A 230686-nucleotide genomic window follows, 5' to 3' on the forward strand; every position below is an offset into this window, starting at 1 on the left:
GCCAAAGATTTAATGTAAGCGTTCAGGCTATTATAAACGCTAATCCAGGGATTAACCCGAATAATTTACAAATAGGTCAGGTGATATGCATACCAACTATGGTAGGACCTACACCTTCATGTCCGAACGGATTTCTATACACAATAAGATCAGGAGATACCTTGTTTGCTCTTGGCCAAAGATTTAATGTAGGCGTTCAGGCTATCATAAATGCCAATCCGGGGATTAACCCGAATAATTTGCAAATAGGTCAAGTGATATGCATACCAACTTAATATTATAATTTGAACAATTATTTATAACCCACAGTAAAGTCATAATTTACCTTGACAGAACTTGACATCAAATGGGTTTCAAAATTTACTTTATTAATATAAAGAAAGCTCAAAAATTTAATAATTTAGATTTTTGAGCTTTTAGATATATTATATTTTGCCTTCACCGTCTTTTACTATCTGTTCAAATTCATTTTCCTTAATATGTCTTGTATATCATTTGCAAAATCATTCATAGGTCTTCCGTTACTTATGTTTCTTGCTATAGTACTAATTCTTGAATATAAGTCAGGATTAGTTGTTACATTTACCGTTGTTATATTTTTATCGGCTTCTTTAACTGCGGTTTCAACTTTATTTCGTATATTCGTTGTAAGATTATCATTAGTTGTTCCCTTCAAATCTACTCCGACTAAGGCAGTATTTCCTGTTATTACTGCTGTTGCACTATTTACGTCATTTAATGCTGCAACTCTACGAGCAATATTTTGTGCTCTTTGGTAAGAACCTTGAGTCATATTTCCATTATTATTTGTGTTTAAATTCGTATTCCCATTATTATCAATTCCAGAGTTGTTATTTAAGTTTGATTCAAGTCTTGGAACATTACTTCTCGGCATAACATTTGGAGTTCTTCTTTGAGCCTGATTACCAATCCTTGTTTCTACTCTGCTGTTTGGCCTTTGGGAAGTTTTGGTTCCACAGCCGGCCATTGAGACTGATAATATCGAAGCAGTTAAAATAAGAATTAATTTATTATTTTTTTTCAACTAATCACCTCCTTTTATTATTTTCTCATTTTATATTTTTTTTATTAAGACAGTTTATAATCAATATACTTAATAATGGATTGAGAAAAACAGAAAATGAAAATAAACATATCTTTGGAAAGAAAAATAATATCATAAAAAATTTTATCATAATTGATAAATATTAATATCCAATAAAATAAAAAACAATTAGGCAACAAATTTTTTCATAAAATCAAAATATAAAAAAGGCTTTAATTAAAAATTAATAATAATGAAGCCTTTTTTGAAACCCATTTAACGGAAAATATAAATTAATGGGAATATGATCCTTCTGTATACTATAAAAAAGGATTTTTAAATCCTATTTAATGAAAGATATCTAATGATGTAAATGCAGCTTTCCTATGGTTTATAAATGAAAATTTGACTTTAAGTTACAAAAAAACGCTGTTTAATTTAAAATTATTAAATAAAAAGTAGATTAGCTATATAATACCAAAATATTTATGAAATATTGAAAAAACATAAAATCTTTTGTATAATCATAGATAATAAATGAAAAAATTGAAGGGAGAATTATGAAGGGAAATAATGCAAAACTTGGTGATTTGCTTTTGTATGTAGGGAAGATAACAAAAGAGCAATTAAATGAAGCAATTTCAGAACAGAAAAACAGCGATAAAAAAATTGGAGAAATTTTAGTGGAAAAAGGTTGGGTAAGTGAGAAAGACATTATAGAGGTGTTAGAATTTCAACTGGGTATACCTCATGTAGACTTGGACAGATATTTAATAAATTCGGAAGTATCAAGGCTGATACCGGAAAATTTAGCCAGAAGGTATGATCTAATTGCAGTAGATAAGAAAAATGATTATCTGATTGTAGCGATGGCGGATCCTCTTAATATATTTGCAATTGATGATGTTAGATTGACCACTGGATTTAATGTACAACCTGTAATCTCTACAAAAAAGGATATTGAAAGGGCAATAGATAAATATTATGAAAAAGAAAGAACAAAGAGAGTACTTGAAGAGTTTAAAGAAAATTATATTCCAAATGATGAAACAATCGAGGAAAACCAAGAGGAGATAAATAGTGCTCCCGTTGTAAAGCTTTTAAACTCTATGATAGCACAGGCTGTTAACATGAGAGCCAGTGATGTACATATCGAACCCTTTAACGATAATGTCAGAGTGAGGTTTCGTATAGACGGAGATTTACAGGAAATAATGAATTTATCTAGAAACACCATTTCTGCTATAATTACCAGAATAAAAATAATGGGGAAGATGAATATTGCGGAAAGAAGAATTCCTCAAGACGGAAGAGTTGAAATTAATGTGGACGGAAGAGATATTGATTTGCGTATTTCTACTCTTCCCACAATTTACGGAGAAAAAATAGTTTTAAGGATTTTGGATAGAGGAAGTTTTTTATTTACTAAGAAGGATTTAGGCTTTACTGAAGAAGATTTTATATCATTTGAAAATATTCTTAATCAGCCTTATGGAATGATTTTAGTTACCGGTCCTACAGGCAGCGGAAAAACGACTACTCTTTATACTATACTTAGTGAGCTTAATTCCATAGAAAAGAACATTATAACGGTGGAGGATCCCGTGGAATATAAGTTTAGCGGAATAAATCAAGTTCAGGTCAATAATAAAGCAGGGCTTACATTTGCCAACGGACTCAGATCCATATTAAGGCAGGATCCGGATATTATTATGTTGGGAGAGATACGAGACGGCGAGACGGCGAAAATGGCTGTAAGAGCAGCTATAACGGGGCATTTGGTTTTTTCAACCCTTCATACCAATGATACTGCATCTTCTATAACAAGGCTTGTTGATATGGGAATTGAACCATATTTGGTTTCTTCGGCAGTTATCGGGATAATTTCTCAAAGACTGATAAAAAAATTATGTCCTTTTTGTAAGACACCTTACGAGACAAGTTATAGAGAAAAAAAGATTCTGGGATTGGATACGGAAAAGGACATGGTCTTTTACAAGCCTAATATGTGCAATTTATGTAATAAAGGATATAAAGGGAGAACAGCTGTCCATGAGGTAATGCCCATAGACGAGGATATAAGGAGAGGTATTGACAGAAGAGAGAGTGCCGATTATATTAAGAATTTAGCGATTGAAAAGGGTATGAAAACTCTGTTTCAAAACGCAGTACGGTTAGTGGAAAGTGGCACTATAACTATGGAGGAAGCTTTGAAGGTAGGATACACTTTATAATTAGGAGGCAGATATGGAGATTTCGGATTTAATAAAAATGGGAATAAAATTAAAAGCATCGGATATTCATATAACCGTTGGAGTTCCTCCTGTATTTAGGATTAACGGTATTCTTCAAAATTATGGGGAAAATATTTTTACTCCGAAGGATACGGAATATTTGGTCAAAGAAATTTTATCCGAAGATAAATTTAAAATTCTTGAGGAAAAAGGAGAACTTGATATATCCTTTTCAAGTTCAGGCGTAGGAAGGTTTAGGATTAACGTTTTTAAACAGAGAGGAAGCTTTGGAATGGCTCTAAGAATAATTCCTTTGACAATACCCACTATGGATGAATTGGGGATTCCTCCAATTGCAAAGGATTTATCCATGCTGCCCAGAGGCCTTATATTAGTTACGGGACCTACAGGAAGTGGTAAATCTACAACTCTTGCTTCCATGGTGGATTTGATAAACCATAAGAAAAAATACCATATATTAACTTTAGAGGATCCCATAGAGTATCTTCATAAGCATGATAAAAGCATAGTCAATCAAAGAGAAATAGGAAGTGACTCCTTATCCTTTGCCAATGCATTGAGAGCTGCTTTAAGGCAGGACCCCGATGTAATACTTGTAGGTGAGATGAGAGATCTTGAAACCATGAGTATTGCGCTGACGGCTGCAGAAACAGGGCATTTGGTTCTTTCTACTCTTCATACTATAGGAGCAGCCAGTACCATAGACAGAATAATAGACGTATTTCCTTCTTATCAGCAGCAGCAAGTGAGAATTCAGCTTTCTTCCGTAATACAGGGAATAATATCTCAGCAGCTTCTTCCGATGATTGACGGGAAAGGGAGAATTGCAGCCTTTGAGATAATGGTTGCCACTCCCGCTATCAGGAATTTAATAAGAGAAGAAAAGACTCACCAAATAGATACGGCGATACAGACAGGGAGCAAATATGGGATGCAAACCATGGATAATTCCATGTTGAAACTTTTCAATAAGGGAAAGATATCCGAGGAAACCGTATTGAGCCAATCTGTATTTCCTGATGTTATTAAAAGGTATTTAAAATAGGATGGTGTGAATATGTGGTTTAAATATAGAGCGGTATCAAAGACGGGGCAGCCTATAGAAGGAGTATATGAAGCAGAAAGTTCTAATGATGTGGTAGCAATGCTTAAAGACAAAAAATATTATCCCGTGTCCGTTGAAGAAAAAAAGGTTAACGAAAATAGAAATATTTCTTTTCCCAAGAAGATTTCCAAAAAGGACATGGGAGTATTTTGCAGGCAGTTTTATACAATGTTCAATTCGGGAATAAGTATTGTGAAATGTTTGGATATATTAAGCATTCAAACCGAAAATAAAAAATTAAGGTTAGGGCTAAATTCTGTTTGTGAAAATGTGCAGGAAGGTTTAAGCATATCTGAAGCTATGAAAAAAGAAGAGAAGATATTTCCGTCTCTTTTGATAAATATGGTAGAGGCCGGGGAAGTAAGCGGTAATTTAGATACGATAATGGAAAGAATGGCTTCTCATTATGAAAAAGAAAATAAAATTGAGAATAAGATTAAAAATGCTTTTATATATCCCGCTGTTTTAAGTATAGTAACTATAGGAGTTGTAATATTTCTTATTGTGGTAGTCATGCCTACATTTATAGGAATGTTTGAAAGTAATGGTGCTCTTCTTCCTTTGCCTACAAGAATTTTACTGAGCATAAGTAACAGCATAAAGAATTTTTGGTATTTGTATATATTGATAATCGGTTTGGCTGTAGGATCGTTGAATGCCTATAAGAAGACTGTTTCTGGGAAATTATTTTTTGACGGATTGAAAATCAGGCTTCCGATAATTAAGGACTTCAATATTAAGGTGATTACTTCGAGATTCGCAAGGACTTTGTCGACTCTTATGTCCAGCGGCATACCTCTTATTCAGTCGTTGGATGTGGTGGAAAAGGTATTGGAAAACAGTGTTATATCCGATAAATTTGAAATTGTAAAGGAAAACATAAAAAAAGGTATACCTTTGTCTCAAACCATAGATGACACAAATATTTTTTCTCCTATGGTAGTTTCAATGATTAAAGTAGGAGAGGAATCCGGGTCTATTGATGAGATACTCGATAAAACAGCGGATTTTTATGATGAAGAGGTGGAAACATCCCTCCAGAGGATGACTACAATGCTTGAGCCTTTGCTTATAGTTTTTATGGCATTGATAGTGGGATTCATAGTTATAGCTATGGCAATGCCGATGTTTGACATGGTTAATACAATAAAGATGTAATTTGTAGGGGGTGATATAAAAAAGTAGTACAGCTTTTTATATAAATAAAATTTTAATAATTTTAATAAGGGGGAAGAAAGAATGTTTAATTATTTTGTCAAAAAGATGAGACAAAAAAGAGGATTTACATTAATCGAGCTGGTGGTAGTTATAGCGATACTTGGAATTTTGGCGGCAATAGCAGTGCCCAGATACACAAAATCAAGGAGGAATGCAGCGGTAGCTGCTCACAATGCCAATGTAAAGACTTTGGAAGGTGCGGCAAATTTGGCGATAACCGATGATGAAGCTCTGCCCGAAGGCGGTTGGACAAAGGATACTGAAGAAACGGATGAAGAAGGTGCTGTAGGGTGGAAAGATTATCTTCAGGAGTGGCCGGAAGTTCCGGAATCGGTAAAAAAAGAAATCGATCCGGATACTTACACAGTTACTGTAGAGGAAGATAAAATCAAAGTCGAGCCCGGCTATGCTAAATTAAATGATGACGGAGAAATTGTACTTGATGAAGAAGCTCCTGCTGAATAATATCTGTTAATCAAAGTTTTTAAAGGAGAAAAAAACATGCCTTTAATTATATTTATTTTCGGCACAATAATAGGTTCATTTTTAAATGTATGCGTTTATCGTATACCAAAGGGAGAATCCGTGGTTTTTCCGGGTTCTCATTGTCCCACATGCGGGCATCCTCTTAAATGGTATAATAATATACCCATACTTAGTTTTATATTTCAAAAGGGCAGATGCGGATACTGTAGGGGAAAAATTTCTTTGCAGTATCCCCTTATAGAATTTCTAAACGGAGTTATGTATCTGATATTTTATCATAAATACGGATTGTCTGCGGAATTCATATATTATGGAGCTCTTTGCGGTGTCTTAATTGTATTAAGCTCTATTGACTGTTATAGCGGCATTATACCCGACAGATTTATTTTTTTAATCCTTATTTTTTCTATAATATATAAAATATCTCTTTATATATTTTACAGCGTATCTCCTCAATGGTTCAATAGTATTTTAGGCCTATTGGTAGGAGGGTTATTTTTCCTGACTATATCCGTTCTGTCCAAAGGAGGAATGGGCGGAGGGGATATTAAATTAATCGGAGCATTGGGATTTGTTTTAGGTCTTAAAATGGTATTTTTGAATATATTTTTATCTTTTATTATAGGTGCAATTATATCATTGATGCTTATAGCTTTAAAAAAGAAGGGAAGAAAGGATTCAATCCCCTTCGGACCTTTTATATGTATGGGGTTTCTCATAACATCTCTTTGGGGAGATAAACTGCTTTTGTGGTATATAAATATTTTTTGGGGAAATAATTAGGAGGAATTTTTTTGAAATTTTTATCTTTGATCAATAAAAATATTATTTCTATGGATATAGGTGCTTATGAAATGAAAATTGTAGAAGGAAGAGAAACACCGAAGGGAATATATATATCAAAATGTTTTTCAGTTTCTACTCCCGAGGGAGCTTATGAAAACGGATATATAAAGGATAAGGAGCTTATATGCTATCTCTTGAAAGAAGGAATGGAACATAATAAGATTAAGGATAGACAAACATATATTACGATTAAGAGTTCTGATATCATATCAAGAGAAGTAATTCTTCCTAACGTATCGGGAGAGGAAATAGACGGTATTTTGAAATATCAGGCTGACGAGTACCTTCCCAGGGATTGTGAAGATTATATTATACAGCATAAGGATATTAAAGTTGTTGAAGATGAAGAAGGTAAAAAGAAGAATATACTTATGATTGCAATTCCCAAGGAAATTGTCGAACAGCATTTAAATCTCATAAAGGAGTTGAATTTAAGGCCGGCTGTATTGGATTATCAGTCGAATTCTGCTGTCAAGGCAATTAATTTTTCAGACAGAGCAAATAACGTTTATAACACGAGGGCAGGTACTATTGCCCTTATTGATACAGGATTTGACTCCACAAATGTAACTATAGTTAAGAATGGAATTATTCAGGTAAGCAGAATAGTAGAAAAAGGCGGCAGATATGTAGATAATAATATGATGAATTTCCTTGGAATAGGAAGAGAAGAATTGAATGAAAAAAAAGAGACTATGGGAGAAATAAGGGATATTGATAATGAATATTCCGATGATAACAGGCTGAAAAATATAATGAAAACTTCAATTGAAAGCATACTTGAGAAGATTGAAGAAGTATTTAAATATTATACTTCGAGGGAGACGGGAAACAAAATCGATATGATATTTATATATGGAGGATACTCTCAAATATCTGGGATAGAAAATATCTTTTCTAATTATTACAGTATTCCTTCGGCAAGAATAAATAGTTTGAATAAGGTGTTTATAAATGAAGAATTGAATAAGTACATTAATTGTATCGGGTTAATAATACGGTTGTCGGGAGAGAAGTGATATGAGAGATTTAAATTTTTTTGAGCCTTATATTGAAAAGAAAAATGAAAGAACTAATACAATCAATAAGGAAATAATTTTTTATTTTTCCATAACATTAGTTATAATTGTTACTGCAATATATTCCGTTTCAAATGCCATTAGGGTTAGAAAACTAAATAGGGAAACACTTCTTCTGAAAGAAAAAGTGGAAGATGAAGGAGCTAAAGAAGAGGTTAAGTACACGGAAAATAAGGAAAAAGAGCTTAAAAGTCAAGAAGAAATTGTTACGGGATTAAATAAAGCCGATGAAAAGATTACTTCAATGGATAAAATAGATAATGCTATATTAGAAAAAATTACGGACAAGATGCCGGACAATCTTTTTCTCACTTCAATAAATATTAATCCTTCTTCCATTGAGATATCGGGAAATTCAAAGAACAGATATCTGATTGCGGATTTTGAACGTGGCTTAAATGAAATAAAGGATTTTAAAAGTATATTTATATCAGATATATCTTCACGGGAAAGTTATTATAATTTTACATTAAATATTCAATTTGAAGGTGTGAAAAATAGTGATGGGGAAAAAAGTACGGAAGGAACAAAGAGGGAATCTCATAAGGACAGTTCCGGCGAGGAAAATTCCCAAGATGAACTTCAAAATAAGCCTGACGGAGAATGAAAGAATACTTTTATCTATATTGGTTTTTTTAATAGTATTTTGGGGAATGTTAAAATTTTTTGTTTTTCCCCAAAGAGATAAAATTTTTATGTTGAATTCAACAAAGGACGAATATACTGATATATTGGATAGGAGAAATGGAATATTCAGAAGAGAAGATAAAACGGAAAAGGAATTGATAACGCTGAAAGAAAATAAAGATGATATATACAGAAAATATTTTCCGTCTTTAGATCAAGCACAGATTTTATATATGCTTAACAATATGATCGAAAATTCTGAGGTTAGAATAAATGATATTTCCTTTAGCCCTTATTCTAAAGAAAAAATTGAAGGTATTACCTTTGATTATGTTGACATATCCCTTCCCTATGAAGGATATTATGACGGACTTATGGAGATTTTGAAAAATATAGGGACAAGTTCTAAAAAGCTGGTTATTACAGGGCTTACAATTGACAGAGCAGATGATGATGCGGTAAAGGGGGATATTTTTTTGAGGGCTTACAGTATAGAGGGAAATGATGATGAAAATAAAGATTTTGTTTATATGGAAGAACCTAAAAACAGTTATAAAGAAGATCCCTTTAAATCAGATTTTAATTATGAGAAAATCAAAAATTCTGAGGATCTTTCCGACTCTTTAGAAAACACAGAAAATTCTTCCGGAATTTCCGGGAATAGCAGCTATACATACGGAAGCCAAGAAGAAAGCGGAGAACAGAAAGCTAATAAAAAACTTTTAGAAAGCTTTGATGACGGAGAAATATATTTTATGCCTTCCCACGTTGATATCGGGGGAAGAATATCCAAATCCAGCAATTCCAAAGAAGGAAAATACTCTTTAAGACTGGAGTACAATATTTTGGGATTGGAAAAGGAAAACAGAGCTTTTGTGGATTTAACCGATGAAAATATCAAGATTGATTATCCTCCCGATTCTGTCGGGATGTGGGTTTATTCTTACGGATATTCTCCCGTCACGGTGGGAATCAGATTTTCAACTCAGGACGGAGAAAAAATATATACGAATATTTCCAACGGCATAGGGTGGACAGGATGGAAATATGTTGAAGCTAAGCCTCCTTCCGATTTAAAAGTTTATCCTTTAAAGATTGACAGGATATACGTGGAATTAAATGAAAACAAGAATGATTACGGAGTAATACTTATAGATGAATTGGAAGCGAATTACCCTTTAAACCAAGGGCAAAGTGCATCCGAAGATAAAAACACCTTTATATTTTATGTGGTGGAAAAGGGAGATACTTTAGATAAGATATGTGATAAAACACATAGCAACAGAAACAGGAAGAATGATATACTTAAATATAATGAAATATCCGGGGATCAGGATTTGATTCCGGGAAAAATATTGGTACTTCCGGTACAGGATGGAAGGTGAAAAGTGATGAAGAATAAGAAAAGCATTTTGGTGGCAGTATTTTTTATTTTATTTATATTCTTATTTAACGGGATTTCTTATGGAGATTCTGCTGACGAAGAAAATTATACCGAGGCAAGGACAAAAGGATATGAAAGGGGAATTGCCGACGGACGGGAAAAAGCTCTGGAAAATAAATTGAAGAAAATAGATGATGAATATTATAAATATTTGCCTTCTGCTGCAAGCTTAAAGACAAAGTTTAAAAATATTCTGGAAGATGAGAATGATGAGTATTTTCTGTACTTTTCCCAGGGATACTATGAAGGATTTCAGGTTGGATATGAAGAAATACTTAAACCAGACAAAAAAACCGACAAAAGCTCGGATAGTCAAAATGCAGATAATACAGATGGAAAAGACATGGGAGAACTTTTGGGGAAAATATATGGTATAAGGGATTATTATTTAGGCAAGAAGAATAATTATTATCAATCTCTTCCATCAAATTCAGTTATCATATCAATGTTTAATTTATCTTTGGACAGTAGTTCTTACAGGAGTGCTTTTATAAATGATTTCAGAACATTTTTTAAAGAGAAATATGAGGAAAGCTACAGAGAGGCTAATCTGAATAATGTAAAAATATTTTATGAGAATTCATATGATTACGGAAAAGAAATAGGAATGAGAAACGGAGAACAGGCAGGGACTTTTGATTATTATATGGGATATGCCGATGATCCGAATGATCATTATGTTTCTGATTTAAGCATTATACAGAATTTTAACTTGAAGATGGAAAATGAGAAATATATTGATGGGTTTATAGACGGGTACAGAGACGGCTTTAATGAAGGATATGCAAAATCTTATCAGACAGAGGAAAATCAGAATTTATCTCAGAGTTCCTTGACTAAGCTTATTTCTGCAAAGGGAGAAGAAGTAAAAAGCGATAACGGAAAGATAAATGTTAAAATAGAAAAAGGAACTTTTTATGAAGACAGTATATTAAACATCAATACAAACCCGAGAGGAAATTTTTCACTTCCCGATAATATGATTAAGGGGTCTGAAATAGTAAATATAGGATTAAACAATGAATCTGGAGTTTTTAATGATAATAGTAAAGTGAAAATATCCTTTGAATATTACGGGGATGAAAAGGGAGGAATATACAAACTTATCGATAATAATTGGATTTATATTCCAAGCAATATTGAGGAAGACAGTATTTCCGCTCTGGTTTCTCCATCTTCTATAAAGGGAGAAGGAGGAATATTCAGGGTACTGGTAGATAAAAATTTTTCCGGTTTATATGATATAAGGGGACACTGGGCAAGAGATGAAATTACAACATATATTAAAAGAAGATATGTTTTCGGATATTCCGACAATACATTTAAACCGGACAACCCCATAAGAAGGGGAGAGTTTTTAATTATATTGAGCAGAGTATATGATTGGCATCTTCCTGATGATGTTGAAAATATAGAAAAGTTTAAAGATGCAAATTCCATGAAGGGATATGAGAAAGTTATCGGCTATGCCTTGGATAAAGGGTATATAGGAGGCTACAATGACGATACTTTCAGGCCAAATAATTTTATTACTTATGAGGAAATTGATAATATAATGAAGAAACTTATGAATACCGACGGTTTTAAATGGAGAAATATCGCCGATAAAATTCTTTATATTAAAGATACCCGTTCTAAGAGTTACAATAGTATGAAAAGCTATATATCACGGGGAGAAGTTGTATATATGCTTAATATTATCAATGAAGAAAAATATTGAAAAGAAGAAGGAAATTTATGTTTTTTGTAGAAATAGATACTATAAAAAGAAAATTTCTCAAGAAGGGATTTACTTTTATTGAGCTGATAATAGTTATTGCCATATTTTCTCTGATCTTGTTCATTGCTCTGCCTAAATGGGAGACCGCCTTAAGAATAAGAGAAAGAGCCGAAATAAACACTTTTAAAAGGGATTTAATTTATTGCAGGAACAAATCAATAACGGAAGGAAAGATGTATATTGTAAGGCTTGACACAAAGGAGAATTGCTATTCTTTATATAAAGAAGAAATGAAAAAGGAATTGATAAAAAGAGTTTATTTTGAGAGTGGTTTATTGTTATACAGACAAAATTTTCATGACAACCAGATAATATTTAACCCTACGGGTTCACCCTCTCAGGGAGGAACAATCGGATTAAAAAACCGGAGAGAAGAAATTTTTGAGATTACAATTCAACCTGTAACAGGAAAGATCAATATAGAAAGAAAAGAAAGGTAAATATGAAAAGAAAAGGTTTTTTCCTTATAGAAATTCTTTTGGGATTATTCATATTGGGAATTGTAGCCGTCTTTGTTCTTCCCATATTAAATAATGCATTATACAATTTTTCTTTATTGGAACATAAAATGAAAATGAAATATTATGGGGAAACAGTCATAGAGAATATTAAAAGTTATGATTATAAATTAGGTTCCGATTTTTTTATTTTAGATGAAAGCCTTGATAATATAATGGATAAATTTAAACCCGAGGGAAATGCCGAAATATTTCTTCCCTCTGGTTCTGAGAAGAATAAATATCCCTTTACAATCCGTATTTATAAAGAAGAAGGAGTCCTGTGGAAGATTAGAGTGCTGATTTCTCATAATGGGAGAAAAGTTAAGGATGTGGAATATAAATCATATATTATCAAGAAAAGGGAATAAAGGATTTACTCTTATCGAGGTTGTGTTTTCTTTATGTATATGTTCTGTCATTATTTTAACTTTAAGTTATGTTTTAAATCATTATGCAAAGATGAATAGGAAAGTTGAAGAATTGGATGATATGTATTTAAACGGAAGGTATCTCATGGATTATATTGAAGGAGAAATTAAAGATGGGGATAAAATTATATCATCAGAGAAAATTCCCGACCTGAACAGAATAATAAAGAATAATATGGGGTTTGTGATTCAAAGGATCATTGATGCTGATGACAAGGAAGAATATAAATATATTACATATTATCATAAGGAAGAAACCAAAGAAATTATACGTCTGTCGGTTAGCGGAGGAAATGAATATCCTCATGGAAAGAGATTTAAAGAAGGAGGCCATAATTCAATTTGCCAGCATATAAAATCAACTGATACCTATGTAGACTTTGAAAGAAGTATAATTCGGCTTTCCTTTATATTCGACGGAGAGATTAACGATGATTTATTGTTAGAAACTGATATCTTTATAAGATGCCTGAGGGATTATTGATTTGAGGTGTGAAATTGTCTGAGAATAAAGGTTATATAACGATAATTTCGTTATTTGTAATGGCAATACTAATGTTTATGGGAATTTTTCTTTTATATCTTTCTTATTTGGAAAGAATGATTGTTAATTCTGCAATTCAAGCGGATCAATGTTTTTATTCAGGAGAAGGCAAGATTTATTTATGTTTGAATGATGAAAGGTATTATAAAGAAGAAATTCTTCCGAGGATTAAACATTATTTGATTTTTGGAAGAGAGGGTAATTTTCCTAAAGGAAACAGGATAAAGATCGCTGAAGAGGATTTGCTGATTCAAAATGACAATCCTTACGTAACCATGAAAATATCTGAGAAAGACGATAAATTAAGAGGTTGTCTCAACACAAACAGCATATATATAAACTCAAAAAAAAATATAGAAGGATATTTTAATATTTTAAATTCTTTTTATGAAATGGGATTTCCGATTCTTAGGGAAGATCTTTTTGAGGAAGAAGAAAAAGAAGAATTTAATGCTTTTTTATCAGAGACAATAAGAGAATTTGATCATCTGATTGTAGATAATAAAGTAGTGATTAATTCAATTGGAAATGAAAGAATAGATGTTGTTTTTAGTGAGGATGGGCAAAAGGTGTCCGTTGAGTTGTACAGACCAAAAGAAAGATTTCCCCATGAAAGGTTTGTTTTGAATTCGGAAGAATTATTTTTGGTTGTTAAAAGAGAGAAAGGAATACAGCCTTTTGTGAGTATTTTAAATGATTTTTCTGATAAGGACAAAAAGGTCAAAGGGATATTATATGTTCAGGGAAATTTAATTATTAATGATCAAATAAATATAGAGGGCATTTTAATGATTGACGGAGGGGAAATAGTATGTAATTCATTGGGGAAACCATCTGTTAGTGGAATAACTTTTTTAAATGAATATAAGGGACAAATAGATGATTTGTCAGAAAGAATAGAGTTTAGCTTTGATAAGAGGTTAATCAGAAAATTTGGAATTTATATTGATAATTATATAAATCCTAAATTAATAGCTATTAAGGAGAAAAGATAAAATGATAAAATTACATAATTTAATGGAAGACGAAGTGGAATATATAATAGATAAATTGCTAAAGAAAAGAAAAGATGTGTGTAGTTGCGAAAAGTGCAGACTCGATATTGAAGCAATATCGTTAAATAATTTACCGCCTAAGTATGTAGTTACAAAGATGGGAGAGATATATGAGAGGCTGGATATTATGAATTTTCAGTTTGAAGCGGATTTGGTTAAGGAGGTAGAAAAGGCAATACAAATAGTTAAAGATTCTCCTCATCATACGGATATGGAGAGGTAAAAAATATTTTTATTAAATATAGGAAATAATTAATATAGCATAAATTTTAATCTTGTAGGAATTGTTAGGAGTTGTTATAATTAAAATGATATAATTATTTTTTTAACTATTAATTAAAACTATTTATTGCTCCATATAGTGAGATAATTATATATTGCTCGATAAAATTAGAAGTACTAAATTATTCAGGAGATGAAATTTTTAATAGGAGGTTTTTTTATGATTTCTGCAAGTGAATTCAGAAAGGGCGTAACATTTGAAATGGACGGAGATGTATATCAAGTTATTGACTTTCAGCATGTTAAGCCAGGTAAAGGTGCGGCTTTTGTAAGGACAAAAATTAAAAGCGTTATGACAGGTGCAATAAAAGAAATTGCATTTAATCCAAATGATAAATTTCCTAAGGCCCATATTGAAACTAAGGAAATGCAGTATTTATATAATGATGGAGAATTATATTATTTTATGGATAACGAAAGTTATGAACAGATTCCATTAAATAAAGATCAAGTAGAAGAAGCCATAACTTATATTAAGGAAAATGATAGTGCTACAATAAGATTTTATCAGGGAAAGCCTTTTGAAGTTCTTCCGCCGAATTTTGTGGAACTTGTTGTAACTCATACAGAGCCGGGATTAAAGGGAGATACCGCAACAGGTGCCAATAAGCCTGCTACTCTGGAAACAGGAGCCACTGTATTAGTGCCTTTATTTGTAAATGAAGGGGATAAAATTAAAATTGATACAAGAACAGGAGAGTATTTATCAAGAGCTTAGGAAACAATAATATTAAGAAAAAAATATAAGGAGGGGTCAAAATGAAAATGGAACATTTATATGCAAAGGTATCTTATCTAAAGGGATTAGCCGAAGGGATGGAGATTGAAGCAGGGTCAAAAGAGGGCAAAATGATTCTACATATAATTGATGCGTTAGAAGAGTTTGCCGATGCAATCAGTGAATTGAATGATGACCAGTCGGATTTGGAAGAATATGTAGATTATATGGATGAGGATTTGGCAGATGTAGAAGAAAGAATATTCGGATCTGACGACGAAGATTATGATGAAGATTATGATGATGAAGATTATGACGATTTTGAATATGATAATGAAGATGACGATGAAGATGACGAAGAGGAAGAAGATGGAAATGGCTTATATAGTCATGATAAAAACTTTGACGATGAAGAATAAGATTTAATCAAAAAAAATAAAACTCTGAAATAGGGCCCTATTTCAGAGTTTTATTTTTTTTGATTAAATTCATAGCATATTCTTTTTTAAAAGTCATATTTATATATAAAAAGGAGGGACATGTTATGGATAAGAACGGAACGGAAACTTTTAACAGTATTTTAGAATATATTTCACCAGAGTTGAGTAAGAAATTATGGAAAGTTCCAGATTATATAAAAAAAAATGCAGAAGAAATTCGGCTTAGAAAAGAAAAACCTCTTATGATATTTGGAGGAGGAACAGAATATTTTTTAATGAATGAAGGGTCTGTATCTAAAAAAGAAAAAGGCGCACTGATTACAACCCATGAGGATTTGGTCAGAACTTTTCAGCTCATAAGCAGATATTCCGTATATGCCTTTGAAGAAGAAATGAGAAGTGGATTTATAACTTTGAAGGGAGGACATAGGGTAGGAATAGCAGGAAAAACTGTTTATGGGATAAAGGGAATAGAAAGTATCAGGGATATATCTTCTCTTAATATGAGAATCGGCAGAGAAAAGAAAGGTATATCCGATAATATAATGAAATTTATAATAATTCCTCCGGATTCAATTTTTAATACTCTTATCGTTTCTCCTCCTCAATGTGGAAAGACCACTTTATTGAGAGACATGATAAGAAATATCAGTAACGGAATGAAAGAGTACGATTTTAGAGGGTTAAAAGTAGGATTGGTAGACGAAAGATCTGAAATAGGAGGAGTGTACAATGGAGTTGCCCAGAATGATTTGGGAATCAGAACCGATATACTGGACGGTTGTTTGAAAAGTGACGGTATTACGATCCTTATCAGGGCTATGTCACCTCAAGTTGTGGCTACAGACGAATTGGGAGATTATAAGGACATCAATGCCGTTCATGAAGCATTAAAGGCAGGAGTCAAATTGATATCGACCGTTCATGGTAAAGATATAGAAGACCTGCTGTCTAAGAAAAGTTTAAGCTGGATAATCGAAGAAAAGATATTTGAAAGGATAATATTTTTGGATAATTCTAAGGGCGTAGGCACTGTAAGGGACATAGTTGAAGGATATTCTTTTAATTCAGTTCTTAATCGGGAGAAATATTAATATGATTATTTTAAGGATTATAGGAAGTCTTTTAATAGTTACTTCTTCTTCATTAATAGGATATATTTATGGGAAAAAATATTCAGACAGACTCAATAATATCCTACATATGAAGAATTGCATAAGATTGTTGGAGACTGAAATTATATATGGAGCAAATCCTATTCCTGAAGCATTCTTAAATATATATAACAAAGGAAATAAGAAATTTTCATTCATATTTAAATATATAAGAGATTATTTATTTCAAAATAAAAATGCCAATCTGTTGGATGGCTTTTTAAGTGTTGAAGATGTATTGAAGGAAGAACTGTTGTTCAAAAAAGAAGATGTAGAAGTATTTTTATCTTTAGGAAGAATGTTGGGTAATTCCGACAGAAGTGATCAGGAAAAGAATTTTAAACTTATATTTATGGAAATAGGAAATTTGGAAGAAGAAGCAAGAGAAGAAAAGGAAAAAAACGAGAAGGTTTATAAAAATTTAGGATTACTGTTTGGAGTAGCTCTAGTAATTATATTGTTGTAAGGGAGAGAAAAGCATGAATGTGGATTTGATATTTAAAATAGCAAGTATTGGAATTTTATCTGCAGTACTCCATACATTATTGGAGAGAGCGGGGAAAGAAGAATATGCTTATTTAGCGACTTTAGCTGGAGTAATAATAGTATTGGGAGTAGTTATAAATTTAATAAGCAAATTATTTGAAAATGTAAAATCTTTATTTCAACTTTATTAGCTGGGAAGTGGGGTTATGGATATATTCAGAATTGTAGGAATAGGCCTTATAGCTACAGTAATAATAGTAGTACTTAAAGGTATAAGACCTGAATATGCATTACTTGTAAGTGTAGCTACAGGTATTATTATATTTTCCATGGTTATTGACAAACTTTTTAATGTTGTACAAGTATTAAGTAATTTAGCCCAAAGAGCGAATGTGGATTTTGCATATTTTACAACAATTTTAAAAATCATAGGAATATCTTACGTAGTTGAATTTGGAGCTCAGATTTCTAAAGATGCCGGAGAAGAAAATATTGCAAATAAAATTGAACTGGGAGGAAAAGTAATAATAATGGTTATATCAATGCCCATATTTATAGCTCTTATGGATATGATTATAAAAATTTTTCCTTAAAGGTGGATTTTATGAAAAAAAACAAAAGTTTATTTTTAATATTTTTATTGTTGCTAATCCCTCAAATAAGTTTCTGTAGTGAGGTTGAAGATGAAATACACGAGGAAAATAAAAGTTTAATTGAAGAACAGTTTGACAAATTGAATTTAAGCGGAATAGAAAATTTTCTTGATAATTTGGATAAAACCACTTATGATTATTTTCCCAAAATCAGCCTTAAAGAATTTATATTATCTATGATAAAGGGAGAAAACCGAATAGATGGCAAGTCGATTCTTATAGGTATATTGAAGATTTTTTTAAAGGAGGTCTTAGCAAATATTACAATTCTAATAAATATATTATCTATAGTGATAATATCGGGCATCCTTACTAATCTTCAAAGTTCTTTTGAAACAAATAATGTCAGTAAACTTGCTTATTTTGTTTCTTATATGGTTATTTCAATAATACTGATACGAAGCTTCAGCATATCATTATCTATAGGCAAGGAAGCGGTAGATAACATGGTAAATTTCATGGAAATTATGCTTCCTCCCATGTTGGGCTTGCTAATAGCAGTTGGGGGAACCACCACAAGTGTAATGTTTAATCCCTTGATAATTGGGACTGTAAATATAGTAGGAACTGTGATAAGAGGAATAATATTTCCGCTGATATTCTTTTCATTTATTATAGGTTTGTTAAGCAAAATATCGGACAAAATTCAGTTCGGAAGATTGGCTGAGCTTATAAGAGGTGCTGCAGTAACGATAATTGGCATTGCATTAACGGTTTTTATAGGAGTTATATCAATGTATGGGGTAGCTTCCAAGGTTGATGGTGTAACTATAAGGACTGCTAAATTTGCGGTAGATAAATTCATACCAATAATAGGGAAATTTCTTTCGGATGCTGTGGAAACTGTGGTAGGATGTTCTGCAATACTTAAGAATGCGGTAGGCGTAATAGGGTTATTTGCATTATTTTTAATATGTATAATACCGGTCATGAAGATAATTTCCATAATATTTTTATATAAATTGACAATAGCTATTATCGAACCAATATCAGGTCAGAAAGAAATTGAATGTTTAAATGAGGTAAGTAAGTCTTTGACTTTAATATTAGCATCGATACTTTCTGTAGCAACCATGTTTTTTATAACCATAACTATTATTATAGAGGCAGGAAATGCTACTTTGATGTTAAGGTAGGTGGAAAAGTGGAATATATAAGTTTTTTAAAAGACTGGGCTGTAAATATAGTGATTTTATTTATATTAATATCATTCCTTGAGATTATTCTTCCCAGCGGAAACATGAAAAGATTTTTGGATATGGTAATAGGAATCTTAGTAATTATAGCAATTATGAGCCCTATCATAAAGCTTTTAAATAAGAACAAGGATATAGATATCGACAAATCTTTACTTACAAGTTCTGTTGAAACCATGAATATAAGCTATAAAGAAAATGATGATTTGTTGGCAGCTCAAAAAGAACAGGTGATAACTGCATATAAAAATAAGTTAAAAAGAGAAATTGAAGAAATTATAAGTTCCAATACAAACTATAGCGTTTCGGACATTAAAATAGAGCTTCAAGAAGATGAAGAAAGGGAGGATTACGGGAATATCAAAAAAATAGAAATGGACATAAAAGAAGCTAAAGAAGAAAAAAAGGAAGAAGAGGGTGAAAAAAAGAATATAAAAATTGATGACATTGAAGAGATAACAGTTAGTAAAAATCAAAAGCCCTCTTCTACAAATAGAGAAATAATAGATAATAAAGATATTAAGGATGTAATATCCGAAAATTTTAATGTACCTTATGAGAATATCGTTTTATATAAAAATACTAAATTGGCAGGTGATGAAAATGAAATTACTAAATAAAATAAAAGATGAGTTAGAAAAAATGGGAAATAAAGAATATATAACTAAACTCATCATTATACTAATTATTGGAGTAATGATATTGATAACAGTAAGTATGTTTACTGACAGTAAAAATAAAGGAAATTATAATTTAGGGGAAACGGATACGACAGATAAATCGAAAGGAGATTCCACGGAGGATTACGTGACAATATTGGAAAGAAAATTAGAAAACATCTTAAGCCAAATAAAAGGAGCAGGAGAGGTAAATGTCATGATTACATTACAAAATACTACGGAAAAAGTACCTGCAGTAAATACGACCAAGAATCAAGAAAATACAAGTGAAAAGGATTCCCAAGGGGGAGTTAGGGAAACACTTAAAGAGGATACGGTTTACGAAATAGTTACAAAAGAAAATGAAGATTCATTTATAACGTTGAAGGAGATAAATCCGGAAGTTAACGGAGTAATAGTTGTGGCCCAAGGAGCGGATGATGCTGTGGTAAAGGAAAAATTATATGAAGCGGTAAAAACCGTTTTGGGAATTTCAGGCAGTAAGGTAGATGTATATTCAAGTAATTAGGAGGGTGATATTAATGTTTTCAGTGAAAAAACCTGCATTTATTACTATTTTAGTTGTGCTGTTGGTATTGGCGGGATATTTAAATCATTATTTAACTCAGAAATCAGCAATTAAATCTTCTAATGAATATCAGAAATATGAAGAGGAAAAACTCGCAGAAGAAAATGAAAAAAACTCTCTTCAAACAATAAGTGAAGAAAAGGTTCAGGTTGTGGAAAGCGAAAATCCGGCAGATTTAATTGAAGACACCAATAAGAATATCGAGGAGTCCCTTACGGAAGAAGTAAGTGCCCAAAAAAGTAATTATTTTGTGGAGTACAGATTATCCAGAGATAAAATGAGAGCAGGATTAATTGATAAATTGAATGATATTGTAAATAATGAAAAAACAAAGGCCGAAACAAGAGATGAAGCTCAAAAAGAAATTATGAGAATAGGAGCTTTATCGGAAAATGAATTATATATAGAAGGACTGATTAAAGCAAAGGGGTTTGATGATGCTTTGGTATTTTTAAAGGAGGACAGTGCAAAGGTTGTAGTATCTGCAAAGGAACTGACTGAGCAGGATGTGGTAAAAATATTGGAAATAATTAAAAGTGAGACAAATCTGGATTCAGATAAGATAAAAATAATGAAAAAGGCATAGAATAGTTTGTAAAACTAATGCACATTTGGTATAATATACTGGAGGAGATTAAAATTTATGGAGGTGGATATTATGGCAGAAATTAATGATAAAGAAAAAAGCGAATATGGAAATGTTAGGATTGCTAATGAGGTAGTAGCTATAATAGCAGGTTTAGCAGCAACGGAAGTTAAGGGAGTTGCCGGAATGAGCGGAGGAATAACAGGCGGAATAACTGAAATACTCGGGATGAAAAATTTGTCTAAGGGTGTTAAAGTTGAAGTTGGAGATAAAGAAACGGCAATAGATCTTTTTTTAATAGTGGAATATGGTTCAAAGATTGGAGAAGTAGCAAAACAAGTACAGGAAAATGTAAAAGAAACTGTTGAGACTATGACCGGATTGAACGTAGTGGAAGTAAATGTAAATGTACAGGGGGTAAATATTCCTAAAGAACCTAAATTAGAGGAAGAACCAAGAGTAAAGTAAAAATTTACCCTCTGATCGTACAGAGGGTAAATTTAAATACTTTTAAGGAGGTAATATTATGAATATGCTGGATAAATTGATGTTGGCAATTTATACATTTTGCATTGGGATACTGTCTATTGTCCTTATATTATTTCCCTTTGATAATATATGGTTCCTGTCGGATGAAAACCTGAATGTATATTTGCAAAACATGAAGGGAGAATTTGTTTTTTCCGTTATTGGCGTTGCTTTTTTGTTGGCAAGTATAAGGTTTTTTCTTTTGGTAGTTAAGGGAAGAGAAAATGGCGGCGAAAAAGAAGCTTATATTATAAAATATAATAATGTGGGAGAAGTGAAGATTTCATCTCAAACAATAGAAGGATTAGTACAAAGCGTTGCAGATAAATTTAGCGGAATCAGAAATGTTAAAAATACTGTTGATATATCAGAAGGAAATTTGTCAGTCAGACTTAAGGGGGAAGTTTCTTCCGAAATAAATATTCCCCAAATGTCCGAAGAACTTCAAAAAAAAGTTAAGGAACATATTGAGGAATGTACAGGTGTTCCTGTAAATGAAGTAAAAATAGAAATATCCAATGTTACAACTGCATCAAGAGTAGTAAAATAAAGAGCAGGGGTGTTTAAAAAGTGTTTAAAGAGATATTAGATAATATCGTAAATATTTTGAATACTAACCGAGGAAAAACTATAGGCGGGATAATAGGTTTTTTGATTGGAATTTTTATACTTACAGTGGGATTTTTTAAAACTTTGTTTATAGTATTGTGTATTTGCATAGGCTGCTATTTAGGAGGTAAAACCGACAAAATGGAGGCTTTAAAGCACTTTTTGGATAAATTTCTTCCGCAAGGTAAAAATAAGCAATAGTATATAATGTTTCTGCTAAAGGAGGATCATAATGGGAAGGAAATTGGCAAGGGAAGAAACGATGAAGTTATTATATCAAATGGATATGAACAATGATTATTCTGAGAGCAGTGTAAAAGATTTTATAGAAAACGGAGAACTTAATAAAGAAGAGAAAGAGTACATTTCTTCTTCGGCAGTTACTATTTTAAAGAATTTGGATACTATTGACAAGAATATTTCTCAAAATATCAGAGGGTGGAAAATAAGCAGACTTGCGAAGGTGGATTTGTCCATCTTAAGAATCGCCATATACGAACTTTTATACAGGGAGGATATACCTATAGAAGTATGTATAAATGAAGCGATAGAAATTGCCAAAAAGTATAGTACAGAAGAATCTTCAAAATTTATTAACGGAATGCTGGGAAATTTCGTTCGAACAATGGAGAATAGATAAATGGATAAATATTATGTTGGAATTGATACCAGTAATTATACTACATCTTTGGCTGCTATTGACGCTGGAGGAAACACGTTGATTGATTTAAGAAAAATACTTGAAGTGAAGAAAAATCAAGTTGGGTTGAGACAACAAGATGCAATTTTTCAGCATATGAAAAATTTACCTCTAATGATCGATAAGCTTTCAAATATAATTGATCCGGGAAATATTAATACTATATCCGTAAGTGTAGCTCCAAGAACAGTTAAGGATTCATACATGCCTGTATTTCAAGTAGGAAAAGGACAGGCATTTATTCTTTCTTCCATATTGAAGAAACCTTTAAAACAGTTTAGCCATCAGGAAGGGCATATAAGTTCGGGAATGTTAAATAGTCCTTTAGAAGATGAAAAAAGATTTCTTGCCTTTCACCTGTCAGGCGGAACTACCGAATTGTTATTAATTGACAATGAGAAAGATAATTTTGATATTAATATAATTGGTGGGACAAAAGACTTAAATATAGGACAACTTATCGATAGAATAGGAGTGGCAATGGGAATTAGGTTTCCTTGTGGGAGGGAATTGGATTATATTTCTCAAAAAGGAAAGAGGATAAATCTTAAGTTACCGATGAGTACTCATGGCACATGGGCCAATTTTTCCGGAATGGAAAATTATTTTAAAAAAATTTACGGCGAGAATATATATTATAGGGAAGATATTGCTAATACCCTGTTCTATTGTATTTCACAATTTATTATTAGAATTGTTTTAGAAGCCTCCTATTTATACGATGTAAAATATATTTTGTTTATTGGAGGCGTTTCATCTAATTCAATAATCAGGGATGAACTTCTAAAAGGCTTAAATTATAATGATATTGAATGTTATTTTCCCAATACCGATATATGTACTGATAACGGAGTAGGAATGGCAAACCTTGGGAGAATAAAAAAGGGTCATGTTTGGGAGATATAAATATGGATATAAAACCTTTAAAGGTAAGTGAAATAAATTTTTATATAAAAAGACTTTTTCAAGGGGACCCGATACTTTGCAATGTGTGTGTAGAAGGGGAAATTTCTAATTTTAAACATCACTACAGCGGTCATATGTACTTTTCATTGAAGGATGAAAGTGGAAAGCTAAAATGTGTAATGTTTAAGAATGATAATCAATCCTTGAATTTTTCTTTGGAAGACGGCATGAAAGTTATAGCGTTAGGATATATATCCGTCTATGAAAGAGATGGGGATTATCAGTTATATGTTAGAAATATCAAAAAAAACGGAATCGGAGAATTATATGAAGCCTTTGAAAATTTAAAATTAAAATTAGAAAAAGAAGGTTTATTTAATATTGAAAATAAGAAAGCTATTCCTGCTTTTCCTAAAAAAATCGGAATAGTTACTTCATCTACGGGAGCTGCAATAAAGGATATTTTAAATGTAATTAAAAGAAGATTTCCCATTGCGGACATTATAATATATCCGTCTTTGGTTCAGGGAGAAAATGCAGCTTCAAATGTAATAGAAGGATTAAAGTACTTAGATTCAAGGAATGATATTGATTTAATTATTATGGGAAGAGGAGGAGGTTCTTATGAGGAACTGTTTTCCTTTAATGATGAAAACCTTGCAAGAATAATTTATAATTTAAATACTCCCGTCATCTCAGCGGTAGGCCATGAAAGAGATTTTACTATTGCGGATTTTGTTTCGGATTTAAGAGCTCCTACTCCTTCAGCAGGTGCAGAATTGGCTGTTCCCAAATTGAGTTTATTGAAAGAAGATCTGGAGAATTCCTATAAGAGTTTAAAATCCAATTTTCTATCTGTGATGAAGGGGAATTTTGTTCAGATGGAGTATATGGGAAAAAGGCTTAAAAATTCTAATCCAGCAAATGTCATCAATGATGATAAACAGTATTTGGATGGCATATTTAAACATTTAAATATTTTATTTACGGCAAAGTATAAGGAAGAAAAAAACAAGTTGGATTTATATAAGCATAAGCTGAATGTTTTGAGCCCTTTGTCATCTATAAAGAGGGGATATGGAGTAATATATGATGATAAAGGAATGGTAGTAAAATCTGTGGAAGAAATAAAAGTCGGAGATAACTTTAATGTTTTATTAAAAGATGGTATGATAAAAGGAAAAGTGGCAAAAATACAAAAAGGGGTACTTAAAAATGAATTTAAATAACGAATTGTCTTTTGAAAAGGCCCTCCAGGAATTAAAGGATATTGTAGATAGAATGGAAAGTAAAGATCTGACCTTAGAAGAATCTTTTGAAAATTTCAAGAGAGGGGTAGAACTTTATAAATATTGTTTTGATATTTTAAATAAAGTTGAAGGGGATGTAAAAGTATTACTAAAAGATGATAAAGGAAATATTTTGGAGAATGATTTTTATTTGGAGGACTAATTAATGGATTTATTACAAGAGATGAATAACTTGAAAGAAGTTATAGACAAAGAATTAAAAAACGTCATTAAAGAATGCAGTTATCAGAAAAAGATTGTAGAAGCTATGGAATATAGTTTGTTTACGGGAGGAAAGAGATTAAGGCCTATTTTGCTTTTAGAAAGTTGCGAGCTTTTTAAGGGAGAGTATGAAGATGCAATGCCATTTGCATTGGCAATAGAGATGATACATACTTATTCATTAATCCATGATGATCTGCCGTCAATGGATAACGATGATTACAGAAGAGGGAAACTTACTAATCATAAAGTTTTCGGAGATGCATTGGCAATACTCGCAGGAGACGGTCTTTTAAATCTTGCCTATGAAACCATGGCTGAAAATATTATTAACAAAAGCCATACATTAGAAGATTACAGAAGGTATGTAAGAGCAATGAATGTTATAGCAAATGCTTCAGGAATATACGGTATGGTAGGAGGACAGGTAGTTGATATATTATCGGAAGGAAAGAATATTGAAAGAGACGAGCTTTTTTTTATGTATAAAAATAAAACTGCCGCTTTAATTCAAGCCTCATTGATTTCCGGAGGAATAATCGGAGGAGCAGGTGAAGAAGAATTAAAAAAATTAGAAGAGTACGGGTTAGCTATTGGCGTAAGTTATCAAATTAAAGATGATGTATTAGACTATAACAGCGGAGAAGATGATTCCAAAACCACTTACTTATCTTTTCATACCGTTGACGAGGCAAAAAAAGAAATTGAAGAACTTGACAATAATGCCATAAATATAGTTAAATATTTTGTGAATAAGGACAGAAATAGAGCTAAATTTTTTGAAAAATTTGCATATTATTTAACTGGGCGGAATAAATAATCATTTTATTATTGAAAATATAATTTTATTATGATATAATTTAAATGGCAAAGAAGTGGTACAGTATTCTAGTCAGTACAGCTATTTTTGAAAACGGGGCTAAAAATCCGTTAAAGGGCATATCGATGAAGTTCCTGGTTGAGGCTTTCGACGCCCAGTTGAGGGTCTTTTCTGGGAGTAAAAAGGATGGGGCGACTTGCAACGGCATGCAGGCGTTGACCCTGCCTTTGTGGAGACTTGTTATAAATACTATACAGTAATTATGACATGATAAACTTGTGGTTTTAATTGAATTACCGCATAGTAGCCTGCCTTGAGTGAAATAGGCGGATGATAAGTTCGATTCTACCTGATTTAGGCCTAAAATGTGTAGAATTATGTTATCGAAACCTAATTTGCAAAAGAGGCTGAGAAATAGGCTGACTGTCAGAGGAAAACTCCTAGACTGTTCAGATGAGAGGTATTTTAGGGATTACAGTGCGGACTAAATGGTAATCTAGCCTTGCTTTTGGCAACAGAGCAGAGATGGAATTAAAGGGAAACCACTGTTATGGCGACATGCAGTTTCTATCTGGGAAATCCAACTAGACCTTAAGCCGTAAAATTTACCTATTATACTGCCACTTTTATGGCTGATAGCAAGAGCTATCAGCTTTTTATTTAATATGGTCTTGGAGGTAAAATAATGGGGAAAAGAGGGAAAAAATTTTTTTCCAATGAATTTAATACTAAATGGATTACCTTTATATTGTTATGGACTTTTGGAATGTCTGTATTTTTTACTTTGATTTCAGAAAGTCTGTTAAAAGAGTTGAATATAATATTGGGTTTTTTACTCCTCGTAATTATAATACTTATTGGAATCATATTTGACATAATAGGGGTAGCCATTACTTCCGCGATAGAAAAGCCCTTTCATTCCATGGCTGCAGATAAAGTCGACGAGGCGGTATATGCAATAAAATTGATAAGAAATGCGGGACAGGTTTCAAATTTTTGTAATGATGTAATAGGAGATATATGTGGAATAATAAGTGGTGCCGTGGGAACTACAATTATTTATGAATTAATCGATATATATAGTATAAAACGGGGGACAATGCTTAGCGTTATTTTTACTTCTTTGATAGCAGCTCTTACCGTAGGAGGCAAGGCTTTTGGGAAAGAAATAGCAATTAAATATAAAAACAACATAATAATTCAGACTTCAAAGTTTTTTAAATTTATGGAAGAGAAATTTCATATTAATTTTCTTCCAGATTTAAAAAAGAAGAATAACAAAAAAGCTGATAAATATTAGGAGCGGTTTTATGATACAAAAAAGAATTGACGTTTTGCTGACAGAAAAGGGATTTGCTGACTCACGAGAAAGGGCTAAGAAGATTATTAAAGAAGGATCGGTATATGTTGGTACAAAAAAAATAGATAAACCAGGAGAAAAAATAGATGAAGACAGTGTTATAGAAGTTAAGAAAGACCCTCTTGTCTATGTTGGAAGAGGTGGTTTTAAACTTGAAAAGGCAATTAATGAATTTAATATAACTTTAAAGGGAAAGTCGGCTTTAGACATAGGAGCTTCTACGGGAGGATTTACGGATTGTATGCTTCAAAAGGGAGCAGGTATTGTAGTTGCCATAGATGTAGGTTATGGACAACTTGATTTAAAGATAAGAAATAATCCCAAAGTTATTGTGAAAGAGAGGACTAATATTAGATATCTAAAAAAGGAAGATTTAGATGTAGAAGGAGATTTCGCATCCGTAGATGTGTCTTTTATATCCCTTAGGTTGGTTCTTCCCGTAGTTAAAGAATTATTGAAAGGAGAGGGAGAAATGGTAGCCCTTATAAAACCTCAGTTTGAAGCCGGAAAAAATAATGTAGGCAAAAAAGGTATAGTCAGAGATTATAAAATTCATGAAAATGTTATAATAGGCTTAAGAGATTATTGTGACAGTATAGGAATGGGTATGTGCGGATTGACTTATTCTCCCATAAAAGGGAAAGAAGGAAATACAGAGTATTTATCGTTTATAAAAAAGGAATGGAAGACAGAAGAGGTTGTAGACAATAGCAGGATTAAGGAAGTTATTAAATCTGCTCATAAATTATTATAAAATATTATGATTAATTTCTGTACGAAGGAGGCAAACATGAAAAAGTATCAGCGACAAAGCAAAATTCTTGAACTAATTGAAAATTTTGAAATAGAAACCCAGGAAGATTTATCTAATTATTTGAAAAGGGCTGGAATTGATATAACGCAGGCCACTATATCCAGAGATATTAAAGAACTAAGACTTGTAAAAGTATTATCAAAGAATGGAAAATACAAATATGCATTAATGGAAGATAACAAGGAAGGGACTACGGAAAGGCTTATAAAGATTTTTAAAAGTTCAGTAATCGATTTTAATGTTGCCGAAAATATAATAATAATAAAAACATTGCCGGGAGCAGCTCAAGTTTGCGCTTCAGCAATAGATACTGCTAAAATTGATGGAATAGCAGGTTCTATTGCCGGAAATGATACTATATTTGTTGCGATTGAAAAAGAGGAAAAAACCGATTATGTATTAAAAATACTTACCAGTTTTCTTAATTAAATTGGAGGAGTAATATATGATTGTTGAATTAAATATTAAAAATTTTGCTATTATTGATAGCCTGAAGATTAATTTTTCTGAAGGGCTAAATGTTATAACCGGGGAAACCGGAGCAGGAAAATCAATAGTTGTAGATGCTATAAATTTAATTCTGGGGAGTAGAGCTAATAAGGATTTGATCAGAACAGGATGCGACAGAGCAATATTGGAGGGACTGTTTTATATTGAGAATTCCAAAGAAATCGATGATATTCTTGAAAAGTACGGCATTGAAAAGGAAGATAACAACTCCCTTCTTTTATCAAGGGAAATCTTTTCAACTGGAAGAAGTGTGTCAAGAATAAATGGACAAACGGTTACATTAAATATCCTAAATGATGTGACACAGAAATTAATTGATATTCATGGTCAACATGAACATCAGTCCCTGCTGAATGTAGGAAGTTACATAAAGTTGATAGATGATTTCGGCGACGATAAATTTAATATTTTAAAGAAAAAAATCAGTGAAGAATATAATCAAATTGTTTCTTTAAAGGGAGAGCTTAAAAAGCTTTCAATTGATTCAAAAGAAAAGGATAGAGAAATAGATTTATTAAAATATGAAATAGAGGAGATAGATAGTGCTAAACTTTCTGATGGAGAAGAAAAGAAAGTATATGATGAGTACAATAAAATGTCCAATATTAAAAATATTTCCTTAAATGTAGGAGAGATTATAAATATACTGGATTCGGAAGACTATAACAGCATTTCCGTATCGGATGGAATCAATAAGAGTATAAGTCTGATGAATTCGGTAAAGAGATATGATGAAGATTTAAATCAATATTCATCAGCTTTGGAAAATGTAAACTTTGAAATCCAGGACATTTCAAGAGGACTTAAAAATTATATTGAAAATACCGAATTCGATGAAGAAAGGCTTGCATTTTTAGAAGAAAGGCTGAATCTCATATATAAAATAAAGAAAAAATATGGGAACAGTTTAGAGGAAATACTTAATTATAAAAACAGTATCTCGGAAAGACTTTATCAACTGATTAATAATGAAAAGGAAATAGAGAGAATAAATAAAAAAATAGAGGAAACGGAAAATGAACTAAATAAAAATTCAACCATTTTATCGGAAATGAGAAAAAAAATAGCTAAAAAATTAGAATCGGATATTTCAAAGGAACTTCATACATTGAATATAAAAAATTCTATATTTAAAATAAATTTTAAAAAAATGAAGTATTATGGAGAAGAGGGATTTGATATAATTGAATTTTTAATTTCAACTAATTTGGGAGAAGAATTGAAACCATTATCAAAAATAGTTTCCGGAGGAGAAATGTCAAGAATAATGCTTGCATTTAAAACGGTCATTGCAAAATACGACAGAATACCTTGTTTAATTTTTGATGAAATAGATGCTGGGATCAGCGGAAGAACGGCACAAATAGTAGGAGAAAAGATTTATAAAATATCAAAAGGACGTCAAGTAATATGTATTTCTCATTTACCTCAGATTGCCGCATTAGCTGATACGCATTTTTCTATAAAAAAAGAAATCGTAAATGGGAGGACAAGCACAAAAGTTAAAATACTTAATTATGAGGAAAGAATAGCTGAAATGTCGAGACTTTTAGGTGGAGTGAATTTAACTGATACAACTAAGCTTCACGCAAAGGAAATGTTGGAAATGTCAAAAAAATTTAAAAAAATTACTTAGAACACTTTATAATTTAAAGTGTTTTTTTTTCCAAAAATTATTGTGCTTTACATATCAATAAATAATTACAGAGAATAATTAACTCTCAAAAAGGCTAAATTATATTTGCACAAAAAATTTTTTTTTGGAGGTGAAGATAGAAAAGGCAAGATTGGGAGAGTGATTTTTATTGACTAAACATTATAGACATAAAAGAATTTTCTGTAATTTTTTTCTGATTTTGTTTTTTATTTCCATTATACAATTAATCAGTGTTTACAGCTTACCGGTAGAAATAAATGTAATTAAAGGAGAGAATAAAGTTCTTGATATTCTTTTACCCTTTACCTTTGACGAAACAGAGTCAAATAATCAAATAGTTAAGCCGGTGAGTTATGAAAAAGATAATTCGTCTTTTAAAAGATCTTATAGTATAGATGGAATAGAAATAGGTAATACTGAGTTTCAATTTAAATTACTTGGATTAATACCTGTAAAAGATGTAAAAGTGAAAGTAATAGAAAGACCCTATTTAATTCCTGGAGGAAATTCCATTGGTGTAAAGTTAAATACAAAGGGTGTATTGGTAGTTGCAGTTGCAGATATTATAGGTATAGACGGTAAAAAATATAATCCTGCTAAGGATGCCGGAATAAAAGCAGGAGATAGTATAGTAAAGATAAATGGTCAAAAAATCAGAGATGCTCAACATGTGGTTGAACTTTTAAATGATTTAAAAGATACTCGTATAAAAGTAGAGATAGAAAGGAATAAAGCTAATTTTACAACCGAAGTAAAACCGGTAAAGAGCATGCAGGATAATTGCTACAGGCTGGGAATTTGGGTTAGAGATAAAACAGCGGGAATAGGAACATTAACATTTTATGACGAAAATACGAAAGTATTTGGCGCATTAGGTCATGGAATTACCGATATAGATACGGGCAAACTTTTAAGTGTGGAAAACGGCAAAATTATGAATGCTAAGATTTCTAATGTAGAACAAGGCAAAAAAGGAAGCCCGGGAGAAATAAGAGGAATATTCTATGAAACGGAAGGTACAATAGGAGATATAAATAAGAACACTTCCTTTGGTATATACGGAGATCTATACAATAATAGTCTGAGTAAATCAAAAGCTTATCCCATTGCATTTAAAGAAGAAGTTAAAGAAGGGAAAGCTTATATTTTAAGTACAATAGACGGAGAAAAAGTGGAGAAATTTGATATCGAAATAGTCAAAGCTTATAATCAAACAGTTCCGGAACAAAAAAGTATGATTATAAGGGTTACAGATAAGAAGCTATTGCAGAAAACCGGAGGAATTGTTCAGGGGATGAGCGGAAGTCCTATAATTCAAAATGGAAAGATAGTAGGTGCGGTAACTCACGTATTTGTCAATGATCCGTCGAAAGGATACGGATTATATATAGAATGGATGTTGAGACAGATAAAAAATAGTTATGATAATAGTGAATATTTAGAAATTAAAAGATAGGATTATTTTATCCTATCTTTTTTATAATATACTTTAATGTATACTTGACTTCAGGTGAGTTTCAAAAAAGACTTCCTTTTTAATAAATTTATATATGATAAAGAAATTGTATATATAAATATTACAAAAAGCTATTTTAAATGATAAATAACTAAGAAAAATTCTAAAAATGAAATTTTAGAATTTTTCTTATTCATATTAGAATTTGAATTATTATAAAAAAAGTAATTTTTATTTACATATCAGTAATTTAAAAATGGAAAACGTTTATTAAAAAAAGAGGATTAAAAAAGGTATAATTGGATTTAATTTATTTATCATTATGATGTCGATTATTGTAAATATCGGATAAAAAAATGATTTAATGCAATAAAATATATTTTTTATAAAAAAATATAAAAAATTTTGTAAAAAATACAAAGAATTAAATCTTAAATTGTGTTAATATTATGAAAAATAAATGGGTTGCATTGAGGAGATGAAAATATAATGAAAAAAGGATTTTCAGCAATAATATGTTTAGTGCTTATTGCAGTTATGTTAGTCGGATGTGGAAATGGGGGAAATGATTCTGAAAAGGGAGAGGCATCTGATAAAAAAATTGCCTATTATGCTTATAGTACGGAGCCATATATAAATTTGGATCCCAGTGTTGAATATTCAAACGGAATAATAGTTTTGCAAAATGTGTATGAAACTTTAACGAGATATGATTATAAGACTCAGAAATTAAAACCGGTTATTGCAGAAAACTGGAAGGCCAGTGAAGATGGAAAGACATGGGTGTTTAATATAAGGAAAGGAATAACATTTCATGATGGTGAAGCATTGAATGGAGAAGCAGTAAAAAAATCTATAGAAAGAACAAAAAATATGAACCTTGGAGCGGCCTTTATTTGGGACAGCGTAGAATCAATAGAAGTTACAGGAGAGTATGAAGTTACGTTTAATCTTAAATATCCGGCTCCCATAGATCTTATAGCATCGGCCGGATATGCAGCATATATAATATCACCTAATGCAATAGATAAAGACAGTGAATGGTTTAATGAAGGAAATGATGCCGGTTCAGGGCCATATAAAATTATGAAAATAACGAAAGGTGAAGAAGTCGTTTTCCAAAAATTCGATAAATATTGGGGAGGATGGAAAGAAGGGCAATACTCTAACGCTGTAATCAAAAAGGTTGCAGAAGGAAGTGCCAGAAGACAGCTTCTTGAAAAAGGTGAAGCACTTTTTGCCGACAGGTTTTCAAATACGGATTTAAAGGCATTAAGACAAAATGAAAATTTATTGGTAGAAAATAAGGATACATGGAGAAATGTAATAGGATTTTTTAACACGGAAAAACCGCCTCTTGATAATGTGGATTTCAGAAAGGCTTTGAGCTATGCATTTCCTTATGAGGAAGCAGTTGTAGATGTGAGGGAAGGACAGGCAAAACAATCTTTTGGTCTTGTTCCTCCGGGACTTTGGGGACACGATGAAAGCATTCCTCAGTATAAGTTTGATTTGGATAAGGCCAAGGAATATCTTAAAAAATCGGGAGTAGACCCAAATGGATTAAAACTTGAGATGACTTTTACGTCAGGAACTGAAGCCTATAGAAATTTTGCCCAGCTATATCAAATCAATCTAAAAAAACTTGGTATTGATCTTGAGATAAGAGAAATGAACTGGGATAACGTGTGGGAAAAATCAAAGAATACGAATCCCCAGGACAGACAGGATATACTTGTTATGAACTGGTGGCCTGATTATGCGAGTCCTATAAGCTGGTTTACAAGTTTAGTAAAATCGGAAGAAAATATAACATTTAACCTTTCATATATAAAGGATCCTAAGCTTGATTCTATGATAGAGGAAGCAGAAAATTTAATTGCTACGGACAGAGAAAAAGCTGAAAAAATACTTGTGGATGTTCAAAAAGAAGTGGTTGATAAATCATATTTTATTAATATATATGATGATCAGTCAACATGGGTTGTAAATAAGAAAGTAAAAGGATTTGAGTCTAATCCTGCTTATGAAGGAGTAATATATTTCTATGATTTGTATACAGAATAAAATTTGAATCACAAAATTTTAAAATTTACCTGCTAATAAGATATTTCCCCTCAAAATAAAAACAGATGCAAATTTAAGATATTAAATAATTATTTGCATCTGTTTTTATAAAAAAATAAAGGGGATTGTGATGTGAAAGATACTTCATGTAAATCTAATATAATTTAATTAAAAGGGGAAAGGCATATGAAAAAGTACATTTTTAAAAGACTTTTGATGGGGCTGGTTGTGCTGTTAGGAGTAATAACCATAACTTTTATTATAGCAAGAATCGTCCCGTCAGATCCCGCTGCAAAATGGGTTGGCGCAAGAGCTACACCGGAACAGATAGAAAAAGCAAAGATAGAGCTGGGATTGAATAAACCAATTCCTGTACAGTTTATAAATTATTTAAAAGATTTGTTAAAGGGAGACCTCGGAAATTCTTTAAGAACTCATCAGCCAATAACGAAAGAACTGGCAACTTACATCCCGGCAACATTGGAACTGGTTTTGTTTGGTTTTATACTTGCAATAATAATAGGTATTCCTATGGGGATATATTCCGCGAAGAAAAAAGATAAGGCTATGGATCATATAAGCAGATTTTTTTCAATAGGTTCGGTTTCTCTTCCAACTTTTTGGGTTGCATTATTTTTGCAATTGATTTTCTATAGAAATCTTGGGATACTTCCTCTCGGAGGCAGAGTAAGTACGGAGACAACCATTTTTTATAATTTACCTCATATTACCGGAATGCTTTTGTTTGACAGTTTGATAACAGGACAGTGGGCAATATTTTGGGATGCCCTCACTCACATAATTCTTCCGGGCATAACTATAGCTCTTTATCCTATTGGGCTTGTGGCAAGAATGACAAGATCAGCTCTCCTTGAAGTTTTAAATGAAGATTATATAACGGCATCAAGATCTTATGGTATTTCGGAAAGAAAGGTATTGTGGAATTATGCACTTAAAAATACATTGGGGCCGACAGCTACGGTGCTTACATTATCTCTTGGTTATACGCTGGTAAATACCTTTCTGGTAGAAACGATATTCAGCTGGCCCGGATTAGGGAATTATGTTTCAACGTCGGTTGTGACTTTAGACTATCCGGCAATAATAGGGGTAACTATATTTTCTGCTACATGTTATGTAATACTGAATTTGATCGCAGATATAATTATAGCTATGGACCCCAGAGTAAGAGTATAGGAGAAGGTGTTGAAGATGGAAAAAAGCACAAATAAAAATGTATTTATAGAAATTATGAAACCTAAGGTAAAGGAATTAAAACAATCATTTTATTTATTACAAAAGAACAGACTTACTCAAATATCCTTTTATGTAATGATAGTCTTGTTCCTAATAGCTGTATTTGCTCCTCTGATAATACCGTATCCTTCTCATATATCTAATGAGGCTAATATAGCAGATAAATTTCTTGCTCCTTCACGTACCCATTTTTTTGGTACAGATGAACTTGGAAGGGATATATTCAGCAGAGTAATTTATGGGACAAGAGTGTCCCTTACTACGGCAGTTCTTTCTGTTGGACTGGCATTAATAATAGGAGTGCCTTTAGGTGCCATTGCAGGGACTGTCGGAGGAATGTTAGATGAAGTCATAATGAGAATTACGGACATATTTCTAAGTTTCCCACCTCTTCTTTTGGCAATAGCCATGGTCTCCGTTCTTGGACCAAGTTTAAATAACGCCATGATGGCTATAGCAATATCTTGGTGGCCTTGGTACACGAGACTTGTCAGAGGGCAGGCCATATCCATGAAAGAAAGAAAATTTGTTCAAGCTGCTGAAACTATAGGGACATCAAAATTTAAAACAATCTTTAAACATATAATACCGAATACGATTTCACCGGTTATTGTACAGGCATCAATGGATATGGGTGGAGTTATTATGACTATAGCATCCCTCAGTTTTTTAGGCCTCGGTGCCCAAGCACCGACTCCTGAATGGGGCTTGATGATAAGTACAGGAAGAAATTATTTCCCTGATATATGGTGGTACAGTATATTTCCCGGGTTGTCAATATTCATAACCGTGTTGACATTTAATTTATTGGGAGATGGGATAAGAGAAATACTTGATCCTAAAACGAGGAACAAATAAAGGAGGAACGGAAAATGGCTTTTTTAGAAATAAAAAATTTAAAGGTAAACCACCATACCTTTGAAGGAACAAAAAATGTATTGGATATAGAAAGTATAAAGATTGAAAAGGGTACTACTTACGGAATTGTAGGAGAAAGCGGATACGGAAAGACAGTATTGGCTCTTACCATATTAAAACTGCTTCAATGTCCGCCGGGAGAAATAGAAAAGGGAGAGATATTACTTGAAGGAGAAAATATACTAAATAAAAATCAAAAATATCTTGAAAGGGAAATCAGAGGTAAAAAAATCGCAATGATATTTCAAGACCCTATGTCTACCTTAAATCCCGTATTTACAGTAGGATATCAGATTGTACAAGTTATAAAGAAAAATAAAAATATAAATGAAAAAGAAGCGGAAAAAGAAGCCGTAAAAGTACTTGAAATAGTAAAGCTGGCAGACCCTGAGAATATAATGAAAAAATATCCTCACCAGTTGAGCGGAGGACAGAGGCAGAGAATAATAATAGCCTTGGCTCTTTCCTGCGGAGCCGAACTTTTAATTGCAGATGAACCCACAAGAAATTTGGATGTTACTATTCAGGCAAGTATATTAAAACTATTGAAAGAACTTCAGGAAAAATTTAATATGACGGTACTTTTTATAGCAAATAATTTGAGCTTGGTTTCTGCATTTTGTGATAATATTGGAATTTTATATAAAGGGAAAATAATAGAACAGGGAAGGACATCTGAAATAATAGACAGTCCGAAAGAGCATTACACGAAACAATTGATTGAGGCAGTAAAATCTAAGAAGAAAAGAACAGAACAAATAAATGATAATGAAGTAATACTTGAAGTTAAAAATCTAAAGAAGTACTTTGAAGTTAAAAATGAGTTAAGCAAGAAAAAGGTGCTGAAGCTAAAAGCAGTTGATGATGTGAGCTTTGAATTAAGAAAAGGTGAAGTTTTAGGCATAGTTGGAGAATCGGGCTGTGGTAAATCCACCCTTGTAAATACCATATTGAAGCTCTTTGAGCCTACAGGAGGAAAAGTTATATTTGAAGGAGAGGATATATACAGCTTAGACAAAAAAAGCATAAGAAATATAAGGAAGGATATACAAATAGTATTTCAGGATCCCTATTGGTCTTTAAATCCAAGATGGCTTGTTAAAGATATAATTTCAGAACCTATAGATGTTCATGAACATCTTAACAGCATAGAAAAATTGGAAAGAGTAGATGCTCTGTTAAAGATGGTTGGATTAAAAGAAGATGCGGCATTTAAATATCCTCATGAATTCAGTGGCGGAGAAAGACAGAGAATAGCAATTGCGCGATCCTTAGCTTCCGAACCAAAGCTTGTCATCCTTGATGAGCCTACATCGTCGATAGATGTGTTTTCTCAGGCACAGATATTGGAGCTATTAAGGAATCTGAAAGATAAATTTGAGCTTACAAATATTCTTATATCTCACGATCTCGGCGTAGTCAATCAGATGTCAAATAAAATAGCAGTTATGTACCTTGGAAAAATCGTGGAATTTGGGACAGCAGATAAAATATTTGAATTTCCTCAACATCCTTATACAAAAGCTTTATTCAATTCCATACCGAAACTTGGTAAAGAAGGAATAGAATCATTGGTTACTTTGGAAGGCAATATACCGAGTCCCATAAATCCACCGTCAGGTTGTTCATTTCATACAAGATGCAAAAATGCAACAGAAGAATGTAAGAAAAGGAAACCGGCAATAACATATTTGGATAAAGAACATTATGTATCATGTTTATTATTTGAGGAGGGGCATAATGCTTAGACAAGTTATAGATTTATATGAAATTATGGATGATAAAAATGTTACAGGACAGGATGTAGTAGATGTTTTTAAAAATGAATCCGGTGATTTTGAATATAAAATAAACAGAGTGACTACGGACAAGGGAAGCACAGATTTTATATATATAAAAATAAAAGGTAGAAATGGAAAATCAATTGGTAAAAGTGCTCCTACCCTTGGGATAACGGGGACTCTCGGAGGTATAGGTGCAAGACCGAAATTAACCGGATTTGTTTCGGACGGGGATGGTGCTTTGACCGTATTGGCAGCGGGCCTTAAGATTCTGAGAATGAATAAAAAAGGTGACAGACTTGACTCCGATGTCATCATTACAACCCATATATGTCCTAATGCCCCTGTTGTAGATCATTTTCCCGTTCCGTTTATGGGATCATCGGTAGATGATGAAGATATAAATGAAAATTGCATATATGAAGACATGGATGCAATTATAAGTGTAGATACAACAAAGGGAAACGAGATTATAAATAATAACGGATATGCTATATCAAACACGGTAAAAGAAGGATATATATTAAGCGTAAGTAAATACCTTTTAGATATAATGAAAAGAACGACAGGCAAGATGCCGGTAGTATTTCCCTTGGCACAACAGGATATAACTCCTTATGGAAATAGGCTTTCTCATCTTAACAGTATATTGCAGCCTTCTACAGTTACAAAAGCTCCTGTATTGGGGATAGCTATAACAACTGAACTTCCTATAGCAGGATGTGCAACAGGGTCGACTCACTTGTTTGATATAGAACAGGCGGCAAGATATATAGTAGAAATAGCAAAAGAATTTCCTAAGAATCCAAATTTATTTTATGACCCTAAAGAATATAACATTATTAAAAGACTTTATGGCAGTCAGAGAAGATTTCAAACTAAGGGAGTTCAGATCAAGAAAAAAGTCGGATTGATTACTATGGGACAGGCAGCAAGAAGTGACATTACCGAAAATATAAATGATATACTTGAGCCTGAATTAGAGGTAATTTCCATAGGAGCATTGGATGGCTACAATTATGATGAAGTGAAAGAAAAATTTTGGCCTGCAAAGGGAGAACCTTTTATTGTGACAATAATAGGAGAAGACAAAATTGTTAAGATATCTGAAAATAGTGCATGGAAATTAGTCCAGAAAAAGATAGAAGAACTTGAAGAAAGAAATATAAAAGCATCAATGCTTATGTGTACAGGTAAATTTAAAGATTTCAATAAGAAATCCATGGTTTTACAGCCCGAGAAGATAATAAGGGCTACATTAGACGCAATTGGAGTGGAAAGAATAGGAATACTTGTGCCTGAGGAAGAACAGATCAGAGATTCATGTAAGCAGTATGAGAGATATAAGCCGATTATAAAGTCAGCAGAACCTTATGAAGATAAAAAATTTATTTCTGAAAAGGCAAAGGAATTTAAAAGTGAAGATGTAGATATTATTTTGATGGATTGTATGGGATATACGGAAGATATGGGAAATATAGTAGAAAAAGAATCCGGTAAAAATGTACTTGTGCCAAGGGTATTGGTAACAAGGCTTTTAAAAACTTTGGCTTGATATAGAAACTAAAAGATAAAACGGTGTTTTTGCTTAACTTAATTTTCAAATAAAAGGAGAAGATTGAAATGATAAAACTTACAAGACAGGATTTAATAGATATACTTTATGGTGCAACTATATTAGGAACCGGAGGAGGGGGAAGCTTATCTGACGGTATAAAAAAAATTGATGAGGCTTTGAACCTTAACAAGGAATTCATCCTTGTTGATTTTGATGAATTAGAGGATGATGATCTTATTGCTACTCCATACTCATGCGGAGCAATATCTCCCTTAACAGAAGAAGAAATAAAAAAATATGAAGGACTTCCGGTAACAGAAGAAGCTTCCCATGTTATTGCTCTCAGGGAAATGGAGAAATATCTCGGAAAGGAAGTAAAAGCAGTGATATCTACGGAACTTGGAGGTGGAAATACTGCAATAGCTTTTTATAGCGGAGCAATGGCGGGAAAGTATATAGTGGATGCTGACCCGGCAGGAAGGTCGGTGCCGGAACTTCAACATTCGACTTATTATTTAAACAATGTAAGTATTCATCCTATGTCCTTAGTAAATAAATTCGGAGAATCTGTCATAATTACTAATGTGGTGAATGACTTTAGAGCTGAATCTTTAGTCAGAGCTTTGGCAGTTGTAAGCCAAAACAGTATAGCGGTAGTAGATCATGTTGAACCGACAAAGACTTTGAAAAAAGCAGTTATAAGAGGTGCAATAACGAATGCTTTGAAAATCGGGAGAGCATATAGAACAGCAAAGGAAAATAATGAAGATATATCAGAAAAAATAGCGGACTCCGGCAAGGGAAAAGTAATATTTAAAGGATGTATCTTTTCCAATGATTGGGATACATTGGAAGGTTTTACTGTGGGAACACTTACAATAAAGGGAAGTGGTGAGTACAATAATGATGAATTTAAAGTATGGTATAAAAATGAAAATATAATAACTTGGAGAAACGGTAAATATGATGCGGTAGTACCGGATCTTATTTGTATATTTAACGAAGACGAAAAAGAACCATTATTAAATCCCTACGGAAAAGAAGGGATGAAAGTTTCCGTTATAGTACTTCCCGCGCCGAAAGAATGGACTACCGAAAAGGGTTTAAAGACTTTTGGGCCAAGGCACTTCGGGCATGATATAGATTGGAAACCGTATATATAAAGGAGAAAAGATGGAGATATTGCAAGTAACATTAACGCCGGAAGAATCAAAATATATTATAGCCCTTTCAATAAGAGAAGATAAAAGGATAAAGAAAGCTTTAGAGAAAGGGAGAATAGTGTTCAAAGGCGGAAGTACCGTTTCGAAAGTTTGCTATTTATTATGCGGAGAGAAGGTAAGTGTATGTGGAGTTGTAAGTAAAAGAGGAACAAAAATGAATATGGATTTCAGCGTTCCCCATGTAGCTATTTTGGAAGACGGAAAATTCTATGGCATTGATGATACTTTTTTTAGGGATATTAAAAATATAAAAAAAGATGATGTAATAATATGCGGGGCAAATGCAATAGATAATTATGGAAATGCAGCTATGATGGTCGGATCATCTCTTGGCGGAGAAGTACCCTATGCTCTTTCCAACTGGTATGGAGAAGGAATAAACATAATGATACCTGCAGGTTATGAAAAACTTGTTCCAGGAAATATTAATGATATAATAAAAAAAACAGGCAGATTAAAGAAAAAATATTCGTTTGGCATGGCAGTCGGTTTGGTTCCTCTGATAGGTGAAATAATAACGGAAGTAAGTGGAATAGAAAGGTTAGCTAAAGTAAAGGGAACGGTTATTTCTGCGGGAGGAATAGGTGAAGCTCAGGGAAGTATAACTATGGACATATCAGGGGAATCCGATGAGCTTGATAAAATCTATGAAATTATTTTAAAGACAAAACGTATGAAGAAAGATGATTATAATATATCAGAATGTAAATCGCCTAATGAGTATTGTAAGGATCATATTGCCTGTATATATAAAAGGATGAGTGGTGTTTAACTTTGTTTATAACAATATCTGATGCTTTAAAACTTCCTTCTTTAAGAGAAGGAGAAGTAGTTGCAGGGCTTGGAGGCTTAAACAGAAGAATCCATAGAGTAAGTGTATGTGAGTGTCCGGATTTGCCAATAGATTTGGAGATAATAGGGAAAGAAAATTTGCTGTTTGTAGAAGGAGAATTTTTAATAACAAGTTTTTATGCATTAAAGGATTCAAGGGATCTTCTTCTTGATACTATAAAATTATATAATAAATACAATTCGAGTGGAATTTGCATTGTAAAAAGATATTTTAAAGAAATTGATAAGTCGGTAATAGATTATGCAAATAAGGTAAATTATCCGATTATAATGATCAGAAGGGACATTCCCTATGCGGATATAATAATGGATGTGAGTAAAGCTTTATTGTCAAATCAGGACAGTCAAATAAATATATCCATTTTAAACGATATTTTAAACGAAAATAATACAAAAGAGGAAATTGTGTCCTTGGCCTATAGATTAAATCCGAGATTTTTGGAAAATATAAGCGTATTATGCATATCATTTGATAAATATGATGAGAGTAAGGCTAAATATTTAATGTCCCTATTTGAAAACAGACCTGATACTTTTTTAACCTTGTACTATAATTATATTCTAATGTTTGTTTATTCTGATAACAAAATAAGCAAAGAAGAAATGGATAGGAATGTAAAGAGGATGACTGCTATATTGGATTCACAGGTATCAAAATATAATATCGGAATAAGTAATTCCTTTGAAAAGTTGTATCAAATAAAAGCTGCAATCGAACAGTCAATATCGTCATGTAAAGTTTCGAAGTTTGAGGACAGTAAAACGGAGCTTTACAATCAGATAGGAACATATAAATTATTGATGACAATAAAGGAAAATGAAATCTTAAAAACATTTTATGAAGAATTTATGCAGCCTTTAATAGAATATGATTCAAATAAAAAAGGAGATCTTGTAAAAACTCTTCTACTTTATATAAAGCATAAGGGAAATATAAAGTCTATGGCTAAAGAAAGTTTTCAACATGAAAATACTATAAGATACAGAGTTTTTAAAATAAAAGAATTATTAGGATTTGAAGATAGAGAATTTGAGTTTTTTGAGAATATATGTATGATATACAAAATATCAAAAATTTTAAAAATGTAGAAGGCAATATATCTTAATACAAATTTGATTTTAAGCAGGTTTCAAAGAAGGCTTCCTTAATTTATTAATATTTTAATTGGAGCCTTTTTTATAACCCATAGGAAAATCCAATTTTCATTAATTTATATTTTCCGTTAAATGGGTTTCAAAAAAGGCTTCCTTAGTTTATTAATATTTTAATTGGGGCCTTTTTTATATTATTAAAAACAAAAATGATTAAAATACTACATTATCATAGAAGGAAATTAATTTTGTTTGTCGAATACAAAATAAAGATTAAAATTAGATACAGAGGGGGTAATTGTATTGGGGAAAGTAAACATACTTATTGCAGATGACAATAGGGAATTTTGTGACATTCTTTCAGAGTATGTCAGTATGCATGAAGATTTTGAGGTGGTAGGTATAGCAAAGGATGGTCTTGAAGCAGTTGATTTAGTGGCAAAGAAATTGCCGGATGTGCTTATATTGGATATTATTATGCCTCATCTTGATGGATTGGGAGTTATAGAAAAAATCAACAGCATGGTTTTAGAAAAGTATCCCAAAATTATTGTCTTATCGGCGGTCGGTCAGGATAAGATAACTCAAAGAGCTATTGAGCTGGGGGTGGATTATTATATTGTTAAACCTTTTGACTTTGAAGTGTTTATTAAACGATTAAAACAAATAACAGGTGTTAATGTTGAAAAACCAAGTCAAAGGCAATATATAAATATACCTAAGCAAACCTTTGTAAATCAAGAAAATAAAAATATGGAGGCAAAAATAACAAATATTATACATGAAATCGGAGTGCCGGCACATATAAAGGGATATTTGTATTTAAGAGAGGCTATATTTATGGTTATAGATAATATAGAACTATTGGGAGCGGTTACAAAGGAATTATATCCAAGTATAGCAAGAAAATACAATACTACTCCGAGCAGGGTAGAAAGAGCTATACGCCATGCCATCGAAGTGGCATGGGGAAGAGGGAAAATAGATACCATAGACAGTATTTTCGGATATACCGTTCATACCGACAAGGGGAAACCTACGAACTCAGAATTTATTGCAATGGTTGCCGACAAATTAAGACTGGAACAGGAAATGGCGGAGAGCAAAAGTTAGTAAAATCAAGTTATAATCAGTAAACTTAAAAATTCAGAGACAGATATATTTATTTAAGAATCATAATATCTGTCTCTGAATTTTTAAGTTTAACTTTTTTATAACCTTATGCTATAATAAGATAATAAATATTAATTATAAGGCAATAATTTATGTAATAATAAGTTTGGAGGATAGCAATGATTATTAGAGGGAAGGTTAAGAAGGATAGGAAGACCAAAAATTTAGTTAAAAGATTAAAGCTGGGGGATATAGCCTTAATATCCCATAGGGACTTGGATGAAATAGCGGCCACTTCATTAGTGGAAAAAAAAGTAAAATGTGTAATCAACTTAGATGAAACTATCAGCGGGAAATACCCTAATCAAGGGCCTTCAATTTTATTAAAAGCAGGAATACCCATATTTGAAACAGATAATGAAAAGCTTTTCGATCTTGTTAATGAAGGAGATACTATTGAAGTCAATGAAGATCATATAACAAGAAATGATGAAGTTATTTCTTCATGCCATCTTTTAGATGCGGAAGATATAAAGAGAGAGTTGGGTATAGGATATAAAAATCTTGAAGAAGAATTGGATAAGTTCATAGAGAATACATTGGAATATGCAAAAAAAGAAAAGGGCTTAGTAACCGGAAATCTTAAAATACCTAAAATTAAAACCAAAATTGATAAAAGGCATGTATTGGTAGTAGTAAGAGGAAAGGATTATAAAAGAGATTTAGAAGCTATACAGGCATATATAAACGAGGTTAAACCTATATTGATAGGAGTGGATGGGGGCGGAGATGCGATACTTGAATTTGGACAGATACCGGATATAGTTATCGGCGATATGGATAGCATAAGTGACAGATGTTTAAAAGCAGCAAAAGAAATAGTTGTACATGCGTACCCTAACGGAGAGGCTCCTGGGCTTAAAAGGGTTAAAGAATTGGGATTGGAGGCTGTAGTTTTTCCTGCTCCGGGAACAAGCGAAGACATAGCTTTATTGCTTGCTTATTCAAATAATGCGGATTTGATAGTAGCTGTAGGTACTCATAATAATATGATTGATTTTTTGGAAAAAGGAAGAAAAGGCATGGCAAGTACATTTTTAGTCAGACTGAAAGTTGGAGCAAAATTAATAGATGCAAAGGGAGTAAATAAGCTGTATCATGGACATCTAAAGATGAAATATATTATAGGGCTTGCAGTAGCTGCTTTGTTACCTATTATTGTTATTACTCTTATGTTTCCACCTATGAGAGAACTAATTGCATTACTGAAAATAAGATTAAGAATAATGTTTGGACTGTAAGGGGTTGATGAATTGTTACCTAATATGAAGTTTTATATTGTTTCCATAGCTTCAATTTTTCTTGCATTGGCTATCGGAATATATATAGGTTTTAGTTTGAATTCTAAGGATTTTCTGATAGAACAGAAAGAAGGCATTGTAGAGGGACTTGAAAAGCAATTTGCTGATTTAAGAAGTGAGAATGATAATTTGAAAAATGAAATGGAGGGGGTAGAAAAAGAAAATCAATTATACAAGGATTTCTCAAAGGCTGTATACCCTGAAGTCATTAAAAATAAATTAAACGGAATTAAAATAGCAATAATTGAAACTACAGACGATTATGTTTATTCAGGTCTGGGTCAAGATTTAAAAATGGCAGGAGGAAATGTAGTCAGTATAACTACGATAAAAGATGATTTTGATGATGAAGAATTTTTAAAGAAAATATATGAAAATCATAATATAGCAAAGAAGGAAGGCAAAAGCTATGTTCAGCAGGCCATGGAGGATCTGACTAATTATATAATTACTTCTGAAAAAAGCCCTATAATTGATTATTTAAATGAAGATAATATTATAGGTACTGTAGGGGAATATAATGAGCCTGTAGATTATATAATTGTTGCAGGAGGAACAAAGACTGAAGATCCTAATAGAGTTAATCTGATAGATAAAGAAATAATTGAATATGCCAAAAAAAATAGTATTCCTGTAATAGGAATAGAAAAGGAAAATGTTAATTATTCTTATATAAGTTACTATAAGGATCTAAGAATAACAACTGTCGATAATGCAGATACAATTATGGGAAAAACGGCATTAATATTGGCAATGGAAGGAAGGCCGGGAAATTACGGAGTTAAAAGTACAAGTGAAGAGTTAATACCTAATGTTAATTATCCTATAACTAATGAGTGAGGGGATGCGTTTATGTATAAGAAAGGGAAAAGCAGAATTGTTGCGGTGATCCCTGCTTATAATGAAGAGAATACAATAGAAAATACTATAAATGCTTTAAAAAAAATCAGTTTGGTTGATGATATTGTAGTTGTTGATGACGGATCTTCGGATAACACATGGAATATAATTAATGAAATGAATATACAGGCTATCAGGCTTAACGAAAATCATGGGAAGGGCTATGCTATAAAGGAAGCATTGAAGAAAATTGATTTTAATTATTTAGTGTTAGTTGATGGAGATTTGGGAGAAACGAGCAGTGAGATTGAAAAATTAATTTATCCGGTTATAGAAAATGTAGTAGATGTAAGTATTGCAAAGTTTCCCCAACCAAAGAAAAAGGGAGGATTTGGCTTTGTAAAGAAGTTAGCAAGATATGGAGTTTATAAATATACCGGAACTAAAATTAATACTTCTTTATCCGGACAAAGAGTGTATAATAAAAAAGTAATAGATAATATGTGCTATATACCGGATAGATTTGGGGTAGAAGTTGCTATGACGGTAGAAACTTTAAGAATGGGATATACCGTTGGGGAAATCGATGTGAATATGAGTCATAGAGAGACAGGAAGAAGTATAAGGGATTTTACTCATAGAGGTAAGCAATTTCTCGATATTTTTGTAACTTTAATAAAACTAAAATTCAAAGGGTGATTATATGGTCAAAGAGGCTATTATAGTTTTTGGCTTGAGCTTGTCTCTTTCTTGCATTTCAACTCCTTTTTTATTGAAGATGCTTGCTAAAAGCAATTGTTTATGCCAAAATTATAAAAATGAAGAAATTCCGGTAGGAATGGGATTGATGTTTATAATAGTTCAGGTAATTGTGCTAAGCTTTCTGTTTATTATAGAGAGAGATAACTATTTCTTACTGGTATACTCAGTTTCATTTGTATTAATGGGAATGATCGGAATGATTGATGATCTGATAGGAGATAAAAGCATTAAGGGATTTAAGGGGCATATCCGGGCTTTGACTAAAGGAACTCTTACAACAGGAATGCTGAAGGCGTTAATCGGTTTTTTTATTTCTTTGTTTGTTTCCATAGTTATCTCGGAAAACACAGCAGATGGGATTTTAAATATTTTTTTGATTGCTTTATTTATTAATTTTATCAATTTATTTGATTTAAGGCCTGGAAGAGCGTTAAAGATGTTTTTGTTTATATCGATTTTTTTCTTGCTAACTACAAAATTAAATGTGAGCTCTTTGGTTATTTTTTCTTTTTATGGAATAATTATTAGGTATTTACCTTTGGATTTAAAAGCTAAAGCTATGATGGGAGATGTGGGTTCAAATATCTTGGGTTTGACTCTGGGAATTTATTGTGCGTTAAATTATACTTTCCATATTAAATTAATTTATTTAGCGGTACTTATATTGATCCAAATTGTTTCCGAATTTTTTTCTTTTTCGAGTATAATAGAGAAAAGCAGATTTTTGAAATTTATCGATAATTTGGGAAGGTAGGAGGTTTTTAATCTGATTAGTTATAAAAAAGGAACAGTTTCAAAGATATTATCCGAAGATGAGAGTACGGTATGGTTTGAAGTTATCATAGAGGACAAAATAGAAAGGGCAATTAATTATAAATGCCTTACAGGTGAAGTCAGAGTAGGAGATGTGGTGATATTAAATACTACTGCGGTAAATCTTTCTCTGGGAACAGGCGGTTACCATTTTGTCATTTTCAATTACAGTAATTCCTCAAAAGAATTAGAGGGAAAAGGCCATATTATGAAAATGAGATATACCCCTTTTCAGATAAAATGTTTAAGTGCAGAGGAAGAAGACAGTCCATATCATGAAAAATTTAATTCTTTTAAATCCTTAGAGAAGAAAATTTTTATTTTGGCAGAAATTCACAGTATGCTTGCTCCTATTGCTGCTATGATTAAATGGCTGGATCCGACTGTAAAGGTTAATTATATAATGACGGATGGGGGTGCTCTTCCTATTGGTTTTAGCAATACGGTAAAATTGTTAAAGGAGAAGAAAATAATCGATAAAACTGTTACTATAGGACATTCCTTCGGAGGCGATTTGGAGTGTGTAAACATCTATACAGGATTAATTGCTGCAAAGGAAATACTGGAAAGTGATATTACGGTTATATCAATGGGACCCGGTATTGTAGGAACGGGAAGTAAATATGGGTTTAGTGGTATTGAGCAAGGTTATATATCCGATGCCGTTAATAATTTAGGAGGTACTTCTCTGATTGTTCCAAGAATCAGCTTTAAGGATAAGAGAACAAGGCATCAGGGAGTAAGTCATCATACGTTAACAGTATTGGGAGAGGTATCGAATACCAAAAGTACGGTTATTATTCCATTATTAGGGGAAAAGAAAAATAGTGTTATTAATGAGCAATTTAAAGAGCATAATATATTTAAGCGCCACAATGTTGTATACGAGGACGGAAAAGATATTGAGGATGCCATGAAATATTTTGATTTGAATATTACTACTATGAATCGGGGATATAAGGATGATGAAGAATATTTTATTACATTGGGAGCTGTAGGGAAATGGGCTTTAAGTTATTTAAAGAAAGGGAGGTAGAAAGATGGGCTTTGAAGAAAAGACTATGAAAACCGAAAAGATATATGAAGGCAAAATATTAAATTTGAGAATAGATATGGTGGAACTTCCTGATAAAAAATATTCAAAGAGGGAAATTGTAGAGCATCCCGGTGCAGTTGCTATTGCTGCTTTAACTGATGATAATGAAATTATATTGGTTAAGCAGTATAGAAAAGCGGTAGAAAAAGAATTGGTAGAAATACCTGCAGGAATGTTGGAGATTTCAGAGGAACCAAGAGAAGCCGCTGTTAGGGAATTGAAAGAAGAGACCGGGTTTTCGGCCGATAAAATGGAGTATATATGTGAATTTTATACATCTCCGGGCTTTACAAATGAGAAACTTTATCTATTTTTGGCAACTGGATTAAAAGCGGGAGAATCTCATCCTGAGAATGATGAATATATCGATGTTTTAAAATTTAAATTAGATAATTTGGTCGACATGGTTTGGAAAGGTCAGATATTGGACAGCAAAACAATAATAGGGGCCTTTGCTGTCAGCAGTTATTTACAAAATAAGAGATAAATAAGATAGTGATAATATCCTCCTTTTAAGCATAATATTTTATATAAAGCTTGTTCTATTGAAAGGAGGATATATTTTGCAAAATAAATTGAAAAGCGGAATTTATAAATATTTCAGGGAAAATTTTGTTTTATATCTTGTAATGTTTATTTGTCTGATAGTGGGAATTGTTGCAGGTGCGATTACAATTAAGATTTTAAATGATACTCAGAAGACAAGTATCTTAACCTTTTTTAATTCCTTTTTTAAGGTGTTGGAAAATAATGATTTTAACAGTACGGAAGTGTTTAAACAATCTCTTTGGGATAATTTGAAAACAATATTTATTATCTGGGCAACAGGGCTTATAGTTATAGGAGTAGCCGTTATACCAGTTATTTTATCAATAAGGGGTTTTGCCCTGGGTTTTACCGTAGGATTTCTTGTTAACGAATTTGGATTAAAGGGTTTTTTATTTTCTTTATTAGTTGTATTGCCTCAAAATTTATTTATTATTCCAGGTATCATTTCTATATCTTCCGCAGGAGTGTCATTTTCTATAAATAGGATAAGAAGAAGAAAAGAAAGATTATACAGGAATAATCTTATTTCGGATATTATCAATTATTCGTTTATAGTATTACTTTTTGCGATGTTAGTTATCGTTGGAAGTATAATAGAAGGATATGTAAGTCCGATTTTTATGAAATTTGTTACAGAAATAAAGTAATATTTTTAGCATAAAGGGGTATCTATATGATTGAGATTTTAAAAAAATTTAAGAACTATCTTTATGAAGAAAGAGGATTATCACAAAATACTCTTGATTCATATTTAAGAGATATTCAATATTTTCAAGGATATCTAAAAACACATACAAACGTTGAAAAGATGGAAGAAGTAAATAAGACCTTTGTAATTACATATTTAATTCAGCTTCAAAAAGAAGGAAAGGCTTTTGGAACTATTTCAAGGCATTTGTCATCGCTGAAATGTTTTTATCAATATTTGTTTTATAATGGGCTAATAAAAGAAAATCCCACTTTAAATTTAAAATCACCTAAATACGAAAGGAAAGTGCCAAAGGCTTTAACTTTAGAAGAGGTTGATTTACTTCTTTCTCAGCCAGACATCAATAGTTTTAAGGGTCTGAGAGATAAGACAATGCTTGAACTGATGTATGATACCGGAATGAGAGTTTCCCAAATTATTGAATTAAATGTTTCCAATGTAAACTCTGACATAGGCTACATTGAATCAAACTTTGAAGGGGGACGAGTTATATCCTTAGGAAATTGTGCTTTAAAATATTTAAATCTTTACATCGGCAAACTTAGATGTCAAGATTTTAGAGAAGAAGAGGAAGCTCTTTTTGTTAACCTTAGTGGTAAAAGACTTACAAGGCAAGGGTTTTGGAAAATTGTTAAGTATTATAAGGAAAAAGCGGGAATTGATAAAAATATTACCCCATATACCTTAAAGAAATACATCCAAAATAATGGGAGGGAACATTATGAATCTATTAGAAAAAATTAAGGAGAGCGGAGATTATATTAAAGGGAGAAGAGATGATAATCCTTCAATTGGACTGATATTAGGGTCGGGACTGGGCATTTTGGCAGATGAGATAGAAAACAGTACCGTTATTCCTTATAAAGATATCCCTAATTTTCCCTTATCTACAGTTGAAGGACATAAGGGACAATTGGTATTGGGAAATTTACAGGGAAAAAAAGTGGTGGCAATGCAGGGTAGATTTCATTATTACGAAGGATATTCTTTGCAGGAGGTTACTTTTCCAGTCAGAGTAATGAGATTTTTAGGAGTTGAAAATCTTATAGTTACTAACGCAGCGGGAGGAGTGAACAAAGATTTTAGGCCCAAAGATCTTATGATTATAAAAGATCATATAAATTTAACTGGACAGAATCCCTTAATCGGTAAAAATTATAATGAATTGGGGCATCGGTTTACAGATATGACCCAAGCATATGACAGAGGGTTAATAGATGCGGCAAAAGCCGCCGGGGAAAAATTAAATATAAATTTGAAAGAAGGAGTATATTTGTGGCTTACAGGTCCCAATTATGAAACTCCCGCAGAAATAAGAATGGCTCGTGTGTTAGGAGCAGATGCGGTAGGAATGTCAACTGTTCCGGAAGTAATAGTTGCGGTCCACGGTGGTATGAAAGTACTCGGCATTTCTTGCATAACTAATATGGCCGCAGGTATATTGGATAAACCTTTAAATCATGAGGAGGTTATTGAAACTTCGGAAGTGATTAAGGATTCTTTCATTAAACTTGTTAAGGAAATCGTTAAGAATATTTAAAGAGGTGCTATTAATGAGAATGTATGACATTATTAAGAAAAAAAGAGACGGGGAGGAACTTTCTACTGAGGAAATCAACTTTTTTATAGAAAACTATGTTAGAGATATAATCCCTGATTATCAGGCATCTGCTTTACTTATGGCTATATATTTAAAAAAGATGAATGAAAGGGAAACCCTTGATCTTACGAAAGCAATTATTAATTCCGGAGAAACTGTGGATTTATCCGATATTAAAGGAATTAAAGTTGATAAACACAGCACAGGAGGAGTAGGTGACAAAACCACTTTAGCTCTCGGACCAATGGTTGCCGCTTGTGGAGTGCCTTTTGTCAAGATGTCCGGAAGAGGATTGGGTCATACAGGAGGAACGTTGGATAAACTTGAGTCCATTAAGGGATTTCGAGTAGAATTAACAAGAGACGAATTGATAGATAATGCAAATAAAATAAATATTGCTATATGCAGCCAGTCTTCCAATATTACTCCTGGAGATAAAAAATTATATGGATTAAGGGATGTAACTGCTACTGTGGATGATATTTCTCTAATAGCAAGTAGTGTTATGAGTAAGAAACTTGCTATTAAATCTGATGCCATCCTTCTTGATGTGAAGATAGGCAAAGGAGCATTTATGCATGATTTGAAAGACGGAATTGAGCTTGCAAAGGAAATGGTTAAAATAGGTACAGGATACGGAAGAAAAACCATTGCTGTACTTACCAATATGGATGAACCGTTAGGATACGGAGTAGGAAATGCCTTAGAAGTAAAAGAGGCGATAGAAACTCTCAAGGGGAGAGGGCCAAGGGATTTTACCGAACTATGTCTTATTCTCGGAAGTAAGCTTTTAATTTTATCCCAAAAAGTAAAAAATGAAGACGAAGGCAGAACTCGAATAAAAGAAGTAATAAACAACGGAAAGGCTTATGAAAAGTTTTTGGAATTAGTAAAATATCAAGGCGGAGATGTAAATTTTGTAGAGAATACGGATTTACTTCCAAAGTCTACTTATATCTTTGAATTGAAATCAAACAAAGAAGGACATGTGAGATCAATAAATGCAGAGGAAGTAGGAAAATGTGACATAATATTGGGAGCAGGCAGACAGGTTAAGAATAGCCCCTTAGATCTTTCAGCCGGAATAGTATTTAGTGTGAAGGTTGATGACTTTGTTAAAAGGGGAGATACTCTCTGCTATATCCACAGTAACAGTATTGAAAAGGAAAATGAAGTGGCGGAAAAACTCATAAAAATAATAGAAATCGGAGAGAAAAATCCTGTTGAGAAAAAGCTCCTATACGGAGAAGTAACTAAAGATGAAGTAAAACTTTATTAGAAGCAGACAAAAATATTTTGAATTTTAAATTTTGTAAAGAATTAACAATTAAATTTATACCTCCTTATTTTTAAATTTGAATAAGTAATTTTTTTATGGTTAAGATAAAAGTGAATATTTATGTGAGGAGGTAATAAATTGGATGAAATTCTATAAAAAAGTAGCTGTATTGTTATTGATAATTCCATTATTTTTTTCTGCTTTTAATATATCTTATGGAGACGAAAATTTTGATATAAAAGCAAAATCTTCCATACTCATCGATTATCATACCGGTGAAATTATTTATGAGAAGAATGCTCATGAGAAGTTGCCTCCGGCCAGCGTTACTAAAATAATGACTTTGCTTCTTACTATGGAAGCCATAGATAAGGGTAAAATAGGTTTAAAAGATGAAGTGATTATAAGTACAAATGCCTCTAAGATGGGAGGAAGTCAAATATATCTGGAAGAGGGAGAATCTCAGACGGTTGAGGATCTAATCAAGGCCATCTGTTTAAGATCTGCCAATGATGCCAGTGTTGCTTTAGCAGAGTACATCGCGGGAAGTGAAGAATTATTTGTTAAAGCTATGAATGAAAGAAGCAAGGAATTGAAGATGAATGATACCAACTTTGAAAATTCTACGGGGCTTCCACACGAATCCCATTATACATCTGCTTATGACATAGCCTTGATGTCCAAGGAGCTGATGAAGCATGCTAAAATACAGGAATGGCTTACCATTTATATGAGTGACATGAAGGTTGGAAAGAAAAAGGATATAGTTCAAAGTTTGGTTAATACCAATAGGCTTATAAAGGATTATCAGGGAGCTAACGGTATAAAAACAGGTTCTACTTCGGATGCAAAGTATTGTCTTTCTGCGTCAGCGAAGAGGGGAAATCTTCAACTTATTGCAGTAATAATGGGTTCCGAAACTTCAAAGGTAAGGTTTGAAGAAAGCAAAAAATTATTGGATTACGGATTTGCAAATTACGATTCCGTGGTTATAGGTAAAAAAGGAGATATTATAGGTAAAGTACCTATAAACAAAGGAGACAAAACACATCTGGAAGTAGTTCTTAAAGATGACAGCTATATTCTTATACCTAAAGGATCTTCCGGAAAGGCTGAAAAAGAAATAATACTGCCGGAGGTGTTAAACGCTCCCATAGAGAAGGGCAAAGAAGTGGGAGAATTAATTCTTAAAATCGACGGTAAGAGTGTAGATAGAGTGAAATTGATAGCTAAAGAAACCGTTGATAAGGCAGGATTTGTGAATATGTTCAAAAAAGTTGTGAAAGGCCTTCTTACGAATAAATAATTTATTTTTAGCTGGATATGTTTGTGTTTTTGCGAAAAAAATTATAAAATATATCTAGCTAAAATTTTTTGAAAGAAGGTTGAAAGATGATTGCAGATAAATTGATTATTCTTCCGGGACTTTTAACGGCAATAGTATTTCATGAATTTGCCCATGGGTTTGTTGCTTATAAGCTGGGAGATCCTACTGCAAAGAATGCAGGAAGGCTGACTTTAAATCCCTTTAAACACATAGATTTGATAGGATTTATTTTTTTAATGGTTTTTAGATTCGGATGGGCAAAGCCTGTGCCTATTAATCCTAACTATTTTAAAAACAGAAAAAAGGATACCATTTTAGTTTCCGCCGCAGGCCCCATAATTAATTTTATTATTGCTCTATTTTTTTCTTTAATTGTATCTATGGATATCATCCATAATAATTTAATTTTGAATATTGTTATTATTACGATATGGTATAATATTATGCTGGGGTTGTTTAATCTTTTGCCTCTTCCTCCTTTGGACGGTTCCAAAGTTTTAGCAAGCATGCTTCCAGATAAATACGAATATTATTTTTATAAATATGAGAAGTATTTATATATAATACTCCTTTTGCTGATAGTAACCGGATTAATAGATAAAATATTAAGTCCTTTAATTAATATTGTACTTAATATTATGGTAAAAATAATAAACTGAAGAGGTTATTTATATGCAGGAATATAAAGTTGTTTTGGAAAGATTTGAAGGCCCTCTTGATTTGTTAATTCATCTTATTGATAATGCTAAAGTGAGTATATATGATATACCTATTAAGGAGATAACCGACCAGTATATCGAATATTTGAATAAAATTAAAATATTTGATTTGGAGGCTGCTAGCGAATTTTTAATTATGGCTTCCACTTTATTAGAAATTAAATCAAAGATGCTCCTTCCGGCTAATGATAAGAATAAAGGTACCCAGATGGAAATGGAAGAAGTTGACCCGAGGTTGGAACTTGTACAGAAACTGGTAGAATATAAAAAATATAAAGAAGTTTCATCTCAGCTTAAATATTATGAGGAAATTCAAAATAAGGTATATTATAAGTTAAAAGATGATTTGAATGACTTTGAAGAGGGAAAAGACAAGATTGATGAATTGAATATTGATGATTTGGTTCAGGCTTTAAATAATATAATCAAAAGAAAAAACAGGAAGAAGAATAAGATTTTAAACATTAATGAAATACAGAGAGAAGAGCTTCCTTTAGAGGAATGTATAAAAAAAATAAGAGGGGAATTGCAGAAAAAAAGTAAAATCAAATTTAGCTTTCTCATAAAAGATGATGCAAGCAATTCTTATATAGTTACAAAATTCTTAGCTATCCTTGAAATGACAAAGTCAAAGGAAATAAAAATCAAGCAAAATGAAGATTTTTCAGATATACTTATTATGAAAATATAGGATTATGGGGGATAAAGTTTATGGAAATATCTGATATAAAGTCAATAATCGAGGGCCTTTTATTTACATGGGGGGATCCTCTGAATATAAAAGATATATCTAATATTTTGGAAATGAAAGAAGAAGAGGTAAAAAAGATACTTAAAGAGATGACGGATGAGTTTAATTATAATAAAAGAGGAATAAAAATTGTTAAAACAGAAGATTATTATCAGTTGAGCAGCAGATCGGAGCATTATCCTTGGATTAAAAAGTTGTACATGCCTAAAGAAAATAAAAGCTTATCCGGAGCATCAATGGAAACCTTATCCATAATTGCCTATAGACAACCTATCACCAAAAATGAAATAGAAGCTATAAGAGGGGTTAGATGTGATAAAGCAATAGAAAATTTGTTGGAAAAGGATTTAATTGAGGAGAAAGGGAGGCTTGAGAAGACCGGAAGGCCTATATTATACGGAACGACTATAGAATTTTTAAAACATATTGGAATAAGTGATTTAAGTGAACTTCCAAAAATAGAAGAATTTAAAGAAGATGATACAGAGGAAAAATAATACGGTTAATGTATTATTTTTCTTTTTTTATGGGAAAGATAGGTAGTAATCGGTAATTCCGTAAGGGGTGAAGAAATGTTTTGGAGGTTATTAATACTATTTGGATTTATTCTGGGGATATTGATTACACCTGTCAAGGTTAAAATTTTATATAAAAAAAATGATGAGAATGTTTTGGATATCAGAGTAATATTTTTATGGGGATTGATTAATATTCCTCTAAATAAATATTTTAAAAACAGAAAAAAGGATACCGCACATTATAAAAATAAGGGAGAAGAAATATTAAACACATTAAAAAAATCTAAAAAAAATTTTAATATATACAAAAAAAAATTTTTAAAATACAGAGAAAAGATTCTTATTGAAAAATTCAATTTTTTTATATCTTTGGGATTGGAAGATCCGGCAATGACGGGAATTTCTGTAGGATTTTTGTGGTGGATTGAAAGTATAATCTCAGGGTTTATTTTGGGCCACAATGATGTTAAAAACTTTAAAGTAAAGATAAATCCGGTATTTTATAAAAATCATTTTGAAGTATATCTTGACTGCATAATTAAATGCAAATTGGTTTATATTATTATTGGAAGTATTCATAGTTTTAAAATTAAAAAAGGTGGTGAATAATTTGCCTGAACATCCAATAGAAGGTTTAATGAAAACTACGATGTCAAGCTTAAAGGAAATGGTGGATGTAAATACAATAATAGGAGATCCTGTAAGTTCTGCAGATGGGCTTGTTATTATACCCATATCAAGGGTTTCTTTCGGATTTGCATCGGGAGGTTCGGAGTACAGTACTGGCAAAGATGTTAAAAATTCTTATGAAGATGAAGAAGGAAAATTTCCTTTTGGCGGAGGAAGCGGTGCAGGAGTATCGGTACAGCCTGTAGGCTTTATAGTAGTGGGAAATGAACAAATAAAATTGTTGCCGGTAGATGAAGGCAACAGTGCTTTAAACAATCTGTTCGATTTTATGGGTAAAGTAATCGATAATTTTCAAGGAATGAAAGACAAGGATAATAACAAAGATAATGATAAAGATAAAGAAAGTACAAACATTACTCAATGAGCAGAAATTTTCTGCTCTGTTGTTTTTATACAGGAGGGTAAAATTTGAAATTTAAAAAAATACTTACATTTATGATAATATTAATTTTTTTTGCTTTCAATTTTCCTGTCCATGGAGACGACCTTGAAAAAAGCCTCGAAATCAATGCTAAAAGTGCTATTCTGATGGATGAATATTCGGGCAGAATATTGTATTCACTTAATCCTTACGAGAAAACATCCATAGCCAGCACAACCAAAATAATGACCTGCCTTATAGCTTTGGAGAGAGGAAATATAAAAGATATGGTGAAGATTAGCGAAAATGCTGTAAGAACAGAAGGCTCAAGTATATATTTAAAAAAGGGAGAGAAGGTATCCTTAGAAGATTTGTTGTATGGTCTGATGTTAAGGTCTGGTAACGATGCGGCTGTCGCTATTGCCGAACATATAGGAGGCACAGAGAAAAATTTTGTTGATTTGATGAATAGAAAATCAGAGGAGTTAAATCTTACAAATACACATTTTTCAAATCCTCACGGTCTTGAAGATGAAAATCATTTCTCCAATGCCTATGATCTTGCTTTAATCACAAGGGAAGCATTTAAAAATGAAGAATTCAAGAAAATAGTAAGTGTCAAAACTTGGAAGGCAAACAGAGAAGATAACAATTACTTCTGTAATAAAAATAAAACCCTATGGGATTACGAAGATGGCAATGGAGTTAAAATAGGATATACAAAGAAGGCCGGAAGGTGTCTTGTTGCCAGTTCCAATAGAAACGGAATGCAACTGATTGCAGTAGTTTTAGACGATGGAAATTGGTTTGATGATGCTTATAAGCTGATGAGCTATGGATTTGAGAATTACTATTATTGCAATATATACGATAAAAATAAAATTATCGATAGTATAGATGTTGTTGACGGGGATAGAAAAAAAATAAATGTATCAACAAAAGAAAGTTTATATTATCCTATTAAAAAAGGAGAAGAAAAAGATATTAAGATATACGTGGAAACCGATAATAAAATTTATCCGCCTATATCCAAGGGAGCTCGGATAGGAAAGATAACCGTATATTTAGATGGAGAAGTAATATCGGTAAACGAACTGGTTTCTAAAAATACGGTGAGAAAACTTAGTTTTTTTGAAAAGATAAAAATGATCTTCACAGGATAAAAACACATCGCAAAAAGTGAAAAGTCTGTTTTTAACAGACTTTTCACTTTTTTTGTAACAAAAAATATTTATATCAATATTCTAATATTAAGTGGTTTTTAGGGGGGATAAATTTGAACAAATCTTTTGAATGTATAGATGCAGGAAGTATATATTGCCCTTGCAAATTGGCAGATACTAATAACTGCATATCTTGTTCCCATCTTAATGGGGGAGATTGCTGTGACTGCAGATGGAATGGAGTATGTATTTTATATGAATACTATATGAATGGGAAAAAAACAAAGCCTATGAGAAAAGAGTTCTCATGTAAAATAGATGAAAGGAATTTAATAAATGAGAACCTGATGTTATTAAAGATTGAAGGAAATGAAGATATGGCGGAAGAATTGAAAAACCCCGGAACATATGTATTTTTAAGAAATTATGAAGATGTTAATTACTATGATTCTCCCATGTCTGTAATGGATATATGTGAAAATAAGATAATTATTGTTTACCAGATAAGAGGGAATAAGACTAAAAGATTATCCCAGGGGGATAAGGTTATAATAAGGGGCCCTTATTGGAATGGGATATTGGGGGTAAAGAGTTTAAATAAGATATACAATTCAAATTGTCTCATTGCTGCAAGAGGTATTGGACAGTCATCTGTGGTTTTGGTTACAAAGTTTTTATCTGAGAGGAATAATAAAATCTATCTTTTGATAGACAAGGGAAATATCAATTCCATATATATAAAAGAATATATTGATAAATTAAATAATGTAGAAATAATAGAAAAGAATTTAATGGAAAATGAAGGGGAGAAATCAATTGATGAAATTTTTTCAAGGGATCATATAGCTTTGGTATTTAGCGCAGGGTCGGATATTTTACATCAAAGAGTATCAGATATTATAAAAAAATGTCCTAAAGATCTTAATTTTATGGTAACAAATAACAATATTTTATGCTGTGGAGAGGGAATATGCGGCTCCTGTGTTAAAAGGCTTAATTCGGGATATAAAGTGAGAGCTTGTAAAACTTCAATAAATCCTAAAGAAATATTTAAATAGGGGGTAACAATATTGAAAAAGGTAATAGTAATCGGGGGAGGTTGGGCAGGATGTGCAGCGAGCATTTCTGCCAGAAAAACAGGTGCTGAAGTATTATTGATAGAGAGAACCGACATGCTTGTAGGACTTGGTAACGTAGGGGGAATAATGAGGAATAACGGAAGATTTACAGCTCAGGAGGAAAATACGTTTTTGGGGGCAAAAGAACTTTTTAACATAACGGATAAACTTTCAATTCATAAAAATATTAATTTTCCCGGCCATCATCATGCTAATTTATATGATGTAACGAATATCGAATATGAGGTAAGAAAATTAGTAAAGAGTATGGGAATAAACGTATTGTTTAAAAGCAGAGCCATAGACGTAATAAAGGAAGGCAGTAAGATTAAAAACATAATATTGAATAATGATGAGATCGTTGAAGGAGATGTTTTCATAGATACGACAGGATCCACCGGACCTATGGGGAATTGCTTAAAATATGGAAATGGATGCGCTATGTGTATTTTAAGATGTCCTACCTTCGGACCGAGAATAAGTATCAGCGAGAAGGCAGGGGTGAAAGATATACGGGGATTGAGAAAAGACGGTTCCTTTGGTGCTTTCAGCGGGTCTTGCAAATTAAATAAGGATTCTCTCGGAAAAGACGTAAGAGAAGAACTTGAAAGAGAAGGTGTTGTGGTACTTCCCGTTCCCAAGGATGATATAAAATTAGATAAATTAGACAAAAAAGTGTGCCAGCAATATGCATTAAAAGAGTATGCTGAAAATATAGTACTATTGGATACTGGCCATGCGAAAATGATGACTTCTTATTATCCTTTGGAAGACTTAAGAAAAATTAAGGGACTGGAGAAAGTTAAATATATCGATCCTTATTCTGGAGGAATAGGAAATTCAATAAGATATCTGTCTATGGCTCCGAGATATAATACAATGCAGGTAAAGGGAATAGATAATCTTTTTTGTGGAGGAGAAAAATCCGGACTGTTTGTAGGACATACGGAAGCTATAACTACGGGGAGCCTTGCCGGTTATAACGGCGGAAGATATGCAAAAGGTCTTCCTCTTATAGAGCTTCCGAGAAATTTGGCAACGGGAGATATTATAGCTTACGAGAATGAAGCCATTGAGACAAAGGAAGGGTTAATGAGGAGATATACCTTCGCAGGAAGTATATATCTTGAAAGGATGAAGAATAAGGGCTTATATACCATTGATAGAGACGAAATCGGGAAAAGGGTTCGGGAATCAGGATTTTCAAATGTATATGAATAAAAGGAGTTTATATTTAAGCTTTAATAAATTAGGGGAAAAGGGATTTTCCTATGGGTTATAAAAAAGTATTTGAATTTATCGGTAAAGGGATTAAAATGTATATATAAACTAAGGAGGAAATATTATGAGATTGCAAAAATATTTGGCTTCCTGCGGAGTAGCTTCAAGAAGAAAATCCGAAGAATTAATAGGAGAGGGCAGAATCAAAGTCAACGATCGGATAATTAAAGAACAGGGTTTTATAGTTAATAAAGGGGATATAGTAAAATTCGACAATAAGATAGTACAAATAGAAGATAAAAAAGTGTATATTCTACTTAATAAACCTGTAGGGTATGTAACTACTGTAAAGGATCAATTCAGAAGGAAAAAGGTGATTGATTTGATACAGGGAATAGATGAAAGAATATATCCTGTGGGAAGACTTGATTATGATACTTCAGGATTGCTGCTTCTTACAAATGATGGAGATCTGGCATTTAAGATTACTCATCCCAGTTTTCATATAGATAAGACCTATATGGCAAAAGTGAAAGGTATTCCAAATGAAATGGAACTTAATGATTTCAGAAATGGTTTAAAAATTGACGGATATGTGACTTCCAAATCCGAGATACGAATATTGGAAAAGAATAAAAATACATCTCTCCTTGAAATAAAAATACATGAAGGCAAAAACAGGCAAATAAGAAAGATGTGCGATATGATAAATCATCCCGTTATGGAACTAAAGAGAATAGCTTTGGGAAATATAAAGTTAGGGAAATTAAAGACCGGAAAATGGAGAAATTTAAACAAAAACGAGATAGAGTATATTAAAAACATTTAACAATTGAGCATGTTTTCTTTATGCTCTTTTTGTTTTATTATAGAATTAGGAGGAAAAATCAAAATGATAAAATTAACTTCGGTTAAGTCTAAAGAAGAGGAGAAGGCTGTTATTGAATTCTTAGAAAATTATTTTTTACGGAATAATTTTGATACAAATGGTTTAACTTATATGATGATAGAGGATAATAAACTCGTGGGAGTGTGCGGAGTTGACATAGAAGGATATTTTAACGAACTTAAATACGTTATTGTATCGGAAAAAAGAAGAGGATTAAATTATGGTGAAGCTCTTTTGAGAAGTGTAATGTTTAATATGGAGGATATGGGATATTTTCAAATCTTTTATCAGGATAAAAATGATTATCTTTTAAAAAAAGGATTTTCAGAGACCAATGAATCAAATGGAGAAAAGACTTTTTCTTTGAAATGTGATATACCATATATAATGAATAAAAAATGTTGTAACGGAGCTGGTAGTAATGGGATATAAATATTTAATAAATGCTGTGGTTACATACAGATATATGGTTGAACAAATACTTAAGGAAGGAGATACGGCTGTTGATTGCACCGTAGGAAATGGAAATGATACCGTATTGTTGGCAGAAAAGGTAGGTCCTAAAGGCAAAGTTTACGGATTTGATATTCAGAAAAAGGCTTTGGATATTACTTATAATAAATTGAAAGAAAGAAAATTGGAAGACAGAGTTATTCTTATCAATGATGATCATAAAAATTTAGGCAAATATATTAATAATATGGTAAAATTGGGTATATTTAATTTAGGATATCTTCCGAAAGGAGATAGAAGTATTGTTACAAGAAAGGAAACAACTCTACAGGGTATTTTACAACTATTGAATTTATTACAGAATAACGGAATGGCTTTTATAGCATCCTATACCGGTCATAGAGAAGGGTACATTGAAAATAAAGGTATAGAGGATTTTTTAAAAAAATTAAATCAGAAAAAATTTGGGGTAGTAAAATTTGATTTTATAAATCAAATAAATAATCCCCCGATTTTATATGAAATAGAGAAATTATAATATTTTTTTGGAGGGGTCTATTTGAAAAAAATAAAAATTACCGAAACAGCCTTTAGAGATGCACACCAATCTTTATTGGCAACAAGAATGAGAACTGATGAAATGCTTCCTATAGCTGATAAAATGGACAGAGTTGGATATTATGCCATGGAAGTATGGGGAGGAGCTACTTTTGATTCCTGCCTAAGGTTTTTGAATGAAGATCCTTGGGATAGGCTCAGAAAATTAAGAAAAGCTTTTAAGAATACTAAGCTTCAGATGCTACTAAGAGGACAAAATTTATTAGGATATAAAAATTATCCTGACGATATTGTTGAGGAGTTTGTAAAAAAATCTATAGAAAACGGAATAGACATAATAAGGATGTTTGACGCATTAAATGATATGAGAAATATTCAGAAAACTCTTGAAGCAACAAAAAAATACGGCGGTCATGCTCAAATTGCTATTTCCTATACTGTAAGCCCCGTACACAATATCGAATATTATGTACAACTGGCAAAAGAGATGGAGAATATGGGTGCCGATTCTATCTGCATTAAGGATATGTCGGGAATACTTCTTCCCTATGTGGCTGAAGAATTAATAAAAAAACTTAAAAAAGTAATAAAGATTCCTATAGAAATTCATTCCCATTTTACAAGCGGAATTGCAAACCAAACATATATGAAGGCCATAGAAGCAGGAGCAGATATAATAGATACAGCTATTTCTCCTTTGGGAATGGGAGCAAGTCAGCCGGCGACAGAATCCATGGTATCTTCTTTAAAATATTCTCCTTACGATCCGGATTTAGATATGGATTTACTTATGGAAATTGCGGAATATTTCAAAGGATTAAAGGATAAATATATTAAGGAAGGTTTATTAAAGCCTAAAATTTTTGATATCGATGCAAGGACATTGAAATATCAGGTTCCGGGAGGAATGCTGTCAAATTTATTATCTCAGCTTGAATATCAGGGAGCTTCGGATAAATTTGAAGATGTATTGGAAGAGATACCTAAAGTAAGAGAAGATTTAGGATATCCTCCGTTGGTTACCCCAATGAGTCAGATGGTAGGAACTCAAGCTCTTTCTAATGTATTGATGGGTGAAAGATATAAACTTGTTTCAAAGGAGATAAAAAACTATGTAAAGGGTTTATATGGAAAACCTACTGTCCCTATTAGGGAAGATATAAAGAAAAAAATAATAGGAGATGAAGAAGTATATACAGGCAGGCCTGCAGACCTTTTAAAGCCTCAGCTTGAACAATGTAAAAATGAAATTAAGGAATATATGGAACAGGATGAAGATGTCCTTTCCTATGCATTATTTCCTCAGGTAGCATTAAATTATTTTAAATACAGGCAAGCAAAAAAATATAAAATAGATTGTTCTTTGACAAATGAAGAATATAAAGTTTATCCCATATAAAAATAAAAAACCATAGGGTTCTTAAAAACCTTATGGTTTTTTATTTTTTGATAATGATGAAATAAAACTTGCAAAAATAAAAAAGGCTAATTAAAAATGAAATAAAACTTGCATTTGTGATGGGCTTTTGATATTATTTACTTAGACAAATTTATGCTAAGGGGGAAGAAATCTTGCAGCCAAAAGAAAAGATTTTGTATATTGACAAAAATTGGTGCAAAGGTTGTGGTATTTGTGTCAGTTTTTGTCCCAAAGATGTCTTGGAATTAAAAGATGAAAAAGTAAACATAAAAAATATAGATGCATGTATAAAATGTGGGCAGTGTGAGTTAAGATGCCCAGATTATGCAATTTATCTGGGAGGTAAATAAGATGAGAAATAACATTAAATTATTTCAGGGTAATGAGGCTTGCGTAGAAGGTGCTATTGCTGCAGGAATGCGTTTTTATGCAGGGTATCCTATAACTCCGTCGACGGAAATAGCGGAGGAGTCCTCTGTGAAATTGCCAAGGGTAGGGGGAAAGTTTCTTCAGACAGAAGATGAAATTTCGGCTATGGCCGCTATAATAGGAGCTTCTCTTACAGGAATGAAGTCCATGACTGCCACAAGCGGTCCGGGATTTTCACTGAAGCAGGAGAATATTGGCTATGCGGCTATGGCTGAAGTACCCTGTGTAATTGTGGATGTTCAAAGAGAAGGTCCGAGTACGGGACTTCCTACATCACCATCTCAAGGGGATGTAATGCAATCGAGATGGGGTACTCATGGAGATCATCCTATAATAGTTATATCTCCTTCTTCGGTGAGAGAAGTTTTTGATTTAACTGTCAGAGCCTTTAATCTTTCAGAAAAATATAGAACGCCTGTTATATTGTTAATGGATGAAATTGTAGCTCATATGAGGGAAGGTATTGAAATTCCAAAAATGGAAGATTTAATGATTATCAATCGTAAAAAACCTAAAGCCGGAGATAAAAATTATTTGCCTTATCATGTAGAAGAAGGAGAGCTGGTTCCTCCTATGGCATCTTTCGGTGAAGGCTTTAGATTTAATGTTACGGGCCTTGTGCACACCGAATCCGGATTTACGACAAATAGTACTGAAGTGGCCGAGTCTCTTTGTACAAGACTTATGAAAAAAATCGAAGATAATGTAGATGATATTATAACTTATGATGAATTATATACAGAAGATGCGCAAACCATAGTAATAGCTTATGGCGGAACGGCAAGAAGTGCTAAAAGTGCAATAAAACAGGCAAGAAAAGATGGCCTTAAAGTCGGAATGTTCAGACCTATAACTATCTGGCCTTTCCCGGAGAAAGAAGTTAAAAGAATTGCAAAGCAAGTTAAAAATATAATTGTAGTTGAGCTTAATCATGGGCAATTGGTTTTGGAAGTTGAAAGAGTTGTAAAGAACGAATCAAATGTTTTTTCTTTAGGAAAATTTAATGGTGATATCATTACCCCTGAAGAGATACTTTCTAAGATTAAGGAGGTAATATAATATGGCAAGTCCATTAGTTGAAAAATATTTAAGAATGGAGAATTTACCCCATATATGGTGTCCGGGATGTGGCCATGGAATATTAATGAGGGCTGTTATACAAGCAATAGATGATTTGGATTTGGATAAAAATAAAGTATGTGTCGTGTCAGGAATAGGTTGCTCTTCGAGGGCTGTAGGATATATGGATTTTAATACTCTCCATACTACTCACGGCAGGGCGTTGGCTTTTGCAACAGGAGTAAAGTTAGCCAATCCTGAACTGAAAGTTATCGTGATCTCAGGAGACGGAGATGCTGTAGCAATCGGAGGAAATCATTTAATTCATGCGGCAAGAAGAAATATTGATATCACAACAATTGTGTTTAATAATAATATTTACGGAATGACCGGAGGGCAGTATTCTCCGACTACACCAAAGGGTGAACGCGGCACTACGGCTGTTTATGGTACTGTTGACAAAGCTTTTGATATTCCGCAGCTTGCCATAGGGGCAGGAGCTACATATGTAGCCAGAAGTACTGTTTATCATGCTAAACAATTAATCACATTTATAGAAAAGGGTATTCAGAATAAAGGGTTTTCTTTAATAGAAGGTGTCAGTGTATGTCCTACTTATTATGGAAGGAAAAATAAAAAAGGATCCGCCGTGAAGATGATTGAATGGTTAAGGGATAATGCTGTTAGTATAAAAGCTGCTGAGACTTCTTCTCCGGAAAATCTTCAGGGAAAATTTTTAATCGGAGAATTTAAAAATACTACAGAGCCGGAATACACTGAAGAATATCAAAAAATAATAGATATGTTTGTAAAATAAATTTGAAGGAGAGAATTAATTATGAGTAATCGATTGGAACTAAGGCTGACGGGTTCGGGAGGGCAGGGGCTTATCTTAGGTGGAATTATTTTAGCCGAAGGGGCAATAATGGAAGGTAAGAATGCTATTCAATCTCAGTCTTATGGACCTGAAGCCAGAGGCGGATCCAGCAAAGCTGAGGTAATTATAAGTGATGAAGAAATAGACTTTCCAAAGGTTAGAAGAACAAATTTATTATTGGCATTAAATCAAAAATCTTGTGATAAATATATTAATTCATTGGATGAAGAGGGAATATTACTTATAGATTCAACTGTAAATGTTCCGGATACCAATAGAGCCAAAAAAATTGTTAAAGTTCCTATATTGGAAACTGCGAGGGAAGTAATAGGCAAACCAATGGTAGCTAATATTGTTGCGATTGGTGCAATTAACGGCATTTTGGATATTGTGCCAAAAAAAATTCTTGAATCTGCCGTTTTAGATAGAGTTCCAAAGGGAACGGAAGAATTAAATAAACTTGCTTTAAAAAAGGGATATGAATTAGTCGAGAATTGTAATAGAAATAAATTAAATTAATAAGAAATATGAGGATACTATAATGAAAAAAAATTTGGATTTAATTAAAACACTTCAGCAGAATTATCGTACCTTTAGTAAAGGACAAAAAATAATAGCTGAATATATAATGGAAAATTACGACAAGGCTGCTTTTATGACCGCTTCTAAGCTCGGGAAAAGCGTTAATGTAAGTGAATCTACTGTAGTAAGATTTGCAAACACCTTAGGATATGAAGGATATAGAGATTTGCAAAAAGAATTACAGGATTTAATTAAAAATAAACTCACTACAGTTCAAAGGATTTCTTTAAATGATGATTTTTCTGACAGACAAAATTCTTTGAAAAAGATCCTTAAAAAGGATATAGAAAGTATAAATAAAATAATAGATGAAATTGACTATGATGCTTTTGAGAAAGCTGCTGATGAAATACGAAAAGCAAGAATAGTTTATGTCCTGGGATTAAGGAGTTCATCATTTTTGGCCGAATATTTAGGATTCTATTTGAATTTTATAATAGACAATGTAAAGGTAGTGAACTTAGGTCCTAATGATATCTTTGAACAGTTAATGAAAGTTACTGACAAGGATTTGGTTATTGTTATAAGTTATCCGAGATATTCAAAGAGAACATTGGAGGCATTGAGATATGTTAAAGAAAGGAATTGTGATATTATATCTATAACCGACAGCTTAATTTCTCCTGCAGCCCAAATTTCTGACATAACATTAGCAGCCAGAAACAGTATGGTATCCTTTGTGGATTCTTTAGTAGCTCCCATGAGTTTAATAAATGCGTTAATTATAGCGACGGGTTTCGAAAACGAAAAGGATATAATTCGGAAGTTTGGAGATTTGGAGGACATATGGAATAAATACAACATTTACGATAAAAATAATCCTAATCATTAGGATTATTTTTATACCTATAAATATCATAACAAATCTTATCATAAATGATAAATTGAAAAAAAAACAACATCTGATATAATAAAATATATAAAAAAACAAACAAATAAACTGGAGGACAAAAATGAAAAAAATATTCTTAGTTCGTCACGGAGAATCTGAATGGAACAAATTAAAAATGATACAAGGGCAAAGTGATTTACCATTGACTGATTTGGGAAGAAGTCAAGCAGGTAAGATTGCTAAAAGGCTTAAAAGCGAAAAAATTGATATAATCTATTCCAGTGATTTAAAAAGAGCTGTTGAAACAGCTCAGATTATTGGCAAGGAATTAAATTTAAATGTGTCTCCCGATAAAAGGTTAAGAGAAATTGATTTTGGACCATGGGAAGGTAAAAAAAACAAGGATATTCTCTTAAAATATCCTAAGGAATATACAACATGGTTACAGAAGTCATACAAATTTAAAATTGACGGAGCAGAAACACTAATGGAAGTACAGAATAGAACTATGAGCTTTGTAAATGAGACATTGGATAAGAATCCTGATAAAAATATATTAATAGTTTCTCATAATGTTGCTATTAAAAGTATGATATTAGGAATTTTAAATATAGATATTGTTAGTTATAACAATATATCCTTAGATAATGTAAGTTTAACAATAATTGAATTTGGGGATTATAATAAAATATTAAAATTATTAAATGATACATGCCATTTAAGGGAGGATTAATAGATGGCCGAAACCGTAGGAGTTATTGGCGGAGGTCCTGCCGGAATAATAGCAGCAGGAACGGCTGCCTCTAACGGAAGAAAAGTTACTCTAATAGAAAAGAATAATAAGATAGGAAAAAAATTATATATTACCGGAAAGGGAAGATGTAATATAACAAATAGTTCTCCTATAGAAGATTTTTTTGATAATATTGTGACTAATTATCAATTTTTATATAGTGCCCTATATAGTTTTACAAATACTGATATATTAAATTTATTAAGTAAATATGGACTTAAAGTTAAAGTTGAAAGAGGAAACAGAGTATTTCCCCTTTCGGATAAATCAAGTGATGTAATTAAAACATTTGAAAAGTTTTTAAAGGACAATGGAGTAGAAATATTATTTAATTTTGAGGTTAGAAATATATCAAAAAAAGGTAATAAGTTTATGATAATGGGGAAAAATGGAGAAAAATTATTTTTTGACAAAATAATAATATGTACTGGGGGCAAATCTTATCCTTCTACCGGTTCCACAGGAGACGGATATAATTTCGCTCAAAATTTGGGGCATAGGATTATACCTTTGAAACCGTCCCTTGTACCTTTTGAAACTGTTGAGAGCTGGGTAAAGGATCTCCAAGGGTTAACTCTTAAAAATGTCAGATTATCTGCTTATTCGGACGGAAAAAAAATATATGAAGATTTTGGAGAGATGCTTTTTACTCATTTCGGCATTTCGGGACCAATAGTATTAACAATGAGTAATTACATAAATAAATATGATGGTAAAAGAATTGATTTAAAGATTGATTTAAAGCCGGCTTTATCAATAGATAAACTTGATGAAAGAATACTGAGGGATTTTGATTTATATAAAAATAAACATATATCAAATGGGTTAAAAGATCTACTTCCTAAGAAGATGATACCCATAATATTGAGATTGTCTAAAATTGATGAAGAAAAATTTATAAATCAAATAACCAAGGAAGAAAGAAATAATATCGTAGATTTAATAAAAAGCGTTCCCTTAACATTTAAAAAATTTAGGCCCCTTGAGGAAGCTATTGTAACATCAGGCGGAGTATCAACGCTGGAAATAAATTCTTCCACAATGGAATCAAAGATTTTAAAGGGATTATTTTTTGCTGGAGAAATTATAGATATAGATGGATTGACAGGAGGATATAATCTCCAAATAGCATATTCCACAGGGTATCTGGCAGGAAAAAACTGTTAACATAAAAGTTTTAGTACATTATTGCTTATTTATATGCATACAATATATAAGTATGAGCAATATTATATTAAAGGGGTAAAATTAGGTTGCCGGGGGGCTTTTATATGGACTTATTCAACAAGATGGAAAAATTCGTATTGTTTCTGTCAATTGTTTTTTTCGCTTTTACTATATTGATTCAGGTTTTAAATTTAAAAGGTGAGGATTCAATTTTTACATCTCAATTTACTAACAAAGCTAAATTCATTTCCATTAATGATATTAATGAGGAACAAAAAGGAACGTTAATAATTAAATTGTTGGATGAAGAATATTATGATGTTAAAATATTGGTAAACGGAGATACTGTTTCTGATTTTTCAAAAAATAATGAAATAGAACTCAGTGTATTTAACAATGACCTGATTGAAGTTGATGGAAGTAAGTATATAGATAACATTAGAGTTAAAGTAGTAGGAATTAGCAAAAATATTGAATCTCCGAGTTTAAATACATCCGCTACTACAAATCAAAGCATTGAAATTATAGGCAAAGTCGTATTAAAATAGCTTGTTAGATTTACATATTTAATATATAATAAAAAAGAAAGTTATATTGCATATAAACGTTTATATGCAAATTATACATGTAAAAGGATGTGCGATATTCGTGGGTATTGTTACTATAAGAGGAGCTACAACGACAAATAATAATCAAAAAGACATTCTGCTTGCTGCAAAAGAATTATTGGAGGAAATACGGGGAAAAAATAAATTGGATAAGAAAGGAGTAATAAGCATATTGTTTTCCGCAACTCAAGATTTGGATTCAGTATATCCTGCCAGAGCTGCAAGAGAATTAGGTTATACTAAGTGTGGACTTATGTGTTTCAACGAAATGAAGGTTATAGGAAGTTTAAATAAATGTATAAGACTCATGATTCTATATAATGGGAATTTAAGTCAGGATGAAGTAAAACATGTGTATTTAAGAGATGCTGTAGTATTGAGACCGGATTTAGTTAAATAAAGGCATTACTCAACCACCACAGGTGGTTATAATTTTGTATAATATGAGGAGGAATTTTTAAGCATAATGAATAAAAGAATTACTATTGCTATAGATGGACCTGCCGGTGCCGGGAAAAGTACTATAGGTAAAATAATAGCTCAGAAAATAAATGCTGATTATATAGATACAGGAGCTATGTATAGAGCTCTTACTCTTAAATTGATAGAAAATAATATAGATTTGAATGATACATATTCATTATTAAAAGAACTGAACAACACTTCTATTGATTTTAGAAATGGTCATATATATTTGGATAAAAAGATAGTAGACAAGCAGATAAGAGAAAATATTGTAAGCCAGAATGTATCTGATGTTGCTAAAATAAAAGAAGTAAGAGAAGAATTAGTTAAAATACAACAAAATATAGCTTCACAAAAAAGTGTGGTAATGGATGGAAGGGATATTGGAACAGTGGTATTACCTAATGCTGATTTTAAATTTTTTGTCATTGCTTCTATCCATGAAAGAGCAAAAAGAAGATTTGAAGACTTGGTTAAAGCGGGGGAAAAGAACTTAACTATAGAAGAAGTGGAAGATCAAATTTCAAGAAGGGATAAAATAGATAGTACCAGGGAAAAATCTCCTCTCACTAAGAGTGATGATGCATATGAAATCGATACTACCAATAAATCCATAAATGAAAGTGTAGATGAAATTTTAAAAATAATTGAAGGGAGGTAGAAAATGGTTTTCTATAGATGTACTCAATTTATAGGTAATATTTTAGTGAGAATACTATTCAGAGTAAAAGTAATAGGAAAAGATAATATACCCAAAAATGGCAGAATAATAGTATGCGCTAATCATGAAAGTCTTCTGGACCCAGTAATTATTGGGATATTATTTCCAAGACCTATACATTTTATGGCCAAAAAGGAATTATTCAAAAACAAATTTTTAAATATAATAATTACAGCTTTAGGAGCCTTTCCTGTTAATAGAAAATCCGCTGATCTATCAGCTATAAGAACTTCTATAGATATACTAAGAAAAGAGAAAGTTTTAGGTATTTTCCCGGAAGGGAAAAGAATCATTGAAGAAAATATTGAAAATGCGAAACCTGGAATTGCATTAATTACTATTAAAGCAAAGTCCCCTATTGTACCAGTTCTTATACAATCAAAATATAAGATTTTCAGTAAATTAACCATTAAAATTGGTTCCCCGATATATTTTAATGAATATTATGGGAAAAAACTTTCTACAGATGAATATAGAGTGTTAAGTAAGGAAGTAATGAAAAATATATATTCTTTGAAGAATAATTGGGAGGAATAGATTTGTGAATATCCTAATCGCTGAACATTTAGGTTTTTGCTTTGGAGTTAAAAGAGCTGTAGACTGTGCGGAAAAAGAAATTAAAAATAAAGGAGAAAATCTTTATTCTTTAGGACCATTAGTACATAATCCACAGTTAACAGATCGTTTAAAGGAACAAGGTCTTGGGATAATAGACGATATAAAGGATATAAAGGCTGGAAGAGTTATAATAAGATCTCACGGTGTTCCTTTGAATATTTATAAGATAATAGAAGATAATGATTTGAAATTAATAGATGCTACTTGTCCTTTTGTTAAAAATATACAAAAAAAAGTTAAAGAATTTTTTGATAAAGGCTATAAAATAATAATAATAGGTGATAAATATCACTCAGAGATAATCGGCATTAATGGATGGTGTAATAACGAAGGCATAATCGTAAATAATAAAGAAGAAGCAGATGCATTACCGGAGTTTGATAAAATATGTGTTGTTTCTCAAACTACAAATAGAAAGGAAAAGTTTGACGAGATATCTAACATAATTTTAAAAAAGGGAAAGGAAGTAAAGCTCTTTAATACTATATGTAATGCAACGGATTTAAGGCAGACGGCTTGTAAAGAAATTGCTGAAAAGTCAGATGCCGTGATAGTTATTGGAGGATTTCAAAGTTCTAATACAAACAAATTAGTGGAAATAAGCAAGAAATATTGTAAAAATGTTTTTCATATAGAGACAAAAAATGATTTACCTATAGAGAAAATCTCAAAATTTAATACAATTGGAATAACTGCAGGTGCCTCTACACCTGAGTGGATAATTAAGGAGGTTATCAGTACAATGGAAAATTATAATAATGAGGAAGATATAAGAAAAGCTCTGGAGGATTCTGTTATAAGACTTCATAGAGGAGAAATAGTTAAAGGAAAGATATTATCAGTGACAGATAATGAAATAATGGTAAATGTAGGATATAAGTCCGATGGAGCGATTCCAAAAGAAGAATTGTCGAATGATCCCTTTGTAAATCCAAAGGATTTATATAAAGAAGGCGACGAAATAGAAGTATGTGTATTGGATTTAGACGATGGAGAAGGAAACGTATTATTATCGATTAAAAAAGCTCAGGAGAAAAAAGGCTGGGACGAAATAGAAAATATATTTAAAGAAGGAAATGATATTGAATGTAAAGTAACGGAAGTAGTCAAGGGAGGAGTCATAGCAATTGTCAATGGAATAAGGGCTTTCATTCCGGCTTCTTTGGCTTCAATGAAATACGTTGATGATCTTGACGTTTTTAAAGGTAAAACAATTAAAGTTAAAATAATAGATATAGACAGAAATAAAAATAAAGTGATTCTTTCAAGAAAGGCTGTAGAAAAAGAAGAATTGGAAGAAAAGAAAGAGTCCCTATGGAATACATTAAGAAAAGGTGACATTATAAAGGGAACAGTAAAGAGGTTAACTAATTTCGGAGCTTTTGTAGATTTAGGAGGATTAGACGGTCTTATACACATATCGGATTTATCCTGGAGTCATATTAAACATCCATCGGAGGTAGTAAAAGAAGGGGATAATGTTGAAGCTGTAATTTTAGATTTCAATAAGGAAAACAACAGAATATCTCTTGGATTAAAGCAAATAGTTCCTGAACCGTGGAAAGTGTTTATAGATGAGAATAAAATAGGAGACATTGTTGAGGGAGAAGTTGTGAATTTGCTTGATTTTGGAGCTTTTGTAAGATTAAAGGAAGGAGTAGACGGTCTTATTCATGTATCTCAAATATCAAATGAACATATAAATAAGCCTTCTGATGTATTAAAACTTGGAGAAATAGTCAAAGCTAAAATTATGGACATAAAAGAAGATGAAAGAAGAATAAGCTTAAGTATTAAAGAAATAGAAAAAAAAGAAGAACCACTTAAGGAAGAAGAAAAGGTCGATATTCCTAAGGAAGATATGAATGTTACTATAGAAGATGTTATTAAAGAAGATAAATAATATTAATAGGGGCTTGAATAAAATTAAAATTTTTGCAGATAATAACTATTGACCTCACAAACTACATCAAGACCCCCTTTACATTATTTCTGTGGCTTAAAAGCCGCAGATTTTTTTATGGGTATAATTTTAAATAATTGAAAGACGACAATTAAAATGATAATATAATTATAAATTACCTGTTTAAATAATTGTAAAGGAGTTAATATATGGACAAGTACGAAGATTTTAAAAAGCAAATAAACAGTCTCTTAAATATTGATTTAAACTATTATAAGGAAAAACAGATGAAAAGAAGAATTACTTCTTTACTTACAAGAAATAACTATAAAGATTTTGATGATTATTATTTGGGAATTAAAAACAATAAAAAGATATTGAATGAATTTATTAACTATCTTACCATTAATGTATCGGAATTTTATAGAAACCCAAGTCAGTGGCATGTTCTTGAAAATTATATTTTACCTGATATTATAAAAAAATGTAAAGGCTCCCCTAAAGTATGGAGTTCGGCTTGTTCAACCGGCGAAGAGCCCTATTCAACAGTCATGCTTTTAAGTAAGTTCTTTGATTTGAAAAATATAAAAATTTTGGCAACGGATATTGATGAAGAAGCAATGAGGAAGGCTAAAATTGGTCTTTACAGTGAAAAATCTCTTCAAAACCTTCCTCTGGAATTTAAAAATAAATTTTTTGATAGGATAGAAAGTTCTTATAAAATAAAAGATACTATTAAAAATTGCGTTGATTTTAAAAAAATCGATTTACTAAAAAATCCTTTTCCAAGGGATATTGACTTATTAATATGCAGAAACGTAATGATTTATTTTACGGATAAGGGAAAGGAATTATTATATAAGAAATTTTTTGAAAGTCTAAGTAATGAAGGGGTATTATTTTTGGGAAGTACAGAACAAATTATACTTCCTGAAAGGTACAATTATAGGTCCATAAAAACATTCTTTTATAAAAAAATCTTCTATTAAAGCATTAATATATAAGGTCAAGTATAAATTATGGTTTATAAAAAATATTTAATTAATTCAAATAATTTTTTATGATATAATATTTTTGTAAATATGTAAAGGGGGGGTTCTTTTGGAAAGTACAGAATTTTTAGAGAGATTGTCCAATGGTTTTGGCCCATCAGGATATGAATATTCATTGAAAGACAGTATAGCTGATGTGATGGGAAAATATGCTGATGAATTAAAGGTTGATAACCTTGGCAATATAATTGCAATTAAAAGAGGAAATAAAAAGGAAAGCAAGATCAAAATAATGGTTGCAGCACATATGGACGAAATAGGACTTATGGTTACGGCCATTGAAGACAACGGATTTTTAAGATTTACTCAAATTGGAGGAATAGATCAAAGAACTCTTTTAGGACAAGAAGTAATAGTTCATGGGGAAAAGGACCTATTTGGAGTTATTGGCGTTAAACCTCCTCATTTGCAAACTCGCGATGAATTGGACAAAGCAGTTAAAATGGAGGATATGGCTATAGATATAGGGTATTCCAAGGAAGAAGTTGAAAAGATAGTAAAAATTGGAGACGTTATTACTATAAGAAGGAAGTTAACTCATCTCTTAAACGAGAAATATACAGGCAAAGCTCTTGATGACAGGACAGGAATAATTGCTCTTTATGAATGTATTAAAGAATTAAAAAAATTAAATCATGAAGCTGATGCTTACTTAGTTTCTACTGTTCAAGAAGAAGTGGGGACAAGAGGTGCCTATACGAGTACTTATGGAATAAATCCCGATATCGGTATTGCTGTAGATGTAGGATTTGCTTCATCTCCCGAGATACCGAAGGAATATACCTTAGACATTGGAAAGGGGCCTGGTATCACTATCGGCGGTAATATTCATCCGGGACTCAGAAAGAAGCTTGTTGAAATAGCAAAGGAATACAATATTCCTTATCAATTTGAAGTAGAGCCGGGGCCTACAGGAACGGATGCAAGAGCTATACAGATAAGCAGAGAAGGAATTCCCGCATTATGTATATCTCTTCCTTTAAAATATATGCATACTTCTGTAGAAGTTATAGACATGAATGACATTAAAAATACCGGAAAATTACTTGCTTTATTTATTGCTTCCATTTCAAAAGAAAATTTGGAGGGATTACTATGTTACTAAAAAAATTAACTGAAGCTTCCGGAGTATCTGGTAATGAAAGAGAAGTCAGAAATATTATCTTAGATGAAATAAAAGATTATGTCGATGAAGTTAAGGTAGATAGATTAGGTAATATTATTGCTTATAAAAAAGGTGAAACAAACAGTCCAAGGCTCATGGTAACCGCCCATATGGATGAAGTGGGTTTAATGGTTACCGGTTTTGGAGAATCCGGATTAATTAAGTTTACTACAGTAGGAGGAGTGGATAAAAGAATACTGGTTTCCAAGCCTGTACTTGTAGGAGAGAAAAAAATCCCCGGAGTCATAGGTGCAAAGCCAATTCATCTTCAAAAAAAGGAAGAAAGAGACAAGGCTTTAAATTTGGATCAGCTTTATATTGATATAGGAGCTGACAGTAAAGAAGAGGCTCAAAAAAATGTTGAAATAGGGGATTATGTTTCATTTCAAAGTAACTATGTTGAATTTGGTAAAAGTCTTGTTAAAGCAAAAGCATTGGATAACAGAACAGGATGTAGTATACTTGTTAACCTGTTAAAAGAAAAAACAAAGATGGAATTTTATGGAATATTTACAGTAATGGAAGAAGTAGGGCTAATAGGTGCAGGTCCTGCCGCTTATGCTATAGAGCCTGAAAGAGCTATTATATTGGAAGGAACTTTATGTTATGATATGCCCGATACTGACGGCCATCTGACTTCTACTACCTTAGGAAAAGGGCCGGCAATTTCTCTCATGGATAGAACTACTGTATTTGACAGAGATATGAGAAAAAAAATTGAAGAAACTGCTAAAAAATATAATATCCCTTATCAGTACAGGAAAATAAGTTCAGGAGGAAACGATTCGGGAAAGATTCACCAAGCCAAAGGAGGATGTGTTACAACAACTATATCTGTTCCATGCAGATATATTCATTCGCCTATATCCGTAATGTCTAAGAATGACTATGACAATACTTTTAAATTAGTAAAATCTGTTATTACCGAAATGGAAAAGGGGGATTTTTAAATGAATTTTAATGGAGAACTGTTAAAAAATCTGGTTAGCATATATTCACCTTCCAGTAATGAAGAAAATATAAGAAATTTCATATCAAAAGAGATAAAAAACTATGTAGATGAAGTTGAAGTAGATCCGCTGGGGAATTTAATTGCTCATAAAAAAGGAAGCGGAAAAAAGATAATGATAGCAGGTCATATGGATCAAATAGGACTTATGGTAACAGACATCGATAAAAACGGATTCTTAAGATTTACCAGTGTAGGAGGCATATCTCCTTTTGTATCACTGAGTCAAAAAGTGGTTTTTGAAAATGGCACTGCAGGAGTTATTTTTGCAGAACATATGGATGATATTTCTAAGCTTAAACTTGAAAATATGTTTATAGATATCGGGGCATTAAATAAGGAAGATGCGGAAAAGAAAGTATCCATCGGAGATATATGTGTGTATAAATCGGATTATGATGAAAACGATAATGCGGTATTTACAAAATGTTTAGATGACAGAGTTGGATGCTTTATAATGATTGAAACTCTTAAAAATATTAAAAAAACCGTTAATGATTTATATTTTGTGTTTACCGTTCAGGAAGAAGTAGGAACAAGAGGTGCCAAAACATCCGCTTATAAGGTTAATCCTTATATGGGGATTGCTTTAGATGTAACAGGGAGCGGAGATACTCCAAAAGCTAAAAGATTTGCCATATCCTTAAATAAAGGAACTGCAATTAAAGTAAAGGATAACTTGGTAATAGCTCATCCTTTAGTTAAACAGCTTATGATTGATACGGCTAAAGAAAATGGTATTCCATATCAATTAGAGGTATTAGAATATGGAGGAACAGATTCAGGGGCAATTCATCTTACAAGAGAAGGAGTTCCGTCAGGAGTTATATCCGTACCCACAAGATATGTTCATTCTACAGTGGAGATGGCGGCAAAAGATGATATTTTAAATTCCATCAAGCTGCTAACTAAATTATTGGAAAAAGAAATCTAAAATAAATTTAAAACAAAATGAATGGTTAGGCCATTCATTTTGTTTTTTGTTATCTGATTTTATATAAATTTAAATAATAACAAAAATTCATGTCAGTATTTGATATAAAAAAATAGGAGGAAATATCGGATATATAAAGAACTACTAAATATTAGGATTTTAATGAGGGGGAATAGAGATGTTGGAAACTGACAAAGAATATACTATTTCTGAAGTATCTGAAACTACCGGATATCCTCCACATGTTTTAAGGTATTATGAAAAAGAATTTGTGCTGGATATTCCAAGAAATGAATCAAATCATAGATATTACACGTATAAAGAAATAGAATTGTTTCAGTATATTAAATCACTTCAAGAAAAGGGATTTAGTAATAAGCAAATAAAGCTTATAATAAAAACTCCGCAAATGATGATGTCAGACCAAGATGAAACAGCCATAACCAGCATAGTGCCAAATAAAAGTTTTGATGTGGCAAATATTGATACAACGGAAATATCTAAAGAAATCAGCGGAAATGTTCAGCAATTACTTTTGGAGGAATTGGTCCCTATATTAAAAAACGGAAACGAACATAGCATTAATACCATAAACGAATTAAAGGAAGAAATAATAATGTTGAGAAATGAAATAAACAGTAAAGAAAGGGATGTTCTTATATGTGAAAATGCTAAGCTTAAAATGAAAGTAAAAGAAAAATCATATGAAGTAGCAGAATTGAAGGAAAAAATAAATAGGAGAGAAAATAGTGAAAGCAATTTTTTTAAGAGAATATTCAAGTTTGGCAAAAATGAATGAACGATAATTTTAAATTTCATTTTGAAATTGTCATTCAAAAATATTTATTTGTATTTGCAATATTCAAAAACAAATTATGCATTTTTTTAAAAAATCATTGAAATTTTTTCGATTATATGTTATTATTTTTATAATGAACCAAGGGGAGCGAATAGCTATGAAGAAAAAATGCATAGAGAAAAAAAGCAAAATTAAAAAAATATGTGATTATAAAAAGTGCGGAGCCATAACTTGCATAAATAATAATAAAGGTTTTTGTGATTGTGATGTATGCGAATTATATGAAAATATTCTTATTCAAGAGGATTAATTTATGAAATTCGTTATATTGCACATATTATAAAAATACCTCTGATTAAGTATTAATTAGAGGTATTTTTATTTTTTAAAACATTTATTTAGACCATATCTTAAATATATCTTTCATAAGTATCCATATAAGAGCAACAGAAAAGAAAAATATTGATATTGTATACAAAATAATTACTCTTAATAAATAAAATTTAGTAGACTCCCTCTTCTTTTTTGTTAATATTACAATTTGAATTAGTGGCAATATCCCCCCAATCCAATGGTACAAATACCAAGTATATATATTTTTTCTTGTATAAAATAACAGATAAATATTAAGTATTTGCATAGCAATTAATAAAATTTCTGGCATATGTCACTTTACTCCTAATATGGATTTCAAAAAAGATTTTCTTAATTTATAATATTTTTTTATCCGGATAAACCTTTAACGCTTCATTGAGTATATACATAGCTCTCTCCAAATCCTTTACGTTCAAGCAATAAGAAATTCTTACTTCATCAATTCCAAGGCCTTTTGTGGCATAAAATCCTTCTGCTGGAGCCATCATTACAGTTTCATTATCTATACTAAAATCAGTTAAAAGCCAGATAATAAAATCTTCTGCATTTTTAACAGGTAGTTTGGCCATAACATAAAAAGCTCCATGGGGTTTTTCACAGATAACTCCTTTCATCTCTTTCAATGCATTATAAACCGTATCTCTTCTTCTTACATATTCATTTTTAGTTTCTTCAAAGTATCTCTCGGAAACATTAATTAAATTACAAGCACCTACTTGTTCTAAAGTTGCAACACAAAGCCTTCCTTGACAAAGTTTCAATATTTCCTTAATCAGCTTCTTATTCTTTGAAGCAACACATCCAATTCTAGCCCCGCATGCACTATACCTTTTCGATATACTGTCTACTAAGATAACGTTATCTTTTATATCATCCAAATAACAGAAACTAATGTGTTTTAACCCATCATATATAAACTCTCTATAGACTTCATCAGCAACTATGTATAAGTTGTATTCTTTTGCTATATCTCTAAGCATATATATTTCTTTCTCAGTATATACTGTTCCAGTGGGATTTCCCGGATTAGACAAGAGTATTCCTCTTGTTTTAGAAGATATTAATTTTATTATTTCCGATTTGTCAGGTAAATGAAATCCGTCTTCTGCTTTTGTAGTTATTGGAATTACCTTTACTCCTGTCATAGTACTAAAACCGTTATAATTTGTGTAGAAAGGTTCTGGAATAAGTATTTCTTCGCCATCATCACATATGGCCATTAAAGAAAATATAAGAGCCTCACTTCCGCCATTTGTAATAAGTATTTCATCCTCATCAAAATAGATGTTATGCTTTTTATAATATTCAATAAAACTTTTTATTAATTCCGGCATACCTGTAGACAACTCATAACTAAGAACTTCTTCTCTATAATTTTTTATTGCGTCAAAAAATTCATCAGGAGTTTTAATATCAGGCTGACCTATATTGAGATGATATACTTTCTTACCTTTTTTCCTTGCCTCTTGTGCTATAGGAGCTAATTTCCTAATAGGTGACTGCTGCATAGAAATTATTCTTTTAGAAAAATGCATTGGAAAAACCTCCTTAATAAAAATTTCGAAAATACATTTACTATATTAATTATCCATATTTATGATAACACAAAGCTCAAATAAATGATATACTTCTATATAATTAAATATTTAACATAAAATTCATAAATTATTGTTAAATATTTAAAAATATTTTTAAAATTGATGGAGTTATGGATTAATTTAATTCAAATTATTGCAAAACAGCTATTCTAAGGATATAATAATTATATAAATAAATTTAATAAAAATGGTTGGGAAAATAATAATAAAAGCGAGAAAACAACAGCCTTTTAAAGATTTTCTGCAAAGAATAATTATGTATTTCAGAGTAGTTGAACCTTAACATAAGATGTATTGAAATCACATATTGGAAAAGAAACGGTTCAAAATCTCTGCAGTTGAACCTTAACATAAGATGTATTTGAAATTTGATTGATGTAAATAAAAATTAATTTTGAGGAAGATATAAATGTTTATTAACTTTAAATCAGTATTTAATGCTTTAAAAATTATTTCTTTTCTTTTATTTGTATTTGCTTTAGCTCAAGTACTTACTCCTTTAAAAATACAACTGTATGGTTCCGAGTGGTTGTTTATGTATTCATGCTGTATTCTTGGAACTATTCTGGGTATCATTGGTAATAAAAACAAGAATACAATACCATCTATTAAAAAGATAGGGAAAATCGGAGTGTTCGGAAATCTAATAATGGTCATTATGTTCTTTCCTCCTTTGTATTTTATTTGGGGAACTTGGCTGGAATCTATATTTTGAATAACTGCCTAAATAAAAAGTAGTTGCTTTACATTTAAAAATAATCTTGTATAAACATGAATATTTTGGTAAAATAGAAGAGGAGTAATCGGAAAAGCAAAGTAAACAGGTCCGATTACTTTATTTTTGAATTATTAATTTATAATTTAAATATATGCCATTGAGCAGTAGAAGTCGGTCTTACAATTCTTTTTAGTTTATGTTTTGCTTATTTTGTAAAAAATATGCTATAATTAAAACATATAAAAAGATAGGAGATAAATAATAAATGAAACAAAGTTACTATAAAAAAGGCAAATATTGTATTTTTACATACGGTTGTCAAATGAATGAACACGATAGTGAAGAAATAGCTTGGATGTTGGAGAATATCGGATATGAACATACAGATAATATTGAAGATAGCAATTTAATTATATATAATACATGTCTTATAAGAGAAAATGCCGAATTAAAAGTGTACGGTAAACTGGGAGAATTAAAAAAATTAAAAAGAAAAAGACCTGATATAATATTATGCCTGTGCGGATGTATGATGCAAAGAGAGGAAATAAGAAATATTATATTAAAAAAATATAAACAAGTTGATATAATATTCGGAGTAAACAATATTCAGAAGCTCCCTCAATTAATTGATACTCATCTCCAGACGGGTAAAACCATCGTAGATATTGAAGAGGAGTCCAGACAAATAGAAGAATCTATAGATGCAAAGCGAAAATATTCTTATAAGGCTTTTATAAACATAATGTATGGATGTAATAATTTTTGTACTTACTGTGTAGTGCCCTATACGAGGGGAAGAGAAAAAAGCAGGGAACCGGAAGATATAATTCGTGAAGCGGAAAAGCTTTCAAAAGAAGGATGCAAAGAGATCACCTTATTAGGACAAAATGTTAATTCTTACGGAAAAACTCTAAACAGAGATTACAATTTTTCAATGTTATTGAGAAATCTTAATGACATTGACGGTATCGAAAGAATTAGATTTATGACTTCCCATCCTAAAGATCTTTCTGACGATTTAATACTTACTATGGCTCAATGTGACAAAGTATGCGAGCACCTTCATCTTCCTGTTCAGTCCGGAAGCAACAAAATTCTTAAAGCTATGAACAGAAACTATACAAAAGAAAAGTATTTATCATTAGTATCCAAGATTAAGGAGAGAATACCTAATATTGCTTTAACGACGGATATAATAGTAGGATTCCCGGGAGAAACAGAAGAAGATTTCGAGGGAACAATCGATTTGGCTAAAAAATGTAAATATGATTCTGCCTTCACCTTTATATATTCCGTAAGGGAGGGGACAAAAGCTGCAGAAATGAAGAATCAAGTTCCGGATGAAATAAAACATAAAAGATTTCAAACTTTGCTGGACGAACTTTATCCTATTTTTAATGAGAATAATTTAAAATACAATAACAAGGCTGTAGAAGTTCTGGTCGAAGAAATCAGTAAAAATAACCCAAAGATGCTTACGGGAAGAACGAGAACAAATAAATTGGTACATTTTAAAGGAAACAAAGATCTTATAGGAAAACTGATCAATGTTAAAATAGATACCACCAAAACTTTTACTATGGAAGGACATATATTGGATAACAGCATTGCTGGAGGGGATATCTTTGAGTAGTTTAACACCGATGATGAATCAATATAAAAAAATTAAATCTAATTATAAAGACTGCATTCTTTTTTTCAGGCTTGGAGATTTCTATGAAATGTTTTTCGAAGATGCTCTTACTGCGTCTAAGGAGTTGGAAATTACTCTTACTCAAAGGGATTGTGGCCAGAAGGAAAAGGCTCCTATGTGCGGAGTACCTCATCACGCGGTAGAACCTTATATTGCGAAATTAATTGATAAGGGATATAAAGTTGCTATCTGTGAACAATTGGAAGATCCTAAATTTGCAAAGGGTATAGTGAAAAGAGATATAGTGAAAATCATATCTCCAGGAACTATAACTGATACAAATGCCTTAGATGAGAAATCAAATAATTTTATAGCATCTTTATATATGAATGAAGAAGGGGTAGGCCTTACTTATGCCGATATCTCAACAGGAGAAGTATATACAACGGAATGTATGGGAAATGAAAAGGATATTTATAATTTTATATTAGATGAAATAGGGAAAATAAATCCTTCTGAGATATTGGTCAACGAACTTCTTTATAACAATAAAAAGATTATGAATTTTATCAGAAATAGGATAAATGCTTATATAGATAAGTATGATGACGGTATAATAGATGAAGAGGATTATATAGACAAAGTTCAGAAACATTTTAATATAACCGTTAATGAAAAAAACAGCTTATTTAATAAAAACTATTCCATAAGGTCTATGGGAGTGCTGTTAGATTATTTATACAGTACCCAAAAAAATTCTCTTGACCATTTAAAAAATATATCCTATTATGAATTCAATGAATACATGATTTTAGATATTAATGCAAGAACAAATCTGGAGATAGTGGAAACCATAAGGGGAAGAGAAAAAAAAGGTTCTTTATTGTGGATACTTGATAAAACTTCTACTGCAATGGGAGGAAGACTTTTAAAAAAGTGGTTGGAGCAACCTCTTTTAAGCATAAGGGATATAAATAAAAGGCTTGATATAATAGACATTTTTGTAAATGATATTATATTTATGGATAAGGTCAAAGATTCCTTAAGTAAAATATATGATTTAGAGAGATTGTCAGGTAAGATTTCCAATGGAAACTGCAATGGAAGGGATCTAATTTCATTGAAAATTTCTCTCGAAAATTTACCTTTAATTAAAGACCTTCTTATTAATTCCACTTATGAACCGTTAATTACATTAGGAAAAGAAATCGATTGTTTGGAAGATGTTTATAATCTGATAGACAAATCCATAATTGATGACCCTCCCGTATCGTTAAAGGACGGAGGGATAATAAAAAGTTCATATAATGAAGAGTTATGTGAACTGAGGAATCTATCCCATAATGGGAAAGGCTGGCTAAGTAATTTAGAAGAATCCGAAAAGAAAAAAACCGGAATAAGGTCATTAAAAGTCGGATTTAATAAAGTATTCGGATACTATATTGAGGTATCCAATGCAAATTTAGATTTAGTACCTGATAATTATATAAGAAAACAAACTCTATCCAACGCGGAAAGGTTTATAACTCCCGAATTAAAAGAAATGGAAGCTAAAATTCTCGGAGCAGAAGATCGAATGATTAATTTGGAATATAAATTGTTTGTACAAATTAGAGATGATATAAAAAAGGAAATGGATAGGATACAAAGAGTAAGTAGGATTATTTCTAAATTAGATGTATTGAATTCTTTATCTCAGGTATCCTATAAGAATAATTATGTAAGACCTCATATAAACAATGAAGAGAAAATAGAGATTAAAAACGGAAAGCATCCAATTGTAGAAAAGATGTTAGAGAATAATGATAAATTTTTTGTTCCCAATGATACCTGTTTAGATGAAGAAAATAAAATGCTCATTATCACAGGACCTAATATGGCCGGAAAATCTACTTATATGAGACAGGTTGCTTTAATCACATTAATGGCACAAATAGGATGTTTTGTGCCGGCAGATTCGGCGGATATCGGAATTGTAGATAAAATATTTACCAGAATAGGTGCTTCAGATAACTTATCTCAGGGAGAAAGTACTTTTATGGTAGAAATGAATGAAGTAGCTAATATAATTAAAAATGCCACGGAAAAAAGTTTGATAATATTAGATGAAGTGGGGAGAGGAACGAGTACTTTTGACGGATTAAGTATTGCAGGAGCAGTTGTAGAGTATATAGCTCAACATATTAAAGCTAAAACTCTTTTTGCCACCCATTATCATGAATTAACTCAATTGGAAGATAAGATTGACGGGGTTAAGAATTTTACGATAATGATACAAGAAGAAGGAGACAGTATTAAATTTTTAAGAAAGATTGTCAGAGGAAGCAGTGACAGAAGCTATGGAATAGAAGTTGCCAAACTATCAGGAATAGATGAGAGTATCATTAACAGAGCAAAGGAAATATTAGCAGAGATTGAGATGAAGAATTCCGGTATCACAGATGATAAAAAGTCATCTTCCGAGACAAAAATAAAAAAGAAGAATAAAAATAATCAAATTGATCTCTTCCAAATTAAAAAGGATAAATTAATTGAAGAGATTAAAAATATAAATATATTAAAACTTACTCCGATGGATGCCATGAATATATTATATAAACTGGTTGAAAACGTAAAAAATCTATAGGGAGAAAATGGTATGTCAAAAATTAAACTGTTAGATGAAAAAACAAAAGCTCAAATTGCGGCAGGAGAGGTAATAGAAAGGCCGGCTTCGGTCGTAAAAGAGCTTATAGAAAATTCAATAGATGCGGAATCAAAATTTATAGTGATTGAGATAAAAAATGGTGGGAAGTCCTATATAAGAGTTACCGACGACGGAACAGGAATAGACAAAGATGATATAGACTATGCTTTTTTTAGATATTCTACAAGTAAAATAAGATCTGTTGAAGATTTAAATCATATATATTCTTTGGGATTTAGGGGAGAAGCCTTAGCAAGTATATCCACCATAGGGAAAGTTGAAGCTTTGACAAAAACTCGTGATAACAACATGGGTATTCAGGTATTGGTAGAAAACGGGAAGATTAAAGAGAAGAACATTATAGGTTGTCAGGATGGAACCACCATGATCGTAAAAGATATTTTTTATAATCTTCCTGTAAGGCAAAAATTTTTAAAGGATGAAAATGTAGAATCAAACTATATAGGCAATATAGTTAATAAGTTATCCTTGGGAAATCCAAATATATCTTTTAAATATATTAGGGATAACAAAATGACTTTAAAAACTCCTGGTAATGGAGATTTATCTTCCTGCATATATTCTGTTTTAGGTAAGGAAATTTTAAAGGGATTGATTGAAGTTAAAAGCACTTATGACAGCATAAAAGTATATGGTCTCATATCAAACAACAACGTCTACAGAGGGAACAGAAGTCATCAATATATATATATAAACGGCAGATATATAAAAAGCTATTTTTTATCGGGGATAATACAGGAATGTTATAGATCCCTAATCCCTATAAACAAATATCCTGTCTTTATATTATTTATAGAGATGGATCCACAGTTAATAGATATAAATGTTCATCCTACAAAGCAGGAAATAAAATTTAAAAATGAAAAAGCTGTTAAAGATGTAGTTCAAGGAATTATAAGAGATAGTTTAAAAAGCGGTTTGAAAATACACGATATAAATTTTACAGAAAGTAAGAAAGATGAAAAATCCAAAGAAAATATTGATTATATAGATATAGTTACAGAAAATAGAGATGATAAACATTATAATGATAATGTTTATGATTATTATAATGAAAAAATTGAAGAACAGCAAAAAAATGGCTATAATAATTATAATGAAAGAGAAATAGTAGTTATCGATGAAAGAGAAAACAATACCCAAAAACCTCATGAAGAATATAATTTTATAGATAATAATACCGTCCAAATCAAAAACATTTTTAAAAATTGCCGTAAAGTTGGAATATTGTTTTCAACTTATATATTATTGGAAGACAGAATTAATGATTATGTATATTTGATAGATCAACATGCTGCTCATGAAAGAATTATGTATGAAAAGTATAAGAAGGAATATGAAAATGAAAATGTGGCAGTTCAAATGCTTATCAGTCCAGAGGTCTTAGATTTAACTAATGATGAGCTAAATTTAGTAAAGGATAATAAAGAACTTTTTAACAAGCTGGGCTTTGAAATAGAAGATTTCGGATATAGCAGTATTTTAATAAGAGGAGTGCCTTTAATATTTGGAAAACCCAATAATAAGGAATTGATATATTTAATAATAGATTCGCTGAATAATAATATTAAAAGTAATTATGAAGTAAAAATCGAAAAAATCATGAAAATTGCATGTACAAGTGCAATTAAAGGTGGAGATAAAATTCATGATATGGAAATAGATAGTTTAATCAATGAACTTGGAAAAGCAGAAAATCCTTTTACTTGTCCTCATGGAAGGCCTGTATTTATAAAGATGAGCAGAAAGGATTTAGAAAAAGAATTTAAAAGAATTATATAATTAAATAAAATAGTAAGGATGAGCTTGATGCCTAAAAAAATTCCTCTTTGTATTATAGCAGGACCGACTGCAGTAGGAAAAACCGACATATCCATATCCGTAGCTGAAAATTTAAATGGAGAAATTATCTCGGCAGATTCCATGCAGATATACAAATATATGGATATAGGAACCGCAAAAGTAAAATTTGAAGAAATGAAAAATATTCCTCATTATATGATAGATATAGTTTACCCAGATGAAGAGTTTTCCGTAGCGGATTACAAGAAAAGAGCAAAATACTATATCAATAAAATAGACCAGAATAATAAATTACCTATAGTTACAGGAGGAACAGGATTTTATATTAATTCTCTTATATATAATTTATCTTTTACTGAAGTTCCTTCTAATCAGGAATTGAGAAATAAATATGATTTATTGTGTAAAAATTATGGAATGGAGTATATTTATGAAGAATTGAAAAAAGTAGATGTTTCCTCTGCCAAAAGGATAAATCCGAATGACAAAAAGAGAATAATCAGAGCATTGGAAATATATTATACTACCGGAAAACCTATGTCTTATTATTATAAAGATTTCAGAAAAAGGAATAATTCTTATAATGCTGTAATAATCGGAATAACTATGGATAGGGAAAAATTATATAAAAGGATTAACAAAAGAGTTGAAAAAATGATAGAGGAGGGATTAATAGAAGAAGTAAATACGCTGCTTAAAATGGGTTATGGCCCAGAATTGGTTTCTATGCAGGGTATAGGATATAAAGAAATCATTCCTTATTTAAAAGGAAAGACTACATTGGAAAATGCCATATCATCTATTAAAACTAATTCCAGAAGATATGCAAAAAGACAACTGACTTGGTTTAGAAGGGAAAAAAATATCGAATGGGTTAATTTAGACAATTACAAAAGCATAGAAGAGGTTTCCGATCATATTATTAAATATGTTATAAATAAATTAAATCTAAACAAAAACAAGGAGGGTTAAATTTTGAAAACAGCTATTAATTTACAAGATGTATTTTTAAACAGGGTAAGAAAAGAAAATGTAAGTATAACCGTATTTTTGATTAATGGTTATCAATTGAGGGGATATGTAAAGGGTTTCGACAATTATATAATAATACTGGATACTGATGGAAAACAACAGCTAATATATAAACATGCTATATCAACTATAGTTCCAACTAAGGTTCTTAACGTTTCAGGAAAAATTTTGGAAGAAGAGGACTAATACAAAACCGGAAGGACGAAAATAACAAATGAACAAGTACACAATGAATGTATTATGCAAGGAATTCGGAATAAAAGAAGAAGTTATTAATTATACACTTAAGAGGGAAAGTTTAATCAAGGATAAATTTAATGATATTAATGAAATAAAGGAATACAATCAATATAAAGTCATTAACGCAATGCATAAGGCAAAATTAAGTTCATCAGATTTTCATTGGACAACAGGATATGGTTATGGAGACATAGGAAGAGATAAGGTAGAAAAAATTTATTCCTATGTTTTTAATGGGGAAGATGCTTTAGTAAGACCTACTATTGCATCGGGGACTCATGCCATTACATTAGTGCTTTCCGGAATATTAAGGCCTGAGGATGAATTTATTTGTATTACAGGGAGTCCTTATGATACTCTTCAAAAAATTATAGGAATTAAGGGACATGCGAAAGGAACTCTATTAGAGTATAATATAAAATATAAAGAAGTCCCTTTGGATAAAAACAACAGAATAGATTTAAAAACTGTACTTGAAACAATATCGAAAAAAACCAAATTGATACTTATTCAAAGATCAACAGGGTATAGTTCTCGAAATGCACTAACTATTGATGATATAAAAGAAGCAATAAAAGAAATAAAAGAGAAATTCCCCAATATAATTATAATGGTAGATAATTGCTATGGTGAATTTACTCAAAGATTGGAACCTATTGATGTAGGCGCGGATATAATGGCAGGATCATTGATAAAAAATCCAGGAGGAGGGATAGCTCTCTCCGGAGGATATGCAGTAGGGAAGAAGGAGTTAATAGAACTGGTAGCCTGTAGAAGTACTGCTCCTGGATTAGGAAAGGAATGCGGACTTACCTTTGGAACTACCCGCTCTACATTACAAGGGCTGTTTTTGTCGCCTCATGTAGTGTCGGAAGCCATGAAAGGAGCACTGCTAATGGCTTCTGTTTATAAAGGTCTTGGATTTAGAATTGTTCCGGATTTAAATGATGAAAGAAGTGATATAATCCAGGGAGTACAGTTAGGGACTCCTGAAGGGGTAGAAGAGTTTTGCAAAGGAATTCAGCAGGCTTCTCCTGTCGATTTCTATGTCACTCCGGAGCCATGGGATATGCCTGGATATGAAGATAAGGTTATAATGGCAGCAGGAGGATTTATAGATGGATCTTCTATTGAGCTTAGTGCCGACGGACCTATGAGGGAACCTTATTTTGCTTATTATCAGGGAGGGTTAACCTATGAGCATTGTAAGCTTGGAGTGATGATAAGCTTGAACAATTTATATAAAAAGAATTTAATAGAAAAATGTAAGTTGATTTGATCGGCTTACATTTTTCTATTATTTAAATAAGTTCTACATTTACTTTATCCAATATATTAGCTATATCTTTACCGGGATAATCTTCCGTTACTATAGCATCTATGTCATTCAGAGTAGCAAATTTAAAACTGCCGTCAAAATAAAACTTTTTATTTTCCATGACAAGATAGATAGTCTTACTGTTTTTTATTACGGCTTTTTTTGTATTTCCATCGTCAAAATCAAAAGTTGTAATACTTTTATCGAATATATTTATACCGCAACTACCTATAAAAGCTTTGGAAAATCTATAATTTAAAATACTTTCAATTGTCATGGAACCTGTAAAACCGTTCAAAGCCTTATTTACTATACCTCCCGGACAAATAATCTTAATATTATTTTCATTACTATTTATAACCGATATAATATCCAGCATATTTGTTACTACCGTTAATTTTTTATCGGATTTTGAAATAAGTTTTGCAAGAAGTATATTGGTTGTAGATATATCTAAAAATACAGTTTCATTATTTTCTATTAAATTAAAAGCTTTTTCAGCAATCACAGCTTTAGATTCTAAATTTAAATTTCTTCTCTCGTCTATATTTTCATACAGAGCAGATTTTCGTATAGGGACAGCTCCACCATAAGTTCTTTTCAACAAATTTCTTTTTTCAAGTATTTTTAAATCCTTTCTGATGCAATCCTTAGTAACGTTAAATTTTTCACTCAAATCGTTGACGACAACTTTCCCTTCGTTGTTTAATACATTCAGTATTTCATTATGTCTTTCTTCTGTGAACATTTTAGACATCTTTTTAAATCACCCTTTTGTTCTAATAAATTAATTATATTATATATTATTTCAATGATAAAAAACAACAATACTCCATTGAAATATATATCAATTAGTAGTATAATAATAAAGAGCAAACAATAATAAAAAATATTAAACAATAAGTTTGTATATTATTATGTATAAATAAAAGGGGAGAGTAGAAAAATGAAATTTATGTTTGATACGGCTAATATTGAGGATATTAAAGAGTACAAAGATATTTTTCCTATAACAGGTATTACAAGTAATCCAAGTATTATAAAAAAAGAAGGTAAAATTGATTTTTTTAATCATTTTAAAGAAATACGAAAAATATTGGGCTTTGAAAAAAGCATCCATATTCAGGTTGTGGCTGAAAATTGTGAGGGTATAATAAAAGACGCAGAAACAATACTTGAAAATATAGATAATAAAATATATATAAAAATACCTGTTACCGAAGAGGGATTGAAAGCTATGAGATTATTAAAATCCAAGGGAGTAAATATTACTGCAACGGCAGTTTATACAAAAATTCAAAGCCTTTTGGCTCTTGAAACAGGAGCTGATTTTATTGCACCGTATTTTAACAGAATGGAGAATATAGGTATAAATCCAAGAGAGGTAATAGAAACAACAGCAAATATGATAAATAAATATAATTATTCAACAGAAATACTTACAGCAAGTTTTAGAAATATAGGGCAGGTCGTAGATGCATTTTCTTCAGGTTCACAAGCCGTAACAGTACCACCTCAAATTTTACATGATTCACTTATGATGCCTTCAATACAAAAAGCTATAGGAGATTTTACTTTAGATTGGGAAAACATCTTTGGAAAAGAAAAGTCTATCTATAATTTATAAATAAAGGGAAGAGCTTCGATGAAAAAAATAATAGAAAATGATATTAACATATCTGCTTCTGTATCATGTATGGACCTTTGTCATCTAAAAAAGGATATGGAAGAAGTAGAAAAGAGCGGGGTATCTTTTTATCATTTTGATGTAGTGGACGGAAAATTTAACAGGTGTTTTATCTTAGGTGAACCTACTTTAAAATGTATGAGCAAAGAAACCGATTTACCTATTGAAGTACATTTAGCAGTATATGAGCCCGAAAAATTTATAGAGAATTACGCTAAAAATGGGGCGGATTATATAGCAGTTCATTATGAGGCTGTGAAAAATTTCAATAAAATATTTGGTATGATCCGCCATTACGGAGCAGAACCAATACTTGCCTATAAATCAACAACTCCGCCGGGAGAGGATTTTATATCATTGGCAAAGGAAGTCCCGTGGATATTAAAGCTTACAGTTAATCCGGGATTTTCGGGACAAAAAATGCAAACTACAGCAGTTAAACATATTCGTCAGATGAGAAAAATGTTAAATGATGCAGATTTAAAGACAAGAATTCAAGCAGATGGAAATGTTAATGTAAGTACAATTCCAATAATTGTAAAGGCAGGGGCTGATATTTTAACAGGTGGAACGTCAGGATTGTTTTTAGAAAATTATACAGTAAAAAAATGCTGCTCCAAGATGATTGAAGCTGCCAAAAATGCTATGTAAAGAATTACATTTTTCTAAACAATCCTATGACTTTTCCCAATACTATTACATTTTTAACGATTATAGGATCCATTGTAGGATTTTCAGGTTGAAGCCGTATATGGTCTTTTTCCTTAAAAAATCTTTTAACGGTAGCACTTTCTTCGTCAATAAGTGCTACGATTATATCACCGTTTTCGGCAGTAGTCTGTTGCCTTACTATTACATAATCTCCGTCGTATATTCCCGCATCGATCATACTTTCTCCATAGACTTTCAACATAAAGACATCATTATCTGCCACAAAATTTTTAGGCAGGGGAAACATGCCATCAAAATTTTGTACCGCAAGAATAGGCTGACCGGCAGTAACCTTTCCTATAATGGGGACTTGAACAGTTTTTCTACTGGAATTGGTATAATCACCGTAAAGTATTTCTATGGCCCTCGGTTTAGAAGGGTCTTTTTTTATGTAACCCTTTTTTTGAAGTTTTTCTAAATGAGCATGAACGGAAGAAGTAGAACTTAGTTTTACAGCACGGCATATCTCTCTGACAGAAGGGGGGTATCCTTTCTGATTTACTTCATCTTTAATAAAATTTAAAATTTCAGATTGTTTCGCATTTAGATCTTCATACATATAGAACACTCCTATAAAAAATTTATTACAAGAATTATAACATACAAAATTACAAAATTCAAACATAAGTTCTATAAGATTAATCCTTTGTCTTGATTTTAGAGAGAGGATTACTTTTTACAGCTTGTCTCAATCTTTCGTCATCTATATGGGTATATATTTGAGTAGTAGCTACGCTTTCATGGCCTAAAATTTCCTGTAAAGCTCTGATATCAACATCGCCGTATTTATACATCAATGTAGCTGCCGTATGTCTCAATTTATGGGTAGAATAAACAGATGTATCTAAACCCGCATCTTTTAAATATTTATCAACCATATGCTGAACAGCTCTATTGCTGATTCGCTGCCTTCTTTTGCTCAAGAATAAAGCTTCCTTTTCCTTATCAGAATAAGGGCGGACATCAATGTATCTGCTAATAGCTTCTATACATGATTCATTTAAGTAAATAGTCCTTTCTTTATTTCCTTTTCCTATTACTGATAAGGTATCATTTCTAATCTTATCCATGTCTATACTTACAAGTTCGGATAGTCTGAGACCGCAGTTAAGAAATAGGGTAATAATTGCATAATCTCTTTTCCTATATATTTCATTTGGATTTTTTTGTACAACATCCAAAAGATTTTCTGCTTCTTCTAAAGTTAAATAAACGGGTTGGCGGTTATCCTTCTTGGGAAATTCTAAATTTTCAGCGGGATTTTCTTCTATAACTTCAATTATGCTAAAAAGATAATGGAAAAAAGAACGGATGCTTGCTACTTTTCTTGATTTTGCATAATTGCCGTTGTTTCTCTGTTTATCTATATAAGAAATATATCCGTGGAGGTCCTGAAGACGAATTCTTTTTATCAATTGGATATCAACATCATCAATATTTATATTGTCGTAAGAAATATTTTTATCCACTAATTTAAATCTTTTTTTCATAAATCTAAGCATAGTTCTCAGATCAAAGTAATATTCCTTTACCGTGTTTGGAGATTTTCCCTTAATTGTCTCCATATAATCCAAGTAATCTCTTAGTATAGCCGGCATGTTTTCCATATCATATCATTCCCTTTCGAAAAAAGTTTAAATCTTAGTCACAAAATAAACATTTTGTGACTAATGTTATATATTCGATAAAGAATTGAAAAATCCTTCTTTAGAATATAAAAATATTTTTATTAGCATAAATTATTTTAGTTTTATTCTATAAGTTTTATAATTTTGTCTAATAACCATAATAATTATCCTGCTGTTTACTTTATTTAGTAATTTATTATACTGTAATTTTTAATATCCACGGAATTTACTTTGCCAATGATATAAAATCTTTTTTATCTTTATTCTTCAGTTAAAGAATCCTCAATAAGTTTTCATAATTTTATTATGTAAACCTATCGAGGATTCTTTATAACCCAGAGGAAAATCCAATTTACCTTAAAAGGGTTTTTTTAATATATTTAAATATATAATTAACGCTCCTACAAAATCACATTCTTTATTTCGTTTTAGACTTTAAATTAATGGTAAAGCTCTCTCCCACTTTTTTAAATTCTCCGCTTACCTTACCGCTTTTTTTAGGAAATTCCCGGGCATAAGGAGTTAAAGTAACAGATGCAGCTTTATCGGATAAATCTCCGTAAATATTTTCATAAGCAAGTATAAAATTTTTATCACTCATCCTTCTCAATGAAAAAACCACCTTGTTTCCTAAATTGTCCTGACCTCTCAGATCCAATTCATAATCTTTGTCGGACTCTCCTCTAATTTTTCCGATTATCTTTTGATTTACCGGATTATATCTGAATTCCTCCAAATTATAATTTAAATTGTCTATATTAAATGAATAGTTCATTGGCAATGTATAAGTATCAGCTGCAAGTTCGTCGCCATTTGCAGTAAATTCAAATTCCCATTTTCCGCTTATCTTTTTTTCATCTTTCCCGTCAAAATAATTCATATTTCTTAATATAATATTTATATCTACATCTTTATTTAATTCGATACCTTTTACATCAACAGAATCAACCATAAAAATTGTTTCTTGAGAATCGTCTATTGCTCCTCCGGTTCCTGACATACTATAATTTGTAAGTTTTTCTCCGTTTATAAAAATTTCAGTATCAAAACGAGCAAATTCTACGGGCTTATTTGCATTTACTATGGTAGAAAAGATTAATTCATCTTTATCTATAATCACTTCCCCTAATTTTACTTCAACTCCATTATCTTCTCTCACTTGTCCGACTACATTTGAATAAGGCTCAATATTTCTTTCAATGCCAAGAGATTTTCCGATAGAATATGATATTTTTGAAACCTTTGACTCAAAAGCGGCATATACATATTTACCGGTTTCCGTTTGACTAAAAATTCCTACAGTTAAAACTAAAGCTGCCGCAACAGTAACAATCTTTTTAAAATTAAGCTTTTTCTTCTTAAAATTATTTTTTAAGTTTTGCTTCTCTATATCACTTAATTCTTGTATTTCATAGCCTTCTAAGTTGAACTCCATGTTATTTATCAGTTCATACATGTTTTTAGACTTTTTCACTATCCTTACCTCCTTTTAAATTAAACAAATTCTTGATTTTGTTTCTTCCGCGGGAAATCCTATTATATATTACTGATTTAGTAAGCCCTGTTTTATCGCTTACCTCGTCCATATTAAATTCTTCAATATATAGTTTTTTAAAAATATTTTTATCTTCAGGAGACAATAGATTCAGCATTTCCTCTGTCTCTTCACTTATTTCTTTAGAAATGATTTTTTCTAAAGATTTATCTTCTACGGGAATTATTTCATCTTCAATATTTTTGTTCTTCATTTCTTTCAGATACTTTCTTTTATAATCTATAGCTTTATATTTAGCAATTCCCCCAACCCAATTTTTAAAAGCAGATATCTCGGGACTATATGAATCAATATTCTCCCAAATTGCAAGTAAGCAATCATTCATACAATCCTCATAATAATTTGGAATATAATGAAGATGATTCTTAAGAACAGTTTTTATTATCCAAGCATAATTATCTATTACATAATCTAAGGATTTTTCATTCCCTGATTTCATCTCCTGTATAAAATTTTCTTCGGTTATTTTCAAAAATTTCACCTTCTCTAACTAAAATTAAATCCTACATGTAGTCATCTTTTAGTTCCTTCACCTATTATTTCGTAATAAAATTATAAAATCTATCTCCAAACAAAAATAAATTCCCAGAAAAATTTTCTAAGAATTTATTTTTGCTTAGGAAGACGATTATTAGTTTACATAATAATATTATGTAAACTAATAATCGTTTTTCAATATTGTTATATTACTTTATATTACCCTACTATAAAACATTTCAATATGAGGTATGTTATCTTCCAAGTATGGTTCAGAAACTTCTTTAAATCCAAAACTTTTATAGAAATTTACAAGATATGCTTGAGCTGAAATTCTAATTTCTCTTTCTTTTAAACTTCTTTCAATAAAATCTATTGCCTTTACCATCATATTTCTGGCTATATCTTTTCTACGATATTTTTTATCCACAACAACTCTCCCGATAGAAACTTCTTCATATGAAACTCCCCTTTTTAATATTCTCAAATATGCGATTATTTCTTCATTATTCTCTAAAAATAAATGATAGGCATCTTTATCTCTATTATCGCAATCCTCATAAGGACAATTCTGTTCCACAATAAACACTTGATTTCTTAATCTCAAAATATCATATAATTCCTTATTATTTAAATCTTCAAATTTTCTAATATTCCAGTCCATTTTATCAGTTACCTCCTTGACTCTAACCCTTATTATACTACAATACAAAAAGATTCAATAAAAAGCAATAGATGATTTATTATTTAAATAAGGTTGTTTTTTTGTTATTTTATATGTTATAATGATAGTGTTTTGTGTTATATTATAATATATAGTTCTATAATATAACACTAATATTGTTAGGGGGTATTCAATTGGATAATGAAAAAATTATACAATCGGTAGACAGAGCAATAAAAATATTAAATTGCTTTGAAAATAATGAAGAATTAGGAGTTACGGAGATTAGCAAATTGGTAGGGCTTCATAAAAGTACTACCTTTGGTTTAATTTCTACACTATATGCAAATGGTATTCTTGAAAAAAATGATAATTCAGGAAAATATAAATTGGGTCTTAAGCTATTTCGATTAGGTACCAAAGTGAATTCGTCTCTAAGACATATAGTTGTCCCTTATTTAGAACGATTAGTTAATATGTATCATGAAACAGCTAATTTAGTTATATTACATGATTTATCGGTAATATATCTGGAAAAAGTAGAAAGTCCTCTTTCCATTGCTATCAGTACTTTAGTGGGAGGAAGGCAACCTCTTCATTGTACAGCAGTAGGAAAAGCTATACTTGCTAATCTTTCTTCTGAAATATTAAAAGATAAAATTAGCAGGATGGAATTAACCAAATTCACAAGCAACACAATATGTGATAAAAAAACATTGATTGAATCTTTGGAAAACATAAAAAAGAAAGGATATGCGGAGGATTTTGAAGAACTTGAAATTGGATTACACTGTATCGCAGCACCAATACTAAACCATAATAATATGCCTTTTGCAGCAATCAGTATTTCAGGTCCTACATCCAGGATGAATGAAGATCTATGTAGGGAAATAGGCTTAAGTTTGGTTCAATACACAAGAGAAATTTCACAAAAACTTGGTTTTATCTAAGAAATCTTCAAAGAGGATAAAAGTTATTTCTTTCCTCTTTGAAAATTTGAAAACATGTTTATCTTACTATTTGTCAACATCAATTTGAAAGAATTTCAGATATTCTCCATATCCTTCTTTTTCTAAGTCCTCTTTTTTTATAAATTTCAGGGAAGCACTGTTTATACAGTATCTTAATCCCCCCATTTCCTTGGGTCCGTCGTTAAAAACATGGCCCAGATGAGAATTGCCATATTTACTTTTCACTTCTGTTCTTATCATGCCATGGCTTTTATCTGATTTTTCTATAATATTTTCATCTTTTATAGGCTTTGAAAAGCTCGGCCAACCGCATCCCGAATCAAATTTATCCTTGGAAGTAAATAAAGGTTCTCCGGAAACTATGTCAACATATATTCCCTCTTCATTATGGTCCCAATATTCATTTTGAAACGGTCTTTCCGTCATGTTTTGTTGAGTTACTTCATACTGAATAGGAGTAAGTTTTTTCTTTAGAGTCTCTCTATCCGGTTTGGAATATTCTTTGTCATTCATATTTTCACCTTCTTTAATTAATATTAAAATTTTAAAGTTTTACAAACTACATTTTATATTCGTTACCATTTCTCTTTCTTTTATACTATCACATAAGCTAAAATATTTTAATATCCCATACTCTTCCCTACTTTGTATAAAATATAAGGAATTTCGTCAAAAAAATAAACTGAATAGCTTGACATATATCCTTTATTGTTGTAAACTATAAAATAATACAATTTAATAAAACCTCACTTTTTCAAGTGAGGTAGAGGCGCGATATTCTAACAGTCTTTAGCGGAGTTCGAGAAAGCATTGATGCTAAGGAGAAGGAGATATCGCCGAAGTTTATAATATTTCTCAGTATTATTTGCTGGGCCTGCAGTTAAGAATTGCAGGACTGTCTCAATAAACACATATCCCAAGTTTATTGAGTTGTGCTATCTCATTAGGGGAAAAGAGAGGGATTTAAGGTTAAATAATATATAAAAGACTTAAGTTCACCTTATGTCTTTTTTTATTTGGCAAAATTCCCTAAAAATCAGATAGTACTATATATTACAACTGTATTCAATATAAAGAGGAGATGGATAGACATGAAGAAAAAGATATTATTATTAACATTAGTTTGCATGATGACACTTGTACTTTTAACAGGATGCGGGACAAGCAATGCTTCTGAGAAAACTGAACCTTTTAGAGTAGGCCTTGAAGCTTTATATCCTCCATTCAATTGGACTCAAATGGACAGCTCCAATGGTGCTGTAAAAATTGATGGAAGTAAAGAATATGCAGGCGGATATGATGTTGAAATAGCTAAAAGAATTGCTGAAGGTTTAGGAAAAAAATTAGTTATTGTTAAAATTGAATGGGACGGCCTTGTGCCGGCACTAACTTCAGGAAAAATTGATGCAATAATAGCAGGTATGTCCCCTACCGCTAAGCGAAAAGAAACCATAGATTTTTCAGATAACTACTATAAATCGGATTTGGTCATGGTTGTAAAAAAAGACGGAGCTTATGAAAAAGCAGATTCCTTAAATGATTTTAAAGGAGCAAAAATAACGGCCCAGTTAAACACATTTCACTATACAGTAATCGATCAGATTAAGGGTGTAAAAAAGCAGCCTGCTATGGATAACTTTTCAGCAATGAGAGTTGCTCTTAAATCGGGAATAATAGATGGATATGTATCGGAACGTCCCGAAGGAATCAGTGCGGAAACTGCCGACAAGGATTTCAAAATGGTAGAATTAAAAGACGGCTTTACTACATCTGATGATGATACTGCCATAGCTGTAGGAATTGCAAAAAATAGTGACCTGACTGAAAAAATCAATAAAATATTATCAAAAATTTCGGAAAAAGAACAAAAAACTCTAATGGATAATGCTATCAAAAATCAACCTATAGCCAATTAAGAGGTGAAAAAAAATGAGTTTAGAATGGATAATAAGGATTGTCTCGGAAAACTGGCCTATGTTCCTTCGCGGAGCAGGAATGACTCTTTTTATTTCCACAATAGGTACTGTTATAGGTTTCATAATAGGCTTATTGGTAGGAATTATTCGTACCATTCCGCTTCCTGAAAGAGGAATAAAGAAAGTTTTTCTTAAAATTATTGATGCTGTTCTTTTTATGTACGTAGAGTTATTCAGGGGAACACCCATGATCGTACAGGCAATGGTTATATATTACGGTTCTGCTTTGGCCTTTGATATAGATATTAATAAGTTGTATGCAGCAATTATTATTGTTTCCGTTAACACCGGAGCATACATGGCGGAAATTATCCGCGGAGGCATCGTTTCTGTTGATGAAGGTCAGTCTGATGCAGCCCGTTCTATAGGAATGAATCATATTCAAACCATGTGGAATATAGTATTGCCCCAGGGAATACGAAATATTTTGCCGTCAATCGGTAACGAATTTGTAATAAATATAAAGGATACGTCCGTACTCAATGTGATTTCCGTATCGGAATTATATTTTCAGACGAAATCAATTTCAGGCAATAACTTCAGATACTTCGAATCATTTTTCGTTGCATGTATCCTTTATTTTATAATGACCTTTACAGTAACACGAATCTTATATTTTGTTGAAAAGAAATTGGATGGTCCCGAAAACTATTCTATATATACCGCAAATGTAAACAGGAATTTCTAAAAATTTTTAAGTAATTTAGAAGGGATGAGGACTATATGAAGAAAATTATTGATATTCAGCATTTAAACAAATCATTCGGAACCCACGAAATACTAAAAGATATTAATTTTTCCGTAAATGAAGGAGAAGTAATTTGTATCATAGGTTCTTCCGGATCAGGTAAATCAACGCTCCTTCGCTGTGTCAATCTTTTGGAAAAACCGAACGGAGGAAAAATCATATATAAGGGCAGAAATATTTTAGATGACATTCATGACATATACGGATACAGAACAAATTTAGGCATGGTTTTTCAGCAGTTCAATTTATTTAATAATTACAACATATTAGATAATTGTACCTTAGGACAAATAAAAGTGTTGAAGCGTTCAAAGGAAGAAGCTAAAAAAACAGCTATGAAATATCTGAAAACAGTTGAAATGGATAAATATATTAATGCAAGGCCAAAGCAATTATCCGGAGGTCAAAAACAGAGAGTAACTATTGCAAGAGCTCTCTCTATGGAACCGGATATTATGCTGTTTGATGAACCCACATCAGCTCTTGACCCAGAAATGGTGGAAGAAGTTCTGAAAATTATAAAAAAACTTGCTCAGACCGGACTTACGATGATTATAGTAACTCATGAAATGAAATTTGCAAAGGATGTTTCGGATCGGGTAGTCTTTATGGATAAAGGTATCATTGAAGAAGAAGGAAGTTCAGAACAGATCTTTAGCAATCCGGTAAAAAAACGAACCAGAGAATTCTTAAAGCTTGCAGTACAATAATCAAATCAGGATACTATATACACGATAGTATCCTGATTATTATTTCTACTTATATTAAGGGAAAATCAAATATGAATTTTTTAATGCTTTATAGAGTGCATGGTATTGACTAATTCTACTCGAATATTAACATCATTTTCGGAATCCGAATTTCTGTAGCGATCTTCATACTTATAATATACTTTACTTATTATGCAGCCCACATAATAACAATCTTCGGTCTCCGTATACCAATCTACTAAAACGGTTCTGTCTGTAACTCTACATGCATCGTCTACATATCTTGAATTTAAGTTTATCAGTTCATCATCAGACAATTTAGACAGTTCACTGTCAAACAGCCTGAGTTTACATACATAGTAGTATTCTCCCTTTGAAAAAGTGGTATTTATAACCTTTATATTCTCATTTCCGTTTTGTTCCTCCCCTATATAGATATTTCTTTCTCCGTCCTTTTTTTTCACCAAATTGGTCATGTTCTCAAAATCCTTTTCATAATAATCTCCTATGGCCTTTTTAGTCTCGGAATCATACTTATTGATATAAAAACTATACTGAATGTCAGAAGGATCATTATTTTTATAGCATAGAATACCAAAGCCTCCTATGGGAAATTTATCGTACAGTTCTTTAAAGGTTGGTTTTCTTCTGAAATAGTTTATTGCTTTATCCAACGTTTCTCCTCTGTAAGGCTTTCCGGGAAGATCGAAGTCCATATTTAAGTTATAAGTTCCATCCTCAATTTCCATACTTCCGCAAAAACTTTCATCCAAATCGGACAAGCTGCTTACAGTCGTCCTGTATTGATTCTGAACATAAAAATTAATTTGTTCCGGGTGTTCGTTACTGAGCTCATAAAAAACATATTCTCCGAAATCCAAAGAATTCATATATGTAGTCATCTTATTCACCGATGTTTGTACGTTTCCATTCAACAATTTATCTGTTTTGGTCCGAGCAATTTGCTTGATAAAATCAAAGGACATATTCGAGATATCCTCCAATTTGTCCATATCTACGGCATCTGCATTATCCTTTGATGTATTGGGATATAATGTTTTCTCATAGTCCATATTATATATATAAATATAATTTGTAAAATTAACATGGTCTGAAAGATACTGATTGTCTTCTTTAAGGGAATACTTATCCCCAAAGATATTATTCATATTCTTCTTTATTAAATCCTCTGATATGCTGTTCGACATTCCGTAGTATACGGTATCAGTCCCCTTTTCTCCAATACAATCGAAATTTATATCTATTACATTATTGTATTTTAAATTCATCAAGGTACTGAATTCTTTGCTTCCCGAAAGTCCTTCTTCTTCAGCATTAAGGAACGCAAAGACTATATCCTTATCCGTATTTATCTTTTCATCGATTGTCCTATGGAGGCTGTCCAATACAACGGCTACTCCGCTTCCGTTGTCGAGTATACCTTTTGAATACTTTCCTTCACTCTTTCCTATTGAATCAAAATGAGCACTCAATACCAAGGCATCCTTATTTTCATTTTTCCCATATATCATATAAACATTTTCCAATTTGACATCCTTTATATCCGCTTCTAATGATATCTCGACACTCTTATTGCTGAATTTTTCTGCTTTTTTAAAACTTTGTTCATCTACACGCAGTCTCATAGCATCTTCCTTTACTAAAGGAGGTATACCGTCATTTTCAGCCCCACCTAAAACGATAGTTGCAACGATATTGGCATAATACTGGCTTTTGCCTAAATTTTTAATATCCCTTATTAAATATATATAGTCTTCTTCCTTGTTATTTTTAATCTCATTTAAATCATCAGTAACCACAGCATTATGTATTTTCATCTTTTCTGTATTTAAAGAGGTAAATTTGGCATTATCCATATCAAAAGAAATACCGCTGTCCTCGTCGGATATGATGAGTTTCGGATTTTCCCCCATCTTCACCGTAAATTCCTGGGTATACATCTTCAGATTATCGCTTTCCAGGCTTCTCAAATATTTTTTCAGATTATCCGTAAATTCATAGTTTCCCTTTGCATTAATTCCCCTGTATTCGATGTCTTCCAATGCATATAAAGTATTTTTTACCGTTGAAAAATCAGGCTTTAATGTTTCTTTAGCACAGCCTGTCAGTAAAAGAAGTATGATTAACAATAATATGACTTTTTTTATATTTTTTCTTATCACACTTTTTCCTCCTTTTTATTTTCTTTTCCTTGTTATCTCTATATCATAAGTAAATATCGTATCTGCCATATTCAATATCGTAATTTTATATTTCTTTCCATGCTTTGCGTTTATGGTAGTTATATTGATGTCGTTCCGATATATTTTGCTGTATATTTCCTCTCCTCCTTCTGTAATAACAAGCTTGTACTCCTTCTTATCTCCTGGCGATGAGGTGCTGTGTATCTCGGTTCTGAATTGATTATAGTCTCCGGTCGTGAGGGAATTCATTTTAAAGGAATAGCTTTCATTGTCATAGGAATCCAAAATATCGTGTTCAGACATACTATGCTGTATTAAATCACCATCATCCTCTTCGGTATAGTTTTCTATGGTTTTCGGAATTTTTCCGTATCCTTCTGATTTAACAAAAGAAAGCATGAAGAATAATACCGTTATTACACTTATGATCCGTGATAAAACTCTTGACTTTTTATATTCCACGATAGCCTTTATTCTTTCCCTCGTCGGATGAATACCAAAACCCGATGCAAAATCTTTAAAATCATTCTCTTTTTGGGATAGAAATAATATCGTTTCAATATATTCTTTTTTTATTTTATATCCCAACTTGTCCAAAACTTCCTTATCACATGTAATTTCCAAGTCTCTGTTGATATACTTATACATAACCCAAATCAGAGGGTTAAACCAGTATATGCATATTATTATATTTATAACTATTTTCCAAATTTGATCAAATCTCTTTATATGTATAAACTCATGTTCCAAAATGTATTTTAAGTTTATATTGTCATTATTTAAAACGTTTTCCGGAAATATTATTTTTGGTTTGAAAACCCCATAAGTAATTGGAGTCCTAATATCATCATTTTTTAGTATCACTATCTTCCTTTTTGAAAGATCGCTTCCCATCCAATATTTAATTTCTTCACTGTAGTCAACTTTCGTTGATCGCCTTAATCTTTTTATTTGCCAATGTATATGAAGAATTACATAAATGCCTATAATCAATATGGTTATATATTGATATAATCTCGGAAACCTAAAGTTGAAATTATCTTCGAAATTATATATGTATAAATTCAATCTGGGCAAAATGGACCCAGTACTGTTTTTTAAAAAATCCTTCTCTGGAATTTTAAAGTCCGGTTGAATATAAAACGGCGTTATCAATCGGAGAATAATGATTACCCATAGAACCATAACAGTATATTTAGGCGCTCTATAAATTAAGAATTTTCTTAATAATACAATAACAGCAATGAATATCCCCGCTATAAGACCTCTTTCGATAATATACATAATTTCACTTCCAAACCGTTTTAAGCTTTATCCAATTTGTCCAACATCTTTTTAATCTCTTCTATATCCTTCGAAGATAATTTTTTTGTGCTCAAAAATGTTGATAGATAATTTATTGCAGAACCTTTAAATATGCCGTCAATTAATCTCTCTGTTTCAGTTATTGCAATTTCTTCTTTAGATACCAATGGTTTAATGGTATAGTTTGGATAATACCTTTCTATAGCCCCTTTATCGATCAGCTTCTTTAAAACAGTATAAGTAGTATTTCTTTTCCACCCTAATTCTTTTTCCAATACCTTTGCTACTTCCAGGGCCTGTATTTCATTTCTTTCGTTTATATACTTTTCATTCCAGATTACTTCCATAACATTTAGCTCGGAATTGCTGAGTCTCATATAATGAACCTCCTACATATTCATTCTATTATTTAATACTATTCTATAATCATCTACTGAAATTGTCAACTCTTTTTTTATCCCACAGCTTTACTGCTATAAAAAACAAAAGTATTGACAATAGTGTAAAGAAAATTCGGTTTATAAATATACTGTTTTCAAAGGTTTTAAACTCAGAATAAGGGACTATCCTGTTAAATCTGATTATATATTTATTGAATTTGTTGTCCATGTTTATACTATATATCCAAAGTATAAACTGTATTATTATAGGTATAATACCATTGTCAAAGATAAGCTGAGATACATAGCTTAAGGATGACACAAACATAATAGTAGGTAAAATCCACAAAGCCGTATATTTGAAAAATGCCCCGTAGGATATGGGATCTCCGTTTAATTTTGAAAATTCGTAAAACATAAAGGTAGCATGGCCTGCCGCCAATAACACTATAAAGAAAGATATCAGTACATCTGCCAAATATTTTCCTCCCACATATTCAAAAGAAGAAACTTGACTTGTATATATAAATTCATTTACACTATATCTTCTATCCTTAATAAAAGTAAATGCCGTAATAAAAACCACGAAAAAACCTACACCCACACCCATATAATCCGCAAAAAGTCTTGCATAAGCATTGGTAACTCTATCTTCTTTAAGAATTTTATTATATCTTTTCATTTCCGATTCATAGGGACCTTGGACAGCAAAAATAGATAAGTAATATTTTTCACTATAGGATGTATTTCCTCCCAAGGCATTGTCTACAGACTTCATAATTTTTTCAAATTCGTTATGAGAAATACTGAGAGACTTGTTCTCAATTTCATCTATAGCTTCTTTCAAAACTTGTTTCTGACTATTATTTATTTTCTCATATATCCTGCTTATTCCTCTTATCCTTAAAGTATATCCTGATTCATAATCGGCTTTCATACTTTCGTATACGGCTTTCTCAACATCTTTGTTATCTATTGCAAACCCTTTTTCTCTTTTCTCCAAAATTACTTCAGTATCGGTCCTGAGTGGAATAGGTTTTATCCACCACTGCTTCAAATCACCGATAAATTGAGTATAATAAAATAGAAATGCAGATACTATTAATATGACAATAGTAAAACTTCTAAATTGTTGTTTTAATTCCTTTGAAAAAATTTTCCCAAACATATTTTTATACCTCTTTCTCTCTAAACTTCATACAAGCATCCTCCAAGACCATACCGTTATAGATTACATTTCCTCTGTTTAAAACTATTATGGTATTACATCCTTCCATATCTTCAGCAACAGAAGCAGATAAAATAACGGTTTTATCCTTTCCAATTTCAAAAAATATGTTTTTGATTCTTACCTTTTCCTCCTTATCAAGACCTGCTGTCGGTTCATCTGCTATGATTACCTGAGGGTCTTTTACCGTAATTACTGCTATCCCTAATCTTTTTTTCATGCTTTTGGAAAGAGTTTTTATTTTTTCTTTATATAAATCCTGAAGGTTCACTCTTTCCAATATGTCATATATTTCTCCTCTGAGAAACTTTTTACCGGAAAGAACGGCAAAATAATCTAATGTTTCATATACCGTGAAATCAGGATAAAAAGAAAACTCCCGAGGAAGATATCCTATCATTTTTCTTATAGCCTTTTTATTTTCTATACTTATTCCGTCAATATAAATTTCTCCTGAGGTTTTGGCTGTTACAGTAGATAATATTCTCATAAATGTGGTTTTCCCTGCACCCTCAAAACCCAACAATCCGTAGATACCGCTGCCTATAATGCTAAGGCTTATATCATCCAAAGCCTTTATCCAACCATAATTTTTTACCAGTTTAATAACCTCTATTTTCACGGTATATCCTCCTTTTTATCTCCTTAAATGAAAAATATTCGTATAGTTGAGATGAAACTAAAAAAATAAGAGTTGACATCAATATCAATTTCATTCCCATTCCGAATTTAAAATATAGAGTTAATGACACGGCAGATGAAATTCCAAATGTAGACGTCATCCAACGAATTCGTATTCTTTTTAATGTTTTTTTGTTTTCCTTAATTTTCTGAAGTTGAATTTTATCATATTCCTTAATATTAATTCGTCTCCATATTTCATTTATATATTTATGATCATTTTCCCGGCTATCCATTTAATCCACCTCTCCATAAAAATCTTTTAGTTTTTTTCTTGCACGAAAAATGGTTATTTTAACTTGTGCCAAGCTCATACCCAATATTTCAGCTATTTCCTTATATGATAATTCCTGAAAAGCATATAGATAAAGCACCTTTTTTTGATTGAAATTTAAACTGTTAAAACTCCTTGTAAACCTTTCTTCCTTTTCTTTATTTATTACCTGTTCTTCAGGAGAAAAAGTGGATACAGCACCAAATTTCAGATTTAAATTTTTATTGTTCTTTCTGATATAATCTACGGTTTTGTTGTGTATAATGGAAAATAAGTAGGATTTGGCAGTACTATAATTATTAAGCCTTTCTCGGTATACATAAAATACGGCGAAACTGTCCTGTACTATATCCTCAGCAGCATAATAGTCCTTTAATATGCTCATTGCAAAGGTTACAGCTTGCTTTCTATATTTGATTACAAATTCTTCGAAGGCTTGTTCATCTCCGTTTTTCAATAGTTTCAACTGTTCATCCACTTTTTCACCTCCCAAAACATTATTTTTTTTCTGTTTTTATGAATGTATATACCAAGAATATTATTCCTAAAATAATTAATTCCAGTCTTGTAAAGATAAATGAACTTGGAAATTTAAAGGCCACGGCTTCAGTTTTCCTTCCCAAAAGCATCATATATGAATATGTGCTCAGGAAATTGTTTCCGAATATATCGGCCCATATAGGTATTATATTATCAAAATTCAACATTCCCATCAAAAATGTAATAGGAATTAACACATAAATCAGTTTTCCGTTAATCTTTCCCAATATCATACTTAAGCCCAGAAGGAATATGAAAGTCGGAAGCAAAAAAACGATTATAAATTTTATAAAGCTTCCAAATTCACTGTATCCGAATATGGCCTTATAATATATAAAGCTCATAAAAATCGGAACCAAAGATGTCAAAATAAATATAACAAATACCGAAGAGGACTTCAACATATAGTATTGGATTTGGGATATAGGCGATGAATATATTATACTTCTTACTCTTATTTCCTTTTCATTGAAAATATCCGACACAATAAATATCATTGAAGCCATTAATACCGGGGAAATCATGCTTATAAAAAAAGCATAAGTCCACTGGGAGAAAGGCGCGGTACCCAGATATCCGTTTATTACCAATCTTGTCAATGAATCATAGGTAGTGGCTGCAATCAGCAAAAGAACATACAGATATTTTTTAGACCCGACTATTCTTTTAATTTCATATTTCATTAATCCGACGTTATTCAACCTCAATCGCCTCCTTGGTGAGATTCATTTCTTTAAGAAACTCATTATATGTCAAATTCTTCAATAAATATTTTTTATAAACTCTTTTTATTCCTTCAGAAAAGACCTTTTCTCCCTGAATTTCTTCTCCCTTTAGAAGCTCAAGAGGCATCAAATAATACAATTCGGTCTGCTTATTTTCCATTTCTAAGGACTTTATAAATTTGGGATTCAATTTGTCTCTCATATCCTTATTTTTTATATAATAATAATTCTTAAGCTCAGCCACTCTGTTTTTCCAAGGACTTAAAAAAACATTTGATGAAATCATATCTCCGAACTCTTTTTGTATATATTTATAAGAAGAATAATTTGCAAGTCCTTCCGAAGACCAAGGGCTATTTTCTATAATATTTACACCTGTGCCCCACCATTGATGAGCCATTTCGTGAGCAATAAGCTGAATGTCATCGGCATAAACGGAAACTCTTCCGAAATCATTTATTTGTTCCTTTTCATTCTCTACGGAATACATGCTTTCCTCACGATTCACACTATTTTCTGAAAAAGTTATGACATTTTCGGAAGAATGGCCTCCTCTTTTATATATGGAAACTTCGGCAATTTTCAGCGGATACTTTTTTGAATAATATTCTCCTATGTTTTCAATATAATATTTCATCATATTTTTTATATGTTCTTCTATCTTCATGTTTTTCACGTATTCTTCGTGTTTTGGAGCATAATAAAATTCGACGGTCATATTTTCTACATTAATTTCAGTCTTTTTATATTTTCCCGCAAATGCTCCTATATCCGCAGTATGGGAACTATATTCAAATATCCATTTATTTTTATCCCCTTTTGATTCTACACTTACAAGCTTTCCTGGCGTAACTACGGTTAAATCCTTCGGAACCGATAGATATCCGGAAATATCTATTAAATCGCCCTTTTGGACTATAGGCCTGAATATCCAATTTGAAACTTCAAGAAGATATATGCTGTCTTTTGAAATATAACCCGGCATTGATCTTCCTACCCCATCTCTGTCACATTTTACTTTCCCCTTATATGAAAATTCTATTTTTATTTTTTCCTCAGAAGGTATGGGTATTTCGATGATGTTCTCATTCTTAACTCTTTTGTACTTCGTTTTTTCTCCGTTAACTCTTAAAAAATTTATTTTAAGCCCATCATTTATATAAAACTTCATTGTCTCCGAACCTTTATTTATGAAATCATATAAAACGTGAGCATTCATCTCTCCTCTTTTGGTATTGAAGTCTACTTCAGGATAAACACCTTTTAAATATACATTTTCATTGGAATGTACTTCAACGTTATTTGCCGGCTCTGAAGTATAGGGCTCTTTAGCATAGGCAAAGCTGCTTCCCAATAAACTAAATATGGTTAAAATCAATAGTCCCTTGTTTTTTATATTTATCAGAAAGGATTTCCATATTTTGCTTTCATATCTTCTTCTGAACAGTAACCCTATAAAAAATACGGACATGGAAATAAAAAACCATAATAGTCTATTATAAATAATTGTCTTGCTTACAGGGCCAATGCCCGTAAAATCCGAAACCACATCCATATTGGTTCCTATCCAGTTCAATAAATAATTGTTTGATGTCAAACTTTTGATAAAAAGCAATCCGAAAGTTATAATGCTCATGTCCAAACTTTCTGTTAACAAATATAATCCCGATATTATTAAAACGGAAAACAAAATAGTTAAGAAAAATATGAGCCCGTAGCTAAATAAATAGTAATAGATATCAATGGGTATGCCATATTTAACCTTCTGTACAATCATAACCATTGCCATTCCCATTATAGTCGTCAAAACAGCATAAAATACTATGGAGATAATCCTGATTTTTACTATACTTAAATAGTTTAAATTCGACTCTATGATACTTTTACTTTTATTTTTTTTATCCTTATCTAAAGTCAATGCGGTAAATAAAGCAAATAACATGGAGCAAATTTCAGCACCAAATTTTGCGGAATTAAAGGATATGGTTGATGATGTTCTTTTTAAATAAAACAGCTTAAAATCGTTTGTCATATTTAATGAATTGACTCCTATTGCCAATATTATACATGTAATTAAAATCAATATAATTATTATCTTAGATTTGAACATATATTTAATTTCATTCATTTTCAGTTTCTCCTTTCAACATGCAATATATATAAGCATCTTCTAAAGAAGGAGTTATTTTATCAAAAGATGAGGGCAGTTTTTCCGATACGATCCTGTATTTAGTCCCTTTGGGGGTAATAACCGTTGAAGTAATCTTGAATTCACCCTTTACTTCACTTTTTAATATTTTTTCTCTCTCATTTCCTTCAATTTCTATAGTTCCTACATGTTCCAAAGCCTCTTTAATCAGTTCATTGGGTTCTCCGACAAAAAATATTTTCCCTTTATTTAAAACAATAATTGAATTACATATTGATTCTACATCTTCAATAATATGAGTTGATAATATAACTATTCTGTCTTTTGAACCTTCGGAAAAGAGATTTCTAAACCTTATTCTCTCTTCCGGATCAAGACCTACAGTGGGCTCGTCCACTATAAGCAGTTCCGGATTGTTAAGTATGGCTTGGGCAATTCCTACCCTCTGTTTTTGCCCTCCCGAAAGGGTTCTTATCTTGTACTTTCTTTTTTCTTTTAAACTTGTCATGCTTATAGCTCTGTCGACAGCTTCTGATTTGTTCTTTTTTATTCCCTTCAGGGAAGCAATATAATCCAGAAACTCATCCACTTTCAATTCCTCATATAGCCCAAAATCCTGAGGCAGATATCCGAGTCTTTCTTTAAGATATCTTTCATTCTTGTTTAAAGGAATCCCGTCTATTGTGATACTGCCATTTGTAGGAAGGAGCTGGCCTACCAATATTTTCATAAGGGTACTTTTTCCCGCCCCGTTAGGTCCCACAAATCCTATCATAGCCGGAGAATCTATACTTAAATTAATGTTCTCCAGTGCTTTTATGCTTTTATATCTTTTACTGATGTTTTCCAATTTTATATTCATTATCATCCCTCCACTATATATTCGAAGGAATGGTAGAAAAGTTACAGAGATAGATATAGGAAAATTTAAATTTTTTTATTTATATGTTTATTTATATGAGTTGTTTAGATTTGTTTTTTATATCATCATTTATGATAATATTTATTATGAGTATTAATTATAAAATAAAGAACAAGTTTTTTGTTAGAACTCGTTCTTTATTTTATATAATGTTAATTTAAAATTTATTTATACATTCTTCCTAAATTGTCCGCCGCAATTATAGCGGAGTATACATCTTCGGCTTCTACTTTGAACGGCATATTATGCATGGTATCTCCTTCGGCGCAGGAAACTTCCGCTACCTTCATAATATCCTCTTCTCTTAAATCATGAATTCCCATATCTCCTAATGTTATAGGGAGGCCTACTTGTATACAGAAATTTATAACTTCCTCAATTTCTTCTGATGGGCTATTTTCTAATATTAGCTGAACTATAGTTCCAAATGCGACTTTTTCTCCATGATAAAGATGGTGACATTCGCTAATAACGGTAAATCCATTGTGTACTGCATGGGCCGCAGCTAACCCACAGCTTTCAAATCCTATGCCGCTTAAGTAAGTATTTGCTTCTACGATATTTTCCACTGCCCTGGTAACAACTTTCTTTTCTACCGCAAGTTTTGCTTTTAGTCCATCTCTCATTAAAGTTTTATAACATAATTCAGCAATAGCAAAAGCGGCCTGAGTTGCTTTTCCTCCTGCCATCGTATTTGCATCAGCTCTTACGCAAGCTCTTGCCTCAAAATATGTTGCCAATGCATCTCCCATTCCCGCAACAAGTAATCTTACGGGAGCCTTTGAAATTATAGACGTATCCACCAACACAACTTCCGGATTCTTCGGAAGGAACAAATATTCACTAAATTCACCTTCCTCCGTATAAATTACGGATAATGCGCTACAGGGAGCATCTGTGGAAGCAATTGTCGGAATTATGACTACGGGAATATGACTATAATATCCGACTGCCTTTGCCGTATCAAATACCTTTCCTCCGCCTATTCCTATTATCACATTGCAGCTTTCCTCAATTAACACTTTTTTTATTCTTTCTATTTCATTTTTAGAACATTCGCCGTTGAAAGGTTCAAAAACTAATTTGGAATCCTTATTTTTAAAACTATTCTCTATTATATTTTTTGTTCGTTTTATTCCGTTTTCGCTGGCCAAAATCAGGAATTTGTTGCCCAACGAATGAACATGTTCATATAAATTGTACAATTCATTTCTGCCTTGAACATATTTGCTTGGAGAAATAATTATATTTGTCATATTTAACACTCTCCTTTATATCTACCTATATATACAATACCCGAATTTTTTTATTTTATATATTAAAAATTTAATATACAAAATAAAAAAGTCTACAGTTAAACAATGGCACATTAGTAGGCCTTTTTTGAAACCTATTTAATGGAAAATTTATAATTTACAAAAAGCAGGTTTGCATAATTATATTATGCAAACCTGCTTTTATCTTTTTATATTAAATCTAATTCTCAATTACATCTTTAATTCTATTTGTTCCCTTTTCTATATTTTCTAAAGAAGTCGCATAAGAAAGCCTTATGTAATCATCTTCTCCAAAAGCTGCTCCCGGTATTACCGCTACCTTTCCTTCCTCAAGAAGAAGTTGTGCAAAATCAAGGGAACTTCTAATTTCCTTTCCTTTTATTGTCTTTCCCTTTAACTTTTTATAATTAACCATTACATAAAAAGCACCCTTTGGCATTTTACAGCTCAAGCCTTCAATGGAATTTACCTTTTTCACCATATGGTTTCTTCTTTCTTCAAACTGTTTTCTCATATTTTCAACACTATCCTGATTTCCGTTTAATCCCTCTACACTGGCATATTGAGCTATGGAACACGGATGGGATGTAATATGGCTTTGGATACTTCCCATAACCTTTGCTACCTTTTCATCTGCTGCGACATATCCTATTCTCCATCCTGTCATGGCATAAGCCTTTGACATACCGTTTACAACCATGGTCAATCTTTTAATATCATCACCTAATGAAGCTATGCTTGTATGTTTCTCTCCTCCATATATGAGCTTCTCATAGATTTCATCCGAAATAACGAAAATATTATTTTTTACTGCCCATTCTGCTATAGCCTTTAAATCGGAAGAATTATATATAATACCTGTAGGATTATTCGGACTGTTAAGTATTATAGCTTTTGTCTTTTTGGTTAAAACCGCGTCCAAATCCTCCACTTTGCATTTAAAACCATTTTCTTCTTTTGTTTGAACATATACCGGAACCCCTCCTGCAATTTGTACAAGCTGGGGATAACTTACCCAATAAGGAATAGAAACAATAACTTCATCTCCCGGATCCAATATAGCCATAAGGGAATTGTATAAGGATTGCTTTGCCCCGTTTGAAATTACGATGTTATTTGGATTATATTTCAATCCGTTATCCCTGCTAAATTTTTTACAGATAGCTTCTTTTAATTCGATTATACCAGAGGCAGGAGTATATTTTGTTTTTCCCTCCTTAATTGCCCTTATACCTTCTTCGGAAATATTAGAAGGTGTATTGAAATCGGGTTCACCAACACCAAACTCAACAACATCTATTCCTTTTGCTTTCATCGCTTTGGCTTTAGCGGTTATCTCAAGAGTAACAGACGGAGCAATGCTTAATCCTTTTTTTGATAAATTCAGGTTCATATTATTTATACCTCCCTTTAGATTTTAATGTTATATATATCTTTTAATGTATTTTTAATTATTATCAAAGAATCTTCAAATATTGTCTTGTATTGGAGAAGAATTATTTTATAATGTTTATACCCCTCATCGGTAATGCGATATCTTCTTATAGATCTTTTATCAGGCTGATCCCAAGAACCTATTATATATCCCTTCTCTTCCATTTCCCTTAATAGAGGATATACCATTCCGGGACTTGGAATCCATTTATTTTCCATTCTTAACTTGATTTCATCAATTATCTCATTTCCATAATAACTTTTCTCTTTAAGCAGATGAAGTATATATAATTTTACAAAAGACGTCGTGCTTATCTTAGATGGAAACTGCCTATTTCTTTCACCTTTATAATTGGTCAATACTTATCCTCCTTTCACCCTTCATCAGATTATCAACAGGAACATAATACCTTCCAATTAAATATTCCCCATCTATCAAATCTCCATGAGAATCGGAACCTCCTGTTATCAAAAGATTTTTCTTCTTGGCCAAACTTAAAAAATATACAACATCTTCATGAGTATGCTTTGAATGAATCACTTCTAATCCGTCTATTCCTTCCTTTATAACATAATCTATAATTTCTTTTCTTTTTATTAATCCCGGATGAGCCAATACAGCTATTCCTTCTTCTTCATGAATTAAATCTATAGTTTCTTTAATAGACAAGCTGCATCTTTCCACATAAGCCGGGCAACCCCTGTTCAGATACAGATCAAAAGCTTCCCTCATAGAATGTACATATCCCTTTTCAATCAGCGCTCTCGCTATATGAGGCCTCCCGATTAAACCATTTTGGGTATAAATACAAACATCTTCCATATCTATCTTCAATCCTTGATTATTCAGTTTTTTTATAATCTCGGAACATCTCTCGATTCTTTTTTCTTTCAAAAAACTAACCTTTTCACTAATTTTAGGCAAAAAATATTTTGAAAAATATCCTAATATATGAACGTCTTCTCCTTCAAATACACAGCCAAATTCAATGCCGGGAATAACTTTAACTTGACTATTTTCAAATTTTCTTATCCCCGCAACAGTATCATGATCGGTAATACTTATGGCATATAAACCTTTTCGAAAAGCTATTTTAATAACTTCATCAGGAGTTAGCAATCCATCGGAATAAGTTGTATGAATATGTAAATCTGCAGTTAAAATCAAGATATCACTCCCAAATTTATAGCACTATATTTATAACCCATAGAAAAATTATTTTCTTCCTTAATTTATATTTGACCTTTTATACTATTATTATATCATTAATATAAAAAAGCTTCCAAGGTAAAATGAAATTTTTCTATAAATTATAAAAAGTCTGCCATATATGGCAGACTTTTTAAAAAATACTATCTCGGCTCAATAATTAACTTAATAGCTGTTCTTTCCTCACCGTCAATTTCAATGTCTGTAAAAGCTGGTATACATATTAAATCAATACCGCTGGGTGCAACAAAACCTCTGGCAATGGCAACTGCCTTGACAGCCTGGTTCAAAGCCCCCGCACCAATAGCTTGAATCTCGGCAGAACCTTTTTCTCTTAATACTCCCGCAAGAGCTCCTGCAACAGAATTTGGACTTGATTTTGCTGATACTTTTAATACATCCATTAAAATATCCCCCTCTACCAAAATTATTTATTATGAATTATATATTTATATATGACTATAATTCTTTATTCTACAAATATTAGTAAAATCCTCTTTTATTTAAAAATATTTTTGCTTTTGAAAATTTTCGCTCTTTTTTATAACTCATAAAAAAATCATCTTTTTTTAGTTCGAAATTGACCTTAAACGGTTTCAAAAAGGCTGCCCTTTATTTTGCATATTCTATTGCCCTTGTCTCTCTTATTACATTTACCTTTATTTGACCCGGATAGTCAAGTTCCTCTTCTACTCTTTTGACTATCTCTCTGGCAGTATGAACAATCTCATCATCATTAATTAATTCCGGTTTAACCATTATTCTTATCTCACGACCTGCTTGTATGGCATAAGATTTCTCGATTCCCTCAAAAGAATTAGCTATTTCTTCAAGTTTTTCAAGTCTTCTGATGTATGCTTCCAGCGTTTCTCTTCTTGCTCCCGGTCTTGCAGCAGATATGGCATCCGCCGCCTGAACCAACACCGCTTCAACTGTTTGTGGTTCAATATCTCCATGATGAGCAGCAATTGCATGAAGCACTTCCTTCGACTCCTTATATTTCTTAGCCAAATCCACTCCAATTGTAACATGAGGTCCTTCAACTTCATGATCTACAGCCTTACCTATATCGTGCAAAAGTCCTGCCCTTTTAGCAATTTTAACATCAGCACCCAATTCCGATGCCATCACTCCTGCTAAACGAGAAACTTCAATAGAATGCCTTAATACATTTTGCCCGTAACTTGTTCTATATTTAAGTCTACCCAATAGCTTTATAAGTTCAGGGTGTAAACCGTTTATTCCGCATTCAAAAGCAGCTTGCTCTCCCGCTTCCCTTATGATATTCTCTACTTCTTTTTTGGCTTTTTCTACCATTTCCTCTATTCTAGCCGGATGTATTCTTCCATCGATTATCAACTTTTCCAATGCAATTCTCGCAACTTCTCTTCTTATAGGATCAAATCCTGAAAGAACTACGGCTTCCGGTGTATCATCTATAATCAAATCAATTCCCGTAAGTGTTTCTAAAGTTCTAATATTTCTACCTTCTCTTCCAATGATTCTGCCCTTCATTTCATCATTTGGCAAAGGAACTACCGTCACTGTGGTCTCAGCAACATGATCGGAAGCACATTTTTGGATGGCACAGGAAATGATTTCCCTGGCTTTTTTATCAGCTTCCTCCTTTGCCTTGCTCTCAATTTCTTTAATCATTATAGCAGATTCATGAGTTATTTCTTTCTTAACATCATTGAGAAGCAATTCCTTGGCTTCTTCTGACGTCAAGCCTGATAATCTTTCCAATTCTTCAACTTGCTTTTCATAAAGCTGATTTATAAGCTCTTCTTTCTCATCTAATTCCTTTATCTTTTTAGAAACTAAATCATCCTTTTTTTCTAAACCTTCACTTTTTCTATCAAGAGATTCTTCTCTATGCATTAACCGTCTTTCTAATTTTTGAAGTTCATTTCTTCTTTCTCTGCTTTCTTTTTCAAATTCACTTCTCATCTTATGAATCTCTTCTTTTGCTTCCAATAACACTTCTTTTTTCTTTGTTTCTGCATCTTTATTTGCATCATCTAAAATTTTCTTGGCTAATTCCTCAGAATTTTTTATCTTTCCTTCACTGATTGTTCTTCTTATATAAAAACCAGCGATGATTCCAATTACGACACTTATAACTAATTTTAGAAGTTCAATAACGCTGCACCTCCCTTTCTATTTAATTTTCAAGTTCCAAAAGTACTTAATTTACAATAATTAATAAAAATATAAACCGGATAATCGCGGCTTATAGAGTCTACACTATTTACAAGTATAGCTTTACATACGATTTAATTTTATTACTTTTAAGAAAATATGTCAAGTTATTAATCAGGCGTTATCTTCCTTACAATGCTTTCTGAGCCCTTTAATTCTACTCGGTAGGCATTTGTTCCGATAGATGACAAATAATTATTATGAGTAACCATTATAATCTGCTTATTGAACATCTCCGAAGTTTTCTGCAAAAAATCCGCTACGTTGAATATATATTCTTCGCTCACATGTTTAGCAGGTTCGTCTAATATGAGGGGGCCGCATATTTGTGGTCTGTATATCTGCATAAAAGCAATTCTCAATGCTAAAGAAATAACGTCTACAACTCCTCCTCCTCTTGATAACTCCGGTTTTGTCTTTATGGTATGAGTACCATAACGGGAAATTACATAAAACTCAGCATTAGGTTTATTTCTTAATTCTACTATATCAATATTGAATTCCATGTCATTTTCAAAAACATACTGCAAACAATTAGTTACTAACGTTTCTATCTGCTTTTTAGATTGTTCCCTCGCAAATTCGGAAGTTTTCTGAAGCAATAAATTTACTTCTTCCAATAAATCGATCTTTGAATCGATTTCATTTATTTCCTTTTTCACTTTCTCCATCTGTTCCAGTATTTTTTCTTTCTTTCCGCTTTCCTTAGAATACAGTCTTTTTAAATTATCTATGTTTTTATTAAGGTCTTCTAAATTGGATATCATAATAAGTCACTCATTTCTTTTCCAATAAATCTTTTGGAAGAAGTTTATTGGCCTCATCGAATAAAGAATCTATCTCTAAGGTGAGTTTTTTAATTTCTTCATCTAAATTATTAGGATTAACTTTTAAGCTTTCAAGTTCCTTAATCAAATCTTCTTTTTGTTTATTTAACTGTTCCAGCCTTGCTTCCGCCTTATATCTCAAAGATTTTGCTTTCTCCAGATCATCCTTCAAAGTATTTAATTTTTTTTCATAATCCTGCATGCTTATACACTCCTCATAAATTATAAGTTAAAATACTATCCTAATGTATTTATATTTTAAACTTTCAATAATAAGACTTCAATTAACTATAATTTGATATTATCTTTTCAATTGTTTTTGAATCTATCTTACTTAAACAAAGGGGACAAATACCCAGTTTCAATAATAAGGATTTATATTCTTCGAGAAATAATGATATATTATCCTTTTCATCTTTGATAATCTTATTTGTATTATTTATATTGCTTAGAATATCAGTGTAACGCTTTTCTACATTAATAAAAGTATTAAATCCCTTTAATTTACCGCTTATATTCTGAACTAAAAGATCACCTTCAGAAATATTTTTAAATTTTTTTATATAATTATTTCCCTGTTCTATTCTCTTGTCCAAATCCATGAGATTTTTATATATGGTTGAAAGGTTGTTTAATCCGTGAATATTCTTTTCGATATCATCCGTCATATTACTAACAATATATATGGTCTTCAAATTTTCTATTATTAAATTACTATCAGATAAATTTTTATTAATATATCTGTATTTTTCATCTATTGATTTTAATAGCAATAACTTCTTTGTTTTATCATCGAGATTAATTAAAATATTACCCATTTCATCTATATTAGATGAATATTTCAATATATTTAAGTTTTCATTTATCTTCTCATCTATATTAATTAAATTGACCTTTTTACTGTTTACTATATTATATATTCTGATACAATTATTTAATCTGTCTGATTTTTCTTTTACTATATCAATATTTTCTAATCTGTTTATAATGCTCTTAACGTTTCCTATATTATTCGAACAATCTATGTAGTCCTTTCTGATACCAATCAATTTTTCTAATTTGGCTTGTTTCTCATTTATACTCCCTTGTATTATTTCAAATTTATCTAATATTCTTTTTAAATCGTCTAAATAATCATATTTTTTAAGATCATCGGACAGATTTTGATATTGTTCTTCGTTGTTTTTCTTTAAGCTATTTAAATTTGTCTTATCTTTCAATGTATCCTTTATCGCATCATCTACTATATGTACTCCTATTAACCGTCCTATGGCATTTGCCCTTGTATTCGTATTTTCCGATAAAAGAAATGGACCTTCCAATTGTTCGCTTATATTGATGGCATTAGATTGTTTTCCGGATAAGAAAATCTTTCTTATTTTAATCTTATCGACTATTTCTTTTGGAACTTCAAGACCAAATCCCTCGTATATAGTTTCTTTTCCAAATTCGTCATAATAATAATACAAATTTTTGCTTCTGCTCTTATATCTTTTAATAGCTGTATTGTCACTAAAATATATGATTATGCTACATTCCTTTTCTCCTTCTCTTATAAAAAAATCTCCTGAGGGTTCATTAAACAATGCCCATTGAATTCCTCTGATTATAGCACTCTTTCCTTGGTCAGAAGGACCTACTATCACATTTAAATGCTCATCAAACAGTATTTCAGTATGTTTATGAGATTGAAAATTTTCTAAAATCACCTTCTTGATATAGGTCATATCATATATCATCTCCTGAAAACTTAATCTGGGAAGAAGCAATTCGTCTTAGAGCCTCTTCTTTTACTTGGGGTTTAATTCCTTCTGTATGTGATATTTCCGAAAGTATTTTATTGATATCCAGTTTGTCAAAATTAACCGTTTCATCTATAGATTGTTTAAATTCATTCAACCTTTCGTTCTTGTACATATAGTTTTCTATTTCCTTTCTGTCAAGGATTAATTCTCCCTTTTGAGCTGTTTTTAATGGAACAAGTTTTATATCTATTTTCTTTGAAAGATCCATAATAACCACCTGAGGAATTCTTTCAATTTCTTTAACACTGTTTGTGATACGTATTAAGCTTCCCGGATTGATAAAATATTTTCCATCTATAATCTTAATTCCAAATCCCGAATGATAATGTCCGCATAAAGTAATATCCGCTTTAGTTTCCTTTATATCATCTATCAGAGTATAAGGGATCCCTTTTATAAATGGTCTGTCCAAAAGCATTCCATGAACTACATGAATGAGATATTTTATATTATCAGGCTTAGACTTTATAATGTATTTATCTCTGTTAATAGGATCGTCTAAATTATAAATATACGGCTGGCCTGTTAGTTGAACTTTTACACCATTCTTTTCAAGTATAATCTTTTCTCCGCTGTCGATAACATGAAGAATGTTAATCGCATTTAAAAGTCCAAGCATGGTTTTACCCAATGTTTCAGGATTATGGCCGTATATATCATGGTTGCCAGAGACTATATATATGGGAACTTTAATTTTATTCAATATTTCCGCAAACTTACTTACTATCGAAACCGAAACATCAGGCCTGTCGAAAAGATCTCCTCCGTGAATTACATAATCAATATTTTCTTCATTTATTATCCCGATTACCTCATTAAATTTTTTCTCCAAAGTCTCCACCAAATTATCCTTTCTATTTTGTGGAGTAGTTCCTCTTATGTGAGTATCTGTAAAATAAAGTATTTTCAACTTTTATATTTCCTCCTGCTTCAAGACCCCCTTATGAAAACAAGGAGGTCTCTAAAATACACTTTACTCTGCTTTTTCTTTATCCTTTTTCTCTTTACTTACTTTTTTCAATTCCAAAGGTTTCAATCCATTTTTTTCTCTGATTTTGTTCTCAATTTCGTCTGCAATATCTTTGTGTTCTTTAAAATAATCTTTAACATTTTCTCTTCCTTGTCCCAATCTATCTTCTCCATAGCTGTACCACGAACCGGACTTATTGATAATTTCAGATGTAACCCCCAAATCCACAATGTTTCCTTCCTTTGAAATTCCCTTGCCGTACATAATATCAAATTCAGCCTGTTTAAAAGGAGGAGCTACCTTATTTTTGACAACTTTGACCTTAACTCTGTTGCCAATAATGTCATCTCCCTGCTTAATAGAATCTATTTTCCTAACATCAAGCCTTACGGAAGCATAAAATTTAAGTGCCCTTCCTCCTGTTGTGGTTTCAGGATTTCCGTAGCTTATCCCAATCTTCTCACGAAGCTGATTTATGAATATGATTATGGCATTCGATCTGCTTATAGCACCGGCTAATTTTCTCAATGCCTGAGACATTAATCTTGCCTGCAATCCTACATGACTATCTCCCATCTCTCCTTCGATTTCAGCCTTTGGAACCAAAGCAGCTACCGAGTCCAATACGATTACATCTATAGCATTGCTCCTGACCAAAGCCTCAGCAATTTCCAAGGCCTGCTCGCCTGTATCCGGCTGTGAAACTATCAAATTATCTATATCCACTCCTAAATTTTTAGCATATACAGGATCCAATGCATGCTCTGCATCTATAAATGCTGCTATACCTCCCAGTTTTTGAGATTCCGCTATGGAATGTAGTGCAACGGTAGTCTTACCCGATGATTCAGGCCCAAATACTTCAATTATTCTTCCCTTAGGAAGTCCTCCAATCCCCAATGCGATGTCCAAACTTAAGGCTCCTGTAGGAATGGACTCGACATTCATTTTGCTGTTTTCTCCGAGCCTCATTATGGAACCCTTTCCAAATTGTTTTTCTATCTGAGTGATGGCTACTTCCAAAGCTTTTTCCTTACTGTTTTCGTTATTCTTATTCTTTGAATCTGCCATGATATGCCCAGTATTACTGGAGTCACCACCTTCCATATATTTTCGAACATTAGTTCGCTATAATAATATATTATAACATTTGATTGTATTAGTCAATTTTAATTATTTAATTTCAATAAACACTTTCTTCCCTCATCGAAAACCATTGTTGCCGTTCTGTTCTGAATACTTATTCTGTTCCCGGGAAAAGTAAATTTAACGGCATGGGAACCTTCCTTAGTTGCAACTCCTATATATACAAGACCTACGGGTTTTTCTTCACTTCCTCCGTCGGGACCTGCAATCCCCGTAGTAGATAAAGCTATATCCACATTTGATTTTTTCAACAGTCCCTCTGCCATTTCAATGGCAGTCTCTTCACTGACGGCTCCATACTTTCTTAAGGTGTCTTCCTTTACATTCAATTCTTCAACCTTAGCCCTGTTGCTGTAAGTAACTATTCCTCTGTCAAATACTTGGGAAACACCGGGGATCTTCGTAAATCTGCCGGATACCAATCCTCCTGTACATGATTCACAGAAGGCAATTTTAAATCCCCTATCCTTCAAAATTTTATATAAAGCTTCCTCTATTGTTTCATCATCATAAGAATATATATATTTGCCGATTCTTTTCTCTACCTTTTCTACCATATCATTTATTAAATCATCGGAATTCTCCTTATTCTCTTCCTTAGCCGTAATTTTAACATCTACCTGCCCTTCTTTTACATATGTTGCAATAGTAGGATTAGTTTGAGAATCAATAAAATCTTTTATCATCAACTCAAGAGTTGATTCACTAATGCCGATAGTCTTTAATGTTTTGGATTTTATAATATAGTTCTCCTTAATCAATGGGGATAAATACTTATTAAACATTGTCTTCATCTCATTGGGAGGCCCGGGAAGAATGGCTATCTTTTTGTCGTTCCAATTTACTAAAACTCCTGGAGCCGTTCCTATATCATTTTTCAGCACTATGGAATTTTCAGGTATGTAAGCCTGTTTAATGTTGTTCTCACTCATTTCTCTATGGAGTTTATTAAAATATCTCTTAATTTCATTTAATACTTCTTCATTTAAATTTAATTTTAGATTTAACGTTTCGCATACTACTTCCTTTGTCAAATCATCCTGGGTTGGTCCCAGACCTCCCGTCAATATAATAAGTTGAGAACGCTTCAATGCTAAATTGAGTGCATCTTTCAATCTACCTCGATTATCTCCCACAACGGTATGGAAATATACCTCTTCTCCCAATTCGGCCAATCTTTGCGATAAGAATTTAGCGTTTGTATTTAAAGTACTTCCCAGAAGCAATTCAGTTCCTACATTAATAATTTCAGCTTTCATATAAACATCTCCTGTATCATTTTTTTTCGGATTTCAATACTTTTCTATTAACATAAATATAGTTTACCCCAGAAATTATCGTAAATACAACGGATATATAAAGCATTATCTTATCAAAGGGAAAATTAATCAAACTAAAAGGGTAATTATTTAAAAGCAAAGCTATTATAGCAATTAGCTGAGTTACGGTTTTCATCTTTCCCCACTTATCTGCAGCTATTGTTACTCCTTCAGATACTGCAACTGTTCTAAAGCCTGTTATAGCCAATTCTCTTGAAATGATAATAATCACAATCCACGAAGGAACCTTCCCCAGTTCTACTAACGATATAAATGCTGCTGAAACCAATATTTTATCAGCTAATGGATCCATGAATTTTCCAAATGTAGTTATCAAATTTCTGCTTCTTGCTATATGACCGTCTAAAGTATCTGTAAGTGATGCTAAAATAAAAATAGATACAGCAATATATTGACCATATTTTAAATTTGAAAATAAGAAAAAAACAAAAAACGGCACCAAACATATTCTAAAAATAGTCAATTTGTTAGGTAAATTCATGATAAACCTCTCCTATCAAATCATATTCTAAGGAATCTGTAATTCTAACATTATAAAAATCCCCGATTTGTAATTCCTCATTACTCTCGATATACAATACACCATCAATTTCAGGGCTATCCATATAAGTCCTTCCTGCATACAAATCCTCTTCCAATTGTTCTTCCACCATGGCTGGATATATATGATTCAACTTTTCTTTATTTTTTTGTGCTGATATATTTTGCTGAACTTTCATTATCATATCTCTTCTTAAATTTTTAATTCTTTCCGGTATTTGATCATCAAAATTATAAGCAGCAGTCCCTTCTTCTCTTGAATAGGTAAAAACCCCTAGTCTGTCAAATTTAACGGATTTTACATACTCAACAAGTTCATTGAAATATTCTTCTTTTTCTCCCGGAAATCCCACTATGAGAGTAGTCCTTATAATTATATCCGGTATATTTTTTCTTAAACTGTAAATCAAATTTGTTATATTCTCTTTTGAAATATTTCTGTTCATTTTTTTTAGTATATAATCATTTATGTGTTGTATAGGTATATCCACATATTTGACTACTTTTTCACATTGAGAAATAGCGGATATCAATTCTTTCGTAAAATTGTCGGGATACATATATAATATTCTTATCCATCGGATACCTTTAATCTTATTTAATTCATTCAATAATTGTGGAAGTTTATACTCTCCATAGATATCTATCCCATAATCTGTTGTATTTTGAGCAATCAAAATTAATTCCTTCGTACCGTTTTTAGATAGATTTCTGGCTTCTTCAATAATATTCTCCATCCTTCTGCTTCTATATCTACCTCTGAGCTTCGGTATTATACAGTAAGAGCAAAAATTATCGCATCCTTCTGAAATTTTCAAATAAGACGTATAACCGTCAGTAATCCTTTGGATATACTCCGCATAATCACTATCTATATTTTTAACATTACAAATCCTATTTCCCTTCATTTTTAATTCTTTTATTATCTTTGAAATGTCTTTTATATTACCAGTTCCTATTATTCCATCCACTTCAGATATCTCTTCCATAAGTTCCTTGGAATACCTCTCAGCAAGGCACCCAGCCAATATTAAATATTTACATTTCCCCATGGTCTTATATTCGGTCATTTCCCATATTGCTTTAATTGACTCTTCCTTTGCCGTCTTTATAAAACCACAGGTATTAACAATAATTATATCAGCCTTATCATATTCCTTAGTTAAAATATACCCTTCTTTTTGCAAAATACTTTTCATCAATTCCGAATCAATTTCATTCTTTGAACAACCCATAGTTACTATTGATATATAGTCCAATTTTTTCTTCCTTTCCGCTAAGAATTAATACTGTCCCTATCCATTAGAACCTTTCTTGGCTTACTTCCTTCAGATTTTCCTACAATTCCTCTTCTCTCCATTTCATCTATTAATCTTCCTGCTCTTGAATATCCTATTTTCAATTTTCTTTGAAGAAAAGATATAGATGCCTGTCCTTCATTTATTACTAAATCTATAGCATCAGGAAGTAAATCATCATCAATACCGGGGGTTTCTTCATGAGGATTGTCTATTTCTTCCGCTATGCTCTCGTCATATTCTATTTCATTCTCTTCTTTCAAGAATTGTACCACTTTTTCAACTTCTTCCTCGTTTATAAAAGCTCCTTGAATTCTCACAGGTTTTGAATATCCTGAAGGGAAAAACAGCATATCTCCTTTCCCCAGTAATTTTTCTCCGCCTCCCATATCCAATATAGTTCTTGAATCAATACTACTGGTAACGGCAAAGGATATTCTTGAAGGAATATTTGCTTTTATGGTTCCAGTTATTACATCTACAGAAGGTCTTTGAGTTGCTATAATCAAATACATACCTGCTGCCCTTGCCATTTGGGCCAATCTGCATATGTAATCTTCAATCTCTTGAGCCGCCACCATCATCAAGTCTGCCAATTCATCAATTATAATCACTATCTGACATAATTTATTTTCTGGTTCTTCCTTTTCTACTTTTGCATTATAACTGTAAATATCCCTGACATTGTTTTTAGCAAAGATCTTATACCTTCGGGTCATTTCTTCGACAGCCCAATTTAAAGCAAATTTAGCTTTTTTAGCATCCGTTACAACAGGAGTAAGTAAATGAGGAATTTTATTGTATATACTTAATTCCACCACTTTGGGATCAATTAACAATAATTTTACCTCATCGGGAGTTGCTTTGTACAATATGCTCATAATAATAGTATTTATACATACGCTTTTCCCGGAACCTGTAGCCCCTGCTATAAGAAGATGAGGCATCTTTTCAATATTGGCAACTATAGGCTTTCCTGATATATCCTTTCCCAAAGCAAAAGGAATCTTTGAAGAAATGTTATTATACTCTTCCGACTGTAATATTTCCTTTAAGTACACATTGCTTTTTTTCCTGTTGGGGACTTCTATTCCCACTGCCGCCTTTCCCGGTATGGGAGCTTCTATTCTAATATCGGAACTCGCCAAATTCAAGGCAATATCATCGGATAAATTAACTATTTTGCTTACCTTTACTCCAGGAGAAGGTTGAAGCTCATATAGGGTAATTGTAGGTCCCTTGCTTATTTGAGTTACATGAGCATCAATTCCGAAGCTTCTCATGGTTTCTTCAATCTTTCTTGCATTTCCGAATATTTCTTTTTTGTCACTATAATCCGTATTAAGATCCGAACTTTTTAAAAATTCCATGGGAGGAAATTTATAAGAAGTTTTATTTTTTTGATGGCTGTTAAAAATTTTCAGATTATCTGCAGCCTTATCTTTGTTTTCATATTTTATATTTTCCATATTATTTTTTTTATCTTCTTTTTCTTCCTCATTTTGGGTATAATCCAATATCTTTATTCCTTCTTTTTTTTCATCTTCCTCCATTGTTTTTGGTCCAACGGAATTATATGTAGGTCTCTTATTTCTATGACTAAAAAATTTTGCTGTTTTAATCTTAGATATTTTAATTTCGGATATAAGCATAATATTTATGACTATAACAAAAGACAATATTATATAAGAACCTATAGAACCAAAGAGCTTAAAAAATATATAACCCAAAAAAGCTCCCAATACGCCTCCGCCTAAACCTGATTCTCCATACCGAAAAGCTAATTGAATTCTTTTCACAAATGCCATATTGCCCATTTTGCTTATATCAATAATTGTCAATACACATAAAAATATTACTATACTATAAAAAGCCTTTCTATCCTCATCTATATCCAATTTATTTGCCATAAAAAATATCCCTATAGCTATAAGTATTAACGGAAATATAAAACCTCCAAAACCCATTAACTGAAGATAAATATTCTTTAAAAACTCTCCCACAATTCCTGTTTTATCACTAAATAAACTGAAAATCGATAATATTCCCAGAAGTATTAGTACAATACCTATAATTTCTTTATCTAATTCTATTTTTCCTTTTTTTTTCTTCTTCAACGGGACCACCTCAAAAATAAATTCTATAAATAATATGAAAATCCTTCTTTTAGTAAAATAAGTTGAAAATTAATGTTTGTCTATGTAATTATAACACAAATTATAAAGTTGTACTATTAATTAAGTCCTTCTTTTATTAAAGTTCTTAATTTGGAAAGAGCTTTGTCAAATCCCCCTACTTCATTTATAATCCCGTAATCTACTGCCTCTTGACCAACTAAAATAGTTCCTATGTCATTGGCGATTTCGTCAGTAGCATACATAAGTTTCTTCAGCTCCCCCTTTTTAATACTTGATGTTCTCACTATAAAATCTATTATTCTTTGCTGCATCTTCTCAAAATATCTAAATGTTTGAGGCACACCTATTACCAATCCTGAAGTTCTTATAGGATGTATAGTCATTGTAGCAGTAGGAACTATAAACGAATAATCTGTGGCTGTAGCCAAAGGGACTCCGATACTGTGTCCTCCTCCGAGTACCAATGAAACTTTTGGTTTATTTATGCTGTTAATCATTTCCGCCAGCGCAAGTCCTGCCTCCACATCTCCCCCTACAGTATTAAGTATTACAAACAGACCTTTTATATCCGGATTCTCCATAACTGAAATCAGTAAAGGAATTATATGTTCATATTTCGTTGTTTTCTTTTGAGGGGGACATATTGTGTGACCTTCTATTTCACCTATAATTATAAGAAATTGAATATCATTAGGAATTTTGCTTGAATTGGGGATGCCTAACTCTTCGATATTTTCATTGTTTTTATCATCGTTCATTATAATGATACCTCCATATTGTGCATAATAACAATATATAGTTTCTACTATTGAGATAATAATATTCTAACATTATATTCTAATATTTTTTAAACAATCAGGTATTAAATTCCCATGTGATTGAAATAAAGGAGATGCTGCAAATTAAATTTGCAGCATCTCCTTTATTCATTTTTATTTATACATTTCAAATTCTTCATGGAGTATTTTTAAGGCAGCTTCAGCATCCTTTTCATATATCAAGCACCATATTGTATTGTGAGAATCTGAAGATTGTAATATCTTAATATTGTTTTTCCAGAGAGCATTAACTATTTTTGCCATGACTCCCGGAACTCCATGCATTTTATATCCCACCGCACTGAGCTTACAGCAATTTTTTATTATATCATATTTATAATTTCCTTCCTTTAGTATGTTTGTCATAACAGGAAGATCCTTATCTTCTACTGTAAATATTTTTTCATCTATAAAAAAATTAATTAAATCTATATTTATTTTGTTTATAGTAATATCATTCATTAACCTTTCCGTTTCATTTTTTTCATCATCTGTTTTTACTTTTATTTGATTACGCCCTTTTTTGAATGTTATACCCGTAAGTATTTTGTCATTAAACTGTTTTTTTCTATTATTATAAAAATTCGTATCTGCTTTTTCAATAATCGTCCCTTCGCTATCGGTGAAGGTATTTTTTATTACCAATGAAATATTCGATTGCTGAGCAATTTCTACTGCTTTAGGATGGATGACCTTTGCCCCGTTTTCTGCCAATTGATATACCTCTGAATAGCACATGGTCTTAATTACTTTTGCATTTTCTACTATATTAGGATCTGCGGTCATAACACCGTCTACATCAGTAAATATTTCAACCTGATTGCAGTGCAAAGCTTTCCCTAACACTACTGCGGTTATATCGCTTCCTCCTCTTCCGAGAGTCGTTATTTCTCCATTGGAATTGACCCCTTGAAATCCTGCTACTATTACTATATTTCCATCCTTCAAACTATTAATAATATTTGATGGGTCCACATCCAACACTTCAGCATTGCCAAAATTATCATTTGTTTTGATTCCTGCAAGTCTTCCCGTAAGTACTTTCGCTTTATATCCCTTTTCTCTTATCATACTGGAAAGAGTAACTCCTGAGATAATCTCTCCGCAAGATAAAAGTAAATCTATCTCTCTTGGATTAAGAGCTTCTTTATTTATTAGATCTAATAAGGAGTCAGTAGAATAAGGACTTCCTTTTCTTCCCATGGCCGAAACTACGACTACAACATGATATCCTTCTTTAACCTTATCAATTATTTTTTTCAATACAATTCGTCTGCTCTCAGAAGAAGAAACAGAAGTTCCTCCAAATTTTTGAACAATTATTTTCATAAGTATACATCACCTCAAGTTAATTTTCGTTAGTTTATAGTATGGTTTTATAATAATTATGGTGATAATTTTTATAAGTCCATTTCAATTATTATCATATCATTTCCTATCTTTCTTATAGAGTTCCATGGGATCTCCATTTCAGATCTTTCCGAAAAAAATTTAAGCTGAAATTTTCTTTCCGGCACTAAAAGGGATATAATCTGACCGCTTTTTTCATTTATAAAGAAGTCTACGTCGGCCAATATTCCTAATCTCGCTCCATCGTTTAAATTAACTATTTCTTTGGAGCCAATTTCACTTAATCTCATAAAATCCCTCCTTAATTGAATTGGTTATCTATTTAAATATATGTTTTCTTTTTTGATTTATGTTATCATTTATGATGACATTTTTTATGATATTATTTTCCCGTATGACCAAAGCCTCCTGTCCCCCTATAAGTTTCATCTATCTCGTCCACTTCTTCAAATAAAATTTTCTCATATTTAATAAGAACTAATTGGGCTATTCTGTCTCCTCTTTTAATAGTATAATTTTCTTTTCCCAAATTAATTAAAAGCACTTTTATTTCTCCCCTGTAGTCGCTGTCAACAGTACCTATGCCGTTTGTTAAGGTAATCCCATGATTTAATGCCAAACCGCTTCTTGCCCTTATTTGTCCTTCATAGCCTTCAGGAATTTCTACGTATATACCTGTAGGTATCAATTTTCTCTCTAAAGGTTTTATTACTATTTCACCTTCTATATTAGCATATAGATCAACTCCCGATGAATTTTGAGTTTTATATTCGGGAATCGGAAGAGTACTTTTATTTACTATTTTTACTTTCATCAAATTCACCTCATATAAATAAAATATTTTTTAACTCGGACTCTATTTTTTCTTTTTTTGAAATTTCTCCTACATATGCTATGTCATATTTTCTAAAGTCAAAAATATTCTCCGACACTCTTTTAATATCCTCCAATGTTACTTTATCTATTTTTTTAATAACATCTTCGGAAGTTATCACTTTTTCAAAAAGTAATTGAGATTTTCCTAATTCCATCATTCTGCTTAAAGTACTTTCTAAACCTAATATGTAACTTCCCTTCAACTGTTCTTTTAACTTTAAAAGATCATCTGAGGATATTAAATTGTCTTTGATATTTTTTATTTCTTTTTTTATTATCTTCGCAAATTCCAATATATTATTTGAATTTAAACCTGCATATATTGAAAATATTCCTGTATTTCTATGGAAAAAAGGAGTCGAATAAACGGTATAAGCAAGTCCTTCCTCTTCTCTGATTTTTTGAAACAGTATAGAACTGCTGCTTCCTCCCAAGGCAGTGTTTAATATTAACAAAGGGTATGTATCATCACTCTCCCTTGACACTCCTTCCATTCCGATACAAAAATTTAATTGCTCTGTTTTCTTTACCATTCCTTTTATATCATTGAAGTTTAAAGGCTCTTGAATTAAATGAGCTTGTCCTTTTTTCTCATTAGTCATTCCGCCAAATTTTTCTTCAAGTATTTTTATTATTTCTTTTGATTTTATATTTCCTGCCACAGATATTACCATATTTTCGGGATTATAATACTTGTGATAATAATCAACTATATCCTCTCTGCTTAAAGAATTTAAGCTGTCTTCCGTTCCCAATACAGATAAAGACAAAGGTGTGTCTTTATATATGGTTTCATACAACAAATCATAGACTGCATCTTCCGGAGAATCAAGATACATATTTATTTCTTCCGATATGACCTTTTTTTCTCTTTCCATATCTTCTTCCAAAAATTTAGAATTAATCATCATATCCGATAATACGTCAATTGCTATGGATATATGACAGCTCAATACCTTGGAATAAAAACATGTATACTCTTTATCAGTAAAAGCATTTAATTGTCCTCCTATGTTATCAATAGTTTCCGATATTTCTTTTGCGGACCTTTTATCTGTTCCTTTAAAAAGCATATGCTCAATAAAATGGGATACTCCGTTTATTTCTTTTTTCTCATTTACTGATCCATTATTAATCAATATTCCTATAGATGCAGATTGCATGTAAGGCATTTCTTCCATGACAACTGTTATTCCGTCATTCAATTTGTATTTTAAATACATCAATTCATTCCTCCATTGACAATTACAATAAAAAAAGGATTTAAAAATATTATATTTTAGTTTTTTACTAATTTCAATACAAATTTATTCCAAAACATCACTGATATTTCCTATACTAAATCCCTTATCTTTAAGAGAATCAATTATTTTGGGCAACGCCTTTACCGTTCTTTCCGTAGGATGCATAAGTACGATAGAAGAATTTTCAGGCTTTTTAAGTACCCTTTCAATTATTTTTTCTTCCGAACTGTCTTCCCTCCAATCTATAGTATCAATACTCCACATAATTATATCATAATTTAATTCATTGCAGGCTTTAATAGTATTATCATTATATGACCCGGAAGGAGGGGCAAAATACATGGAAGACTCTCCTAAAATTTCATTGATAATCTCCTGACATTTTTGTATTTCTTGCTTATTTAATTCATAACTAAGTTCTCCGTAATCTCTGTGCATATATCCGTGATTTCCTATTTCATGGCCTTCATAATACATTTTTTTCAGTAAATCCGGATTTTTTTCCGCCCATTTTCCCGTGACAAAAAATGTTATCTTTATATTATTTTCCTTAAAGATGTTTAACATATCCGGTATATATTCACCTCCCCAATCCACATTACAGGTAAATGCAATAATATTCTCCTGAGTTTTTCCTTTATAATAAATATCCCTGTTGAATGTTTCTTTTACCTTATAAAAATTATAAAGTAAAAGAAAAGAAATTAAAACAATTACAGCAATGAGAAAAATATAAATAATTCTCTTCTTAATAATAAATACTTTCACGTTCAACACCTCCATATATTAATATATTTATATTCCGAAGGTTGAACAAATATATATTAAAAAAATAAAAAAACATGAACCACTTCTCGGTTCATGCCATTTTATTTTTTATCGTTCGATTTTTCGCTTTCTTTATCTTCCGGAGGAAGAGCCGCTTTTCTCGATAAATTAATTCTCCCTTGACTGTCTATTTCCATGACTTTTACAAGTATTTCATCACCAACGGACAGTACATCTTCTACCTTGTTTATCCTTTCTCTTGCTATATTCGATATATGAACCAATCCTTCCTTCCCGTTAAGTATCTCTACAAAAGCTCCGAAATTTACTATTCTTGTAACCTTCCCCAGATATATTTCTCCAACTTCTACATCCTTTATTATTTTTTCAATTAAATTAACTGCTTTCTTCCCATTTTCTATATTTTCAGCAGCAATTACAACTTTCCCGCTTTCGTCTATATCTATTTTTACTCCTGTTTCATCAATTATCTTATTTATCACCTTTCCCCCCGGACCAATAATATCCCTTATCTTATCCGGATTTACATTCATAGAAAATATTCTGGGAGCATAAGGAGATAATTCTTTCCTCGGAGAACTTATTGCTTCTCTCATCTTATTGAGTATAAATAATCTTCCTATTCTTGCTCTCTCCAGTGCCTCTTTAAGAATATTCCTGCCTATTCCTGCTATCTTTATATCCATTTGAATAGCCGTAATTCCTTTCTCGGTTCCTGCTACTTTAAAATCCATATCCCCAAGAAAATCTTCCATTCCTTGGATATCCGTCAATATAACTACTTTATCTTCTGACTTCATCAACCCCATTGCTACTCCTGCTACAGGAGCTTTAATGGGAACCCCGGCATCCAATAGTGATAATGTGCTTCCACACACACTTGCCTGAGATGTAGAACCATTGGAACTTAATACTTCGGAAACAAGTCTGATGGTATAAGGAAAATTCTCTTCTGAAGGTATTACCGGCTCTAATGCCCTTTCCGCCAATGCGCCGTGGCCTATTTCTCTCCTTCCGGGCCCTCTCATCACTCTTGTCTCTCCTGTACTATAAGGAGGAAAATTATAGTGATGCATATATCGTTTTGATTCTTCTTTTCCGAGACCGTCGATTATCTGAACATCCTCAGAAGCTCCAAGGGTTGTTATAGTAAGAACCTGAGTTTGGCCTCTCGTAAATAATCCTGAACCATGAGTTCTCGGAAGCATTCCTACTTCACATGTAATAGGCCTTATTTCATCAACTTTTCTGTTGTCCGGTCTGATACCATCGTTTAAAATCATGCTCCTTACTTCTTCTTTTATAATATCATACAAGGAACCGTCTATATCCTCTTCATTTTCAGGATATTTTTCTAAAAAATATTCCATCACTTCTTCTTTACATTTATCGATATTTTCATCTCTTCCTTGCTTATCTACTGTGTGAATTGCTTCTCTAAGTTTGTCTGTTGCATATTCCTTTACTTCCCTTTCAATTAACTCATCAGGCTTGAATACTTCATATTCTTGCTTTTCCTTTCCAACTTCTTTTTGAATTGATTCAATGAAATTACAGATTTCTTTGATATATTCATGAGCAAAAAGAATTCCTTCCAGCATCAAATTTTCGGGCACCTCATTGGCTCCCGCTTCTACCATCATAACTGCATCTTTGGTACCTGATACAATTAAACTGAGATCTGACTTTTCTCTTTCAGCACTTGTAGGATTCAATATAAATTTTCCGTCAATTAATCCTACAGCTACTGAACCAGTAGGTCCTTGAAAAGGTATATCTGAAATGCTTAACGCTACGGAAGACCCTATCATAGCAACAATATCAGGACTGCAATCCTGATCAACACTTAACACCGTAGCAATCACCTGAACATCATTTCTATATCCCTTAGGAAAAAGTGGTCTTATAGGTCTATCGATAAGCCTCGAAGTAAGTATTGCCTTTTCACTCGGTTTACCTTCTCTTTTGATAAATCCTCCGGGTATTTTCCCTACTGAATACAACTTTTCTTCATAGTCTACACTTAATGGGAAAAAATCTACACCTTCCCTTGGTTCTTTTGAAGAACATGCCGTCACCAGCAAAACCGTATCACCGTAGCGAATCAAGCATGATCCGTTAGCTTGCTCTGCAACTTTACCAATGTTCACTGTTAGTTTCCTTTTATCAAGCTCATATTCAAAAGTTCTTTCCATATTCTACCTCCTTTATTATATATTTAATAATATTATAACCCTTATATAATTATATAAGTCAAATTTTAATAATAAACTAATAGAGCGGGAGAACTCCCGCTCCAATTTAGCCTCTTATGCCCAACTTTGCAATAAGACTACGATATCTTTCAATATCTGTCTTTTGAAGATAATTAAGTAATCCCCTTCTCTGTCCAACCATTTTCAACAATCCTCTTCTTGAGTGATGGTCTTTCTTGTGCAATTTCAAATGCTCATTTAAAGAATTAATTCTATTTGTAAGAATTGCAATTTGAACTTCCGGTGATCCGGTATCCAAATCATGTAATTTATACTCATCAATAATTTGTTTTTTCTCTTCCTTACTCATCGACATCTAAATCCACCTCCTCTTATACATAAATTTCGCCTTTAACTAAGTAAAACGTCGAGGATACGATTTACATAGTCAAAGGTATTTTAAGATCAAGATAATTTTAACATATACTTATATAAAAGTAAATACGGTTAATCGCTTTTGATCATATTTACATCCTTATGCATTTGAATAATCAGTTCTTCTTTAGTAGAGAATTTTTTTTCTTCCCTTAAATATCTCAAAAAATTCACGGTAATTTCCTTTCCGTATATATTCTCATTAAAATTTAATATATATGTTTCAATTGTAATATTGTTATTATTAAAAGTGGGATTGTTGCCGATATTAGTTAGGCTTTTATATTCCTTGTCTCCTACAATCGTCGATGTCTCATAAACTCCGCTCTTAGGAACAACAAAGTTAATTTTTCTCTCTATGTTGGCTGTAGGAAATCCTAAAGCACTGCCTCTTCTCTTACCATAAATAACTTTTCCTACCATAGAAAATGACCTTCCTAAAAAGGAATTTGCTTTTGAAATATTTCCTTCTCTTATTAAATCCTTTATAAGGGTACTGCTTACAATCAGCCCATCTTTATAAACGGGAGGAAGTATTTTTACATCAAAATTATATTTATTTCCCAATTTAGCTAAGAGATCTCCTTTCCCTTGAGCCTTATATCCAAAACTATAATTAAATCCTACAGCTACAAGTTTTATTCTTAGCTTATCCACTAATATATTTTTAACAAAATCCTCCGGAGAAAGATGCATCATATCTTTATCAAAATTCATCATATATATAGTATCAATTCCCATATCTTCTAATAATATAAATTTTTGTTCATTGGAAGTAAGCATTTCTGAATTCTTATTATATACAACTGACTTGGTATAATTTTTAAAAATAAGAACGGAATTTTTCAATTCCCTTTTTTTCCCTTCGCCTATCATATCCTTTATCAAAATACTATGTCCTATATGTAATCCGTCAAAGTTTCCCAAGGCAATTGCATAATCAAATTCCTTATTAGCATTGTTCTTTAGATCAATAATATTCATATAATCACCTTTTACATAAAACTTTTTTCATTTTTAGCATATTAACATTGTTATGGCTCTTTATATTTCCAATTCCCAAGAACTTATCTTGACAATATACTCTATTCAATCCTTCCTTTAAATCCCCCCATAAGTCTATAGTTAAACCGTTCATCAGCTTAAAACAATCTTCATCATTTACATTAACAAAATTCCAATCCTGTAGGGCCTCATCCATTGGAATAAGAAAATCCTCAAATTTATTATTCTTAACCTTTTTTTCTAATTCTTCTATGCTCATTCCGTCTTCAATAACAAAATTTCCTACTTTTGTTCTAAGCAAGTATGACATATATCCATAAGTTCCTAATTTAGTTCCTATATCATTGCATAAAGTTCTGATGTAAGTCCCCCTTGAACACAAAACTTTAAATAATACTTTGTTTTCATGGATTTCAATAATATTCATATCATATACAGTTACATTTCTTGGGCTTCTTTCAACATTTATGCCTTCTCTCGCCAGTTCATATAATTTTTTCCCATTATGCTTAATTGCAGAATACATGGGAGGAACCTGTTCAATTTCACCTTTAAAGCCTTCAAAAGCCATTTTGATTTCTTCTTCTTCTACAATTTTATCTGAATATTTAATTACGTTTCCGTCTCCATCCTGAGTATCCGTTTCATACCCTAAAGTCAATTCCCCGATATATTCCTTTTTTGAATTAAGAATATATTCACTTAAACGCGTGGCATTTCCTACACATACGGGCAATACTCCGCCGGCATTAGGATCTAAAGTACCTGTATGCCCTACTTTTTTGATATTTAAAATTTTCTTTATCATCCTTATCACGTCGTAAGAAGTAATGCCCTTAGGTTTAAATACGTTTATAATCCCATCCATCTATTTTTCCTCTATGCTTTTATATATTTCATTTAAAATCATACTTTTTGATCTTTCTAAAGAATCATATATTGTACATCCCGCTGCTCTCTTATGGCCGCCTCCGTTAAACAAAAGACATATTTTCGATACGTCTGCATATTCTTTAGATCTCATACTCACTTTAATTTCATCTTCCTTTATTTCTTTCATAATTACCGCTACTTCTACTCCTTCGGTATCTCTTAAAAAAGAAACTATTCCCTCCGAATCTTCCATTTTGGCATTGGATTTTTTCAGCATTTCCTGAGTAATAGATACAATACCGATCTTTCCTTCTTGGAAAAATTCCAATTTATTCAATGCTGCAATAAATAATTTGGTTTTTTCAAGACTTCTACTCTGGTATAAATTAACGACCACCTTATTCATGTTCATTCCTGTATTCAAAAGTTCCGCAGCTATTAAATGAGTTTTTGATGAAGTACTATCGTACATAAAACTGCCTGTATCTGAGCTGATAGCAGTATAAATGCAAGTAGCTATATCCTCATCAATATCAATTTTCATTCTTTTCAAAAGCAAATACACTAATTCTCCTGTAGAACTAACCTTTGAATCAATAATATTTATATTTCCGAATTTTGTATTGGTCTTATGATGATCTATATTTATAATATTATTTGCACAAAGAGCAAAATCTTTGGCTACTCCAAGCCTTTCCATATCTCCTGAATCCAACGCGATAAACAAATCAACATTTTTATCAAAAGGTTGATCAGTTATGGAATCTACGGAGGGTAGAAATTTAAAATCCCCAGGTATATTATCCACTTTTATTATATTTACATTTTTGCCTATTTTTTTCAGCGATAATTTCATAGATAATAAAGAACCTATGTTATCTCCATCCGGGTCTACGTGAGAAGCCATATATATGTTATTAGAATTCTTTATAATCTCTATTGCCTCATCCATAAGGGAATTCAATTCATCATTCATTTTTATTTCCTTTCTTAAAATTATCTTCCTTAGTAACCGTATCTATTAAATGAGACATATATAATCCTCTTTCAATAGATTCGTCTAAATAAAATATGGGTTCCGGAACATATCTAAGATCTATCTGTTCTCCTATTTCCTTTCTGATAAATCCCTTAGCATTTCTTAATCCCTCAATAGTATTTTCTTTTTCTTCCTTGTTTCCATAAACACTGATGTATATTTTAGCATATCTTAAATCCCTCGTCACTTCCACATGAGTTATACTTGTCATCTTATTTATTCTGGGATCCTTCAAATGATTTATCAACAAATCTGAAACCACTCTTTTTACCTCTTCGGAAATTCTATTAACTCTTTTATCCTTCATAATAGGATGCACCCCTTATTCTTTACGTATTTCTTTTAAGATATATGATTCAACTATATCTCCCTCTTTAATATCATTAAAATTCTCCAATCCAAGACCACCTTCATAGCCGAATGAAATTTCCTTTACATCATCTTTAAATCTCTTAAGAGATGATACATCTCCTTCAAATATTACTACGTCATTTCTTATAAGTCGTACTTTGCAATTTCTCGTGATCTTTCCTTGAAGAACATAAATACCTGCAATATTTCCTACCCCTGATACTTTAAATACAGCTCTTATTTCTGATCTTCCAATTACTTCCTCTTTTATAGTGGGTTCCAACATACCATTTATAGCGGATTTAATATCTTCAATAGCATCATATATAACCCTGTAAGTTCTCAAATCCACTTTTTCTCTCTTGGCCAAATCAATTGCCGAAAGAGTGGGCCTTACATTAAATCCTATTAAAATGGCATTGGAAGCCGATGCAAGCATAACATCACTATCTGTAATTCCTCCAACTCCGTCATGAATTACATTAAGCCTTACCTCATCAACACTTAATTTTGTTAAAGACTGTTTAACCGCTTCTATAGATCCCTTCACATCAGCCTTTATTACTACATTTAATTCTTTTACTTCGCCCATTTGGATCTTCTCAAAAAGATCATCCAACGAAACCTTCTGGTTAGCATTAAGCTGTATTTCTCTAAATTTATCCTTTTTCTTTTCTGAATACAATCTTGCTTTCTTTTCATCATCTACTACATATAAATGTTCTCCTGCCTCAGGTACCTCAGATAACCCCAATATAACTACGGGAATAGATGGAGTAGCTTTTTTCACCCTTTTACCTACATCGTCAAACATAGCGCGAACTCTCCCATAAGCAGAACCAGCCACTACTACATCTCCTACTTTCAAAGTACCCTTCTGAACTAATACGGTAGCTAAAGGTCCCTTTCCCTTATCCAGTTCTCCCTCAATTATGGCTCCAACGGCTTTTCTGTCGGGATTTGCTTTAAGTTCCTGCATTTCAGCTACAAGAAGTATCATCTCCAAAAGATCGTTTATTCCTTTCTTCTTCAAAGCCGAAACAGGGACACATATTGTATCTCCTCCCCAATCTTCGGGAACCAATCCTTGTTCTACTAATTCCTGCTTAATTCTTTCTATGTTTGCGGAAGGCTTATCAATCTTATTTATTGCTACAATAATAGGAATACCCGCCGCCTTGGCATGATTTATTGCTTCAATCGTCTGAGGCATAATCCCATCATCCGCCGCTACTACTAAAACAGCAATATCAGTAATCTGAGCACCTCTTGCTCTCATGGCCGTAAAAGCTTCATGTCCGGGAGTATCCAAAAATACAATCTTCTTTTTATTAATAGTAACTGTGGAAGCTCCTATATGTTGGGTAATTCCTCCTGCCTCCTGTTTTGTCACATGAGTTTTTCTTATAACATCCAGTAAAGAAGTCTTGCCATGATCTACATGACCCATTACCGTAACGACCGGTGGTCTCCACTGAAGATCTTCGGGAGAATCTTCAAAATCCAATCTTTCTTCGTCCATTTTTTCTTCTGATTCTTTCATACTCTCTACATTAAATCCAAATTCCTTTCCTACGATTACAGCCGAGTTAATATCAATAGGTTGGTTTAAGTTAGCCATTACTCCCAATCCTATTAGTTTAGTAATTACTTGGCTAGGAGAAACTTCCATTTTCTCTGCAAAATCCTTTATTATTATATTATCATAAATTTGTATGGTTTTTTCTTCTTTAGCTTCTTTAACTTCTTTAACTTCCTTCTCTTCAGCTTCCTCTTTTTTTACTTTTTTTGATTCTTTTATTTCTTTTTCCTTATTTTTAATTTTATCATTTTTATGAACTTCAGGAGAATCTTCAAAAATTTTATCTTTAACTTTGTTGTCACTTTCCTCTTCTATAATTTCCTTGATTAACTCTGCCTCTTCCTCGTCTATTGTACTCATGTGACTATTTGCGGGAATTTTTAACTCTAAGATCTTATCCATAAGATCTTTAGTTGGTATATTGAGTTCTTTTGCCAATTCATAAATTCTAATCTTTGTCATATATACACCCCCAATGTAAATTTACAAGTGATTTTCACTCTTCTTCCTTATTGGTCTGGGCTAAGTTAAAAAGTTCTTGAAATATTTCTTCCGGCACTTCTTTTTCCAAAGATTTTGAAAGCTTTTTACTTTTACCTGCCAATTCAATACATTCCGTTTTTCTGCAGACATATGCTCCTCTTCCATTAACTTTTCCTGTCATATCGATTTCAATTTCATCATTTGTATTCCTAACTACTCTTATAAGCTCTTTTTTCGGCTTACTTTCACCACAACTTACGCACCTTCTCAGGGGAATTTTTCTTTTTTTCAAGTTAACTACCCTCCTATTCTTTTTTCCTTTCCTCATACTGTTTCTCACTCTTTATGTCTATCTTCCAATTAGTCAATTTAGCCGCAAGTCTCGCATTTTGTCCTTCCTTCCCTATAGCTAAAGAAAGCTGATAGTCGGGCACTATTACTAATGCAGATTTTTCTTTTTCATTTACTTCCACTTTCAAAACTTTTGAAGGGCTTAAACTGTTTGAAATAAATTCTCCAACATTTTTACTCCATATAATTATATCTATTTTTTCTCCGTTTAACTCATTTACTATAGCTTTTACCCTGCTTCCCTTAAAACCTACGCAAGCTCCCACAGGATCCACATCGGGATCCTTAGAAAAAACAGCTATCTTAGTCCTTGATCCTGCTTCACGGGAAATTCCATAAATATCAACTATTCCATCATGTATTTCCGGAACTTCCAGTTCAAACAATCTCCTTACAAGACCCGGATGAGATCTGGAAAGTATTATTTGAGGGCCTTTAGTGGTTTTTTTAACCTCAAGGATATATAACTTTAATCGATCTCCCTGATTATAAGTCTCTCCCTCTATCTGCTCCGAAGGTGGAAGAACCCCTTCCGTCTTTCCAAGATCAACGTATATAATATTTTTACTTATCCTTTGAATCAGCCCCGTTACTATTTCATTCTCCCTGCCGGCAAATTCATTAAATACTACTTCTCTTTCCGCTTCTTTAATTTTTTGCATTACTACCTGTTTTGCTGTTTGTGCGGCTATTCTGCCAAAATTTTTCGGCGTAACTTCTATCATAATAATATCGCCGATTTGATACTTATCATCAATTCTTTTGGCTTCATCCAAACTTATATCTAAAAAAGAATCCTCAACTACTTCTTTAACTGTCTTTTTAGCAAAAACTTTGACAGTTCCCATCTCTCTGTCTATATTAACTTCAACATTCTGAGATGAACCAAAATTCTTTTTGTATCCTGAAACGAGAGCTGCTTCAAGCGCATCAAATATTACATCCTTTGAAATGCCTTTTTCCTTTTCAATTTCTTCAAGTGCCTCTATGAATTCGGCATTCATTTAACTTAACCTCCTTAAAATTTTATTGCCAGCTTTATTTTTGATATATTATTTCTTGGTATTTCCATTTCACCTATATCATTATCTGTAATTTTTATGATATCTTCATTAAAACTTACTAATTCCCCAGACAACTTTTTCTTTCCCTGCAAGGCCTTATATAAACTCACATCAACATCTTTACCGAGACTTCTCTCTAAATCCCTTTCTCTCTTTAAAGGTCTGTCCAGTCCTGGAGATGAAACCTCAAGATAATAACTTACATCAATGGGATCAACTTCATCAAGTTTTTTGCCTATATACTCACTCACCTTCTGACAATCATCAACAGTAATACCGCTGGACTTATCTATATAAATTCTCAAAAAATAATTTGAATTCTCCTTTACAAATTCTATATCTACAAGTTCTATGTTATTTTCGCGTAAAACCGGATTTGAAATTTCCTCCACCATCTTTATTATGGATTTTTTATTCAAAGTATCACCTCCATTTCTCTATCCGCCTTTTAAAATAAATCAAAGAGTGGGTTTTCCCACTCTTTAAATATACTTCCTCTTGTTGTCAATAATATTATAACATATTTATAACAAAAATCAAACACTAAATAGGCTGATTTGATTACTTTCAGGAAGTCCATTTAAACACCCGTGGTTTTCTAATGCTTCAACTACAGTAACACTTGCTTTGGTCCTGTTTATCAAATCCTCCTTTGATATAAATTCTCTCTTTTCTCTTTCGGATACGATATTTCTTGCAACGGTCTCTCCCACTCCTTGAAGAGATTTTAAAGGAGGAATTATTCCTTCTTTTCCAATTATAAACTTATCACTGTCGGATTTATAAAGGTCCACCTTCTCAAAAGAAAGACCTCTCAAATACATTTCCAGCACTACTTCCAAAACAGTTAAAAGATTTTTTTCCTTCGCGGTTCTTTCGGTTCCGTTATCTTCCAGCTCTTTTATCTTTGACTTCACAAAACTTTTTCCTTTAAGTACCAATTCCGCATCAAAATCGGCCGATTTAGTTGTAAAATAGGTAGCATAAAAGGCTTGAGGGTAATGGACTTTAAAATACGCAATCCTGAAGGACATCATAACATATGCTACGGCATGAGCCCTGGGGAACATATACTTAATCTTGTTGCAGGAATTTATATACCACTCCGGAACATTATTTTCCCTCATATAATCTTCGTCCTCTTCCGTCAGTCCCCTGCCATGTCTTACTCTTTCCATTATCTTAAAAGCTCTTTTATTATCAAGTCCCATATTGATTAAATAAAGCATTATATCGTCTCTCGTACATATAACATTCTTCAATGTAGCCGTTTTATTCTTGATAAGTTCCTGAGCGTTATTAAGCCACACATCGGTTCCATGAGCAAGGCCGGATATTCTTACCAGTTCATCAAAAGTTGTAGGCTTTGTATCGACAAGCATCTGCCTTACAAACTTTGTTCCGAATTCAGGTATTCCCAAAGTACCCACTTCCGTATTAATATCCTTTCCGGATATCCCAAGAGGATCTGCAGAAACAAAGATCTCCATTGTTTTCTCATCATCAAGAGGAATTTTTCTTGAATCAACGCCTGTGATATCTTCCAGCATTCGTATTATACTCGGAACATCATGCCCAAGAATATCAAGTTTTAATATCCTTCCGCTTATGGAATGATAATCAAAATGAGTGGTTATAACTCCTGATTTTTTATCGTTGGCTGGGTATTGCACAGGAGTAAAATCAAGGATATCTTTGTATTTAGGTACAATCATTACTCCTCCCGGGTGCTGCCCCGAAGTACGCTTAATTCCGGTACATCCCTTTACCAGCCTTTCTATCTCTGCGGGATGAACGGAAATATCTTTTTCCGTAAAATATTTTTTTACAAATCCATAGGCTGTCTTTTCGGCAATAGTTCCTATTGTACCGGCTCTGTACACATACCCCTTTCCAAAGAGCTCTTCCGTATATTTATGAGCCACAGGCTGATACTCTCCGGCAAAATTCAAGTCAATATCCGGCTCTTTATCTCCTTCAAAACCGAGAAAAACTTCAAAAGGTATGTTATATCCTTCCTTTATTAGTTTTTTACCGCATTTGGGGCAGTCTTTATCCTCCATATCAATTCCTGAACTTACGGAATTATCTAATACAAATTCACTGTATTTACAATTTTCGCAAATATAATGGGGCGGCAAAGGATTCACCTCTGTTATACCACTCATAGTAGCAACAAAGGAAGAACCCACAGATCCTCTTGAACCTACCAGATATCCGTCACTTAGGGATTTGGAGACTAATTTCTGAGCAATTATATACATGACAGCATAGCCATTTTTAATAATTGAATTCAGTTCCCTTTCAAGTCTCTTCTTAACAATATCCGGCAGAGGATCTCCATATATCTTCTTTGCCCTTTTGTGAGTAATTTCCGTCAACTCCTTATCCGAATTCTCGATTACGGGAGGAAAAGTTCCGTCGGGAATAGGAAGAAATTCTTCAATTTTATCTGCTATGAAATTTGTATTTTTTATTACTACTTCTTCAGCCTTCTTTTCTCCCAGATAACTAAATTCTTCAAGCATTTCATCCGTAGTCTTAAAATAAAGAGGAGGCTGATCTTCCGCATCATGAAACCCTTGACCGTACATGAGTATTCTTCTGTATATTTCATCTTTCGGATCCAAGAAATGCACATCTCCTGTAGCAACCACAGTTTTATCGAATTTTTCTCCCAATTCAACAATTTTTCTGTTTATGTTTTTAAGTTCTTCCTCGTCTTTTACTATTCCTTCTCTTACCAGATGCATATTATTGCCTATAGGCTGTATCTCCAAATAATCATAAAATTTAACTATTTCATCAATATCTTTATCATCTTTATTCCTAATTATTCCTCTGTATAATTCTCCTGCTTCGCAAGCACTTCCAATTAAAAGTCCTTCTCTGTAGTTTTCTATCAATGACTTGGGAATTCGGGGCTTTCTGTAAAAATAATTCAAATGTGATTCAGTAACTAACCTGTATAAATTTTTAACCCCCACAAGATTTTTGGCAAATATAATAATATGATAAGTATCTTCCTTAGTAAGGTTTTTATTATTTGAAAGTTTTTTGTTTATTTCGCTGATATTTTGAATTCCTTTTTTTTTCAGAATATCAAGGCAGATTAAAAATATGTCTGCAGTAGCTTTTGCATCATCGACTGCTCTGTGGTGGTTTTCCAAGGAAACATTTAAATGCTTGGCAACAGTGTTCAATTTATGATTTCTTAAAGTCGGAAACAGGGATCTGCACAGCTCCAACGTATCTATAACAGGATTTTTAAGATCAATTCCCAATAACTTAAGATTTTCTCTGATAAATCCCACATCAAAAGACGCATTATGAGCAACAAGGTTGGCTCCTTCTATAAAAGAATAAAAATCAGGAAGTATCTCACTTATTTTAGGCTTATCTTTAACCAGCTCATCTGTAATTCCGGTAAGATCGACTATCTTTTCCGGTATAGGTATTTCCGGGTTTATCAATTGATTATACCTTTCGAGAATTTCTCCATTCTTTATTTTTACCGCTCCTATTTCCGTTATTTTATCATTATTGGGAGACAATCCGGTAGTTTCTATATCAAATACCACATAGGTATCACTAATTTCAGTATTTTGAGGATTTGACAGTATACTGCTCTTGTCATTTACCATATATCCTTCTAATCCATAAAGAATTTTTATATTGTATTTTTTCCCGGCTTCCATTCCTTCAGGAAATCCCTGGACAACTCCATGATCCGTTATGGCTATTGCCTTATGTCCCCATTGGGAAGCCCTCTCCACCAAAGAAGAAAAACTATTGATGCCATCCATTGAGCTCATCTGAGTATGAAGATGAAGTTCCACCCTTTTTTCATCGGCACTGTCCATTCTTTTAGGTTTTTCCATAATACTAAAGTTTTTCATCATTAAAACCAATTGTTTGGAATATGTATCAAATATTATATCCCCTTCTATCTTTCCATATGTTCCTTCTTTAATATAAAGATCCATCTCCTCTTCTTTTTTGGAAGTAACAAATGATTTCACGGTAATGGAATTAGTATAATCCGTAATATTAAAAATATATAACTTTTTTCCTCCCTTGATTTCTCTTTTCCCTACATTAAATATTTCTCCCTTTACGACGGCATGAGATATATTGGAATTTATTTCAGAAATATCGATAGGTTCTTCCTCAATCTTTTTGCCAAGCGTATAGGAAGAAGATTTTCTTTTCTCCTTGGTTTTAATGTTTGAAACTTTACTTTGATTTTCTATCATAGCTTTAGATAAAATTTTTTCTTCATTTAATGTTCCCTTTAAAAATTCTTCTTTACTATCAATACCATCATTTTTATTTATCAATTTAAATTGGGCCTTTTTATTAACCTCATCATGAATTTTTAAATCTATATCACGGATTATTCCGTTCTTTTCCAAAGTATCATATACAATACGATTGTTTATTTCAATATAAAATGTATCCTCCGAAAAATGCCAATTCAAATATTCCTTCCAAGGGTTATTGACCGGCGTTTCCTTATTTATTAAATACATAATATTATTAAAATATTTATTTATATTATCCTTTTCATCGAAATTTTCAATTTCATATTTAATATTGATCTTCACACTAAACTCATTAAATCTCTCTTTTAATTTTTCTTTCAAATCATCTATATCTTTGTCATCAATTATATTAAAAGATTTAAGATCAACCGATAACAATTTTTCATCTAAGTTGATCTTAACTTTGTTTATAATAATATCTTCCGTAAAATTTAAATCCATATGATTATCATTTATAAGTTTATTTAAAGATACGCCTTTACTCATCAGTTACTCCTATCCCTCCCTCTAATCTGGGAATGATTACATCTTTTCTATTTCTTTCATAAATTCATTTACCAATTCTTCTTCTTTTACCTTTTTGATTATCTCCCCCTTTTTAAATATAAGGCCGCTTCCTTTTCCACCGGCAATTCCGATATCCGCTTCCCTTGCTTCCCCCGGTCCGTTTACGGCACATCCCATTACAGCAATTTTAATATGCTTTTTTATATTCTTCGTTCTTCTTTCAACCTCATTTGCAATTTGTATCAAATCAATTTGGGTTCTCCCACAAGTGGGGCAAGATATAATCTCCAAAGAATCATTAGACAACCCTAAGGAGTTCAATATTTCTTTTCCGACTTTCACCTCTTCAACAGGATCCCCAGTTAAAGAAACTCTTATAGTATCCCCCAAGCCCATGAGCAGTAAAGCACCTATCCCTACAGCAGACTTGATGGTTCCTCTCCATGGAGTACCCGCCTCGGTTATTCCTATATGGAAAGGATAATCAACATACTCGGCCATTTTCATGTAAGATTTTACCGTAAGAGCTATATCACTGGCCTTTAAAGATATTTTCATATTATTAAAGTTCATATCTTCCAGTATCCTTACATGTTCCAATGCACTATAAACTATGGAATATTCATTCACTCCGTTATATTTTTCCAGATATTCTTTTTTAACAGAACCGGAATTCACTCCTATTCTTATAGGAATATTTCTTTCCTTACATGCCTTAACAACTTCTCTGACCCGTTCACTGGAACCAATATTCCCCGGATTAATTCTTAAGCCGTCAGCCCCGTTTTCCACAGAACCGATTGCCAATTTGTAATCAAAATGGACATCTGCAACGAGGGGTATATTAATCCTCTTCTTTATCTCCTTAATAGCATTGCATGAATCTAAGTCCGGAACCGCCACCCTTACAATATCACAGCCGGCCTCTTCCAATTGGTGAATCTGATTAACTGTCTTTTCAACATCATTGGTTTTCGTATTGGTCATTGACTGAACCGTTATTGGGGATCCTCCTCCTATAGGAACTTTCCCCAGAAATATTTTTCTTGTTTTTCTTCTTTTCATTTAAAATCACCTCCCAATTAAATTAAATCTGGAGATATCCGAATAGGTAACAAATATCATCAAAAGTATCAATGCCACAAAACCAATGAAATGGATAAATCCTTCCTTTTCAGGATTTATAGGTTTACCTCTGAAAAATTCAATTATTAGAAACAATATTCTGCTCCCGTCAAGGGCAGGTATGGGCAAGAGATTAAAAAATCCTAAATTCACGCTGATAAAGCCCATGATATATAACACATTGGCAAATCCATATTTCGCGGCTTCTCCAATAGTATATATTATTCCTACAGGCCCTGAAACATCTTTTGAAGTTAATTGCTTATTATATATCATTGAAGGAATTTTAAACATTAATTTTAATATAGAGCCGGTAGTTTCAAATCCGCTTTTAGCAGAATAAGAAATGCTTTTTTCATAGGCCGGATAAATTCCTATAATCATTCTTCCGTCTTCCACCTTTGGCTTTAAATAATAATCGGATTTTTGAGAATTCCTTAATATGGATATCTTTACTTCCTGGCCTTCTTCGGTACTGTTTATCCCTTCTGATATGGAGTCCCAACTATTGATCGCCTTATCATTTATGGCAACAATTTTATCTCCGCTCTTTAACCCTGCCTCATAGGCCGGAGAATTTTCAATTGTTTTATCTATAACGTTAGTAGGTCTTCCCACTATATAAGCAACTACTGCAAAGACGATTATTGCCAAAACAAAGTTCATAATGGCTCCTGCAGCCACTACAGCTATTCTCGAACCAACAGGCTTATTATTAAAACTTCTGGGATCTGAAGAATTTTCATCCTCTCCCTCCATTTTTACATATCCTCCTATAGGAAGAGCACGAATAGAATAATCCGTTTCACCTTTTTTCTTATGAAATATTCTGGGACCCATGCCCACGGAAAATTCATTAACTTTAATTCCCACTAATTTTGCAACGATAAAATGTCCAAATTCGTGAAGAACGATAACCATCAGAAAAACAAAAATAACAGCTAAAGCTGTATTCAATTATAACACCACCTATCTTTTACTTTAATATATATGATACATAATAGTATACTATCGGTGCAACAAAAATTATACTATCAAATCTATCTAAAACTCCACCATGTCCCGGTATAATATATCCGTAATCTTTAATATTTACTGTCCTTTTAATTCTGGATGCGGCTAAATCTCCAAATTGAGCTCCTATGGAACCCAACACAGACAATATTATCATCTTCCACAAGGGAGCAATATTAAAATAAATCGAAAAAGCCAATACCAAAAAAATACTTGCCAATATTCCCCCTATAGAACCCTCCAGAGTTTTATGAGGACTTAATTCAGGGCATAGTTTTCTTTTCCCCATAAGGTTACCGAAAATATAAGCAAAAGTATCTGTTCCCCAGGCAATTATAAATACAAGCCAAATATATATGCTCTTATCCAAATATACAATATGAAACATAAAAAAAGGAACATACATAACACTAAACAAAGTTATTGAAACATTATAAACAGAAATCTTCTTGTTTAATACAATAATTATAAGAAGCATCAGCATCATAAGATTGATCATAAGATTAAAAGGCAAAACATTATTATTTATACTATTGATAAATAATCCACAAGTGAACAAAATCGCCAGCCATATATTAGGAACCATTTTGTTATCTTTAATATTCCCAAATGCTTTGTTTAATTCATATATTCCGATAAGGGAAACAAAAAATATAGACAAATCTAACATTATTCCACCTTTTGAAACAATAAACATGACTATTATAACTCCTATTATTCCGCTTATGGTTCTGATGGCAAAATCTTTCACTTAAATTCCCCCATATCTTCTGTCTCTTTTTTGATAATCCAGGATTGCTTCATAAAAATTTTTTTCCGTAAAATCGGGCCAGTATATATTGGAAAACCAAAATTCAGTATAAGCTATTTGATAAAGCATAAAATTACTTATTCTAAGTTCTCCGCTTGACCTTATCAATAGATCAGGATCAGGCTGACCCTTAGTATATAAATAATCGGAAAACATCTCACTGTTTATTTCATCAATACTAATTTTACCCAAATTTATGTCATTTAAAAGACCTTTGATTCCATATATTATTTCATCTCTTCCACCATAATTTAAGGCAATGTTCAATACCATTTTACTATTATCCTTAGTTTTTTCAACTGTTTTTTTTATCTCAGAAACAACGACTTTGGGAAGCCCCTCTATATCACCTATGGGATTAAATTTTATATGGTTTTTACACATTTTATCCAGCTCACTTCTGAGATATTTTATTAGAATCTTCATCAAATTATCCACTTCGTCTTTAGGTCTTTTCCAATTTTCTGTAGAAAATGCATACAAAGTAAGATATTCAATTCCTATATTAGTAGCTGCCTCAACGATCTCCTTTACTCTCTCCATTGCTTCTTGATGGCCAAAAGTCCTTGGCATATTTCTTTTTTTAGCCCATCTTCCATTTCCATCCATTATTATGCATATATGCTGCGGCAGCCTATTTTTATCAATTAAGTTTTTAATTCTGTTCGCTTCATTCGTTTTATTTTCCAACATTACAACCTCCAGTTAATAAAAGCCCCTTCTTTAGAAGAAGGGGAAAATTATACTTCCATGAGATCATTTTCCTTTTTCAAGGTTAATTTATCAATCTCCTCCACATATTTATCCGTTATCTTCTGAGTTTCTTCCTCAGCTTCCTTTCTTTCGTCTTCACTTATCTCTTTATTCTTTTCCATCTTTTTTAATTTTTCATTGCTGTCTCGTCGAGTATTTCTTACAGCAACTTTAGCATTTTCGGCAGCTTTTTTTACCATTTTTACCAAGCTCTTTCTTCGTTCTTCCGTCAATTGAGGTATAACAAGTCTAATAATCTTGCCGTCATTGGAAGGATTTAATCCGAGATCCGACTTTAATATTGACTTTTCAATTAACGAAATTGTCTTAGGATCCCAAGGCTGTATAACTAAAAGTCTCGGTTCCGGCGCAGATATTCCCGCAACCTGAACTAAAGGTGTAACGGCTCCATAATATTCAATAGTAATTTTATCCAAAATAGATGGATTTGCTCTTCCTGCTCTTATCCCTGCAAGTTCTTCTTTGTACACACTTATTGTCTTTTTCATCCTCTCTTCTGTTTCCTTATGAATGTCCAGATACATAGCTATTCCTCCTTTACTTGAGTTCCAATTTTTTTACCAAGAACAACATTTATAATATTGTCCGGTTCATCAATACCAAATACAATTAAAGGTATTTGATTATCCATACATAGAGATGTAGCTGTTGAATCCATGACCTTTAATCCCATATTTAAAACATCTATGTACTTTAACTGTTCGAATTTTTTGGCTTCTGAATTCATCTTAGGATCAGAATCGTAAACTCCATCGACTCCTTTTTTGGCCAACAATATCACATCAGCTTCAATTTCAGCAGCTCTTAATGCAGCAGTAGTATCCGTAGAAAAATAAGGATTTCCCGTTCCCGCGGCAAATATAACTACTCTTCCCTTTTCCAAATGTCTTATTGCCCTTCTTCTGATATACGGTTCCGCAACCTCTCTCATTTCAATCGCACTTTGAACCCTTGTTATAACTCCGGCTTTTTCTAAGGAATCCTGTAATGCCAAAGCATTAATAACAGTTCCAAGCATCCCCATATAATCAGAAGTAGCTCTATCCATTCCCTTAGCACTACGTCCTCTCCAAAAATTTCCTCCTCCTACTACTATAGCTATCTCAGTCTCCATAAGTTGCAGCTTTTTTATCTGTTCCGATATTTTTTCGATAGTATCTTCATCTATTCCTACTCCTTTATCTCCAGCTAAAGCTTCCCCACTTAACTTCAATACAATCCTCTTATATTTTGGCTGACTCATGCTAATCCTCCTCAAATGTTTAATTCTATATAAACTCAATAATTCCTTCTTGTTTTTTCGAGATTTTACTTAAATGGAGAACAAATATTTGTTCTCCATTTAAGTAAAATTTACATTTTAACTTGTTTTGCAACTTCTTCAGCAAAATTTTCTTCTCGTTTTTCCAATCCTTCTCCGACTTCGTATCTTACAAATCTTCTTATCTTTATATTTTCTCCTATCTTAGAAATCTTTTCATTAAGTAAATCTTTTACTCTAATATCGGTATCTCTGATAAAAGGCTGCTCTAACAAACATACCTCTTCATAAAATTTTTCCAATCTTCCTTCAACAATTTTATTGGCAACATGTTCTGGTTTTCCCTCGTTCTTTACCTGTTCAGTAAGAATTTCTCTTTCTTTGTCCACTTCGTTTTCCGGAACATCTTCTTTAGAAACATATTTAGGACTGGAAGCAGCGATTTGCATTGCCATATCTCTGACAAATTGCTTAAAATCACTACTTTTAGCAGCAAAATCCGTTTCTGTATTTATTTCAATTAAAACACCTATTCTTCCATTGTGTATGTATGCATCTACTAAACCTTCAGCAGTTACCCTTCCCGCTTTTTTTGCCGCTTTGGATAATCCTCTTTCTCTCAGAAGATCAACAGCTTTTTCAACATCCCCATCGGTTTCCTCCAATGCTCTTTTACAATCCATCATTCCAACGCCTGTTTTTTCTCTCAATTCTTTAACAAGTGATGCAGATATACTCATCGTATCCCTCCTTCTATTGTCAAAAAACGGTAAGAGTGAAATAAGAAAATATCTTCTCTCCCCCTTACCCTCTTATTTATTCCTCAGAAATTTCCATCTGTTCTCCCTGTTTTCCTTCCAATACTGCATTTGCAACAGTTTCAGTTAATAACTTAACTGCCCTTATAGCATCGTCATTCCCCGGAATTACATAATCTATTTCATCCGGATCACAGTTTGTATCAACAATGCCAACAACAGGTATTCCTAATATTTTAGCTTCTTTAACCGCTATTCTTTCCTTTCTTGGATCGACTACAAAGATAGCATCAGGAATTTTATTCATATTCTTAATTCCGCCTAAGAACTTTTCCAGTCTGTCTCTTTCATGTTTTAATTTAATTACTTCTTTCTTGGGCAGAAGATCAAAAGTTCCGTCTTCCTCCATAGTATTTAACTCTTGTAATCTGTCAATTCTTTTTCTGATGGTATTATAGTTAGTTAACATTCCGCCTAACCATCTCTGATTAACATAGTGCATACCACATCTCTTGGCTTCCGACTCTATTGCTTCCTGAGCTTGCTTTTTAGTTCCTACAAACAATATCTCTCCACCATTTTCGGATACTTCTTTTACAAAATCATAAGCTTCCTCTACTTTTTTCACCGTTTTCTGAAGATCAATGATATATATACCATTTCTTTCAGTAAATATATACTCTGCCATCTTAGGGTTCCATCTTCTGGTTTGATGTCCAAAGTGTACCCCTGCTTCCAATAAACTTTTCATCGTAATAACTGACATTTAAATTCACCTCCATGTTTTATTCCTCCATTCATCTCATCTTCTTAAAGTACCATCAAAGGCACGTCTTTAAAAATCCACGAATGTGTGTAATCACTATAGTAGTATAGCATATATCATTGCTATAATCAACATATTTTTATTTTTTTATACATTCCTTTTCTTCACACTACATTAAGATATTAATTTTCTTTTATCCTTATTTTTTAAACCATATCTTTCTATCCCGCTTTCTAAAATAGTGCTTATGAACTCTGATGAAGTCATTCCCGCAGCCTTTGCGGAATATCCCATATATCCATGATGAACTTTCATATCGCCGTACTCATCTTTTTTCGAATCCATAGTAAGTCCAGCAAAGGTATTAAGCTCCAAAAAGTATGGTATACCGTTTTTCCCTATAATCATATCAATTCTGGAATAATCCTTTGCATTTAATACCTTGTATATTTTTAAAGCCGTATTCTTAATACGCCTCTCCTCTTCTTTTGAAAAATCAGCAGGACAATATATTATTTCTTTATCATACATTTTATGTTCAAATGTATTGGTCTTAACAGAATTGTACCCTATTTCTACAATAGGTAGCACTATGGATTTTTTATACCCTATGATGCCAACGGTTATCTCTCTTCCTTCTATAAATTCCTCTATTAATGCTCTCTGCCCAATATTTTCGGTAATCTTTTTCACTACTCTTGGTAATTCTTCTTTCCTGTATATTATATTATCCTCACCAATACCGGCACTTCCCCTTCCTGCAATAGGTTTAGCAAAAAGAGGATAATTTAAATTTATTTCCGGTATCCTATTTGCATCATCGGCTATGACAAACTTAGGGGTTGGAAGTTTATTATAAATCACAATTTCCTTTCTTTGAGCCTTGTTTAATGGTACAAGGTCAATTCCCGACCCAACATAAGGAATACCGAAGGTTTCTAAAAACGCAATTTCCTTTGTACTGGATGCGTTAAATATAATATCAATATTTTCTTTTTTAATATCATCAAAAGTTTCTCTGGGGTCTTTTTTCCATTGTAAGAGGCAAGCATCATAACCGGCAGTTTTCAAAGCTGAATAATGATGGTAGGCCTCTTCATAAGCATCATCATAAACCTTGTCAGAGGTAAGTCTCATTTGCTGCTCTACATTTCTGAGCTTTCTCCAAAATATACCCGCCTTCATCTATATTATCTCCTTTTCTTTGACATTATAAAACTTATCGCCGATTATGTTATATCACATTCTGCATCCATTCTCAAGCAATTCCTCCAAATTTTATTATGTTAAAAAGCAATGATACCGTAAAAGATATTTTTAAGATTATATAAATAATACCTCCCTGAATTCAAAAAGGTATTATTAGTAGTAGTAAAAAGGTTTCATTAATATATTAATGAAACCTTTTTTGAAACCCATTTTAGGTCAAGTATAAATTAAGGTAAATATGGCTTTCCCACAGGTTATAAAAAAATTATTTCATGGACTTAATAATGCTATCAGCAAGAACTTCCATATCCGAAAGATTATCTTCGTTCATAGTTGAATTTAGAGTCAATTTTTCATCTAAAACAGTCATATCCCTAACTTCATTTTCCAGGAATTCTCTAATCAATGTTCCTGACTTACAAGCCCAAGAACCGTTCTCTATAATGGCAAAAGTACGTTTCTGCAAATTTAATGCCTTCATATCCATCAGATAACTGTGCATCATTGGATAAATTCCCAAATTATAAGTAACGGAAGCCAATACTACATGGCTGAGACGGAATGTTTCAGAAATCAAATAGGATACATTGGTATTAGAGACATCGTACATTACCAAATTAGTTAAACCCTTTTCTACCAACTTTGAGGCCAAGATGGTCGCCGCACTTTCGGTATTGCCATACATAGAAGCATATACGATCATAACTCCTTTTTCCTCCGGTTCATATCTGCTCCATTTGTCATATTTATCCAAAAAATATCCTAAATTACTGTGCCATACGGGACCGTGAAGAGGGCATATAATTTTAATATCAATTCCTGAAGCCTTTTTGAGCAGTGCCTGAACGTGAGGACCATATTTTCCTACGATATTTGTAAAATATCTTCTGGCATCATCTATCCAATCACGTTCGAAATTCACCTCATCATTAAAAAGTTTTCCGTCTAAAGCACCAAAGGAACCAAAAGCATCTGCAGAAAAAAGAACTCCGTTAGTCGTATCAAAAGTAACCATGGCTTCAGGCCAATGAACCATCGGCGCAGATACAAAAGTCACCACATGTTTCCCGAAAGATTTCGTATCCCCTTCTTTAACCTCTTCAATGCGTTCATCAATATGGAAACCAAACTGTCGCATCATCATAAAAGCTTTTTCATTACTTATAATTTTGATTTTAGGATAACGCAATAAAATCTCTTCAATACATGCAGCATGGTCAGGCTCCAAATGATTAATCACTAAATAATCCAATTGTCTGCCTTTCAAAACCGCTTCAATATTTTCTAAAAATTGACGGCAAACCGACCAGTCTACCGTATCAAAAAGAACTGTCCGTTTATCCAAAAGCACATATGAATTATAAGAAACACCTCGTGGAATAGGATGAATATTTTCAAATAATGCAAGACGATGATCATTAGCTCCTACCCAATAAAGATCATCAATTACTTTTCTAACACAATGCATACCAAATCCTCCTTTACATTAAATAAATATTTATTATTTTTAGCAATTTTATTATACTTCTATAAAATTTTTCTTTTCTTCGCCGCACTCAGGACAAATCCATTCTTCGGGAAGGGAGTCAAAAATAGTCTCCGGCTGAATATCATTATCCGGATCTCCGACAGCAGGATCGTATTCGTATCCACATCCGTTGCAGACATATCTCTTCCAAGACGGAGCGACCTTTTTCGGAACAGCCTTCTTCATTTTTTTCATGGGAGGTGCTAACCTTTTAGGTTCGCCATTATCAAGGGCGGCAGTAAGTAGCGGAACAACTTCCATCATATCTCCTACAATCCCATAATCGCAGTTTTTAAAAATAGGAGCATTTGGATCATTGTTAATAGCAACAATGGTAGTGGCATCTTTAATTCCTTTCAAATGCTGACCTGCTCCGGAAATACCACAGGCTATATATAAATTGCCGTTAAATTTTTGTCCCGACATTCCAACATAACGGTTTAGGGGAACATATTTCAGGGTTTCGGCTACAGGACGGGAAGAACCCAGAGCTGCGCCTGCTTGAACAGCAAGATCTTTCACTATGAACATATTTTTTTTATTGCCAATTCCCCTGCCTACACTTACAACTCTCTCAGCTTTGGAAATAGGAGTATCAATGTCTATCCCTACGGTAAAATCATATCCATCCGCTTTCAACGCATCTACCAAAGCAGCTACTTGTTCTTTGGCAGTACCATCTTTAAAAATCATCTTTTTGCGTGTTCCGGTTAAGGACCCTCGTTTTCCCCGTGTGGTGGCTTCATTTTTTGGCATTTTCCCGATAATGTGAGACGCAATAACTATCCGTTGAATTTCGTTGGTGCCTTCATAAATTGTACAAATTTTTGCATCACGATAAGCCCGCTCTACCTCCATGCCTTTCAAATACCCATTACCTCCAAAAATTTGAAGGGCATCATTTACAATTTCCAAACAATTGTCAGAAACATATTGCTTTGCCATGGCAGATTCCATACTATAAGACTCATGATTTTCCTTAAGGTCGGCAGCACTATATACCATAAGTCGGGATGCTCGAAGCTTTGTAGCCATATCAGCCAGTTTAAATGAAATAATCTGCTGATGACAAATAGGCATTCCAAACTGAATTCTTTCTTTGGAATACTCTAAAGCACTTTCATAAGCTCCTTGAGCAATACCTAAAGCCTGGGAGGCAATACCGATACGACCGCCATCTAAAGTAGACATTGCGATCTTAAATCCGTCTCCTTCCTTTCCTAATAAATTTTCCTTTGGAACTTTCACATTATTAAAAATCAATTCAGCAGTAGAAGACGAACGGATACCCATCTTGTCATAGTGATCTCCAAAAGTAAAACCTTCCCATCCTTTTTCCACAATAAATGCACTAATACCGTGAGTTCCTATATCCGGTATAGTAACAGCAAAAATAATATAGATATCAGCTTTATCTGCATTTGTTATAAAAATCTTTCCGCCGTTCAGTATATAATAATCACCGTCAAGAACAGCCGTGGTTTCCATTCCCCCCGGATCACTGCCGGCATTTGGTTCTGTAAGACCAAATGCCCCCAATTTTTCGCCTTTTGCCAAAGGAATCAGATATTTTTGTTTTTGTTCCTCTGTACCATAAGCAAATATGGGCCACGATCCTAAAGAAACATGAGCAGAAAGAATAACTCCGGTGCCCCCATCTATTCGAGAAATCTCCTCAACGGCAATAGCATAACTGATCATATCCAAGTCTAAACCGCCATACTCCTTAGGATATGGAACTCCCATCAAACCCATCTCTCCCATTTTTCTGACAATCTCTGTAGGAAACTCATTCTCCTTATCAAGAAGAAACGTTTGAGGTTTCAATTCAGTTTCCGCAAATTCTCGAATTTTTGTACGTAAAGATTCATGATCTTCCCTTGTCTTAAAAAACATACCATTCCCTCCTTTTATTTAAATTATATTTTATTTGTATAAAACTTATTATAAAGCATACCAAATACCTAATTTTATGGTAGCAAACCAGCATTTTAAACGGGTTTCATATACTTGATAAAAATTGTCCACTTTATATGTAAAATATATTTAATGTTCAAATCCATTTAAATAAAAAGTTAAACTTGTTCAAATAATATTTGATAAATACTATGGATACGCAATTCTCTATCAAATACCTCCTGGATTTTCAATAAATGACAATGTACATTACACTTAGAGTTGTATTTCTTTCTCCATGCACACTGAAAATTAGGTTGCATACAAGCGCTTATAAACTTATTTCCCTCAACGATTTCAGTCAAATCATATAAACTGAGCTTTTTAAGGTCTCCGGTTAATCTACAGCCCCCATCAACACCTCGGGTAATCTGTATAATTCCTGCCTTCTCCAACTTCTTTAAAATCTTATATACAAACTGCTGAGGAAGCAATTCACGTTTACATATCTCACCTGAAGTAACCCGTTTCCCGTTTGCCAATACGCGCAAAATTCTCAACGCGTAATCTGTTTCCCGTGTAATCAGCAACTAGTTCCCTCCATTCAATAAAATTTTATCTATCATAATTAATATATCATTCTGGATATATTTTGTCAAGTTTACTTTTATATCCCCACTCCAAAGATAATGCATATACGAAAAAGGGAGCCTCACATTTTTCTTCAAGACTCCCACAATAGGCATAAATACTAACTTTATCAGTCATAATTTATTATATTAAACAATTTAATAGTAAAAATTACTTTTTCAATTGGCTATTCATTTTTATAATGATTTCCACTTCTCTTATTCCTCTGTTAAGTTTTTGTGCAATCTCTTTATTATCCATTCCGATATTTTTAAGTTCAAACACCTTTTTTGATAAATCATCTTCATCTTTATGATTTATTATGAAAAAATCATCTTCCTGTGTAAGTGAGGCATTTCTTTCTTCCTTTTTGGCAACAGGATAATCGGAAATATATTTGTCTGCCTTATCAACTGAAAAATCAATTATTTTTTCTAAATCATCTATGGCTACCTCCATATGATCTTTATATTTTTCGATGTCTTTATACATATCGGTAATTTCATCAAAGAACCCTTTTTCTTTATTGGAAAAAGAATTTAAAAATATAAAAGAAATAACAATACAAAAAATTCCCAAAATCATCAATACATTATACAACACTATTTTACACCTCTTAAATCCTAATATCTATCTTACTTCCTTCTTTAACTTCTTCATTCTTTCTGTCTTTTACGATTTTATTTTCTTCTTCTTCTTTTCTCTTTTTATTTTCGTTAGTATTTTGTCTTTTACTATTTGGATCGATCCTTACCCTCTCATTTTTTTCCGGATCATTGACTCTTGTCTCATTCCTTTTAATTGTCTTTTCCTTTTGAACAAAGTTATTTTCCATCTGAACTTTAGTTCTTTCAATTTCCGATTGTTTTACTTTTGATAATTCCTGAGTTTGATGTACCAGAGGAATATAATCTACAGGCCTGACTGGCATATTATCCCCTCCTAATAAGGACCTACCCTTATTTCTCCTTCACTATTATATAATGTACAGTGCCTCAATTCATCTCTAATAAGTAAAACGGCATTTCCTATTATAACCTTTACCCCTGGATGTATTATATCTTCGACTTTAATTTTTCCTACCGACATCTCATCAATATAAGTCTTACTTTCATTATATTGCCTGTTAAGCTCTATCATCTTTTCATATAAATTTTTTTGTGTATAAACAAGTTTATCATACATTTCTTTCTTTTCATTACTTAATTTACCTCTTTTTTCCAAGGCATCAATAGTTTTATCAATCTTATCTAAGTTATTTCTAATGTCATCAAGAGTTTTCTTTACATTTTCATTTTTTAATCTAATCTGAGGATCTGTTCCTACCTCCAGTATGGTTGAAATAGCCATGGATGATCCAATAATTTTTGCATTTATTTCCCTGTTGGCTCTATACGTCCCGCCTACAATCAACCCTTTTTTCCCGATTACATTTATATTCCCCTTACTTATTACGTCGCTATGCATTATCGTCTCTGCAGTTATATCTCCTGCACAATTGATAATGCTATTTTGAATAAATCTTGTGGTTAAATTACCCTGAGCTTTAATTTCTCCTTTGCCGTATCCTTGAACTCCCGTATTCACAAATATATTTCCTTGGCTCTCTATATAAGCTCCCTCTGCAATACCCATTATTTTTATATCTCCTTCTGCCTTAAGGGTAAAACCGTTCATTACATTTTCTTTTACTGTAACGTTACCATTAAAATTAATATTTCCGGTAGAATTATCTACAGAAGAAAGATTTAAGTTCTCGAATACGGATATTTTATTGCCCATATATTTGACCTGTCCTGCTTTTAAAGCAACTGCATATAAACCGTCATCACTGATACCTACATTTTTGCCTCTTTTGAAAAACGCTTTTTTACCTTGTCTACACGGAATTATCTCTCCCGTTACTCTCATCCCGTTCTTACCATCTTCCGGCGGAATAAGTTCTGAAAGAATATCCCCCTTTTTAACATTTGTAACCATATCTAAGTTCTTGTAATCAACCGTTCCGTCTTCCAATACCTTTGGTACCATGCTTTTTTTTGAGTCAAAATAATTTTTTATATATCCATCCCTGCCATTAATAGGTTCCATCCATGAAGCTATCAAAAATTTTTCGTCATATAGTCTGTTTTTTAATATATTCCTGATCATTTTTTCGTCTATTGGAACTTTAATAACCTCTTTTATTTTCTCCAATATAAAATCATAATCTTTTTCTCTAAAACCTTCAAAATTTTTATCGGATTTTAAAGTTAGATATCCCTCTTTTTTGTCCCGGGATAGCTCTATGGAAATATTTTTTTCAGTACCCATATTAATCACCTCAAATCATTTGAATTTATTCCACTCTTAATTAAACAGTTTTTTATTTTTATTAACACCCTGCTATGTATTTGAGATATTCTTGATTCAGATAACTTCAAAATATGACCTATTTCTTTATAAGTCAATTCTTCATAATAATACAAAGAAATTATAAGTTTTTCTTTCTCAGGAAGAGCATCTATGGTATCAACCAGTATTTTTTTTATTTCATCCTTTTCATAAACCCTCTCAGGAGTATCCTTATCATCTTCTTTTACCTCAAAAAAGTATTCTCCGTTTTCATTTAAAAAGTCCTCCAAAGATACAACATTAAATGTAGTTATATCTGACAGCATATTTTCCACTTCTTTTAGTGAAATATGCAAATACTCGGATATCTGTTCGTTAGAAGGATTATATCCCAGTTTGTTCTCCAATTCAAAAATGGCTTTTTGTACATCTTTTGACTTTTTCCTCAAAGATCTCGGAATCCAGTCAAGTTTTCTTATATTATCAATAATTGCACCTTTTATTCGTATCTGAGCATAGGTTTCGAATTTTATATTTTTATGCAAATCAAACCTCTCAATACTGTCTATAAGTCCCAGCACTCCAAACCCTACCAGATCATCATATTCAATTTTACTTCCATAAAAGTTGAACATTCTTCCCGCTACAACTTTAACTAAAGGAACATATTTTTCTATCAATTCCTTTTTTGATTCCATATCATTTGTTTCTTTATATTTATACCATAATTCTTTTGTTGTCATAAGGCTACCTCCACAGGAATAAACTAAATAGTTTTAACTCCATGACCAATTGTTTTTATGAAAAGAGTTCCATCTTCCGAATTAAATTCTATCGTTCTTCCAAAATTACCTCCTGTATCCTCAGCAACAATGGGTATCATCAATTGACTCAATTTTTCTTTCGCAGATTTAATATTTCTTTCCCCGATCTTCAAGATATCATTGTTAGAATTAAATGTGAACATCTGAGACCCTCCGGCAATTTTTGCAATGCAATCTCTTTTATTAGCACCCAATTTAATCATTTCTTCAATTAAAACTTCTATTCCGGTATCCGCAAATTTTGCTTTATTTCCGTTATTTTTTATTTCGTTACTGGAAGGAAGCATAATATGTACCAATCCTGCAATCTTTCTTCTTTTATCAAATATTGCTATTCCCACACAAGATCCGAGGCCTAAGGTCGTCAATATCCCCGGTGCTTTTAAAACATTTAAATCAGACATTCCAACTTTTATTACTACACCCATTTTACAAAACTCCTAAGCCGTTTAATATTTTAGTAAAAGATTGAATTTCCGGAATTAAAAAAAGATTCCCTATAACTTCCCTCTTTCCTTCCTCAAATTTAGTTTCTACAAACAACACATGATCTCCTATATGGCCAAACTGAATTGCAGGTACGCTAAGTATCGCTCCTGCCATATCTATAGATAAAGACGGAACCGAAATTTTAATCTTTAATCCTGTTAATTCACTTAAAGAATTTACATAGGAAGAGGATATTATATTACCTATTTCCGATAATGCCGATATGTCCATTTCAGTCAAATCATCTGAATCCGTATCATGACTATAGAGCATTTCAGTTAAATTCTTAGCAGAATTTAAGTCCAGGACAAACATTATATTGCCTACTACATCTCCCTTCATTTCAAAATATATACCTACTACCGGATTTTCCTCTCCGCCCAGCAAGTTAGAAACATCTTTGAATTCCAATAGCCGGGTTTGAGGTACATCCATGTTAACCCTTTTAGATATCATATTGGCAAGAGCAGTAGCCGCATTTCCGGAACCAATATTTCCGATTTCCTTTAAAACGTCAAGAATATTGCTATTAATGTCATCTATATTTATAGACATATCTTAACACCCCATTTAAGCTTCAATTAATTTTTCCAAATCAATAATTATAATCAATCTTCCATCAACTTTTCCTATACCTTTTAAATAATTATTGGATTCCTCCTCCGATGCTAAAGGTTTATCTATAAGACTTCTTTGTATTTCTAAAACTTCCGAAGATGAATCTACAATAATTCCCAAATTTATTTCACTTTCAGAAACGATTATTATTCTTGTATTTTCATCAGTAGATTTTAATTCCAATCCTAATTTTTCTCTTAAATCAATAACAGGTATAACTTCTCCTCTTAAATTTATTACTCCTCTTACATAAGAAGGCGCATTCGGAATTCTTGTAAATTCTTGCATCTTTTCAACCGATATTACATTTTCGATATCTAATCCGTAATACTCATCTATCAATTTAAATATCACATATTTATTCAGATCAGAAGCCATTTCCTCTTCCCTCCCTAAAATAATGAATTTACGTCTAATATTAAAGAAATTTTCCCATTACCTAATATAGTTGCACCTGCGAGATATTTAACATTTGATAAATACTTTCCTAAAGGCTTTATTACAATTTCTTGCTGTCCGAAAAGGCTGTCCACTACTAATCCAGCCTGCTTGTCCCCTTTCTTTACAATAATGGAAACGAACTCATTTCTTTCTTCATCTATTTCAGTATGGATTATTTTATTCAGCCTTATTACGGGAATGGTTCTTCCTCTATATAGTATTATTTCCTGTCCTTGTATATTTCTTATCTGTTCTTTATTTATATTAATGATTTCCGATATTGAACTTAAAGGTATTGCAAACATTTCTTCTTTTACTTTTACTAGCAACGCTTGAATTATTGCCAGAGTTAAAGGTATTCTGATTATAAATTTAGTTCCTTTTCCTTCTTTTGTCTCCACTTCTATAGAGCCACCTATGGATTCTATTTTGCTCTTGACTACATCTAATCCTACCCCTCTTCCCGATACATCCGAGATTACATCTGAAGTACTGAATCCAGGTTTAAACAAAAGCTCAATTGCTTCTTCCTTACTCATCGTATCGGCATTTTTCCCATTTATCAAATCTTTTTCCACAGCTTTTTTCTTTATTTTTTCAAAATTAATTCCACTGCCATCATCTTCTACTTCTACCACTACATTATTACCGTCAGGATAAGCTTTTAATATAACCGTACCTGTTTCATTCTTTCCAAGCTTTTTCCTTTCTTCCGGATGTTCTATTCCGTGATCTATTGAATTTCTGATTAAATGAATAAGAGGATCCCCAATTTCATCAATAACAGTTCTATCAACTTCCGTTTCATCTCCGGACATCTGAAGGGAAACATTTTTTTTCAATTCCTTCGATAGGTCCCTAACCATTCTCGGAAATCTGTTAAACACTCTTTCAATAGGAACCATCCTCACTTTCATTACCGCATCGTGAAGGCTTGTAGTAATTCTTTCTAAGTATTCAATGGCTTCATTCATGCCTTCTTTATTAGAAGTTTCTCCTATTCCCTCCATTCTCGTCTTTATAATAATAAGCTCACTGACAAGATTCATAAGATTGTCCAATCTATCAATATCAACTCTTACAGTCTTTCCTACTTTGGCAGATTTGGAAACAGTGCCACCATTTTTCTCTTTCTTTTCTTTTTGAGTCACAGACTCTCTTTCCGCGGTAATATCCTTAGACTTAACTTGTTCCGTTTTTACTTCCAATTCAGTCAAATCGGCAATCTGAATATTCTCAATTTCCGATATGCCGTTCAACTCTCCTTCTATTTTTTCTTTCTCCTCTTTAGTGACTATAACTATAGAAAATTCCAAATCAAATTTTTCGTCTTCAATATCTTCTGCCGATGGATTCGAATAAATAATTTCTCCCAAGTTTTCCAATGTATTAAATACAACAAACGCTCTTGCCGATTTAAGCATACATGTACTTTTCAAACGAACATCTATCTGAAAACTGTTTAAATTTTGGGAACTGGCTTTACATAAAACATTATTTACATATTCATTAAACTCAACTTTTTCCTTCTTTGGTTTTTCATAATCTTTATTATCCTTATTGTCTTCATTGCTTTCATTTTTTTCATTATTCATTGCCTTTTTCAATTTATTGATAAGAGCACTATAATCGTCTTCCGGTTCCTTGCTTGTTTCGGATATTTGAGATATACATGAATCCAAAACGTCTGCACATTCGAAGAGTACATCCATGGTATTCTCTGATACTTGAATTTCTCCACTTCTTATTCCCTGAAGAACATCTTCCATCTGATGGGTCAAATTTGCCATACTGTTAAATCCCATTGTTCCAGCCATTCCCTTTAAGGTATGAGCTATTCTAAACAACTCATTTAATATGTCCTGGTTGTGAACATCCTTTTCAAGATCTAAAAGTATTTCATTCATATTTTGTATATGTTCTTTTGATTCTTCCACAAATGCATTTAAGTATTGACTAATGTCCAAATCCATTTATAACACCCCCACTTGATTTATAATCTCATCGGCGATTGACTCTAAAGGCAATATTTTATCAACAATTCCTATATTAATAGCTGCCCTTGGCATTCCGAAAACCACCGATGACTTTTCATCTTGTGCAATGATAAAACCTTTTTTTTCTTTTACCTTTTTTAACCCTAATGTTCCGTCAGACCCCATTCCGGTTAATATAATGCCTACTTTTTTCTTATGCTCTATATTAGCAACTGATTCCATCATAGGATCTACTGCCGGTCTTAATCCCAAAATAGGAGGACTCTGATTTAATTTAATAAATAAATCGTCTCCTCTTTTACCTACTAACAGATGATAATCTCCCGGTGCTATATAGCAATATCCTCTTTTAAGTTTTTCCCCTTCTTCTCCTTCTTTTACCAATACCTGAGACAAAGAATTAAGCCTGTCCGCAAGAGATTTCGTAAAATTAGGAGGCATATGCTGGACTATCACTATAGCAGCATTAATATTATAAGGAATCTTTGGTATTATTTCTTGCAGAGCTCTCGGTCCTCCGGTTGAGGTACCAATAGCAACTATATTATTGTAGCTACTTCCGCTAAGAATATCAAAATCAAACTTCTTTTTAACAGGTTCTGAAATATCAATTTTTTTATATAATCTTCTTCTATTGGATCTGCCGGCAATCTTTACCTTGTCTATTATTTTCTTTCTTTCTGCACTTCCTCCCAATCCAAATATATTCTTAGGTTTGGGAATAAAATCTACCGCTCCTTCCTCCAAAGCTCTTATAGTATATTCCGCACCTTCAGTAGTCAAAGAACTTATCATCAGTACAGGAATATTATATTTGGCAACAATATTTTTTAAAGTTTCAATGCCATCCATTACCGGCATTTCCATATCCAAAGTAACAACATCCGGTTTAAAAAGTACTATCTTCTCCAGCGCATCTTTTCCATTGTTTGCTACCGCTATAACTTGGGTCTCTTCATCCTCGTTTAATATATCAGAAAGAATTTTCCTCATTAGTGCAGAATCATCAACTATTAATACTTTAATCATTATATCAACCCTTTTTCTCTCATTCTTATTTCCCTTTCAAATATATATTTTATTATTGTCTCCCTATCTTTCGAAGCGATATCGCAAAAGTTTACTCCAATTTCATATTTATAATAAAATACATCTACAGGCTTTATTCTCACTACTTTTCCCATAACATTAATTGTTCTGTCATTTATATCAAAACTCATTCCTACGATATCTCCTATGCTGTGTTTAAAAGATGTTTTTAAGGCTATGCCGTTTCCGCTTATATCCTTTGACTCACAATTTTCTTCAATGATTTCTTCTTTTTCGCTTTTTCCTACAACAAACTTTTTTATTACCTTTATATTTATAGGAAATCTGTAATAATTCCTTTCTTGAGTCCTGTAAACTTTGCTTACTTGTTGAATTTTAACTATATATATCTTATTGAACTTTCTTTCTAATACTCTTCCTTCGAAACAAAATCTTCCTTTATTTTTTACTGCACAAGAAATTTTAATTATTTCATTTTTATGAACCATTATGAAAGAAGTTTTATATATAGGCCCACTGATGACATAAACATTTTTATCGATAATATCCAAAATTTGACTCGGATAGAATTTTCTTCCTCTCTTCTCTTCTCTGCTAATTTCAATTCTTTGACCTATACGAAAAAGCTTTTTTTTATCGTCCATAATCTTCAATCACCCTTTTTTAAAAGAAAGTATTTCAATTTTTCCACAAAACTTTTAGGTCGATAATCTGGTAAAACATTTATCCCTTTCGCAGTATTTAATGCTATAATATTTATTTTCTTTGATATCTGATTATAAGGATCTGATATTACAAAGGGAACTTGTTTTCTCACAGCGTTGGAAACAATATTATTCCGATCCAAGAAACCCAAGAAATTTAATTGGATATTCAGAAATCTATCGGTTGCCCTGTTAAGCTTATTAAACACTTCATAGGCATTAGTTCTGCTATCAACCATATTAATCACTACATTTAGTTGCCTTCCATACCCTTTGAGTACCAAGGTTTTTATTAAAGTATAACTATCAGTAATAGATGTAGGATCAGGTGTTGTGATAACTATAACTTCGTCGGAAGACATTATAAAGTCCGTTACCGAATTATGTATTCCCGCTCCCGTATCAATTAATATAAAATCCGAAAATCTCTCTAATTTCCCTAATTCATCAATTATCTTATTTATTGATTTATCGTCGATTAAGGTTAATTCATTTATTCCTGTACCTCCGGACAGTATCTTTATTCCCTCCGGTCCTTCATGAATTACTTCAAATATATCAAGCCCGTCTTTCAATAAATTCGAAATGGTATATTTGGTTATAGTTCCTGATACAATATCTATATTGGCTAATCCGATATCCGCATCAAAGACTACTACCTCATATCCCAATCTTTTTAAAGAAATTGCCAAGTTTATAGTAAAATTAGTTTTTCCTACTCCCCCTTTCCCACTTGTTATAGAAATAACTTTACTTTTTTTCTCTCTCTCCTTTGTAACAAAATCATCAATATTTATATTTCTATCTTTCTTTATTAAATTTCTTAATTTTTCAGCTTGATCCGGCATATTAATTCTCCTTAAACAATTGACCCGCTATTTTTTTTAAATCCGCTACTTCTATATTATCGGGAACATCTTGTCCATTTGTAATATATGAAAGAGGATTATCAAAATAATATTTTACATTTAATATATTCCCATAATTCTCCGTTTCATCTAACTTAGTAAAAATAATTTTACATTCACGAAACAAGCTATACTGTTTTAATATGGACAATAAAGTTTTTAAATCCGTTGAAACACTCAAAACAAGATATATTTCCTTATTGTCCACAGAATCAGTTAATTCTTTTGTTTCAAGTATTTGCTCCCTATCCTTATGGGTTCTCCCTGCAGTATCAACTAATACAATATTCTTGTCCTTAAACTCTTCCAATGCTTTATTCAAATCTTGGGATTTATAAACGGTTTTCAAAGGAATATTAAGTATTTCACTATATACCTTTAATTGATCCACTGCAGCAATTCTGTATGTATCGGCAGTTATTAATCCAACACTATGTTTTCCTTCAAGTATAATTTTTGAAGCTATCTTAGCCAAAGTAGTAGTTTTTCCAACACCAGTAGGTCCAACAAAAAAAATTACTTTTTGCTTTTCTTCAATCTCTATCGGTTCTACATCTCCGAGGCGCTCATATAAATAATAATTCACTATTCCATCAAGAGTTTCTTCGTCCTTATCTTCTATATTAACATTTTCATTTATACTATTCAATATTGAGGTAGCAACCAACTTGTCAACTCCATTGGATACTAAAACATCTCTGTACTTTTCAAGTCTTTCGTTTATCTCATCGCTCTTGTTCATATTATTATACATTTTTTCTACAAGGTTTTGGAGTTTTACTATTTCGGATTTTAGATTATCATTCTCATTATTATTTCTAATTGCTCTGTTATTTTGTCTTTTAAAACTATATTCTTCTTCATCTACTGCCGCCACTACTTCAACCATGCTTTTTTTAAATAATCCCAAAAAGCCACCTTTTTTAATAGTTTTGGTATTAAGTATTACTGCTTCAGGCCCCAATTCTTTTTTTAGCTTACCCATTACCTCTTGAGTATTTTCTCCTATATATCTTTTAATTTTCATTATATACTCACCATCCCTACAGATTGGACCTCAACAGAAGACTCTATCTCATTATAGGACAAGACAACCAAATCATTTGTCAACTGTTCTGTAAGCCTTTTGAAATACAACCTGACAATTGGTGCCGTTAATATTATAGGTTGTTCTCCGATGGAAGTAAGTTTTTTAACTACCTTCAATGTATTGTTTAAGATTGTTTGAGCTTTCCTGGGTTCTAACGAAAGATAAGAACCCGTATCGCTTTTATTTATGGAATTCATTATCAACTCTTCTACTTGACTGTCCAAGGTAACGACCTTCAAATGATTATTTTCCACATATCTGTTTGTTATATACCCTGAAAGTTTTTGCCTGACATACTCCGTTAATAAATCCGTATCCTTTGTAACCGTACCATAATCAGCTAAAGTTTCCAATATTGTAACCATATCCCTGATACTTATCTGTTCTCTTAAAAGATTTGAAAGGACCTTTTCTATCTCTCCAAGGGATAACACCTTCGGAACAACCTCTTCCACCACAGCAGGATATTCTTCCTTTACATTATCAATAAGGGATTTAACTTCCTGTCTTCCTATTAATTCATAAGCTCTCTGCTTAATAATTTCAGTTAAATGAGTAGCTATTACTGAAGGAGGATCTACTACTGTATATCCCAAAACTTCTGCCTTTTCTCTTTCTTTGTCGGTAATCCATTTAGCAGGAAGTCCGAAAGCAGGTTCTACCGTATCAATTCCTTCAATTTCACCTGTAGCTGCACCGGAATCCATAGCCATATAATGATCGAAATAAACTTCACCTTTGGAGACTTCCACTCCCTTGATCTTTATCACATATTCGTTTGGATTTAGTTGAATATTATCCCTCAATCTTACAATAGGAACCACCAGCCCCATTTCCATAGCAATCTGCCTTCTTATCATTACTATTCTGTCCAATAAATCTCCGCCTTGGCTTACGTCCGCCAGTGGTATTAAGCCATAACCAAATTCCAGCTCTATGCTGTCCACTTTTAATAAGGACATGACATTTTCAGGTCTTCTCAATTCCTCCGCTTCAGTCGGCCCCACGGAGACGCTCTCTTCTTTCTCTTTTCCTTTTGTTGCTTTCTTCATTAAATAGGACAATAATAAGAAAATTAAAGCGATGACTATATAAAAATGGAGTGGAGTAAATATTCCCAAAAATGCTAACACACCACCTACTATAGAAAGAAGCTGAGGATTCTTCCCAAACATCTGCTCGACTAAATCTTTTCCTAAACTGCTTTCAGAAGCAGCTCTGGTAACTATGATACCTGTTGCCGTTGAAATCAAAAGGGCAGGTATCTGGCCAACCAATCCGTTTCCTACAGTAAGAAGAACATATTTTTGCAGAGCTTCGGAAAAGCTTAAACCCATACTCATCATTCCTATTAAAAAGCCTCCCAAAACATTTACAAAGGTTATTAGAATACTTGCTATAGCATCTCCTTTTACAAATTTGCTTGCTCCATCCATAGCTCCATAAAAATCAGCATATTGCTGTACTTCTTTTCTTTTCTTCTTCGCTTCACTTTCAGTAATAAGCCCTGCATTTAAATCGGCATCTATTGCCATTTGCTTTCCGGGCATTGCATCAAGAGTGAATCTTGCAGCCACTTCGGCAACTCTTTCTGAACCTTTTGTAATTACTAAAAACTGCACAATAACAATTATAATGTATATTATGAATCCGACGACTATATTACCCTGTATAACAAAATTTCCAAAAACCTCTATTACGCTTCCGGCATTCCCTTCAGTTAAAATTCCTCTTGTTGTAGATATATTTAAAGACATTCTGTACAAAGTAGTTATTAAAAGAAGGGAAGGAAATACGGATATATCCAATATATCTTTCGTATACATAGAAAGCAGTAATATAAGCAAGCTTAACGCAAGATTCACAGTAAGCAAAATATCCAATAAAACCTTAGGAATAGGTATTATAATTATTACTACCATAGCAATGACTGCCACCGCTACAACTATATCTCCAAACTTCATATTAATCCTCCTAATACTTATCTTTTAAACTATATACATATGCCAATACTTCAGCTACCGCTTCATACAAATCGTCGGGAATTGTCTCTCCGATTTCCACATTTTCATATATAGTTCTTGCCAAAATTTTGTTCTCTACAATCGGTATATCATTTTCTTTTCCAATCTTTCTTATATTAAAAGCAATATTATCCGCTCCTTTTGCTATCAAATACGGAGCTGAATACTTTTCAGCATCATATTTCAGGGCAACAGAAAGATGGGTAGGATTTGTAATTATAACATCTGCCTTAGGAACTTCCTGCATCATTCTACTCCTGGCAAGCCTCCTCTGAGTCTCCCTTATTTTAGATTTTGTTTGGGGATTTCCTTCCGTCTGCTTATATTCCTCTTTTATTTCTTCCTTAGTCATCATCAAATTCTTTTCGTATTCTCTCCATTGATAAAAATAATCAACAAACGCAAGAGCAATTAAAACTCCCGCAATCTTCATTGCAAAATCAAGTATAATACTTGACATACTTTTGATGGCCGGAATCATCTCAAGTCCCGGAAGATTAATTATGGTGTTTAAATTATTCGATATAAAATTATAAGCCACATATCCTATGATGACTACCTTAATAATAGATTTTAACAACTCCATAATTGCTCTTTTTGAAAATAATCTCTTGAATCCTTCAATAGGATTTATCCTGCTGAGTTTAATCTTCAAAGGCTTTGTCGTAAACAAGAATCCTATCTGAGCATAATTTATTAATAATCCTGATAGAAGAGATATTAAACCTATGGGAAGAATTGCCCCCAAAAATTCAACAATAACTTTTAGAAATCCTACCTTAAAATTTGACTCCAAAAAGATATCAGTAGGATTAGATATTAAAGAAAAAACCTCTTCTAAAAATTCAAGATAATTACTGAATATTCTACCTCCAAAAATTTTAAAACCTATAAAGCATAATAATAAAATAAAGGCGGAAGTGACTTCTCTACTTTGGAGAACTTGCCCTTCTTCTCTTGTATCTCTTCTTTTCTTTGGGGTTGCCTTTTCTGTCTTTTCTCCTTCTGCAAAAAGTTGTAAATCTATAGAAAAAATTCTGCTTCTCATGTTAATAACCTTAAGAATTCATATATACTATTAAACATTTCTTCAAATACATTGTTTGATATAACCCCAAATAATGGTAATGTCACCATAACTACCACAAGACCTATAACAATCTTTAGCGGCATTCCTACAACAAATACATTCATCTGAGGCATAGTTCTTGAAAGAACCCCCATAAGAATATCAATTAATAAAATAGTAGTAATCACAGGAATGCTCAATCTAAACCCTATCGAAAAACTTTTGGACACAATATCAGCCATGAAAAAAGCAATATTTTTATCTATTGTAAATTTACCAATTGGTGCAAGCTTATAACTATCCACCAATGCCTTTATCAAAAGATGATGTCCGTTTATAGTCAAAAATATTAAAAATGACATTATATAATAAAAATTACCCATAACAGGTATTTGCGTATTAAACTGAGGATCAAGAACATTTACCATGGCAAATCCCGTTTCCATATCGATAATCTGCCCCAATACATAAAAGGTTGAAAAAAAAACATAACTTATAAACCCTATGATAAGTCCTATAGACAGTTCCTTAATTATCAAAACAACATAATTAGCCCCCTTTAAATTTAAAGAATTGATATTCAGTACATTCATAACAATAATAGAAAGCATAAAGTTAAAACCTATTTTAACAATATTTGGTACATTCTTAGAGCTAAAAAAAGGAGAGAAAATAAATATTCCTGAAAGCCTTATAAAGATTAACAAAAAAATCTCCCATTTACTAAGTACCATATTTAAAATTTCTTCCATAATTAACACCTGTCTATTGTATATAAGAATTAATATTTGTAAGCAGCCCCGAAGTAAATTCCGTCAGAACTTTCAAGATCCAAGGTCCAAATATTACAAGAGCTAAAAGTACGGCTATTATCTTAGGAACAAAAGCTAAAGTGGATTCCTGAATTTGAGTTACCGCCTGAAATATACTTATAACAAGACCTACTGCCAAACTAAAGATCAGCATTGGAGCTGATGCCGTTAAAATAGTTCTAATAGCACTTTGTGCAATTTTAATTATATCTCCTTCACTCATACCGCCACCTCCATTATTTGAATCCTAAAACCATAGCTTTAGATATTAAATTCCACCCGTCAACTAAAATAAACAATAATATTTTAAACGGAAATGAAATTATAACAGGGGGAAGCATCATCATCCCCATTGACATTAAAGTACTTGATACTATCATATCTATTACAAGAAACGGCACATATATAATAAATCCTATTTGAAAAGCAGTTTTCAATTCACTTATAATAAAAGCCGGAATCAGCACATAATTAGGTATGGCATCCAAGTTCTTAACATTAGAAATATTTTTAATGTTCATAAAAAGAGATAAGTCTTTATCCCTCGTCTGCTTGAACATAAATTCTCTTACGGGAGCCATCGCTTTTTTCAAAGCCTCTTCCTGATTTATTTCCTCCTTTAAAAAAGGCTGCAAAGCTTCGCTGTTAATTTGTTTACCAACAGGAGCCATGACAAACATCGTTAAGCACAATGCCAACCCGATTAAAACCTGACTGGGAGGAGTCTGCTGCAAACCTAAGGCATTCCTTATAAAAGAAAGTATAATTATAATCCTGGTAAAGCTTGTCATCATTATCAGTATCGATGGTGCCAAAGATAATACCGTCAATAGAAGAAGTAACTTTATAGAAGATACATAATCTTGAGGAGTACCTCCATCCTCTATTTTGATATTTTTCCCAAATAATGATACCCCAGATTGTGCATAAACTCCACTGCTAAATATCATACTTATAATAAAGATTAAAATTAACAAATTAACTGTTCTTTTTGTCATCTTTTTCATCCCTACACTCATTTGAATTAACTTCATTTGACCTTTTCATTTTTAATTTGTCTTTTATTTTTCCAAGATCTTTTAACGCCAAAATTGAATTATACTTTTTCAAGTAGTCCGTAAAATTCTTTTCATCCGATTCTTCATATATAGGAAATTCATCCTCATTAATTTTATCTATAAGTGTAAAGCCGTTATTTCCTACACCCATAATATAAATTTTGTCATTCACCTTCATGACTATCAATTTAACATTTGTTCCCAAGCTTACCGTATCAATTATTTCCATATACTTACTTTTAAAAAATGATTTAGATCTTTTCCCAACAAGCTTTGTCCCGTAAAAACATAGTACTATAACTGCGATAAAGATTAAAAGATACAAAATCATTTTAATAAATAATTTTAAAAAACTTTCTTCACCGCCATTTCCTTCTGCATAAGCAAAGGAATTAAATACTGTAATCAAAAAGATAAATATTCCTCCAAAATATTTTCCCATATTTTAGCTTAATACCTTCTTTACAGCTTCTATTACTCTATCTGCTTGGAATGGCTTAACAATAAAATCCTTTGCTCCCGCCTGTATTGCTTCAATTACCATAGCTTGTTGTCCCATTGCTGAACACATAACTATTTTAGCGTTCCCGTCAATTTTTCTTATTGCCTTCACAGCTTGAATTCCATCTACCTCAGGCATGGTGATGTCCATGATAACAAGAGAGGGCTTTAATTCATTATACTTTTCTACAGCTTTCATCCCGTTTTCCGCCTCTCCCAAAACTGTAAATCCATTTTTAGTTAAAATATCTTTTATCATCATTCTCATAAAAGATGCATCATCTACGATCAGTATTCCATCAGCCATATGTATATCCTCCTTAAATTCTTATTAAATTAATTATCCTCTTTATATGAATTTGATATATCGGTTATCCTTATCCCAAAATTATCATCTATAACCACAACTTCACCCTTAGCAATAAATTTTCCGTTTGCATAAACATCTAACGGTTCCCCTACAAGCTTATCCAATTCAACAATAGTACCTACGCCATATTCCAATATCTCTTTAATTTTTTTAGCTGTCCTTCCTAGTTCTGCGGTTATTTCAACGGGAATATCTCCTACTAAATCTATACTTTCATTGTGTAAGTTTTCCTTCTTGGGCTCAACATCAAAAGCCTCAAACTTAGGTTTTTTTACAATAACACTTTTATCTGTCTCTATATTTTTGTTTTCGTGTAAATGCTTCTCTTTTTTCTCTTCCTTTCTTTCCTCCTTTTTTACCTTTGAATCAAACATTTTATCCAAATCATCTTCTTTTTCATATTCGTAAGATAAAGAAGAGTCATCGGTTGAATTGGCAGAAACAACTTCTTCCTCCGATTCAACTTGAGAATCTTGTCCCATTAACTTTGACACTAACTCCTTTGCAAACCTTACTGGAATAAGTTGCATGATATTACTGTTTATAATATCTCCTACTGTCATCTTAAAAGATATTTTAACAATCGAATCTGCATTTTTCAATACATCTAACTCGTCTTTTGCTTTTTCAAATGTTATCTCCGTGGATTTTGGAGGCTCAATGTCTATCTTTCTTGAAAACATCTCCGAAAGAGACGTACATGCGGTCCCCATCATCTGGTTCATAGCTTCGCTTACAGCAGATAAATCCATTTCTGTCAGTTCTCTGTTTAAATCAAAAGTTTCTTTTCCTAACATTAGATCAGTTATGATTTTTACATCATCCGTCTTTAATATTAATACATTTGACCCTTCCAGTCCAGTTTTATATTTCACATCTATAGCAACAAAGGGAATTGTATACTCATCGGCAAGAATATTGATATTCTCCACGGAAACTTGGGGTATCGTAATACTTACCCTTTGTTTTAATAAAGTAGATAAAGCAGTTGCCGCCGAACCCATACTGATATTACCAATCTCTCCCAATGCGTCTCTTTCCACTTCACTGATTTCCCCATTTAAATCCGTTAAATTATCTTCCGTTGTTCCTTTTAATAATGCGTCTATCTCTTCTTGAGAAAGCATATCATTAGCCATATATATTTTCACCTTCCTCTATTATCTTATTAATTTTTATTGCCATCTTATTATTTTCAGTTCCAAGTTTACCTAAAAATTTAACAAAGGGACCTATCTTGACCTTTATATTTTCATTATTACTCTTATCAAAACCTATTACATCTCCCTCAGTTAAATTGACAATATCATTGATCTTAACTCTCGTATTTCCCAGTTCGGCTGTTATGGGAACTATCGTATCCAAGATCCTGTCTTTAATTAATTTTTCGTCTTCCTCGGAAATGTCCTTTTTGGAAGTCGAAAACCAATATTTTGTGCTAAGTTTATCCAATATAGGCTCTATGACTATATATGGAATACAAACATTTATCATTCCTTCTACCTTTCCCACTTCAATATTCAATGTTATCAAAGCAACAGTTTCGTTAGGAGGTACTATCTGAGCAAACTGAGAATTAGTTTCAATCTTTTCTAAGGACGGTTCCAAATCAATTACATTACTCCATGCTTCCTTAATAAAATCATTTAGTTTTGACATTATTACAGTTAATAACGATAATTCAATTTCCGTAAATCCTCTGGATTCATATTTTCCATCTCCATCTCCTCCCAAGAGTCTGTCAATCATTGTATATACAATATTAGTAGATATATCAATTACTATCTGGCCATCCAAAGGGTTAAAATTAATAATGGTTAAAAAAGCCGGATTGGAAATCGCATTGTTGAATTCACTGTAGGCATATTGATCCACAGTCATAATACCTATCTTAACAGGCGCTCTTAAGTAGCCGGATAGAAAAGTCTGCAATAGCCTACTAAAATTCTCATGGATTATTTCTAAAGTTCTCAATTGATCCTTTGCAATTTTCTGAGGATTTTTAAAATCATACTTTTTAACTTTTTTAGAACCCTTCTCTTCTTTCATATCCTGGACATTTGCTTCACCTGAGCTAATAGCTTGAAGTAGGGCATCTATTTCATTTTGAGACAATACTTCTGGCAATTGTGCTACCTCCCCTACTGAATAATCATTTCATCGAAATAAACATTTGTGATACTTTCGTCATCGAATATTTTTACCAAACTGTTCTTTATTTCCTTCTGAAGATTGGTCAGCCCTTCGCTTCCCTGAAGTTCTTCTTCTGTTTTATTTCTGATTATTTTGTTTATATCATCTTTTATTAAAAATTGTTTATTTTCCAATTCCGTTTTGCTGTCTTCATCGATCAATTCTATTGTCACCTTAAGGCTGAGCACTTTTTTACTGTCTTTTATATTACAATATATACTATCTAAAGATAAATAATATTTCTCAACTTTCTCCTTCTTCTTATTATTTTCAAAAAAAGTAAAGCCCCCTTTATTAAACACATATCCCGCTATTGTCCCGGCAAGTCCAAGTATAATTATAACAACAACTACCACAATTAGTATTACTTTCTTAGTACTCACTTTATCACTCCTTTACTTAGGTTCATTTTTTTGAGAAGACTCTCTGAGTATTACAATATCAACCCTTCTGTTTTTAGCTTTATTTGCTTTAGTATCATTTGGCGCTATGGGTCTGTAATAGCTGTATCCGGATGAAGATATCCTGTTTCCTTCAATATTTTCAACTTCAACTAAATATCTTAATACATTGGTCGCTCTTATTGCAGATAATTCCCAGTTAGTAGGATACTCATTAGAATGTACAATTGGATCCGAATCCGTATGGCCTTCAATTTTAATCTGCATACTTTTAAACTCAGATTTCTTAAGTATCTCCGCTAAATAATGGAGGATATTCCTTGATTTTGGTTTTATATCAGCCTTTCCCGAGTCAAAAAATACACTGTCCTTAAACCTTATAACAAGTCCTCTTTCTTCCAAATCCATCGTAATTTCATCGGAAAGTCCCTTCTCATCAGTATATTCTTCCAAAATATCCCTAATTCTTTCTAACTCATCTTCGTCCAATCCCAAATCTTCAATATTGACATTACTTCCGTTTCCCGAACTTTCACCAGGTCTAAAGGACTGAACCATAGTATCAAACTTTGCTTTATCTACATTGGAAAAAGCATATATTGCCACAAAGAAACAGAGTAAAAGTGTTATCATATCAGCATATGTATTAAGCCAGGAAGATGTATTTACATTATCCGCTTCTCTCTTCTTTCTCATATAACTCCCTCTCTTCTAAGCTGTTCTTGTTCTCTGTAATTTTTTCTCATTTGGGGAGATACAAAGGTCTTCAACTTTTCTTCTATTATCCTTGGGTTTTCTCCGGCCTGTATTGCCAACAATCCTTCTATTATCAGTTCCTTAACCAGCACCTCCTTGTTTCCTACAATTTTCAATTTATTAGCCATCGGTAAAAAAACGACATTTGCTAAAATGGACCCATAATAAGTCGTTACCAACGCTACAGACATTTGAGGTCCTACAGTACTGGGATCACTTAAGGTTCTCAACATGTTTATAAGTCCTACAAGAGTTCCTATCATACCAAAAGCAGGTGCAAAAGTTGCTGCCGACTCCAACATTCTCTGACCTTCAGCATGTCTGTCTTCAAGAAATGTAAGCTCTGTTTCCATTATATTTCTTACCAATTCAGGATCGGTACCATCTACTATCAACAGAATTCCTTTTTTAAGAAAATCATCATTAATCTTCTCTCCATATTCCTCCAAAGAAAGCAAGCCTTCTTTACGTGCAACGTTGGCAAGATTAATTATCTCTTCTATTATTTTATTAGGGCTGAAGTCCTTTTCTTTAAATGCATTTCTAATTACATTTCCCAAATTTAGAAAACTTTTAAGAGGATAGCTCATAAGAGTGGAAGCCAAAGTACCTCCTAATGTAATTATTATGGATGGAATATTTATATATGAGGCTATAACACCTCCAGATGAGTAAACTCCATATATAGTAAAAAATATTCCTGCAAGAAGTCCCACTACAGTTGCTATATCCAAAATTTATTACACCTCTTTTCCTTGCTCAATTTTATGATAATCATTAATTCTTCCTTTAAAAGCTATAATTTTTTTAATCACTTCATCAATACTTTCAGCAACCACTATTTTTTTCCCCGTAGTAAGAGTTATGACTGTATCAGGAGTTGATTCGATAAATTCAATTAAATCACAATTAACAATAAACTCTTTTCCGTTTAATCTTTTAACTTCTATCATTACATCTTCCACCTTTTTTTGCTGGGCAGCTAAATTGCCCAGCTTTTAATATTATCTTTTCATATTTACAAGTTCTTGAAGCATCTCATCGGAAGTCGTTATAATCCTTGAATTTGCTTGAAATCCTCTTTCAGTAGTAATCATCTCCGTAAACTCCATAGAAATATCTACGTTGGACATCTCCAAAGAACCTGATTTTGTCGACCCATAACCACTGGCGCCAGGTTTCCCTACCTGAGGCTCTCCGGAATTTCTTGTATCCGTAAATAAATTTCCTCCAAGTTTTTGAAGTCCCATGGAGTTATCAAATTTAGCCAAAATCAACTGCCCCAAAATCTTTTTTTCGCCGTTACTGAATTGCCCTACAACTTCCCCATTAGGGGAAATAGAAAATCCTTCTATTACTCCGGCTGTATTTCCTTCCAAAATCTTAGGCTTTGCGGAAGTATCATCGGCATACTGATGCAATTGTGAAAAGTCCACATTTATTATATTATTGTAATTTCCGCTTCCGTCCTTCTCTCCAAATCCCGTTTCGGGATTAAGTATTTCAATCTTTAAACTCGATCCTGTAGTCAATTTTCCCTCACTGCTGAAAGCTAAATCCTGGAACCCCGTATCAGCAGGAGTAATTGCTTTCCCATCTGAACCTTCCGGCTTTATGGAAAGTACTCTATACTGCCATTGACCGGAAAGATTATTTAAAGCAGCTAATGCATCCTCTTTGGTATCATAAAGAGTAGTATTATATTCCTCCGGCCAATTACCGTCAGCATCAAGAGTAAGCCCGTCTATCTTCTTTGAAATTTCAAACTCAACTTTATATCCGTTTCCCAAGCTGTCTCTGATTATAGTATCGGTTTTATATATCCCGTCATTATTTAAAACCAACTTATACTTTTTATTGCCGCTTGCATCTTGAGTCTCAACAGCCTCGTAAGGCAAATCCATCCTTGAATCCAAATTACCGTCAAACTGAACATTCCTTGTAGTTGTAGGCGCCACGGTTTCCGAACGGTTTACAACTATGGGGCGGATTTCCGACGTAATGTTCCCGTCTTCGTCGGCACCGTACCCTAATACCTTATATCCGTCGGCCGTAACCAAATTTCCTGCCCTGTCAAATGTAAAATTCCCCGCTCTTGTATAATATCTGTTTTCAAAATTAGTATCATCCGTCACCACAAAAAATCCTTCCCCGTCAATCATTACATCTGTAGGACTGTCGGTAGCCTGAGTGTTTCCCTGAGTTTGAATGGTATTTATCGAACCTATGCCAACTCCGAGCCCTACCTGCTGAGGATTCGTACCTCCCTTTCCGTCCTGAGGTGCTCCCGCTCCTCTGACAAGCTGATTTAACAGATCCTGAAAAGCCACCTGACTCTTTTTATATCCCACAGTATTTATATTGGCTATATTGTTTCCTATAACATCCATCTTCGTCTGATGTGCCCTAAGCCCTGAAACCGCGGAGTACATTGACCTCATCATAATACATTCCTCCTATTTTTTAAGAACGGACTATATCCTCTGTCGTTCAGATATAATAGCCTCCTTAATAGGTCCGGCTATATTATTACCGCTCCGTCTATATTTGTAAAAACATTATCTCTTAATCCTTCTCTGTCAACAGTTGTAATAATAGTTCTATTTTTAATACTGGCTATAAATGCCTTATCTCCCATTAGAATCAAAGCATCCTTTACTCCTTTTTTCTCGGCTTTTTCCACTGCTTTGTTAAGCTTGTCCGCTTCGTCCGTACTTAATTCTATTTTTCTTCCGTCCATTCTTTCCAAGGCATGTTTGGAAAATTTAATTTCTTCTTGATTAGCCTTAATCCTATCTAATATATGTTGGAAATTTTTATTTTCTACATTTATATTTCCCTTAGAGATATTTTGTGGAGAATTAGTTATAATCCTACTTTCCAACTGTTTAACATTTATTTCTTCCATAATAACAGCTCCTAATAAAACATGATTTTAACCTTCTGTTGAATCTTTCTGAGATTCGTCTCCTCCGTAGGCTTCCATCGCTTTTTTTATATTTATTATTTCTTTGAGTATTTCAATGTTTGCATCAATCTGATTATTATTCATATTTTCAAGAGATTCCACTATTTCATCCTTTGCGGAATTAAAATTGGTATTTAAATTATTCATCTGCTCCAAGGAAGAAAATTGTGCAAGCTGAGCCAACATGTCCTTATCTTCCATGGGATTTAAAGGATCCTGATGAGACATTTGCGTCATTAAAAGCCTTAAAAAAGCATCCTTATCCAACGAATTACTTTTTTCTGTTTGTTCGGTTTGTTCTTTTTCATCTTTGAACCAATATACCGGTTCATTGTTATTTACACCATCGACTGCCATTTTTACACCTCCTATGCCATTAAATCAAGTTTTCCGACTTCCGTATTCGATAAATTCTCAACGAACATAGAAGCATCATAATTACCAATTCCTTCTAAATTAACATTCTTCATTTTTACTTTTTTATTTCTCTTATTGCTGAAGAAATTATTTTTGCCTTCTTTTTCAAAATCACTGTTATTCCCTACATATACACTAAATGTTTTTATATCCAATCCTTGCTCTTTCAGCCCTTCTTGCAACTGGTTTATATTCATTTCCAGTAGCTCCTTGGTTCTAAAATTATCTACTACAGCTCTTGCTACGACAACTCCTTTCTCTACCTCTACTTTCAGAACCAATTCTCCCAGTATCTCGGGCTTAAGTTTTATTCTTACTTCCTGCTTGCCTTCGTTACCGTCATTTACCAAAATCTTGATTTTCTCTGCTACCTGCTCTATTATGTTTTCCTTGTTCACTTGGGGAATATCGTTTTTAAAAACATCAGATTCCTTTGAAACGGTATTATCATTTTTAATTAAGCTTAAAAATGATTCTCCCTTTGATTCTTTAATATTTGCTTCCTCTTCTGCCCCATCTTTGCTTTGATTATTTTCTTCCGACATTTCCATCTTTGATAAATTTTCCGTTTTCGGCTGCCTATCAACTTCTTGGGATACCTTTAACTGATTTTCATCCGCTTTTGTCGAATTGTTTAATACTTCTTTATCATTGTCTCCGGAAGTCTCCCCATTTTTCACATCATAATGGCCGTTAAAAACTGATTTGTTATTTACTGATTCATTGATTTTCTCAGTCGTGACATTATCCTTCACAATTTCTCCGTTTAGTGATTTTAACATTAAATCCAAATCATTCAGATCATCTTTCAAAAGAATGCCTCCATCAGTATTCTTTATTGCCTTTATGCTGTCCATCAACTCTCCGAATTTTTCTATTTTATCTTGGATAAGTTCCAAAATATTACCTTCTTCTTCCGGCTTTAAATTAACAACCATATCTTGGATATCCTCTATAATCTTCCTGCATTCCTTTAATGCATCTTTCGTGGATGAATCATCAAGTTTACTGGTATCAATATCTTCCAAAATACTGATAATATTTTGAAGAACAGAAAGAACAATGTCCTTATTTGTTAAAGTCCCATCCTCCGTTTCTTCATTATCTTCCAAAGGTTCGGCATCTTCAGTTTTAGTATCTTCCTTAATGTCATCAATGCCATTTTTCTCAATGCTTTTTTTAGGATTTACTTTTGAAATTATTTTACTCTTGGAATCATTACTTCCTTTATCTTCCATTCCATATTTGGATTTAACTTCATTCAACAGTTTCTCAAACTGTGAATTTACTCCGTGTTTTGTGTCTACTTTTCTTTTATTGGACGCCACAGCTGTTCCTATATCAAAAATTTTTAAATTTAATTCCTGCACTTTTTCACCTCCTTTCAATGTTAGTTAATTATATTTTAAGGTTTCGCCAGCATTTGAGTAAGTTCCGCAGCATTTTTCGCACTCATTGAACCCAATATTTCAGATACTGCAGACTTTTTCATCTTTCCAAGTACATCCAATACTATTGTGGAATCCGATATTTCAAATACAGGAGTTGAATCAACTTCAAACTTGGTAACTGTTTTATTATTCCCCATCATACTTTCTAAAATATTTCCTACATCTGAAGGATCCATTTTCTTATATACTTCCACCAATTCATCAATTTTTTTATTGTATTCACTGATAAATTTAATTCCTTCGCTCATTTTTTCAGCAACGTTTTGTTCTCTTCTTTGAAGTTGTTCTTCTTTCCTTACAGCCGATAAAATATCCTTCATAAAGTCTTCGTCTTCCATTCTTGACAGTATATCCGATGATTTTTTAATACTTAAATTTAAATAAATATCAGCCAGTTCTTCAATAGAATAAGTGTCTGTATTTCCTATTTCCTTTACACACACATCAACAGGTCGTAATTCATACAGCTTTGACAAATCTACATATTTATTTTTATCAGTTTCTTCTTTCAGCATCAAACTCTCAAGCTCACCTCTGCTTTTTTGATCCAATCCCGAAAGAATCTCATTTCTTATTCCTTCGTCTATATAATATAATATCTCTCCCGCTTTATCCTCATCCATATATTTAAGCATTTGAGGAAGCTTTCCTGCAAAATCTCCATCCTCTTTGCATCTTCTTTCAATTTCGTTTATAGCTAAATATGTATCCATATCTTCGAATCTTGATATTTCATCCTCTAATTGACTTTTTTCATCTTTTCGTATTTCATCATATATCGAAGAAAGGGAATTCTTTCTTAGATCCATATTTCTTACCAGCTTAAGTATACTCTCCGTTCCGGCAGAGGAAACATCATTCATTGTCTTGATAATATCATTAAATAATCCTTCATTATCCTTTTTAACTACATATAATTTATCGGCAGCCCTGTCAGCTTCAAGAGACAAATAATAATTCGCCATATATTTTCTCATCTCTTCTTTATTTTTTTCCGCAGGCTGATCTCCAAAATGAGAACCTATAAACTCCGGAACATTACTCAAAACACCGTTGACTTTTGTCTTAAATGTCTTGTTGTTGAAATATATTAAAACACCGGACACTAAAAACATTATTATAAATATCATAACTAATATTAAAACAATTCTTTTTTTGCCTTTTTTCTTGTTTTCTTCATTATTCTTTTCATTTACTGCATGCTCTGCGTTCTGCCTATATTTTTTTATATTTTGTTTTCTTTTTTCGCTTTTTATTTTCCCTGCCTTTTCCATTATAGTCCCCCTATCCTCGGGCGTTGGATCTGTAGCTGACCAAATTGTCAACAATTTTGTCTTCCGATAATTTTTCTAAATACAGATATTCTTCATGTTTATTTTCTTTTAGCCTTTCAAATATCTTCTTCTCTTTAGAAGCTTCAACAAGTTCTTCCTTTGACTTGTCCACATCTATTCTTTTATTAACTACTACATTTTCCTGCTTTTCAATTTTGTTCTTAAGATCATTTAGATATTTACTGTAAAGTTGCATATTTCCTATTTTAGTATTAGCAACTTCCTCATTTTTCTTTGTTTTCATATCTTCCTTATGGTCATAATATCCATTTAGTATATCTTCTTCTTTATTCAGTTCTTCTTTTAATTTACCATAATTCGCTTTTTTAACATTTTCCACAGTTGACTTATAATTCAGCACCTTATCAAATTTAAAATTAAACTTTTCCATATGCTTCACCTCTATACATGTTTAAGCTCATTTATTCTTTTGCTTATATTTAAAATCATTTCTTTAACATCAGAAAAAGTATAATTTTTCAACGTTTCTTGGGTAAGAAAATTGTTAATGTCATCAATAAGTTCAATTGCTATATCTATCTTTTTATTTGAACCTCTTTTATAAGCTCCGATATTTATTAAATCTTCGGCTTCTTTATATGTAGCTAACACATCCTTTATTTCATTAGCTCCCTGCATATGTTCTTTATCCACTATATTGGGCATTACTCTGCTTATACTTGCTAATATATCAATAGCAGGATAATGGTTTTGATTCGCCAATTTCCTTGACAAAACAATATGTCCGTCTAATATCCCTCTGACTGCGTCAGTTACAGGTTCATTCAAATCATCTCCGTCTACAAGGACAGTATATAATCCCGTTATCGTCCCTTTATCGGAAGTACCTGTACGCTCCAACAGTCTTGGAAGAACAGCAAACACGGATGGAGTAAACCCTCTGGTCACAGGAGGTTCTCCTGTTGCCAATCCGATTTCTCTTTGTGCCATTGCAAATCTTGTAAGAGAATCCATAAGAAGCATTACATTTTTTCCTTTATCTCTGAAATATTCCGCAATAGCCGTTGTAACCATTGCCCCTTTTACCCTTATAAGTGCAGGCTGATCCGATGTAGATACTACAACTACCGATTTTTTAAGACCTTCCTCCTTCAAATCATGTTCAATAAATTCTCTCACCTCTCTGCCTCTTTCACCTATAAGTCCTATAACATTTATATCAGCAGTGCTGTTTCTCGAAATCATTCCCATAAGAGTACTCTTTCCGACACCGCTTCCTGAAAATATTCCGATTCTTTGACCTTTACCGCAAGTTAATAATCCGTCAATCGCTTTTACTCCAAGAGGGAGAGGTTCTGATATAACCTTTCTTGTCAGAGGATTGGGAGGACTGCTATTAGCGGAATTATACTTTAAAGTTTTTATAGGACCCTTTCCATCAATCGGATTTCCCAATCCGTCTATTACTCTTCCAACCAATTCATCTCCTACATTTACCCTTAAAGAATTTCCGCTTGATACTACTGTACTTCCCGATGCTATTCCTTCCATCATCCCCAAGGGCATCAGAAGTATTTTATCTTCCTTAAATCCCACTACTTCAGCCAATACTGGAGTACTTTGGTTATGAGGGTATATATAGCATAACTCTCCCATGCTCACCATAGGCCCGGTAGATTCTATGGTAAGACCTGTAACCTTAGTTATGTTTCCCGAGTACTTAGTAAAATTTTTTTCTTCAACAGCCTTTATATACTTTTTTATATCTACCTTATCTATCATTCGTATCACTCGCTACTTAAAATATTATTTAATAATTTTTTTACTTCATTTATTTGATTTGTAAGACTTACATCGACACTTCCCTTGGACGTTTCTATAATACAGTCTCCTTTACCAAGATTGCTGTCGACTTTTACTTCCATTTCGTCAACAAGGCTTGCTCTGGATAATATATTTGCTTTAGACATTTCCACTATGTCATAATCATATTTGGAAACTATTACTGTAATATTTGCTACAGGCTTTAAACTTTCAATACCTTTTAAAACAAGGGATACAATCTGCTCTTTATTTTCATCCATTCTTTCGTACAATATCTTTTCACATATATCAATTACAAGGGATATTACATCTTTTTCTATGTCTTTATAGATAGAATCCCTTTTGCTTAAATAACCCTTTTTTATCTCAAGAGCCTCTTGGATCAAAATATCGGATTTTCTTTTTCCTTCTCCATATCCTTCTTCATATCCTTTTTTTGTCCCGTCTTCATATCCTTCTTCTGTTCCATCTTTATATCCCTTTTCATATCCTTCATTTTTACTCTCTTCAAGTATTTTCTTTGCTCTTTCATAAGTATCGTTTAAATAGTTTTCATTATCTCTGTTTGCCTTTTCTAAAATGGATTGAGCTTTTTCTTTAGCATCGTTAACAATGATATGATATTGTCTTTTAGCCTCTTCCAAAAGAACTTTCCTATCGGCAAGATTTTTATCCCTATAATCCTGAGAAACAATATTTTCTTCATCTAACTCTTCTTTTTCAATTATCCGAAAAGATTTTATAATTTTAGGCAATAATTTCATCTCCTCCCCTTGGAGTAATTATTTCGCCTTCCTCTTCTAATTTTCTTATCACATTAACTATATTCTGTTGAGCCTCTTCTATATCTCTCAGCCTTACAGGTCCCATAAAATCAATATCTTCTTTTATCATCTCAACAAGTCTCTTAGACATATTGGAAAATATAACTTCTTTTACATCCTGACTTGAACCTTTAAGAGCAATAGACCATTGACTATTTTCTACCTCTCTGACAACTCTTTGAATACTCTTGCTGTCAAGAGAAATGATATCTTCAAATACAAACATTCTCTTTCTTATTTCTTCGCTTAATTCTGCATCTTTAACATCCATCTCTTCCATAATATTCTTTTCAGTTCCTCTATCCACAGAATTCAAAATATCAACAACTGTTTGTATTCCCCCTGTCGCAGCAAAATCTTGAGATATCATGCTCGAGAATTTACTTTCCAATACTTTTTCTACCTTCTTTACTATCTCAGGGGAAGTGCTATCCATGATAGCAATCCTCCTTGTAACTTCAGATTGTTTTTCCTGAGGCAAATTCGACAAAATTTGCGCTGCCTGACTTGGCGATAAATAGGATAAAATCAGGGCAATAGTTTGGGGATGCTCATTTTGTATATAGTTTAACAGCTGGTTAATATCCGTTTTTTTGATAAACTCAAAAGGTCTCACCTGTAATGAGGAAGTAAGCTTGGATATAATATCCGTCGCCTTATCAGAGCCTAATGCTCTTTCCAAGATATCCTTCGCATAATTTATTCCGCCTTCTGAAATATACTCCTGTGCTAAACAAAGCTGATAAAAATCCTCTATTACCTCTTCCTTTTCTTCAGGGGATACCTTTCCTATGTTTGCTATTTCCAGAGTAAGTTCTTCCATTTCATCTTCGTCCAAATGCTTGAATATATCTGCTGAGCGCTGAGGCCCTAATGCAATTAGTAGTATAGCCGCCTTTTCTTTGCCTGTAAATTGTTTCTTTGGCATAAATGTCACTCCTATTCATTCAGCCATGTTCTCAATAGCTGCGCTACTGCATCTGGCTTCTTTTCAATAAACTTGTCAATTTGAGTTTTCATATCGGATTCTTTCTTATCAAAATCAATTTCCTCTGAAGGTTTCACTTCAGTATCTTCCTTTTCTAACTCATTTTCCTCTTCTAATTCATCTAACTCCATTTCCTCTTCTTTTTGCTTTCTCTTTCTATAAATCAAAAATCCGCCGGCTCCCGCAGCTGCCAAAGCACCTATTATCAGCCATAATAAAAGATGTGAATTTCCCTTATTTAACTCAGTGTTATCAGAACCCGAACTGAAGTTTTCAGCGCTAACTTGTACCTGTTTTGTATCTATTCCGGTAGCAGCATAAACCAATTTGGATATTTCATTCTTTTTTTCTTCAGTCATTTCTCCACTAGATAGTGCATTTTTATTTATAAGAACTGCCACAGTCACTCCTTCTACCTGTCCCGGAGTCTTTCTTATTTCCTTATTTATTTCATTTAATTCATAATTAATAGTCCGGCTTGCCTTATTATATTTACCATTTTGGTCTTCAGGCATCTGATAATCGGGGGGATTCTCTTCCGTTCCCGGAACCCCTTCGGCTTCGTCTCCAACCATATTCTCCTCTATTTCTTCCATACTTCTTACAAGTCCCTCTTCGCTTCCTTCAACAGGCGGAGAAAATTCAGTTATCTTACTATTTTCAACATCAAAATTAATTTTAAAACTGCTTCTTACGTCTACATTCCCATATCCGAACATATTCTCCAAGAAATTTCTAATACTTTCATTAGTTTTATTTTCAAGATTCTGTTGTATTGCATATTGATCACTCGTATCAGAACTCTGACCGTTTTCCTCATCTAAAAGCTGTCCCTGATCATCAACAAGAGAAACATTTTCGGGATTCATATTAACAGAACCTGCTACCAAATTTTTAATAGCTGTAATTTTTTCTTGTGACAAAGGAGTACTATCGCTTTTTTTCAAAAATACCGAAGCAGTAGTTTCTTGTTTATTATCTTCTACTACAAAGCCACTATCTTCTTTTTCATCTATGTACACCGTGGCACTCTCTACTCCGTCTATCTCAGATATGGTTGAAGCCAATTCATTCTGCAGTGCATACTTCATTCGTTCCTTTTTCTCATATTCAGTCATAGTCCAACTTGAATCATTAAAAGCATCGGTAAAATTATATCCTTCCTTCGGTAAACCGTAAGACGCCAATTCTATTTTTACCTTGTTTTTCATGCCTTTCGGGACAAGAATCGTTGTTTCTTTATCTCCGGTTTTCCATTCTATATTCAATTCATCAAGTTTCTTAGTAACTTCTCCCAAATCCTTTAAAGAAAGATCATCATATAATACCTCATATTTAGTTCTGGTAAAAATCAATACTAAGATTACAATACCTAAGATTACCAATAAAGCACTGATTCCTATCTTGATTTTTTTTTTCTTATCTGTTTTCTGCCAAAATTCAGTTAACTGATTCCTGATTTTTTGTATAGTTTCTCCCACCAAATCACCTCATTTCTTGCTACAAATATTATATTTGAATCCTCATGATTTCCTTATATGCTTCTACTACTTTATTTCTAACACTTAAAAGTAAATCCAAAGCTGTTCCTGCTTTTTCGGCTGCAATGGATACATCATGAAGGTTATCCAACTCTCCTGTGGCCGATAATTTCTTATATTCTTCCGATTGAACTTGTAAATCATTGACTTTATCCAAAGCATCTTTTAAATAATCTCCAAAGGAAATATCTTTATTATCATTTTTACTGTCATTTACTTTATCAGTATTATTAAGAAACGTATTATTAATTAAATCAATCGAATTTACTCCCACTTTTCTTCCCCCTATTCTTTCCCGATTTCCAATGCTTTCATCAACATTGTTTTAGTGGAATTCATCGCAGTGATATTTGCTTCATAAGCTCTTTGGGCATCTATCATATCTACCATTTCATTTATGACTTCCACATTCGGCATCTTCACATATCCATCTTCATCCGCCTCTGGGTTTCCCGGATCATAAACGAGTTTAAATGGGGTTGTATCTTCCACAATCTTACTTATTTTAACTCCTCCGTCGCTGTTTTCCGCTTTTTCATCACTAAATTTCGAAAGATATTCTGAAAACGGAGTATTTCTTATTTCCTTAAATACCGCCATCTGTCTCCTGTAAGGCATACCGCCTGCCGCTTGAGTAGTTTCGGCATTGGCAATATTCTTTGTTATTACATCTATTCTTGTTTTTTGTGCGGTTAACGCTGATGCACTAACATTGATCGAATCAAACACTCCCATTAGTATTTACTCCCTTCGCTTATTACTTTTTTTATTTTTGTATATTCATCACTTAATTGATCAAGTAGATTGCTATACAGTATCTCATTCTTCGATAACTCCGCTTCTTCTGTATCAATATTTACGTTATTGCCGTCAAAACGATATGATGTATCTTCATCCCTGTATACTTTTACGCCTTCGCCTTCTCTTGTGTATCCGTTATAGGGTATATGTTTTTCATCCGTAGTTGTAAGTTTCATCTTTTTATAATTTTCGGAAGCATTTTTCAAACAAGTTTGAAAATCCACATCCACCCTTTTATAATTCGGAGTACTACTGTTGGCAATATTTTGAGTTATCGCCTTATTCCTTAACCAAGATCCATCCAATGCCGTCTTTAAATAATCTGAATTTGAAAATAATTTTTCTAACACAATATCACCTCTGATAGATTAGATGTAAAATACATCTTTATTCTTCATTTTACCACATATTTCATCAATATTATCATGAATGTTTTATGAAATAAAACATTTTTCGATAAAAATCAACTTTTTTTACTTTTATATTTTTATATTCTTCATATTCTTCAAAACTCCTTCACAATGTCAAAAATATTACATGATATTTACCAAGATGGTACGTTAGACCCAGCAAAGTTCCAATATGTCTGGGAATTTATTCCCAAGCAATCAATCTATTTTATTACCTATAAATCCAATAAAAAAAATAGTAGGTTTTTCACCTACTATTGTGTTACTTTTTTTAATTCTTCTATTAATTTGTCATTTAATATTTTTATATGAGTACCTTTCATTCCCAGGGATCTCGATTCAATTACCCCTGCACTTTCAAATTTCCTTAGTGCATTAACTATTACGGAACGGGTAATCCCTACTCTATCCGCAATTTTACTTGCTACAAGAAGGCCCTCATCTCCATCTAATTCATTAAATATATGTTCTACGGCCTCAAGTTCCGAATATGACAAAGTTCCGATTGCCATCTGTACAACTGCTTGCTTTCTTGCTTCTTCTTCTACTTCGTCATTTTTGGATCTTAATATCTCCGTTCCCACAACTGTAGCACTGTATTCTCCCAGTACCAGATCATCCTCTGTAAACTCTTTCCCGTATCTTGATAGCACCAACGTTCCGAGCCTTACTCCACCGCTGTTAATAGGAATAATTGTAACTATTTTATCCGGATAATTACACTTGGATACTTGGTCAAAAACACATTCCGAAATTTCTTTAACATTCTCTTTAGTTTCTACTACTCTCAATAAGTCATCGTTATACTTATCCGGAAATTTTTTACCTTTTACCACTTCGTTTTCAATTATATCACAGTCATATCCGGAAATCAGCTCATATCCTAACACTCTTCCCTTCCTGCTGGCTATATATACATTCGCATCCAATATATCACTCAATATCTTGCTCAACTCCGGAAATGATACTGGCTTAGACCCTGAATTCTGTATGGATTTATTCAATCTTCTGGTTTTTTGCAATAAACTTTCACTCATATTTATATCCTCCTCATCATAATATATACTTTGATACGTCTTTTTCTTGTATCTCATTTATAAGTTTTTCTTTCACATATCTTTTGTCTATTACTATCTTTTTTTCCTTTATATCCGGGGCGTCAAAAGATATATCCTCAAGTAATTTCTCTAAAACCGTATATAGTCTTCTTGCTCCGATATTTTCAAATTGTTCATTGGATATAAAGGCGACCCTTGCGATTTCCTTCAACGCACCGTCCGTAAATGACAAATCTATCCCTTCTGTTTTAAAAAGCAATTCATATTGTTTCGTCAAGGCATTTTTAGGAGCGGTCAATATTTCTTCAAAATTCTTTTCAGTCAAACTTTCCAATTCTACTCTAATAGGAAATCTTCCCTGAAGTTCAGGAATCAAATCACTTACCTTGGATACATGAAATGCTCCTGCTGCAATAAACAAAATATGATCGGTCTTGACGGGGCCATACTTAGTAACAACAGTACTTCCCTCTATAATAGGGAGTATATCCCTCTGGACTCCCTCCCTTGACACATCAGGACCAGAATCATATCCCTTTCCTGCAATTTTGTCAATTTCATCAATAAATATTATGCCATTCTCCTGAGCACTTTTTATCCCGGAATCAATAACTTCGTCCATATCTATCAATTTCTGCGCTTCCTGAGACCCTATAATCTTTCTTGCTTCTTTAATAGTAACCTTTCTTTTCTTAGTTTTCTTTGGAACCAAATCTCCAAATACATCATTCATATTTATATTTAACTCTTCCATTCCAAGTCCGCTAAAAAATCCAATGGACGAATTAGGACTCTCCTCTACTTCAATTTCTATTATCTTATCATCTAACTCCCCATTTCTTAACTTTTTCCTGACTTCATTTCTTCTGATTTGTATATTATTATCCTCTTCATTATCGCTCTTACATTCGCTACCTTCTTTTTCTTCAGTATTGCCAAATATTATATTCAAAGGATTAATATTGCTTCCCTTTCTTCTCCTGGAAGGAATTAATAATTCAACTATTTTTTCATCAGCTAAAATTTTTCCTTTATCATAAACTTGCTCAATTTTTTTATTCTTGATTATTCTAATAGCTTCTTCCACTAAATCTCTTATCAGAGAATCAACATCTCTTCCCACATACCCTACTTCGGTGAATTTCGTTGCTTCAGCCTTAATAAAGGGAGCATCAACCAATTTAGCAAGCCTTCTGGCAATTTCGGTCTTTCCCACTCCCGTAGGACCAATCATCAAAATGTTTTTAGGCTTAACTTCATTTCTAAATTCCTCATCGAGCAAATTTCTTCTATATCTGCTTCTCAAGGCTATAGCTACGGCTTTTTTCGCCTTCTCTTGCCCTATAATATACTTATCTAATTCTTCCACTATTTCCTTAGGCGTTAACTCTGCCATTTAAATCACACTCCTTAAAGAACTTCAACGGATATATTATCGTTAGTGTAAACACATATGGTGGATGCAATTTGTAGAGATTCTTTGACTATGTCTTCAATGTCCATTTCAGTATGTTTCAGTAAAGCCTTTCCAGCCGCCAAAGCATAATTCCCTCCTGAACCAATACTTGCAATTCCATCATCAGGTTCAATAACTTCTCCGCTTCCAGAAACAATCAGAAGATTTTCATTATCTCCCGCTATAAGCATGGCTTCAAGTTTTCTTAATACCTTATCCCTTCTCCATTCCTTTGCCAACTCTACGGCAGCTCTTAACAGATTCCCTCCATACTGTTCCAACTTTTCTTCCAACATTTCAGCTAAAGTCATAGCATCTGCAACAGATCCTGCAAACCCAATAACCACTTTATTATTATATATCTTTCTAACCTTTTTTGCGGTACTTTTCATTATGGTATGTTCACCTGCTGTCACTTGTCCATCACCAGCTATAGCTATTTTCCCATTTTTTCGTATTGCTATGATAGTAGTTCCTCTAAGCATTTAAATCCACTCTCCTATAAATTCTCTGCAAACAAATGAAATGGTATCATACTTTCATTAAAATATCAAGAAGAAAATAAAATATTTTCAGAATATTTTATTTTCTTCTTGATAGATTTAATTATTTATTGTTTTCATGACGAACATAATCACAGTCTTTATTTATGCATTTTATTAAAATTCCATTTTTATTTTTTTTCTGTACAAGCACACTCCCGCATTTAGGGCATTTTTCGTTTATTGGTTCATCCCAAGATAAAAAATTACAATTGGGAAAGTTGCTGCAGCCATAAAAAGTTCTCCCTTTTTTGGATCTTCTCCTCACTATTTTCCCTCCGCAAAGAGGACAGGAAACATTTATTTCCTTAACCAAAGGCTTTGTATTTTTACATTCGGGATACCCGGGACAAGCTAAAAATTTTCCGTATCTTCCATGTTTTATAACCATATTTCTCCCGCATTTTTCACATTTAATATCCGTTTCCTCATCTTTAATTTCAATTTCAGCCATTTCCTTTTCCGCTACATCCAAAGATACTTTAAATTCTTTATAAAAATCCTCTACAAGCTTCTTCCATTTATAATTTCCTTCTGCTATTTTATCCAGCTTTTCTTCCATATCGGCAGTAAATTCCTCATTAATTATGTCTTTAAAGAACTCTTTCATTAAATCATTAACAAGTATTCCAAGTTCCGTAGGCTTAAAATATTTTCTCTCAAGTATTACATATTCCCTGCTTAATATAGTACTTATTATGGGAGAATATGTACTCGGTCTTCCTATCCCTAATTCTTCCATAGTCTTTATAAGAGTTGCTTCCGTATATTGAGCTGGAGGTTGAGTAAAATGCTGATTTGGTAAAATTTCTTTAACATTAAGCCTTTCTCCCTCATCTAAAGGTGGTATATTAGTATCTCTTTCTTTCTCATCTATACTTTCATAAAGTTTTAAAAAACCATCGAATTTTAATATAGATCCGGCAGCTTTAAATATATAGTTACCGCAATTTATCTTAACGGACAATGTATTATATAAAGCCGCACTCATCTGGCTTGAAACAAATCTGTTCCATATCATCTTATATAATTTATATTGGTCAGACGTTAAGGAGTCCTTAATGGTGTTGGGCGTTCTCAAAATATGTGTAGGCCTTATGCTTTCATGTGCATCCTGGACCTCTTTTGAATTTTTATGGAATCTTCTTCCTCCCGAACTATATTCTTTCCCATATTCCTTTACAATATAATCATCAGCGGATTTAATAGCTTCTTCGGATATCCTTGTGGAATCCGTTCTCATATAAGTTATAAGCCCTACAAATCCTTCTCCTTTAATTTCAATTCCTTCATACAATTGCTGAGCTATTATCATGGCTTTTTTAGTGGAAAATCCCAGTTTCTTAGTTGCATCCTGCTGCAAGGTACTTGTTATATAAGGAGGATAGGGATTTCTTTTTTTGGTACCAGCCTTGATTTCTTTTACATAGAATTCGTCTTTTTTCAATTCCTTTAGAATATTATCCGTTTCTTCCTTGTTCTTTAACTCTAATTTTCTTTCCTTTCCGTCTTTCAATTCTCCATAAAAATTTGCCTCAAAAGAATCCTTCCCCTTTAGAAATATCGCTTTAATTGTCCAGTATTCCTGAGGAATAAATCCCTTTATCTCCTTTTCTCTGTCACATATTAATTTTACAGCTACGGATTGAACTCTTCCTGCACTTAATCCTTTCCTTATCTTCTTCCAAAGAAGAGGACTTATTTTATATCCTACCAATCTGTCCAATATCCTTCTTGCCTGCTGGGCATCAACCAGGTCTATATTAATAGGTCTTGGCTTTTTGACTGATTGCTGAATAGCCGATTTGGTTATTTCATTAAATTCTATTCTAACAGGTTCTTTTTCATCTATATTAAGTAAATGAGCCAGATGCCACGATATAGCTTCTCCTTCTCTGTCCGGGTCCGTCGCAAGATAGATATTGTCGGATTTTTTGGCTTCATCTTTCAATTCTTTTATTATTGGCCCCTTCCCTCTGATAGTTATATATTTAGGCTCAAAATTATTTTCAATATCAACTCCCAGATCGCTTTTAGGCAGATCTCTGACATGGCCTACAGATGCCTTTACCTTATAGTTCTTCCCCAAAAACTTTCCTATGGTCTTTGCCTTTGCAGGAGATTCAACTATCACCAGATTCTTTTGCAATGTTTAACACCTCCGTATATTTTAATCTCTATGATAATGTGAAAATCTTTCCTCCTAATTCTCTTATCATTCCCTTTAATTGCAGTGCAGTAAGGACACTGTTAACAGTAGAAATATCCAATCCTGTCATATATACTATATCATTACAATAAACTGGTTTTTCAACTATACATTTTAAAATTTTTGCTTCATTCTCCTCAAGCTTTGAAAAATCTATTTCTCCTTTTTTGGATACCTTTATAACTTTTTCTTTAAGCTCCGATATTTCTTCCAATATGTCGTCAATGTCCATTACAATTTTTGCTCCATCTTTAATCAACCTGTTAGTTCCTCTGCTAAAAATGCTGTTGATATTTCCGGGAACCGCAAATACTTCTCTTCCCTGATCTGCTGCAAAGTTAGCCGTAATTAAGGAACCGCTTCTTTCACCAGCTTCGACTATTATTACTCCCAAAGACAGACCGCTGATTATTCTGTTCCTCTGGGGAAAATTATGAGAGAAAGGTTTAGTATCTATGGGGAACTCGGAGATTACCGCTCCCGAATTTTCTATTTCATAAAAAAGTTTTTCATTATTCTTGGGATATATTTCATTAATTCCAGAACCAAGAACCGCTATGGTTCTTCCTCCTTCCTTTAAGGCTCCCTTATGAGCCTCCGTATCTATCCCTCTTGCCAATCCGCTGACTATTGTCACTCCAATTTTTGCTAACTCTCCGGAAATTTTTTCACTTGCCCATTTTCCATAGGAAGTAGCTTTTCTTGAGCCGACTATAGCTAAAGACAGATTATCTTCATCTTTAAATTTTCCTTTAGTATATATTAAAGCAGGACTGTCATCAATGTTTCTCAACCTTTCAGGATAGTCTTCATCTAAGACAGTTATTATTTCCACATCTAATTTTTTTATTTTATCCAAAATTTTTTCCAAATAATCTTCATTTCTGTAAGAAATCAATTTGTTCTTAATTTCATATTTTAGCCCTTCCATATTCATTATTTCTCTTGCAGGCACAGTCCATAGCAACGTTATATCTTTAAAATATTCAATCAAGTATTCAATTGTCTTATTCCTCATGTACAAACTATTCAACCAGACTAAAATATCCTTGTGGGAAAAATTTTTCATATATTCATCCCCTTACCTCCAGTATTTTTGTTCCAAATTTCTATACTGAATAGCCTCCAATATATGATTATCCTCTATAAACTCCTTTCCGTCTAAGTCAGCAATAGTTCTTGAAACTTTCAATATCTTATTGTAGCTTCTGGCGCTAAATTTAAATTTTTTAAATGCTTCTTTAATTATATCTTCAGCCTTTTTGTCTAAAAGGCAATATTTCTTTATATTCTTAGGAGATAACATGGAATTGCTATAAATCCTTTCATCTTTATATCTTTTGACTTGACGTTCTCTTGCAATATTCACTCTCTCCCTTATTATCAACGAAGATTCTTCTTTTCCTTTCCCAATTAAATCCTTATATTTAACGGGAAGCACTTCCACATGAATATCTATTCTATCAAGCAGCGGACTGCTTATCCTATTTAAATACCTGTCAATACTTATCTGGCTGCAATTACAGGGGTGATATGGATCTCCGTAATGACCGCAGGGACACAAGTTCATAGCACCTATAAGCATAAACTGGGCAGGATATGTAAGAGTCGCATTTGCTCTTGAAATCGTTACTACTCCATCCTCCATTGGTTGCCGAAGTACTTCCAATACGTTTTTGTGAAACTCGGGCAATTCATCTAAAAACAAAACTCCGTGATGGGCCAATGATATCTCTCCCGGTTTAGGTATTCTGCCTCCTCCAATTAAAGAAACCGGTGACGCAGTATGATGAGGTGCCCTGAAAGGCCTTTTCATTAATAACGAATTATCCTTCAGCAGTCCTGCCACACTATAAATCTTGGTAACTTCTATAGCTTCGTCAAAAGATAATTTCGGTAAAATCCCGGGAAGTCTTTTGGCTGCCATAGTTTTACCCGAACCAGGAGGCCCGATTATAAGAATATTATGTGCTCCCGCCGCAGCTACCTCCAATGCCCTCTTAAGCCCTTCTTGGCCCTTAATATCGCTAAAGTCTTCATCAAATTCATCTTCATTGTGAAAAAGTTCTTCCCTTTTCTTTTTATAGGGCACTATGGCTTTTTCGTTATTTAAAAATTCAACTGTATCCTTTAGGCTTTTAACGGGAAAAACATTGATATCATTTATCAAAGAACATTCGTCCCTGTTGCCGTAAGGCAGAACTACATTTTTTATTCCCATCTCTCTTAAGGAAATAATCATTGGAAGGGCTCCTTCAATTTTATTAACTATTCCTTCTAATGTCAACTCCCCTATAAAAGCAGTATGTTTATGATTGTCAAATTCCTTAATTATTTCCATAGCCTTAAGTATCCCCACTGCTATAGCCAAATCCAATTGAGAACCTTCTTTTTTCAATACTGCAGGAGCCAAATTAATCGTTATTCTACTTAAAGGAAATACATATCCGGAATTTTTTATAGCGGTCCGGACTCTTTCCTTAGATTCTTTTATCGATGTATCGGGAAGACCGACTATATTGAATAGGGGAAGTCCCCTTGATAAATCAGCTTCCACTTCTACGATGTATCCTGAAAGCCCTTGAAGAACACATGTGTTTGTTTTTGAGTACATAATTCTTTCCCCTTTATATTTTTATTCCCCGGGTTATAAGTAATATTATGTATTTTTCGCTATTCTCTAATAGAAAACATTTTTTATATGGTTTATTCTGTCATTTTCGTTAAAATATACTTCAATTATATCAAATCGCATTTGATAATTCGTCAAATTTTTTAGCCTCATATAATGCAAAGATGTATTTATAATTTTGTTTCTCTTATGAGAATTAACTGCCTCATAAGGATATCCATAATTACAGTTGCTTCGAGATTTAACTTCAATAAAAATAATTACATCTTCCTTTACCGCAATTAAATCAATTTCTCCCGTTTTTACGGAAAAATTTCTTTCAATTATTTCATACCCCTTTGAAATGAGATAATTGCATGCTAAATTTTCTCCTCTTTTCCCTTTTTTTACATTATTCATGACTTTCTCCTCTATACATATTTAAATTATATATATAAGCAATTATCTCAGCTACAGCCTCATATAACTCCTGAGGAATTTCCATTCCCATTTCCAATTTCATCAGATTGTCCGCTACATCTTCATCTTCATATATTTCCACTTTATTTTCTTTAGCTATTTCAATAATCTTTTCAGCAATATGTCCTCTTCCCTTGGCGACAACTATAGGGGCTGAATTATCCTTATTATATTTTAAAGCTACAGCGCTTTTTCTTTTCTCTTTCATATTCTACACCTTTAAATCTATATAGAAAAAAGGTTTGTCATTGACAATTAATTTCTTAAATAAATTTGAATTTCCCTCTGAAGTGTAAGTAATATTATTTATCTTAAAACCTTTTTCCATAAGCTTATTTTTTAAATCTTCTTCATTTTCCTTAAATAAATAATAATAGTCATCATCTATATTAAAATTCACATCCATAGTTCTGTTCATAACAAAACAATACACCTTAACGTTTCCTATATTGCTCATATTAAGATTTATAAAAATAGTTATATTCTTTAAATTACTCTTTTTTTCTTTCCCTTTTTTTGACAAAAAAGATATCATACCCAATCTTTCATCTTTTGAATACAACGGTATATAATAAAAGCTTATTTTATCATTCAATTCATTTAAAAAACTTATCTTGTCATTCAATTCTTTTATTATTTCCTCTTTTTCTTCCATGCCTATATTACTTTTTAAATATTTATGGTTTACCAACTCAATTTTATAATTCAGTTCCTCATAATAATTTTTTATTTCATCTCCATCAAGTTTTGCTATATTAAGGCCCAGCTTTTTTAATTCATTATATAAGGAAATGTCAATTTTTTCAACAGATTTTAAGAAATTTTCTGAAAAAAGCCTTTCACCCTTTTCTATCTTCATTATAAATTCAATGTTTCTTAAGGAAGGAACTATATTATGTTTTACCATAAATGCTATTTGTTTTATAAAATTTGAATCTATATTTCTATCTTCAAAAAAAGATTTTATCTTATTTTCAATAAATAAACTTTTCCCATTTTCTTCAATTCCTTCATCATTAACTTCATCATTAATAAGGGAATTGTTATCCTCGTTCGTTACCATATCTTTTCTACTATCATTTTTCACTGTCAATATTTTGCTCTTTATATCCTCTTTATCAATAAGAACATTTTCATGGGATAAATTTCTGCTGTATGCAGAAAATACGTTTTTTTCTCCTGTCGGACTATCATTTTTAAATTCAGAATAACTCCCAATTTTCTCTTCTTTATCATCCGATGACTCATCTCTGATAACTACAAAATTTCTTATATCTTCCTCAAAATCATCATTCCCGTCATTAACATTTATGATATTTTCATTCTCTTTTAAATTTAATATTTTATAAACCCTATCAAGAATTTTAATTCCCTTCTGAAGAGTATTTTCATTTATAGGCACATCATATTCCGACAAGGCCTTTAAAAATTTCATAGAAATACCATCTTCTTCTATATCATATTCTTTGAGTATAGATTTAAGATAATTTTCTTCTTCCTTTAATAACGAAGGTCCTATATTTTGTTCACCTTCCTTATATAAAGGAGTAATAACAACAGTGTCTCCATTAATTTCTTTAACATAATAATCCATTCTGCTGTTTTTAAACTGAGACATATCCATAAGTGATTTTGTTACAACTTGTCCATATTTTTCAATATTTAGTATTACCTTATCACCAATTATGTCGACAATGTCTCCTTGGATGATATCTCCTTCTTTGATCAAATTATTAAATTTTAACAAATTCCTGTCAACAGGCAAATTAAATTCAATTTTCATATTGCGTATCCCCATTAAATAATATTTTTCAAAAATGTCATTCTATGAATGGGAGAAGGACCAATTTTTTTTATTGCCTCCCTGTGTTCCTTTGTTCCGTATCCTTTATTTTGGGCTATATTATATCCCTTATACTCCTTGTCCCATTTTAAGCATTCCTTATCCCTATATACCTTAGCCACAATAGATGCACAAGCAATGCCATAGCATTTATCATCACCCCTTATTATACCCTTCTGATCAATGGGTAAATCAATGTTTTCCGCATCAATAAGTATATAATCGGGAATAACGGTTCTATCATCCTTCCCTTTCAAATTAAGTACCGCTTGTTTCATAGCAAGCCGGGTAGCTTGTTTTATATTGATTTCATCAATTACGTGACAATCTGCTCTTCCTATACCTACGGCTACGGCTCTGTCTAAGATCTTAGGATACAGTTCTTCTCTTTTTTTAGCCGACAGCTTCTTTGAATCCCTAATTCCTTCTATAAGGGGACCTTCCTTAGGCATAATAACGGCACACGCTATTACGTCTCCTGCAAGGCATCCCCTTCCTACTTCATCAATACAGGCAATATTTTTGAATCCTTTATTTGTCAATTCATCTTCAAATGGAATCATACTTATCCCTCCAAGTCTTCCGGCATTTCCAATGTAACTCTGCCGATACGTCCCTTTCTGAAATCGTCAAGTACCATATTACATACCTTCTCATAATCAATTTCTTCTCCCCGCAATATGCATCCCCTTTTATAAGCAATACTGTTAAGTATATCTATGGAAGAAACATTTTCTATATCTACTTCATACCGCTCTTTCAGCAGTTGAGGATATAATCTTTTAAGGCTCTCAATTAACTTTAAGGCGAGAGTTTGAACATCCAGTACTTCATCCTTTATTGCACCTGTAAAAGCTAAATTTAATGATGTATTTTCATCCTCAAACTTAGGCCATAATATTCCCGGAGTATCTAAAAGCTCCATATTATCCTTAATTTTTATCCATTGATTTCCCTTGGTTACACCTGGCCTATTTCCGGTCTTCGTCCCTTTTCTTCCCGAAATAGTATTGATCAAAGTAGATTTTCCTACATTAGGTATTCCCAAGACCATAACCCGTATAGGCTTATTTTTTATACCTTTTTTCTGTAAATTTTTTCTTTTTTCTTCAGTAATCTCATAGGACAACTTTATCAATTCGTTCAGTCCTCTATTATTCATTAAATCCATGAATACAATAGGAAATCCGCTTTTTTTAAAATAATTCTTCCATTTTCTATTTCCTTCTTCACTACTTAAATCACTTTTATTAAATATGGTTATCTTAGGTTTATTTCCTATTATGGAATCTATATCCGGGTTTTTACTGCTTAAAGGTATTCTTCCATCTAAGAGCTCATATATAATATCTACCAAAGTTAAATTTTTTTTAATAGATTCTTTTGTTTTTTTCATATGACCTGGATACCAATTTATATTCATAAAATCACCCACTGTTTTATACTATTTATCTTAATAAACAAATATTGGGACTATCCAGTCCCAATACATTAATAATTCGTCTTCTCTCTAACTTTAGCAGCTTTTCCTTGTCTGCCTCTTAAGTAATATAATTTAGCCCTTCTTACTTTACCTTTTCTCGTAACCACAATCTTCTCAATTCTGGGAGAATGTAAAGGGAACGTTCTCTCAACTCCAACACCATAAGATATTCTTCTTACAGTGAAAGTCTCTCTCGAACTTCCGCCCTGTCTCTTGATAACAATACCTTCAAATACCTGAATTCTTTCACGATTACCTTCTTTTATCTTATAATGAACCTGAACGGTATCTCCTACACTAAATGCGGGGATATCCTTTTTAATTTGTTCTTCTTCTATCATTTTAATTATATTATTCATAATCATACCCTCCCTTCTCCATAGATGTTCTTACATATTATGCAGAGGACCATCCGTAATTCAAAATACGAAGTGTATTATAGCATATAAACAATGAAATTGCAAATATTTTATTATAAACCTATTGTGTATTTTTACCATTAAACTGAGAATAAAATAATTCATAATATCTGCCCTTATTGGTCATAAGGGATTCGTGAGTTCCCATTTCAACAATTTCTCCGTTATACAATACTATAATTTTTGAATAGCTGTTCAGAATAATTCTATGAGTTGAAATAACGATTGTGCGTATTTTTTTCAGTTTTTCTATCGTTAGATAAAATTGTTTTTCTCCTTCGTAATCCAAAGAACTTGTAGGCTCGTCAAAAATAATAATATCGGAATTGCTTACTAAAGCCCGGGCTATTACGATACGCTGTCTTTGCCCGAAAGATAAATTGCTCCCAAGTTCCCCGACTGGGGCATCATATTGTTTTGGAAATTTCATTATGAAATCATGAGCGTTGGCAAGCTTTGCGGCTTTTTCAACTTCTTCGAAAGAAGGTTTTTTCCTCCTCCCCAGTGCCCCCAAAGCAATATTTTCTCCTATTGTTCTGTCAAATAGAGGAGTTTCTTGCTGAACATATGAAATATTACTTCTCCATGAAAAAAGGCTTGTATCATAAAAATTTTGTCCTTTCATAAAAATATTTCCCGATTGAGGCACCAATACCCCAAGGATTATTTTTATAAGGGTGGTCTTCCCTGAACCCGAATCTCCTACAATTGTAAGCAAATCATTTCTCATTATTTTTAGATTAATATCCTTTAGTATAAACTGACTTCTTGAAAATTTATAGTTAACATCTTTCAATTCAACCATAACATTATTAGTATAATCAATATTATCCTCTGTAATACCTTCTCTTTCTGCCCTATCGTCTTCTTGCTCCAAATCGATGACTTCAAAAATTCTTTCTGCCGATACGCTTACAGAGACTAAATAATTCCAAAATTCGCCAATCATTTTCAGCATATTGCTGACAAGGCTTTGTATTGGAATTGCAATCATCACATCGGGAAAATAAACATATTTTTTTTGAGATAAATAAAGTCCTATCAAAATATATCCCACTATGGAAATCATCTCAAATAAACTGCTGAAGAAAATAGCCAATTGATTTTTTGTTTCTGCTTTTAAACCTATTTTTGCTGCTGAAATACATTGTGAATTCAGATCCCAAATCATTTTTTCTTCTGAACCGTAAGTTTTTATTGTTGCTATGCCTTTAATTATATCCGTAAATTTTTGGGTTGTATTTGAATGTACTTTCATTGCATCGGTTTGCAGGTTTTGTATACTGCCTGAAAAAAATGATGAAACAGCAGCGGAGCACAGGCCAATGATCAGTGAAAATATTACCAGTCTGAAATCAATTAAAAAAATTGTAATCAAACCCAATACACCTGTTATTAAGGGTTCAATAATTTTAAGCCCAAGACCCTGAAAATAAAAATCCCCCAGTATATCACCGCAATCCTTAATTATTCTTGATAATAAATCCCCTGTAGATATGTTATTTAATTTATTTTCATCTTTACCGATCCATTTCTGTATTATTTTTTCTTGTAATTTGCTGACAAGGCTTATGCTTCCCCAGGCGTTTAATCTATATCCGAATATATTTGGAATTCTTAATAAAATCAAGGCAATAATAATTTGTATGATAAATTTCCAAGTGGAAATTCCTCTATAAACATTGTCGGTTACGGTACGCATAAGTACTCCGTTTAACAAAACCGTAACATACCATGGTATTGCCGTAATAACAGCTCCCAAGACGGATATTCCAAAGGTCTTTAAATCAAAAGTACATAATCTTTTTATTAATTTATATACTCTTTTCTTAGAATATTTTTCAGCCAAATCTATTCCTCCAAATATTGATTGTAATACAATTTTTTATATATTTTATTCTTCTTAAGAAGTTCCTCATGATTTCCTTGTCCTACAATTCTGCCTTCATATAGAACCAGTATCCTGTCAACACCTGTAATTGAAGATAATCTGTGGGATATAATAACTATTGTCGAAAAAATATCTTTCTTTAATAAATTACCGATAAATTTCTTTTCGATTTTGGAATCCATCATGCTGGTAGATTCATCAAGGAGCATCAATTTAGGTTTTCTTAATAAGGCCCTTGCCAGCAATATTCGTTGACGCTGGCCTCCCGATATATTTGAGCCGTTTTCATCTAAAAGGGTATTTAACCCATGGGGAAGCTTTTCAATCATTCCTTGTAAACCGGCCTTATCTATGGCTTCGGATATTTCATCGGAAGATGCTTCGGGTTTTGACAAAACAATATTTTTTAGGATGCTTCCGGGAAAAATATAAGAATCCTGACCGACATAACTTATAAAAGTTCTTAACCGGGAAACATTACAATGTTTAATGTCAACACCGCAGATCTTTATACTTCCTTCGTAGGAATTATATAATCCTTCCGACAGTTTAAATATTGTGCTTTTACCTGATCCGCTTGTACCTACAATCGCAACTTTTTCTCCTTCTTTTATTTCAATGGTAATATCTTTTAAAACAAATTGATTGTTTTCATTCCCATTTTCAGGGTATTTAAAAGAAACGCTTTCAAAAGAAAGAGCCGGTAATTTCGAACTAAAATCAATAAGTCTGCTTCCGCTCTTCTCCTTTTCTACATCCCACAAAGGAAACAACCTTTTGCTGTACGCTATCAATCCTGGCAAATTAGCGAATACGGAATTTAAGCCCCGCAGTTCTTCCGAACCGAGGATTGAAAGGGAAAACACTGTAATGAATTTATCTACGGCAATATAATTATTAATTACAAGGGAAGATCCCATACCAGCTACCAATAAAGAAGGCAACTGAACGGCAACAGTTGAAGGGCTGAAAAATATGGGCAAAGACACCATTGCCTTTGTAAATCTTTCTATGCAAACTTCAAAAATATCTTTCATCCATTTCAAAGCGACATTATTCAGCTGATATGATTTTATGGCAACAACATTGCCGACAATATCATTGATTTGTGCATCCCTCCTGCCGTAAGATTCTCTATATAGGGACAGTGGTTCTTCACTATGTTTATGAGCATTTATCTGGAAAAATAAAATTGCAGGGATTGGTACGAGAAAAACCAATGCTATTCTAAGATTGGTAAATAACATTACAATTACGACTCCGGAAATAACGACAATCCTCCTCATTATGTCCGGTAAAAATACCGATATAACCTGTGCCGCCCTCTCAGTATCGCTGCTAAATTTTCCGATGAGTTCACCTGTTTTCTGGCGATGAATCCGGCAGTAATCACCATATATATAATTTTGTGCTATAAGCAGTTTGTAATTTACAACAGATTGTTCTTTTATGTATGAAGAGAGGATTTTATTTAATAAATTTATAAGGGCGCTTACAGACATACCTGCCGCAATATAAACAATACCTTTGAATAATAGATTTTTATGAAAATCCACAGCATTGTCAATCACTATACCTAACCCATAAGAATAGATATAACCTGAGAAAAATAATATAATATACAAAAATATTAATATTACCATCCATTTTAACATCTTCGAAGCTTTAACCAACCGCTTTATGGATTTTACCGCTTCAAGAAAAACACCTTTATTACTCATCATAAACTCCTATTCATGTTTTCAAAAATTTCATCCGGTCTTGTCCAAAATCAAAAGGTAAATTTATTGATATGTCTATTATAATATAAATATGATAATTTTTTAATACAAAATTTACATTTTCATATCTTTTGCCAAACTAAACAATATCTCCAGAATAACTTTCTCTTAATCTTTGCACCGGGGATATATTTGAGAGCAGAAAAGACAAATCTCCTTTTCAGCAGCCTATATCCAGTGCTGTATTTACATTATAGGGAATAAATTTAATTAAATATAATTATTTCTTGAAATCATTCCTATGGCTCTTTTTTCTTAATTTCATCTAACATATTCTTTTCTTCTTCCGTCAACTCCTTTTTTAATAATAAATCTTTTCTCTTTTTATATGTGATTTTTAACGATTCATATTTTCTCCACTTATTTATTTTTTCGTGATCTCCCGAGAGAAGTATTTCCGGAACTTCCAATTCCTTAAATTCCCGAGGCCTTGTATACTGTGGGTATTCCAACAAACCGTTAAAATGAGATTCATCTTCAAAGGACTCGGAAGAACTTAATGCTCCGGGAAGAAGTCTTGTAACAGAATCTATTACAACCATAGCGGGAATTTCCCCTCCCGTAAGAACATAGTCTCCTATGGATATTTCCATATCTATATAATTTTCCACTATCCTGTTGTCTATGCCTTCATAATGTCCGCATAAGAGTATCAGGTGATCTTCTTCAGATAAGGAATTGGCAATCTTTTGATTATAAAGTTCTCCCTTGGGAGAAAGATATATTACCTTTGAGTTCCCATCTCTTACACTTTCGATGGCTTCGTATATAGGTTCAACCTGCATAATCATCCCCGGCCCTCCTCCAAAGGAATAATCATCAACTCTTTTGTGCTTATCCGTTGAAAAATCTCTTATATTTATGCAATTTAATTGAATGATGCCTTTCTCCGCAGCCCTTCCGATTATGCTCCAATCATTAAATCTTTCAAATAATTCTGGAAATAACGTCAAAACATCGATTTTCATTCTATCATTCCCTCCATAGGCTTAATAATGATCCTTTTATTCTTAATATCTACAGCCTTTACCACATCCTTTATGGCGGGAATTAAATATTCCTTATCCGAATCTTTATCTTTGACTACATAAACATCATTACTGCTTAGTTGAAGAACATCCTTCACTTTTCCTATTATATTTTGAAAATTGTCATATACGTCACAGCCGATTATTTCATATATAAAATAATGGCCCTCGGGAAGTTCCACTCTATTCTTTTCATCTATATAAATATACTCATCTTTATATTTGATTACATCATTAATATTATCATACTCTTTAAATTTTAATATAGGTATTCCCTTTTTATATGATACGGATGATATGTGAAGTTTAAGTTTTGCCTCGCCTACATAGATTTCCTTTAATTCTTCAAATCTTTCCACATAATCTGTCAAAGGGTATACTCTTACCTCCCCTTTTATCCCATGGGTATTGATTATTTTCCCAATCTGTATCCATTCCATATTCTCACCACCTCAAAGGTATAAAAGGGATTAGATTTTATCTAACCCCTTTATTGTATGATTTCAACTACTACTCTCTTGTTTTCTTTAATTGCGGCAGCCTTGACAACCGTTCTTATTGCTTTTGCTATTCTGCCCTGCTTTCCTATTACTTTCCCCATATCTTCCGGAGCTACTTTCAATTCAATAATTACCGATTGAGTTCCCTCAATTTCGTTTACTTCAACTTCCTCAGGATTATCAACAAGAGCCTTTGCTATCATTTCTACCAATTCACCCACTTAATTCACCTCCCGGGAATTATTCTTCACTGCCTTCATTCTTCTTTTCTTCTTCTTTTTCTTCTTGAGATCTGGAATATAATCCGCTTTCTTTAAAAAGTTTGTTTACAGTTTCCGTTGGTTTTGCGCCGGTACTCATCCATTTTAAAGCCTTTTCATCGTTTACTTTCACAGTCTTAGGATTTGTTAACGGATTATAATAACCGATTTCTTCTATAAATCTTCCGTCCCTGGAAAAACGAGAATCAGCCACAACAATTCTATAGAAAGGATTCTTTTTAGCTCCAGTTCTTCTTAATCTTATCTTAACTGACATTTTTTCACCTCCTTTTAATGTACTGCTCATTTATCACATAAATGGAAATCTTCTCTTTTTCATTCCTCCGCCTTTTTTAAACATCTTCCCCATATCCGTAAATCTCTTCATCATCTTCTTTGTTTCCTTAAATTGCTTCAAAAGTTTATTTACTTCCTGAATATTAGTACCGCTTCCCACGGATATTCTCTTTTTTCTGCTGCTATCAATAATCGACGGATCTTGCCTCTCCTTTTTAGTCATTGACTGTATAATTGCTTTTATTTTGACTAATTCTTTTTCATTCACATCTACATTCTTTAACGCCTTTGAATTAAGTCCCGGTATCATTCCCACAATCTGATCAAGAGGTCCTAAATTTTTCATCTGATCCAACTGATCCAGAAAATCATCCAAAGTAAATTGCTGAGTTCTGAGTTTTTCTTCAAGTTCCATTGCCTTTTGTGCATCTATGGCAGATTGAGCTTTTTCAATTAAAGTCAATACATCGCCCATTCCCAATATTCTTGAAGCCATTCTGTCAGGATGAAAAGGTTCCAAATCCTCCAATTTTTCACCCATGGCAACAAATTTAATAGGTTTATTTGTTACGGCTCTTATGGAAAGAGCAGCTCCGCCTCTTGCATCCCCATCGAGTTTTGTAAGTATTACTCCCGTAATTCCAAGTTTCTCATCAAAAGTTTCAGCTACATTTACTGCATCCTGACCGGTCATGGAATCAACAACCAGCAATACCTCCTCAGGGTTTAAAACATTTTTTATATTTTCAAGCTCAGCCATCAGATCTTCATCAATATGAAGCCTTCCTGCCGTATCAATAATAATAACATCGTTGCCGTTTTTCTTTCCATGCTCTAAAGCAGCCTTGGCAATATCAACAGGATTTATTTTATCTCCCATGGAAAATACGGGGACCTGCGCTTTCTCTCCTACTACCTCCAATTGCTTGATGGCAGCCGGTCTGTATATATCACAGGCAACCAGCAAAGGACGTCTATTCTGTTTTTTAAAAGACATACTCAACTTTGCCGCAGTTGTAGTTTTCCCTGCACCCTGAAGTCCGCACATAAGTATTATAGTAGGAGGTGATGACGAAAAATTAATTTTACTTTCTCTCTCACCCATCAGTTTAGTAAGTTCATCATTTACAATTTTAACTACCTGCTGTCCGGGAGTTAAACTATTCATCACTTCCGAGCCGACAGCTCTCTCCTTCACATCATTTATGAAATTTTTTACAACCTTAAAGTTTACATCTGCTTCAAGAAGGGCCAACTTTACTTCTCGCATAGCTAAATCCACATCTTTTTCATTAAGCTTTCCCTTACCTTTAAGCTTACTCAAAGCATTTTGTAATTTTTCGGACAAACTTTCAAATGCCATTGTCTACCCTCCTATCCTTCTTCTATTATCTCTTGGGAAATTTTTTGGATATACTGCAATTTACTATTAATCTCACTCAATTTCTTTTTCTCCATCAACATCATAATATCATTGGTAAGATTCAGTATAATTTTGACTTTCTCGTTAGTGTCCTTAAATTTCTTAACCAACCCTAATTTATCTTCATATTGAACAAGACGATTTTCTGCTCTTTTTAAAATATCATAAACTCCCTGGCGGCTTATATTTATCTCTTCTCCGATTTCAGCTAAAGAAAAATCGTTTATATAATATAAATCTATAACTCTGTATTGTTTTTCACTTAAAAGCTTTCCGTAAAAATCAAACAATATTCCCATTTCAACCAATTTTTCCATAATAATCATCACCATAAAATAATTACTGTCAAGTTATAAACTTGACAGTAATTATTTTAATATATAATTTCTTCTTTGTCAACATACCGAGCAAAAAATTATATTTATCGCTAAGATTTAGATCAACTAATGCATTGAGGAAAAACCTAACATGAACAAAAAAATTTTATCCATTTAGTGAGACATCAATCTGACTTTTCCATATAAGATTTTCACAATATAACATATCAAAACTATAGCCGTTACTTCACAAACCGATAGGAGCTGTGTCGTTAAATTCCCGATAGGAGCTGAAAAAACAGCCGAAAGTATATAACTTATAAGAACAGCAAAAAGTAAATAAACAGAATTAACTATTAAAAATTGCTTTATCTCAGTTGAATCAAATTTCTTCATTATAAGCCTTAACAAACAAAATAAGCTGACAAATAAAATCAAATATACTACAGCATTATTAATTTTCTGTATATTCTCCCTCATTGCAAATTCCATCGGATAAGTTTCTTTAATTGTGAAAAGCGAATCGGTTCCTAAGGAAGAAAATAAATTCCCCAATTTAAAACTGTATGTTTCCAAAACTATATATGCTAAGTTAAGTAAAGAGATAATCAGTAAATAAAATTTGAAAAACTTATTGATTTTTAAACCAAAAAATCGGCATTCCATAAATAACCCCTCCTTTGTTTCCCTATAACAATAATACCATGAATTTCAAAAAAATTCATGGTATTATTATAAATATTTTTATAACGAATAGGAAAGTTCTCTCTTATAAGTATTGATTAAAAAGAACTTTCCGTAAATGAGTTTCAAGAAAAGCTTCCTTATAATTCTTCGATAAAAGCTTTTCTTATATTAATCAAAAATAGCATCAACAAAATCATCGGTATTAAATTTTTGAAGATCCTCGATTCCCTCTCCTACTCCTATAAGCTTAACGGGCACATTTAATTCTGTTTGGAGGGCAATAACCACTCCTCCTTTTGCCGTTCCGTCCAATTTTGTCAATACTATTCCCGAAATATTACATACTTCCTGAAATTCTTTGGCTTGAATTAACGCATTTTGTCCGGTCGTTGCATCCACCACTAAGAGTACTTCTCTTCTGGCATCTCCGTATTCTCTTTCAACAACTCTGAATATTTTATTCAGCTCATTCATAAGGTTTTTCTTATTATGAAGTCTTCCTGCCGTGTCACATATCAGTACATCTGTTTTTCTTGCTTTGGCTGCTTGGATTCCGTCGAATATTACTGCTGCCGGGTCTGAATTTTCCTGATGGGCAATCATGTCGACTCCGGCTCTTTTGCTCCATTCCCCCAATTGTTCAATTGCCGCCGCCCTAAAGGTATCTCCCGCCGCTATAAGTACCCTTTTGCCTTCTTCTCTCAAATTATACGCAAGTTTTCCAACGGTTGTTGTCTTTCCCACACCATTTACCCCTACAACTAAAACAATTGCCGGAGAAGGTTCGATATTTAATTCCCTGTCTTCTTCTTTTTCATTTAATATATCCTTTATTTCATTTTTAAGCAATTCTTTTACTTCGATAGCTTCCGTCACCTTATTTTCCTTTACCTTTGTTTTCAGCCTTTCGATAATATCCATAGTTGTATTAATCCCTACATCGCTTGTCACCATAACCTCTTCCAGTTCGTCAAAAAGGCCGTTGTCAATCTTGCCGTAAGATTTCAATATACTGTCAATTTTTTCAGCCATTCCTTTTCTGGTTTTCTGTAACCCTTCTTTCAGCTTCGACAAAAATCCTTCTTTATTTTCATCGGTATCTTTTTCTTTTCCCTCTATATCTTCTTCATTGCTTTTCTTTTTGAAAATATTAAACATTCTTCTTCCTCCTTAGCTTGCAATTTCAGAGTATTTATCTTTTAATTTGATGGATACCATCTTAGTTACCCCTTCCTCTTCCATAGTAGCACCATGAAGCACATCGGCAATTTCCATAGTATTCTTTCTGTGAGTAATTATTATAAACTGAGTATCCTGAGAAATCTTCTTTAAGTATTTAGTATATCTATAAATATTTCCTTCATCTAAAGCAGCATCTATTTCATCTAAAATACAAAAAGGAGTCGGCTTCGTTTTCAGTATGGAAAACAAAAGGGCCACTGCTGTAAGGGATTTTTCTCCTCCTGAAAGCAAAGTCAGACTTTGAAGCTTCTTCCCAGGGGGTTGAGATATTATCTCTATACCGCTGGTAAGAACTTTTTCAGGTTCTTCCAAATAGATATCCGCTTTTCCTCCTCCGAATAACTCAACAAAAACTTCATTAAAGTTTTTTCTGATCAAATTAAAACTATGGACAAACTGCTCTCTCATTTTCTCTTCCATCTCTTTAATTACATTGATCAAATCCTCTTTTGCGGCAACTAAATCTTTTCTCTGATCTTTAATAAAGTCCAATCTTTCCTTTACCTTCTTATATTCTTCCACAGAGCTTAGATTAACTGTTCCGAGATTTTTTATACATTCCTTTATATCCTTAGCTCTATCATAATACTTTTTCTCATCATCTATATCAATTTTATAATCCAGCCCTTCTTCATAGGTCAGTTCGTACTCTTCCATGAGCTTTCCGTAACAATTTTCAACCTGTACGGAATACTTGGCCTCCTTAATATTGATATTATTTAAATTTTTCTCTAACTTGCTTATATTATCCTTTATTATATTCAGGCTTTCATCCTTTAAGTTTAAAGAACATGTAAGTTCTTTTTTCTTTTCTTTTTCCTTTTCAAGTTCCTCTTCGGAATTTTGAAGATCATATTTACATGCATCTATCTTTTCAGACAAAGCTTTCTTTTTATCAACCAACTGAAATAAATCATCTTTTAGTTTTTCGATTTCCTCTTTTTTAGTATTAACGACCAATAGAGAATTCCCTATTTTTTCTTTGATATTATTTATTTTTTCTTTAATTGAATTGAGATTACTTTCTTTCAGGCTCTTCTCTATCTTCATTTGAGTTACCTTGTCGTTTAATTCATCTCTTGTTTTTTTCCTTATTTCAAAATTCTCCATCTCTTCCTTCATATTTTCTCTCAATATTGTATTGCCCTCTTCTGCTTCTTTCAGTTGATCCTTAAGATTCAGACTTTCCTTTTTCATGTCTGTTTTTTCCGCATTTAAACTTTCTTTTTCCTTTAAATACTTATCCTCTCCGTTTTTTAATCTCTCAATGTCCTGAACAATATTGTCCTCTTCATTTTTCATTTGAATAATTTCAATATTCATCGTCTTGATCTTTTCATTTAAATCCTCTAAGTCCGCTTCTTCTTTGTCATTTAGAGATTTCAGCTTCCATATATTGTTCTCTAAAGATTTCTTTTCTTCTTTAAGAACATCAATATCCTTAACCAATTCATCTAATTTCATTTTCCTCACTAATATATTGGTAGGAGCATTGGAAACACTCCCTCCTGTTATGGAACCTCCCGGATTTAAAATATTCCCGTCCAAGGTAACAATCTTAAAAGAGTTTTTATATTTCTTGCTTATGGCTATTCCCCAATCAATGTTTTCCACTATCAAAGTTCTGCCCATAAGATATTCAAAGATATTCATATATCTTTTATCAAAATCAATTAAATCAGCGGCAACTCCTACAATTCCCTTTTCATTGCTGTCGTGAGAACTGATTTTTAGTTTATTTCCTCTTATGGCAGTACAGGGAAGAAAAGTAGCTCTTCCCAACCTGTTTCTTTTCAAATAATCGATTAATTTTTTGGCTGTCTCCTCTTTATCAACGACTATATTCTGTAAATTTGAACCTAAAGCCATCTCTATAGCCTTTTCAAATTTTTTGTCAACCTTAATAAGATTGGCAACTACTCCTATTACTCCCTTACTCAAGAAATTATCTTTATCTATGGCTTTAAGTATACCTCTTACGCTTTTATAAAAACCCTCATATTCTTCTTCCATATTTTTCAGAAGTTGAAAGTTGGATATCTTCCCATTCAGGTTTTCTTTCAATTCATTGAATTTTAAAGATATATTCTCTATGTCTGATTTAAGCTTTTTTTGACGTCTCAACCTGTTTTCCGCTTCTTCTTTATATCTGTTAAATTCCTTTTCCCTATCGACTATACTTTTCTTAATTCCATTCAGCAACAGCATTTTTTCGCTTTTTTCTTTTCTCATCTCTTCTGTTTCACTATCTATCTGACATATTCTTTTATTTATATTTTCTTCAAAAGCGTTTAAATTAATAATCTTATTTTTTATATCCGTCACAGAGTTAAGTTTCTCAAAGATATTATCCTTCCGGTTTTGTATGTCACTATCCTTTAACGAAATTTCATTATTGATACTGTCTAATTCATCAACATTTATTGCCAATTTCTTATTTAATTTTATTAATTCCTCATCCGCAATCTTTAAAGAGCCCTCTTGTCCTTTTTCTTCAGCAACCAGTTCTTCTCTCTCTTTATTTAAATTCGTAATCTCTCCTTCAATTCTTTCCTTTTCTTTATTTAAGTACCTTTCTTTTTCATTAATTAACGACAACTCATTTTGATATTTTTCAGCGGAACTTTGAATTTCATAGTTCTTATTTCTTATATTTTCAATTGATCCTTCCTTTTCTTCCAATTTGGATTTTATATTCAGGTATTCTTTTTGCAAGTACTCCTTTTCCTCAACGCTTTTTTTGATCTGGTCTTCTATACTCTTCTTATCCTTTTCAAGATTTAGAAGATTAGAATTTAAATTATCAATCTCCCTCAAGAATAAATTAACCTGGATTTCCTTCAATTCCTGAGACAATTTTAAATATTCCTTAGCGGTCTCCGATTGTTCCTTCAAAGGACCTATCTGACTTTCCAATTCCGTTATAATATCGTTTATTCTAAGTATATTTTCTTCCGTCTTGTCCAACTTTTTCTCTGATTCTTCTTTTCGCGTTTTGAATTTAACAATCCCCGATGCTTCTTCAAATATATTTCTTCTGTCCTCTGGTTTTGTACTGAGGATCTCATCGACTCTCCCTTGCCCGATAATGGAATAGCCTTCCTTACCCACTCCCGTATCCATAAAAAGCTCTCTTATATCCTTAAGCCTGCAAGAATTTTTATTTATATAATATTCACTTTCTCCCGATCTGAACATCCTTCTTGTAACGGCAACTTCAGAATATTCTATAGGTATCTTTAAATCTTTATTATCGAAAACAATTGTAACTTCGGCATATCCGACAGCTCTGCGTTTTTCGGTCCCGGAAAATATTACATCTTCCATCTTGTTTCCCCGTAAATTTTTAACGCTTTGTTCTCCCAAAACCCATCTCACTGCATCGGCTATATTACTCTTTCCGCTTCCGTTTGGACCGACTATTCCCGTTATACCGTCCTTAAATTCAATTTCCGTTTTATCTGCAAAGGATTTAAACCCGTGCATTTCCAATTTTTTAAGATGCAAATACAACACCTCGCCATTTTTATTAAAAGGTTTCCCGAAACATCAGAAACCCTTTAATTTCTCATCTAAACAATATCTCTAAAATAATTTTTCAAAATATCCTTTTTATCTATTATATCATAATGATCTTCTATATGAACAATGATGATTTGGGAATCAATATCCTTTTTATATACCTTTATATTACTAAAATCATATAATTCTTTTAAATATTTAATATTCGACGATTTCTGCCCTGCCATAGGAGATATATTTCTTTCCTTCGTTTCTATAGTAATAATTTTATTCTTAATATCCTCTTTCTGAAAATTTTTAAAGTATTCCTCCAAAAAATCTCTGTAAAGCCTTGATTCGACTAATTGTCTGAAGGCAGGATGAAATGGCCCTGCCACCACATCTTTCCCTGTTGTCATGTTCTCAGTAGGCTGAAGTCCTATTCTTATAACATCGATATTATTGCGTTCAAAGAGTACTAAAAGCTTTGACGAAATATCTATTGCTTCCTCTAAGGAAAGGGGAACGTACTCGCCCTTTTCATATAAATCCTTCAAATAAGTGTCTTTAATTACAAGAGTAGGATATATTCTTACACAGAAGGGATTCATCTTGATGATCTCTCTTCCCGTAAGGAGAGATTTTTCCATATTGTCTCCCGGAAGGCCTATCATCATCTGAAGGCCCAATTTAAATCCATAAGATTTTATGAGGTCTGAAGCACGATATACGTCTTCCTTATTATGCCCTCTTCCGCTTAAAATAAGAACTTCGTCATCTAATGACTGGACTCCCAGCTCTATTATATCCACATGATATTTTTTTAATATATCCAACCTAAGTTTGTCTATATAATCAGGTCGTGTAGAAAGGCGAATTCTATCTACCGCACCCTCTTTCTTATATTTAAAAGCTACGTTTAATAATCTTTCCTGAAGATTCAGATCAATACCGGTAAAACTCCCTCCGTAAAATGCTATTTCCACATCTTTTCTGCGGGAAGGTATTGTGGAAAGATGTTCCTCTATTATATGTTGAGCTTTATTTTCATCCATTTCATCAGTTTTACCCGTAATCCTTCTTTGATTACAAAATACACAATTATGCGGACAGCCCAAATGAGGAACAAAAATAGGAATTATATAATAATCTTTACTCATTTTTAACACCCATTCCGTTAAGAGCTTCTTTTGCAGCCATTTGTTCAGCTTCTTTTTTATTTTTTCCCAATCCTCTTCCCAATATTTTATTATCAACAACTACATCTACATAAAATACCTTATCATGATCCGGGCCTTCCTCTTTTTCAATAGTATATTCTATCTTTGAGCCGAATTTCTTTTGAAATATCTCCTGAAATTTTGTCTTATAATCAAAAAATAAATCCTTTTCCTCTTCCAGAGAAATAACATTCTTTTTAAAGATATTTATAAAAAATTCCTTAGCTTTCTCTAATCCTCCGTCTAAATATATCCCTCCGAGCAAAGCTTCAAAAGCATCTGCCAAGACGGAATCTCTTTCCCTTCCTCCCGTAGTTTCTTCTCCTTTCCCCAAAACGAGATATTCTCCAAGGTTTATCTGCCTCGATATAAATGCTAAGGACGATTCGCATACTATGGCGGCTCTGAGTTTGGTAAGTTCACCTTCGGGATAATAAGGGTACTTTTTATATATGTAGTCACTGACAATTATGTTTAATACCGAATCTCCTAAGAATTCCAACCTTTCATTATGTTCATAATACTTTCCCTTATGTTCATTTGCATAAGAGCTGTGAGTTAAAGCATTAATTAAAATATCGATATTATTAAATTTAAAATTGATTTTCTCTTCAAAAATACTTAATTTGTCTTTAAATGAACAACTGTATTTCATAACTATACCCCCGAAACATCTTCAAATATTAAAAGATTAGGTCTCGATATCCTCAAGACCCATTTTTTATCAATATTACTCTAAATCAGTCGTTTTTTGAATATACTCCACTGCATCTCCGACGGTTTTTATTTTATCAACCTCATCGTCATCAACTTCCAGATCAAATTCATCCTCTATGGCCATTATAAGTTCCACTAAATCCAATGAATCTGCATTTAAATCATCTTGAAAAGAAGAATCCATAGTTATGTTTTCTTCATCAATATCAAATTGTTCTGAAATAATCTTTTTTAATTTCTCAAGCACCATAAAAATACCTCCAAAATAATAATATTTTAAAACATATATATTATATATATTTTTTATATCTATGACAAACTTATTATTAAAATTTCAAAAAATTTTTAAGTATTACTCACTAATAGATATATTATCCTCTATTATTTTTATAATATCCTTTTCTGCAAAATTTTTAGTCTGCTTAATAGCATTTTTTACAGCAATTTCGTCAGAGCTTCCATGAGCTTTTATAACAGGTTTACTAATCCCAAGAAGAGGAGCTCCGCCGTACTCCCTGTAATCCATCTTAGATTTAAATGCCTTAAAACTTGACTTTAATAATAAAGCTCCTATTTTTCGAGAAAAAGACTTCATAAATTCATCCTTAAGAATATCAAAAATAGTAAACGCCAAGCCTTCCGTCAGCTTAAGTATGATATTTCCCACGAATCCGTCACAAACTATTACATCCGCCTTGCCTCTCGGTATATCCCTTGCTTCAACATTTCCTATAAAATTAATATTAGAGTTTTCAAGGAGCTCATAAGCCTCTTTTACAAGAAGATTTCCTTTCTCTTTTTCGACCCCTATATTGGCTAATCCAACTTTTGGCGAAGAAACTTCGAATAGTTTCTCATAATATATGGAACCCATCAATCCAAACTGTTTTAAATAGTCAGGTTTACAGTCTGCATTAGCTCCGGCATCCAGTAAGAGTGCCATTCCATTTTCGGTTGGAAAGGGGGATGCTATGGCAGCTCTTTCAATTCCCTTTATTCTCTTTGTAATAAGTGTTCCTCCTGTTATCAATGCTCCTGTATTCCCCGTAGAAATAAATCCCTGATATTTTTCATCCTTCAAAAGATTAAGGGCTATAATCATGGAAGAATTTTTCTTTCTGCGGATTGCCATTGCAGCCTCATCTTCATTATTTATAACTTCTTCGGCATGAATTATACTTATCCTATCTCCCGTATAATTATTTTCAGAAAGTTCTTTTTTAATTATGCTTTCGTCCCCTACAAGGGTTATATCTACATTCAGTTCCTTTAAAGCAAGTATACTTCCTTTAACCACTACTTTTGGGCCCTTATCTCCTCCCATTGCATCTACAAGAATATTCATCTTTCCCCTCCTCTTCACAATTTTAAGATTCATAAAATTACTGTTGATATTAAATATACATTACCCCAAATAAAAAATCAATAATTAAAAGACAGCGGTTTATGATATGCTGTCTTTTTAATTCATTGATTTTTTATTTTTCAACTTTTATTACTTCTCTGCCTTTATAATATCCGCAAGACCCACATACCCTATGAGGAACTTTTAATTCATGACATTGAGGACATTCTACTAAGGTAACTTTTGGAAGCTGATATGCAGAAGCTCTTCTTTTATCTCTTCTTGCCTTCGAAGTTTTTCGTTTTGGTACTGCCAATTAAAACACCTCCTTAATTTTCGCTGAACAGATCCTTCAATTTTGCAAATCTCGGATCAACATCATCTCGATTACAATTACAATTCCCTTCATTTAAATTTTTTCCACACTTAGGACATAACCCTTTACAATCACTTCTGCAAAGAGATTTCATCGGAAGGGAAACTATTATGGAAGAAATTATAAATTCAGTTAAATCTACCGAATTCCCGCTATAATATATGGGTTCTTCTCCATCTCCGTCAGGGATCATCTTTTTATTGCTTTCTATAAGCTTTCCCGATACGGGAATATCTATTTCTTTTACAAACTCTTTTAAGCATCTGGCACAGGTTTCAATAAATTTATAATTTAAATTTCCATTTAGAATTTTATTTTCACCAACTCTAAATATGTTTCCGGTAAATTTTACAGGTTCCGTAAACAAAATTTTACGTTCATTTATATATAAAGGTTCCAATTTTAAATTTTTGTCTACGTGGATACTTAAAACATTATCATCAAAAAAACTTGACAGATTAATGCTCATAATCTTCACCTCATTACAGCTAACATGAATAATTATATAAAGCAAGATAAAATTTGTCAAGAAAATTATATAAGTTCCTTTGTCTCTCTTGCTATCATAAGTTCTTCGTTAGTGGAAATTACAAAAACTTTTACCTTCGAATCCTCCTGACTTATCAATGCATCTTTGCCTCTGACCTGATTTTTTTCTTTATCCATTTTTATCCCTAAAAATTCAAGGCCTTTACATATTTCGTATCTGATTTCAGAAGAATTTTCACCGATTCCGGCAGTAAATACCAATACATCTATTCCTCCCATTAAAGCGGCATAAGCTCCTATATATTTTTTGACTCTATTATTAAATACGTCTAAAGCCAATTTGGCTCTTTTATTTCCATCTGAAGCGGCAGACTCCAAATCTCTGAAGTCACTGCTTATTCCGGATATACCCAACACACCGGATTTCTTATTTAATAATTCATTTACATCTTCTGCGGACAACTTTTCTTTTTCCATTAAAAACGGTATTATAGCAGGATCCACACTGCCGGATCTCGTTCCCATAGCCAACCCATCTAAAGGAGTAAATCCCATGCTTGTATCAACGGATTTTCCTCCGTCTACCGCACAAACACTTGCTCCGTTTCCCAAATGACAAGTTACTATCTTTAAATTTTTAATATCTTTTCCCGCCAGCTGAGATGCTCTCATTGAAACATATTTATGAGACGTACCATGAAATCCGTATTTTCTTATCTTATATTTCTTATATAATTCATAAGGAAGAGCGTATATATAATTAGCTTCCGGCATAGTTTGATGGAAAGCGGTATCAAATACTCCTACCATGGGAATATCAGGCATAAGCTCTCTGCATGCTTCGATTCCTATGATATTTGGCGGGTTATGTAATGGCGCTAAATCTATGCAATCATTTAATGTCTTCATTACCTGAGCATCAATTTTTACCGAAAATGCAAATTTTTCTCCTCCATGTACTATTCTATGTCCAGTCGCATTTATCTCTTTAAGAGATTTAATAGCTCCATATTTTTTATCAATCAAAGAATCCAGGACCAACTTCATGGCATCTTTATGATTTTTCAGCGGTTTCTGAATTACAACTTCCTCTTTTCCGATTGTCCTGTGTTTTATCCTGGAACCCTCAATTCCTATTCTTTCAACCAGACCTTTGGCCAGCAAGTTTTCTCCTTCCATATCGATAAGCTGATATTTAAGAGAAGAACTACCACAGTTTATTACAAGTATATTCATCCTTTATACCTCCCAAATAAGTTGATTACCACTATTAATCATATTATTACAAATTCTTATAAAAATCAATCAAAAATATTCATTTAACAGTAAAATCATTTTATGACTTAATTATGTTATAATATCAATATACAGTCTTTATAATTATGGAGGATAAGATAAGATGAAGGTTCTCGGACTTATAACCGAATATAATCCTTTCCACTACGGTCATAGTTATCATTTAAATTTTTCAAAAGAAAAGACCCAATGTGATTTTTCCGTTGCGGTAATGAGCAGTTCTTTTCTTCAACGGGGAGAGCCGGCTATCGTGGATAAATGGGCAAGAGCAAAGATGGCCATAGATTCGGGAGTGGATTTGATTATTGAGCTTCCTGTTTTTTATTCTGTCCAAAGTGCAGAAATATTTGCTTATGGAGGAGTAAAATTATTAGACAGCCTGAATATAGTCGACTATATATCCTTTGGAAGCGAGCTTGGGGATATGAAGTATTTAAAAATGATTTCCCATATCCTAAGTGAAGAACCGGAACCTTTTAAAAAATATCTGAAAAAATATTTAAAAGACGGGTATTCCTATGCTCAGTCTCGGACGAAATCATTGGAAGATTATATGGATGCCGATAAATATCATTCTGACTTCCCCTTAGAAGACATCATTCGTTCTCCTAATAATATATTGGCTATAGAATACCTGAAAGCACTACATAGAATTAAAAGCAATATAAAACCCTTTACAATTAAAAGAGTAGGAAATGATTATAGGGAAGAGGAATTGTCAGGGAAGTTTTCTTCTTCCGGGGCTTTAAGAAGGCAGATATTAAAAAATAATTTAGTCAAGATAAAAAATTTAGTGCCGCCTTCTGCTTATGAAGAGCTTTTAAAATATGATGAAAACAAATATTCTTTTAACAGCCTGGAAAATTATTCTGAAATAATATTATATCTTTTAAGGACTGCTTCTAAGGACAAACTGAATAATTTGATGGATATGGAAAACGGTCTGGAAAACCGCATATTGAAGTATTCATACAAATGTAATTCATTAAGTTCCCTCGTTAACTGCGTTTCTACAAAGAGATATACTAAAACAAGAATTCAAAGAATACTCATCCATTTACTGCTCAATATGAATAAAGATGAATTTTCTTTGTTTAATAAAAGCTATCCTAAATATATAAGAATTCTCGGTGCCAATAAAAAGGGCCTTAAAATATTAAAGGAGATCAAGAAGAAATCGGATGTAAAAATAATAAGCAAGTTTTCAAACTATAAAAAGATCAGCGATCCCCTATTGGAAAAAATGATTTTATTGGAAAAAAAAGCTACTGACATTTATTATATGGGTATCCGGAAACCTCCGGAATCCTATAGGGGAAACATGGACTATTTCACACCTCCTTATATTAAAGATTAGAAACTTCATTTATCTTTTCTTTTATTTGCGGTACCGCTTTAATTGTTGTATTATATCCTATTTCCTCACATTCCTCTACTCGTTCAAAGCTGAAAGAATCTATATGAGAGAGGGGAATCTGAATAATTATATCAGCAAGCCTTTTATCTTCTTCGTATATTCTTTTCGACATTATATCTATGGACTGCTGAATTATATCAAAAATGCGAAATATCCTACTCTGATAACTGCCAAATCCCACATCTGAGGCTATTATAATATCAGCACCCATATTCTTTAATACTGAAACGGGCAATCTGTCCACAACTCCCCCGTCTACCAATACTTCATTATGGAATTTTACAGGTTCAAAAACCCCCGGGATTGATATACTTGCCCTTATAGCTTTATACAGCGGTCCCGAAGTAAACACAACTTCCTCTGCATTATTTAAATTTGTAGAAACTATTGATATTTTTTTATCCAAATCTTCAATATTTCTGCTTCCCGTTATTATTTTCAGTATCTCTTCTATTCTGTTCCCCTTCACTATTCCCTTGTTTGGAACGGTAAAATCCAGCCATGTTTTCTTATCAACCTGGGTTGCAAGGCCTTTCAGCATCTTAGGAGATATACCCGTACAGTACAGTCCTCCTATCAATGCACCGGCACTGCTTCCCGAAAAGAAATCTATATTTATATTATTTTCTTCCAGTGCCCTTAACACTCCTATATGGGCTAATCCTCTGGCAGATCCGGAACCTAAAGCAAGACCTATTTTCGGTTTACTCATAGTATCACTCCCTTTAAAATAAAATCATATATCCCACAATTATTCAATATAATTATATAAAATCGGAGGGAACAAAATGAAAGCAACAAAAAATAGCGAGAAAATATCTTTATCAAATACCATATTCATTATATTTATATTATGGATATTATACAATTTAATATTATTTCCGAAAACTTCAATCAATGGCGCTGTGAAAGGACTTAATTTGTGGTTCAACGTATTGATCCCTTCCCTATTTCCTTTTTTTATTATTTCTGAAATATTAGTCTCCTTAGGATTTGTGGATTTTATGGGAGACATACTCGGACCTATAATGAAACCTTTATTTAATGTTTCAGGAAAAGGGGCTTTCCCCTTTACAATGAGTATCACTTCCGGTTATCCCGTCGGGACTAAAATTGTTTCCAATATGAGAAAGAAACAAATTATATCAAAAATCGAATCTCAAAGACTAATCTCCTTTTCCAGCACTTCAGGCCCATTATTTATGATAGGGGCCGTTTCCATAGGAATGCTAAACAGCCCCCAAGTCGGCCCTTTGATAGTTGCTTCTCACTATTTAGGTGCTATAACCGTAGGACTAATATTCAGATTCTATAAACATAATATTTCTTTTAAATATAAGGACCAAAAACATAATGTATTCATTTCGGCTAAAAACTTTCTGCTGTTTAAAAATAAAAATTCAAAAAACCTTGGTACTATTCTTTCAAACAGCACAAAGGAAAGCATAAATTCAATTCTCTTAATTGGAGGATTTGTTATATTTTATTCTGTTTTGACAGAAATACTATATGAGTCCAAATTATTTTATTTAATTCTAAAAATATTCCATGAAATCATTCCGTTTAATATAAGTACAAATTTATTAAGGGGAATAGCTTCAGGAATTATCGAAATAACAGTAGGTTGTAGAACCATAGCCGAATCAAACGGAATACCGCTAATTCAAAAATTAACATCTATAAGCTTCTTAATCGGATGGAGCGGACTATCTATACATAGTCAAGCTTTAAATTTTATATCCTCTACCGATATTAATCAAAAGCTGTATATCTTTTCAAAATTTCTTCACGGAATATTTTCCGGCTTCTTTTGCTATATAATATATAATTTAAAATATAAGGATATGGCAATAACATCATTCTCAGTGGAAAATTACCCTTGGGAAGTATTTTCTCCAGCAAATTGGACAAAGATTTTATTTTCCTCCATACAGTTGGAATTGATTGTAATTATATCCTTAACTATTTTTTCAATAATATCAGCAATTATAGGCTACCACAAAAATACTATTTAGGCCCGCTTAATTCTTTTCTGTTTTGCTCAAGAACTATAATGAGATCCTTTAAATTCTGCTGAGTTTCTCTTAACAGATTATCGGCATATTCCATTGCACCTATTCTTATATCCTTTGCATTTGATTGGGCTTTGGATAAAATTTCTTCTGCTCTTTCCTTGGCAGCCTTAGTTATTTCATCCCTCTCGACTAATTCTTCAAGATGGATCTTTGCTTCGTCCATTAATGTATTGGCTTCTTTTTGAGCTTCCGCAAGAATTCTCTTTTTCTCCTCTTTAATCCAATTAGCTTGTTTTATTTCATCGGGAAGTTTAAGCCTTATTTCTTTAATAATTTCCAATAGCTCTTCCTTATCCAATATGCTCTTTCCGGAAAAAGGTATTTGAGAACTGTTTTCTATTATATCTTCCATTTCATCAATTAAATTTAGAACCTCCATCAGAAAATTTACCTCCTTTTTATTTTTTTCACTAATTCCTTTTCCACATTTTTAGGAACCAAACAGGAAATATCTCCTCCAAATTCTGCAATCTCCTTGACTACACTTGAACTCAAAAATGAATACCTGCTATCTGAAACCATCATTATAGTCTCTATATCCTTGCACAATTTTTTATTAATAAGGGACATCTGCATCTCATATTCAAAATCAGAAATCACTCTTAATCCTCTGACCACAGTAAATATGCCCTTCTCTTTTGCATAATCAATGAGAAGTCCCGAAAAACTATCGACCTCAACATTATTGTACTTACGGACTACCTCTTTTAGCATGTCCTTTCTTTCTTCAACCGTAAAAAGCGTATTCTTGGCATTGTTATTAAGTACCGCCACTGTTACTCTTCCAAATTTTTTTGAACATCGTTCTATTATGTCTAAATGTCCGTTTGTTACAGGATCAAAACTTCCAGGATATATTACTTCCATTACTTTATCTCTCCTTCTGTTATAAGGCTGTAAAATGATATTATTTTATCTCCGTAATCTCTTTCGTCAGTCCTTATTAAATTTAAAATTCTATTTCCAAGTGATAATTTTTTTTCATGTTCAACTACTACTATTCCATTATCTTTTAAAACATTTTTTTTTGAAATAATTTCTAAGGTTTTGCCCGGTAAGTTTTGCCTATAAGGTGGATCCATAAAAATATAATCAAAAACAATACCGTTTTTACTAAAAAAGTCCAAACTTTTCAGGACATCCTTCTTATATATGTAGCTTTTCTCATTAAAGTTTGAAATATTTATATTTTCCCTTATTAAATTTATTCCTTCATAAGAATTATCAATAAAATAACATTTCATTGCCCCTCTGCTCAAAAATTCAATCCCTATATTTCCGGTACCTGCATATAAATCCAATACTATTGAATTTTCATCAATAATCCCTAATATATTAAAAAGGGATTCTTTTATTCTATCTTGAGTCGGTCTTATGTTTTGGTTCTTTGGGGTTTTAAGCCTAAGCCCTTTTCTGCTTCCCGATATAACTCTCAAGGAAAACACTCCTTACTTATTCCTTTAAATACCTTTTTTATTTTAGCATAAATACCATTAATTGAAAATGATTTCATCAATTTTTCCTTTAAACATTTTTTTCATTCTTTCTTTTATCTTCTTATATTTTTCGTCTTTTAATTCAGGGTCCTTCGCCAATATTTCCATAACCCTTTGTTGAACTTCCTTTAAAATATCCATATCGGTAAATAGATTTGCAATCTTTAAATCGGGAAGTCCGTGCTGCTTGAGTCCCAAAAATTCTCCAGGGCCTCTTAACTCCAGATCCTTTTCCGATATTACAAAGCCGTTTGTGGTACTTTGAAGAATTTTCATTCTTTCTCTTGATATCTTGCTGCCGCTTTCATTTATAAGTATACAATAGGATTGGTATTCCCCTCTCCCGACCCTTCCCCTTAATTGGTGAAGCTGGCTCAGCCCAAAGCGTTCCGCATTATATATAACCATTATATTTGCGTTCGGAATATTTACTCCCACTTCTATTACAGTTGTAGAAACTAAAATATCTATAGTATGATTCTTAAAATTTTCCATCATTTCATCTTTTTCGCTCGATTTCATTCTCCCATGTAAAAGGCCTACACTAAATTCTTTAAATGTTTCATTTTTGAACTTCTCATATAATTCCTCAACTGACTTTAAATTCAACTCTTCCGATTCTTCAATCAAAGGACATACTATATAAGCTTGCCTTCCTCCCCTTACCTGTTTTTTTATAAATTCATTCACCCTTTTTATATAGCTTACACCTACCGCATAAGTCTCAACTTTTTTTCTCCCAGGGGGAAGTTCATCTATTATGGATATGTCTAAGTCCCCGTACAAAATTAAAGCTAAAGTTCTTGGTATAGGAGTTGCTGTCATTACTATAGTATCCGGATTCAATCCCTTTTCCGAAAGAAGTTTTCTTTGCTTAACCCCAAACCTGTGCTGTTCATCCGTTATTACAAGCCCCAATTTATTAAATTTAACATTGTCCTGAATAACAGCATGAGTTCCTATAAGAACATCTATGTCATCGGACTGCAACTCATCCAATATTCTCTTTTTGGCCTTTACACTCAAACTTCCCGTTAAAAGCTCACATTTGATTCCCATGCCGTCAAAAAACTTACATACACTTTCATAATGCTGATTTGCCAATATTTCCGTTGGCGCCATCATAGTTGCCTGATATCCCGATTTAACAGCTTTATATATTGCCATCAAAGCAACAACAGTTTTCCCCGAACCTACGTCTCCCTGTATAAGTCTGTTCATCTGCCTCTTGCTTTCCATATCCCTTTGGATTTCTTCAAATACCTTCTCCTGGGCCTTAGTAAGTTTAAAAGGCAGGTTCTCTGTAAATTCATTGATATTCACATCTTTATCAAAGGATATGCCGTCATCCTTAAGGCTGAATTTCTTCTTTATTATAAAGAGGCACAGTTGAAGGATAAATAATTCTTCAAATACCAGTCTCCTTCTTGCAGCCATAAAAGTTTCTCTATTTTGTGGAAAATGAATATTTTTAATTGCATCCTTTATAGAAATCAGATTAAAGGATTTTAATAAGTCATCGGGAAAAATTTCTTCTATTTCATCTATGTATTCTTTCAATGCATTTGCAATCATTATATTCATTTCGTTTACGCTTAATTTATCAGTCACGGGATATATAGGAACTATACTTCCGACTTTATTTCCCTTGTTCCTTTTTTCATAAACAGGAGATATTATCTGAGTTTCGAAATTATTTCTTTTAATTTTTCCATTTACCGATATTTCCTCTCCTTCAGAGAAACTATCAGCCAAGTAATCCTGATTAAACCAAACCAAATATGCAGCACCTGTACTGTCCTTTACAGGTACTTTAAGAATAGACAATTTTCTTCTTGGTCTCAATACAGAAGGAGAACCTGCAATTACAACATTTAAACTGACTTTTTCTCCATCCGCGCAATCCCTAATTTTGGAATATTTAGTTCTATCCTCATATGTTCTCGGAAAGTAATACAATAAATCCTCTATCGTTACTATCCCCAACTTTTTAAGTCTGCTTGCTCTTTTGGGTCCAACACCTTTTACATATTGGACAGACGCTGATAATCTATCCATTTTTTCACCTCTTAAACAGATTTTCCCCTATAAAAATAGGGGAAGAAGAAATTACTCTATCGAAAAAATATAATAATATAAAGGCTGCCCTCCATATATAACTTCTATATCACAGTCATTATGTTCTTTTTCTATTTTTCCAGCCAATTCATCAGCTTGCTCTTTTTCTGTGTCATTTCCATAGAATATAGTTACAATACTCGTATCTTTATCAACCATATCGTTTAAAAGCCTCTCAGATACCTCCTGAACATCTTGACCTGTAGCTTTTATATCTCCATTTGAGATTCCTATGATATCTCCTTTTTTAATCTTTGTTCCATTCATCTCCGTATCCCTCACGGCATATGTTATTTGCCCTGTCTTTACTTCCCCAATTGCTTCCTTCATATTCTCAATATTTTCTTCAACACTTAATTCTTCATTAAAGGATATCAGGGCAGAAATTCCCTGAGGGATAGTCTTCGTAGGAAACACATATATATTTTTGTCACTTAATTCTTTAGCCTGTTCCGCTGCAAGAATTATATTGCTATTATTCGGGAATATAATAATATTTTCTGCCTTTATTTTATTAACAGCATTCAATATATCTTCCGTACTGGGATTCATTGTTTGTCCACCAGGTATAATATAATCCGCATGCAATCCCTTAAAAACTTCGGATATTCCATCCCCCATTGATACAGTTATGATTCCGTACTTTCTGATTTCATCATTTTCCAAATTTTCTTCTTCTTTTTCGTTCTCTTCTGCTTTCTTTTCTTCTTCCTCGGTAACAACAAGCCTTCGATGTTGACGTCTCATATTATCGATTTTAATATCATTTAATTCTCCAATCTCTACTGCCTTTTCCAAAACTATACCGGGATTATTTGTATGAATATGAACTTTTATAAAATTATCTCCCCCTACCACAAGAAGAGAGTCTCCAAGGGGAGCTAATTCCTCTCTGAAGACTTGGGGATTTTTATCCGTATTATTTACTAAAAATTCAGTACAGTACCCGAACTTTATATCATTGGTATCAATATCCTTATGGAAATTCATATTATGACTCTGAGTCTTTGCACTTGTACTGGTCTCATGAAATTCAATTTCCTCGTCCGTATTCAAAGTATTATATGCACCTTGAAGTATTACTAGTAACCCCTTTCCTCCTGCATCAACTACTCCTGCTTGTTTAAGTACAGGAAGCATATCAGGAGTTTTATTAAGCACTTCATTACCGTATTCTATTATTTTATATAAAAATTCGGATATATATTTTTCATCTTTACTTAGCTGTGCTGCTTTGTCGGCACATTCTCTTGCTACCGTTAAAACAGTACCCTCCGTTGGCTTCATGACGGCCTTATATGCGGTCTCCTGAGCCATATTGAAGCTTTCCGCAAAATCCTTTATATAAGCCACTTTCTTCCCTTTCAATCCATTAGACAGGCCTCTAAAAAGCTGAGAAAGTATAACTCCTGAATTTCCTCTTGCTCCCATTAAAGATCCGTTACTTGCTGCTGCTGCTACTTTATCTACGCTTAATTCCTCAAGATTCAATATTTGTTTTACAGCCGATTTCAATGTTAAGGACATATTTGTGCCTGTGTCTCCATCAGGTACCGGGAAAACATTTAAAGAATTTACTTCGTCTTTATGTTGATCTAAATAGTTTGCTGCTCCTATGAATAACTT

The 230686-nt window shown here is 32.4% G+C and carries 241 protein-coding genes and 1 riboswitch (1 of these 242 cut by a window edge); of the genes, 104 read left to right on the plus strand and 137 right to left on the minus strand.

The window, feature by feature from the left end; genetic code table 11:
• The coding region (locus tag PP176A_RS01030; protein ID WP_143037621.1) for a LysM peptidoglycan-binding domain-containing protein at positions 1 to 275 on the plus strand (275 nt) is incomplete at its 5' end.
• Between the two features lie 176 nt (positions 276 to 451).
• Here the strand turns inward: PP176A_RS01030 and PP176A_RS01035 are convergent.
• Entirely contained in the window at positions 452 to 1045 is a 594-nt protein-coding gene (locus tag PP176A_RS01035; protein ID WP_071138590.1) for a YhcN/YlaJ family sporulation lipoprotein, read from the minus strand.
• A 560-nt stretch (positions 1046 to 1605) separates the two neighbouring features.
• Here PP176A_RS01035 and PP176A_RS01040 point away from each other — a divergent pair.
• The 88 genes from PP176A_RS01040 (at position 1606) to PP176A_RS16145 (ending at position 79427) form a co-directional block, all read left to right on the plus strand.
• The gene (locus PP176A_RS01040; RefSeq protein WP_071138591.1) at positions 1606 to 3279 is read left to right on the plus strand and encodes a GspE/PulE family protein; all 1674 of its coding nucleotides are present in this window, start codon (positions 1606 to 1608) and stop codon (positions 3277 to 3279) included.
• Between the two features lie 13 nt (positions 3280 to 3292).
• Complete coding sequence (locus PP176A_RS01045) at positions 3293 to 4345, plus strand: type IV pilus twitching motility protein PilT (protein WP_071138592.1); 1053 nt, start codon at positions 3293 to 3295, stop codon at positions 4343 to 4345.
• Positions 4346 to 4357: 12 nt separating this feature from the next.
• Positions 4358 to 5563 carry a type II secretion system F family protein gene (locus PP176A_RS01050; protein ID WP_071138593.1) on the plus strand — a complete coding sequence of 402 codons (1206 nt, stop codon included), beginning with the start codon at positions 4358 to 4360 and terminating at the stop codon, positions 5561 to 5563.
• 81 nt (positions 5564 to 5644) lie between these two features.
• Positions 5645 to 6088, plus strand: coding sequence for a type II secretion system protein (locus PP176A_RS16655; RefSeq protein WP_071138594.1), 444 nt, complete (start codon positions 5645 to 5647; stop codon positions 6086 to 6088).
• A gap of 36 nt (positions 6089 to 6124) precedes the next feature.
• Positions 6125 to 6892, plus strand: a complete 768-nt coding sequence (locus PP176A_RS01060; protein ID WP_071138595.1) for a prepilin peptidase — start codon at positions 6125 to 6127, stop codon at positions 6890 to 6892.
• Positions 6893 to 6903: 11 nt separating this feature from the next.
• Positions 6904 to 7974, plus strand: a complete 1071-nt coding sequence (gene pilM, locus PP176A_RS01065) for a pilus assembly protein PilM (RefSeq protein ID WP_071138596.1) — start codon at positions 6904 to 6906, stop codon at positions 7972 to 7974.
• Position 7975: 1 nt separating this feature from the next.
• Positions 7976 to 8641 (plus strand): PilN domain-containing protein, encoded by a 666-nt coding sequence (locus PP176A_RS01070; RefSeq protein WP_071138597.1) that lies wholly within the window; start codon positions 7976 to 7978, stop codon positions 8639 to 8641.
• Positions 8610 to 10046, plus strand: coding sequence for a LysM peptidoglycan-binding domain-containing protein (locus PP176A_RS01075; RefSeq protein WP_071138598.1), 1437 nt, complete (start codon positions 8610 to 8612; stop codon positions 10044 to 10046). Before PP176A_RS01070 ends, PP176A_RS01075 begins: the two co-directional genes overlap by 32 nt.
• Positions 10047 to 10052: 6 nt before the next feature.
• Positions 10053 to 11825, plus strand: a complete 1773-nt coding sequence (locus PP176A_RS01080) for an S-layer homology domain-containing protein (protein WP_071138599.1) — start codon at positions 10053 to 10055, stop codon at positions 11823 to 11825.
• 17 nt (positions 11826 to 11842) lie between these two features.
• Positions 11843 to 12325, plus strand: a complete 483-nt coding sequence (locus tag PP176A_RS01085) for a type II secretion system protein (protein WP_071138600.1) — start codon at positions 11843 to 11845, stop codon at positions 12323 to 12325.
• 2 nt (positions 12326 to 12327) lie between these two features.
• On the plus strand, positions 12328 to 12753 hold the full coding sequence (locus PP176A_RS01090) for a type II secretion system protein (protein WP_071138601.1): 426 nt from the start codon (positions 12328 to 12330) through the stop codon (positions 12751 to 12753).
• Positions 12713 to 13297: a prepilin-type N-terminal cleavage/methylation domain-containing protein gene (locus PP176A_RS01095; protein ID WP_071138602.1), complete on the plus strand. Its 585-nt coding sequence runs from the start codon at positions 12713 to 12715 to the stop codon at positions 13295 to 13297. The genes PP176A_RS01090 and PP176A_RS01095 overlap by 41 nt, the downstream gene beginning before the upstream one ends.
• 14 nt (positions 13298 to 13311) lie before the next feature.
• On the plus strand, positions 13312 to 14352 hold the full coding sequence (locus PP176A_RS01100; RefSeq protein ID WP_071138603.1) for a hypothetical protein: 1041 nt from the start codon (positions 13312 to 13314) through the stop codon (positions 14350 to 14352).
• Position 14353: 1 nt separating this feature from the next.
• Positions 14354 to 14635 (plus strand): late competence development ComFB family protein, encoded by a 282-nt coding sequence (locus tag PP176A_RS01105; protein WP_071138604.1) that lies wholly within the window; start codon positions 14354 to 14356, stop codon positions 14633 to 14635.
• A gap of 219 nt (positions 14636 to 14854) precedes the next feature.
• Entirely contained in the window at positions 14855 to 15412 is a 558-nt protein-coding gene (gene efp, locus PP176A_RS01110; RefSeq protein ID WP_071138605.1) for an elongation factor P, read from the plus strand.
• 41 nt (positions 15413 to 15453) lie between these two features.
• Positions 15454 to 15831, plus strand: a complete 378-nt coding sequence (locus tag PP176A_RS01115; protein ID WP_234958742.1) for a CD1247 N-terminal domain-containing protein — start codon at positions 15454 to 15456, stop codon at positions 15829 to 15831.
• Positions 15832 to 15956: 125 nt separating this feature from the next.
• The gene (spoIIIAA, locus tag PP176A_RS01120; RefSeq protein ID WP_071138606.1) at positions 15957 to 16946 is read left to right on the plus strand and encodes a stage III sporulation protein AA; all 990 of its coding nucleotides are present in this window, start codon (positions 15957 to 15959) and stop codon (positions 16944 to 16946) included.
• A 1-nt stretch (position 16947) separates the two neighbouring features.
• Positions 16948 to 17472: a stage III sporulation protein AB gene (locus PP176A_RS01125; protein ID WP_071138607.1), complete on the plus strand. Its 525-nt coding sequence runs from the start codon at positions 16948 to 16950 to the stop codon at positions 17470 to 17472.
• Between the two features lie 13 nt (positions 17473 to 17485).
• Positions 17486 to 17683: a stage III sporulation protein AC gene (gene spoIIIAC / locus PP176A_RS01130; RefSeq protein WP_071138608.1), complete on the plus strand. Its 198-nt coding sequence runs from the start codon at positions 17486 to 17488 to the stop codon at positions 17681 to 17683.
• Between the two features lie 15 nt (positions 17684 to 17698).
• On the plus strand, positions 17699 to 18085 hold the full coding sequence (spoIIIAD, locus tag PP176A_RS01135; protein ID WP_071138609.1) for a stage III sporulation protein AD: 387 nt from the start codon (positions 17699 to 17701) through the stop codon (positions 18083 to 18085).
• An 11-nt stretch (positions 18086 to 18096) separates the two neighbouring features.
• Positions 18097 to 19281, plus strand: a complete 1185-nt coding sequence (gene spoIIIAE, locus PP176A_RS01140; RefSeq protein WP_071138610.1) for a stage III sporulation protein AE — start codon at positions 18097 to 18099, stop codon at positions 19279 to 19281.
• A gap of 8 nt (positions 19282 to 19289) precedes the next feature.
• Positions 19290 to 19961, plus strand: coding sequence for a stage III sporulation protein AF (gene spoIIIAF, locus PP176A_RS01145; protein WP_071138611.1), 672 nt, complete (start codon positions 19290 to 19292; stop codon positions 19959 to 19961).
• Positions 19945 to 20529 (plus strand): hypothetical protein, encoded by a 585-nt coding sequence (locus tag PP176A_RS01150; protein ID WP_071138612.1) that lies wholly within the window; start codon positions 19945 to 19947, stop codon positions 20527 to 20529. Before spoIIIAF ends, PP176A_RS01150 begins: the two co-directional genes overlap by 17 nt.
• A gap of 13 nt (positions 20530 to 20542) precedes the next feature.
• The gene (locus PP176A_RS01155) at positions 20543 to 21175 is read left to right on the plus strand and encodes a SpoIIIAH-like family protein (RefSeq protein ID WP_071138613.1); all 633 of its coding nucleotides are present in this window, start codon (positions 20543 to 20545) and stop codon (positions 21173 to 21175) included.
• Between the two features lie 72 nt (positions 21176 to 21247).
• On the plus strand, positions 21248 to 21643 hold the full coding sequence (locus PP176A_RS01160; RefSeq protein ID WP_071138914.1) for an Asp23/Gls24 family envelope stress response protein: 396 nt from the start codon (positions 21248 to 21250) through the stop codon (positions 21641 to 21643).
• A gap of 58 nt (positions 21644 to 21701) precedes the next feature.
• A complete protein-coding gene (amaP, locus tag PP176A_RS01165; RefSeq protein WP_071138614.1) occupies positions 21702 to 22253 on the plus strand; it encodes an alkaline shock response membrane anchor protein AmaP in 552 nt (183 codons plus the stop codon).
• A 20-nt stretch (positions 22254 to 22273) separates the two neighbouring features.
• Positions 22274 to 22513: a DUF2273 domain-containing protein gene (locus PP176A_RS01170; RefSeq protein ID WP_234958743.1), complete on the plus strand. Its 240-nt coding sequence runs from the start codon at positions 22274 to 22276 to the stop codon at positions 22511 to 22513.
• Between the two features lie 31 nt (positions 22514 to 22544).
• Complete coding sequence (gene nusB, locus PP176A_RS01175) at positions 22545 to 22952, plus strand: transcription antitermination factor NusB (RefSeq protein ID WP_071138615.1); 408 nt, start codon at positions 22545 to 22547, stop codon at positions 22950 to 22952.
• Positions 22953 to 23918, plus strand: coding sequence for a hypothetical protein (locus PP176A_RS01180; protein WP_071138616.1), 966 nt, complete (start codon positions 22953 to 22955; stop codon positions 23916 to 23918). It abuts the gene before it with no gap.
• Between the two features lie 2 nt (positions 23919 to 23920).
• Positions 23921 to 25147 carry an exodeoxyribonuclease VII large subunit gene (gene xseA, locus PP176A_RS01185; protein WP_071138617.1) on the plus strand — a complete coding sequence of 409 codons (1227 nt, stop codon included), beginning with the start codon at positions 23921 to 23923 and terminating at the stop codon, positions 25145 to 25147.
• Positions 25134 to 25370 (plus strand): exodeoxyribonuclease VII small subunit, encoded by a 237-nt coding sequence (gene xseB / locus PP176A_RS01190; RefSeq protein WP_071138618.1) that lies wholly within the window; start codon positions 25134 to 25136, stop codon positions 25368 to 25370. Before xseA ends, xseB begins: the two co-directional genes overlap by 14 nt.
• A 3-nt stretch (positions 25371 to 25373) precedes the next feature.
• Positions 25374 to 26249 carry a polyprenyl synthetase family protein gene (locus PP176A_RS01195; RefSeq protein ID WP_071138619.1) on the plus strand — a complete coding sequence of 292 codons (876 nt, stop codon included), beginning with the start codon at positions 25374 to 25376 and terminating at the stop codon, positions 26247 to 26249.
• A gap of 44 nt (positions 26250 to 26293) precedes the next feature.
• Complete coding sequence (locus tag PP176A_RS01200) at positions 26294 to 26509, plus strand: hypothetical protein (protein ID WP_071138620.1); 216 nt, start codon at positions 26294 to 26296, stop codon at positions 26507 to 26509.
• Positions 26510 to 26934: 425 nt separating this feature from the next.
• Entirely contained in the window at positions 26935 to 27549 is a 615-nt protein-coding gene (locus PP176A_RS01205; protein ID WP_071138621.1) for a hypothetical protein, read from the plus strand.
• A gap of 10 nt (positions 27550 to 27559) precedes the next feature.
• The gene (locus PP176A_RS01210; protein ID WP_071138622.1) at positions 27560 to 28363 is read left to right on the plus strand and encodes a TlyA family RNA methyltransferase; all 804 of its coding nucleotides are present in this window, start codon (positions 27560 to 27562) and stop codon (positions 28361 to 28363) included.
• A gap of 36 nt (positions 28364 to 28399) precedes the next feature.
• On the plus strand, positions 28400 to 28852 hold the full coding sequence (argR, locus tag PP176A_RS01215; RefSeq protein WP_071138623.1) for an arginine repressor: 453 nt from the start codon (positions 28400 to 28402) through the stop codon (positions 28850 to 28852).
• A gap of 16 nt (positions 28853 to 28868) precedes the next feature.
• Entirely contained in the window at positions 28869 to 30569 is a 1701-nt protein-coding gene (recN, locus tag PP176A_RS01220; RefSeq protein ID WP_071138624.1) for a DNA repair protein RecN, read from the plus strand.
• A gap of 169 nt (positions 30570 to 30738) precedes the next feature.
• Entirely contained in the window at positions 30739 to 32046 is a 1308-nt protein-coding gene (spoIVB, locus tag PP176A_RS01225; RefSeq protein ID WP_071138625.1) for a SpoIVB peptidase, read from the plus strand.
• 489 nt (positions 32047 to 32535) lie between these two features.
• On the plus strand, positions 32536 to 34113 hold the full coding sequence (locus PP176A_RS01230) for an ABC transporter substrate-binding protein (protein ID WP_071138626.1): 1578 nt from the start codon (positions 32536 to 32538) through the stop codon (positions 34111 to 34113).
• Positions 34114 to 34299: 186 nt separating this feature from the next.
• Entirely contained in the window at positions 34300 to 35310 is a 1011-nt protein-coding gene (locus tag PP176A_RS01235) for an ABC transporter permease (protein WP_071138627.1), read from the plus strand.
• Positions 35311 to 35325: 15 nt separating this feature from the next.
• The gene (gene nikC, locus PP176A_RS01240) at positions 35326 to 36228 is read left to right on the plus strand and encodes a nickel transporter permease (protein ID WP_071138628.1); all 903 of its coding nucleotides are present in this window, start codon (positions 35326 to 35328) and stop codon (positions 36226 to 36228) included.
• Positions 36229 to 36242: 14 nt separating this feature from the next.
• Positions 36243 to 38036, plus strand: coding sequence for a dipeptide ABC transporter ATP-binding protein (locus tag PP176A_RS01245; RefSeq protein WP_071138629.1), 1794 nt, complete (start codon positions 36243 to 36245; stop codon positions 38034 to 38036).
• The gene (locus PP176A_RS01250) at positions 38029 to 39624 is read left to right on the plus strand and encodes an AroM family protein (protein ID WP_071138630.1); all 1596 of its coding nucleotides are present in this window, start codon (positions 38029 to 38031) and stop codon (positions 39622 to 39624) included. Before PP176A_RS01245 ends, PP176A_RS01250 begins: the two co-directional genes overlap by 8 nt.
• 68 nt (positions 39625 to 39692) lie before the next feature.
• The gene (locus tag PP176A_RS01255) at positions 39693 to 40790 is read left to right on the plus strand and encodes a DUF917 domain-containing protein (protein WP_071138631.1); all 1098 of its coding nucleotides are present in this window, start codon (positions 39693 to 39695) and stop codon (positions 40788 to 40790) included.
• Positions 40791 to 40800: 10 nt separating this feature from the next.
• The gene (locus PP176A_RS01260) at positions 40801 to 41622 is read left to right on the plus strand and encodes a hypothetical protein (protein ID WP_071138632.1); all 822 of its coding nucleotides are present in this window, start codon (positions 40801 to 40803) and stop codon (positions 41620 to 41622) included.
• Between the two features lie 2 nt (positions 41623 to 41624).
• Positions 41625 to 42791 carry a PucR family transcriptional regulator gene (locus PP176A_RS01265; RefSeq protein WP_071138633.1) on the plus strand — a complete coding sequence of 389 codons (1167 nt, stop codon included), beginning with the start codon at positions 41625 to 41627 and terminating at the stop codon, positions 42789 to 42791.
• 306 nt (positions 42792 to 43097) lie between these two features.
• The gene (spo0A, locus tag PP176A_RS01270) at positions 43098 to 43907 is read left to right on the plus strand and encodes a sporulation transcription factor Spo0A (protein WP_071138634.1); all 810 of its coding nucleotides are present in this window, start codon (positions 43098 to 43100) and stop codon (positions 43905 to 43907) included.
• 179 nt (positions 43908 to 44086) lie between these two features.
• Positions 44087 to 45208 carry a putative cytokinetic ring protein SteA gene (steA, locus tag PP176A_RS01275; RefSeq protein WP_071138635.1) on the plus strand — a complete coding sequence of 374 codons (1122 nt, stop codon included), beginning with the start codon at positions 44087 to 44089 and terminating at the stop codon, positions 45206 to 45208.
• Between the two features lie 12 nt (positions 45209 to 45220).
• The gene (locus tag PP176A_RS01280; RefSeq protein WP_083381721.1) at positions 45221 to 46108 is read left to right on the plus strand and encodes a copper transporter; all 888 of its coding nucleotides are present in this window, start codon (positions 45221 to 45223) and stop codon (positions 46106 to 46108) included.
• Positions 46109 to 46120: 12 nt separating this feature from the next.
• The gene (locus PP176A_RS01285) at positions 46121 to 46807 is read left to right on the plus strand and encodes a glycosyltransferase family 2 protein (protein ID WP_071138636.1); all 687 of its coding nucleotides are present in this window, start codon (positions 46121 to 46123) and stop codon (positions 46805 to 46807) included.
• Between the two features lie 4 nt (positions 46808 to 46811).
• Positions 46812 to 47624: a phospho-N-acetylmuramoyl-pentapeptide-transferase gene (locus PP176A_RS01290; RefSeq protein WP_071138637.1), complete on the plus strand. Its 813-nt coding sequence runs from the start codon at positions 46812 to 46814 to the stop codon at positions 47622 to 47624.
• Positions 47625 to 47669: 45 nt separating this feature from the next.
• Positions 47670 to 48719 carry a DUF3866 family protein gene (locus PP176A_RS01295; protein ID WP_255401448.1) on the plus strand — a complete coding sequence of 350 codons (1050 nt, stop codon included), beginning with the start codon at positions 47670 to 47672 and terminating at the stop codon, positions 48717 to 48719.
• A 4-nt stretch (positions 48720 to 48723) separates the two neighbouring features.
• Positions 48724 to 49266 carry an NUDIX hydrolase gene (locus PP176A_RS01300; protein WP_071138639.1) on the plus strand — a complete coding sequence of 181 codons (543 nt, stop codon included), beginning with the start codon at positions 48724 to 48726 and terminating at the stop codon, positions 49264 to 49266.
• A 76-nt stretch (positions 49267 to 49342) separates the two neighbouring features.
• Positions 49343 to 49975, plus strand: a complete 633-nt coding sequence (gene spoIIM / locus PP176A_RS01305) for a stage II sporulation protein M (protein WP_083381722.1) — start codon at positions 49343 to 49345, stop codon at positions 49973 to 49975.
• Positions 49976 to 50001: 26 nt separating this feature from the next.
• The gene (locus PP176A_RS01310; protein WP_071138640.1) at positions 50002 to 50781 is read left to right on the plus strand and encodes a tyrosine-type recombinase/integrase; all 780 of its coding nucleotides are present in this window, start codon (positions 50002 to 50004) and stop codon (positions 50779 to 50781) included.
• Positions 50759 to 51577, plus strand: coding sequence for a purine-nucleoside phosphorylase (locus PP176A_RS01315; RefSeq protein ID WP_071138641.1), 819 nt, complete (start codon positions 50759 to 50761; stop codon positions 51575 to 51577). The genes PP176A_RS01310 and PP176A_RS01315 overlap by 23 nt, the downstream gene beginning before the upstream one ends.
• A gap of 13 nt (positions 51578 to 51590) precedes the next feature.
• Entirely contained in the window at positions 51591 to 52916 is a 1326-nt protein-coding gene (locus PP176A_RS01320; protein WP_071138642.1) for a pyrimidine-nucleoside phosphorylase, read from the plus strand.
• A gap of 142 nt (positions 52917 to 53058) precedes the next feature.
• On the plus strand, positions 53059 to 54222 hold the full coding sequence (locus PP176A_RS01325) for a D-alanyl-D-alanine carboxypeptidase family protein (protein ID WP_071138643.1): 1164 nt from the start codon (positions 53059 to 53061) through the stop codon (positions 54220 to 54222).
• Between the two features lie 86 nt (positions 54223 to 54308).
• Positions 54309 to 54902 (plus strand): site-2 protease family protein, encoded by a 594-nt coding sequence (locus tag PP176A_RS01330; protein ID WP_071138644.1) that lies wholly within the window; start codon positions 54309 to 54311, stop codon positions 54900 to 54902.
• A 13-nt stretch (positions 54903 to 54915) separates the two neighbouring features.
• Positions 54916 to 55653, plus strand: coding sequence for a segregation and condensation protein A (locus tag PP176A_RS01335; RefSeq protein ID WP_071138645.1), 738 nt, complete (start codon positions 54916 to 54918; stop codon positions 55651 to 55653).
• 20 nt (positions 55654 to 55673) lie between these two features.
• A complete protein-coding gene (gene scpB, locus PP176A_RS01340; RefSeq protein WP_071138646.1) occupies positions 55674 to 56210 on the plus strand; it encodes an SMC-Scp complex subunit ScpB in 537 nt (178 codons plus the stop codon).
• Positions 56211 to 56285: 75 nt separating this feature from the next.
• Positions 56286 to 56840 carry a DUF2953 domain-containing protein gene (locus tag PP176A_RS01345; RefSeq protein WP_071138647.1) on the plus strand — a complete coding sequence of 185 codons (555 nt, stop codon included), beginning with the start codon at positions 56286 to 56288 and terminating at the stop codon, positions 56838 to 56840.
• Position 56841: 1 nt separating this feature from the next.
• Positions 56842 to 57285 carry a GerW family sporulation protein gene (ytfJ, locus tag PP176A_RS01350; RefSeq protein WP_071138648.1) on the plus strand — a complete coding sequence of 148 codons (444 nt, stop codon included), beginning with the start codon at positions 56842 to 56844 and terminating at the stop codon, positions 57283 to 57285.
• 44 nt (positions 57286 to 57329) lie between these two features.
• On the plus strand, positions 57330 to 58445 hold the full coding sequence (locus tag PP176A_RS01355) for a D-alanyl-D-alanine carboxypeptidase family protein (protein ID WP_143037624.1): 1116 nt from the start codon (positions 57330 to 57332) through the stop codon (positions 58443 to 58445).
• 113 nt (positions 58446 to 58558) lie between these two features.
• The gene (locus tag PP176A_RS01360; RefSeq protein ID WP_071138649.1) at positions 58559 to 59503 is read left to right on the plus strand and encodes a sulfide/dihydroorotate dehydrogenase-like FAD/NAD-binding protein; all 945 of its coding nucleotides are present in this window, start codon (positions 58559 to 58561) and stop codon (positions 59501 to 59503) included.
• Positions 59504 to 59515: 12 nt separating this feature from the next.
• Positions 59516 to 60784 carry an FAD-dependent oxidoreductase gene (locus tag PP176A_RS16470; protein WP_071138650.1) on the plus strand — a complete coding sequence of 423 codons (1269 nt, stop codon included), beginning with the start codon at positions 59516 to 59518 and terminating at the stop codon, positions 60782 to 60784.
• A 124-nt stretch (positions 60785 to 60908) separates the two neighbouring features.
• Positions 60909 to 61613, plus strand: coding sequence for a pseudouridine synthase (locus PP176A_RS01370; RefSeq protein WP_200795937.1), 705 nt, complete (start codon positions 60909 to 60911; stop codon positions 61611 to 61613).
• A gap of 63 nt (positions 61614 to 61676) precedes the next feature.
• On the plus strand, positions 61677 to 62105 hold the full coding sequence (locus tag PP176A_RS01375) for a GNAT family N-acetyltransferase (protein ID WP_071138652.1): 429 nt from the start codon (positions 61677 to 61679) through the stop codon (positions 62103 to 62105).
• On the plus strand, positions 62095 to 62664 hold the full coding sequence (locus PP176A_RS01380) for a tRNA (mnm(5)s(2)U34)-methyltransferase (RefSeq protein WP_071138653.1): 570 nt from the start codon (positions 62095 to 62097) through the stop codon (positions 62662 to 62664). The genes PP176A_RS01375 and PP176A_RS01380 overlap by 11 nt, the downstream gene beginning before the upstream one ends.
• A gap of 21 nt (positions 62665 to 62685) precedes the next feature.
• Positions 62686 to 64083: an oxaloacetate decarboxylase subunit alpha gene (locus PP176A_RS01385; RefSeq protein WP_071138654.1), complete on the plus strand. Its 1398-nt coding sequence runs from the start codon at positions 62686 to 62688 to the stop codon at positions 64081 to 64083.
• Between the two features lie 173 nt (positions 64084 to 64256).
• On the plus strand, positions 64257 to 64454 hold the full coding sequence (locus PP176A_RS01390; RefSeq protein ID WP_071138655.1) for a 4Fe-4S binding protein: 198 nt from the start codon (positions 64257 to 64259) through the stop codon (positions 64452 to 64454).
• Between the two features lies 1 nt (position 64455).
• Entirely contained in the window at positions 64456 to 65592 is a 1137-nt protein-coding gene (locus tag PP176A_RS01395) for a 2-oxoacid:acceptor oxidoreductase subunit alpha (protein ID WP_071138656.1), read from the plus strand.
• Position 65593: 1 nt separating this feature from the next.
• Positions 65594 to 66409 (plus strand): 2-oxoacid:ferredoxin oxidoreductase subunit beta, encoded by an 816-nt coding sequence (locus PP176A_RS01400; protein WP_071138657.1) that lies wholly within the window; start codon positions 65594 to 65596, stop codon positions 66407 to 66409.
• A 21-nt stretch (positions 66410 to 66430) separates the two neighbouring features.
• Positions 66431 to 66988: a 2-oxoacid:acceptor oxidoreductase family protein gene (locus PP176A_RS01405; protein WP_071138658.1), complete on the plus strand. Its 558-nt coding sequence runs from the start codon at positions 66431 to 66433 to the stop codon at positions 66986 to 66988.
• A gap of 22 nt (positions 66989 to 67010) precedes the next feature.
• A complete protein-coding gene (locus PP176A_RS01410; RefSeq protein ID WP_071138659.1) occupies positions 67011 to 67883 on the plus strand; it encodes a MurR/RpiR family transcriptional regulator in 873 nt (290 codons plus the stop codon).
• Between the two features lie 121 nt (positions 67884 to 68004).
• The gene (locus PP176A_RS01415) at positions 68005 to 68616 is read left to right on the plus strand and encodes a histidine phosphatase family protein (RefSeq protein ID WP_071138660.1); all 612 of its coding nucleotides are present in this window, start codon (positions 68005 to 68007) and stop codon (positions 68614 to 68616) included.
• A gap of 3 nt (positions 68617 to 68619) precedes the next feature.
• Positions 68620 to 69843 carry an NAD(P)/FAD-dependent oxidoreductase gene (locus PP176A_RS01420; protein ID WP_071138661.1) on the plus strand — a complete coding sequence of 408 codons (1224 nt, stop codon included), beginning with the start codon at positions 68620 to 68622 and terminating at the stop codon, positions 69841 to 69843.
• A gap of 104 nt (positions 69844 to 69947) precedes the next feature.
• Positions 69948 to 70391 carry a hypothetical protein gene (locus PP176A_RS01425; protein ID WP_071138662.1) on the plus strand — a complete coding sequence of 148 codons (444 nt, stop codon included), beginning with the start codon at positions 69948 to 69950 and terminating at the stop codon, positions 70389 to 70391.
• A gap of 100 nt (positions 70392 to 70491) precedes the next feature.
• Positions 70492 to 70851: a chorismate mutase gene (gene aroH / locus PP176A_RS01430; RefSeq protein ID WP_200795938.1), complete on the plus strand. Its 360-nt coding sequence runs from the start codon at positions 70492 to 70494 to the stop codon at positions 70849 to 70851.
• Positions 70852 to 70917: 66 nt separating this feature from the next.
• Positions 70918 to 71577, plus strand: coding sequence for a (d)CMP kinase (cmk, locus tag PP176A_RS01435; protein WP_071138663.1), 660 nt, complete (start codon positions 70918 to 70920; stop codon positions 71575 to 71577).
• Positions 71578 to 71580: 3 nt separating this feature from the next.
• Positions 71581 to 72174, plus strand: coding sequence for a lysophospholipid acyltransferase family protein (locus tag PP176A_RS01440; RefSeq protein ID WP_071138664.1), 594 nt, complete (start codon positions 71581 to 71583; stop codon positions 72172 to 72174).
• A gap of 4 nt (positions 72175 to 72178) precedes the next feature.
• Positions 72179 to 74158 (plus strand): bifunctional 4-hydroxy-3-methylbut-2-enyl diphosphate reductase/30S ribosomal protein S1, encoded by a 1980-nt coding sequence (locus tag PP176A_RS01445; protein WP_071138665.1) that lies wholly within the window; start codon positions 72179 to 72181, stop codon positions 74156 to 74158.
• 209 nt (positions 74159 to 74367) lie between these two features.
• Complete coding sequence (locus PP176A_RS01450) at positions 74368 to 75147, plus strand: CheR family methyltransferase (RefSeq protein WP_071138666.1); 780 nt, start codon at positions 74368 to 74370, stop codon at positions 75145 to 75147.
• Positions 75148 to 75259: 112 nt separating this feature from the next.
• The gene (locus PP176A_RS01455) at positions 75260 to 76315 is read left to right on the plus strand and encodes a M42 family metallopeptidase (RefSeq protein ID WP_071138667.1); all 1056 of its coding nucleotides are present in this window, start codon (positions 75260 to 75262) and stop codon (positions 76313 to 76315) included.
• Positions 76306 to 77325: a M42 family metallopeptidase gene (locus PP176A_RS01460; RefSeq protein ID WP_071138668.1), complete on the plus strand. Its 1020-nt coding sequence runs from the start codon at positions 76306 to 76308 to the stop codon at positions 77323 to 77325. Before PP176A_RS01455 ends, PP176A_RS01460 begins: the two co-directional genes overlap by 10 nt.
• Positions 77326 to 78318, plus strand: coding sequence for a M42 family metallopeptidase (locus PP176A_RS01465; RefSeq protein ID WP_071138669.1), 993 nt, complete (start codon positions 77326 to 77328; stop codon positions 78316 to 78318).
• 178 nt (positions 78319 to 78496) lie between these two features.
• On the plus strand, positions 78497 to 79117 hold the full coding sequence (locus tag PP176A_RS01470; protein WP_071138670.1) for a MerR family transcriptional regulator: 621 nt from the start codon (positions 78497 to 78499) through the stop codon (positions 79115 to 79117).
• Between the two features lie 157 nt (positions 79118 to 79274).
• On the plus strand, positions 79275 to 79427 hold the full coding sequence (locus PP176A_RS16145) for a hypothetical protein (protein WP_159429021.1): 153 nt from the start codon (positions 79275 to 79277) through the stop codon (positions 79425 to 79427).
• A gap of 400 nt (positions 79428 to 79827) precedes the next feature.
• Here PP176A_RS16145 and PP176A_RS01480 read toward each other — a convergent pair whose 3' ends face one another.
• Positions 79828 to 81027 carry a pyridoxal phosphate-dependent aminotransferase gene (locus tag PP176A_RS01480; RefSeq protein WP_071138672.1) on the minus strand — a complete coding sequence of 400 codons (1200 nt, stop codon included), beginning with the start codon at positions 81025 to 81027 and terminating at the stop codon, positions 79828 to 79830.
• 472 nt (positions 81028 to 81499) lie between these two features.
• On the opposite strand from PP176A_RS01480, the gene PP176A_RS01485 reads away from it, so the two are divergent.
• The 7 genes from PP176A_RS01485 (at position 81500) to PP176A_RS01515 (ending at position 90505) form a co-directional block, all read left to right on the plus strand.
• Positions 81500 to 81805, plus strand: a complete 306-nt coding sequence (locus PP176A_RS01485) for a hypothetical protein (protein ID WP_071138673.1) — start codon at positions 81500 to 81502, stop codon at positions 81803 to 81805.
• 268 nt (positions 81806 to 82073) lie between these two features.
• Positions 82074 to 83444 (plus strand): tRNA (N6-isopentenyl adenosine(37)-C2)-methylthiotransferase MiaB, encoded by a 1371-nt coding sequence (gene miaB / locus PP176A_RS01490; RefSeq protein WP_071138674.1) that lies wholly within the window; start codon positions 82074 to 82076, stop codon positions 83442 to 83444.
• Positions 83437 to 86070, plus strand: coding sequence for a DNA mismatch repair protein MutS (gene mutS / locus PP176A_RS01495; protein WP_071138675.1), 2634 nt, complete (start codon positions 83437 to 83439; stop codon positions 86068 to 86070). Before miaB ends, mutS begins: the two co-directional genes overlap by 8 nt.
• Positions 86071 to 86082: 12 nt before the next feature.
• Positions 86083 to 87933 carry a DNA mismatch repair endonuclease MutL gene (gene mutL, locus PP176A_RS01500; RefSeq protein ID WP_071138676.1) on the plus strand — a complete coding sequence of 617 codons (1851 nt, stop codon included), beginning with the start codon at positions 86083 to 86085 and terminating at the stop codon, positions 87931 to 87933.
• Positions 87934 to 87960: 27 nt separating this feature from the next.
• Positions 87961 to 88926 (plus strand): tRNA (adenosine(37)-N6)-dimethylallyltransferase MiaA, encoded by a 966-nt coding sequence (gene miaA / locus PP176A_RS01505; RefSeq protein WP_071138677.1) that lies wholly within the window; start codon positions 87961 to 87963, stop codon positions 88924 to 88926.
• A 3-nt stretch (positions 88927 to 88929) separates the two neighbouring features.
• Positions 88930 to 89172 (plus strand): RNA chaperone Hfq, encoded by a 243-nt coding sequence (gene hfq / locus PP176A_RS01510; protein WP_200795939.1) that lies wholly within the window; start codon positions 88930 to 88932, stop codon positions 89170 to 89172.
• A gap of 28 nt (positions 89173 to 89200) precedes the next feature.
• Complete coding sequence (locus PP176A_RS01515; RefSeq protein WP_071138679.1) at positions 89201 to 90505, plus strand: methionine gamma-lyase family protein; 1305 nt, start codon at positions 89201 to 89203, stop codon at positions 90503 to 90505.
• Positions 90506 to 90527: 22 nt separating this feature from the next.
• Here PP176A_RS01515 and PP176A_RS01520 read toward each other — a convergent pair whose 3' ends face one another.
• Entirely contained in the window at positions 90528 to 91301 is a 774-nt protein-coding gene (locus PP176A_RS01520; RefSeq protein WP_200795940.1) for a DeoR/GlpR family DNA-binding transcription regulator, read from the minus strand.
• 189 nt (positions 91302 to 91490) lie between these two features.
• Between PP176A_RS01520 and PP176A_RS01525 the strand changes: the two genes are divergently transcribed.
• On the plus strand, positions 91491 to 92171 hold the full coding sequence (locus PP176A_RS01525) for a fructose-6-phosphate aldolase (RefSeq protein WP_071138680.1): 681 nt from the start codon (positions 91491 to 91493) through the stop codon (positions 92169 to 92171).
• An 18-nt stretch (positions 92172 to 92189) separates the two neighbouring features.
• Positions 92190 to 92882 (plus strand): ribulose-phosphate 3-epimerase, encoded by a 693-nt coding sequence (locus tag PP176A_RS01530; RefSeq protein ID WP_071138681.1) that lies wholly within the window; start codon positions 92190 to 92192, stop codon positions 92880 to 92882.
• A 4-nt stretch (positions 92883 to 92886) separates the two neighbouring features.
• On the opposite strand, the gene lexA is transcribed toward PP176A_RS01530, so the two are convergent.
• The 5 genes from lexA to PP176A_RS01555 all read right to left on the minus strand — a co-directional run bounded on the left by lexA (position 92887) and on the right by PP176A_RS01555 (position 97266).
• A complete protein-coding gene (lexA, locus tag PP176A_RS01535) occupies positions 92887 to 93501 on the minus strand; it encodes a transcriptional repressor LexA (RefSeq protein ID WP_071138682.1) in 615 nt (204 codons plus the stop codon).
• A 79-nt stretch (positions 93502 to 93580) separates the two neighbouring features.
• Positions 93581 to 94549, minus strand: a complete 969-nt coding sequence (locus tag PP176A_RS01540) for a tyrosine recombinase XerC (RefSeq protein ID WP_071138683.1) — start codon at positions 94547 to 94549, stop codon at positions 93581 to 93583.
• A gap of 439 nt (positions 94550 to 94988) precedes the next feature.
• Positions 94989 to 96044: a DUF4179 domain-containing protein gene (locus tag PP176A_RS01545; protein WP_071138684.1), complete on the minus strand. Its 1056-nt coding sequence runs from the start codon at positions 96042 to 96044 to the stop codon at positions 94989 to 94991.
• A complete protein-coding gene (locus tag PP176A_RS01550; protein ID WP_071138685.1) occupies positions 96031 to 96597 on the minus strand; it encodes a sigma-70 family RNA polymerase sigma factor in 567 nt (188 codons plus the stop codon). Before PP176A_RS01550 ends, PP176A_RS01545 begins: the two co-directional genes overlap by 14 nt.
• 219 nt (positions 96598 to 96816) lie before the next feature.
• Positions 96817 to 97266 (minus strand): GNAT family N-acetyltransferase, encoded by a 450-nt coding sequence (locus PP176A_RS01555; protein ID WP_071138686.1) that lies wholly within the window; start codon positions 97264 to 97266, stop codon positions 96817 to 96819.
• Positions 97267 to 97460: 194 nt separating this feature from the next.
• Here PP176A_RS01555 and PP176A_RS01560 point away from each other — a divergent pair, with 194 nt between their 5' ends.
• Complete coding sequence (locus tag PP176A_RS01560; protein WP_128752482.1) at positions 97461 to 98216, plus strand: IclR family transcriptional regulator; 756 nt, start codon at positions 97461 to 97463, stop codon at positions 98214 to 98216.
• Positions 98217 to 98282: 66 nt separating this feature from the next.
• Here PP176A_RS01560 and msrB read toward each other — a convergent pair whose 3' ends face one another.
• Positions 98283 to 98750, minus strand: a complete 468-nt coding sequence (gene msrB, locus PP176A_RS01565) for a peptide-methionine (R)-S-oxide reductase MsrB (RefSeq protein WP_071138687.1) — start codon at positions 98748 to 98750, stop codon at positions 98283 to 98285.
• A gap of 243 nt (positions 98751 to 98993) precedes the next feature.
• Positions 98994 to 99183: riboswitch (Lysine riboswitch) on the plus strand.
• A 145-nt stretch (positions 99184 to 99328) separates the two neighbouring features.
• Between msrB and PP176A_RS16475 the strand changes: the two genes are divergently transcribed.
• Genes PP176A_RS16475 through PP176A_RS01580 form a run of 3 tightly spaced genes read left to right on the plus strand, consistent with a single transcriptional unit; the run spans position 99329 to position 101671 of the window.
• Positions 99329 to 100153 carry a transporter substrate-binding domain-containing protein gene (locus tag PP176A_RS16475; RefSeq protein ID WP_071138688.1) on the plus strand — a complete coding sequence of 275 codons (825 nt, stop codon included), beginning with the start codon at positions 99329 to 99331 and terminating at the stop codon, positions 100151 to 100153.
• Between the two features lie 13 nt (positions 100154 to 100166).
• Positions 100167 to 100901, plus strand: a complete 735-nt coding sequence (locus tag PP176A_RS16480; RefSeq protein ID WP_071138689.1) for an amino acid ABC transporter permease — start codon at positions 100167 to 100169, stop codon at positions 100899 to 100901.
• A gap of 35 nt (positions 100902 to 100936) precedes the next feature.
• Complete coding sequence (locus PP176A_RS01580; RefSeq protein WP_071138690.1) at positions 100937 to 101671, plus strand: amino acid ABC transporter ATP-binding protein; 735 nt, start codon at positions 100937 to 100939, stop codon at positions 101669 to 101671.
• Between the two features lie 80 nt (positions 101672 to 101751).
• On the opposite strand, the gene PP176A_RS01585 is transcribed toward PP176A_RS01580, so the two are convergent.
• From PP176A_RS01585 to PP176A_RS02190, 122 genes are all read right to left on the minus strand, one after another.
• A complete protein-coding gene (locus tag PP176A_RS01585) occupies positions 101752 to 103854 on the minus strand; it encodes a M28 family metallopeptidase (RefSeq protein WP_071138691.1) in 2103 nt (700 codons plus the stop codon).
• 15 nt (positions 103855 to 103869) lie between these two features.
• Positions 103870 to 105159 (minus strand): M56 family metallopeptidase, encoded by a 1290-nt coding sequence (locus PP176A_RS01590; protein WP_071138692.1) that lies wholly within the window; start codon positions 105157 to 105159, stop codon positions 103870 to 103872.
• A 20-nt stretch (positions 105160 to 105179) separates the two neighbouring features.
• Complete coding sequence (locus tag PP176A_RS01595; protein ID WP_071138693.1) at positions 105180 to 105557, minus strand: BlaI/MecI/CopY family transcriptional regulator; 378 nt, start codon at positions 105555 to 105557, stop codon at positions 105180 to 105182.
• Between the two features lie 49 nt (positions 105558 to 105606).
• Positions 105607 to 106728 (minus strand): ABC transporter permease, encoded by a 1122-nt coding sequence (locus tag PP176A_RS01600; protein WP_071138694.1) that lies wholly within the window; start codon positions 106726 to 106728, stop codon positions 105607 to 105609.
• A gap of 4 nt (positions 106729 to 106732) precedes the next feature.
• Positions 106733 to 107410, minus strand: a complete 678-nt coding sequence (locus tag PP176A_RS01605; protein WP_071138695.1) for an ATP-binding cassette domain-containing protein — start codon at positions 107408 to 107410, stop codon at positions 106733 to 106735.
• Positions 107391 to 107705, minus strand: a complete 315-nt coding sequence (locus tag PP176A_RS01610; RefSeq protein WP_071138696.1) for a hypothetical protein — start codon at positions 107703 to 107705, stop codon at positions 107391 to 107393. The genes PP176A_RS01605 and PP176A_RS01610 overlap by 20 nt, the downstream gene beginning before the upstream one ends.
• Positions 107706 to 108221 (minus strand): RNA polymerase sigma factor, encoded by a 516-nt coding sequence (locus tag PP176A_RS01615; RefSeq protein WP_071138697.1) that lies wholly within the window; start codon positions 108219 to 108221, stop codon positions 107706 to 107708.
• Between the two features lie 19 nt (positions 108222 to 108240).
• Positions 108241 to 108984 (minus strand): hypothetical protein, encoded by a 744-nt coding sequence (locus PP176A_RS01620; RefSeq protein WP_071138698.1) that lies wholly within the window; start codon positions 108982 to 108984, stop codon positions 108241 to 108243.
• Entirely contained in the window at positions 108977 to 111136 is a 2160-nt protein-coding gene (locus PP176A_RS01625; protein ID WP_071138699.1) for a M1 family aminopeptidase, read from the minus strand. Before PP176A_RS01625 ends, PP176A_RS01620 begins: the two co-directional genes overlap by 8 nt.
• Positions 111129 to 112019 (minus strand): ABC transporter ATP-binding protein, encoded by an 891-nt coding sequence (locus PP176A_RS01630; protein ID WP_071138700.1) that lies wholly within the window; start codon positions 112017 to 112019, stop codon positions 111129 to 111131. Before PP176A_RS01630 ends, PP176A_RS01625 begins: the two co-directional genes overlap by 8 nt.
• A gap of 224 nt (positions 112020 to 112243) precedes the next feature.
• The gene (locus PP176A_RS01635; protein WP_071138701.1) at positions 112244 to 113335 is read right to left on the minus strand and encodes a glycerol dehydrogenase; all 1092 of its coding nucleotides are present in this window, start codon (positions 113333 to 113335) and stop codon (positions 112244 to 112246) included.
• A gap of 220 nt (positions 113336 to 113555) precedes the next feature.
• On the minus strand, positions 113556 to 114749 hold the full coding sequence (locus tag PP176A_RS01640) for a pyridoxal phosphate-dependent aminotransferase (protein WP_234958745.1): 1194 nt from the start codon (positions 114747 to 114749) through the stop codon (positions 113556 to 113558).
• 17 nt (positions 114750 to 114766) lie between these two features.
• Entirely contained in the window at positions 114767 to 115150 is a 384-nt protein-coding gene (locus PP176A_RS01645; RefSeq protein ID WP_071138702.1) for a PadR family transcriptional regulator, read from the minus strand.
• Positions 115137 to 115958, minus strand: coding sequence for a PHP domain-containing protein (locus PP176A_RS01650; protein WP_200795941.1), 822 nt, complete (start codon positions 115956 to 115958; stop codon positions 115137 to 115139). The genes PP176A_RS01645 and PP176A_RS01650 overlap by 14 nt, the downstream gene beginning before the upstream one ends.
• A 185-nt stretch (positions 115959 to 116143) precedes the next feature.
• Entirely contained in the window at positions 116144 to 116404 is a 261-nt protein-coding gene (locus PP176A_RS01655) for a stage V sporulation protein S (RefSeq protein ID WP_071138703.1), read from the minus strand.
• A 208-nt stretch (positions 116405 to 116612) separates the two neighbouring features.
• Positions 116613 to 118142 (minus strand): ribonuclease Y, encoded by a 1530-nt coding sequence (rny, locus tag PP176A_RS01660; protein WP_071138704.1) that lies wholly within the window; start codon positions 118140 to 118142, stop codon positions 116613 to 116615.
• 170 nt (positions 118143 to 118312) lie between these two features.
• Positions 118313 to 118969 carry an ATPase gene (locus PP176A_RS01665; protein WP_071138705.1) on the minus strand — a complete coding sequence of 219 codons (657 nt, stop codon included), beginning with the start codon at positions 118967 to 118969 and terminating at the stop codon, positions 118313 to 118315.
• 10 nt (positions 118970 to 118979) lie between these two features.
• The gene (locus tag PP176A_RS01670; protein WP_071138706.1) at positions 118980 to 119231 is read right to left on the minus strand and encodes a hypothetical protein; all 252 of its coding nucleotides are present in this window, start codon (positions 119229 to 119231) and stop codon (positions 118980 to 118982) included.
• 82 nt (positions 119232 to 119313) lie between these two features.
• Positions 119314 to 120756, minus strand: coding sequence for an AAA family ATPase (locus PP176A_RS01675; RefSeq protein ID WP_071138707.1), 1443 nt, complete (start codon positions 120754 to 120756; stop codon positions 119314 to 119316).
• A gap of 1 nt (position 120757) precedes the next feature.
• Positions 120758 to 121744, minus strand: coding sequence for a metallophosphoesterase family protein (locus PP176A_RS01680; RefSeq protein WP_071138708.1), 987 nt, complete (start codon positions 121742 to 121744; stop codon positions 120758 to 120760).
• Positions 121745 to 121807: 63 nt separating this feature from the next.
• Complete coding sequence (gene recA, locus PP176A_RS01685; RefSeq protein WP_071138709.1) at positions 121808 to 122875, minus strand: recombinase RecA; 1068 nt, start codon at positions 122873 to 122875, stop codon at positions 121808 to 121810.
• Between the two features lie 98 nt (positions 122876 to 122973).
• Complete coding sequence (locus PP176A_RS01690; RefSeq protein WP_071138710.1) at positions 122974 to 124209, minus strand: competence/damage-inducible protein A; 1236 nt, start codon at positions 124207 to 124209, stop codon at positions 122974 to 122976.
• A 16-nt stretch (positions 124210 to 124225) separates the two neighbouring features.
• Positions 124226 to 124771 (minus strand): CDP-diacylglycerol--glycerol-3-phosphate 3-phosphatidyltransferase, encoded by a 546-nt coding sequence (pgsA, locus tag PP176A_RS01695; RefSeq protein WP_071138711.1) that lies wholly within the window; start codon positions 124769 to 124771, stop codon positions 124226 to 124228.
• Positions 124758 to 126089: a 30S ribosomal protein S12 methylthiotransferase RimO gene (rimO, locus tag PP176A_RS01700; RefSeq protein WP_071138712.1), complete on the minus strand. Its 1332-nt coding sequence runs from the start codon at positions 126087 to 126089 to the stop codon at positions 124758 to 124760. Before rimO ends, pgsA begins: the two co-directional genes overlap by 14 nt.
• 17 nt (positions 126090 to 126106) lie before the next feature.
• Positions 126107 to 128245, minus strand: coding sequence for an FtsK/SpoIIIE family DNA translocase (locus PP176A_RS01705; RefSeq protein ID WP_071138713.1), 2139 nt, complete (start codon positions 128243 to 128245; stop codon positions 126107 to 126109).
• A 116-nt stretch (positions 128246 to 128361) separates the two neighbouring features.
• Entirely contained in the window at positions 128362 to 129024 is a 663-nt protein-coding gene (locus PP176A_RS01710) for a ClpP family protease (RefSeq protein ID WP_071138714.1), read from the minus strand.
• A 174-nt stretch (positions 129025 to 129198) separates the two neighbouring features.
• The gene (gene dapG, locus PP176A_RS01715; RefSeq protein ID WP_071138715.1) at positions 129199 to 130413 is read right to left on the minus strand and encodes an aspartate kinase; all 1215 of its coding nucleotides are present in this window, start codon (positions 130411 to 130413) and stop codon (positions 129199 to 129201) included.
• Positions 130414 to 130484: 71 nt separating this feature from the next.
• Positions 130485 to 130724 carry a YlmC/YmxH family sporulation protein gene (locus tag PP176A_RS01720; protein WP_071138716.1) on the minus strand — a complete coding sequence of 80 codons (240 nt, stop codon included), beginning with the start codon at positions 130722 to 130724 and terminating at the stop codon, positions 130485 to 130487.
• A 92-nt stretch (positions 130725 to 130816) separates the two neighbouring features.
• The gene (dut, locus tag PP176A_RS01725; protein WP_071138717.1) at positions 130817 to 131248 is read right to left on the minus strand and encodes a dUTP diphosphatase; all 432 of its coding nucleotides are present in this window, start codon (positions 131246 to 131248) and stop codon (positions 130817 to 130819) included.
• A 10-nt stretch (positions 131249 to 131258) separates the two neighbouring features.
• Positions 131259 to 132533: a M16 family metallopeptidase gene (locus PP176A_RS01730; protein ID WP_071138718.1), complete on the minus strand. Its 1275-nt coding sequence runs from the start codon at positions 132531 to 132533 to the stop codon at positions 131259 to 131261.
• Between the two features lie 84 nt (positions 132534 to 132617).
• Positions 132618 to 133322: a polysaccharide deacetylase family protein gene (locus PP176A_RS01735; protein WP_071138719.1), complete on the minus strand. Its 705-nt coding sequence runs from the start codon at positions 133320 to 133322 to the stop codon at positions 132618 to 132620.
• A 101-nt stretch (positions 133323 to 133423) separates the two neighbouring features.
• Entirely contained in the window at positions 133424 to 135538 is a 2115-nt protein-coding gene (locus PP176A_RS01740) for a polyribonucleotide nucleotidyltransferase (RefSeq protein ID WP_071138720.1), read from the minus strand.
• 106 nt (positions 135539 to 135644) lie between these two features.
• Entirely contained in the window at positions 135645 to 135914 is a 270-nt protein-coding gene (gene rpsO, locus PP176A_RS01745) for a 30S ribosomal protein S15 (protein WP_071138721.1), read from the minus strand.
• Positions 135915 to 136045: 131 nt separating this feature from the next.
• On the minus strand, positions 136046 to 136957 hold the full coding sequence (locus tag PP176A_RS01750; RefSeq protein ID WP_071138722.1) for a bifunctional riboflavin kinase/FAD synthetase: 912 nt from the start codon (positions 136955 to 136957) through the stop codon (positions 136046 to 136048).
• 4 nt (positions 136958 to 136961) lie between these two features.
• Entirely contained in the window at positions 136962 to 137846 is an 885-nt protein-coding gene (truB, locus tag PP176A_RS01755) for a tRNA pseudouridine(55) synthase TruB (protein ID WP_071138723.1), read from the minus strand.
• Entirely contained in the window at positions 137847 to 138827 is a 981-nt protein-coding gene (locus PP176A_RS01760; protein ID WP_071138724.1) for a DHH family phosphoesterase, read from the minus strand.
• Entirely contained in the window at positions 138820 to 139197 is a 378-nt protein-coding gene (gene rbfA / locus PP176A_RS01765) for a 30S ribosome-binding factor RbfA (protein ID WP_071138725.1), read from the minus strand. The genes PP176A_RS01760 and rbfA overlap by 8 nt, the downstream gene beginning before the upstream one ends.
• Before the next feature lie 15 nt (positions 139198 to 139212).
• Positions 139213 to 141285 carry a translation initiation factor IF-2 gene (gene infB, locus PP176A_RS01770; protein ID WP_071138726.1) on the minus strand — a complete coding sequence of 691 codons (2073 nt, stop codon included), beginning with the start codon at positions 141283 to 141285 and terminating at the stop codon, positions 139213 to 139215.
• Positions 141286 to 141319: 34 nt separating this feature from the next.
• A complete protein-coding gene (rnpM, locus tag PP176A_RS01775; RefSeq protein ID WP_071138727.1) occupies positions 141320 to 141598 on the minus strand; it encodes an RNase P modulator RnpM in 279 nt (92 codons plus the stop codon).
• 13 nt (positions 141599 to 141611) lie between these two features.
• On the minus strand, positions 141612 to 142661 hold the full coding sequence (gene nusA / locus PP176A_RS01780) for a transcription termination factor NusA (protein WP_071138728.1): 1050 nt from the start codon (positions 142659 to 142661) through the stop codon (positions 141612 to 141614).
• 14 nt (positions 142662 to 142675) lie between these two features.
• Positions 142676 to 143140, minus strand: coding sequence for a ribosome maturation factor RimP (gene rimP, locus PP176A_RS01785; RefSeq protein ID WP_200795942.1), 465 nt, complete (start codon positions 143138 to 143140; stop codon positions 142676 to 142678).
• Between the two features lie 117 nt (positions 143141 to 143257).
• Positions 143258 to 147532 (minus strand): PolC-type DNA polymerase III, encoded by a 4275-nt coding sequence (locus tag PP176A_RS01790; RefSeq protein ID WP_083381727.1) that lies wholly within the window; start codon positions 147530 to 147532, stop codon positions 143258 to 143260.
• A 36-nt stretch (positions 147533 to 147568) separates the two neighbouring features.
• Entirely contained in the window at positions 147569 to 148618 is a 1050-nt protein-coding gene (gene ispG / locus PP176A_RS01795; RefSeq protein ID WP_071138729.1) for a flavodoxin-dependent (E)-4-hydroxy-3-methylbut-2-enyl-diphosphate synthase, read from the minus strand.
• Positions 148619 to 148624: 6 nt separating this feature from the next.
• Positions 148625 to 149635, minus strand: coding sequence for an RIP metalloprotease RseP (rseP, locus tag PP176A_RS01800; RefSeq protein ID WP_071138730.1), 1011 nt, complete (start codon positions 149633 to 149635; stop codon positions 148625 to 148627).
• Positions 149636 to 149654: 19 nt separating this feature from the next.
• Positions 149655 to 150443 (minus strand): phosphatidate cytidylyltransferase, encoded by a 789-nt coding sequence (locus PP176A_RS01805; protein ID WP_083381728.1) that lies wholly within the window; start codon positions 150441 to 150443, stop codon positions 149655 to 149657.
• Positions 150444 to 151193 carry an isoprenyl transferase gene (locus tag PP176A_RS01810; protein ID WP_234958748.1) on the minus strand — a complete coding sequence of 250 codons (750 nt, stop codon included), beginning with the start codon at positions 151191 to 151193 and terminating at the stop codon, positions 150444 to 150446.
• Between the two features lie 50 nt (positions 151194 to 151243).
• Complete coding sequence (frr, locus tag PP176A_RS01815) at positions 151244 to 151801, minus strand: ribosome recycling factor (protein ID WP_071138732.1); 558 nt, start codon at positions 151799 to 151801, stop codon at positions 151244 to 151246.
• 2 nt (positions 151802 to 151803) lie between these two features.
• Complete coding sequence (gene pyrH, locus PP176A_RS01820) at positions 151804 to 152520, minus strand: UMP kinase (protein WP_071138733.1); 717 nt, start codon at positions 152518 to 152520, stop codon at positions 151804 to 151806.
• A gap of 110 nt (positions 152521 to 152630) precedes the next feature.
• Positions 152631 to 153278 (minus strand): translation elongation factor Ts, encoded by a 648-nt coding sequence (gene tsf / locus PP176A_RS01825; RefSeq protein ID WP_071138734.1) that lies wholly within the window; start codon positions 153276 to 153278, stop codon positions 152631 to 152633.
• Positions 153279 to 153354: 76 nt separating this feature from the next.
• On the minus strand, positions 153355 to 154062 hold the full coding sequence (gene rpsB / locus PP176A_RS01830; RefSeq protein ID WP_071138735.1) for a 30S ribosomal protein S2: 708 nt from the start codon (positions 154060 to 154062) through the stop codon (positions 153355 to 153357).
• Positions 154063 to 154236: 174 nt separating this feature from the next.
• Positions 154237 to 155247, minus strand: coding sequence for a D-alanine--D-alanine ligase family protein (locus tag PP176A_RS01835; protein ID WP_071138736.1), 1011 nt, complete (start codon positions 155245 to 155247; stop codon positions 154237 to 154239).
• A 289-nt stretch (positions 155248 to 155536) separates the two neighbouring features.
• The gene (locus PP176A_RS01840; protein WP_071138737.1) at positions 155537 to 156739 is read right to left on the minus strand and encodes an FprA family A-type flavoprotein; all 1203 of its coding nucleotides are present in this window, start codon (positions 156737 to 156739) and stop codon (positions 155537 to 155539) included.
• Positions 156740 to 156790: 51 nt separating this feature from the next.
• Complete coding sequence (locus tag PP176A_RS15760) at positions 156791 to 158695, minus strand: acyl-CoA dehydrogenase family protein (RefSeq protein WP_083381729.1); 1905 nt, start codon at positions 158693 to 158695, stop codon at positions 156791 to 156793.
• 179 nt (positions 158696 to 158874) lie between these two features.
• On the minus strand, positions 158875 to 159285 hold the full coding sequence (locus PP176A_RS01850) for an RrF2 family transcriptional regulator (protein ID WP_071138738.1): 411 nt from the start codon (positions 159283 to 159285) through the stop codon (positions 158875 to 158877).
• 211 nt (positions 159286 to 159496) lie between these two features.
• Positions 159497 to 159928 carry a DUF6115 domain-containing protein gene (locus tag PP176A_RS01855; protein WP_071138739.1) on the minus strand — a complete coding sequence of 144 codons (432 nt, stop codon included), beginning with the start codon at positions 159926 to 159928 and terminating at the stop codon, positions 159497 to 159499.
• A 13-nt stretch (positions 159929 to 159941) separates the two neighbouring features.
• On the minus strand, positions 159942 to 160256 hold the full coding sequence (locus PP176A_RS01860) for a hypothetical protein (protein ID WP_071138740.1): 315 nt from the start codon (positions 160254 to 160256) through the stop codon (positions 159942 to 159944).
• An 11-nt stretch (positions 160257 to 160267) separates the two neighbouring features.
• The gene (locus tag PP176A_RS01865) at positions 160268 to 161638 is read right to left on the minus strand and encodes a DUF342 domain-containing protein (RefSeq protein WP_071138741.1); all 1371 of its coding nucleotides are present in this window, start codon (positions 161636 to 161638) and stop codon (positions 160268 to 160270) included.
• Between the two features lie 5 nt (positions 161639 to 161643).
• A complete protein-coding gene (locus tag PP176A_RS01870) occupies positions 161644 to 162402 on the minus strand; it encodes a sigma-70 family RNA polymerase sigma factor (RefSeq protein ID WP_071138742.1) in 759 nt (252 codons plus the stop codon).
• Positions 162403 to 162425: 23 nt separating this feature from the next.
• The gene (locus PP176A_RS01875; protein WP_071138743.1) at positions 162426 to 162911 is read right to left on the minus strand and encodes a chemotaxis protein CheD; all 486 of its coding nucleotides are present in this window, start codon (positions 162909 to 162911) and stop codon (positions 162426 to 162428) included.
• A gap of 1 nt (position 162912) precedes the next feature.
• Entirely contained in the window at positions 162913 to 163527 is a 615-nt protein-coding gene (locus PP176A_RS01880) for a chemotaxis protein CheC (protein WP_071138744.1), read from the minus strand.
• 15 nt (positions 163528 to 163542) lie between these two features.
• The gene (locus tag PP176A_RS01885) at positions 163543 to 163968 is read right to left on the minus strand and encodes a chemotaxis protein CheW (RefSeq protein ID WP_071138745.1); all 426 of its coding nucleotides are present in this window, start codon (positions 163966 to 163968) and stop codon (positions 163543 to 163545) included.
• Between the two features lie 14 nt (positions 163969 to 163982).
• Positions 163983 to 166004 (minus strand): chemotaxis protein CheA, encoded by a 2022-nt coding sequence (locus tag PP176A_RS01890; RefSeq protein ID WP_200795943.1) that lies wholly within the window; start codon positions 166002 to 166004, stop codon positions 163983 to 163985.
• Positions 166005 to 167057: a protein-glutamate methylesterase/protein-glutamine glutaminase gene (locus tag PP176A_RS01895; RefSeq protein WP_071138746.1), complete on the minus strand. Its 1053-nt coding sequence runs from the start codon at positions 167055 to 167057 to the stop codon at positions 166005 to 166007. It lies immediately after the preceding gene.
• On the minus strand, positions 167057 to 167722 hold the full coding sequence (locus PP176A_RS01900; RefSeq protein ID WP_071138747.1) for a flagellar brake protein: 666 nt from the start codon (positions 167720 to 167722) through the stop codon (positions 167057 to 167059). The genes PP176A_RS01895 and PP176A_RS01900 overlap by 1 nt, the downstream gene beginning before the upstream one ends.
• Positions 167723 to 167727: 5 nt before the next feature.
• Complete coding sequence (locus PP176A_RS01905) at positions 167728 to 168630, minus strand: MinD/ParA family protein (protein ID WP_071138748.1); 903 nt, start codon at positions 168628 to 168630, stop codon at positions 167728 to 167730.
• Position 168631: 1 nt separating this feature from the next.
• A complete protein-coding gene (gene flhF, locus PP176A_RS01910; protein ID WP_071138749.1) occupies positions 168632 to 169717 on the minus strand; it encodes a flagellar biosynthesis protein FlhF in 1086 nt (361 codons plus the stop codon).
• Entirely contained in the window at positions 169717 to 171744 is a 2028-nt protein-coding gene (flhA, locus tag PP176A_RS01915) for a flagellar biosynthesis protein FlhA (RefSeq protein WP_071138750.1), read from the minus strand. Before flhA ends, flhF begins: the two co-directional genes overlap by 1 nt.
• A gap of 10 nt (positions 171745 to 171754) precedes the next feature.
• Positions 171755 to 172852, minus strand: a complete 1098-nt coding sequence (gene flhB / locus PP176A_RS01920) for a flagellar biosynthesis protein FlhB (protein ID WP_071138751.1) — start codon at positions 172850 to 172852, stop codon at positions 171755 to 171757.
• Complete coding sequence (gene fliR, locus PP176A_RS01925; RefSeq protein WP_071138752.1) at positions 172849 to 173625, minus strand: flagellar biosynthetic protein FliR; 777 nt, start codon at positions 173623 to 173625, stop codon at positions 172849 to 172851. Before fliR ends, flhB begins: the two co-directional genes overlap by 4 nt.
• A gap of 13 nt (positions 173626 to 173638) precedes the next feature.
• A complete protein-coding gene (fliQ, locus tag PP176A_RS01930) occupies positions 173639 to 173908 on the minus strand; it encodes a flagellar biosynthesis protein FliQ (protein ID WP_071138753.1) in 270 nt (89 codons plus the stop codon).
• 13 nt (positions 173909 to 173921) lie between these two features.
• Positions 173922 to 174683 (minus strand): flagellar type III secretion system pore protein FliP, encoded by a 762-nt coding sequence (fliP, locus tag PP176A_RS01935; RefSeq protein ID WP_071138754.1) that lies wholly within the window; start codon positions 174681 to 174683, stop codon positions 173922 to 173924.
• Positions 174664 to 175185, minus strand: a complete 522-nt coding sequence (locus tag PP176A_RS01940) for a FliO/MopB family protein (RefSeq protein WP_071138755.1) — start codon at positions 175183 to 175185, stop codon at positions 174664 to 174666. Before PP176A_RS01940 ends, fliP begins: the two co-directional genes overlap by 20 nt.
• A gap of 3 nt (positions 175186 to 175188) precedes the next feature.
• Positions 175189 to 175551, minus strand: coding sequence for a response regulator (locus tag PP176A_RS01945; RefSeq protein WP_071138756.1), 363 nt, complete (start codon positions 175549 to 175551; stop codon positions 175189 to 175191).
• Between the two features lie 29 nt (positions 175552 to 175580).
• Positions 175581 to 176753 carry a flagellar motor switch phosphatase FliY gene (gene fliY, locus PP176A_RS01950; protein ID WP_071138757.1) on the minus strand — a complete coding sequence of 391 codons (1173 nt, stop codon included), beginning with the start codon at positions 176751 to 176753 and terminating at the stop codon, positions 175581 to 175583.
• Positions 176746 to 177741 carry a flagellar motor switch protein FliM gene (fliM, locus tag PP176A_RS01955; RefSeq protein WP_071138758.1) on the minus strand — a complete coding sequence of 332 codons (996 nt, stop codon included), beginning with the start codon at positions 177739 to 177741 and terminating at the stop codon, positions 176746 to 176748. The genes fliY and fliM overlap by 8 nt, the downstream gene beginning before the upstream one ends.
• Before the next feature lie 14 nt (positions 177742 to 177755).
• On the minus strand, positions 177756 to 178190 hold the full coding sequence (locus PP176A_RS01960; RefSeq protein ID WP_071138759.1) for a flagellar basal body-associated FliL family protein: 435 nt from the start codon (positions 178188 to 178190) through the stop codon (positions 177756 to 177758).
• Between the two features lie 12 nt (positions 178191 to 178202).
• Positions 178203 to 178904, minus strand: coding sequence for an OmpA/MotB family protein (locus tag PP176A_RS01965; RefSeq protein WP_071138760.1), 702 nt, complete (start codon positions 178902 to 178904; stop codon positions 178203 to 178205).
• Entirely contained in the window at positions 178901 to 179698 is a 798-nt protein-coding gene (locus PP176A_RS01970; protein ID WP_071138761.1) for a motility protein A, read from the minus strand. Before PP176A_RS01970 ends, PP176A_RS01965 begins: the two co-directional genes overlap by 4 nt.
• Before the next feature lie 6 nt (positions 179699 to 179704).
• The gene (locus PP176A_RS01975; RefSeq protein WP_071138762.1) at positions 179705 to 179917 is read right to left on the minus strand and encodes a flagellar FlbD family protein; all 213 of its coding nucleotides are present in this window, start codon (positions 179915 to 179917) and stop codon (positions 179705 to 179707) included.
• Positions 179918 to 179968: 51 nt separating this feature from the next.
• Positions 179969 to 181408 (minus strand): flagellar hook protein FlgE, encoded by a 1440-nt coding sequence (locus PP176A_RS01980; protein ID WP_071138763.1) that lies wholly within the window; start codon positions 181406 to 181408, stop codon positions 179969 to 179971.
• Positions 181409 to 181485: 77 nt separating this feature from the next.
• Positions 181486 to 181872: a TIGR02530 family flagellar biosynthesis protein gene (locus PP176A_RS01985; RefSeq protein ID WP_071138764.1), complete on the minus strand. Its 387-nt coding sequence runs from the start codon at positions 181870 to 181872 to the stop codon at positions 181486 to 181488.
• Between the two features lie 27 nt (positions 181873 to 181899).
• Positions 181900 to 182289 carry a flagellar hook assembly protein FlgD gene (locus PP176A_RS01990; protein WP_071138765.1) on the minus strand — a complete coding sequence of 130 codons (390 nt, stop codon included), beginning with the start codon at positions 182287 to 182289 and terminating at the stop codon, positions 181900 to 181902.
• Positions 182290 to 182300: 11 nt separating this feature from the next.
• Positions 182301 to 183719 (minus strand): flagellar hook-length control protein FliK, encoded by a 1419-nt coding sequence (locus tag PP176A_RS01995; protein ID WP_071138766.1) that lies wholly within the window; start codon positions 183717 to 183719, stop codon positions 182301 to 182303.
• 35 nt (positions 183720 to 183754) lie between these two features.
• Positions 183755 to 185074: a MotE family protein gene (locus PP176A_RS02000; protein WP_071138767.1), complete on the minus strand. Its 1320-nt coding sequence runs from the start codon at positions 185072 to 185074 to the stop codon at positions 183755 to 183757.
• A 10-nt stretch (positions 185075 to 185084) separates the two neighbouring features.
• Entirely contained in the window at positions 185085 to 185525 is a 441-nt protein-coding gene (gene fliJ / locus PP176A_RS02005) for a flagellar export protein FliJ (protein WP_071138768.1), read from the minus strand.
• Between the two features lie 11 nt (positions 185526 to 185536).
• Complete coding sequence (fliI, locus tag PP176A_RS02010; protein WP_071138769.1) at positions 185537 to 186877, minus strand: flagellar protein export ATPase FliI; 1341 nt, start codon at positions 186875 to 186877, stop codon at positions 185537 to 185539.
• A 5-nt stretch (positions 186878 to 186882) separates the two neighbouring features.
• Positions 186883 to 187674, minus strand: coding sequence for a FliH/SctL family protein (locus PP176A_RS02015; protein ID WP_159429022.1), 792 nt, complete (start codon positions 187672 to 187674; stop codon positions 186883 to 186885).
• On the minus strand, positions 187667 to 188671 hold the full coding sequence (gene fliG / locus PP176A_RS02020) for a flagellar motor switch protein FliG (RefSeq protein WP_071138771.1): 1005 nt from the start codon (positions 188669 to 188671) through the stop codon (positions 187667 to 187669). Before fliG ends, PP176A_RS02015 begins: the two co-directional genes overlap by 8 nt.
• A gap of 11 nt (positions 188672 to 188682) precedes the next feature.
• A complete protein-coding gene (fliF, locus tag PP176A_RS02025) occupies positions 188683 to 190212 on the minus strand; it encodes a flagellar basal-body MS-ring/collar protein FliF (protein WP_071138772.1) in 1530 nt (509 codons plus the stop codon).
• A gap of 28 nt (positions 190213 to 190240) precedes the next feature.
• Positions 190241 to 190546 (minus strand): flagellar hook-basal body complex protein FliE, encoded by a 306-nt coding sequence (fliE, locus tag PP176A_RS02030; RefSeq protein ID WP_071138773.1) that lies wholly within the window; start codon positions 190544 to 190546, stop codon positions 190241 to 190243.
• 11 nt (positions 190547 to 190557) lie between these two features.
• Complete coding sequence (gene flgC, locus PP176A_RS02035) at positions 190558 to 191007, minus strand: flagellar basal body rod protein FlgC (protein WP_071138774.1); 450 nt, start codon at positions 191005 to 191007, stop codon at positions 190558 to 190560.
• Positions 191007 to 191423 (minus strand): flagellar basal body rod protein FlgB, encoded by a 417-nt coding sequence (gene flgB / locus PP176A_RS02040; protein ID WP_071138775.1) that lies wholly within the window; start codon positions 191421 to 191423, stop codon positions 191007 to 191009. The genes flgC and flgB overlap by 1 nt, the downstream gene beginning before the upstream one ends.
• A 314-nt stretch (positions 191424 to 191737) precedes the next feature.
• Positions 191738 to 192520 (minus strand): GTP-sensing pleiotropic transcriptional regulator CodY, encoded by a 783-nt coding sequence (gene codY, locus PP176A_RS02045; protein WP_071138776.1) that lies wholly within the window; start codon positions 192518 to 192520, stop codon positions 191738 to 191740.
• 16 nt (positions 192521 to 192536) lie between these two features.
• The gene (hslU, locus tag PP176A_RS02050; RefSeq protein ID WP_071138777.1) at positions 192537 to 193937 is read right to left on the minus strand and encodes an ATP-dependent protease ATPase subunit HslU; all 1401 of its coding nucleotides are present in this window, start codon (positions 193935 to 193937) and stop codon (positions 192537 to 192539) included.
• Positions 193938 to 193951: 14 nt separating this feature from the next.
• Positions 193952 to 194482 (minus strand): ATP-dependent protease subunit HslV, encoded by a 531-nt coding sequence (gene hslV, locus PP176A_RS02055; protein ID WP_071138778.1) that lies wholly within the window; start codon positions 194480 to 194482, stop codon positions 193952 to 193954.
• Between the two features lie 121 nt (positions 194483 to 194603).
• The gene (gene topA / locus PP176A_RS02060; RefSeq protein ID WP_071138779.1) at positions 194604 to 196688 is read right to left on the minus strand and encodes a type I DNA topoisomerase; all 2085 of its coding nucleotides are present in this window, start codon (positions 196686 to 196688) and stop codon (positions 194604 to 194606) included.
• Positions 196689 to 196716: 28 nt separating this feature from the next.
• Positions 196717 to 197817, minus strand: a complete 1101-nt coding sequence (dprA, locus tag PP176A_RS02065; protein WP_071138780.1) for a DNA-processing protein DprA — start codon at positions 197815 to 197817, stop codon at positions 196717 to 196719.
• 12 nt (positions 197818 to 197829) lie between these two features.
• Positions 197830 to 199362, minus strand: coding sequence for a YifB family Mg chelatase-like AAA ATPase (locus tag PP176A_RS02070; RefSeq protein WP_071138781.1), 1533 nt, complete (start codon positions 199360 to 199362; stop codon positions 197830 to 197832).
• 66 nt (positions 199363 to 199428) lie between these two features.
• Positions 199429 to 199779: a YraN family protein gene (locus PP176A_RS02075; RefSeq protein ID WP_071138782.1), complete on the minus strand. Its 351-nt coding sequence runs from the start codon at positions 199777 to 199779 to the stop codon at positions 199429 to 199431.
• Complete coding sequence (locus PP176A_RS02080) at positions 199772 to 200047, minus strand: EscU/YscU/HrcU family type III secretion system export apparatus switch protein (RefSeq protein ID WP_071138783.1); 276 nt, start codon at positions 200045 to 200047, stop codon at positions 199772 to 199774. The genes PP176A_RS02075 and PP176A_RS02080 overlap by 8 nt, the downstream gene beginning before the upstream one ends.
• Positions 200048 to 200050: 3 nt before the next feature.
• Complete coding sequence (locus tag PP176A_RS02085; RefSeq protein WP_071138784.1) at positions 200051 to 201622, minus strand: hypothetical protein; 1572 nt, start codon at positions 201620 to 201622, stop codon at positions 200051 to 200053.
• Between the two features lie 14 nt (positions 201623 to 201636).
• Positions 201637 to 202245: a ribonuclease HII gene (locus PP176A_RS02090; protein ID WP_083381731.1), complete on the minus strand. Its 609-nt coding sequence runs from the start codon at positions 202243 to 202245 to the stop codon at positions 201637 to 201639.
• Between the two features lie 2 nt (positions 202246 to 202247).
• Positions 202248 to 203105, minus strand: coding sequence for a ribosome biogenesis GTPase YlqF (gene ylqF / locus PP176A_RS02095; RefSeq protein WP_071138786.1), 858 nt, complete (start codon positions 203103 to 203105; stop codon positions 202248 to 202250).
• A gap of 68 nt (positions 203106 to 203173) precedes the next feature.
• On the minus strand, positions 203174 to 203524 hold the full coding sequence (gene rplS / locus PP176A_RS02100; protein ID WP_071138787.1) for a 50S ribosomal protein L19: 351 nt from the start codon (positions 203522 to 203524) through the stop codon (positions 203174 to 203176).
• Between the two features lie 121 nt (positions 203525 to 203645).
• A complete protein-coding gene (locus PP176A_RS02105; protein ID WP_071138788.1) occupies positions 203646 to 205433 on the minus strand; it encodes an ABC transporter ATP-binding protein in 1788 nt (595 codons plus the stop codon).
• A 2-nt stretch (positions 205434 to 205435) separates the two neighbouring features.
• On the minus strand, positions 205436 to 207196 hold the full coding sequence (locus PP176A_RS02110) for an ABC transporter ATP-binding protein (RefSeq protein WP_071138789.1): 1761 nt from the start codon (positions 207194 to 207196) through the stop codon (positions 205436 to 205438).
• Between the two features lie 299 nt (positions 207197 to 207495).
• The gene (gene trmD / locus PP176A_RS02115; RefSeq protein WP_071138790.1) at positions 207496 to 208224 is read right to left on the minus strand and encodes a tRNA (guanosine(37)-N1)-methyltransferase TrmD; all 729 of its coding nucleotides are present in this window, start codon (positions 208222 to 208224) and stop codon (positions 207496 to 207498) included.
• Positions 208221 to 208724, minus strand: coding sequence for a ribosome maturation factor RimM (gene rimM, locus PP176A_RS02120; protein WP_071138791.1), 504 nt, complete (start codon positions 208722 to 208724; stop codon positions 208221 to 208223). The genes trmD and rimM overlap by 4 nt, the downstream gene beginning before the upstream one ends.
• Positions 208725 to 208774: 50 nt before the next feature.
• Entirely contained in the window at positions 208775 to 209005 is a 231-nt protein-coding gene (locus tag PP176A_RS02125) for a KH domain-containing protein (protein WP_071138792.1), read from the minus strand.
• A gap of 19 nt (positions 209006 to 209024) precedes the next feature.
• A complete protein-coding gene (gene rpsP, locus PP176A_RS02130) occupies positions 209025 to 209321 on the minus strand; it encodes a 30S ribosomal protein S16 (protein WP_071138793.1) in 297 nt (98 codons plus the stop codon).
• A gap of 33 nt (positions 209322 to 209354) precedes the next feature.
• Positions 209355 to 210704 (minus strand): signal recognition particle protein, encoded by a 1350-nt coding sequence (ffh, locus tag PP176A_RS02135; protein ID WP_071138794.1) that lies wholly within the window; start codon positions 210702 to 210704, stop codon positions 209355 to 209357.
• A gap of 11 nt (positions 210705 to 210715) precedes the next feature.
• Positions 210716 to 211081 carry a putative DNA-binding protein gene (locus PP176A_RS02140; RefSeq protein WP_071138795.1) on the minus strand — a complete coding sequence of 122 codons (366 nt, stop codon included), beginning with the start codon at positions 211079 to 211081 and terminating at the stop codon, positions 210716 to 210718.
• Between the two features lie 174 nt (positions 211082 to 211255).
• Entirely contained in the window at positions 211256 to 211747 is a 492-nt protein-coding gene (locus tag PP176A_RS02145; RefSeq protein ID WP_071138796.1) for a hypothetical protein, read from the minus strand.
• 189 nt (positions 211748 to 211936) lie between these two features.
• Entirely contained in the window at positions 211937 to 212926 is a 990-nt protein-coding gene (ftsY, locus tag PP176A_RS16005) for a signal recognition particle-docking protein FtsY (RefSeq protein ID WP_143037627.1), read from the minus strand.
• A gap of 12 nt (positions 212927 to 212938) precedes the next feature.
• Positions 212939 to 216517 (minus strand): chromosome segregation protein SMC, encoded by a 3579-nt coding sequence (gene smc / locus PP176A_RS02155; RefSeq protein ID WP_071138797.1) that lies wholly within the window; start codon positions 216515 to 216517, stop codon positions 212939 to 212941.
• Between the two features lie 65 nt (positions 216518 to 216582).
• Positions 216583 to 217671 carry an elongator complex protein 3 gene (locus tag PP176A_RS02160; protein ID WP_071138798.1) on the minus strand — a complete coding sequence of 363 codons (1089 nt, stop codon included), beginning with the start codon at positions 217669 to 217671 and terminating at the stop codon, positions 216583 to 216585.
• The gene (gene rnc, locus PP176A_RS02165; protein WP_071138799.1) at positions 217664 to 218386 is read right to left on the minus strand and encodes a ribonuclease III; all 723 of its coding nucleotides are present in this window, start codon (positions 218384 to 218386) and stop codon (positions 217664 to 217666) included. The genes PP176A_RS02160 and rnc overlap by 8 nt, the downstream gene beginning before the upstream one ends.
• A gap of 75 nt (positions 218387 to 218461) precedes the next feature.
• Complete coding sequence (gene acpP, locus PP176A_RS02170; protein WP_071138800.1) at positions 218462 to 218698, minus strand: acyl carrier protein; 237 nt, start codon at positions 218696 to 218698, stop codon at positions 218462 to 218464.
• A 102-nt stretch (positions 218699 to 218800) separates the two neighbouring features.
• On the minus strand, positions 218801 to 219793 hold the full coding sequence (plsX, locus tag PP176A_RS02175; RefSeq protein ID WP_071138801.1) for a phosphate acyltransferase PlsX: 993 nt from the start codon (positions 219791 to 219793) through the stop codon (positions 218801 to 218803).
• Between the two features lie 133 nt (positions 219794 to 219926).
• A complete protein-coding gene (rpmF, locus tag PP176A_RS02180; protein WP_071138802.1) occupies positions 219927 to 220109 on the minus strand; it encodes a 50S ribosomal protein L32 in 183 nt (60 codons plus the stop codon).
• A gap of 13 nt (positions 220110 to 220122) precedes the next feature.
• Positions 220123 to 220638, minus strand: a complete 516-nt coding sequence (locus tag PP176A_RS02185; protein ID WP_071138803.1) for a YceD family protein — start codon at positions 220636 to 220638, stop codon at positions 220123 to 220125.
• A 65-nt stretch (positions 220639 to 220703) separates the two neighbouring features.
• On the minus strand, positions 220704 to 221894 hold the full coding sequence (locus tag PP176A_RS02190) for an acetate/propionate family kinase (protein ID WP_071138804.1): 1191 nt from the start codon (positions 221892 to 221894) through the stop codon (positions 220704 to 220706).
• A 163-nt stretch (positions 221895 to 222057) separates the two neighbouring features.
• On the opposite strand from PP176A_RS02190, the gene PP176A_RS02195 reads away from it, so the two are divergent.
• Entirely contained in the window at positions 222058 to 223311 is a 1254-nt protein-coding gene (locus tag PP176A_RS02195; RefSeq protein WP_071138805.1) for a nucleotidyltransferase, read from the plus strand.
• Here the strand turns inward: PP176A_RS02195 and PP176A_RS02200 are convergent.
• On the minus strand, positions 223301 to 224083 hold the full coding sequence (locus tag PP176A_RS02200; protein WP_071138806.1) for a patatin-like phospholipase family protein: 783 nt from the start codon (positions 224081 to 224083) through the stop codon (positions 223301 to 223303). The genes PP176A_RS02195 and PP176A_RS02200 overlap by 11 nt on opposite strands.
• A 76-nt stretch (positions 224084 to 224159) precedes the next feature.
• On the opposite strand from PP176A_RS02200, the gene ylbJ reads away from it, so the two are divergent.
• Positions 224160 to 225386 carry a sporulation integral membrane protein YlbJ gene (ylbJ, locus tag PP176A_RS02205; protein ID WP_071138807.1) on the plus strand — a complete coding sequence of 409 codons (1227 nt, stop codon included), beginning with the start codon at positions 224160 to 224162 and terminating at the stop codon, positions 225384 to 225386.
• On the opposite strand, the gene PP176A_RS02210 is transcribed toward ylbJ, so the two are convergent.
• The 5 genes in view from PP176A_RS02210 to PP176A_RS02230 are tightly spaced (at most 57 nt apart) and all read right to left on the minus strand, a layout consistent with a single transcriptional unit that may run on beyond the window.
• A complete protein-coding gene (locus PP176A_RS02210; RefSeq protein ID WP_071138808.1) occupies positions 225379 to 225825 on the minus strand; it encodes an ATPase in 447 nt (148 codons plus the stop codon). The two genes, ylbJ and PP176A_RS02210, sit on opposite strands and share 8 nt — an antisense overlap.
• An 8-nt stretch (positions 225826 to 225833) precedes the next feature.
• On the minus strand, positions 225834 to 226313 hold the full coding sequence (gene coaD, locus PP176A_RS02215) for a pantetheine-phosphate adenylyltransferase (RefSeq protein WP_071138809.1): 480 nt from the start codon (positions 226311 to 226313) through the stop codon (positions 225834 to 225836).
• Positions 226313 to 226882 carry a 16S rRNA (guanine(966)-N(2))-methyltransferase RsmD gene (gene rsmD, locus PP176A_RS02220; RefSeq protein ID WP_071138810.1) on the minus strand — a complete coding sequence of 190 codons (570 nt, stop codon included), beginning with the start codon at positions 226880 to 226882 and terminating at the stop codon, positions 226313 to 226315. Before rsmD ends, coaD begins: the two co-directional genes overlap by 1 nt.
• Positions 226883 to 226939: 57 nt before the next feature.
• Positions 226940 to 229000 carry an ATP-dependent DNA helicase RecG gene (recG, locus tag PP176A_RS02225; RefSeq protein WP_071138811.1) on the minus strand — a complete coding sequence of 687 codons (2061 nt, stop codon included), beginning with the start codon at positions 228998 to 229000 and terminating at the stop codon, positions 226940 to 226942.
• 51 nt (positions 229001 to 229051) lie between these two features.
• A protein-coding gene (locus PP176A_RS02230) for a DAK2 domain-containing protein (RefSeq protein ID WP_071138812.1) crosses the window boundary here: on the minus strand, positions 229052 to 230686 show its 3' portion. 36 nt of this gene lie beyond the right edge of the window; only the last 1635 of its 1671 coding nucleotides appear in the window; the start codon falls outside the window, past its right edge — the gene reads right to left on this strand; it ends in the stop codon at positions 229052 to 229054.

Origin of the sequence: Sporanaerobacter sp. PP17-6a, from assembly GCF_900095615.1 — a bacterium.
In the GTDB taxonomy this organism is placed as follows: Bacteria; Bacillota; Clostridia; order Tissierellales; family Acidilutibacteraceae; genus Acidilutibacter; species Acidilutibacter cellobiosedens.

Coding starts and splice junctions, on each gene's coding strand:
- PP176A_RS01040 (WP_071138591.1), top strand. CDS start 1,606: ATGAAGGGAAATAATGCAAAACTTGGTGATTTGCTTTTGTATGTAGGG.
- PP176A_RS01045 (WP_071138592.1), top strand. CDS start 3,293: ATGGAGATTTCGGATTTAATAAAAATGGGAATAAAATTAAAAGCATCG.
- PP176A_RS01050 (WP_071138593.1), top strand. CDS start 4,358: ATGTGGTTTAAATATAGAGCGGTATCAAAGACGGGGCAGCCTATAGAA.
- PP176A_RS16655 (WP_071138594.1), top strand. CDS start 5,645: ATGTTTAATTATTTTGTCAAAAAGATGAGACAAAAAAGAGGATTTACA.
- PP176A_RS01060 (WP_071138595.1), top strand. CDS start 6,125: ATGCCTTTAATTATATTTATTTTCGGCACAATAATAGGTTCATTTTTA.
- PP176A_RS01070 (WP_071138597.1), top strand. CDS start 7,976: ATGAGAGATTTAAATTTTTTTGAGCCTTATATTGAAAAGAAAAATGAA.
- PP176A_RS01075 (WP_071138598.1), top strand. CDS start 8,610: ATGAACTTCAAAATAAGCCTGACGGAGAATGAAAGAATACTTTTATCT.
- PP176A_RS01080 (WP_071138599.1), top strand. CDS start 10,053: ATGAAGAATAAGAAAAGCATTTTGGTGGCAGTATTTTTTATTTTATTT.
- PP176A_RS01085 (WP_071138600.1), top strand. CDS start 11,843: ATGTTTTTTGTAGAAATAGATACTATAAAAAGAAAATTTCTCAAGAAG.
- PP176A_RS01090 (WP_071138601.1), top strand. CDS start 12,328: ATGAAAAGAAAAGGTTTTTTCCTTATAGAAATTCTTTTGGGATTATTC.
- PP176A_RS01095 (WP_071138602.1), top strand. CDS start 12,713: ATGTGGAATATAAATCATATATTATCAAGAAAAGGGAATAAAGGATTT.
- PP176A_RS01105 (WP_071138604.1), top strand. CDS start 14,354: ATGATAAAATTACATAATTTAATGGAAGACGAAGTGGAATATATAATA.
- efp (WP_071138605.1), top strand. CDS start 14,855: ATGATTTCTGCAAGTGAATTCAGAAAGGGCGTAACATTTGAAATGGAC.
- PP176A_RS01115 (WP_234958742.1), top strand. CDS start 15,454: ATGAAAATGGAACATTTATATGCAAAGGTATCTTATCTAAAGGGATTA.
- spoIIIAA (WP_071138606.1), top strand. CDS start 15,957: ATGGATAAGAACGGAACGGAAACTTTTAACAGTATTTTAGAATATATT.
- PP176A_RS01125 (WP_071138607.1), top strand. CDS start 16,948: ATGATTATTTTAAGGATTATAGGAAGTCTTTTAATAGTTACTTCTTCT.
- spoIIIAC (WP_071138608.1), top strand. CDS start 17,486: ATGAATGTGGATTTGATATTTAAAATAGCAAGTATTGGAATTTTATCT.
- spoIIIAD (WP_071138609.1), top strand. CDS start 17,699: ATGGATATATTCAGAATTGTAGGAATAGGCCTTATAGCTACAGTAATA.
- spoIIIAE (WP_071138610.1), top strand. CDS start 18,097: ATGAAAAAAAACAAAAGTTTATTTTTAATATTTTTATTGTTGCTAATC.
- PP176A_RS01150 (WP_071138612.1), top strand. CDS start 19,945: ATGAAATTACTAAATAAAATAAAAGATGAGTTAGAAAAAATGGGAAAT.
- PP176A_RS01155 (WP_071138613.1), top strand. CDS start 20,543: ATGTTTTCAGTGAAAAAACCTGCATTTATTACTATTTTAGTTGTGCTG.
- PP176A_RS01160 (WP_071138914.1), top strand. CDS start 21,248: ATGGCAGAAATTAATGATAAAGAAAAAAGCGAATATGGAAATGTTAGG.
- amaP (WP_071138614.1), top strand. CDS start 21,702: ATGAATATGCTGGATAAATTGATGTTGGCAATTTATACATTTTGCATT.
- nusB (WP_071138615.1), top strand. CDS start 22,545: ATGGGAAGGAAATTGGCAAGGGAAGAAACGATGAAGTTATTATATCAA.
- PP176A_RS01180 (WP_071138616.1), top strand. CDS start 22,953: ATGGATAAATATTATGTTGGAATTGATACCAGTAATTATACTACATCT.
- xseA (WP_071138617.1), top strand. CDS start 23,921: ATGGATATAAAACCTTTAAAGGTAAGTGAAATAAATTTTTATATAAAA.
- xseB (WP_071138618.1), top strand. CDS start 25,134: ATGAATTTAAATAACGAATTGTCTTTTGAAAAGGCCCTCCAGGAATTA.
- PP176A_RS01195 (WP_071138619.1), top strand. CDS start 25,374: ATGGATTTATTACAAGAGATGAATAACTTGAAAGAAGTTATAGACAAA.
- PP176A_RS01200 (WP_071138620.1), top strand. CDS start 26,294: ATGGCAAAGAAGTGGTACAGTATTCTAGTCAGTACAGCTATTTTTGAA.
- PP176A_RS01205 (WP_071138621.1), top strand. CDS start 26,935: ATGGGGAAAAGAGGGAAAAAATTTTTTTCCAATGAATTTAATACTAAA.
- PP176A_RS01210 (WP_071138622.1), top strand. CDS start 27,560: ATGATACAAAAAAGAATTGACGTTTTGCTGACAGAAAAGGGATTTGCT.
- argR (WP_071138623.1), top strand. CDS start 28,400: ATGAAAAAGTATCAGCGACAAAGCAAAATTCTTGAACTAATTGAAAAT.
- recN (WP_071138624.1), top strand. CDS start 28,869: ATGATTGTTGAATTAAATATTAAAAATTTTGCTATTATTGATAGCCTG.
- PP176A_RS01230 (WP_071138626.1), top strand. CDS start 32,536: ATGAAAAAAGGATTTTCAGCAATAATATGTTTAGTGCTTATTGCAGTT.
- PP176A_RS01235 (WP_071138627.1), top strand. CDS start 34,300: ATGAAAAAGTACATTTTTAAAAGACTTTTGATGGGGCTGGTTGTGCTG.
- nikC (WP_071138628.1), top strand. CDS start 35,326: ATGGAAAAAAGCACAAATAAAAATGTATTTATAGAAATTATGAAACCT.
- PP176A_RS01245 (WP_071138629.1), top strand. CDS start 36,243: ATGGCTTTTTTAGAAATAAAAAATTTAAAGGTAAACCACCATACCTTT.
- PP176A_RS01250 (WP_071138630.1), top strand. CDS start 38,029: ATGCTTAGACAAGTTATAGATTTATATGAAATTATGGATGATAAAAAT.
- PP176A_RS01255 (WP_071138631.1), top strand. CDS start 39,693: ATGATAAAACTTACAAGACAGGATTTAATAGATATACTTTATGGTGCA.
- PP176A_RS01260 (WP_071138632.1), top strand. CDS start 40,801: ATGGAGATATTGCAAGTAACATTAACGCCGGAAGAATCAAAATATATT.
- steA (WP_071138635.1), top strand. CDS start 44,087: ATGATTATTAGAGGGAAGGTTAAGAAGGATAGGAAGACCAAAAATTTA.
- PP176A_RS01285 (WP_071138636.1), top strand. CDS start 46,121: ATGTATAAGAAAGGGAAAAGCAGAATTGTTGCGGTGATCCCTGCTTAT.
- PP176A_RS01290 (WP_071138637.1), top strand. CDS start 46,812: ATGGTCAAAGAGGCTATTATAGTTTTTGGCTTGAGCTTGTCTCTTTCT.
- PP176A_RS01300 (WP_071138639.1), top strand. CDS start 48,724: ATGGGCTTTGAAGAAAAGACTATGAAAACCGAAAAGATATATGAAGGC.
- PP176A_RS01310 (WP_071138640.1), top strand. CDS start 50,002: ATGATTGAGATTTTAAAAAAATTTAAGAACTATCTTTATGAAGAAAGA.
- PP176A_RS01315 (WP_071138641.1), top strand. CDS start 50,759: ATGAATCTATTAGAAAAAATTAAGGAGAGCGGAGATTATATTAAAGGG.
- PP176A_RS01320 (WP_071138642.1), top strand. CDS start 51,591: ATGAGAATGTATGACATTATTAAGAAAAAAAGAGACGGGGAGGAACTT.
- PP176A_RS01325 (WP_071138643.1), top strand. CDS start 53,059: ATGAAATTCTATAAAAAAGTAGCTGTATTGTTATTGATAATTCCATTA.
- PP176A_RS01330 (WP_071138644.1), top strand. CDS start 54,309: ATGATTGCAGATAAATTGATTATTCTTCCGGGACTTTTAACGGCAATA.
- PP176A_RS01335 (WP_071138645.1), top strand. CDS start 54,916: ATGCAGGAATATAAAGTTGTTTTGGAAAGATTTGAAGGCCCTCTTGAT.
- scpB (WP_071138646.1), top strand. CDS start 55,674: ATGGAAATATCTGATATAAAGTCAATAATCGAGGGCCTTTTATTTACA.
- PP176A_RS01345 (WP_071138647.1), top strand. CDS start 56,286: ATGTTTTGGAGGTTATTAATACTATTTGGATTTATTCTGGGGATATTG.
- PP176A_RS01370 (WP_200795937.1), top strand. CDS start 60,909: ATGAGATTGCAAAAATATTTGGCTTCCTGCGGAGTAGCTTCAAGAAGA.
- PP176A_RS01375 (WP_071138652.1), top strand. CDS start 61,677: ATGATAAAATTAACTTCGGTTAAGTCTAAAGAAGAGGAGAAGGCTGTT.
- PP176A_RS01380 (WP_071138653.1), top strand. CDS start 62,095: ATGGGATATAAATATTTAATAAATGCTGTGGTTACATACAGATATATG.
- PP176A_RS01395 (WP_071138656.1), top strand. CDS start 64,456: ATGAGAAATAACATTAAATTATTTCAGGGTAATGAGGCTTGCGTAGAA.
- PP176A_RS01400 (WP_071138657.1), top strand. CDS start 65,594: ATGGCAAGTCCATTAGTTGAAAAATATTTAAGAATGGAGAATTTACCC.
- PP176A_RS01405 (WP_071138658.1), top strand. CDS start 66,431: ATGAGTAATCGATTGGAACTAAGGCTGACGGGTTCGGGAGGGCAGGGG.
- PP176A_RS01410 (WP_071138659.1), top strand. CDS start 67,011: ATGAAAAAAAATTTGGATTTAATTAAAACACTTCAGCAGAATTATCGT.
- PP176A_RS01415 (WP_071138660.1), top strand. CDS start 68,005: ATGAAAAAAATATTCTTAGTTCGTCACGGAGAATCTGAATGGAACAAA.
- PP176A_RS01420 (WP_071138661.1), top strand. CDS start 68,620: ATGGCCGAAACCGTAGGAGTTATTGGCGGAGGTCCTGCCGGAATAATA.
- PP176A_RS01425 (WP_071138662.1), top strand. CDS start 69,948: ATGGACTTATTCAACAAGATGGAAAAATTCGTATTGTTTCTGTCAATT.
- cmk (WP_071138663.1), top strand. CDS start 70,918: ATGAATAAAAGAATTACTATTGCTATAGATGGACCTGCCGGTGCCGGG.
- PP176A_RS01440 (WP_071138664.1), top strand. CDS start 71,581: ATGGTTTTCTATAGATGTACTCAATTTATAGGTAATATTTTAGTGAGA.
- PP176A_RS01450 (WP_071138666.1), top strand. CDS start 74,368: ATGGACAAGTACGAAGATTTTAAAAAGCAAATAAACAGTCTCTTAAAT.
- PP176A_RS01460 (WP_071138668.1), top strand. CDS start 76,306: ATGTTACTAAAAAAATTAACTGAAGCTTCCGGAGTATCTGGTAATGAA.
- PP176A_RS01465 (WP_071138669.1), top strand. CDS start 77,326: ATGAATTTTAATGGAGAACTGTTAAAAAATCTGGTTAGCATATATTCA.
- PP176A_RS01470 (WP_071138670.1), top strand. CDS start 78,497: ATGTTGGAAACTGACAAAGAATATACTATTTCTGAAGTATCTGAAACT.
- PP176A_RS16145 (WP_159429021.1), top strand. CDS start 79,275: ATGAAGAAAAAATGCATAGAGAAAAAAAGCAAAATTAAAAAAATATGT.
- PP176A_RS01480 (WP_071138672.1), bottom strand. CDS start 81,027: ATGCATTTTTCTAAAAGAATAATTTCTATGCAGCAGTCACCTATTAGG.
- PP176A_RS01485 (WP_071138673.1), top strand. CDS start 81,500: ATGTTTATTAACTTTAAATCAGTATTTAATGCTTTAAAAATTATTTCT.
- miaB (WP_071138674.1), top strand. CDS start 82,074: ATGAAACAAAGTTACTATAAAAAAGGCAAATATTGTATTTTTACATAC.
- mutL (WP_071138676.1), top strand. CDS start 86,083: ATGTCAAAAATTAAACTGTTAGATGAAAAAACAAAAGCTCAAATTGCG.
- miaA (WP_071138677.1), top strand. CDS start 87,961: ATGCCTAAAAAAATTCCTCTTTGTATTATAGCAGGACCGACTGCAGTA.
- PP176A_RS01515 (WP_071138679.1), top strand. CDS start 89,201: ATGAACAAGTACACAATGAATGTATTATGCAAGGAATTCGGAATAAAA.
- PP176A_RS01520 (WP_200795940.1), bottom strand. CDS start 91,301: ATGTCTAAAATGTTCACAGAAGAAAGACATAATGAAATACTGAATGTA.
- PP176A_RS01525 (WP_071138680.1), top strand. CDS start 91,491: ATGAAATTTATGTTTGATACGGCTAATATTGAGGATATTAAAGAGTAC.
- PP176A_RS01530 (WP_071138681.1), top strand. CDS start 92,190: ATGAAAAAAATAATAGAAAATGATATTAACATATCTGCTTCTGTATCA.
- lexA (WP_071138682.1), bottom strand. CDS start 93,501: ATGTATGAAGATCTAAATGCGAAACAATCTGAAATTTTAAATTTTATT.
- PP176A_RS01540 (WP_071138683.1), bottom strand. CDS start 94,549: ATGGAAAACATGCCGGCTATACTAAGAGATTACTTGGATTATATGGAG.
- PP176A_RS01555 (WP_071138686.1), bottom strand. CDS start 97,266: ATGGACTGGAATATTAGAAAATTTGAAGATTTAAATAATAAGGAATTA.
- msrB (WP_071138687.1), bottom strand. CDS start 98,750: ATGAATGACAAAGAATATTCCAAACCGGATAGAGAGACTCTAAAGAAA.
- PP176A_RS16475 (WP_071138688.1), top strand. CDS start 99,329: ATGAAGAAAAAGATATTATTATTAACATTAGTTTGCATGATGACACTT.
- PP176A_RS16480 (WP_071138689.1), top strand. CDS start 100,167: ATGAGTTTAGAATGGATAATAAGGATTGTCTCGGAAAACTGGCCTATG.
- PP176A_RS01580 (WP_071138690.1), top strand. CDS start 100,937: ATGAAGAAAATTATTGATATTCAGCATTTAAACAAATCATTCGGAACC.
- PP176A_RS01590 (WP_071138692.1), bottom strand. CDS start 105,159: ATGTATATTATCGAAAGAGGTCTTATAGCGGGGATATTCATTGCTGTT.
- PP176A_RS01595 (WP_071138693.1), bottom strand. CDS start 105,557: ATGAGACTCAGCAATTCCGAGCTAAATGTTATGGAAGTAATCTGGAAT.
- PP176A_RS01600 (WP_071138694.1), bottom strand. CDS start 106,728: ATGTTTGGGAAAATTTTTTCAAAGGAATTAAAACAACAATTTAGAAGT.
- PP176A_RS01610 (WP_071138696.1), bottom strand. CDS start 107,705: ATGGATAGCCGGGAAAATGATCATAAATATATAAATGAAATATGGAGA.
- PP176A_RS01625 (WP_071138699.1), bottom strand. CDS start 111,136: ATGAATGAAATTAAATATATGTTCAAATCTAAGATAATAATTATATTG.
- PP176A_RS01630 (WP_071138700.1), bottom strand. CDS start 112,019: ATGAATATAAAATTGGAAAACATCAGTAAAAGATATAAAAGCATAAAA.
- PP176A_RS01635 (WP_071138701.1), bottom strand. CDS start 113,335: ATGACAAATATAATTATTTCTCCAAGCAAATATGTTCAAGGCAGAAAT.
- PP176A_RS01640 (WP_234958745.1), bottom strand. CDS start 114,749: ATGAACCTGAATTTATCAAAAAAAGGATTAAGCATTGCTCCGTCTGTT.
- PP176A_RS01655 (WP_071138703.1), bottom strand. CDS start 116,404: ATGGATGTATTAAAAGTATCAGCAAAATCAAGTCCAAATTCTGTTGCA.
- PP176A_RS01665 (WP_071138705.1), bottom strand. CDS start 118,969: ATGATATCCAATTTAGAAGACCTTAATAAAAACATAGATAATTTAAAA.
- PP176A_RS01670 (WP_071138706.1), bottom strand. CDS start 119,231: ATGCAGGATTATGAAAAAAAATTAAATACTTTGAAGGATGATCTGGAG.
- PP176A_RS01675 (WP_071138707.1), bottom strand. CDS start 120,756: ATGACCTATATCAAGAAGGTGATTTTAGAAAATTTTCAATCTCATAAA.
- recA (WP_071138709.1), bottom strand. CDS start 122,875: ATGGCAGATTCAAAGAATAAGAATAACGAAAACAGTAAGGAAAAAGCT.
- PP176A_RS01690 (WP_071138710.1), bottom strand. CDS start 124,209: ATGAAAGCTGAAATTATTAATGTAGGAACTGAATTGCTTCTGGGAAGT.
- pgsA (WP_071138711.1), bottom strand. CDS start 124,771: ATGAATTTACCTAACAAATTGACTATTTTTAGAATATGTTTGGTGCCG.
- PP176A_RS01710 (WP_071138714.1), bottom strand. CDS start 129,024: ATGAACGATGATAAAAACAATGAAAATATCGAAGAGTTAGGCATCCCC.
- dapG (WP_071138715.1), bottom strand. CDS start 130,413: ATGAAAATAATTGTTCAAAAATTTGGAGGAACTTCTGTTTCTTCTTCT.
- PP176A_RS01720 (WP_071138716.1), bottom strand. CDS start 130,724: ATGAGATTAAGTGAAATTGGCTCCAAAGAAATAGTTAATTTAAACGAT.
- dut (WP_071138717.1), bottom strand. CDS start 131,248: ATGAAAGTAAAAATAGTAAATAAAAGTACTCTTCCGATTCCCGAATAT.
- PP176A_RS01730 (WP_071138718.1), bottom strand. CDS start 132,533: ATGTATTTAAAATACAAATTGAATGACGGAATAACAGTTGTCATGGAA.
- PP176A_RS01740 (WP_071138720.1), bottom strand. CDS start 135,538: ATGGAAAGAACTTTTGAATATGAGCTTGATAAAAGGAAACTAACAGTG.
- rpsO (WP_071138721.1), bottom strand. CDS start 135,914: ATGTCGATGAGTAAGGAAGAGAAAAAACAAATTATTGATGAGTATAAA.
- PP176A_RS01750 (WP_071138722.1), bottom strand. CDS start 136,957: ATGAATATTATTGATCTAAAGAACAATGCTAATAAGGAATTTGATTAT.
- truB (WP_071138723.1), bottom strand. CDS start 137,846: ATGGATGGGATTATAAACGTATTTAAACCTAAGGGCATTACTTCTTAC.
- PP176A_RS01760 (WP_071138724.1), bottom strand. CDS start 138,827: ATGAATGATGAATTGAATTCCCTTATGGATGAGGCAATAGAGATTATA.
- rbfA (WP_071138725.1), bottom strand. CDS start 139,197: ATGAAGGATAAAAGAGTTAATAGAATTTCCGAAGAGGTAAAAAGAGTG.
- infB (WP_071138726.1), bottom strand. CDS start 141,285: ATGACAAAGATTAGAATTTATGAATTGGCAAAAGAACTCAATATACCA.
- nusA (WP_071138728.1), bottom strand. CDS start 142,661: ATGAATGCCGAATTCATAGAGGCACTTGAAGAAATTGAAAAGGAAAAA.
- PP176A_RS01790 (WP_083381727.1), bottom strand. CDS start 147,532: ATGAGTAAAGGCGTATCTTTAAATAAACTTATAAATGATAATCATATG.
- ispG (WP_071138729.1), bottom strand. CDS start 148,618: ATGAAAAGAAGAAAAACAAGAAAAATATTTCTGGGGAAAGTTCCTATA.
- frr (WP_071138732.1), bottom strand. CDS start 151,801: ATGTATCTGGACATTCATAAGGAAACAGAAGAGAGGATGAAAAAGACA.
- pyrH (WP_071138733.1), bottom strand. CDS start 152,520: ATGAGTCAGCCAAAATATAAGAGGATTGTATTGAAGTTAAGTGGGGAA.
- tsf (WP_071138734.1), bottom strand. CDS start 153,278: ATGAGTATATCTGCATCACTTGTTAAAGAATTGAGAGAAAAAACAGGC.
- rpsB (WP_071138735.1), bottom strand. CDS start 154,062: ATGTCAGTTATTACGATGAAAAGTTTATTGGAAGCAGGGGTACACTTT.
- PP176A_RS01835 (WP_071138736.1), bottom strand. CDS start 155,247: ATGAAGGCGGGTATATTTTGGAGAAAGCTCAGAAATGTAGAGCAGCAA.
- PP176A_RS01840 (WP_071138737.1), bottom strand. CDS start 156,739: ATGCATTGTGTTAGAAAAGTAATTGATGATCTTTATTGGGTAGGAGCT.
- PP176A_RS15760 (WP_083381729.1), bottom strand. CDS start 158,695: ATGTTTTTTAAGACAAGGGAAGATCATGAATCTTTACGTACAAAAATT.
- PP176A_RS01860 (WP_071138740.1), bottom strand. CDS start 160,256: ATGCCAGTCAGGCCTGTAGATTATATTCCTCTGGTACATCAAACTCAG.
- PP176A_RS01865 (WP_071138741.1), bottom strand. CDS start 161,638: ATGGGTACTGAAAAAAATATTTCCATAGAGCTATCCCGGGACAAAAAA.
- PP176A_RS01870 (WP_071138742.1), bottom strand. CDS start 162,402: ATGACAACAAAAGAATTATGGTATAAATATAAAGAAACAAATGATATG.
- PP176A_RS01875 (WP_071138743.1), bottom strand. CDS start 162,911: ATGGGTGTAGTAATAAAAGTTGGAATGTCTGATTTAAATGTTTTAAAA.
- PP176A_RS01880 (WP_071138744.1), bottom strand. CDS start 163,527: ATGTCTATAAATATAGATGACATTAATAGCAATATTCTTGACGTTTTA.
- PP176A_RS01885 (WP_071138745.1), bottom strand. CDS start 163,968: ATGGCTTCTGATCTGAATAAATATGTGATATTTAAATTGATAGATGAG.
- PP176A_RS01890 (WP_200795943.1), bottom strand. CDS start 166,004: ATGGATTTGGACATTAGTCAATACTTAAATGCATTTGTGGAAGAATCA.
- PP176A_RS01895 (WP_071138746.1), bottom strand. CDS start 167,057: ATGATTAAAGTATTAATAGTTGATGATTCTGCACTAATGAGGAAAATT.
- PP176A_RS01900 (WP_071138747.1), bottom strand. CDS start 167,722: ATGGACGATAAAAAAAAGCTTTTTCGTATAGGTCAAAGAATTGAAATT.
- PP176A_RS01905 (WP_071138748.1), bottom strand. CDS start 168,630: ATGCCGGATCAAGCTGAAAAATTAAGAAATTTAATAAAGAAAGATAGA.
- flhF (WP_071138749.1), bottom strand. CDS start 169,717: ATGAAAATTAAAAGATATATAGGAGAAAATACTCAAGAGGTAATGGGT.
- flhA (WP_071138750.1), bottom strand. CDS start 171,744: ATGAAGTTTGGAGATATAGTTGTAGCGGTGGCAGTCATTGCTATGGTA.
- flhB (WP_071138751.1), bottom strand. CDS start 172,852: ATGAGAAGCAGAATTTTTTCTATAGATTTACAACTTTTTGCAGAAGGA.
- fliR (WP_071138752.1), bottom strand. CDS start 173,625: ATGGAAGAAATTTTAAATATGGTACTTAGTAAATGGGAGATTTTTTTG.
- fliQ (WP_071138753.1), bottom strand. CDS start 173,908: ATGAGTGAAGGAGATATAATTAAAATTGCACAAAGTGCTATTAGAACT.
- fliP (WP_071138754.1), bottom strand. CDS start 174,683: ATGACAAAAAGAACAGTTAATTTGTTAATTTTAATCTTTATTATAAGT.
- PP176A_RS01940 (WP_071138755.1), bottom strand. CDS start 175,185: ATGGGAAAATATTTTGGAGGAATATTTATCTTTTTGATTACAGTATTT.
- PP176A_RS01945 (WP_071138756.1), bottom strand. CDS start 175,551: ATGGCTGATGGAATACTGATCGTAGATGATGCATCTTTTATGAGAATG.
- fliY (WP_071138757.1), bottom strand. CDS start 176,753: ATGGCTAATGATATGCTTTCTCAAGAAGAGATAGACGCATTATTAAAA.
- PP176A_RS01965 (WP_071138760.1), bottom strand. CDS start 178,904: ATGAGAAAGAAGAGAGAAGCGGATAATGTAAATACATCTTCCTGGCTT.
- PP176A_RS01975 (WP_071138762.1), bottom strand. CDS start 179,917: ATGATAGAAGTTAAAAGATTAAACGGAAAAGAGTTTATTGTTAATTGT.
- PP176A_RS01980 (WP_071138763.1), bottom strand. CDS start 181,408: ATGATGAGGTCAATGTACTCCGCGGTTTCAGGGCTTAGGGCACATCAG.
- PP176A_RS01985 (WP_071138764.1), bottom strand. CDS start 181,872: ATGGAAGAAATAAATGTTAAACAGTTGGAAAGTAGGATTATAACTAAT.
- PP176A_RS01990 (WP_071138765.1), bottom strand. CDS start 182,289: ATGGCAGTCGATGGTGTAAATAACAATGAACCGGTATATTGGTTCAAA.
- PP176A_RS02000 (WP_071138767.1), bottom strand. CDS start 185,074: ATGGAAAAGGCAGGGAAAATAAAAAGCGAAAAAAGAAAACAAAATATA.
- fliJ (WP_071138768.1), bottom strand. CDS start 185,525: ATGGAAAAGTTTAATTTTAAATTTGATAAGGTGCTGAATTATAAGTCA.
- fliI (WP_071138769.1), bottom strand. CDS start 186,877: ATGATAGATAAGGTAGATATAAAAAAGTATATAAAGGCTGTTGAAGAA.
- fliG (WP_071138771.1), bottom strand. CDS start 188,671: ATGCCAAAGAAACAATTTACAGGCAAAGAAAAGGCGGCTATACTACTA.
- flgC (WP_071138774.1), bottom strand. CDS start 191,007: ATGGGAGTGTTTGATTCGATCAATGTTAGTGCATCAGCGTTAACCGCA.
- codY (WP_071138776.1), bottom strand. CDS start 192,520: ATGAGTGAAAGTTTATTGCAAAAAACCAGAAGATTGAATAAATCCATA.
- hslU (WP_071138777.1), bottom strand. CDS start 193,937: ATGGCAGAGTTAACGCCTAAGGAAATAGTGGAAGAATTAGATAAGTAT.
- hslV (WP_071138778.1), bottom strand. CDS start 194,482: ATGCTTAGAGGAACTACTATCATAGCAATACGAAAAAATGGGAAAATA.
- dprA (WP_071138780.1), bottom strand. CDS start 197,817: ATGAAAAATTTTTCCCACAAGGATATTTTAGTCTGGTTGAATAGTTTG.
- PP176A_RS02070 (WP_071138781.1), bottom strand. CDS start 199,362: ATGTACTCAAAAACAAACACATGTGTTCTTCAAGGGCTTTCAGGATAC.
- PP176A_RS02075 (WP_071138782.1), bottom strand. CDS start 199,779: ATGAATAATGTAAAAAAAGGGAAAAGAGGAGAAAATTTAGCATGCAAT.
- PP176A_RS02080 (WP_071138783.1), bottom strand. CDS start 200,047: ATGAAAGAGAAAAGAAAAAGCGCTGTAGCTTTAAAATATAATAAGGAT.
- PP176A_RS02085 (WP_071138784.1), bottom strand. CDS start 201,622: ATGAAAATTGAATTTAATTTGCCTGTTGACAGGAATTTGTTAAAATTT.
- PP176A_RS02090 (WP_083381731.1), bottom strand. CDS start 202,245: ATGATTCCATTTGAAGATGAATTGACAAATAAAGGATTCAAAAATATT.
- ylqF (WP_071138786.1), bottom strand. CDS start 203,105: ATGAATATAAATTGGTATCCAGGTCATATGAAAAAAACAAAAGAATCT.
- rplS (WP_071138787.1), bottom strand. CDS start 203,524: ATGAATAATATAATTAAAATGATAGAAGAAGAACAAATTAAAAAGGAT.
- PP176A_RS02110 (WP_071138789.1), bottom strand. CDS start 207,196: ATGAGTAATAAAGGTGTTTTTCTTGAAGCGGTAAAATCCATAAAGCGG.
- trmD (WP_071138790.1), bottom strand. CDS start 208,224: ATGAAAATCGATGTTTTGACGTTATTTCCAGAATTATTTGAAAGATTT.
- rimM (WP_071138791.1), bottom strand. CDS start 208,724: ATGGAATGGATACAGATTGGGAAAATAATCAATACCCATGGGATAAAA.
- rpsP (WP_071138793.1), bottom strand. CDS start 209,321: ATGTCAGTTAAGATAAGATTAAGAAGAACTGGAGCTAAAAAGAATCCT.
- ffh (WP_071138794.1), bottom strand. CDS start 210,704: ATGGCATTTGAAAGTTTGTCCGAAAAATTACAAAATGCTTTGAGTAAG.
- PP176A_RS02140 (WP_071138795.1), bottom strand. CDS start 211,081: ATGGAAAAATTGGTTGAAATGGGAATATTGTTTGATTTTTACGGAAAG.
- PP176A_RS02145 (WP_071138796.1), bottom strand. CDS start 211,747: ATGGAATGCCGATTTTTTGGTTTAAAAATCAATAAGTTTTTCAAATTT.
- ftsY (WP_143037627.1), bottom strand. CDS start 212,926: ATGTTTAATATTTTCAAAAAGAAAAGCAATGAAGAAGATATAGAGGGA.
- PP176A_RS02160 (WP_071138798.1), bottom strand. CDS start 217,671: ATGAGTAAAGATTATTATATAATTCCTATTTTTGTTCCTCATTTGGGC.
- rnc (WP_071138799.1), bottom strand. CDS start 218,386: ATGAAATACAGTTGTTCATTTAAAGACAAATTAAGTATTTTTGAAGAG.
- acpP (WP_071138800.1), bottom strand. CDS start 218,698: ATGGTGCTTGAGAAATTAAAAAAGATTATTTCAGAACAATTTGATATT.
- plsX (WP_071138801.1), bottom strand. CDS start 219,793: ATGAATATTCTTGTAGATGCAATGGGAGGAGATAAGGGCCCAAAAGTA.
- PP176A_RS02185 (WP_071138803.1), bottom strand. CDS start 220,638: ATGAGCATTAATCTGTCAAGTTTTTTTGATGATAATGTTTTAAGTATC.
- PP176A_RS02190 (WP_071138804.1), bottom strand. CDS start 221,894: ATGAATATACTTGTAATAAACTGTGGTAGTTCTTCTCTTAAATATCAG.
- PP176A_RS02195 (WP_071138805.1), top strand. CDS start 222,058: ATGAAGGTTCTCGGACTTATAACCGAATATAATCCTTTCCACTACGGT.
- PP176A_RS02200 (WP_071138806.1), bottom strand. CDS start 224,083: ATGAGTAAACCGAAAATAGGTCTTGCTTTAGGTTCCGGATCTGCCAGA.
- ylbJ (WP_071138807.1), top strand. CDS start 224,160: ATGAAAGCAACAAAAAATAGCGAGAAAATATCTTTATCAAATACCATA.
- PP176A_RS02210 (WP_071138808.1), bottom strand. CDS start 225,825: ATGGAGGTTCTAAATTTAATTGATGAAATGGAAGATATAATAGAAAAC.
- coaD (WP_071138809.1), bottom strand. CDS start 226,313: ATGGAAGTAATATATCCTGGAAGTTTTGATCCTGTAACAAACGGACAT.
- recG (WP_071138811.1), bottom strand. CDS start 229,000: ATGGATAGATTATCAGCGTCTGTCCAATATGTAAAAGGTGTTGGACCC.